Origin of the sequence: Vibrio toranzoniae (assembly GCF_024347655.1) — a bacterium.
Taxonomy (GTDB): Bacteria; Pseudomonadota; Gammaproteobacteria; order Enterobacterales; family Vibrionaceae; genus Vibrio; species Vibrio toranzoniae.
Window position 1 is genome coordinate 1,441,493 of record NZ_AP025514.1, and the last position, 230,686, is coordinate 1,672,178.

207 protein-coding genes and 3 pseudogenes (2 of these 210 cut by a window edge) are annotated in these 230,686 nt (G+C 42.8%); 87 read left to right on the top strand and 123 right to left on the bottom strand.

The genetic code is table 11. The annotated features are described in order from the left end of the window. From proQ to pepN, 4 genes are all read left to right on the top strand, one after another. A protein-coding gene (gene proQ, locus OCU50_RS06255) for an RNA chaperone ProQ (protein WP_017057223.1) crosses the window boundary here: on the top strand, positions 1-578 show its 3' portion. The gene continues 46 nt to the left of window position 1, outside the view; 578 of the gene's 624 nt are visible here — the last part of the coding sequence; the start codon falls outside the window, past its left edge; its stop codon occupies positions 576-578. Positions 579-595: 17 nt separating this feature from the next. Then, positions 596-2,590, top strand: a complete 1,995-nt coding sequence (gene prc, locus OCU50_RS06260) for a carboxy terminal-processing peptidase (protein WP_046224331.1) — start codon at positions 596-598, stop codon at positions 2,588-2,590. 274 nt (positions 2,591-2,864) lie between these two features. Beyond that, entirely contained in the window at positions 2,865-3,548 is a 684-nt protein-coding gene (locus OCU50_RS06265; RefSeq protein WP_046224330.1) for a hypothetical protein, read from the top strand. Between the two features lie 217 nt (positions 3,549-3,765). Then, positions 3,766-6,372, top strand: a complete 2,607-nt coding sequence (pepN, locus tag OCU50_RS06270) for an aminopeptidase N (protein WP_060467638.1) — start codon at positions 3,766-3,768, stop codon at positions 6,370-6,372. Between the two features lie 29 nt (positions 6,373-6,401). Here the strand turns inward: pepN and OCU50_RS06275 are convergent, their stop codons facing one another. Continuing rightward, positions 6,402-6,530 (bottom strand): hypothetical protein, encoded by a 129-nt coding sequence (locus OCU50_RS06275; RefSeq protein WP_261809200.1) that lies wholly within the window; start codon positions 6,528-6,530, stop codon positions 6,402-6,404. A 48-nt stretch (positions 6,531-6,578) separates the two neighbouring features. On the opposite strand from OCU50_RS06275, the gene OCU50_RS06280 reads away from it, so the two are divergent. The 9 genes from OCU50_RS06280 (at position 6,579) to rmf (ending at position 20,841) form a co-directional block, all read left to right on the top strand. Next, positions 6,579-6,797: a DUF2835 domain-containing protein gene (locus tag OCU50_RS06280; protein WP_046224328.1), complete on the top strand. Its 219-nt coding sequence runs from the start codon at positions 6,579-6,581 to the stop codon at positions 6,795-6,797. Between the two features lie 228 nt (positions 6,798-7,025). Continuing rightward, on the top strand, positions 7,026-11,867 hold the full coding sequence (locus OCU50_RS06285; RefSeq protein WP_060467639.1) for an NAD-glutamate dehydrogenase: 4,842 nt from the start codon (positions 7,026-7,028) through the stop codon (positions 11,865-11,867). Between the two features lie 334 nt (positions 11,868-12,201). Beyond that, positions 12,202-13,212 (top strand): quinone-dependent dihydroorotate dehydrogenase, encoded by a 1,011-nt coding sequence (gene pyrD / locus OCU50_RS06290; protein WP_060467640.1) that lies wholly within the window; start codon positions 12,202-12,204, stop codon positions 13,210-13,212. A 207-nt stretch (positions 13,213-13,419) separates the two neighbouring features. Further along, the gene (locus OCU50_RS06295; RefSeq protein ID WP_029627105.1) at positions 13,420-13,968 is read left to right on the top strand and encodes a cell division protein ZapC; all 549 of its coding nucleotides are present in this window, start codon (positions 13,420-13,422) and stop codon (positions 13,966-13,968) included. Between the two features lie 506 nt (positions 13,969-14,474). Then, entirely contained in the window at positions 14,475-16,595 is a 2,121-nt protein-coding gene (gene rlmKL, locus OCU50_RS06300; RefSeq protein WP_060467641.1) for a bifunctional 23S rRNA (guanine(2069)-N(7))-methyltransferase RlmK/23S rRNA (guanine(2445)-N(2))-methyltransferase RlmL, read from the top strand. Positions 16,596-16,663: 68 nt separating this feature from the next. Then, positions 16,664-16,882, top strand: a complete 219-nt coding sequence (locus OCU50_RS06305) for a glutaredoxin family protein (protein WP_046224324.1) — start codon at positions 16,664-16,666, stop codon at positions 16,880-16,882. Further along, the gene (locus tag OCU50_RS06310; RefSeq protein WP_060467642.1) at positions 16,860-18,776 is read left to right on the top strand and encodes an ABC transporter ATP-binding protein; all 1,917 of its coding nucleotides are present in this window, start codon (positions 16,860-16,862) and stop codon (positions 18,774-18,776) included. The genes OCU50_RS06305 and OCU50_RS06310 overlap by 23 nt, the downstream gene beginning before the upstream one ends. A gap of 9 nt (positions 18,777-18,785) precedes the next feature. Then, complete coding sequence (locus tag OCU50_RS06315) at positions 18,786-20,507, top strand: DUF3466 family protein (protein WP_060467643.1); 1,722 nt, start codon at positions 18,786-18,788, stop codon at positions 20,505-20,507. Positions 20,508-20,667: 160 nt separating this feature from the next. Further along, a complete protein-coding gene (gene rmf / locus OCU50_RS06320; protein ID WP_017057234.1) occupies positions 20,668-20,841 on the top strand; it encodes a ribosome modulation factor in 174 nt (57 codons plus the stop codon). Positions 20,842-21,114: 273 nt separating this feature from the next. Here rmf and fabA read toward each other — a convergent pair whose 3' ends face one another. Together fabA and OCU50_RS06330 are read right to left on the bottom strand one after the other, a co-directional pair. Beyond that, positions 21,115-21,630, bottom strand: coding sequence for a bifunctional 3-hydroxydecanoyl-ACP dehydratase/trans-2-decenoyl-ACP isomerase (fabA, locus tag OCU50_RS06325; RefSeq protein WP_010440782.1), 516 nt, complete (start codon positions 21,628-21,630; stop codon positions 21,115-21,117). Between the two features lie 70 nt (positions 21,631-21,700). Further along, complete coding sequence (locus tag OCU50_RS06330; protein ID WP_060467644.1) at positions 21,701-23,353, bottom strand: AAA family ATPase; 1,653 nt, start codon at positions 23,351-23,353, stop codon at positions 21,701-21,703. 189 nt (positions 23,354-23,542) lie between these two features. On the opposite strand from OCU50_RS06330, the gene matP reads away from it, so the two are divergent. From matP to OCU50_RS06350, 4 genes are all read left to right on the top strand, one after another. Beyond that, positions 23,543-23,998 carry a macrodomain Ter protein MatP gene (gene matP / locus OCU50_RS06335; protein WP_046224320.1) on the top strand — a complete coding sequence of 152 codons (456 nt, stop codon included), beginning with the start codon at positions 23,543-23,545 and terminating at the stop codon, positions 23,996-23,998. Positions 23,999-24,021: 23 nt separating this feature from the next. Then, a complete protein-coding gene (locus OCU50_RS06340) occupies positions 24,022-24,330 on the top strand; it encodes a DUF3634 family protein (RefSeq protein WP_060467645.1) in 309 nt (102 codons plus the stop codon). Between the two features lie 104 nt (positions 24,331-24,434). Next, positions 24,435-24,746 carry a hypothetical protein gene (locus OCU50_RS06345; RefSeq protein WP_060467646.1) on the top strand — a complete coding sequence of 104 codons (312 nt, stop codon included), beginning with the start codon at positions 24,435-24,437 and terminating at the stop codon, positions 24,744-24,746. Positions 24,747-24,887: 141 nt separating this feature from the next. After that, the gene (locus OCU50_RS06350; protein WP_060467647.1) at positions 24,888-26,108 is read left to right on the top strand and encodes a hypothetical protein; all 1,221 of its coding nucleotides are present in this window, start codon (positions 24,888-24,890) and stop codon (positions 26,106-26,108) included. A 78-nt stretch (positions 26,109-26,186) separates the two neighbouring features. Here OCU50_RS06350 and OCU50_RS06355 read toward each other — a convergent pair whose 3' ends face one another. Beyond that, complete coding sequence (locus OCU50_RS06355; protein WP_060467648.1) at positions 26,187-26,792, bottom strand: DUF2971 domain-containing protein; 606 nt, start codon at positions 26,790-26,792, stop codon at positions 26,187-26,189. A gap of 323 nt (positions 26,793-27,115) precedes the next feature. After that, positions 27,116-27,715: an outer membrane beta-barrel protein gene (locus OCU50_RS06360; RefSeq protein WP_060467649.1), complete on the bottom strand. Its 600-nt coding sequence runs from the start codon at positions 27,713-27,715 to the stop codon at positions 27,116-27,118. Positions 27,716-28,372: 657 nt separating this feature from the next. On the opposite strand from OCU50_RS06360, the gene OCU50_RS06365 reads away from it, so the two are divergent. Further along, on the top strand, positions 28,373-28,504 hold the full coding sequence (locus OCU50_RS06365) for a hypothetical protein (protein WP_261809201.1): 132 nt from the start codon (positions 28,373-28,375) through the stop codon (positions 28,502-28,504). A 221-nt stretch (positions 28,505-28,725) separates the two neighbouring features. On the opposite strand, the gene OCU50_RS06370 is transcribed toward OCU50_RS06365, so the two are convergent. The 3 genes from OCU50_RS06370 to OCU50_RS06380 all read right to left on the bottom strand — a co-directional run bounded on the left by OCU50_RS06370 (position 28,726) and on the right by OCU50_RS06380 (position 32,102). Next, on the bottom strand, positions 28,726-30,450 hold the full coding sequence (locus tag OCU50_RS06370; RefSeq protein ID WP_060467650.1) for an ATP-binding protein: 1,725 nt from the start codon (positions 30,448-30,450) through the stop codon (positions 28,726-28,728). Continuing rightward, entirely contained in the window at positions 30,450-31,634 is a 1,185-nt protein-coding gene (locus OCU50_RS06375) for an FIST signal transduction protein (protein WP_060467651.1), read from the bottom strand. Before OCU50_RS06375 ends, OCU50_RS06370 begins: the two co-directional genes overlap by 1 nt. A 99-nt stretch (positions 31,635-31,733) precedes the next feature. Next, positions 31,734-32,102: a hypothetical protein gene (locus tag OCU50_RS06380; RefSeq protein ID WP_060467652.1), complete on the bottom strand. Its 369-nt coding sequence runs from the start codon at positions 32,100-32,102 to the stop codon at positions 31,734-31,736. A gap of 258 nt (positions 32,103-32,360) precedes the next feature. On the opposite strand from OCU50_RS06380, the gene ccoN reads away from it, so the two are divergent. The 10 genes from ccoN (at position 32,361) to uspE (ending at position 41,375) form a co-directional block, all read left to right on the top strand. After that, positions 32,361-33,788, top strand: coding sequence for a cytochrome-c oxidase, cbb3-type subunit I (ccoN, locus tag OCU50_RS06385; protein WP_060467718.1), 1,428 nt, complete (start codon positions 32,361-32,363; stop codon positions 33,786-33,788). Between the two features lie 11 nt (positions 33,789-33,799). Beyond that, positions 33,800-34,420, top strand: a complete 621-nt coding sequence (ccoO, locus tag OCU50_RS06390) for a cytochrome-c oxidase, cbb3-type subunit II (RefSeq protein ID WP_017057247.1) — start codon at positions 33,800-33,802, stop codon at positions 34,418-34,420. A 9-nt stretch (positions 34,421-34,429) separates the two neighbouring features. After that, positions 34,430-34,606 carry a CcoQ/FixQ family Cbb3-type cytochrome c oxidase assembly chaperone gene (locus OCU50_RS06395; RefSeq protein WP_004742291.1) on the top strand — a complete coding sequence of 59 codons (177 nt, stop codon included), beginning with the start codon at positions 34,430-34,432 and terminating at the stop codon, positions 34,604-34,606. Continuing rightward, complete coding sequence (gene ccoP, locus OCU50_RS06400) at positions 34,606-35,580, top strand: cytochrome-c oxidase, cbb3-type subunit III (protein ID WP_017057248.1); 975 nt, start codon at positions 34,606-34,608, stop codon at positions 35,578-35,580. Before OCU50_RS06395 ends, ccoP begins: the two co-directional genes overlap by 1 nt. Positions 35,581-35,665: 85 nt before the next feature. Further along, a complete protein-coding gene (locus OCU50_RS06405; protein ID WP_060467653.1) occupies positions 35,666-36,145 on the top strand; it encodes a FixH family protein in 480 nt (159 codons plus the stop codon). A gap of 5 nt (positions 36,146-36,150) precedes the next feature. Then, positions 36,151-38,523, top strand: a complete 2,373-nt coding sequence (locus tag OCU50_RS06410) for a heavy metal translocating P-type ATPase (protein WP_060467654.1) — start codon at positions 36,151-36,153, stop codon at positions 38,521-38,523. Further along, positions 38,523-38,795: a cbb3-type cytochrome oxidase assembly protein CcoS gene (gene ccoS, locus OCU50_RS06415; protein WP_060467655.1), complete on the top strand. Its 273-nt coding sequence runs from the start codon at positions 38,523-38,525 to the stop codon at positions 38,793-38,795. The genes OCU50_RS06410 and ccoS overlap by 1 nt, the downstream gene beginning before the upstream one ends. Further along, complete coding sequence (locus OCU50_RS06420) at positions 38,785-39,459, top strand: sulfite exporter TauE/SafE family protein (RefSeq protein ID WP_060467719.1); 675 nt, start codon at positions 38,785-38,787, stop codon at positions 39,457-39,459. Before ccoS ends, OCU50_RS06420 begins: the two co-directional genes overlap by 11 nt. Before the next feature lie 86 nt (positions 39,460-39,545). Beyond that, positions 39,546-40,292: an FNR family transcription factor gene (locus OCU50_RS06425; protein WP_017057253.1), complete on the top strand. Its 747-nt coding sequence runs from the start codon at positions 39,546-39,548 to the stop codon at positions 40,290-40,292. Between the two features lie 132 nt (positions 40,293-40,424). Then, positions 40,425-41,375 (top strand): universal stress protein UspE, encoded by a 951-nt coding sequence (gene uspE, locus OCU50_RS06430; RefSeq protein WP_017057254.1) that lies wholly within the window; start codon positions 40,425-40,427, stop codon positions 41,373-41,375. A gap of 122 nt (positions 41,376-41,497) precedes the next feature. Here uspE and ttcA read toward each other — a convergent pair whose 3' ends face one another. The 4 genes from ttcA to OCU50_RS06450 all read right to left on the bottom strand — a co-directional run bounded on the left by ttcA (position 41,498) and on the right by OCU50_RS06450 (position 45,148). Next, positions 41,498-42,391 (bottom strand): tRNA 2-thiocytidine(32) synthetase TtcA, encoded by an 894-nt coding sequence (gene ttcA, locus OCU50_RS06435; RefSeq protein ID WP_060467656.1) that lies wholly within the window; start codon positions 42,389-42,391, stop codon positions 41,498-41,500. Between the two features lie 310 nt (positions 42,392-42,701). Next, complete coding sequence (locus OCU50_RS06440; protein ID WP_060467657.1) at positions 42,702-43,352, bottom strand: DUF2987 domain-containing protein; 651 nt, start codon at positions 43,350-43,352, stop codon at positions 42,702-42,704. A 121-nt stretch (positions 43,353-43,473) separates the two neighbouring features. Beyond that, positions 43,474-44,322: a glucosaminidase domain-containing protein gene (locus tag OCU50_RS06445; protein ID WP_060467658.1), complete on the bottom strand. Its 849-nt coding sequence runs from the start codon at positions 44,320-44,322 to the stop codon at positions 43,474-43,476. Next, entirely contained in the window at positions 44,315-45,148 is an 834-nt protein-coding gene (locus tag OCU50_RS06450; RefSeq protein WP_060467659.1) for a DUF2189 domain-containing protein, read from the bottom strand. The genes OCU50_RS06445 and OCU50_RS06450 overlap by 8 nt, the downstream gene beginning before the upstream one ends. Positions 45,149-45,478: 330 nt before the next feature. Here OCU50_RS06450 and potA point away from each other — a divergent pair, with 330 nt between their 5' ends. The 6 genes from potA (at position 45,479) to OCU50_RS06480 (ending at position 51,537) form a co-directional block, all read left to right on the top strand. Then, positions 45,479-46,594 carry a spermidine/putrescine ABC transporter ATP-binding protein PotA gene (potA, locus tag OCU50_RS06455; protein WP_060467660.1) on the top strand — a complete coding sequence of 372 codons (1,116 nt, stop codon included), beginning with the start codon at positions 45,479-45,481 and terminating at the stop codon, positions 46,592-46,594. Then, positions 46,578-47,435, top strand: a complete 858-nt coding sequence (gene potB, locus OCU50_RS06460) for a spermidine/putrescine ABC transporter permease PotB (protein WP_060467661.1) — start codon at positions 46,578-46,580, stop codon at positions 47,433-47,435. Before potA ends, potB begins: the two co-directional genes overlap by 17 nt. Next, positions 47,435-48,205, top strand: coding sequence for a spermidine/putrescine ABC transporter permease PotC (gene potC / locus OCU50_RS06465; RefSeq protein ID WP_060467662.1), 771 nt, complete (start codon positions 47,435-47,437; stop codon positions 48,203-48,205). The genes potB and potC overlap by 1 nt, the downstream gene beginning before the upstream one ends. Positions 48,206-48,351: 146 nt before the next feature. Continuing rightward, positions 48,352-49,386 (top strand): extracellular solute-binding protein, encoded by a 1,035-nt coding sequence (locus tag OCU50_RS06470; protein WP_060467663.1) that lies wholly within the window; start codon positions 48,352-48,354, stop codon positions 49,384-49,386. 227 nt (positions 49,387-49,613) lie between these two features. Next, the gene (locus tag OCU50_RS06475) at positions 49,614-50,651 is read left to right on the top strand and encodes an extracellular solute-binding protein (protein ID WP_060467664.1); all 1,038 of its coding nucleotides are present in this window, start codon (positions 49,614-49,616) and stop codon (positions 50,649-50,651) included. Between the two features lie 97 nt (positions 50,652-50,748). Beyond that, positions 50,749-51,537, top strand: coding sequence for a GGDEF domain-containing protein (locus OCU50_RS06480; RefSeq protein ID WP_060467665.1), 789 nt, complete (start codon positions 50,749-50,751; stop codon positions 51,535-51,537). Positions 51,538-51,657: 120 nt separating this feature from the next. On the opposite strand, the gene cobB is transcribed toward OCU50_RS06480, so the two are convergent. The 11 genes from cobB to OCU50_RS06535 form a co-directional block, all read right to left on the bottom strand. Further along, entirely contained in the window at positions 51,658-52,392 is a 735-nt protein-coding gene (cobB, locus tag OCU50_RS06485; RefSeq protein ID WP_060467666.1) for a Sir2 family NAD+-dependent deacetylase, read from the bottom strand. A 257-nt stretch (positions 52,393-52,649) separates the two neighbouring features. Further along, entirely contained in the window at positions 52,650-53,870 is a 1,221-nt protein-coding gene (locus tag OCU50_RS06490) for an ammonium transporter (protein WP_060467667.1), read from the bottom strand. Positions 53,871-54,247: 377 nt separating this feature from the next. Beyond that, positions 54,248-54,664, bottom strand: a complete 417-nt coding sequence (locus OCU50_RS06495) for a hypothetical protein (protein WP_060467668.1) — start codon at positions 54,662-54,664, stop codon at positions 54,248-54,250. Beyond that, the gene (locus OCU50_RS06500) at positions 54,648-55,721 is read right to left on the bottom strand and encodes a formate dehydrogenase subunit gamma (RefSeq protein ID WP_060467669.1); all 1,074 of its coding nucleotides are present in this window, start codon (positions 55,719-55,721) and stop codon (positions 54,648-54,650) included. Before OCU50_RS06500 ends, OCU50_RS06495 begins: the two co-directional genes overlap by 17 nt. A gap of 13 nt (positions 55,722-55,734) precedes the next feature. Then, positions 55,735-56,343: a formate dehydrogenase FDH3 subunit beta gene (gene fdh3B, locus OCU50_RS06505; protein WP_010440854.1), complete on the bottom strand. Its 609-nt coding sequence runs from the start codon at positions 56,341-56,343 to the stop codon at positions 55,735-55,737. An 11-nt stretch (positions 56,344-56,354) separates the two neighbouring features. After that, positions 56,355-59,210 carry a formate dehydrogenase subunit alpha gene (locus OCU50_RS06510; protein ID WP_060467670.1) on the bottom strand — a complete coding sequence of 952 codons (2,856 nt, stop codon included), beginning with the start codon at positions 59,208-59,210 and terminating at the stop codon, positions 56,355-56,357. Positions 59,211-59,220: 10 nt separating this feature from the next. Beyond that, positions 59,221-59,421: a twin-arginine translocation signal domain-containing protein gene (locus OCU50_RS06515; RefSeq protein WP_060467671.1), complete on the bottom strand. Its 201-nt coding sequence runs from the start codon at positions 59,419-59,421 to the stop codon at positions 59,221-59,223. Positions 59,422-59,497: 76 nt separating this feature from the next. Beyond that, on the bottom strand, positions 59,498-60,166 hold the full coding sequence (locus OCU50_RS06520; RefSeq protein WP_060467672.1) for a TorD/DmsD family molecular chaperone: 669 nt from the start codon (positions 60,164-60,166) through the stop codon (positions 59,498-59,500). Between the two features lie 9 nt (positions 60,167-60,175). Beyond that, positions 60,176-61,837, bottom strand: a complete 1,662-nt coding sequence (locus OCU50_RS06525; protein ID WP_060467673.1) for a 4Fe-4S dicluster domain-containing protein — start codon at positions 61,835-61,837, stop codon at positions 60,176-60,178. Positions 61,838-62,138: 301 nt separating this feature from the next. Further along, a complete protein-coding gene (locus OCU50_RS06530) occupies positions 62,139-62,828 on the bottom strand; it encodes a DUF3306 domain-containing protein (RefSeq protein ID WP_060467674.1) in 690 nt (229 codons plus the stop codon). Next, positions 62,818-63,282, bottom strand: coding sequence for a DUF3305 domain-containing protein (locus OCU50_RS06535; protein ID WP_060467675.1), 465 nt, complete (start codon positions 63,280-63,282; stop codon positions 62,818-62,820). Before OCU50_RS06535 ends, OCU50_RS06530 begins: the two co-directional genes overlap by 11 nt. Positions 63,283-63,682: 400 nt before the next feature. Between OCU50_RS06535 and fdhD the strand changes: the two genes are divergently transcribed. Next, positions 63,683-64,504 (top strand): formate dehydrogenase accessory sulfurtransferase FdhD, encoded by an 822-nt coding sequence (gene fdhD, locus OCU50_RS06540; protein ID WP_060467720.1) that lies wholly within the window; start codon positions 63,683-63,685, stop codon positions 64,502-64,504. Between the two features lie 207 nt (positions 64,505-64,711). Here fdhD and OCU50_RS06545 read toward each other — a convergent pair whose 3' ends face one another. Then, positions 64,712-66,295: an ABC-F family ATPase gene (locus OCU50_RS06545; RefSeq protein ID WP_017057276.1), complete on the bottom strand. Its 1,584-nt coding sequence runs from the start codon at positions 66,293-66,295 to the stop codon at positions 64,712-64,714. 460 nt (positions 66,296-66,755) lie between these two features. On the opposite strand from OCU50_RS06545, the gene OCU50_RS06550 reads away from it, so the two are divergent. Both OCU50_RS06550 and OCU50_RS06555 read left to right on the top strand, forming a co-directional pair. Further along, entirely contained in the window at positions 66,756-69,101 is a 2,346-nt protein-coding gene (locus tag OCU50_RS06550; RefSeq protein ID WP_060467676.1) for an ATP-binding protein, read from the top strand. A 1-nt stretch (position 69,102) separates the two neighbouring features. Beyond that, positions 69,103-69,990: a mechanosensitive ion channel family protein gene (locus tag OCU50_RS06555; RefSeq protein ID WP_060467677.1), complete on the top strand. Its 888-nt coding sequence runs from the start codon at positions 69,103-69,105 to the stop codon at positions 69,988-69,990. Between the two features lie 133 nt (positions 69,991-70,123). Here OCU50_RS06555 and OCU50_RS06560 read toward each other — a convergent pair. The 3 genes and pseudogenes from OCU50_RS06560 to OCU50_RS06570 all read right to left on the bottom strand — a co-directional run bounded on the left by OCU50_RS06560 (position 70,124) and on the right by OCU50_RS06570 (position 75,497). Further along, positions 70,124-71,743 (bottom strand): annotated as a pseudogene (locus tag OCU50_RS06560) (methyl-accepting chemotaxis protein). Between the two features lie 273 nt (positions 71,744-72,016). Continuing rightward, positions 72,017-74,044, bottom strand: coding sequence for a sensor histidine kinase (locus OCU50_RS06565; protein ID WP_060467678.1), 2,028 nt, complete (start codon positions 74,042-74,044; stop codon positions 72,017-72,019). Then, positions 74,034-75,497 carry a sigma-54-dependent transcriptional regulator gene (locus OCU50_RS06570; RefSeq protein ID WP_060467679.1) on the bottom strand — a complete coding sequence of 488 codons (1,464 nt, stop codon included), beginning with the start codon at positions 75,495-75,497 and terminating at the stop codon, positions 74,034-74,036. The genes OCU50_RS06565 and OCU50_RS06570 overlap by 11 nt, the downstream gene beginning before the upstream one ends. Positions 75,498-75,798: 301 nt before the next feature. Between OCU50_RS06570 and OCU50_RS06575 the strand changes: the two genes are divergently transcribed. The 6 genes from OCU50_RS06575 to OCU50_RS06600 all read left to right on the top strand — a co-directional run bounded on the left by OCU50_RS06575 (position 75,799) and on the right by OCU50_RS06600 (position 80,949). Next, complete coding sequence (locus OCU50_RS06575; RefSeq protein ID WP_060467680.1) at positions 75,799-76,605, top strand: ABC transporter substrate-binding protein; 807 nt, start codon at positions 75,799-75,801, stop codon at positions 76,603-76,605. Positions 76,606-76,753: 148 nt separating this feature from the next. Next, positions 76,754-77,452: an ABC transporter permease gene (locus OCU50_RS06580; protein ID WP_060467681.1), complete on the top strand. Its 699-nt coding sequence runs from the start codon at positions 76,754-76,756 to the stop codon at positions 77,450-77,452. A 10-nt stretch (positions 77,453-77,462) separates the two neighbouring features. Beyond that, positions 77,463-78,182 carry an energy-coupling factor ABC transporter ATP-binding protein gene (locus tag OCU50_RS06585; RefSeq protein ID WP_060467682.1) on the top strand — a complete coding sequence of 240 codons (720 nt, stop codon included), beginning with the start codon at positions 77,463-77,465 and terminating at the stop codon, positions 78,180-78,182. Continuing rightward, a complete protein-coding gene (gene mobA / locus OCU50_RS06590) occupies positions 78,160-78,744 on the top strand; it encodes a molybdenum cofactor guanylyltransferase MobA (RefSeq protein WP_046224284.1) in 585 nt (194 codons plus the stop codon). The genes OCU50_RS06585 and mobA overlap by 23 nt, the downstream gene beginning before the upstream one ends. Further along, a complete protein-coding gene (locus tag OCU50_RS06595) occupies positions 78,744-80,561 on the top strand; it encodes a bifunctional molybdopterin-guanine dinucleotide biosynthesis adaptor protein MobB/molybdopterin molybdotransferase MoeA (protein ID WP_060467683.1) in 1,818 nt (605 codons plus the stop codon). Before mobA ends, OCU50_RS06595 begins: the two co-directional genes overlap by 1 nt. Positions 80,562-80,682: 121 nt before the next feature. Further along, positions 80,683-80,949, top strand: coding sequence for a DUF2960 family protein (locus OCU50_RS06600; RefSeq protein WP_017063882.1), 267 nt, complete (start codon positions 80,683-80,685; stop codon positions 80,947-80,949). 176 nt (positions 80,950-81,125) lie between these two features. On the opposite strand, the gene nagK is transcribed toward OCU50_RS06600, so the two are convergent. Further along, positions 81,126-82,034, bottom strand: coding sequence for an N-acetylglucosamine kinase (gene nagK / locus OCU50_RS06605; protein ID WP_060467684.1), 909 nt, complete (start codon positions 82,032-82,034; stop codon positions 81,126-81,128). 163 nt (positions 82,035-82,197) lie between these two features. Continuing rightward, on the bottom strand, positions 82,198-82,944 hold the full coding sequence (locus OCU50_RS06610; protein ID WP_082710326.1) for a tRNA-uridine aminocarboxypropyltransferase: 747 nt from the start codon (positions 82,942-82,944) through the stop codon (positions 82,198-82,200). 72 nt (positions 82,945-83,016) lie between these two features. Here OCU50_RS06610 and OCU50_RS06615 point away from each other — a divergent pair, with 72 nt between their 5' ends. Continuing rightward, a complete protein-coding gene (locus OCU50_RS06615; protein ID WP_060467686.1) occupies positions 83,017-83,820 on the top strand; it encodes a sterol desaturase family protein in 804 nt (267 codons plus the stop codon). 71 nt (positions 83,821-83,891) lie between these two features. Here OCU50_RS06615 and OCU50_RS06620 read toward each other — a convergent pair whose 3' ends face one another. Further along, positions 83,892-85,946, bottom strand: coding sequence for a methyl-accepting chemotaxis protein (locus tag OCU50_RS06620; protein WP_060467687.1), 2,055 nt, complete (start codon positions 85,944-85,946; stop codon positions 83,892-83,894). A 104-nt stretch (positions 85,947-86,050) separates the two neighbouring features. Between OCU50_RS06620 and OCU50_RS06625 the strand changes: the two genes are divergently transcribed. After that, positions 86,051-86,536: a C40 family peptidase gene (locus tag OCU50_RS06625; RefSeq protein ID WP_017057292.1), complete on the top strand. Its 486-nt coding sequence runs from the start codon at positions 86,051-86,053 to the stop codon at positions 86,534-86,536. Between the two features lie 80 nt (positions 86,537-86,616). Here the strand turns inward: OCU50_RS06625 and OCU50_RS06630 are convergent, their stop codons facing one another. Then, positions 86,617-86,961: a DUF3802 family protein gene (locus OCU50_RS06630; protein ID WP_017057293.1), complete on the bottom strand. Its 345-nt coding sequence runs from the start codon at positions 86,959-86,961 to the stop codon at positions 86,617-86,619. A 528-nt stretch (positions 86,962-87,489) separates the two neighbouring features. Between OCU50_RS06630 and OCU50_RS06635 the strand changes: the two genes are divergently transcribed. Together OCU50_RS06635 and OCU50_RS06640 are read left to right on the top strand one after the other, a co-directional pair. Next, complete coding sequence (locus OCU50_RS06635) at positions 87,490-88,356, top strand: fructosamine kinase family protein (RefSeq protein WP_060467688.1); 867 nt, start codon at positions 87,490-87,492, stop codon at positions 88,354-88,356. Between the two features lie 56 nt (positions 88,357-88,412). Further along, positions 88,413-88,616 (top strand): CPXCG motif-containing cysteine-rich protein, encoded by a 204-nt coding sequence (locus OCU50_RS06640; protein WP_082710327.1) that lies wholly within the window; start codon positions 88,413-88,415, stop codon positions 88,614-88,616. Between the two features lie 132 nt (positions 88,617-88,748). On the opposite strand, the gene OCU50_RS06645 is transcribed toward OCU50_RS06640, so the two are convergent. Then, the gene (locus OCU50_RS06645) at positions 88,749-89,357 is read right to left on the bottom strand and encodes a riboflavin synthase (RefSeq protein WP_060467689.1); all 609 of its coding nucleotides are present in this window, start codon (positions 89,355-89,357) and stop codon (positions 88,749-88,751) included. Positions 89,358-89,508: 151 nt separating this feature from the next. On the opposite strand from OCU50_RS06645, the gene OCU50_RS06650 reads away from it, so the two are divergent. Then, positions 89,509-90,879, top strand: a complete 1,371-nt coding sequence (locus OCU50_RS06650; RefSeq protein WP_046224275.1) for an MATE family efflux transporter — start codon at positions 89,509-89,511, stop codon at positions 90,877-90,879. 114 nt (positions 90,880-90,993) lie between these two features. On the opposite strand, the gene OCU50_RS06655 is transcribed toward OCU50_RS06650, so the two are convergent. Further along, positions 90,994-91,836, bottom strand: coding sequence for a DNA ligase (locus tag OCU50_RS06655; RefSeq protein ID WP_060467721.1), 843 nt, complete (start codon positions 91,834-91,836; stop codon positions 90,994-90,996). Positions 91,837-92,130: 294 nt separating this feature from the next. Between OCU50_RS06655 and OCU50_RS06660 the strand changes: the two genes are divergently transcribed. The 18 genes from OCU50_RS06660 (at position 92,131) to OCU50_RS06745 (ending at position 115,201) form a co-directional block, all read left to right on the top strand. Further along, entirely contained in the window at positions 92,131-92,460 is a 330-nt protein-coding gene (locus OCU50_RS06660) for an STAS domain-containing protein (protein WP_017057299.1), read from the top strand. 62 nt (positions 92,461-92,522) lie between these two features. Then, complete coding sequence (locus OCU50_RS06665) at positions 92,523-93,356, top strand: OmpA family protein (protein ID WP_060467690.1); 834 nt, start codon at positions 92,523-92,525, stop codon at positions 93,354-93,356. After that, positions 93,353-95,452, top strand: coding sequence for an SLBB domain-containing protein (locus OCU50_RS06670; protein ID WP_060467691.1), 2,100 nt, complete (start codon positions 93,353-93,355; stop codon positions 95,450-95,452). The genes OCU50_RS06665 and OCU50_RS06670 overlap by 4 nt, the downstream gene beginning before the upstream one ends. Next, positions 95,452-96,141, top strand: coding sequence for a P-loop NTPase family protein (locus OCU50_RS06675; RefSeq protein ID WP_060467692.1), 690 nt, complete (start codon positions 95,452-95,454; stop codon positions 96,139-96,141). Before OCU50_RS06670 ends, OCU50_RS06675 begins: the two co-directional genes overlap by 1 nt. 367 nt (positions 96,142-96,508) lie before the next feature. Further along, positions 96,509-96,904, top strand: a complete 396-nt coding sequence (locus OCU50_RS06680) for an Hpt domain-containing protein (RefSeq protein ID WP_060467693.1) — start codon at positions 96,509-96,511, stop codon at positions 96,902-96,904. 249 nt (positions 96,905-97,153) lie between these two features. Further along, the gene (locus OCU50_RS06685; RefSeq protein WP_060467694.1) at positions 97,154-98,689 is read left to right on the top strand and encodes a sigma-54-dependent transcriptional regulator; all 1,536 of its coding nucleotides are present in this window, start codon (positions 97,154-97,156) and stop codon (positions 98,687-98,689) included. Beyond that, on the top strand, positions 98,670-99,812 hold the full coding sequence (locus OCU50_RS06690; RefSeq protein WP_060467695.1) for a glycosyltransferase family 4 protein: 1,143 nt from the start codon (positions 98,670-98,672) through the stop codon (positions 99,810-99,812). Before OCU50_RS06685 ends, OCU50_RS06690 begins: the two co-directional genes overlap by 20 nt. Before the next feature lie 256 nt (positions 99,813-100,068). Further along, on the top strand, positions 100,069-101,442 hold the full coding sequence (locus OCU50_RS06695) for an O-antigen ligase family protein (RefSeq protein ID WP_060467696.1): 1,374 nt from the start codon (positions 100,069-100,071) through the stop codon (positions 101,440-101,442). A gap of 92 nt (positions 101,443-101,534) precedes the next feature. After that, positions 101,535-102,320, top strand: a complete 786-nt coding sequence (locus OCU50_RS06700; RefSeq protein WP_060467697.1) for an acyltransferase — start codon at positions 101,535-101,537, stop codon at positions 102,318-102,320. Further along, positions 102,313-103,431, top strand: a complete 1,119-nt coding sequence (locus OCU50_RS06705) for a glycosyltransferase (RefSeq protein ID WP_060467698.1) — start codon at positions 102,313-102,315, stop codon at positions 103,429-103,431. Before OCU50_RS06700 ends, OCU50_RS06705 begins: the two co-directional genes overlap by 8 nt. Beyond that, positions 103,428-104,861 carry a GumC family protein gene (locus tag OCU50_RS06710; protein ID WP_060467699.1) on the top strand — a complete coding sequence of 478 codons (1,434 nt, stop codon included), beginning with the start codon at positions 103,428-103,430 and terminating at the stop codon, positions 104,859-104,861. Before OCU50_RS06705 ends, OCU50_RS06710 begins: the two co-directional genes overlap by 4 nt. Before the next feature lie 317 nt (positions 104,862-105,178). Beyond that, entirely contained in the window at positions 105,179-106,321 is a 1,143-nt protein-coding gene (locus OCU50_RS06715; RefSeq protein ID WP_060467700.1) for a glycosyltransferase, read from the top strand. Then, a complete protein-coding gene (locus OCU50_RS06720; protein ID WP_060467701.1) occupies positions 106,318-107,505 on the top strand; it encodes a glycosyltransferase family 2 protein in 1,188 nt (395 codons plus the stop codon). The genes OCU50_RS06715 and OCU50_RS06720 overlap by 4 nt, the downstream gene beginning before the upstream one ends. 9 nt (positions 107,506-107,514) lie before the next feature. After that, positions 107,515-108,174 carry a sugar transferase gene (locus OCU50_RS06725; RefSeq protein ID WP_017057312.1) on the top strand — a complete coding sequence of 220 codons (660 nt, stop codon included), beginning with the start codon at positions 107,515-107,517 and terminating at the stop codon, positions 108,172-108,174. A gap of 217 nt (positions 108,175-108,391) precedes the next feature. Next, positions 108,392-109,270 (top strand): LysR family transcriptional regulator, encoded by an 879-nt coding sequence (locus tag OCU50_RS06730; protein WP_060467702.1) that lies wholly within the window; start codon positions 108,392-108,394, stop codon positions 109,268-109,270. A 99-nt stretch (positions 109,271-109,369) separates the two neighbouring features. After that, positions 109,370-110,500 (top strand): efflux RND transporter periplasmic adaptor subunit, encoded by a 1,131-nt coding sequence (locus tag OCU50_RS06735; protein WP_060467703.1) that lies wholly within the window; start codon positions 109,370-109,372, stop codon positions 110,498-110,500. A gap of 10 nt (positions 110,501-110,510) precedes the next feature. Beyond that, positions 110,511-113,639, top strand: a complete 3,129-nt coding sequence (locus tag OCU50_RS06740; protein WP_201023947.1) for an efflux RND transporter permease subunit — start codon at positions 110,511-110,513, stop codon at positions 113,637-113,639. 11 nt (positions 113,640-113,650) lie between these two features. Next, positions 113,651-115,201 (top strand): efflux transporter outer membrane subunit, encoded by a 1,551-nt coding sequence (locus OCU50_RS06745; protein ID WP_060467705.1) that lies wholly within the window; start codon positions 113,651-113,653, stop codon positions 115,199-115,201. Between the two features lie 127 nt (positions 115,202-115,328). Here the strand turns inward: OCU50_RS06745 and OCU50_RS06750 are convergent, their stop codons facing one another. From OCU50_RS06750 to OCU50_RS06820, 11 genes and pseudogenes are all read right to left on the bottom strand, one after another. Further along, a complete protein-coding gene (locus OCU50_RS06750; protein WP_060467706.1) occupies positions 115,329-115,781 on the bottom strand; it encodes a hypothetical protein in 453 nt (150 codons plus the stop codon). Between the two features lie 70 nt (positions 115,782-115,851). Next, positions 115,852-116,349: a peptide deformylase gene (gene def / locus OCU50_RS06755; protein WP_060467707.1), complete on the bottom strand. Its 498-nt coding sequence runs from the start codon at positions 116,347-116,349 to the stop codon at positions 115,852-115,854. Positions 116,350-116,492: 143 nt separating this feature from the next. Next, on the bottom strand, positions 116,493-117,005 hold the full coding sequence (locus OCU50_RS06765) for a GrpB family protein (protein WP_060467708.1): 513 nt from the start codon (positions 117,003-117,005) through the stop codon (positions 116,493-116,495). Between the two features lie 201 nt (positions 117,006-117,206). Beyond that, a pseudogene (locus OCU50_RS06770) lies at positions 117,207-118,201 on the bottom strand (IS3 family transposase). Positions 118,202-118,272: 71 nt separating this feature from the next. Further along, positions 118,273-118,908 carry a LysE family translocator gene (locus OCU50_RS06775; RefSeq protein WP_060467709.1) on the bottom strand — a complete coding sequence of 212 codons (636 nt, stop codon included), beginning with the start codon at positions 118,906-118,908 and terminating at the stop codon, positions 118,273-118,275. A 159-nt stretch (positions 118,909-119,067) separates the two neighbouring features. Beyond that, complete coding sequence (gene dfrA, locus OCU50_RS06785) at positions 119,068-119,541, bottom strand: trimethoprim-resistant dihydrofolate reductase DfrA (protein WP_060467710.1); 474 nt, start codon at positions 119,539-119,541, stop codon at positions 119,068-119,070. 157 nt (positions 119,542-119,698) lie between these two features. Next, positions 119,699-120,046: a DUF3024 domain-containing protein gene (locus OCU50_RS06790; protein ID WP_060467711.1), complete on the bottom strand. Its 348-nt coding sequence runs from the start codon at positions 120,044-120,046 to the stop codon at positions 119,699-119,701. 192 nt (positions 120,047-120,238) lie between these two features. Next, entirely contained in the window at positions 120,239-120,526 is a 288-nt protein-coding gene (locus OCU50_RS06795) for a type II toxin-antitoxin system RelE/ParE family toxin (protein WP_060467712.1), read from the bottom strand. Continuing rightward, positions 120,523-120,804 (bottom strand): type II toxin-antitoxin system Phd/YefM family antitoxin, encoded by a 282-nt coding sequence (locus tag OCU50_RS06800; RefSeq protein WP_011080399.1) that lies wholly within the window; start codon positions 120,802-120,804, stop codon positions 120,523-120,525. The genes OCU50_RS06795 and OCU50_RS06800 overlap by 4 nt, the downstream gene beginning before the upstream one ends. A gap of 436 nt (positions 120,805-121,240) precedes the next feature. Next, a complete protein-coding gene (locus tag OCU50_RS06810; protein WP_060467713.1) occupies positions 121,241-121,471 on the bottom strand; it encodes a hypothetical protein in 231 nt (76 codons plus the stop codon). Between the two features lie 78 nt (positions 121,472-121,549). Continuing rightward, positions 121,550-122,089: a hypothetical protein gene (locus OCU50_RS06820; RefSeq protein ID WP_060467714.1), complete on the bottom strand. Its 540-nt coding sequence runs from the start codon at positions 122,087-122,089 to the stop codon at positions 121,550-121,552. A 188-nt stretch (positions 122,090-122,277) separates the two neighbouring features. Here OCU50_RS06820 and OCU50_RS06825 point away from each other — a divergent pair, with 188 nt between their 5' ends. Next, positions 122,278-122,445 carry a hypothetical protein gene (locus OCU50_RS06825; protein WP_157769186.1) on the top strand — a complete coding sequence of 56 codons (168 nt, stop codon included), beginning with the start codon at positions 122,278-122,280 and terminating at the stop codon, positions 122,443-122,445. A gap of 1 nt (position 122,446) precedes the next feature. Here the strand turns inward: OCU50_RS06825 and OCU50_RS06830 are convergent, their stop codons facing one another. The 10 genes from OCU50_RS06830 to OCU50_RS06890 form a co-directional block, all read right to left on the bottom strand. Then, positions 122,447-122,713 carry a hypothetical protein gene (locus tag OCU50_RS06830; protein ID WP_167350333.1) on the bottom strand — a complete coding sequence of 89 codons (267 nt, stop codon included), beginning with the start codon at positions 122,711-122,713 and terminating at the stop codon, positions 122,447-122,449. A gap of 575 nt (positions 122,714-123,288) precedes the next feature. Continuing rightward, positions 123,289-123,762: a hypothetical protein gene (locus tag OCU50_RS06835; protein ID WP_060469831.1), complete on the bottom strand. Its 474-nt coding sequence runs from the start codon at positions 123,760-123,762 to the stop codon at positions 123,289-123,291. Between the two features lie 118 nt (positions 123,763-123,880). Continuing rightward, positions 123,881-124,657, bottom strand: a complete 777-nt coding sequence (locus tag OCU50_RS06840) for a hypothetical protein (protein ID WP_060469829.1) — start codon at positions 124,655-124,657, stop codon at positions 123,881-123,883. Between the two features lie 136 nt (positions 124,658-124,793). Then, on the bottom strand, positions 124,794-125,396 hold the full coding sequence (locus OCU50_RS06845) for a DUF922 domain-containing protein (RefSeq protein ID WP_060469830.1): 603 nt from the start codon (positions 125,394-125,396) through the stop codon (positions 124,794-124,796). A gap of 660 nt (positions 125,397-126,056) precedes the next feature. Beyond that, positions 126,057-126,578: a hypothetical protein gene (locus tag OCU50_RS06855; RefSeq protein ID WP_060469809.1), complete on the bottom strand. Its 522-nt coding sequence runs from the start codon at positions 126,576-126,578 to the stop codon at positions 126,057-126,059. 1,201 nt (positions 126,579-127,779) lie between these two features. Next, positions 127,780-128,325, bottom strand: coding sequence for a GNAT family N-acetyltransferase (locus OCU50_RS06865; protein ID WP_060469810.1), 546 nt, complete (start codon positions 128,323-128,325; stop codon positions 127,780-127,782). A 1,104-nt stretch (positions 128,326-129,429) separates the two neighbouring features. Next, positions 129,430-129,771, bottom strand: coding sequence for a hypothetical protein (locus OCU50_RS06870; protein ID WP_060469836.1), 342 nt, complete (start codon positions 129,769-129,771; stop codon positions 129,430-129,432). A gap of 147 nt (positions 129,772-129,918) precedes the next feature. Next, positions 129,919-130,356, bottom strand: a complete 438-nt coding sequence (locus tag OCU50_RS06875; protein WP_021458337.1) for a GIY-YIG nuclease family protein — start codon at positions 130,354-130,356, stop codon at positions 129,919-129,921. Between the two features lie 195 nt (positions 130,357-130,551). Next, entirely contained in the window at positions 130,552-130,752 is a 201-nt protein-coding gene (locus tag OCU50_RS06880) for a hypothetical protein (protein ID WP_060469837.1), read from the bottom strand. Between the two features lie 696 nt (positions 130,753-131,448). Continuing rightward, positions 131,449-131,958: a J domain-containing protein gene (locus OCU50_RS06890; protein ID WP_060469838.1), complete on the bottom strand. Its 510-nt coding sequence runs from the start codon at positions 131,956-131,958 to the stop codon at positions 131,449-131,451. Positions 131,959-132,157: 199 nt separating this feature from the next. Here OCU50_RS06890 and OCU50_RS06895 point away from each other — a divergent pair, with 199 nt between their 5' ends. Both OCU50_RS06895 and OCU50_RS06900 read left to right on the top strand, forming a co-directional pair. Next, complete coding sequence (locus tag OCU50_RS06895) at positions 132,158-132,295, top strand: hypothetical protein (RefSeq protein WP_167350336.1); 138 nt, start codon at positions 132,158-132,160, stop codon at positions 132,293-132,295. Beyond that, positions 132,264-132,542: a type II toxin-antitoxin system RelE/ParE family toxin gene (locus OCU50_RS06900; protein ID WP_046225271.1), complete on the top strand. Its 279-nt coding sequence runs from the start codon at positions 132,264-132,266 to the stop codon at positions 132,540-132,542. The genes OCU50_RS06895 and OCU50_RS06900 overlap by 32 nt, the downstream gene beginning before the upstream one ends. Positions 132,543-132,916: 374 nt before the next feature. Here the strand turns inward: OCU50_RS06900 and OCU50_RS06905 are convergent, their stop codons facing one another. Together OCU50_RS06905 and OCU50_RS06915 are read right to left on the bottom strand one after the other, a co-directional pair. Then, positions 132,917-133,168: a hypothetical protein gene (locus OCU50_RS06905; RefSeq protein ID WP_208600115.1), complete on the bottom strand. Its 252-nt coding sequence runs from the start codon at positions 133,166-133,168 to the stop codon at positions 132,917-132,919. A 62-nt stretch (positions 133,169-133,230) separates the two neighbouring features. Then, positions 133,231-133,650, bottom strand: a complete 420-nt coding sequence (locus OCU50_RS06915) for a GNAT family N-acetyltransferase (protein WP_060469832.1) — start codon at positions 133,648-133,650, stop codon at positions 133,231-133,233. A 188-nt stretch (positions 133,651-133,838) separates the two neighbouring features. On the opposite strand from OCU50_RS06915, the gene OCU50_RS06920 reads away from it, so the two are divergent. Beyond that, a complete protein-coding gene (locus OCU50_RS06920) occupies positions 133,839-134,060 on the top strand; it encodes a hypothetical protein (protein ID WP_060469833.1) in 222 nt (73 codons plus the stop codon). Between the two features lie 1,246 nt (positions 134,061-135,306). Further along, positions 135,307-135,480: a hypothetical protein gene (locus OCU50_RS06925; RefSeq protein ID WP_167346773.1), complete on the top strand. Its 174-nt coding sequence runs from the start codon at positions 135,307-135,309 to the stop codon at positions 135,478-135,480. 482 nt (positions 135,481-135,962) lie between these two features. Here the strand turns inward: OCU50_RS06925 and OCU50_RS06930 are convergent, their stop codons facing one another. Continuing rightward, positions 135,963-136,346 carry a hypothetical protein gene (locus OCU50_RS06930; protein ID WP_060469814.1) on the bottom strand — a complete coding sequence of 128 codons (384 nt, stop codon included), beginning with the start codon at positions 136,344-136,346 and terminating at the stop codon, positions 135,963-135,965. 189 nt (positions 136,347-136,535) lie between these two features. Between OCU50_RS06930 and OCU50_RS06935 the strand changes: the two genes are divergently transcribed. Continuing rightward, entirely contained in the window at positions 136,536-136,715 is a 180-nt protein-coding gene (locus OCU50_RS06935) for a hypothetical protein (RefSeq protein ID WP_060469813.1), read from the top strand. A gap of 326 nt (positions 136,716-137,041) precedes the next feature. Here the strand turns inward: OCU50_RS06935 and OCU50_RS06940 are convergent, their stop codons facing one another. Then, complete coding sequence (locus tag OCU50_RS06940) at positions 137,042-137,536, bottom strand: hypothetical protein (RefSeq protein WP_060469812.1); 495 nt, start codon at positions 137,534-137,536, stop codon at positions 137,042-137,044. Between the two features lie 194 nt (positions 137,537-137,730). Here OCU50_RS06940 and OCU50_RS06945 point away from each other — a divergent pair, with 194 nt between their 5' ends. From OCU50_RS06945 to OCU50_RS20780, 3 genes are all read left to right on the top strand, one after another. Further along, positions 137,731-137,952: a hypothetical protein gene (locus OCU50_RS06945; RefSeq protein WP_060469811.1), complete on the top strand. Its 222-nt coding sequence runs from the start codon at positions 137,731-137,733 to the stop codon at positions 137,950-137,952. Positions 137,953-138,276: 324 nt separating this feature from the next. Continuing rightward, on the top strand, positions 138,277-138,456 hold the full coding sequence (locus OCU50_RS06950; RefSeq protein ID WP_060469835.1) for a hypothetical protein: 180 nt from the start codon (positions 138,277-138,279) through the stop codon (positions 138,454-138,456). Positions 138,457-139,776: 1,320 nt separating this feature from the next. Further along, positions 139,777-139,956 (top strand): hypothetical protein, encoded by a 180-nt coding sequence (locus OCU50_RS20780; protein WP_065311198.1) that lies wholly within the window; start codon positions 139,777-139,779, stop codon positions 139,954-139,956. 353 nt (positions 139,957-140,309) lie between these two features. Here OCU50_RS20780 and OCU50_RS06955 read toward each other — a convergent pair whose 3' ends face one another. The 7 genes from OCU50_RS06955 to artP all read right to left on the bottom strand — a co-directional run bounded on the left by OCU50_RS06955 (position 140,310) and on the right by artP (position 147,264). Next, positions 140,310-141,452: an ATP-binding protein gene (locus tag OCU50_RS06955; RefSeq protein WP_060469828.1), complete on the bottom strand. Its 1,143-nt coding sequence runs from the start codon at positions 141,450-141,452 to the stop codon at positions 140,310-140,312. Positions 141,453-142,555: 1,103 nt separating this feature from the next. Next, positions 142,556-143,101 (bottom strand): hypothetical protein, encoded by a 546-nt coding sequence (locus OCU50_RS06965; RefSeq protein WP_060469824.1) that lies wholly within the window; start codon positions 143,099-143,101, stop codon positions 142,556-142,558. A 147-nt stretch (positions 143,102-143,248) separates the two neighbouring features. Beyond that, positions 143,249-143,617, bottom strand: a complete 369-nt coding sequence (locus OCU50_RS06975) for a VOC family protein (protein WP_024701877.1) — start codon at positions 143,615-143,617, stop codon at positions 143,249-143,251. Between the two features lie 718 nt (positions 143,618-144,335). Continuing rightward, positions 144,336-145,004, bottom strand: coding sequence for an arginine ABC transporter permease ArtM (gene artM, locus OCU50_RS06980; RefSeq protein WP_060467722.1), 669 nt, complete (start codon positions 145,002-145,004; stop codon positions 144,336-144,338). Next, positions 145,001-145,687 (bottom strand): arginine ABC transporter permease ArtQ, encoded by a 687-nt coding sequence (gene artQ / locus OCU50_RS06985; protein ID WP_060467723.1) that lies wholly within the window; start codon positions 145,685-145,687, stop codon positions 145,001-145,003. The genes artM and artQ overlap by 4 nt, the downstream gene beginning before the upstream one ends. A gap of 1 nt (position 145,688) precedes the next feature. Continuing rightward, a complete protein-coding gene (locus OCU50_RS06990) occupies positions 145,689-146,420 on the bottom strand; it encodes an arginine ABC transporter substrate-binding protein (protein WP_060467724.1) in 732 nt (243 codons plus the stop codon). 115 nt (positions 146,421-146,535) lie between these two features. Beyond that, positions 146,536-147,264, bottom strand: coding sequence for an arginine ABC transporter ATP-binding protein ArtP (gene artP, locus OCU50_RS06995; RefSeq protein WP_060467725.1), 729 nt, complete (start codon positions 147,262-147,264; stop codon positions 146,536-146,538). Positions 147,265-147,788: 524 nt separating this feature from the next. Here artP and OCU50_RS07000 point away from each other — a divergent pair. Next, complete coding sequence (locus tag OCU50_RS07000) at positions 147,789-149,612, top strand: ABC transporter ATP-binding protein/permease (protein WP_060467726.1); 1,824 nt, start codon at positions 147,789-147,791, stop codon at positions 149,610-149,612. Positions 149,613-149,810: 198 nt separating this feature from the next. Continuing rightward, positions 149,811-150,275 (top strand): acyl-CoA thioesterase, encoded by a 465-nt coding sequence (locus OCU50_RS07005; protein ID WP_060467727.1) that lies wholly within the window; start codon positions 149,811-149,813, stop codon positions 150,273-150,275. Positions 150,276-150,413: 138 nt separating this feature from the next. On the opposite strand, the gene OCU50_RS07010 is transcribed toward OCU50_RS07005, so the two are convergent. Next, a complete protein-coding gene (locus OCU50_RS07010) occupies positions 150,414-152,669 on the bottom strand; it encodes a peptidase U32 family protein (protein ID WP_060467728.1) in 2,256 nt (751 codons plus the stop codon). A gap of 104 nt (positions 152,670-152,773) precedes the next feature. On the opposite strand from OCU50_RS07010, the gene OCU50_RS07015 reads away from it, so the two are divergent. Further along, the gene (locus OCU50_RS07015; protein WP_060467729.1) at positions 152,774-153,433 is read left to right on the top strand and encodes a glutathione S-transferase; all 660 of its coding nucleotides are present in this window, start codon (positions 152,774-152,776) and stop codon (positions 153,431-153,433) included. A 160-nt stretch (positions 153,434-153,593) separates the two neighbouring features. Here OCU50_RS07015 and OCU50_RS07020 read toward each other — a convergent pair whose 3' ends face one another. The 4 genes from OCU50_RS07020 to OCU50_RS07035 form a co-directional block, all read right to left on the bottom strand. After that, the gene (locus tag OCU50_RS07020; protein WP_060467730.1) at positions 153,594-154,043 is read right to left on the bottom strand and encodes a GyrI-like domain-containing protein; all 450 of its coding nucleotides are present in this window, start codon (positions 154,041-154,043) and stop codon (positions 153,594-153,596) included. A 67-nt stretch (positions 154,044-154,110) separates the two neighbouring features. Next, the gene (locus tag OCU50_RS07025; RefSeq protein WP_060467731.1) at positions 154,111-154,344 is read right to left on the bottom strand and encodes a hypothetical protein; all 234 of its coding nucleotides are present in this window, start codon (positions 154,342-154,344) and stop codon (positions 154,111-154,113) included. A gap of 8 nt (positions 154,345-154,352) precedes the next feature. Next, positions 154,353-154,604, bottom strand: a complete 252-nt coding sequence (locus OCU50_RS07030; RefSeq protein ID WP_060467732.1) for a Rho-binding antiterminator — start codon at positions 154,602-154,604, stop codon at positions 154,353-154,355. 134 nt (positions 154,605-154,738) lie between these two features. After that, a complete protein-coding gene (locus OCU50_RS07035; protein ID WP_060467733.1) occupies positions 154,739-155,470 on the bottom strand; it encodes a glucose 1-dehydrogenase in 732 nt (243 codons plus the stop codon). 222 nt (positions 155,471-155,692) lie between these two features. Between OCU50_RS07035 and OCU50_RS07040 the strand changes: the two genes are divergently transcribed. Then, positions 155,693-156,025: a PBPRA1643 family SWIM/SEC-C metal-binding motif protein gene (locus OCU50_RS07040; protein ID WP_060467734.1), complete on the top strand. Its 333-nt coding sequence runs from the start codon at positions 155,693-155,695 to the stop codon at positions 156,023-156,025. A gap of 191 nt (positions 156,026-156,216) precedes the next feature. On the opposite strand, the gene OCU50_RS07045 is transcribed toward OCU50_RS07040, so the two are convergent. From OCU50_RS07045 to OCU50_RS07080, 8 genes are all read right to left on the bottom strand, one after another. Then, positions 156,217-156,732, bottom strand: coding sequence for a P-loop NTPase family protein (locus OCU50_RS07045; protein ID WP_060467735.1), 516 nt, complete (start codon positions 156,730-156,732; stop codon positions 156,217-156,219). A 251-nt stretch (positions 156,733-156,983) separates the two neighbouring features. Beyond that, entirely contained in the window at positions 156,984-157,442 is a 459-nt protein-coding gene (locus OCU50_RS07050; RefSeq protein ID WP_060467736.1) for a DUF302 domain-containing protein, read from the bottom strand. Positions 157,443-157,717: 275 nt separating this feature from the next. Then, entirely contained in the window at positions 157,718-158,134 is a 417-nt protein-coding gene (locus OCU50_RS07055) for a VOC family protein (protein ID WP_060467737.1), read from the bottom strand. A gap of 48 nt (positions 158,135-158,182) precedes the next feature. Further along, the gene (locus OCU50_RS07060) at positions 158,183-158,653 is read right to left on the bottom strand and encodes a GNAT family N-acetyltransferase (RefSeq protein ID WP_060467738.1); all 471 of its coding nucleotides are present in this window, start codon (positions 158,651-158,653) and stop codon (positions 158,183-158,185) included. 35 nt (positions 158,654-158,688) lie between these two features. Beyond that, positions 158,689-159,045 carry a hypothetical protein gene (locus OCU50_RS07065; protein ID WP_060467739.1) on the bottom strand — a complete coding sequence of 119 codons (357 nt, stop codon included), beginning with the start codon at positions 159,043-159,045 and terminating at the stop codon, positions 158,689-158,691. A gap of 66 nt (positions 159,046-159,111) precedes the next feature. After that, complete coding sequence (locus OCU50_RS07070; RefSeq protein WP_060467740.1) at positions 159,112-159,492, bottom strand: VOC family protein; 381 nt, start codon at positions 159,490-159,492, stop codon at positions 159,112-159,114. 65 nt (positions 159,493-159,557) lie between these two features. Next, positions 159,558-160,256, bottom strand: coding sequence for a pseudouridine synthase (locus OCU50_RS07075; protein WP_060467741.1), 699 nt, complete (start codon positions 160,254-160,256; stop codon positions 159,558-159,560). Beyond that, entirely contained in the window at positions 160,256-160,417 is a 162-nt protein-coding gene (locus OCU50_RS07080; protein WP_060467742.1) for a hypothetical protein, read from the bottom strand. The genes OCU50_RS07075 and OCU50_RS07080 overlap by 1 nt, the downstream gene beginning before the upstream one ends. Before the next feature lie 209 nt (positions 160,418-160,626). Here OCU50_RS07080 and OCU50_RS07085 point away from each other — a divergent pair, with 209 nt between their 5' ends. Further along, the gene (locus OCU50_RS07085) at positions 160,627-161,028 is read left to right on the top strand and encodes a YkgJ family cysteine cluster protein (RefSeq protein ID WP_060467743.1); all 402 of its coding nucleotides are present in this window, start codon (positions 160,627-160,629) and stop codon (positions 161,026-161,028) included. Between the two features lie 53 nt (positions 161,029-161,081). On the opposite strand, the gene OCU50_RS07090 is transcribed toward OCU50_RS07085, so the two are convergent. The 6 genes from OCU50_RS07090 to OCU50_RS07115 form a co-directional block, all read right to left on the bottom strand. Continuing rightward, a complete protein-coding gene (locus tag OCU50_RS07090) occupies positions 161,082-161,483 on the bottom strand; it encodes an NUDIX hydrolase (RefSeq protein ID WP_060467744.1) in 402 nt (133 codons plus the stop codon). A gap of 83 nt (positions 161,484-161,566) precedes the next feature. After that, positions 161,567-162,070 (bottom strand): HAD family hydrolase, encoded by a 504-nt coding sequence (locus OCU50_RS07095; RefSeq protein ID WP_060467745.1) that lies wholly within the window; start codon positions 162,068-162,070, stop codon positions 161,567-161,569. Positions 162,071-162,103: 33 nt separating this feature from the next. Further along, entirely contained in the window at positions 162,104-162,604 is a 501-nt protein-coding gene (locus tag OCU50_RS07100) for a GNAT family N-acetyltransferase (RefSeq protein WP_060467746.1), read from the bottom strand. Between the two features lie 81 nt (positions 162,605-162,685). Then, complete coding sequence (locus OCU50_RS07105; protein WP_060467747.1) at positions 162,686-163,150, bottom strand: ASCH domain-containing protein; 465 nt, start codon at positions 163,148-163,150, stop codon at positions 162,686-162,688. Positions 163,151-163,341: 191 nt separating this feature from the next. Then, positions 163,342-163,596 carry a DUF3297 family protein gene (locus OCU50_RS07110; RefSeq protein WP_060467748.1) on the bottom strand — a complete coding sequence of 85 codons (255 nt, stop codon included), beginning with the start codon at positions 163,594-163,596 and terminating at the stop codon, positions 163,342-163,344. Between the two features lie 258 nt (positions 163,597-163,854). Continuing rightward, on the bottom strand, positions 163,855-164,997 hold the full coding sequence (locus tag OCU50_RS07115) for a PcfJ domain-containing protein (protein WP_060467749.1): 1,143 nt from the start codon (positions 164,995-164,997) through the stop codon (positions 163,855-163,857). Positions 164,998-165,268: 271 nt separating this feature from the next. Between OCU50_RS07115 and OCU50_RS07120 the strand changes: the two genes are divergently transcribed. The 3 genes from OCU50_RS07120 (at position 165,269) to OCU50_RS07130 (ending at position 168,254) form a co-directional block, all read left to right on the top strand. Beyond that, positions 165,269-165,691, top strand: a complete 423-nt coding sequence (locus tag OCU50_RS07120; protein ID WP_060467750.1) for a universal stress protein — start codon at positions 165,269-165,271, stop codon at positions 165,689-165,691. Positions 165,692-165,954: 263 nt separating this feature from the next. Continuing rightward, the gene (locus OCU50_RS07125) at positions 165,955-167,514 is read left to right on the top strand and encodes a cryptochrome/photolyase family protein (RefSeq protein ID WP_060467751.1); all 1,560 of its coding nucleotides are present in this window, start codon (positions 165,955-165,957) and stop codon (positions 167,512-167,514) included. Beyond that, complete coding sequence (locus OCU50_RS07130) at positions 167,514-168,254, top strand: SDR family oxidoreductase (RefSeq protein ID WP_060467752.1); 741 nt, start codon at positions 167,514-167,516, stop codon at positions 168,252-168,254. Before OCU50_RS07125 ends, OCU50_RS07130 begins: the two co-directional genes overlap by 1 nt. A gap of 155 nt (positions 168,255-168,409) precedes the next feature. On the opposite strand, the gene OCU50_RS07135 is transcribed toward OCU50_RS07130, so the two are convergent. The 4 genes and pseudogenes from OCU50_RS07135 to OCU50_RS07150 form a co-directional block, all read right to left on the bottom strand. After that, positions 168,410-169,294, bottom strand: coding sequence for a PA4780 family RIO1-like protein kinase (locus OCU50_RS07135; protein ID WP_306345496.1), 885 nt, complete (start codon positions 169,292-169,294; stop codon positions 168,410-168,412). A 333-nt stretch (positions 169,295-169,627) separates the two neighbouring features. Further along, positions 169,628-173,350, bottom strand: coding sequence for an SbcC/MukB-like Walker B domain-containing protein (locus OCU50_RS07140; protein ID WP_060467753.1), 3,723 nt, complete (start codon positions 173,348-173,350; stop codon positions 169,628-169,630). Positions 173,351-173,356: 6 nt separating this feature from the next. Beyond that, on the bottom strand, positions 173,357-174,610 hold the full coding sequence (gene sbcD / locus OCU50_RS07145; RefSeq protein WP_060467754.1) for an exonuclease subunit SbcD: 1,254 nt from the start codon (positions 174,608-174,610) through the stop codon (positions 173,357-173,359). Positions 174,611-174,805: 195 nt separating this feature from the next. After that, a pseudogene (locus OCU50_RS07150) lies at positions 174,806-174,883 on the bottom strand (VOC family protein); the annotation flags it as partial. A gap of 335 nt (positions 174,884-175,218) precedes the next feature. On the opposite strand from OCU50_RS07150, the gene OCU50_RS07155 reads away from it, so the two are divergent. Further along, the gene (locus tag OCU50_RS07155) at positions 175,219-176,934 is read left to right on the top strand and encodes a S8 family peptidase (protein ID WP_060467755.1); all 1,716 of its coding nucleotides are present in this window, start codon (positions 175,219-175,221) and stop codon (positions 176,932-176,934) included. A gap of 107 nt (positions 176,935-177,041) precedes the next feature. Here the strand turns inward: OCU50_RS07155 and OCU50_RS07160 are convergent, their stop codons facing one another. After that, positions 177,042-177,500, bottom strand: a complete 459-nt coding sequence (locus OCU50_RS07160) for a GNAT family N-acetyltransferase (RefSeq protein WP_060467756.1) — start codon at positions 177,498-177,500, stop codon at positions 177,042-177,044. 401 nt (positions 177,501-177,901) lie between these two features. Between OCU50_RS07160 and OCU50_RS07165 the strand changes: the two genes are divergently transcribed. Then, positions 177,902-178,645, top strand: coding sequence for a class I SAM-dependent DNA methyltransferase (locus tag OCU50_RS07165; protein ID WP_060467757.1), 744 nt, complete (start codon positions 177,902-177,904; stop codon positions 178,643-178,645). Between the two features lie 188 nt (positions 178,646-178,833). Here OCU50_RS07165 and OCU50_RS07170 read toward each other — a convergent pair whose 3' ends face one another. From OCU50_RS07170 to OCU50_RS07190, 5 genes are all read right to left on the bottom strand, one after another. Continuing rightward, on the bottom strand, positions 178,834-180,864 hold the full coding sequence (locus tag OCU50_RS07170; protein WP_060467787.1) for a TonB-dependent receptor domain-containing protein: 2,031 nt from the start codon (positions 180,862-180,864) through the stop codon (positions 178,834-178,836). Between the two features lie 201 nt (positions 180,865-181,065). After that, positions 181,066-181,986, bottom strand: a complete 921-nt coding sequence (locus OCU50_RS07175) for a LysR family transcriptional regulator (RefSeq protein WP_060467758.1) — start codon at positions 181,984-181,986, stop codon at positions 181,066-181,068. A 175-nt stretch (positions 181,987-182,161) separates the two neighbouring features. Further along, the gene (locus tag OCU50_RS07180) at positions 182,162-183,151 is read right to left on the bottom strand and encodes a hypothetical protein (protein ID WP_060467759.1); all 990 of its coding nucleotides are present in this window, start codon (positions 183,149-183,151) and stop codon (positions 182,162-182,164) included. 407 nt (positions 183,152-183,558) lie between these two features. Further along, positions 183,559-185,268 (bottom strand): methyl-accepting chemotaxis protein, encoded by a 1,710-nt coding sequence (locus tag OCU50_RS07185; protein WP_060467788.1) that lies wholly within the window; start codon positions 185,266-185,268, stop codon positions 183,559-183,561. 453 nt (positions 185,269-185,721) lie between these two features. Then, entirely contained in the window at positions 185,722-186,636 is a 915-nt protein-coding gene (locus tag OCU50_RS07190) for a LysR family transcriptional regulator (protein ID WP_060467760.1), read from the bottom strand. Between the two features lie 119 nt (positions 186,637-186,755). Here OCU50_RS07190 and OCU50_RS07195 point away from each other — a divergent pair, with 119 nt between their 5' ends. After that, positions 186,756-188,015 carry an adenylosuccinate synthase gene (locus OCU50_RS07195; protein ID WP_060467761.1) on the top strand — a complete coding sequence of 420 codons (1,260 nt, stop codon included), beginning with the start codon at positions 186,756-186,758 and terminating at the stop codon, positions 188,013-188,015. Positions 188,016-188,114: 99 nt separating this feature from the next. Here the strand turns inward: OCU50_RS07195 and OCU50_RS07200 are convergent, their stop codons facing one another. From OCU50_RS07200 to OCU50_RS07270, 15 genes are all read right to left on the bottom strand, one after another. Next, positions 188,115-189,056: a sensor domain-containing diguanylate cyclase gene (locus OCU50_RS07200; protein ID WP_060467762.1), complete on the bottom strand. Its 942-nt coding sequence runs from the start codon at positions 189,054-189,056 to the stop codon at positions 188,115-188,117. Positions 189,057-189,233: 177 nt separating this feature from the next. Beyond that, positions 189,234-189,872: an OmpA family protein gene (locus OCU50_RS07205; RefSeq protein WP_060467763.1), complete on the bottom strand. Its 639-nt coding sequence runs from the start codon at positions 189,870-189,872 to the stop codon at positions 189,234-189,236. An 8-nt stretch (positions 189,873-189,880) separates the two neighbouring features. After that, the gene (locus OCU50_RS07210) at positions 189,881-191,437 is read right to left on the bottom strand and encodes a TadE/TadG family type IV pilus assembly protein (RefSeq protein ID WP_099049818.1); all 1,557 of its coding nucleotides are present in this window, start codon (positions 191,435-191,437) and stop codon (positions 189,881-189,883) included. Between the two features lie 10 nt (positions 191,438-191,447). Further along, positions 191,448-192,005: a tight adherence pilus pseudopilin TadF gene (tadF, locus tag OCU50_RS07215; protein WP_060467765.1), complete on the bottom strand. Its 558-nt coding sequence runs from the start codon at positions 192,003-192,005 to the stop codon at positions 191,448-191,450. Further along, positions 191,995-192,477: a TadE/TadG family type IV pilus assembly protein gene (locus OCU50_RS07220; protein WP_060467766.1), complete on the bottom strand. Its 483-nt coding sequence runs from the start codon at positions 192,475-192,477 to the stop codon at positions 191,995-191,997. The genes tadF and OCU50_RS07220 overlap by 11 nt, the downstream gene beginning before the upstream one ends. Further along, on the bottom strand, positions 192,464-193,201 hold the full coding sequence (locus OCU50_RS07225) for a tetratricopeptide repeat protein (protein ID WP_060467767.1): 738 nt from the start codon (positions 193,199-193,201) through the stop codon (positions 192,464-192,466). The genes OCU50_RS07220 and OCU50_RS07225 overlap by 14 nt, the downstream gene beginning before the upstream one ends. A 12-nt stretch (positions 193,202-193,213) precedes the next feature. Continuing rightward, positions 193,214-194,056 (bottom strand): type II secretion system F family protein, encoded by an 843-nt coding sequence (locus tag OCU50_RS07230; protein WP_060467768.1) that lies wholly within the window; start codon positions 194,054-194,056, stop codon positions 193,214-193,216. Beyond that, positions 194,053-194,955, bottom strand: coding sequence for a type II secretion system F family protein (locus OCU50_RS07235; RefSeq protein ID WP_060467769.1), 903 nt, complete (start codon positions 194,953-194,955; stop codon positions 194,053-194,055). Before OCU50_RS07235 ends, OCU50_RS07230 begins: the two co-directional genes overlap by 4 nt. Before the next feature lies 1 nt (position 194,956). Beyond that, the gene (locus OCU50_RS07240; RefSeq protein WP_060467770.1) at positions 194,957-196,228 is read right to left on the bottom strand and encodes a TadA family conjugal transfer-associated ATPase; all 1,272 of its coding nucleotides are present in this window, start codon (positions 196,226-196,228) and stop codon (positions 194,957-194,959) included. Further along, entirely contained in the window at positions 196,225-197,466 is a 1,242-nt protein-coding gene (locus OCU50_RS07245) for a CpaE/TadZ family protein (RefSeq protein ID WP_060467771.1), read from the bottom strand. The genes OCU50_RS07240 and OCU50_RS07245 overlap by 4 nt, the downstream gene beginning before the upstream one ends. Beyond that, the gene (locus OCU50_RS07250; RefSeq protein WP_060467772.1) at positions 197,466-197,945 is read right to left on the bottom strand and encodes a hypothetical protein; all 480 of its coding nucleotides are present in this window, start codon (positions 197,943-197,945) and stop codon (positions 197,466-197,468) included. Before OCU50_RS07250 ends, OCU50_RS07245 begins: the two co-directional genes overlap by 1 nt. Further along, on the bottom strand, positions 197,942-199,312 hold the full coding sequence (locus tag OCU50_RS07255) for a type II and III secretion system protein family protein (RefSeq protein WP_060467773.1): 1,371 nt from the start codon (positions 199,310-199,312) through the stop codon (positions 197,942-197,944). Before OCU50_RS07255 ends, OCU50_RS07250 begins: the two co-directional genes overlap by 4 nt. Further along, entirely contained in the window at positions 199,312-200,136 is an 825-nt protein-coding gene (gene cpaB / locus OCU50_RS07260) for a Flp pilus assembly protein CpaB (protein WP_060467774.1), read from the bottom strand. Before cpaB ends, OCU50_RS07255 begins: the two co-directional genes overlap by 1 nt. A gap of 21 nt (positions 200,137-200,157) precedes the next feature. After that, complete coding sequence (locus OCU50_RS07265) at positions 200,158-200,562, bottom strand: A24 family peptidase (protein ID WP_390903970.1); 405 nt, start codon at positions 200,560-200,562, stop codon at positions 200,158-200,160. A 188-nt stretch (positions 200,563-200,750) separates the two neighbouring features. Continuing rightward, complete coding sequence (locus tag OCU50_RS07270) at positions 200,751-200,963, bottom strand: Flp family type IVb pilin (RefSeq protein WP_060467775.1); 213 nt, start codon at positions 200,961-200,963, stop codon at positions 200,751-200,753. Between the two features lie 408 nt (positions 200,964-201,371). Between OCU50_RS07270 and OCU50_RS07275 the strand changes: the two genes are divergently transcribed. Then, positions 201,372-202,265 carry a LysR family transcriptional regulator gene (locus OCU50_RS07275; RefSeq protein ID WP_060467776.1) on the top strand — a complete coding sequence of 298 codons (894 nt, stop codon included), beginning with the start codon at positions 201,372-201,374 and terminating at the stop codon, positions 202,263-202,265. Positions 202,266-202,977: 712 nt separating this feature from the next. Here the strand turns inward: OCU50_RS07275 and csm6 are convergent. The 14 genes from csm6 to tnpA form a co-directional block, all read right to left on the bottom strand. Then, positions 202,978-204,108, bottom strand: a complete 1,131-nt coding sequence (gene csm6, locus OCU50_RS07280) for a CRISPR-associated ring nuclease Csm6 (protein WP_060467790.1) — start codon at positions 204,106-204,108, stop codon at positions 202,978-202,980. 312 nt (positions 204,109-204,420) lie between these two features. Then, entirely contained in the window at positions 204,421-210,621 is a 6,201-nt protein-coding gene (locus OCU50_RS07285; RefSeq protein WP_060467777.1) for a DEAD/DEAH box helicase, read from the bottom strand. A gap of 14 nt (positions 210,622-210,635) precedes the next feature. Then, positions 210,636-213,995 carry an STY4851/ECs_5259 family protein gene (locus OCU50_RS07290; RefSeq protein ID WP_060467778.1) on the bottom strand — a complete coding sequence of 1,120 codons (3,360 nt, stop codon included), beginning with the start codon at positions 213,993-213,995 and terminating at the stop codon, positions 210,636-210,638. A 103-nt stretch (positions 213,996-214,098) separates the two neighbouring features. After that, positions 214,099-215,421: an McrC family protein gene (locus tag OCU50_RS07295; protein ID WP_060467779.1), complete on the bottom strand. Its 1,323-nt coding sequence runs from the start codon at positions 215,419-215,421 to the stop codon at positions 214,099-214,101. A gap of 1 nt (position 215,422) precedes the next feature. Then, positions 215,423-218,164: an AAA family ATPase gene (locus OCU50_RS07300; protein WP_060467780.1), complete on the bottom strand. Its 2,742-nt coding sequence runs from the start codon at positions 218,162-218,164 to the stop codon at positions 215,423-215,425. 193 nt (positions 218,165-218,357) lie between these two features. Continuing rightward, the gene (locus OCU50_RS07305) at positions 218,358-218,591 is read right to left on the bottom strand and encodes a hypothetical protein (protein WP_060467781.1); all 234 of its coding nucleotides are present in this window, start codon (positions 218,589-218,591) and stop codon (positions 218,358-218,360) included. A gap of 75 nt (positions 218,592-218,666) precedes the next feature. Next, positions 218,667-220,073 carry a restriction endonuclease subunit S gene (locus tag OCU50_RS07310; RefSeq protein ID WP_060467782.1) on the bottom strand — a complete coding sequence of 469 codons (1,407 nt, stop codon included), beginning with the start codon at positions 220,071-220,073 and terminating at the stop codon, positions 218,667-218,669. Next, on the bottom strand, positions 220,073-221,677 hold the full coding sequence (locus OCU50_RS07315; protein ID WP_060467783.1) for an N-6 DNA methylase: 1,605 nt from the start codon (positions 221,675-221,677) through the stop codon (positions 220,073-220,075). The genes OCU50_RS07310 and OCU50_RS07315 overlap by 1 nt, the downstream gene beginning before the upstream one ends. 190 nt (positions 221,678-221,867) lie before the next feature. After that, a complete protein-coding gene (hsdR, locus tag OCU50_RS07320; RefSeq protein ID WP_060467784.1) occupies positions 221,868-225,449 on the bottom strand; it encodes a type I restriction-modification system endonuclease in 3,582 nt (1,193 codons plus the stop codon). 222 nt (positions 225,450-225,671) lie between these two features. Continuing rightward, complete coding sequence (locus OCU50_RS07325) at positions 225,672-226,013, bottom strand: hypothetical protein (RefSeq protein WP_060467791.1); 342 nt, start codon at positions 226,011-226,013, stop codon at positions 225,672-225,674. Between the two features lie 79 nt (positions 226,014-226,092). Beyond that, complete coding sequence (locus OCU50_RS07330) at positions 226,093-228,489, bottom strand: EH signature domain-containing protein (protein WP_153011314.1); 2,397 nt, start codon at positions 228,487-228,489, stop codon at positions 226,093-226,095. Between the two features lie 112 nt (positions 228,490-228,601). Beyond that, the gene (tnpC, locus tag OCU50_RS07335) at positions 228,602-230,185 is read right to left on the bottom strand and encodes an IS66 family transposase (RefSeq protein ID WP_016769319.1); all 1,584 of its coding nucleotides are present in this window, start codon (positions 230,183-230,185) and stop codon (positions 228,602-228,604) included. A gap of 55 nt (positions 230,186-230,240) precedes the next feature. Further along, positions 230,241-230,597, bottom strand: coding sequence for an IS66 family insertion sequence element accessory protein TnpB (gene tnpB / locus OCU50_RS07340; RefSeq protein WP_016769320.1), 357 nt, complete (start codon positions 230,595-230,597; stop codon positions 230,241-230,243). Next, positions 230,594-230,686 carry the final stretch of an IS66 family insertion sequence element accessory protein TnpA gene (gene tnpA, locus OCU50_RS07345; protein WP_055451982.1) on the bottom strand. 261 nt of this gene lie beyond the right edge of the window, so the window shows 93 of its 354 coding nt (coding positions 262-354); the start codon falls outside the window, past its right edge — the gene reads right to left on this strand; its stop codon occupies positions 230,594-230,596. The genes tnpB and tnpA overlap by 4 nt, the downstream gene beginning before the upstream one ends.

Genomic DNA, 230,686 nt, shown 5'->3' on the forward strand with positions numbered 1-230,686 from the left:
ATATTGCTGAATGTTTCCCTAAATGCTTTACTCTAGAAGGTGAAGCTAAACCACTTAAAATTGGTATTTTTCAAGATCTTGCTGAACGTCTAAATGAAGACGAAAAAGTAAGTAAGACTCAGCTTCGTGCAGCGTTAAGACAGTACACATCATCATGGCGTTACCTGCACGGCGTAAAAGCTGGTGCGGAACGTGTTGACCTAGACGGCAACGCGTGTGGCACACTAGAAGAAGAGCATGTAGAACACGCTAAAGCTACACTTGCAGAAAGCAAAGCGAAAGTTCAAGCTCGTCGTAAAGAACAAGCACAAAAAGCTCGTGAAGAAGGCAAAGCAAAACCTAAGGCGAAGAAAGCTCAACAGCCTCGTCGTCAAGCGCCTAAAGCACCAAAAGTCGAAAAGCCTGTTGAAACTCGCGCTTTGAACGCTGACGAATTTATCGCTGGCAAAGAAGTAAATGTGAACATGGGTAAAGGAAACATGGCTGCGACCATTGTTGAAATCAATAAGGAAGATGTGCGTGTTCAGTTAGCAAACGGCCTACAAATGGTTGTTAAAGCGGAGCACTTGCGCGCTTAAAGGAGATACTCCTACGCATGAAATGCCGTTCAAAATTGACATTGATTGCTGCTAGCTTTTGGCTAGCAGCTTCAACTCAGGCTCTCGAAGCCAAATTATCTCAGGACGATTTACCTCTACTCGTTCCTGAGGCCCAACACGAAACTGCTAGTAAACGTGTGACTTCTCGATTTACTCGTTCTCACTACAAACACTTCAATCTCAACGATGATTTCTCTCAAGCTATCTTTAATCGTTATTTAGAGATGCTGGACTATAATCGTAATATCTTCACTCAAGCTGATATTGACTCTTTTTCATCGTCGTCTAAACAAATCGATGACCAATTGAAAGCGGGCAATAACCAGATTGCTTTCGATATTTATAATTTGTCTATGCAGAAGCGTTTTGAACGTTTTCAATATGCATTGTCTTTGCTAGATACTGAGATTAAGTTTGATACCGATGAGAGTATTGAACTCAATCGTAGTGAAGCTGAATGGCCAAAAGATATCGCTGAAGTGAATGAGCTTTGGAGAAAACGCGTTAAATATGATGCGTTGAATCTAAAACTTACAGGTAAAGAGTGGCCAGAGATTCAAGAAGTTTTGGAAAAGCGTTACAACAATGCGATGAAACGTATTACACAATCGCACAATGAAGACGCTTTCCAAATCTACATGAACGCATTCGCACGTGAAGTTGATCCTCACACCAGTTACCTCTCTCCAAGAAATGCAGAACAATTCCAATCAGAGATGAATCTATCTTTGGAAGGTATTGGTGCAGTGCTTCAGATGACTGAGGACTATACCGTTATTCGCTCGTTAGTTGCTGGTGGCCCTGCGTCAAACAGCAAACAATTGAGTGATGGTGACCGTATTGTCGGTGTAGGCCAAGACGGTGAAGAAGTCGTGGATGTTATCGGCTGGCGTTTAGATGATGTAGTGCAACTGATTAAGGGTCCGAAAGGGACTAAAGTTAAGCTACAGATCTTGCCGGAAGGTAACGATGCAAAAAGTCACGTTGTCACAATTGTACGCGATAAGATTCGTTTAGAAGACCGTGCCGTTAAGTCTGAAGTTATCGAGAAAGATGGTAAGAAGATTGGTGTTCTAGAGGTACCAAGTTTCTATGTTGGCCTTTCTAAAGATACCGATAAATTAATCACTGAGCTTAAACAGCAAGGTGTTGAAGGTATTATCGTTGATCTTCGAAACAACGGTGGTGGTGCATTGACTGAAGCAACCGAACTCTCTGGTTTATTTATCAAAGAGGGGCCGATTGTTCAGGTTCGTGATAGCTACGGCCGTGTCAAAGTGAACAGCGATACTGATGGCGAAATCAGTTACCAAGGCCCATTGACGGTCCTGATAAATCGCTACAGTGCTTCAGCATCTGAAATTTTTGCAGCAGCGATGCAAGATTACGGTCGTGCAATCATCCTGGGAGAGAACTCTTTTGGTAAAGGAACGGTACAACAGCATCGCTCTTTGAATCATATCTATGATTTGTTTGATAAAGAGTTGGGCTACGTTCAATATACAATCCAGAAGTTCTACCGAATCAATGGTGGTAGTACGCAAAACAAGGGTGTAGTGCCTGATATTGCTTACCCAACACCGATTGAGTCAGATGATACGGGGGAAAGCGTTGAAGATAATGCTTTGCCTTGGGACAGTATTGATAAAGCTAATTACTCAATGTTACAACGTAATGATGATCAAATCCTCACTTTAACCGCTAAACACCAAGCTCGTGTTGCTTCTGATATGGAGTTTGGCTTTATCGCGCAAGATATTGAAAAATATAAGGCAGATAAAGATGACAACGACCTTTCTCTCAATGAAAAGGTACGTAAGCAAGAAGGTGATGATGTGGAAGCACTTCGTTTAGAGCGTATCAATCAACGCCAAAAAGTTGCTAAATTAGAAGCTTTTAAATCGTTAGACGATGTTCCTAAAGACTATGAAGCTCCAGATGCTTATCTCGACGAGTCTGTATCAATTATGCTGGATATGATCAAGAAATAGATCGGATAGTTACCGGAAGGTAATGATTCAAAAGTGCAATATTTAAAAAGCGAGCCTAGGCTCGCTTTTTTTCCTTAAATTTTACATAATCTTTAAATTTTATCCCTCGCTACTTTGCCAAACCGCCCTCTAATAATCTCGACTAATGTAGATACATTCATGCTAATGATGTGTTACTTATGTTACTTCGTATTTAAAATTTAGTGATCTAGCTCGTGTTTTTTCGCTTTCTATGCATTACGGACCTAAGATTAAAAGAAACGAGGGGGCGATTATGAAATGGATTCTATTATTTTTATCTTGTCTAAGCTTTGTTGCTTTTGGTAGCGAAGTTACTTCAGGCGAACAACAATCAAAAAGTGATAGTAATTTATCCTATTTTGACCTTCCTTTATTGCTTGGTGATTGGTATTTGATGAATCCAGATCCCGAGCAAGGCACTGAAAACTTTAGAGCAATCAAGTTGACTCTTGACTCCAACTACTCATTCTCTATTGATATTCAAAAGAAAGATTACAGTGTCGACCATTGGGAAGGTTTGTATAATGCTAATGAAGACACCATTATTTTGGGTTTGAATACTTCTGAACCCCAGGTTTACGCGTACAGCAGTAATCACAATATGCTGAATCTTAACGGTGTTATGTTCACCAAAGCCTTACCCAACGCCCTGGCTGGAATATGGTCAAGCGCCGAACTGTCTGGAAGCGATTTGCGTGCAAGCAACATTCAAAAAATGGATTTAGTGCTTCAACCCGATTTTATCTTCATGTTCCGAGTGTCCGATGAAGAAGGGGGTGAAGTCATTCGTCGCGGTGTGTATTACACCGAGGGCGACCAATTAGTACTACTTTACGAGAACGGTGAACACGGCACTCGTTACACACTGAACAGTGATGTGTTAACACTTCAAGGCGAAGAGGGAGACATGTTTGCGGTGCTTAATCGTATTCGATAAGTACGAGTTTTAGCCCTAAGATTGAACTCGTTGATAATATGGTTTGTTGCTGGTTTATTAGGCGTTCCTATCTGATTTGATTGATAAAATAGCAAAACATGGAGGCATTTTCTTACAATGCCTCCTTTTTTCAATATTCTCCTTGTTTTATTGGCGCTCAACCTTTAGAAATATACAGTTAAGAATAATTACGTATAACGATCAAAAGGAACCCGTCATGGCACATACACCTCAAGCCAAGTATCGTAAAGATTATCAATCACCATCTCACACTATTTCTGACATCGATCTTACTTTCGATTTGTACGATTCTGCATCCATCATTACCGCTGTTTCTAGTGTTAAGCAGGAGAAAGAAAGCTCGACATTAGTACTTGATGGTGAAGGCTTGAAGTTAGTGTCTGTTTTGGTTGAAGGCAAAGAGTGGACGCAGTACGAGCTGTCTGAAACTCAACTGACGCTGAATGACCTTCCAAAAGAATTCACATTAACGATCGTGACTGAAGTTGATCCTGAGGGGAACAGTGCACTTGAAGGCCTGTACAAATCGGGTGGTGCGTTTTGTACTCAATGTGAAGCTGAAGGCTTCCGTCGCATTACTTACTACATGGATCGCCCGGATGTATTAGCGAAGTTTACAACAACGGTAATCGCAGACAAATCCGAAAATCCATTTCTACTCAGTAATGGTAATCGTGTAGACGAAGGCGAAGCTGAAAATGGCCGTCACTGGGTGAAATGGCAAGACCCACATCCAAAGCCGGCATACCTGTTTGCTTTAGTTGCGGGTGATTTTGACGTACTTCGTGATGCGTACACTACGCAATCAGGTCGTAAAGTTGACCTAGAAATCTTTGTCGACAAAGGCAACCTAGACCGTGCGAACCATGCGATGGTGTCTTTGATTAACTCAATGAAGTGGGATGAAGAACGCTTCAATCTGGAGTATGACTTAGACATTTACATGATCGTAGCCGTTGATTTCTTTAATATGGGCGCGATGGAAAACAAAGGTTTGAACGTATTTAACTCTAAATTTGTTCTAGCCAACGACCAAACCGCAACGGATACAGATTACCTAGGTATTGAAGCGGTAATCGGTCATGAATACTTCCATAACTGGACGGGTAACCGAGTGACTTGTCGTGATTGGTTCCAATTGAGCTTGAAAGAAGGTTTAACCGTATTCCGCGATCAAGAATTCTCATCAGATCTTGGTTCTCGTGCAGTCAACCGTATCAACAATGTGCGTATCATCCGTGGTCCACAATTCGCTGAAGATGCGAGCCCAATGTCTCACCCAATTCGCCCAGAAAAAGTGATAGAAATGAATAATTTCTACACATTGACCGTGTACGAAAAGGGCTGTGAAGTGATCCGAATGATCCACACATTGTTGGGTGAAGACGGTTTCCAAAAAGGCATGAAGCTGTACTTCGAACGTCACGACGGCACTGCGGCAACGTGTGAAGATTTCGTAGCAGCAATGGAAGACGCATCAGGCGTTGATCTGTCTCAGTTCCGTTTATGGTACAGCCAGTCTGGCACGCCAACGTTGTCTGTTGAAAGCCACTACGACGCAGCGAAAAAACAATACAGGTTGACGGCTCGCCAAGTAACGGCGCCAACTCATGAGCAAACTGAAAAGCAGGCTTTGCATATCCCTTTAGATATCGAGTTGTACACAGCGTCTGGTGATGTGATTGAGTTACAATGTAACGGAAAGCCAGTTCATAACGTATTAGATGTAAAAGAGGCGGAGCAGACTTTTGTATTTGAAAACGTTTCTGAGCAACCAATCCCATCATTGCTTCGTGAATTTTCTGCACCAGTGAAATTGGAGTACGACTATTCAGATGAAGAGCTTATCTTTTTGATGGTGAATGCGCGCAATGAGTTTTCTCGTTGGGATGCTGGCCAAATGCTATTGGCTAAGTACATTCGCAGTAATATTAAGAAGGTTCAGCAGGGTCAAGAGTTCGAACTTTCATCTTCTGTTGTTGATGCATTCCGTGGCGTGTTACTGAGTGACTCGCTAGAACCTGCGTTTATTGCGGAGATGCTTTCTTTACCAAGCCACAATGAAGTGTCTGGTTGGTATGAGCGTGTAGATATCGATGCTATCGCGTTGGTACTAAATAGTATGAAAGTGACGCTAGCGACAGAGCTTGAAGATGAATTGTCGGCGGTTTATCACAGTCATGCATTAAGCGACTACATGATTGATCATGATTCGATTGGTAAGCGTACTCTGCGTAAAGTTTGCCTAAGTTACTTGGCTCATACTGCGCAGGGTAATGATTTGGTTGTTGCAATGTATCAGCAAGCAAACAACATGACAGATACTATGGCAGCAATGGGCGCGGCAAACAGTGCACAACTACCTTGTCGTGAAACCTTGATGGCGGATTATAGTGACAAGTGGAAACACGATGGTCTTGTTATGGATAAGTGGTTTGCTCTTCAAGGTACTAACCCAAGTTCAAATGCGCTTGAAGTGATCAAACAATCTATGTCACATCAAGCGTTTAGTTTGAAGAACCCGAACCGAACTCGTAACTTGGTTGGTTCATTTTTAAACATGAACCCGGTACAGTTCCATGACAAGTCTGGTCAGGGGTATGCGTTTGCTGGTGAGATCTTACGTGAGCTAAATAGTAGTAACCCGCAAGTGGCTTCACGTCTGATTGATCCACTTCTTAAATTCCGTAAGTACGATGATGAACGCCAAGCTCTTATCAAACAGGAACTTGAGACATTGAAGAACATGGATAATTTAGCAAAAGACCTATTTGAGAAAGTGACGAAAGCACTAGAGGCTTAAGTTAAGTGTTCTCAAGGTTAACGGTTAATTTATAAGCTGTTTACTGATAAAGAAAAGTCATCAGTGGTAGAGAATATCTGCCACTGATTTTGTGTTTCTGGTTCATCGAATTTTCGATAAACTAGAGCAGTTTCAAGCTCAGTTCCACTGTCAGACATCGTTAAGTGCCAAACAATACTGGCACTGTATATTTATACAGGTATCGTATGAATCACTATATTTTCCAACTTAACATCTCATATCAACAGTTTTTGGCCAGTTATTCAGGTGCGGCTAGTAAAGTTCAAGTGATAACAACAACCGGTTTACGCTTACAATTACCAGCAACTCGATTCAGACCACTTCTTACACAAACAGGAGTCAGAGGACAGTTTAGGCTTACAACTGACCAAAAAAATAAGTTTATAAAGTTGGAAGCTCTGTAAAGCTCGACATGCCCAGTGACTTAAAAGGAATCTTAATCACATAATCAAACATTTCACCTCTTACCACCTCCAAAACAATTAACTATTTTTCAATAATGCTTTTACAATAAACGAATGCATTACCTTTGCTTAACTCGTTAGTAGAAGTGGGCTTTACAGCGCGAATTCAAACACCAGCTTAAGTGATCCCCCTATAATAAAATACAATTCTAATTGTGGAGTGTGACTATGACCGCACGTGAAACTGTGGTTCCAGTTTTACTTGAAAAAGTGTACAAACTCATTCAAGACAAACTTGACCTTGCTCATCGACCTCTCGTAACTCAACTTGCTCAACATTTGTTTAGTAATGTTTCTCAAGACGATTTAATCCAAAGAAACGAATCTGATTTATATGGTGCTGTAGTTAGCTTATGGCATCACATCAACGAAAAAAAACCTGACGAAATTTCTGTTCGAGTATTTAATCCAACAGTAAGTCGCCAAGGTTGGCAATCTACTCACACTATCGTTGAGATAGTGGTACCAGACAGCCCATTCCTCGTTGATTCTGTAAAAATGGCATTAACACGCCTCGATCTTTCTTCTCACCTTATGCTGCATAACCCAACGCAAATTGATCGTTCTGGCGCCGGAAATGTGGTTGGCGTGAGTAACAATAAAGGCGCTTTCCAGTCGCTTTTTCATATCGAAGTGGATCGTCTTAGCAGTAAAGCTGAAATGACAGCGCTTAAAACGGAACTACTGGATATTTTTACAGATACTAGCTTAGTTGTGAATGACTGGCTTAAAATGGTTGAAAGACTTGAAGAAGTAACGAATAAAGTTGAAAAGCAAAAAGATAGCATACCAGTTGATGGTCAGCGCTTTGATGAAACGTTGGCGTTCCTTCGTTGGTTAGGTGAACACAACTTTACCTTTATGGGCTACAAGGAATATGACCTTGTGACTGTGAATGGTGACACTGAACTGCAACCGACTAAAGAGCAAGGTCTTGGTTTGTTTGCAAATTCAGATCGCGTACGTAATGTTAAGTTGTCGGAGTTTTCTGATTCGGCGCGCTTAGAGGCAAAAAAACCTTATGTACTCATTCTCACCAAGGGAAACACGGCTTCACGTATTCATCGCCCTGCTTACAATGATTATATCGGTATTAAGAAGTTTGATAAGAATGGAAAGGTAATCGGTGAACATCGTTTTACCGGTCTTTATACCTCTGCCGTTTACAATCAAACTGTTGAAACGATTCCACTGGTTCGTGAAAAAGTAGAGCGTATTATAGAGGCGAGTGGTTACCGTGAGGGATCGTACTCTTACAAAGCACTGCATAACATTCTTGAAAATTACCCGCGTGATGAACTGCTTCAAGCTCGTGAAGAAGAGCTACTGGAAGTAGGTACTGGCGTTGTGCAAATGCAAGATCGTGACCTTCTACGCTTGTTTGTTCGTAAAGACCCGTTTGGTCGCTTCTTTAGCTGTATGGTTTATGTAACAAAAGATCGTTACAACACTGAACTTCGTCGTCAAACACAGCGCATCTTGAAGCAGTACTTTGGCTGTGAACAAGAAGTTGAATTTACAACGTATTTCTCTGAAAGCCCGCTGGCGAGAACGCACTATATTGTTCGTGTTGATAACAACAACATGGATGTGGACGTGAAAACAATTGAGCAGAATTTAATGGAAGTATCGTCTACGTGGGATGACCGCTTATCTGAGTCAATCATTGCTAACTTTGGTGAAAGCAAAGGGCTTCCGCTGTCTAAAGAGTACATGCGTGCGTTCCCACGATCGTACAAAGAAGACATGATGCCTGGTTCTGCGGTGGCCGATATCGAGAGTTTGGAAGCATTAAGCGAAGATAACAGACTTGGTATGCTGTTCTACCGTCCTCAAGAAGAAGCAGCAGATTCGAAAGCCGTTCGTTTGAAACTGTTTTATCACAGTGACGAGCCAATTCACCTTTCTGAAGTAATGCCAATGCTTGAAAACTTTGGTCTACGTGTGATTGGCGAATCTCCTTACGAAGTGCGTAAGACCAATGGTTTAACCTATTGGATCTTGGACTTTTCAATGCTGCATAAGAGCGACAAGACCGTTGATCTTCGTGAAGCTCGTGATCTTTTCCAACAAGCCTTTGCTGCTATCTGGGCAAGAGAGTTAGACAGTGATGGTTTTAACCGCTTAGTACTTGGAGCAGGCCTATCCGGTCGTGAAATCTCAATCCTACGTGCTTATGCTCGTTACATGCGTCAAGTTGGCTTCCCATTCAGCCAACAATACATTGAAGACACATTGTCTCATTACCCTGAGCTAGCGAAAGGGTTAGTGAGCTTGTTCGGTAAGCGTTTCGATCCAAAACTGAAAGGCAGCGCGAAAGGTCAACAAGATCTTATCAAGAAGATTACGGAGCAGCTTGATCATGTAGAAAGTTTGGATGATGATCGTATCATTCGTCGTTACATGGAAATGATCACTGCGACACTTCGTACTAACTATTACCAGTTAGACGAAAACAAACAGTTTAAACCTTGGTTGGCTCTGAAAATGAGACCAAGCGAGATTCCAGATATTCCAGCTCCTGTCCCTGCATTCGAGATTTTTGTCTATGCTCCTGATATAGAAGGTGTGCATTTACGCGCAGGTAAAGTCGCTCGTGGTGGTTTGCGTTGGTCAGATCGTCAAGAAGATTTCCGTACTGAAATTCTAGGCCTAGTTAAAGCACAGCAAGTTAAGAACACGGTAATTGTCCCAGTGGGTGCTAAAGGTGGTTTCGTTTGTAAACGCCAGCACACAATGTCTAGCCGTGATGAAATCTTCGCTGAAGGTCAACGTTGTTACAAACGTTTCATTCGTGCATTACTGGATGTATCTGACAACATCATCGAAGGCGAGGTTATCCCGCCTAAGAGCGTGATTCGTCACGATGAAGATGACCCTTACTTGGTTGTTGCTGCCGATAAAGGTACCGCGACATTCTCAGATATCGCCAACTCAGTAGCTGGAGAGTACAACTTTTGGCTGGGTGATGCATTTGCATCTGGTGGCTCAAACGGTTACGACCATAAAGCAATGGGCATCACGGCTAAAGGTGGCTGGGAATCGGTTAAGCGTCACTTCCGTGAAATGGGTATCAACTGCCAAACGACAGATTTCACTGCAATTGGTGTGGGTGATATGGCGGGCGACGTGTTTGGTAACGGTATGCTGCTATCTAAGCACATTCGCCTGCAAGCTGCGTTTAACCACATGCACATCTTCATTGACCCGAATCCAGATTCAGCATCCAGTTGGGTAGAGCGTGATCGTCTGTTTAATCTGCCTCGTTCAAGCTGGGAAGATTACAATAAGGACCTGATTTCTCAAGGTGGTGGCATCTTCTCTCGTCGCGCGAAATCTATCCCTTTAACGCCTGAAATTCAGAAAATGCTGGGCACCAAAAAAGCTTCAATGGCGCCAAATGATTTGATCAAAGCGATCTTGTCTATGAAAGTGGATCTACTTTGGAATGGCGGTATTGGTACTTATGTTAAGTCTTCAAACGAGACTCATACCGATGTAGGTGACCGTGCAAATGACATGCTTCGCATTGATGGCCGCGACCTAAAAGCTAAAGTTGTTGGCGAAGGTGGTAACTTAGGTATGACTCAGCTGGGTCGTATTGAATATGCGCTAACAGGTGGCCGAGTTAATACTGACTTTGTTGATAATGTTGGTGGCGTAGACTGTTCGGATAACGAAGTGAACATTAAAATCTTCTTGAACGGGTTAGTGTCTAATGGTGATCTCACCGTTAAACAACGTAACCAAGTTCTAGAGTCGATGGAAAATGAAGTAGGCGAAATCGTACTCGATGATGCCTACTGCCAAGCTGAATCTATTTCGGTTACTGAGCATCAAGGTGTTGGCTTAGTGAAAGAACAAATCCGCTTCATCCACACAATGGAAAAAGCAGGGTACTTGGATCGTGGTTTGGAATACATTCCTGACGATGAAACTTTGCTAGAGCGTGAGAAGCAAGGCCAAGCGCTAACAAGGCCAGAGCTATCAGTGCTGATTGCTTACGGTAAAATGGTACTGAAAGAAGATCTTGTGAATGATGATATTGCAAATGATGAGTTCCATGCTCAGCAACTGATGCAATACTTCCCAACTGAGTTACGCCGTAACTATCATCAACACATGGATAACCATCCGTTACGTGCTGAGATCATTGCTACTGCACTTGCAAACCAAATGGTTAACGAGATGGGCTGTAACTTCGTGACTCGTTTGCAAGAAGAGACAGGCGCAAATATTGTTGAAATTGCAAATGCTTACGCGGCATCTCGTGAGATTTACGGTCTAGGCAAAGTTCTGAAAAGCATTCGTGAGTTGGATAACATCTCAAGTTCTGAAGCTCAATATGAGTTGCTTTATCATGTGCGTCGCACGTTGCGTCGTCTAGCGCGTTGGTTGCTAAGAAACCGTAATGGTAAACAATCAGTGAATGCATTGATTGAACTTTACCAAGGGGATGTGGCTGCTATTACTGAGAAACTGGATGAAAACCTAGTGGCGTCAGAAGTAGAAGAGCACCAGGCAATGGCTCAGGTGTGGATTGATCAGGGAGTAACTGCAGAACTGGCCAATTCGGTGGCTCGTTTGTCTAGCTTGTATTCAGCACTGGATATATCAACAGTGGCTCGAGAAACGGGTAAAACAGTACAACAAGCGTCTAAGCTTTACTTCAACCTTGGTGACCGTTTGTCTCTGCACTGGTTCTTGAAACAAATCAATGGCCAAGCAGTGGACAACAACTGGCAAGCGCTGGCACGTGCGGCATTCAGAGAAGATCTGGACTGGCAGCAACGTCAGCTAACTGGCCAAGTGCTTAATTGCGGTTGTGGTGCCGACCTTGATGTGATTAAAGCGTTGGATGATTGGATGGAAAGTAACTCTGTTTCTCTACATCGTTGGGAAAGTATCTTGAACGAATTCAAAGTCGGTTCGGTTCATGAGTTTGCTAAGTTCTCAGTAGCGTTGCGAGAGTTGATGCTATTGAACTTAAACTGCATGTCGACAGACTAGCGATTAGATAAAAACGAAAAGAAACAAGGGCAGGCCAATAGGTCTGCCTTTTTCGTTTAGCTGGATAATGAATGACGCTCCAATTACTTCGTCGAGTCACTTATGCTTGGTCAAGTTAGCTTCTAATTGGCCGAGTTGACTGATGCTCGTTACATGAATAATAGTCAACTGGATCATTTGTTGGGGGATACGATAACGTTTGCTTAATAGTAAGCCTCTTTCTTTAGCTAACTCGATTATCTTACCTTTACAGGCAGTAATAGATTGAATAGTTGGGTAAATAAGTAAATAATATCGCCCCGTTTACACGGCGCTTTTTTCTATCGGAGGCACAATGCTTTACCGTCTAGCCAGAACTGGCTTTTTCCAACTTGATGCCGAAAAGGCACATGATCTTGCAATTCAAAATTTCAAACGCTTCACCGGTACACCTATTGATCTTTTGTATCGCCAACAATTACCTCACCGACCTGTAGAGTGCATGGGTCTTACTTTTAAAAACCCAGTTGGCCTTGCTGCCGGCCTAGACAAAAACGGCGAATGTATTGATGCATTTGGCGCAATGGGTTTTGGTTTCGTGGAAGTAGGGACTGTTACTCCTCGTCCACAAGCAGGTAATGACAAACCACGTTTGTTCCGTCTTGTTGAAGCCGAAGGTATTATCAACCGCATGGGCTTTAACAACCTTGGTGTCGATAACTTGATTGAGAACGTTAAGAAGTCAAACTACGACGGCATTTTAGGTATCAACATCGGTAAGAACAAAGACACACCAATTGAGAAGGGTGCGGAGGATTACCTGATCTGTATGGAGAAGGTATATCAATACGCAGGTTACATTGCGGTAAATATCTCTTCACCAAATACTCCAGGACTTCGTTCATTACAATATGGTGAAGCTCTTGATGATTTATTGTCTGAATTGAAAACCAAGCAATCTGAATTAGAAGCGAAGCATGGTAAATATGTCCCGCTTGCTCTTAAGATCGCTCCAGATCTAAGTGATGACGAAATCAGCCAGATTTGCGAATCATTGATCAAAAATAAGATCGATGGTGTGATCGCAACCAACACAACATTAGATCGCAGTATTGTTGATGGCATGAAGCATTGCGACGAAGCGGGTGGCCTAAGCGGACGTCCAGTTCAATCTCGCAGTACTGAAGTGGTTCGTAAACTCCACGAAGAGTTGGGTGACCAACTGCCGATCATTGGGGTAGGTGGCGTTGACTCTTATGTTGCTGCAAAAGAGAAAATGATGGCTGGCGCTAAGCTTGTACAAGTTTACTCTGGTTTCATTTACAAAGGTCCAGGCCTTGTAGGCGACATCGTCAAAAATTTATAATCTTCAAAAAGCTTTTATCCTTATAAAAGCGACAATCTGGCATCGTCTTGTTAAAAGAGACACTGTAACTCACTGAGTTGTAGAGAAAAGCGATAAGAAAGAGGAATTCATTTCCTCTTTTTTTTTGCCTATTGCTCAGTAAAATTACTGTAATTGAAGGTAATTTTGCGTTTTACCTAACGGAATGGTTCAACAGTGTGAGACGAAATGATGCTTAAACCTAGCGATACATGGAATTGGTATTATGATGATCAGCAATGTTCATTAATGCTAAACCTCGGAGAGGATATGGTTTTTAAAACGAATCTGGTCCGCAACAAGCTGGTGGACTGCGCGTTTAAAGATAATGAATTCACTGTTGATGATGCATCTGCATACCAAACCTTCAAAGAACAAATTTCTGGCTTAGATCTATCTGAGCCTCGTCAAGCTGAACTGGCACTCTATTGTGTGGCAGCAAAGCGCTTCCATAAGCCTGTACAGCCTAAGAGTTGGTTTTTCGACTCACAAGGCACTGGCCATGAATATCCTCAAGAAGGGGATATTGTACAAATGAATAACGAGCATAGCTTAGGGTATTTCATTGTATTGGAAGTGGGAGAGTGTGCGAGCCTATGTGCATTTGTCGACCTAGAAGAGTTCCTGCTGACGCCTTCAAAAGGGCTGCGCTTTGGAGACTCAATCAAAGTAATGCACGATAGAATGGTAGACGCGAATACTATCCTGCATAAAACACACATAGCGATGGTAGGTTAGCTTCTAATCTAGTATGTCATTTAACGTTCCTCACTAGACAAAACTCACAGAAACCTTCCTCATAATCGGCTTAATAGCCGATTTTTTTGTGCCTAAAAAATCTCATCTTGATAAATACATCACCTCCCAATCATATAAATAGTGAACTTATGGCTATTTTTTCACCTTAATTTCTGCCTATTTCCACTACTAGAAGTGGAAATTGCCTGCCTTTATTCCTTGTTTTAAGTCTTTTGTAACTCAATTTCATCCATAAATCCTTTCTGGTATATACCAATTTTAAGGTGAATATAAATTCACGCCACTACTTTGGTTAATAGATGGTCAGAAATGGAGTTGGTTTGATAGGTCTTGTGTCCTCAGGGGGGGTGGGTAAGCGATCGCTTCAACACTGTGCATTTGCTAGCCAGTTAGTTGAAAGATTCAATGAAAATCCGAGTTTAGTGTGATGCTCTAGTAGCAAATTCAGGTATAATCGAGCTAATTTTTATCAATAAAAGAACACTATGAATCAATATCTAGCGGTTACCTCAAACGGCCTTGAGAATTTATTAGTTGAAGAACTAACCCAACTAGGGATTACAAACGCAAAACCTGTTCAAGCAGGTGTTAAATTCAAAGCGACCAATGAGCAAATTTATCGTTGTTGTTTATGGAGCCGTCTGGCTTCTCGATTTGTACGTGTCCTTTCTGAATTCACTTGTATGGACGACATGGATTTGTACCTATCAACCACTGCGGTTAACTGGGTAAATCAATTCCACAGCTCTAAGCGTTTTGTTGTTGACTTCAATGGTACGAACAACGAAATCCGTAATAGCCAATACGGTGCGATGAAAGTAAAAGATGCCGTTGTTGATTGCTTCGAGAAGAAGTCTTTGCCACGTCCTTCAATCAGCAAAGAGAACCCAGACGTTCGTATTCACGTTCGTCTACACCGCGATAAAGCGATTCTTGGTGTTGATATGGTAGGTAGCGGTCTTCACCAACGTGGTTACCGTCCTGAATCAGGTCGAGCACCATTGCGTGAAACTCTTGCTGCCGCGATTCTTCTTCGTAGTGGTTGGGATGCAACGAAACCTTTCCTTGACCCTATGTGTGGTTCAGGCACGTTAGTGATTGAAGCGGCGATGATGGCTGCAAACATGGCTCCAGGTGTTAAACGTCAGAAGTGGTGTTTTGAATCACTAGAAGATTTTAAACCAGAGCTATGGGCTGAAGTGAAAGCTGAAGCGAATGTTCAAGGCCGTCGTGGTGTTAAGAAAGTGGAATGTAAGTTCTATGGCTACGACAATGATGAACGCATGATCAAAACAGCGCGCGACAATGCTCGTCGTGCCGGTGTTGAAGAGTTGATTGAATTCGAAGTAGGTGATGCAGCAAAACTTAAACGCCCTACAGAATTTACCGATGGTGTGATTGTTTCTAACCCGCCTTACGGTGAACGTCTGGGTACCGAGCCGGGTCTTATTGCTCTTTACACAGCATTCGGCGCGCAGCTTAAAGCGGAATTTGGCGGTTGTAACGCGTCTATCTTCTCTAGTTCAGACGAACTACTTAGCTGCTTACGCATGCGTGCAGACAAACAGTTCAAATTGAACAACGGTGCGTTACCGTGTCACCAAAAGAATTACTCAATCTCAGATCGTCCGATGTCAGAGCGTCCGACAGGCGAGCAAGAACAATTGATTGCGCCTGATTTTGCGAACCGTCTTAAAAAGAATATCGGTAAAATAGGCAAGTGGGCTAAGAAAGAGCAATTAGATTGTTACCGTATCTATGATGCGGATTTACCAGAATACAATGTAGCGATTGACGTATATCCAGGTCACCTAGTGATTCAAGAATACGCAGCTCCTAAAGACGTACCAGAAGATAAAGCAAAACGTCGTCTAACCGATATCATCCGTGCAGCTATTCAAGTGACTGGCGTTGAAGCGAACAACGTTGTGCTTAAAGTGCGTCAGAAACAGAAAGGTCGTTCTCAATATCAAAAAATGGCTCAAGACTCATCGAACCTAGAAGTGAATGAATACGGCGTTAAGTTGATTGTTAATCTTCACGATTACCTAGATACGGGCTTATTCCTAGATCATAAGATCACTCGTCGTCGTATTGGTGAGATGGCCGCAGGTAAAGATTTCCTAAACTTGTTTGCTTACACAGGTAGTGCATCTGTTCATGCTGCTGTGGGCGGCGCACGTTCTACAACAACAGTAGATATGTCTAATACCTATCTACAGTGGGCAAAACAGAACATGGAGCTTAACGGACGTGTTGGTCGTCAACATCAGTTCGTTCAAGCTGACTGTCTACAATGGCTGGCTAAAGAGCAGGGTTCTTACGATCTGATCTTTATTGATCCACCAACATTCTCGAACTCAAAGCGTATGGATCAATCTTTTGATGTTCAGCGTGATCACATTCAGTTGATGGAAAACCTTAAACGTCTTCTTCGTGAAGAAGGCACGATAGTGTTCTCTAACAACAAACGTCACTTTAAAATGGACGTGGAAGCTCTAGAGGAGTTAGGTCTTAAAGCTCAGAATATTTCAGCTAAAACACTTCCATTGGACTTCTCTCGCAATAAGCACATTCATAACTGCTGGTTGATTACACACAAGTAATCAAAGAGATTGTATAAGGATATAGAGTGCTGACTCTCTACAGTACAGAAGGGTGCCATCTATGTGAGATGGCATTCCAACTCACGGAACAGTTAAACATTAGCCATCACGTCAATGTTGTCGACATAGCATTTGATGATGAGCTATTTTCCCGTTACGGGGTCACTATTCCGGTACTCAAATTTGAAAGCTCTGATTGTACTCAAAGCTCAGAGCTTAACTGGCCATTTGGCTTGTTAGAACTTAATGATTGGTTAAAAAAGAATGGCATTACTTACAATTCATAACGGGCAATTAGCGTTTGGCGATCACCCGTTATTAGATCGTGCGGATTTTGCGTTGCAAGAAAACGAACGTGTGTGTTTAGTAGGGCGCAATGGCGCGGGTAAGTCGACATTGATGAAAATCCTATCTGGGAACATCATCATGGATGACGGCAAGATGCAAATCACGCAAGATGTGGTTGTGTCTCGTCTGGAACAAGATCCACCGCGTAATGAGCAAGGTACCGTTTATGATTACGTTGCTGGTGGCCTAGCGGAAATCGGTGAACAGTTGAAGATCTACCATGATCTTTTGGATCTCATCGGTACTGATCCGAGTGAAAAGAACCTAAACCGTCTTACTCGTGTTCAAGAGCAGTTGGATCATGCCAACGCATGGCGTTTCGAAGATCGAGTAAGTAACGTAATGGCGGCGCTTAATCTAACTGCTGAGACAAAACTGACCGATTTGTCTGGTGGCTGGCAACGTAAAGCGGCCCTTGCTCGTGCACTTGTGTGTGATCCAGACGTTCTACTTCTAGATGAACCGACTAACCACTTGGATGTCGCGACTATTGAATGGTTAGAAGGCTTCCTGAAAGACTTCCGTGGCTCAATCATCTTTATTTCGCATGACCGTGCGTTCATTAAGTCGATGGCAACACGCATCGTCGACCTTGATCGCGGCAAGCTGAGCTCGTTTCCTGGCGATTATGAAAACTACCTATTAGAGAAAGAAGAAGCGTTGCGTGTTGAAGAAATGCAGAATGCTGAATTCGATAAAAAGCTTGCTCAAGAAGAAGTTTGGATTCGTCAGGGGATCAAAGCTCGTCGAACTCGTAACGAAGGCCGTGTACGTGCACTGAAGAAGCTGCGAGAAGAACGCATCAATCGTCGTGAAGTGCAGGGTAAAGCGGTTATCCAGATTGATGATAGTCAACGCTCAGGCAAGATTGTATTCGAAGCCGAAAATCTTAACTTTGGCTTTGAAGGCAAAGAAATTGTTAAGGACTTCAACTTCAACATTATGCGTGGCGATCGTATTGCTCTGATTGGCCCGAATGGTTGTGGTAAGAGTACGGTACTTAAGTTGCTTCTTGACCAACTTAAACCTGATTCTGGTCGCTTGCACTGCGGTACTAAACTTGAAGTGGCTTACTTCGACCAATACCGTGAAATCCTAGACCCTGAGAAGTCAGTTATCGATAACTTAGCGGATGGCAAGCAAGAAGTGACAGTCGGTGGCCGTGAGCGCCATGCACTGAGCTATTTACAAGATTTCTTATTCTCTCCTAAACGTGCTCGTACTCCTGTTAAAGCGCTATCTGGTGGTGAGAAAAACCGTCTGTTATTGGCGCGTATTTTCCTTAAGTCGAACAACTTGTTGATTCTCGATGAGCCAACCAATGATCTAGATATCGAAACTTTGGAACTTTTAGAAGATTTGCTTGCCAACTATCAGGGTACGCTTCTTTTAGTAAGCCACGATCGTCAATTTGTAGATAACACAGTGATGACAAGTTGGATCTTTGAAGGTAACGGCGTGATTGAAGAATTTGTTGGTGGCTACCACGATGCTCAGCAGCAAAGAAAGCAGGCATTAGAGTACCGACAGGTTGAAAAGCCATCAAAGCCTGAGAAAGTAGTTGAGGAAACTCCCAAAACTGCGCCAGTTAAGGCTAAACCTAAGAAGTTATCGTATAAGCTACAACGAGAACTAGAAGCGCTACCAATGCGTTTAGAAGAATTGGAAACTCAAATTGAAACTCTTCAGGAAGAAGTCAACGATCCAAGCTTCTTTTCAAAATCTGTAGAGCAGACACAACCAGTATTAGATAAGCTATCTGCAGCAGAGCAGGAGCTTGAAGTTGCTTTTGAGCGCTGGGAAGAGCTCGAGGCACTACAACAGGAAAGTTAAGAAGTAATAATGACTTGTACTAAATTTAAATTAACATCAGTTGCAGCATTAGTGTTTGCCGCAACTAACGCCAACGCTGCGCTTTATAAAGTCGTTGAAGTTACTTCTTCGATTACTGACGCATCTGAGATCTATGGTGTAGCGATTCAACCAGCGATGGTTTCCGGGACCGAAAGTTGTTTTACGACTGGTACTGTTGGGGGAGTTGCGTGTGCTGACTTTAAACTGGCTGGCGAGACACGAGATACTGTCGAAGGCATCAGTTATCGCGAAGAAGTCCCTTTCGCTATGGACGCTGCGTTCCAATATCTTCAAGAGTTCGATGACTTTGAAAACTACTGTAACCGTGAATTAAGATATTCAACATGTGAAGCGTGGGCTACAGATCATTGGAACGCTTGGAGCAAAGAGCGGACAGATCTTACTTATGTGAATGCAAAGGCTTTTGTTGAAGGTGGGGAGACATTTACAGGCCGAAACACGGTCATTAACTCACTGTATGCTCAATCTGCGACAGAAGTTGAACCTTTGGGTGTTAAATCAGAAGGCGGTATCCGTAATACTGCCCTTCATACTGAGTCGGTAGCTCCGGCTGGTACTTCTGAAACTCGTGCATGGCGTGCTATTAAAGCAAGTAACGACAAAGTCTACAATGTAGGTAGTGTTTCCGAAGACCGTGGTACGACAGATACCTCTAAACCCGATAAAGTATTTAGTTCTAAAGCTGCGATTTGGGATGGTACGACGACTAAACTAATCGATTGGGATAACAACTCTGCTTTTCCAGCGAAAACGGGTGACTTCTTTGCTCAAGGTAGTATGCGTTCTATCGCAGAGTCAAATTCCGTTTTTTATGGTGTAGGTTATAACACTACAGATGGTAGTGGTGACCTACAAGATATGGATGCGGCGGTTTTTATCAGTAAATCTCTGGACTTGTCTGATAGCAGTAACACATGGGTAACTAAATCGATTAGTGGTGCTGCGGTTAACTCGAACTCATCTGATGACTATAAGTACAGTAACTCAGTAGCGACCGATATTAACGATAATTTGTTCGCTGTTGGTTACTCTAAGCGTAACGGCTATGTACCAGAGAGTGGTAGCGCAGGTAACAAGATGTTCGTTGTGACAGATGCGTCTGCATCTACTCCTACTGCAACATATCTGTCTGGCGGTATCTTCTTCGGTGGCTCAAGTGGTGAAGCTAAAGCTGTGAACAACTTCAATGAGTTTGTGGGTCAGATTGACGCAGAAACGACTCGTGAGGTTGATGGTAGTGAGCGTAGGCATCGTGGTTTTATCTACCCGTACAATGTCGATTCCTCGAAAGATGAGCGTCGTGTAGACATCTTTAACGGCCAAGCTTGGTGGTTAGATGATCTAACCAATGATGGTAACGTTTCTGGAAATAACAACCAGTTCCGAATTATTGACGCAACTGACATTAATGATGCAGGTGTGATTTCAGCAACAGCTATCAAATGTACCGTTGGTGGTAAAGTTCAAGCGTATGATACAACATCTCATAACTCTTACTGTGGTGGCGCTGCATCTAACGCAGTAGAAGAAGTTGTTGCTGTTAAACTGGTTCCAATAGCTGGTGCTACTAAAGATGATATTCAAACTCGTAGTGCCGACTCCGAGAAAGTCGATCGCCAAGGTGGTAGCCTAGGTTGGTTTACTTTGACTGTGTTTGCTCTGTTAGGGTTCCGTAGAAAATTTAAATAATTTCACCTCATGAGCCCGAGTTCACAATTCTGAACTCGGGCTTTTTTTCGCCTTGAGAAAAGTGAAAAATTGATCGATTCTTAAAGTTGGAGTTACAAAAACTCCTCAAAGTTGTAATCATTATATGTTAGTAAATCAACACCCGTATGAGGACTGCACGATGAAGAGACAGAAGCGAGATCGACTAGAACGAGCACAATCTCAAGGCTACAAGGCTGGTTTGAATGGTAGGTCGCAAGAAGCTTGCCCATACAGCCAAATGGATTCTAGATCGTATTGGTTAGGTGGCTGGCGAGATGCTAAAGATGATAAGCATTCAGGTCTCTATAAGTAGATAGGGCGTAACGTATTCCAAAATCAAGGCTCCATTGCCTGTTGTTAACTACAACAGCTGGGGCTTTGTTAGTTTCTGAAAGAGATATTTAAAATGATACAGATACTAGAGGCGGGCTAGTAACTCTGAGCGCGTTATCTAGAGTCTTACTATAGCTGGTGGACATATATAGGTTTAATAAGTTCTCAGCATATTTTAATGCACTATAACTAAACTTATTGAGGTAAAAATAAAGCGGTCAGCGACCACTTTATTATAACTTTAACGATTCGATTAGAATGCTGACGTATCTTGGAAAAGGCCAACTTTCAAATCTTTAGCAACATAGATCTCTTTACCATCAACAAGTACGCGACCATCAGCAAGACCCATCACCAAGCGGCGGTTAACAACGCGTTTCATGTGGATCTCATAAGTGACTTTTTTCGCTGTAGGTAGAATTTGACCTGTGAATTTCACTTCGCCAACACCTAGAGCACGGCCTTTACCTTTGCCGCCAACCCAACCAAGGTAGAACCCAACAAGCTGCCACATTGCGTCAAGGCCTAGGCAACCAGGCATTACTGGATCGCCAGGGAAGTGACAGTCAAAGAACCATAGGTCAGGAGTAATATCCAGCTCAGCAAGAATCAACCCTTTACCGAAATCACCTTCAGTCTCAGACATTTTTGTGATGCGATCCATCATCAACATGTTCGGTGCTGGTAGTTGAGGACCTTCTGGCCATAGTTCGCCCTGGCTTGATGCTAGAAGATCTTCGCGAGTGTAAGAATCACGTTTGTTTTGCATTATCAATTACTCCGATTTTTGATAGGTGCATATTAGTGAACAGGTGTACGCTAAACAAGTCCGATCAGTACTAGACAAACCAGTTTTTAATGCGTCCAACAATTCCAATACGGTGTTCATGTCTTTCAAAGTTTTCAATACGTTCTGCTATTTTGCTCAGTACGTTTTCTTGTTCATCGTCTCTAAATGGTTTGTTCATAATCAGAGGAATAGCTTCATCTACATTAGACACAGACCAAATATGGAATTCTTCATTTTTGATGCTTTCAATGAGATCAGGTTTCAGAGCCAGATGCCTTAAGTTAGATCTTGGAAGGATCACGCCTTGTTCGCCAGTTAAGCCATTGTGTTTACACACATGATAGAAGCCTTCAATTTTTTCGTTTAGACCGCCTACCGCTTGTACGCGACCGAATTGGTCAACAGCGCCTGTAACCGCTATTTGCTGGTTAATAGGGTACTCAGAAAGCGCACTTACTAACGAGCATAACTCAGCTAGAGAAGCGCTATCTCCGTCGACTTCGCAATACGACTGTTCAAATACCACGGAAGCTGCATATGGCAGGGGATCTTCTAAGTTGAGCGAACTGCTCAAAAACGCTTGCATGATCATCATGCCTTTCGCATGAAGGTTACCACCAAGTTCGGCTTTACGCTCAACATCGGCAATATCACCATCACCAAAATGAATGACACATGAAATACGTGCAGGTTCACCATACGATATAGGGTGTCCCGGTACATCAATAACAGTCAGACCATTAACTTGACCTACTTGTTCACCCTTTGTTTCGATAATGACTTGGCCATCTCGAATATCATCAAGAGCACGCTCAGGCAGATATGATTCACGGTTGTACTTGTGTTGCTGAGCTTGTTGAACATGGTGAAGGTCAATTTCTCCGTTATTAGCTTCAATCACAGCTTCGTTCAGCAATGCGTTGTGCCAAATAGGGCACAACGGAATATAGCTTTGATCTTCGGTCTCCCTGGCGCCAGCGCTAAGAATTCCAATTAGCGCCTGTTGCGTAATTGTTGGCAAGCTATAACGTTGCTGAAGCCATTTTAGATAACCAAGATATTGAGTCAAAGTGTCGTGTGAAAGCTTGATGTCTTGTTCAATTTCACTGAATAGGCAAAAACCGGTTTGAATATCACTATCTAGATAATCAAGGTCCCCTAATTGAGATCTGTCTCCAACAACAATCAGCTTAATGTCATAAGTGAGAGGTAAAACCGGAGATTGGTTTAAGTGTTCAGGGTTACTACTGATTGGTTCTACCGCATCACCAAGGAGCGCAGACTTTAACAATAGCCAGCTTCCCGGGTTTGCCAAGATCAAGTTTGCTGAAACGATCAGGTAGCCGTTGTTTGCTCTAGCCAGTAAGCCGGGTTTTGTCGCAACAACTTTACCGTCTTTTGATTGAACCTGGTTAAACAAAGAAATAGCATTTAACGATTCAGTTTTTATTACAGGCTGTGTTTGATCATCTAAAGCAGTAACTAAAGATTCGACAATCATCTGACGATAGATAGAATTGTCTGGAGCGTTTACAAGTAAAACACGCGAAAGGTTAGATAAGCGAGTAAAACGGGTTAAGGCGTCTCTAAATCTATGTTGAATGTTTGAAAACGGGAAAGGCGAGATGTCAGGGAATTGCTCTAATTGAGCGTTATATTCGTCGTACTGAGGCGTAACATGTCGCCAATCTACTTGAGTCATTTAATTTTCTGATTACGATAATGAGGTAGGGATTATATAGAAAAACCGATCTCGCTTGTAGCTCTATGTTGTAGTTACAGTTCACTATGCCAAAATAAGTATTATCTTGGTCTATTCTTACAAGACAATAATTGTTAAACAGCCCATTATGGGTTACGCTGTCACTAGGATTAACTCTCGAGATTAGACATGAAATATCAGCAACTTGAAAATCTAGAATGTGGTTGGAAATGGAACTATCTGGTCAAAAAATGGAAAGAAGGTGAAGTGATCACCTGCCATATTGATTCAAGTGAAGCTGAGGTTGCTGTACAAGCCTTATTGAAGCTCGAACACCAACCCACAGGTGTTCTTGAGTGGATATCTAATAATATCTCTCCAGAGCTCGATAACAAGCTTAAACAAGCGATCAGAGCCAAGCGAAAGCGTCACTTCAACGCAGAACAAGTTCACACGAAGAAAAAGTCGATCGACCTTGATTATCGTGTATGGGAGAAACTTTCCCAACGAGCTAACGAGCTTGGTTGCACGCTATCTGATGCCATCGAGTACTTAGTCAGTGAAGCATCTCGTAGTGAACAAGCGAGTAAGACAGTAACCAGTCTTAAAGAAGACCTGAGTAAACTCCTTTCTGACGATAAATAATCATCAACTGTAGTGGTGACATTATGATGTACGTAATCTTAATTGGTGCAATATTGGTTTTTTGGTTGGTCGCAATTGATAGGCCAGTATTAAAAATCAAATTTAACAATGGGGCGATCGAACAAGTTAAAGGTCATCTTTCACCCAGTTTTAAACACAACCTTGAAGAAATTGGTCATAAAAATCTCTTCAAGGGAGAACTTAAAGTATATGCCAAACGCTCTGGTTATAATCTCAAGTTCACTAAAGATGTACCTAAAAGCGTTCAGCAGCGCATTCGCAACGTATTCCCGCACAATGGATTTAAATCTAAAGGTTCAAAGAGGGCGTAATTGTCGAGAACTACGCCTTACCTAGTAAACTGTCATACTAAGTTAATTCTCAACCTATCTTAACTATTAGCATACTGTTCTTAACTTCCACTAGAGAGAACAGTATGAGATATTTAGTATTCTTATTGTGTTTTTTACCTCCGACCGCATTTTCCGATGATTCACTGATTAATCCTGTAGCAAAAAAGATCAAAGCTAGCGTCATTAAAGGGCTAAACAAGAGCAATACTGATATGTATGGCTATTGTGACCTAATGATCGAGATGAAGCACTCGAAGGGATACACAAGAATCAAAAAGGTGAGGACATCGGGTGATAGCAAAGTTTGCAAACAGGCTAAAAAGCATTTACCGAAAAAGAAAAAGTTCAAATACAGTTTTCCTGAAAAGTATATCCGCCTTCATATCACGGATTGATAACCTAGAGCACTATAACTAAAATTCTGTAAATTTATTGAAACAATTTCGTGAACCAATATCTAATTTCTATTAATATTCGTTTTGTTATCAAGGCAAGATATGCCAGAAAATAAATCTTAGGGCAAAGGAAAGTCACGGTTGTTGTTAGTAAATAAAAGTTATTCCCCTGAAGTCATAGAAATCTCTAGGAAAGTCTCGATGAACGTCGAGGCTCGTTTTACCAAATGGTTAATATCGCCACAATATAAACTAGAACAATCTACGGTTGATACGCTGCTGAGTTTAGAAAATAGATATTGTGATAGTGTCATTTTTGATGAAGCCGACCGTATTTCACATAACCAACGTATTTTATTACGTTGCGAACAAGACAGAGTGAATGCACATCGCGAGAAAGTCGTCGCGAAGCAACAAACACTACGATACGTTATTGATGATGTTAGCAATGCAGCCTCGGATCTAATGCTTGATAAGCTCCAAAGCACCTTAATAAGTTCGTTGTTTTCAGAATTACCAGATTACAATCAGCTTGCTAGCGTTGCTTATTCGCCATCTTTAAACTTTGCTAAACTCCATGAAATATCAGCTAAAAGTAGGTCATTGAGTTCAAGTTTAATCGAATTTGTTTCCAATCAAGAGTTTGCCGAGAAGTATGGAAAGAAATCTAAAGTCATTCTTGATCCTAAAGTTGCAGTTCGGCAGATAGGAATAGAAAATTGTCGTTTATTGTTTCCTTTGTTAATGAGCCAGCAACTGATTAAGTGGAATGATGGCAACATTAAACATATTGTTCCTAAGGTTTGGCAACACCTAGTCGTAACTTCAAACGTTACGCGGCTTAGACTTCAAGAAACCTCTGTAAAAGATCCTAATGTTGGTATCCTGCTTGGTGTGATACGAGTTTTGCCTTTATTCTTAATTTGTAACCACTTTTCTTCAACGTTTGAAGATGCACTGGTGAAAACCATGCTGGATTACCGAGATGCAAGTGATAGGCATGATGAATATTACGCTTGTACTGAAGTTCTACCCAATACACAGTTTCTTGAAGCAATGGTCAAGCCATTGGAACTCAAGTTACTTAAAAAACTTGTCGAATTTATTGATTGGAGCCCGGACAACCAATACATAAAGCACGCACTTCTTGAGGAAGTGAATGATATTCCAACTCTTGAACGAACCGTTTGTGGTGCAGCACTGGCTCAAGGTAGAAAATTCTCTGTGTATGAATCGTTAGATAATAGTAATTTATTTAACGCCAAACATCGGTCGTATTGGTTCTCTACAGTACAAATGGCGGCTGAGACGATAGGGCAAATACAACGTAAAGTTCCTGGCAAACTGACCACAGATATGTAGAAATAGAGAGAGTCACATTTAATGTGACTCTTTTTTTGTTGCAGTGTAACTTTTAATAATATGTTTTTTGTTAACGATTTAAGCTTCGCTAACCACTTGAAAAGTAAATGAGTCTTGCTTAGCACTCGCATGTTTAACGGGAATGCCTAGCTCTTGACAAGTCATTAGGACTTTCAGCTTTCTATCAACAGGGGCGTGTTCTGAAAGAATCACTGACCTCAAGCACTCTCTATTCAGATATAATTTATGCCCAACGATCTCTTCATCAGGCAATACCCATCGATATTCTTGCTCGAAACGCCAATTTGAATGTTTGATTTTAAATAATTCGGTACCTACCTTAGTCGTTTTATCATCTTTGGGAGGTGAATTAAAAACGGTGATGTCATCTTCATATTGGACTTTAAAACAGTTAAGGTCAGCTTTGCCGTTATAATAATTAAGATCATACTCGATACACATACCCCTGAAATTATCGCCATACTGTGACCACAATATTGGGTGATCACTAGATTGAGAAAAGCACATTACTTTGAAATCGTTTTGAAGGTTTTCGTTTAGCGCGAGGTTAGATTCAAAAGGGTTATTAAAAGTTTTTGCGTAATCAAACCACAACGAGCACTCAGATATTGACTGTATATTTCTATCGTGAAGAGATCTGAACTTATAAAGCCTAGGTAACATATCAAACACCTATCTCACAAAATTGCCTGATGTTAGCACTTATAATTACAATAAGAGTGAGAATGTATTGCATTTGATTGCTTAATCACCTTGTTTATTCATGTAACTGATTGATAGATCAAAGTTTAAACAAAAATAGTAGCTTGTTTAACTGTGTGGAACTAATTAAAGCTTCTCAGATTTTTTAATAAGATACAACGTAACTTTAATCATAGAGCAAGTTACGACTATAAAATCGAAGTCGAGTAGGGAACCTGAAGATTTAAAAGCCGAACTCGAAAAGAACGGCTTAATTTGAAATAAAGCTTACGATTGAATTGAGATTAGAAATGGTACCTTGCACCGATGTAAGCCGTTTGAGATGAAACATCGACGGAGTCTATTTCCACGCGGGCATTTCGGTAACCAAGATGAATGTCGATGTTGTCTGTAAGGATCGCACCAAGCTCACCGCCAACCTGATAAGCCGCTTCAGATTTAGAGCCTGACACTCCGAATGCTTTTGCTTCCATATCCATAGAACCAACGCCAGCTAATAGAGACACATACAGATCTAATACGTCACCTTTAACAATAAACTTAGGTTTAATATTTACGAAGAAAGCTTGGCCTTCAACATCCATTATGTCGCTATAATTAACTTTTCCAATTTTGCGGTACTCGGCCTCTAATCCCAGTTTGACAGCATCGTGCGTATTGAATTCGTAGCCACCAACTAAGTTATAGCTGAAGTCTGATAGATCAGATGAATCTTCAATTGCGCTACCACGGTATTCTAATTCAGTTTCATTATAAAATCCGGCATCGATGCCAGCGTAAAAATTACCAAGGTCTTTAGAATCGGTTTCATTGTTACTAGCAAGTGTGTATGTGTTCATCCCAAAAATGGTGAATAGTGATAGGGCGATTGTACTAATTTTCATATTAAGCCTTTTATATTATTGATTTAGAGAATATCTTAACAAAACAAAGGTCTTTGAACTATTAAAAGTTATATCTAACCACCTGATTTAAAAGATTATTATAGAACTCGCCGATTTTATGCGTTCTCCAACGTAGTCGAGGCAGTGGTTTAGGTTGACGTCTGATTTCAAGTTTCTTTAAAACAATAGGTTAAAGTTATAGTTATTCGCACTTGTGTTACTTTTTCTTCAAAAAGATATTGGTGTTCAGGAACTACGAACGTGATAGCTCAAGCTTTACCGTGAATAACTTCGGTGGACTGGAATTAAAACGCTTCGGCATTAAGCTCGTGAGGTTGATGAAATAATGGAAGATCAAGTCATGAAATCTGATGAACTCCAAGAAGTCATTAACTGGTTACACAACGATGTAGATAAAGCCGTTGATGATATTCCAATGATGTAGTAGCCAAGCGTCAGTACAAAAAAGTCTTCGACAGCTTAGAACTATTAAAAGAAATGCTGCTCATGAGTGAGTCCAACAAAAACCATGTACAGATGCTTGGCTATCGAGATGATACAAACCAAGTTCAATGTATGGTGTAGAATGTTGTTGGCTTAAACTTCCAAGAAGTGAATGAACTTGCTGCTGGGATATTCTTGGTTGGTGACTGGTTCATGTCAGTTACAAGCGTTGATAAAGATGAAAACCACAACGTAAAAATCTATGGGCCATATGAGACAGACCAACAAGCAATGGAACATGCACGTAAAACCTTGTCAGTAAGAACGTTCAGAAGCTCTGTATGAGCCTAGAAAACCCCTCAAAATCAAACTAGCCTAAGTGCGTATTATGTACGTTATGTTAAATGTGATTTGGGCTTTATAAGGTTGGACTCTTTGGATGATGCCCTGCCTTCGCATTTTGTTGTTATTATCTAGTTTTATACTGTGTATTTAACCATAATGTATATTTACCATAAAATACCTAATAAACATATTTCTTAATCTTCATTTAAGAAATATGTTTATTAGGCGTTAAGCATTAGTCTATTAATTGCTTCTGTTATCTCTTTGGTTCGTACAGGCTTCGTTACGAAATCATTCATGCCTACATTTAGACACGAATATCTGTCTTCTATTGATGTGTGCGCTGTCAACGCAACGATTGGTGTTTCGATATTGGCATCTCTAATGTATTTCGTTGTGGTTAATCCATCCATTACTGGCATCGACACGTCCATTAAAATAATATCTATCCGATCGTTGTCTTTCTCGATAAAGTTAAGTGCTTCTTCACCGTTACTTGCAATAAAAACTTCGTGCCCTTGTCGCGTTAGGATTAACTTGATCACCATTTGATTCGTTGGGTTATCTTCAACAACTAAAACTGCATAGCGACTTCTTAGCTTTCGAGATCGTTTATTTGCTTTAGTGCAATCCTGTTTGTTCATTGCTCTAGTGAGCACGGGTAAATGCACTTTGAACTTAGAACCTTTGCCTAGCTTACTCTCTACGCTAATGCGACCACCCATCAATTCAACAAGTCGTTTAGTGATAGCTAAGCCCAAACCTGTACCACCAAACCTACGTGTGATTGTGCTATCGGCTTGTACGAACGGGCTGAACAATGACGAAATTTGCTGTGAGCTAATGCCAATCCCGGTATCTTCCACCGTTATATCAAAAGAGCTCTGTTGGTAATCAATCGATACATGAACATGTCCATATTCGGTGAACTTTATCGCGTTACCAATCAGATTAAATAGAATCTGTATTAAGCGAGTTGGATCGGTATAATGAAGTTCCCCTTCAGGTATATAACTCGTGGAGGTTAACTCCAATCCCTTATTGTCTGCTGTCTTCTTTTGTTCAGATAACACAAAAGTTACAGCGTCTCTTATGTCGCTCCATTGAGGAGCCAAAGAGAAACTTCCAGACTCGATTTTAGAAAAATCCAACACGTCACTGATAATTGCTAACAAAAGCTCAGATGATGTACTCATATTAAGCAGTATAGACTGTTGTTCTTCATCTAACTGTGTTGACTTTAGTGTGTCGATTAAGCCTATGACTGCGTTTAATGGGGTTCTTAACTCATGACTCATCATTGCTAAGAATTCAGACTTTGCCTTGTTGGCTCTTTCTGCTTCTTTTCTTGCTGTGACAAGCTCCGCTGTTCGCTTTCGAACGGTGGCTTCGAGTTTCTCTTTATTTTCTATATCAAACACCGCTCGTTCAATTAGAGGACGAAAACGGCTTAGGGTCGCTTTGGTTTCAATATCAAAATGCTTAGTGTTCGAATGAACAAAGATAATGACGGATTGAGTTAATCCACTATCGATGCCGGTGATCAAAACAGAGTTAATTTGGTCGAGTATGATGGGATGCAAAGAGTTAAATTCACCCAACGATTTGGGTTCAAAAAGGATAACGCATTCTCCATTGATGACTCGCGATAGTTTACCGCTATCACTCCATTTTATCTTTCCAAATACTCTATTATTGGTTAACAAAGTTTTGAATTTCCCTTCATTCCCGACCCTTGAGATCACGATAAAATCATCGAATTTTATGTATTTTTTGAGTACAAATTCAATACTAGAGAATATTTCTGCAATGTTGCTCGCTTTACTGATAGCCGAAATGGTTGATAGGATCACCCTATTTTCTTCAGCTAATTTTCGTTCACGTGATTTTAGTTTTTGCAGTTCAATACGGGCTTCTTGCAGCTCTTCTTGACCTTCAGAACTCATTATTTTTTTAGCCTATAGAAAGTTGCTGACGACACCATTAAATTTCCATGTGCATTTTCGCCGCCAGAGAGTCTACCTTGTTCACCAAATGTGAAAGAGCAAATATAAGGTAGTCCATCAAGTGCTTGATTTATTTGGTTGCATACCTCATCCATGTCTTGTTTTAGGTTTAACATCGGACCTGCACAGAATATATTGATAGCCCCCAGTTTTTCCTCAAATTCCATATCATTATAATAAGATGAATGAATAATGTTGGCTGCGCGGCCTATTAATTGTTGTTTGCAGCCTTGCATCAAATAGATGGTATCGCCTTCATTTATGTCGGTAAATAACTCGATCCCGTTGTTTTCGGTTTCTCGGATTGAATGCGACAACTTGAAATATGGGTAGTCGTATGAAGAACCTACTTTCCTTCCCAATGGATAGACAGAAGACTTTTCGAATATATAGCCGTCATCACTGTCACCTAAGTGGAAATTGGTCCATTCATTATAAACAGTGACAGCAGGCCTATGATCGATCTCCAACAATACTCTGTTTCTGACTTTAGTCACGGTACCAGAGTACTGTGTGGGTGTGTGACCGGCGCTTAAGGATGAATATATCGATTGAGAAGCGAACACCGCCATTAGAGACAAACCGTTAACAGAGAGAGACTCTTCGGTGAATATGCTCCAATTGCCGGAAACCTGATTATCTGCAGCACTGCCTCCAATAATTGGTACGGCTGTTCCAAACTTTTTGTCTATGGCTGCCATGATTTTTTCTTCATTGCCAGGCGTAGAATGAAGCAAGATTAAATCGGGTATTTCGCCTTCTCGATTGGCGTTTTTAAGTGCTTTGTCGATCGCTCGGAAGGTGTTTTTTTCTATAGAATCACCGAAGTGCTCGATCCCCGTTCCGTAGGCGTTGATCCCTGTATCATAAATGATAAGAGCACCAATCACAGGGCCAGAGTGGAACCCTGTTTCGGTCATTATGCCGTGACAAGTAGTGCATCCATGAATGGGAGTATGAGGAAGAGCGTTGACCAAATGTTGCTGCACAGCTAACGTTGAGTACTCTTCTGTGCAGTAGCAAATAAGACAGGCGATATCATCGCTTTTCAATACTCCGGAGAGCAACTCATCGACCGCTACTTTATAATCTAAGGAATAAGAGACTTTTGATAGAAATTTCATAGATTGCTGAAGGATTAATTAATGTTCTCTTTATAACACTTTAATGCACTGTGTTTCATTGATTTAGTATATGTTTCTACAAAAGTATCGATGCGTGATTCAGTTTGCTTTAGATAGATTTACAGAATACGTACTGACCTGTTGTGGGAATGTAACCGTTATTGAGGCAGTTTCATCGTTGGTTTGTAATAGCCAATGAGAGACCCCGTTTGGTTCTAAGGTTCCGCTGCCATCATAATTAATGATGAATTTACCAGTTTCGGATGTTTTGATTGAATACCCCTTGCTATAACCTGAAATTAAAACATTATGTTGTTCAATACCAAATTGACAAGGTTTGGAAACTATACAGTCTATTGTTTCATCGTTAACGTATGTTACTGTTCTCCAAGTAAATACAGCTATTAAAATAACCAACATGATGATAATTTGAACAAGCCTGCCTTTTGTTAGCTTCTGTGCCGCCATTATAATCTTTACTCCTTGTTACAAAGTTCAAAGTTTTTAAAGAAAAATCCAATTCCGGACCATGCGTAAGGTTACTACTCTGTCATTGATTTGTTAATTCAAGTATAGTGTCGCGTTGAAAATGCCACTTTTTTTTAAAATCAGCAAGTGGAAATAAAGTCATGAATAGGCTGAATTTCCTTTTCTAATTTGGGTGGCATTACGACGTGAGTCGTGTTGGAAGTAAAGTGTAGTAAATAAGAAATTGGAAGCATGCAAATGAGCCAAGAAAAGCAGCTTGAACAAAACTACAACTATACGGTCGTCCGTCAATTTACCCTCGTTACAATTTTGTGGGGTATTGTCGGTATGGGCGTTGGTGTTTTGATTGCCGCTCAATTAGTTTGGCCACAGCTAAACTTTGATACGCCGTGGCTGACGTACAGTCGTTTACGTCCCCTGCATACTAATGCGGTTATTTTTGCGTTCGGTACAAGTGCGCTGTTTGCAACATCATATTATGTTGTACAACGTACCTGTCAGACGCGTCTCTTTGGTGGCCCTCTCGTAGCCTTTACCTTTTGGGGTTGGCAAGCGATTATCCTGTCCGCTGCAATTACTTTACCGTTAGGTATGACCTCTGGTAAAGAATACGCAGAACTTGAATGGCCAATCGATATTGCTATTACTCTTGTGTGGGTAGCTTATGCGGTCGTGTTCTTTGGAACTATGATTAAGCGTAGGACCTCGCATATTTACGTAGCAAACTGGTTCTTCGGAGCTTTCATCATCACGGTTGCCGTGTTGCACATCGTTAACAGCCTTTCTGTTCCTGTATCTGCGTTTAAATCGTACTCGATTTATGCAGGCGCAATCGATGCAATGGTACAATGGTGGTACGGACACAATGCGGTAGGCTTCCTATTGACAGCTGGTTTCCTAGGTATGATGTACTACTTCGTTCCTAAACAAGCTGGTCGCCCTGTTTATTCTTACCGCCTGTCGATTGTTCACTTCTGGGCTCTTGTGTCTCTGTATATCTGGGCTGGTCCTCACCACCTGCACTACACTGCACTTCCCGACTGGACTCAGTCTCTAGGTATGGTTATGTCTTTGGTTCTGTTTGCTCCTTCTTGGGGTGGCATGATCAACGGTATTATGACTCTATCAGGTGCTTGGCATAAGCTTCGCTATGACCCAATCCTACGTTTCCTAATCGTTTCTCTATCATTCTACGGCATGTCGACTTTCGAAGGCCCTATGATGGCAATCAAAACGGTTAACGCACTATCTCACTACACGGACTGGACTATCGGTCACGTTCACTCTGGTGCGTTAGGTTGGGTTGCAATGGTTTCTATCGGTTCGGTTTACCACTTAGTTCCTAAACTATTTGGTCAAGAGCGTATGTACTCTGTATCTCTAATCAATGTTCACTTCTGGTTAGCAACGATTGGTACGGTCTTCTACATTGTTGCGATGTGGATTTCTGGTGTGATGCAAGGTTTGATGTGGCGTGCAGTTAACTCTGACGGTACGTTGACTTATAGCTTTGTAGAGTCAGTAGAAGCGTCTTACCCGTTCTACTTTGTACGTTTCTTAGGTGGCTTCATCTTCCTATCTGGTATGTTCTTACTGGCATACAACACGTACAAAACTGTTTCAGCACCTAAAGATAGCCTTAAAGCTATCCCTCAACCGGCTTAAGGAGATTTAGAATGAGCTCAAATTCAAATAATCGCCATGAGTTGGTCGAGAAAAACGTTGGCTTACTAGCGATCTTGATCGTTATTGCTATCAGCTTTGGTGCTTTAGTAGAGATCACTCCTCTTATTTTCCAAAAACAGACAACAGAACCTGTAGAAAACCTACGAGTTTACTCTGCTCTGGAAATGGAAGGTCGTGATATCTATATCCGTGAAGGTTGTAACGTATGTCACAGCCAAATGATTCGCCCTTTCCGCTCTGAAACTGAACGTTACGGCCACTATTCAGTAGCTGGCGAAAGCGTTTGGGAACATCCATTCCTATGGGGTTCTAAGCGTACTGGTCCTGATCTAGCGCGTGTTGGTGACCGTTACTCTGATGAGTGGCACCGTGTTCACCTTCTAGATCCTCGTGAACTTGTTCCTGAATCAAACATGCCAGGTTTCCCTTGGCTTGCTGAGAATGTACTTGATGGCAAATTGACTCAACAGAAGCTTGAACTCTTCCGTAATCAATTTGGTGTTCCTTACACAGACGAACAAATTGCTAACGCTAAACAAGATGTTGAAGGAAAAACAGAGATGGATGCAATCATCGCTTACCTTCAATCGCTTGGCCACGCAATGAAATAAGGAATAATTATGGACATTATTACATTTCAAAGTGTTTGGACTGTGACTGTTTTTGCTTGCTTCATCGGTATCGTTTGGTGGGCATACGGCAAGAACCGTAAATCACGTTTCGACGAAGACGCGAACCTAGTGTTTGCTGACGACGAGCCAGCAACAAGTTCTAAAAATGAAGGAGTGACAAAGTAATGAGTACATTCTGGAGTATCTGGGTTAGTGCGATTACGATTGGTACCCTAATTGGTTGTGCGGTCTTACTTCGTTGGTGTTTTAAAGATAAAACAGGCGTAGAAGAGGGTCACGATATGGGCCATGAATACGACGGTATTCGTGAGCTCAATAACCCACTACCTAAATGGTGGACGTACCTTTTCGTTAGCACAATTGTGTTTGCAGCTGTTTATCTTGCTCTATACCCTGGCCTTGGTAACTTTAAAGGTCTACTAGGTTGGACGAGTTCAAACCAAACAGTTCGTAGCGTAGAAGAGTCTCGCTCTGCAATCGCTGCAGCTCAAGCTAACAAACAGTTAGACGAATACGCTAAAGAGCTTGATGATGCAAATACCTACTTTGGTGAAGCGTTTAAAAAGCTAGCTCACGACGAAAACGGCCTACGTTCTGTCCCTGACATTGCATCAGATACTGACGCAATCAAAGTGGGTCAGCGTTTGTTCCTGCAAAACTGTTCTCAGTGTCACGGCTCTGATGCTCGTGGTCAGAAAGGTTTCCCTAACCTAACTGACGACGCGTGGCTATATGGCGGTGAGCCACAAGCTATTGTGACGACGATCATGCACGGTCGTGTTGGTCAAATGCCAGGCTGGAAAGATGCACTTGGTGAGCAAGGCGTTAAAGAAGTGGTGAGCTACACGCTTAGCCTTTCTGGACGTAGTGTGAACGCACGTGAAGCAGAAGCTGGTAAAGCACGTTTCGTCGTGTGTGCGGCGTGTCACGGTACTGATGGTAAGGGTAACCCTGCTGTAGGTGCGCCTGACCTAACAGACCGCGATTGGTTGTTCGGCGATTCTCGCGCTGATGTCACTGAAACAGTAATGAACGGACGTTCTGGCGTAATGCCTGCTTGGAAAGATATTCTAGGCGAAGACAAAGTTCAGCTTGTTGCATCATACGTGTGGAGTTTAAGCAACTCAGATAATAAGTAACATTTCAATAACAGCCTCTTTCTAAGAGGCTGTCTTTCCTTTATTTTATAACCCCTTCTTTTTATTCTTTTTTGAGATATTTTTTATGGTAAAGCCTTGGTATAAACAGTTTTGGCCGTGGTTCTTAATCGCGTTGCCGGCGACAGTAGTTATTTGGACCATCATGACGGTTATTGTGTTTACAGAGAACTCTGTAGATTTGGTGACTGAGGATTACTATAAAAAAGGAAAAGGCATTAATGTCGATATTTCGAAAGTAAACATCGCTAAAGAACTTGGCCTCTCGGCTTCAATTAATGAGAAAGGTAACTCTGTTATCATTACTCTAGATAAAGGCAAACTAGATCACTTCCCTGCTATTAACGCAATGTTCGTTCACAGAACACTGCCTGACCGTGATTTCACTCAGCTGCTTACCGCTGATGCGAGCGGCAATTACACGTTGACTCTAGACCACGAAATGCAAGGTCCATGGTTTATCGAGCTTTCTCCGCATAACTCTGAATGGTTAGTGCAAGGTCGCATGAACTTCCCTATTGAAACTTCTACTCAACTAACGAACTAAAGCTTATGTATGAATCCTGTTATCACTGCGGTGAAGATGTACCAGCGGAAACGGATTTTAAAGTAGAGATCTTAGGAGCGACTCGAAAGATGTGTTGTCCGGGCTGCGAAACCGTAGCCCAAACAATCGTTGATAGCGGTTTGGTCTCTTACTACCACTATCGCACCGCTCCTGCTGAAAAAGCGGATCTAGTGCCAGAGCAACTGCTGGCTCTCAGTCATTACGACAACGAAGATGTTCAGTTAGAATTCGTTCGTAGCTCTGAAAACACCTCTGAAGTGACATTGTCACTTGAAGGCGTCTCTTGTGCAGCCTGTGCATGGCTTATTGAAAAGCAAGTTTCTTCAAAGGCCGGGGTCGGTAGCATTCGTGTTAATACCACCACTAATCGTGCCCTGCTTAGTTGGGATAATACGCAAGTGAAACTTAGCGAGTTGTTATCGGCAATCCATACACTAGGTTACAAAGCTGCACCTTTTGAAGCCGATCAACAAGAAGCCGCCTATCATCGCTCGATGAAAAACTACCTCTATCGTCTTGGTGTTGCTGGTTTGGCGACCATGCAAGTCATGATGTTGGCAGTGGCACTTTATCTTGAAGTGTTTGGTAGCCTAGAGCCTGAATTCAAGAGTTACTTCCGCTGGGTTAGTTTGATCTTCGCAACCCCTGTCCTGCTCTACTCAGCGCTACCTTTCTATATTAATGCATGGCGAAGCATTAAAGGCCGAACACTAGGCATGGATGTTCCTGTGTCGATTGCTCTGCTATTTGCTTATGTTGCGAGTGTAGTGGCAACCGTTACAGAGCAAGGCGAAGTGTTCTTTGAATCAATCTCAATGTTCACCTTCTTCCTTCTACTTGGTCGTTTCCTTGAAATGCGCGCTCGTCGTAAAGCGGCAGCAGCTAGCGGTAACCTGCTTAAGTTAGTTCCTGCGATGGCGACAACGTTAGATGGCGATCAAGTTCCGGTAAAAACCTTGAAGGTTGGCGATCAGATTCGCGTTCTTCCTGGCGAGCATATTCCTGCGGATGGCAAAGTACTGTCTGGCAGAATTCACATTGATGAATCCATGCTGACTGGCGAATCTATTCATGTGGTTAAGAATGAAGGCGATGCCGTCTTTGCTGGCACACTGAACGGTGACGAATCGTTTGAATTAGAGGTGATGACGTCAAAAGCGGATTCAGTGATTTCTAATATCGTTCGTCTGCAAGATGAAGCGCAGTTGTCTAAGCCTCGCATCGCGGAAATCGCTGATGTGGTCGCACGGTACTTTGTGGCGGTTATCTTAGTTATTTCATTCGGCACCTGGTTCTATTGGCATCAAACACGCCCTGAAGACGCGTTTTGGATCATGCTTTCAGTACTCGTCGCGACTTGTCCGTGTGCTCTATCGCTTGCTACACCGACAGCGATTACCTGCTCAACGTCTCGTATGGGTAACTTTGGTATCTTGCTGCGTAAAGGCCATGTGTTTGAAACCTTGTGTAAAGTGAACCACTTAATCATCGATAAAACAGGTACATTGACTGAGGGTGATATTCGTATCAGCCAAGTGGAAACCTTCGCTGAACTTGATAAAGACACTTGTCTCAAAGTAGCGGCGAGCTTGGAGCAACACGCTAACCACCCTATCGCTAAAGCGTTTAAGACCTATGTTTCAGAGGGTATCGAAGTAGCATCTGTTAATAACGTGATTGGCTCGGGTATTACTGGCGAGTGGAATGGTCAAGAAGTAGCGATCGGTAGTAGTGAGTTCATTCTTGGTGAGTCTCAACCTTCCGAAAGTAATGGCATCTACCTGTCGTTAGCTGGCCGCCATATCGCGACATTTATTTATGAAGACCCGATTCGTAAAGAAAGTATCGAGTTCATTAAGCAATTCAAAGAAGCGGGTATTAAAACCACCTTGCTGACTGGTGATTCGTTGATTAACGCGAAGCCTGTTGCTGAAGAGATTGGTATTACCGATATCGTCGCGAATGCAAAACCTGAAGATAAGCTTGCTTACCTCAACTCTAGAGACGCAAGTGACATCACAATGATGGTTGGCGACGGAATTAACGATGCCCCTATTCTTGCGGGTGCTCACCTTTCTGTCGCTATGGGCGGCGGTACAGACGTGGCCAAAGCTTCTGCAGATATGGTCTTGTTGGGTGATAAGCTCGATAGATTACTTAAGTCCCGTACTTTGGCGCTAAAAACGCGTAGGATAATCCGTGAAAACCTAGCTTGGTCACTAGGATATAACTTACTTATTCTTCCATTGGCTGTCGCAGGTTTGGTTGCTCCATACATTGCCGTTGTTGGCATGTCTGCTAGCTCTATTATTGTTGTGTCTAACTCGTTAAGGCTTTTAAAAGAGCAAGGTAAATAATGGAAAGTTTATACATCCTCATTCCAATAGCGATCGTACTTGTGTGCATCGCAGTCGGAATCTTTCTATGGGCAGTAAAGAGCGAGCAGTTTGAAGATCTTGAACGCCAAGGCCATAGTATTCTATTCGATGAAGACAGCCATGCTCACAATAACTCTGACAACAAACCAGCTGCGGACAGGAAAGCCGATGTGAGCGCCCCTGCCGCTAGAGAAAATCACGTTAGCGTAGAAAGTCAAACTAGTTTAGAAAAAAAGAATGATGACACCTGATTGGATCGGCGCTTTTGTTGTTGGATTGATAGGCTCAGGTCATTGCATGGGAATGTGTGGTGGCATCGCTTCGCTTCTTTCTATTGGCAACACTAAACCTTCCCCTGTTATTCCCCTCCTGTATAACCTTGGACGCCTATTAAGCTATGCCGTAATTGGTGGCGTGATTGGCGGTGCAATTTCATCGATTGGTCAACTAAGCGATTTCAATGCTTTGCTTGGTTGGCTTCGTCTGTTTGCAGCCCTCTTTATGATCATCTTAGGGTTGTATATTGGAAAATGGTGGTTTGGCTTGTTGTTTTTCGAAAGAATCGGACAGAAATTATGGCGTTATATATCACCGATAGGTAAATCATTTCTGCCATTGAAGCACCCCAGCCATGCTTTACCATTTGGTTTCATCTGGGGTTGGCTTCCATGTGGCCTTGTTTATTCAATGCTTACGTGGGCAGCGGTATCTGGAAGCTGGTATAACGGAGCGGGCATCATGCTAGCCTTCGGTTTAGGGACCCTTCCAGCAATGTTAACCGTTGGTATGGGGGCTAATTTCTTCAAGAAACTGCAACAAGTTGACTTATTTCGTCAGTTAGGCGCAATTTTAATCCTAATTTACGGCTTTTATACTGGATATATGGCTCTACACCTTATTATTTATACCGTATAACTGTTCTTTAAACCCGGTTTTTTTACTACCCTTTAGGATTAAGGAATGCTAAAATATTGATGTATGTCAAATAGTGAAAGATTGTTATGATTTCTGAAAAGCCTGCGACGAAACGTGTTCAGTCTGGTGGTTGTGCAATCCATTGCCAGGATTGTAGTATTAGCCAGCTCTGTATCCCATTTACTTTGAATGAATCTGAACTCGATCAACTTGATCAGATCATTGAAAGAAAAAAGCCCATTCAAAAAGGGCAAGAGTTATTTAAAGCCGGTGACGAGCTTAAATCTCTGTATGCTATTCGCTCTGGAACGATCAAGAGCTATACGATTACCGAGCAAGGTGATGAGCAGATTACTGCGTTCCACTTAGCTGGTGACCTTGTTGGCTTCGATGCGATTACCGGTGATCTACACCCTAGTTTTGCTCAAGCACTAGAAACTTCTATGGTATGTGAAATCCCATACGAAATTCTTGATGACCTATCGGGGAAAATGCCTAAATTGCGTCAGCAAATTATGCGCCTGATGAGTAATGAGATTAAAGGTGACCAAGAAATGATTCTGCTTCTTTCTAAAAAGAATGCGGAAGAGCGTCTTGCAGCATTCCTTTACAATCTTTCTACTCGGTTCTCTCAACGCGGCTTCAGCCCTAGAGAGTTCCGTTTAACGATGACTCGCGGCGATATTGGTAACTACCTAGGTCTAACTGTAGAGACGATCAGTCGTCTTTTGGGTCGTTTCCAAAAAGCTGACATCTTGAGCGTTAAAGGCAAATACATCACTATTGAAGATCATGATACGTTGATGGAACTCGCTGGTGTTTCAAAAGAATAGTCTAGATATCAATGATGTAGCTTAATAATGAGCTACATCATATTTCTCCCTTAAAACTTCTTATATTTCTCTTCATCTCTCTATAACTGCGCTACATTACTTATATGTTCGTTCTGAAAAGTAGGCTTAGTTATGAGTATCTATAACAAAATTTTAGTTGTCGCTGACATTAATCACGATGAGCAACCTGCTCTAGTTCGTGCTATCCAACTTGCGAAGAAAAGCACCTCAACAAGCCATATCACTTTCTTTTTGTCGATCTATGACTTCTCGTATGAGATGACATCGATGCTCTCTGTCGACGAAAGGGACGCAATGCGCAGAGGAGTCATTCATCAGCGTGAAATCTGGATGAATAAAGTAGCAGAACCTTACCTTGATGATTCTATTGAATTCAACGTTAAAGTCGTGTGGCACAACCGCCCATACGAGGCGATCATTGCAGAAGTATACAGTGGTGACCACGATATCTTAATCAAAGGTACGCGCAAGCACGATACTTTAGAATCTGTTATTTTCACTCCAACTGACTGGCACCTACTTAGAAAATGCCCTAGCCCTGTGCTGCTGGTTAAAAACGACTTCTGGCCTGATGATGCGAAGATTTTTGCTTCGGTTCACGTAGGCTCAGAGACAGAAGCTCACTTAGAGCTCAACGATACGATGGTCGACAGATTACTAGAGATCACGGGCCGTTTGGATGCAGAACCATTCTTGGTAAATGCCTACCCTGTGACACCGGCGAATATTACAATCGAATTACCAGAGTTCGATCCGACCTCTTACACTGACGCCGTTCGTGGCCATCACTTAACAGCAATGAAAGCATTGCGCCAGAAGCACGGTATGTGTGAAGAACAAACTGTGGTTGAGCAAGGTTTACCAGAAGATGTGATTCCACGCGTCGCGTCTGAAAATAACGCTGCTATGGTAATTCTAGGTACAACGGGTCGTACTGGCTTGTCTGCCGTGTTTATTGGTAATACCGCAGAACACGTGATCGATAAGATTAACTGTGACGTGTTGGCTCTTAAACCGTCTGGTTACGTTAGCCCATTAGATCCTAACCTTTCGAAAGGTTAAGTCGTTTAAGCATAGACCCCCACTACAAGTTCATCTCATAAAAAAACGCCTCAAGCAGTGCTTGAGGCGTTTTTGTTTGTTTAATCGTTATCTACAAAGTAGTTTTAGCGAGAATCGTCTCGTTATACGTTAGTCACGTCGATGAACATTGACTCATCAATGTTAGAAGATGAAATTTCCGCTTCTTGGAATTCGTACTCTTCACGTTCACCGCTACGGTCTAATGGAAGGTTTACGAAATCGAACAGTTCACGGTCAGCCAGTTGGCTTGGGCTAACGTTCTGGATTGATTTGAAGATCTTCTCAACACGGCCCGGAGTTTTCTTGTCCCAATCAATTAGCATCGCTTTGATGTTCTGACGCTGTAGGTTCTCTTGTGAGCCACATAGGTTACAAGGAATGATTGGGAACTCTTTGTGTTCTGCGTATTTGACTAGGTCCGTTTCACGACAGTAAGTCAGTGGACGAATAACAACGTTACGACCGTCATCAGAACGAAGCTTCGGTGGCATTGCCTTTAGACGTGCACCGTGGAACATGTTCAGGAACATAGTTTCAACGATGTCATCAAGGTGATGACCCAATGCGATCTTAGTTGCACCAATCTTCTCAGCGAACGAATACAAAGTACCACGGCGCAGACGAGAACATAGACCACACGTTGTTTTACCTTCTGGCACCTTCTCTTTAACCACTGAGTATGTATCCTTATCTACGATGTAGTAAGGAATGTTCAGCGTTTCAAAGTATTCAGGAAGAATGTGCTCAGGGAACCCAGGTTGTTTTTGATCTAGGTTTACCGCTACAACATCAAACTTGATAGGTGCTGCTTCACGTAAACGTAGCAAAATGTCTAGCATCGCAAATGAATCTTTACCGCCACTAATACATGCCATTACTACGTCATTCTCTTCGATCATGTTGTAGTCGATGATGGCATTTCCAACATTTCTTCTCAGACGTTTCTGAAGTTTGTTGAATTCAAGTGTTTCTTTTCTATTATCGTTTTGGTTCATTGCGACTCTCACACCGTCGTGTTATCGACTGTAGATTGCTAGTGGGACTGTTTTAGGGCGTGGATTATACGGATTTTTATTTGAGGTTGAAATAGTAACGGCAGGATAAACAAGGCGAGTAATAGAAAGATTCGGTTTTATCTTGCGATAATGGCTATGATTTTTCGTTGAGCTCTAAGATTTTGAGAAAAGCAGGTATTCACAGATACGAATCACATGTTAATAGAAAAAGAAAAGCAGCCTATTCCTATAAGGTTCGGCTGCTTTTCGTGGTGCGGTTTAAGTTCTAGTTATACGTGTTCGGCAAACTCTATTGCGCAGGAATGTACGGTAATACGCGAATGGTTGGCTCTGGTAACGTGATACTGTCACTTCCATTCAATTCTGCTAGGGTAAACTTTGCGCGCCCTTGTGTGATTGGGATCTGTTTACCGTTAGACAAAGCTATGTAGCCTTCAAGTTTGTTGTCAAATTCTAAAGTTAACCCTTGGATGTCCGGCGTGAACCAACTGGAGAACATACCGCTGACGTCTTCTAGCATCGTTTGCATTTGTGGTAGTAGGTTCTCCAGCTGCGTAATTTCAACCGTTCCAGCCAAAGGTTCTTGAGTCATAACAACCAAAGAATACGCACATTCTTGCTCTTGCGTTTGCACAAAGATAAGAGGATTTGCTGAACGGAGGTTTTGGTCGACAGGTAGAAGCAGTTCATGTGTTGGAGACACTTTTAGTTCTTCGTAGTGCTCTTCTTTTTCCATCCAGGCTTTGCTGATGTGGCAAATTGTTTTAGCTTGTTGATCCACAAAGAAGACCGCAACTTTGACGTCATCGTGCCCTTCTTTGGTGTTGTTTTTAAGTTGTGTATAGAGCTTAGAATACGTGAACATGTACTCTTGTGCTGCAGCGGGTAAAGAGACCCCAAGGCTTAGTGAGGCTAATAAAGCGAGTGCTGTCTTTTTCATTTTTATAATCTTGTCGAAGTTGAGCGTTTATAAATAGAAAGAGCAGCCAGTGAGCTGCTCTTTATGTGATGTAGATTGACTTAGCCGACTATGAAAGGCTGCCAACTGATATCAAATCGAGTTACTTTTTCCAGTATACCTCGTTGTGACGGATCATAGCTTGTAAATCAGTCACATAGTCTGAACCTCGCTCAGAATATTTTAACAAGCCATTGGTAAGCTCTGTAGCGGTGCCTGTCGTTAGCAAATCATCGCCTCGTGCCGCAAGCTTGGCGCGGATCGCTCTTAAATTAGCATAAGCACGATTTCGGTTAAGGTTCATGAAGTAACGGTGTACTGACTCTTGGCTTGAAGAGAATGTTGCCACTTCATGGGAGCTACCTTCGTTACGTTGTAGCGGAACAAGACCACAACCTTTGGTGTAACACCAGTGTCCGAAATAGTTGTTCGCTTGGGTTGCAAAGCGCGATGTCCCCCAAGCCGACTCGTTTGCCGCCTGAGTTAACACAAGCGCTTCAGGCAAGACGTTTACGCGATTAAACATTTCTGTAAGCCAAGCTTTATCTAAGCCTGATGAAGGCACAGGCAAGCTGTACAATTTACCTAACCTTATAGCGTATGACAAATCTTCCGCATCGATGTTCGCAATGCTTGATTCAGAAACCTTAGTCAAAAACGCGCGCTCTTTAGTTATGCGTTTGTTTTCGATGTTGATGCTTGGACGTAGATAAGAAAAGAAGGTGTCTTTTTTCTTGTTTACATCATCAATGGCTGCAAAGTTTGGTGTGCTTGAGGAAACTGTCAAGTCACCAAACTGATCAGTCGAATTGGAGCTTTGATCTGTCGTACGTCGACGCTCCTCTTCTTGGTAAATATAAGGACCAATCAGTGAGATAGATCCAACAAGAGCCAGTGTTGTTACTTTAAGCGCGAGTGACTTTCCAGCGCTTGCGCGAACATTATTATGCATCGAACACCTGTGGGTTTTTGTTGTTACTGTCGTTATTACCGCTGCCGTCGTTATTGTCGTCATCGTCTTTTGGTCTGCCTGACGCTATAAGCTTTAACTTAATGCCAAACATTTCACGGTAAAGAATACCTTTCACGTGGAAAAAGAATGGAAGAACGAAAATTAAACCAATGCCATACATCATCGCCGCAATGATGAACATCAACATCACCATTAAGTAGATAGACGCGATAGTGAGGATTTTCTTGTTTACGGCCCGCAAAGAAAGCAACAGTGATTGCATTGGCGGTACTTTTTTATCGCAAATCAACAGAATTGCATGGCTAAATGCAAGTGAGAAGTAGATAGAAAGGAACGGGAGTATCATCCCCGCGATACCTTGTAGCATAAGGCTGAACAAAGTGACTAAGATAACAGGCACTGTAAATTGTAGACCTTTACCTATGTGACGAGTCTTGGTTTGTAAGCCTGCGGCGTGGCTCATTGCCATTAAGCTAATACCAGCGTAAATAGGAGCGCTGACTACTTCATAGCTAAAGTTAGCAATGAAAATAGATTCAACGATTTGTGGGGTGAAAGCCTCTGGGTCTATAACGGCATCTAGGATAACCGCAGGATCACCCAGTTGTAATTTTAATGCGATATAAAAAATGGCCAGTTGCACGAACATCAGAGCAACAATAGCAGGAGAGAACGAAAGAAAGTGACTGATGGTTTGTTTCCAAGCCTCTTGGAATACAGCCGTTGCTTTGAGCTCATAATCTCCTGAAAGAGCGCGGTTGATACTACCGCCTAAATTAAAATCTTTTTCGATGTCGTCGTTCATAATGATACCTAGGTGTACTTACTTTATCGAAGCCACCTAACTTATTGATAAAAAATTGTCTTCATTATACTCATATGTCGGATATAAACTAAAATATGAATCTGTAACAAGCTTTGCTTTTAAGTCTTAATGATTAATAATTAAACACTTATTTGGCTGTAAAGCTTGTAAATATCAGTATGGTCAAAGAAGTTTACTTTTACCTGCGAAATTTTTTATCTTCGAATGGTAAAAAGTGCTTTGAATTCACGTTTTTGGTGATTATGATGCGCGCCTTAAAAGTGTATAGCAACAGGTGTCAAAAAGAACCAAGGTGGAGAAAAACAGACGTTGAAAGCTAAAAAATCAGTAGGAAAGCCAGTCGTACAACTTACTGGCATTAGTAAAAGTTTCGATGACAAAGAAGTTATCGGTAATCTTGATCTAAACGTAAATCATGGTGAGTTTCTCACGATTTTAGGCCCATCAGGTTGTGGTAAAACAACCGTACTAAGAATGATTGCGGGTTTTGAAACGGCAGATAGTGGTCAAATACTATTAGCTGACCAGAACGTAACCCAAGTTCCTGCTGAACAAAGGCATGTTAACACTGTATTCCAAAGCTATGCCCTATTCCCGCATATGACTGTCTTCGATAATGTGGCATTTGGCTTACGCATGCAGAAAGTTCCAGGCAACGAGATTGAACCTCGTGTGATGGAAGCTTTAAAAATGGTGCGCTTAGAACAAATGGCACAGCGAAAACCACACCAGCTATCCGGTGGCCAACAGCAACGTATCGCCATCGCTCGTGCTGTCGTTAATAAGCCTAAAGTTCTTCTATTGGATGAATCTCTATCTGCTCTTGATTACAAGTTACGTAAACAGATGCAAATCGAGCTTAAACAATTACAACGCCAACTTGGTATCACGTTCATTTTTGTAACGCACGACCAAGAAGAAGCGCTGTCTATGTCTGACCGCATTATTGTTATGCGTGATGGCGTGATTGAACAAGATGGCACACCGAGAGAGATCTACGAAGAGCCTAAGAACCTGTTTGTAGCTCGCTTCATTGGGGAAATTAACGTATTCGAAGCGACAGCGAAATCTCGTCTAGATGAAAAGCGCATTGTTGCGACAATCGAAGGTGAAGAGTCTGTTATCTATCACGATAAAGACATAACACCGGGTCAAAAACTTCAAGTATTGCTTCGCCCTGAAGATCTTCGTATCGAAGAAATCAAAGAGTCTGAGCAACGCGGTATTGTTGGTCACATTGTCGAGCGAACCTATAAAGGCATGACATTGGATTCAGTGGTAGAACTTGAATCTGGTATGCGTGTGATGGTTAGCGAATTCTTCAACGAAGATGACCCTGATGTTGATCACTCACTGGGCCAAAAAGTTGCAGTAACTTGGGTTGAGAGCTGGGAAGTGGTATTAGAAGATGAGCAAAAAGTTTAATTTACAAAACGCGATTGTTGCTTTAATCACAGGTTGGTTGGTGCTGTTCGTGATGATTCCAAACATCATGATCATCGGTACTAGCTTCTTAACTCGTGATGAAGCGAACTTGATCGAGATGACCTTCACTCTCGATAACTACGTGCGTTTGGCTGACCCGCTGTATTTTAAAGTGTTAATGCACTCTTTCTATATGGCGATTGTCGCAACCCTACTTTGTTTAATCATTGGCTACCCGTTCGCTTACATCGTGGCAAAAATGCCGGCGAAATGGCGTCCAATCATGTTGTTCCTAGTGATTGTGCCATTCTGGACCAACTCTTTGATCCGTACTTACGGATTAAAAGTGGTGCTGGGTACTCAAGGCGTGTTGAACAAAGGCTTATTAGCGTTAGACATTATCGATAAACCGTTACGTATCATGTACTCAGAAACAGCAGTGATGATCGGTTTGGTGTATATCCTACTTCCGTTCATGATTCTGCCGTTGTATTCAGCGATTGAAAAACTGGATGATACGTATTTAGAAGCCGCGAAAGATTTAGGTGCGAACAAACTGCAAACGTTATTGAAAGTCGTACTTCCTTTGACAATGCCAGGCATTATCGGCGGTTGTTTACTTGTATTGCTCCCTGCGCTTGGAATGTTTTACATTTCAGATTTGTTGGGCGGTGCTAAGAACCTGTTGATCGGTAACGTCATTAAGAGCCAAGTGCTGAATGCTCGTGATTGGCCGTTTGGCGCTGCAACCAGTATTGCACTGACTACCGCTATGGCCGTGATGCTTTATGCCTACTATCGTGCAGGCAAGTTATTGAATAAGAAAGTGGAGCTAGACTAATGGGTCGCACAGTAAAGTTCAGCTTTATGGCGCTGGTATACGTTTTTCTATACCTACCTATTATCGTATTGATTGCAAACTCATTTAATGCCAATAAGTTTGGTATGAAATGGGGTGGCTTTACCACTAAGTGGTATGACGCGCTGATTAACAACGACAGCCTAATGCAGGCCGCGTGGCACTCGATTAACGTAGCCGTGTTCTCAGCAACAGCCGCAACGATTGTCGGAAGCCTGACAGCAGTAGCCCTATTCCGTTACCAATTCAAAGGTAAAGGCGTAGTAAATGGCATGCTTTTCATCGTAATGATGTCACCAGATATCGTCATGGCGATTTCGCTTCTTGCGCTATTCTTGGTAATGGGTGTGCAACTTGGGTTTTTTACCCTACTTGCCGCGCACATTACTTTCTGCCTGCCGTTTGTTGTGGTAACGGTCTACAGTCGCTTGAATGGCTTTGATGTAAAAATGCTAGAAGCAGCAAAAGACTTAGGGGCAAGCGAATGGACGATTCTAAAACAGATCATCCTGCCTCTTGCTAAGCCAGCGGTTGCTGCGGGTTGGTTATTGAGCTTCACTCTGTCTTTGGACGACGTGATCATCAGCTCTTTCGTCACGGGCCCAACCTATGAAATCTTGCCACTGAAGATTTACTCAATGGTTAAAGTCGGTATCTCTCCTGAGGTAAACGCCCTAGCAACAGTGATGTTAGTGGTGTCGTTAGTTCTGGTGATTATTTCTCAGTTATTAGCGAGAGAGAAGATCAAGTAAGTCTCCTACTCTATACAGAGACGAACTTGATAAGAAGTTAACAAACTTCATGTTCTACAAAGTGTTAATCATAAACAGAATGGTAAATTGCCATTCTGTTTTTCTATCTACTGCCTTCGGGCACGTTTAGTTTGGAGCTAACGTCAATGAAAAAATGGGCTACTCTATTAGCTGGTAGTGCATGTGCGCTTTCAATGTTATCTGCACCATCGTTTGCAAAAGATAACAAAGAGTTGGTATTCATGAACTGGGGACCTTACATCAACAGTGAGATCTTAGAACAGTTCACGGATGAAACTGGCATCAAAGTGATTTACTCGACTTACGAATCGAATGAAACTTTGTACGCAAAGCTAAAAACACACAATAAAGGTTACGACCTTGTGGTTCCTTCAATCTACTTCGTGTCTAAAATGCGCGACGAAGGCATGCTTCAAAAGATCGACAAAACCAAGCTAAACAATTTTACGAATCTAGATACAAACTATCTAGATAAGCCATATGATCCGAACAACGACTACTCTATTCCACACGTAGTCGCGATCACGGGTCTTGCTGTTAACACAGACATGTACGACCCAGAAGCTTTCCAAAGCTGGACTGACCTATGGAAGCCGGAGCTTGAAGGTCAGCTGATGATGATGGACGACACGCGTGAAGTGTTCCACATCGCACTGCGCAAGTTAGGTTATTCAGGTAATACAACCAACGAGAAAGAGATCGACGAAGCTTACGCTGAGCTGCAAAAGCTAATGCCAAACGTTCTCGTCTTTAACTCAGACAATCCAGGCGCACCGTACATGGCAGGTGAAGTAGGTCTTGGTATGCTTTGGAACGGTTCTGCGGCTGCAGCGCAAAATGAAGGGTTACCAATTAAACTGGTTTTCCCTAAAGAAGGCGGCATCGGTTGGGTTGATAACTTCGCAATCAGTTCTGGTGCGGTAAACGTAGAAGCGGCTCATAAGATGATCGACTTCCTACTTCGCCCTGAAATCGCAGAGCAAATCTCTCGCGACACTGGCTACCTAACGGCAGTTAAAGCGTCTAATGAGAAGTTCAAAGATAGCCCTGCTCTGTTCCCATCTCAAGAAGACCTTGACCGTGTTGAATGGCAAGCTGCGGTTGGCGACAAGACCGTGAAGTACGAAGATTACTTCATGAAGCTTAAAGCCGGTCAGTAAGCGAGTTAGTTGTCTAGTTGCTCTGGTCACCAGATGCTAATAAGTCATTGGTTTACTTAACAAGGCTATTTAGATAATCAACAAGTTAAAAATAAGAATATCAATGAATAGGTAGCTTAGGCTGCCTATTTTGTTATATCGCTGATATAATCTAGCGCGATTTTTAAAAATCCTTTTACTTTGGGTTCACTACCCAGCTCCAAATCAAACAAATGAACGGAACAGTAATGAAAAAGACACTGTATACCGGCGCATTGTGTGCTGCTACTTTACTTTCTACGCCCTCTTTCGCAGCTGACCAAGAACTGTATTTTTACAACTGGTCTGAATATATTCCAAATGAAGTGCTAAAAGACTTCACCGAAGAAACTGGCATTAAAGTCTATTACTCAACCTATGAGTCTAACGAAAGCATGTACGCTAAGTTAAAAACTCAAGGTACAGGTTATGACCTAGTGGTTCCTTCGACTTACTTCGTTTCTAAAATGCGTAAAGAAGGCATGCTTCAAGAGCTTGATAAAACTAAGCTAAGCCACTTTGCAGATTTGGACCCAAATTACTTAGATAAGCCATTTGACCCAAGCAACAACTACTCGATCCCATACATTTGGGGCGCAACGGGTATTGGTATTAACTCAGATATGCTAGATAAGTCTTCAGTTAAAGGCTGGGGTGATCTTTGGGATACGCAGTGGGAAGGTCAATTGATGATGATGGATGACTCTCGTGAGGTTTTCCACATTGCCCTGTCTAAGCTAGGTTACTCTCCAAACACGACTAACCCTGAAGAAATCAAAGAAGCGTACGAAGAACTGCGTAAGCTAATGCCAAACGTATTGGTATTCAACTCAGATTTCCCTGCGAACCCTTTCTTAGCGGGTGAAGTATCTCTTGGTATGCTTTGGAATGGCTCTGCTTACATGGCGCGTCAAGAAGGCGCAACAATTGACATCATTTGGCCAGAGAAAGGCGCTATCTTCTGGATGGACAGCCTAGCGATTCCATCAGGCGCTAAGAACACTGAAGCGGCACATAAGATGATCGACTTCCTTCTTCGTCCTGAAAACGCAGCTAAGATTGCTCTAGAGATCGGTTACCCGACGCCAGTTAAAACGGCTTACCCTCTTCTTCCAAAAGAATTTGCTGAAGATAAGAATATTTTCCCACCACAATCAGTGATGGATAACGGCGTTTGGCAAGATGAAGTTGGCGAAGCGAGCGTCATTTATGACGAGTATTTCCAAAAACTTAAAGTAAACAACTAGATTTTTACCGAGAGGTTAATAAAGCGGCGTAAGCCGCTTTATTTTTATCTACACTTTATAGAAGATTAAAAGGAAGCAATACGGAGTATTATTTGTTATGCCAACAAACCCTATTCTACTCGTTGTGATTTTAACGCTTCTAACGTCACTCCTTTTGTTTGGGCTGAACTCACTTATTCAAGTTGATTCTAATTACGATCTGTTCTTTGAAACGAATACGCTCGTCATTACGACATATATCTGCTTTGTTGCTCGCCGTTCTATTCGCCGAAATAAAACACTTATGCTCGGCTCACTGCTACTTATCTTTAATCTATTTTATGATGTATCGAGTGAAGTTCAATATCTCGATGAATGGGCTGACCGAAATGAACTCATTGATACCTTTCTCGAAGATGGCTTACTTCAAATAGCTTTTCTGTTAATCGCCGTAGGTATCACTAAATTAAACACCCACTTAAAAGATCAAAGCAAGAAAGATGAGCTGACAGGCTTATATAATCGTAAAAAGTTCGATGCGATTAAGCTTGAAGAGTTTGAGTTGATTTATTTCGACTTAGATGGGTTAAAACAAGTGAATGATCGCCAAGGGCACCAAGAGGGTGACCTAATGATTGTCCGTTTCTCTCAAGCATTGAATCAGGTGGTACTTGAAGATGAAATGGTGTTTCGTGTTGGCGGCGATGAGTTTGTAGCAACCGTTCAACTTGGTCGCGGTGGGGAGTTTATTAAACAAGTTACTAACCTACTCCTCGATGAGGACATATCATTTTCATACGGTATTGAAGTTGCACAACGAGAAAACTTTAAACAAGCATTAATTGAATCTGATAAAGCGATGTATGTAATGAAAAAAGCCCAGCGATCTGACACAGACGAGTTTTAAGTGTTTTGTATGGATCTACACAAAACGATAACTACTTTTTTAATCTAAATGGTTTCAGGTAGACGCGACTCGGATAGAACTGGCTGAGCAACTCTCAGCCTGTCATCGTTTTATACTTTATTAAGCCGTTAAAGATCCTTGCTCCGTGCTCAGCAGTTCCTCAACGAGCTTAGGTACTTCGATACTCGCTTTACCGTAACGCTTCTCTTCAAATTCGCTCTCTACTGCGCTTGGCTCAAGGTTGATTTCAATCGTATGTGCGCCATGCATTTTAGCGTCATGTACAAAACCCGCCGCTGGATACACCACGCCAGACGTGCCAATTGAGATAAACAGATCGGCTTCTTCCAGTGCTGAATAGATGTCGCCCATTCTCAATGGCATCTCACCAAACCAAACAATGTGTGGACGCATTTGTGCGGGAATCTGACAACAGTGACATAGCTCGCCTGTCTCGATGTTCTCTTTATGGTCGATAACCTGATTCGACTCGCTGCAACGTGCTTTAAGCAGTTCACCATGCATGTGGATGATATTGCTGCTACCGCCTCTCTCATGCAGGTTGTCGATGTTTTGAGTAATGATGGTGACTTTGCCATCAAGCTTGTCTTCAAGCTCTCCTAGCGCCTTGTGGGCTGAATTTGGCTGGATGCTGTCACTTTGCAATCCGGAACGACGTTTGTTGTAAAACTCTTGTACTAAGTCTGGATCTTTTTCAAAGCCTTCAGGTGTCGCGACATCTTCGATTTTATGGTTTTCCCATAATCCGTCTTGTGATCGGAATGTTTGTATCCCCGACTCCGCTGAAATACCTGCGCCAGTAAGAATTACGATATTTCGATATGGGAAATGCATATAACGTCCTTTTCAATATGTCACTTTGTAACAGCTTAGCACTGATCAAATTCCAACAATAGTTTTAGGGATTAGACCATAGTCTTAGCCAACTGAATTCATTGGTTATTTGTGACATAACTCGATTGTCTATCGCTTGGCTTTCTTACCGAAGCTTTCGATGTGTTTTCAACTAACACAAAAAAGCGGCCGAAGCCGCTTAGTCTTGTTTAACTGGTGTCTACTTGACGAGCTTAAACCCATCAAAGTGAACGACGTTAATCTTCGTTGATAGACGAGATCTTATGGATTGAAAGATCCGCGCCGTTGAATTCGTCTTCTTCACTTAAACGTAAGCCCGTTAGTCTGCTCAACACGCCATAAACAATCAAAGCACCAGTCAGAGCAACAGCGATACCCGCTAATGTACCGACAACTTGAGAAGCAAAACTCACACCCCCTAGCCCCCATAATGTTTGTGAGCCGAAGATGCCAGCAGCAATGCCACCCCAAGCGCCACACACGCCGTGCAGAGGCCATACACCTAGAACATCATCAATCTGTGTTTTGTTTTGCATGTACGTGAACAGGTAGACGAACAATGCACCTGCCACGCCGCCAGTCACTAACGCGCCTAATGGGTGCATTAAGTCTGAACCTGCACAAATCGCTACTAAGCCAGCCAAAGGCCCATTATGGATAAAGCCTGGGTCATTCTTACCTGTAACAAGCGCCGCCAGAATACCGCCAACCATAGCCATTAATGAGTTCATCGCCACTAGGCCGCTGATGCCATTGATAGCTTGAGCAGACATTACGTTGAAGCCAAACCAACCCACACATAAGATCCACGAACCTAATGCTAAGAAAGGAATGTTCGATGGTGCGAAGTTGGTGTGTTTACCTGCCCGGATACGACCTTTACGCATGCCTAAGAAGTAAACTGCGACCAATGCAATCCAACCGCCAACACCGTGAACGACAACAGAGCCTGCGAAGTCGTGGAATCCGTAACCAAATTGGCCTTCTAGCCACGCTTGGAAACCAAAGTTACCATTCCAAATGATGCCTTCAAAAAATGGGTAAATGAAACCAACGGTAAATAGTGTCGCAATCAAAATGGGATAGAAACGTGCACGCTCTGCGATACCACCGGATACGATCGCAGGGATTGCTGCGGCAAAGGTCATTAGGAAGAAAAACTTAACCAGCTCGTATCCATTCCCTTGCGATAGCGTTTCCGCGTCGGCAAAAAAGTGCGCGCCGTAAGCGACCCAGTAGCCAATAAAGAAGTAAGCAATAGCGGAGACACCAAAATCCGAGAGGATCTTAACCAGCGCATTGACTTGGTTCTTCTTTCGAACGGTACCTACTTCGAGAAATGCAAAGCCAGCGTGCATCAAGAAGACCATGATGGCGCCGAGTAATAGGAATAAAGTATCTGAACTTTGGGTAAGGGTTTGTACTGCACTATGAACTTGAGTCACCGTTTCACTCATTAAAGCATTCTCCTTCGCTTTATCTGATTTGCACTGATATCGTGCGATTCAATAATGTAATTAATTAAAGACTCAACAGTGAAGGCAAGATGTGTTCCAACTGCGTGGTGTAATTTTCGTGCAACAGAATTAACTTTTAAGTTGTTGATTAAAATTAAATAAATTTCCCGCTGCACTTTTTTGATTCTTAGAGGGCGGAAAAGTCACACGAACGATTGCACCAACGGAGGGAATTGCACCATATTGAAGCGGTCAATGGGGCGAATTTTATTCAGAGTTGAGTGGGTCAGAGCTGCTTACAGTTATCCAGATGCTTAAATACAAAAAGCCCAGGAAATGAATCACTGGGCTTTCTTTAGATATGTAACGTGTTAGCGTTACAAGTTCGGGCCTGTTGAAGGGTTTTGCGGTAAGTTTTGACTCAAACGCTGCATACCTTGATACATACGAATAAACCAAACCACTATCGCAACACCACCGAATAACACGCCTACATACGGAATGTAGTAAGCAATGTCATCGATAATATGGTTTTGATACCAGTAATCGTTCACACCGATTAACACGCCATTAGAGGTCGCTACCGTTACAATAAGCACCACAAAGAACGTCAGGTTCAAGAAGAACGAGCGAATCAAGCCGTAGTAATGGGTATCCACTACTTCGCCGTCTTCGCCTTTATCTAAACGATAGCCCGCGTAGATGATGGCAACCACACCAGAGAGAAGGCAAGTAAATGGCGTAAAGCAGCTTAGTATGTAAGCGACCCAAATACCTTTATGAGGTTTGTTCATTCTTATTCACCCCTTCCGTTTTCTCTGTTGCTGCGTTTGCGCTTTGTTCAACGCCGTTTTTCTCTTGTTCCATCACTTCTTTGTACCAAAGGTCATGGTGCTCTTTAGCCCAAGTCTCATCAACTTCACCGGTTACCATGCCTTCTAGTGCGCCTTCCATACCGAATAAGCCGATGTAGATGTGGAACACGAAACCACAAATAAGGATCAGAGCCGCCAACATGTGAACGAGGTTTGAAAGTTCCATATCACGACGGGTTTGACCAAAAATTGGGAAGTCCAATACCAAGCCACTAAACGCAACCACAGTACCCACCACAATCAGAAGCCAAAACAGCGCTTTTTCACCCGCGTTCGAGAATTCTGCCGATGGATGAGAACCTTTATGCTTGCCAACCATGCCACCCAGTTTCATGAACCACTGGAGATCGACCATCTTGAAGATAGACTTGCGCCACCACTTGATAAGAACAGCCATCAACAGCACATAGAAGATCGGGCCAATGTAGTTATGGTATTGCTTAGCCAGTAGAACAATGAAGCCCCATAGATCCGTTGGGACATAAGGTTTCAAGAAGTGTTTACCGTAAACCAACATCAAACCACTGAACGCCAGTGTTAAGAAGGTAAACGCCATGCTCCAGTGCAATGCACGATCAAGTCGAGACCAACGTTTGATCTTACGGCCTGTTCTTGGTGCGCTTAGCATTAACGGGCCAATCACAACGTACATCAAAGTCACAAAAGCAATACTGCCAAAGATAGCGACAGCACCGGCTGGTGACATCCACTTCTCTTTCAATATGTACCACGTTTGACCTGGAGCACTAATCAACACACCGTGCTCAGCCGATTGAGAGGTCGTGTAACCTTCCTCACCATTTCTTACTTGTCGCCAAAAATCAGCGCCAGCAAGTTGTGTGATTTCTCTTTCAGCAGAGCTCGATTGAGTTTGTGATGAGTTCGTCTCAGATGCATGACTCAAAGGAGACAGCATTGTTAGTGCTGCCAACATCGGCAACACTACAAGGAAGAGACGCTTAAACATTGTAAGCATATGTCTCTCCTAACTAGCTCTTCATCGCATCGTAAGAAAGGTCGTTGCCGTCTGTCCAACCGGCACCTTTCGCACCGCGTTCTACAACACGCTGACGGAAAATATCAGAGACTTGCTCAGCATCACCGGCAAGCAGCGCTTTTGTCGAACAAAGCGAAGCACACATTGGTAGCTTACCTTCAGCAATACGGTTCGCACCGTATTTTTGGCGTTCTTCAACAGAACCTGGCTCTGTTTCAGGGCCGCCAGCGCAGAAGGTACATTTGTCCATTTTACCGCGCTCACCAAACGCTTCCTGTTTAGGGAATTGAGGTGCGCCAAACGGACAAGCAAACAAGCAGTAACCACAACCGATACACAGGTCTTTATTGTGAAGCACGATGCCGTCTTCTGTATGTTCAAAACAGTCTGCTGGGCAAACTGCCATACAAGGTGCATCAGTACAGTGCATACATGCTACTGAGATAGAGTTTTCACCCGGCTCACCATCGTTCAGTGTCACAACGCGGCGACGTTGAATACCCCATTCCAGAGCATCGTCATTTTCATTCTTACATGCAGTGACACAACCGTTACATTCGATACAACGTTTGGTGTCACAAAGAAATTTCATTCTAGCCATTTTAAGACTCCTTACGCTTTACGAATATTACAAAGGGTTACTTTCGTTTCCTGCATCAACGTGACAGGGTCGTAACCATATGTGGTTGCTGTGTTAGCAGCTTCACCAATAACGTAAGGATCAGTGCCTTCTGGGTATTTAGAACGCAAATCTTCGCCTTGGAACTTACCACCGAAGTGGAATGGGATGAACGCCAGCCCCGGTTTCACACGACGTGTGACCATCGCTTTCACCTTAATACGACCTTTTTCTGCGCCCTCTACCCAAACATCGTCACCGTCTTTGAAGCCGATGTCGTTTGCGTCTTTTGGGTTCACTTCAACAAACATCTCTTGTTGCAGTTCTGCTAACCAAGGGTTAGAACGAGTCTCGTCACCACCACCTTCGTATTCAACCAGACGACCAGAAGTCAGGATAATCGGGTATTCACCAGATTTGTCTTGCTCTTGAATCGACTTGTAAAGCGTAGGTACACGGAAAATAGCTTCTTTGTCGTCCCAAGTTGGGTAATCAGCGACTAGGTCGCGACGTGGTGTGTAAAGTGGCTCACGGTGTAGTGGCACTCTGTCTGGGAATGTCCAAACAATCGCACGCGCTTTTGCATTACCAAACGGAATACAACCGTGCTTGATAGCCACACGTTGGATGCCACCAGAAACGTCGGTCTTCCAGTTTTTACCTTCAGCAGAGGCTTTCTCTTCTACCGTTAGGTCATCCCACCAACCAAGTTGCTTCAGAAGTTTGTCACTGAATTCTGGGTAACCGTCTTTGATTTCGCTGCCTTTTGAGTAACTGTCTTCAGCCAGTAGGCTTTGACCTTCGAACTCCACACCGAAACGAGTACGGAAGTTACCGCCGCCCTCTGCAACAGGCTTAGACGTATCGTAAAGGATATGTGTGCCTGGGTGTTTCATCTCTGGGTTGCCCCAACATGGCCAAGGAAGACCGTAAGTCTCACCGTTCGCAGGGCCACCTTCTGCAGCAAGCGTTGTTTTGTGGAATGTGTGCCAGTTTTGTTGGTGCTCTTTCAAACGCTCTGGGCTTTGACCTGTGTAACCGATCGTCCACATACCTTTGTTGAATTCACGAGTAATGTCTTCAATCAATGGTTGGTTGTTCTCAACACGGATGTTTTTGAACAGCTGATCAGAGAAGCCAAGCTTCTTAGAAAGAAGGTACATGATTTCGTGGTCAGGCTTAGATTCGAACAGAGGATCAACCACCTTGTCACGCCACTGTAAAGAACGGTTTGATGCAGTTACACTGCCGTAGGTTTCAAATTGAGTAGTCGCTGGAAGCAGGTAAACGCCGTCAGTACGATCGTTCATTACCGCTGCAACCGTTGGGTATGGGTCAACAATCACCATCATATCCAGCTTCTGCATCGCCTTCTTCATCTCAGGACCACGAGTCTGAGAGTTTACTGCGTGACCCCAGTAGAACATCGCGCGGATGTTTTCGCGTTGACGAATCTTGTCTTTGTCTTCAAGTACACCATCAACCCAACGAGACACAGGAATACCTGCACTGTTCATTGGTTTTTGACCACCGTAAGCGTTGTCGTCGAAACGGCCTTTTACCCAGTCAAAATCGATGTCCCAAACTTTAGACCAGTGACGCCAAGAACCTTCAGACAAGCCGTAGTAGCCCGGTAGTGTGTCAGACAGTACGCCAAGGTCAGTTGCGCCTTGTACGTTATCGTGTCCACGGAAAATGTTTGCACCGCCACCTGATTTACCGATGTTACCTAGCGCAAGCTCAAGTACACAGTAAGCACGTGTGTTGTTGTTACCCGTAGTATGTTGAGTACCACCCATACACCAAACAATACAACCCGGACGGTTTTCAGACAGTAGTTTCGCAGTTTGGTAAACGTCTTCTTCGCTTACGCCAGTCACACGTTCAACTTCTGCTGGGTTCCACTTCGCCACTTCTTCACGGATTTCTTCCATGCCGAATACACGTTGGCGAATGAACTCTTTGTCTTCCCATTTATTAGCAAAGACATGCCATAAGATGCCCCAAATGAAGGCAACATCTGAACCAGGGCGCAATGATACGTAATGATCCGATTTCGCAGCGGTACGTGTACGACGAGGATCCGCAACCACGATCTTACAGTTGTTCTTCTCTTTCGCGATCAAGATGTGCTGCATCGCTACTGGGTGAGCTTCTGCTGGGTTTGAGCCAATGAACAGCATCGATTTACAGTTGTGCATGTCATTGAACGAGTTTGTCATTGCACCGTAACCCCAAGTGTTTGCAACACCGGCTACTGTGGTTGAGTGACAAATTCGCGCTTGGTGGTCAACGTTGTTGGTGCCCCAAAGCGACGCCATCTTACGGAATGCGTAAGCTTGCTCGTTACTGTGTTTTGCACTGCCTAGGAAGTAAACCGAATCAGGGCCAGATTCTTTACGAAGCTCTAGCGCTTTGTTACCGATTTCTTCAATCGCTTGTTCCCAAGAAAGCTTCTTCCACTTACCGCCTTCCAATTTCATTGGGTACTTAAGACGACGTTCACCGTGGCCATGCTCACGCAGTGCAGCACCTTTTGCACAGTGTCCACCAGCGTTAAATGGGTGATCGAATGCAGGTTCTTGACCTGTCCATACGCCATTTTGAACTTCAGCGTAGATACCACAACCCACAGAACAGTGAGAACAGATAGTACGTTTCACTTCTGTTTTCGCTTCTGGGTCGACTGATTTAGCCTGTGCTTTCTTCATCATGCCCGGTGCGAAAAGACTTGCGCCTACAACCGCGCCACCAGCAGCAAGTGAAGTGTTTTTCATGAAGGCGCGACGAGACACACCTAGCTGATTGGTTTCTTTGCTCACACTATCGGAGCGTTTGACAAGTTTCATCCGTTATCTCCTAAAGTGTGTCGTAGTAATCGCGAATATGTTGCGTTTCGCGATAGCCCGTCTTCTTCACGTCTTTTTCAGGCATTTCAATCGTTTCTGAAGCGGTTGCCACTTTAGTTGTTCCAGCGACAACGGCACCAGCAACGGCTGCAGTCGTTAAACCTTTGAGTAAGTCTCTACGGCTTGTATCTATTTCTTTATTATCTTTCATCATTGCTTCCTTACCTTGCGGTAGATCTTTTTGGAGGCTTCATGCCCCTCTATCGATATAATCGCGTACTGCTCGATTACTCGTAATCAGTGACGTTTTTCACATCAATCTTTAATTTATGTTTACTGCTTTTTGTATTAACGCTAAAACGCACTTGCTCTAACGTTAGGAATGCTTCACACAGCTGAGCTGCCGATTTGTAGAAGTTCGCACTCTCTGCGGCTTCAAGTTGACGCGTAAAAGAGTTAAACCAAGGCCCGATATGTTTATTGAAAACGGCTTGTTGTAGCGCGTCTTCTTCATCGGTTAGCATCGCCATGACTTCACAGAGAGCCGCGATATGATCTTCAGGCTCTTTAACCTGCTCATCACGCTCAATGCCAAGCAATTCAAGATCGTGACGGATCTCAGCTAATGGTTTTTCCATCATCGATCCTGTTCTGTGCCAAGAACCGAATGGAACCACTTCCCCACGACCAATGCCGATGAACAAGTCTTGATATTCGTCTTCTAATGCTTCTTGATTTGATTCGGTTGCCGCTTGTTTAATAGCAATCCAAGCCTTTTGCATCGCGCTTTCAGACGCTTCAATGTCTAGCGTCTTTAGGAAATTAATCACCTCTTCAGAAGGTGCGCTACGAAAAAGTGCAGAAAGAACCAGATATATTTCAGTTCTTAGTGTTTGTTCTTGCTTTAATTCTTTTGCGAGCTCAGGTTCTTGTGCTTGATCTAAATGAGTATCCAAGGCCAACTCCTAGTATTTCAATTGTTTCAATGGGTCTTGAGCCATTGAATCGAACATGTCCACCACACGACAGTCTTCACACATCGCAATACGATTAATTGCTGTCTCATCTGAGAAATGAGAGTGACCGCGTAACTTATTCTGTAGCATGTCAATCATAGACTGTGGTGCGAATGGCTTATGACAACGTACACATTCCGCTGCTTTCTCTTCATGAATCACAACCGCTTGTTGACGTTCTTCTTTCACCCAATTCATTCGAGGAGTCAGAGTGAGAACATTCTCAGGACACGCCTTTTCACATAGGCCACATTGAATACAATCTTGTTCGACAAACTTAAGGGATGGAGATGCGCCGTCGGTATGCAGAGCACGTGTTGGACACACAGCCACACAACTCATGCACAAGGTACAATCTTTGCTTTCACACGAAACCGTGCCGTATGGCGCATTCGAAGGAAGCTCAACAATGTTTTCAACTGGAATACGAGACGAAGACATCGCATCAAGTGCTGTGAACAAACGTTGACGCTTATTGCCTTGAAGATCGCCAAGTGCAAGGTCGAATGAATCCACACACAGTGTCGGAGGACCTTCGCGAAGCGATTCTAGATAAAGGATATCGATGGTTTCTTTTGGGATACCAATTTGGTCTAGCAGTTCTTGAGCGATCCCGACTTCGTTATTCAGAACACGAATGATGGTTTCTGGCATAAAGCGAGAAGCTGCAAACAGAACCTGAGTGGCGCCGTTAACTAAAGCTGCAAACCAAGTATCGATACCGATAGAAGGCAATTCTTCGACAACAATCGGAATCACGTTATCTGGCAGCGCTTTAAGTGCCATTACATTGTAGGTTTCATGACGTGAGCTACAGATAAGCACGATAGGATCTAGACCGCCCGCTTGCTCGTAATTCGCTAGCGTACGTTCAATGAACTTTTGAGTATCGTCAGGATTTGGAAGCGCGTAGGTAATGGCTTCGGTAGGACAGCTTGTTGCACAAGTTCCGACACCTTGACATAGGTAAGGGTTAATCTCGATCTTGTGACCCGTCTTGTCCGATCCTTCACTTGATAGTGCACCAGCAGGACAAGCGTCAACACAACGCTCACAGCCTTTAACGCCACGTGAACTGTGCGCACATAGGTCTGTGTCTAAACGGAAGAATTTAGGCTTATCAAATGTCCCCATTAACGTTGGAATCTCTTCTAACGCTTCAGCCAGTTTGGGATAGCCGCGCCCGACTGGGTAATAACCAGGAACAGGCACTTCTTCTGTCATGCAGCTATTTAGGCAAAGGTCTAAAACCACATCGAAACAATCGTGATTAATGGCCACTTTGGCGAGATTGCTCGATGTGCCTTTACTCTCAATCAGAACTTCAAACGTGCCAAGGAAACCGGATACTTGAACCGCGTTCGCGAAGTACAATTCTGGGTTTGTTCCCTTTTCGCCATCTGTCGATAATAAAGTTAGGCTCGTTAACTGAGGTAATTGCGCAGCCGCACTCTCAATGATCTTTGTTGGACCAATAATGAGTGTGTTTCCCCCGCTCTCATAACTGACTGTCGGTGGAATTAGGTTTGTTAACTCAACTGTATTTTCAAATGCATACAGTCTTGCTTTAGCGTTATTTGAAGTTGCTTGTTCTAATAATTGTTTAAGCATTGCTCAGTTCCATCTTTGGACATGGATAATCTGTTCAACCTTCATTGTAGTTAGCGTTAGAGAACTTGCTGAGTAATCAGTTAACAGCTAATTGTTTCGTTAGCTATTCATTATCCATTCAACCTTACTCAAGCTATCTACAAAAAAGTCGATAGTGAACGTTATTTAGCAAGTGCCATGCCAAATTAATAATTCATTATTTTCAATGAATTAGTGTAATTCTGAGTCTCTTTAGAAAATAAAAAAGCCGCTTGGGACATTTTGTCGCAAGCGGCTCATTGAGTGTTTAGTCAAAATGTACCTATTCTTTGTGTGGTATATTTTGTCCCACCTCTTTTAGGTCATCTTCGATTGTCTCAGTATCACCATTGTCAGATACTGTGTTTTTATACAGTTCCTTTTCTTCCCCGGCAATTTCGCCACTTTCGCTAAGTTCTGATTCGGTCTTTTCCGCTTCATTAATAGAGTCATCAAGCTCATTAATTACAGTTTCTTCCTCATTATCAGTAACTTGCTCGGTATCGCTTGGTGCTTCCTCTTCTGTCTTGTCTTTTACCCAATCACGTAATGTTTCTGCGACGCCTTCAGAAAGAGACTTCAAGTTACTGTAATCGTCATCATAATCGTCTAAACCATCACGGACGTTAAACTCTTCTGAGAGGAACAATTTACGCAATGCGGCCTTTTTTACGCTTTCTGAGGCTTCCGACACTAATAGTTGAGCAACAGACAAGTCCTCAGCCGATTCTGATGCCGTATCTTGGGATTCAACAGCATGAGCTTCTTCATCGTTTTCTAAAGCATCACTTTCTAAAGGCTGAGGTGCTTCTGCGGCAGCAGCAGGTGAAAGATCAGTAGATAGAATCTCAGAAGATACAGAATCGGAGGAGGTAAGTTCTATTTCTTCCAGTGTTTGCTCTGCTTCAAAAGGCTCATCTGTGGACTCATCAAGCTTTCGTTGAGACCAACGGCTAAAAAAGTTAGTTGCCATTTGATCTGCCCACCCCTTTACGTTTCTTGCGCCTTGCTTCTAATAACTCGCCATGACGACCAATGAATGCTTCCATCCAAGCTTGTACAGGCAGAGGCATGTCGTAAGACAGCACTTGGTTGTCTCCGTCCATGTATTGCCCAGCAACGGTTTGAGAAGCTGTTAGCAATTGAATGATTGGCTTAACACCTGAATCAACATTATCCATCACTAAGAAAAGCTTCGGTTGCTGAGAGCTTAAATTGAATCGGTAGTCAGTACGTTCGTCTTTGTGTAACTGAAGTAAACACACGTCTTGCGTATCGTCTTCTGGTGACAGTTCAAACCCAGTTAATTCCCATTGCGTGGTTACCCAGATACCTGTTTTGATCTCTTTCTCTATTCTTTGGACACCTATTGGCCAAGTTGCTTCTGTTTTTTGATATTGTTCTTTGTATTCTTTTATCTCAGACATACTTCACCCAATTGATTTTCTTTGGTCTGAATGCACGTAGGACATTTTGTACTGAGCGCAATCATATACCCCTACATAGCAATAAACACGCCAATACACGATAACTTTCACTATCCTACATAATGCCTTTCATTAGTCAGTTAACCCTATAACGTTAGCCGATACTCGTAAGTTCAGACAGCTCCCCCGGCGAACTCTCTTATTTTGCGCTATTTTCATCGAATGCTTCATGTTTTTTGGAATCCCCGTTATTTTGGAATGAGAATTGCTAAATGCTTGAGTTAAAGTAAAACTAAGACTGAATAAATTACAGCGAACAAATGTATTCTACAGAGTCATAGGATGGCTCTTGTGACTTCTTACCTCATAACATCGCTGTCTCATTAAGTAGGACATGACTGTGGTAAAACCAAACATAATAAAAACCAGTGAAAACCCACTTCAGACCATCGAAGTTGAAGTGTTTGATGAATATGGCGAAAAGCTAACGAAACAAATCGCGTGCGAGCGCCCTCTTACCGTTATGTTGAACTGGAAAGAGATAGTCACGCTGATGACATTAGGCTCACGTCCTGAAGCGTTAGTGTTAGGCTATTTGAAGAACCAAAGCTTCCTTTCTGATCCTGAAGCGGTTGAATCTATCATCATCGATTGGGAAACCAGCTCTGCTGCGGTTATCACCAAAGAAGACACGAGCCAACTTGAGCAAGCACTTAAGAAGAAGACAGTGACCTCTGGCTGCGGTCAGGGCACCATGTTTGGTAACGTAATGAAGCAATTGGAAGATTACCAAGTGCCTCAAACCAAGATTAAGCAATCTGAAATCTATACGGCTTTAGAAGCGTTGACTCATTACAACGACACGTACAAGAAAGCGGGTGCAGTTCATGGTTGCGCAGTTTGCAAAGACGACAAGGTGCTATCGTTTGTTGAAGATGTAGGCCGACATAACGCGGTAGATACCCTGGCCGGTGAGATGTGGCTTAACAAAGAAGATGGCGCAGATAAGATTTTCTACACCACTGGTCGTCTAACCTCTGAAATGGTCATCAAAGTGGCGCAAATGGGTATTCCTGTTCTGCTATCACGCTCTGGCGTTACACAGATGGGCTTAGATTTGGCTCAGCAATTTGGCATCACGACCATTGCTCGCGCTAAAGGCCTTCGTTTCCAAGTGTTTACTGGCGCAGAAAAGATTGAATTCGATGTAAAAGGTGAATAATCAGCAGGTGAACAAAAAGCGTAAGTTCGATTTGGTGGTGCACTAACAGTTTCTAATTGTAAAGTTCTGATGAGTTCTGATGTAAAGAGTTAGTGGCTCACAAGAGATAAATACAAAAACGCCGTCATGCTTTTCAGTCTGACGGCGTTTTTAGTTGAAAGCTTAATTCTCAACCTATTGAGTTGGAAGTTAAGGCTAACTTAAAACTTAACCACGTGCTTTCAAGAACTCAGCGTAAGTACCGCGGAAGTCGTTGATCTTGCCGTCTTTGATCTCAAGGATACGAGTTGCTAGCGAGTCTACGAATACGCGGTCGTGAGATACGAAGAACAATGTGCCTTTGTAGTTCTCAAGAGCCAAGTTAAGCGCTTCGATAGATTCCATATCCATGTGGTTCGTTGGTTCATCCATAAGTAGGATGTTTGGTTTGTGCATCATGATCTTGCCAAGAAGCATACGACCTTGCTCACCACCAGAGATAACCTTTACAGACTTCTTGATATCATCTTGACCAAACAGCATACGACCAAGGAAGCCACGGACAACTTGCTCGTCTTCACCTTCTTGACGCCATTGGCTCATCCAGTCAAACAGGTTCATGTCTGTCTCGAAGTCATGTGCATGATCTTGAGCATAGTAACCAATGTTTGAGTTTTCAGACCACTTGTATTCACCAGTGCGAGGTTCCAAAGCGCCTGCTAGTGTGTTGAGTAACGTTGTTTTACCCACACCGTTCTCACCAATAATAGCAACACGCTCGCCTACTTCGAAAATCGCATCGAACTTGCTGTAAAGGTCTTCTTCAAAACCTTGAGATAGGTTTTCAACCACAAGTGCGTTACGGAATAGCTCTTTAGACTGTTCGAAACGGATGAACGGGTTTTGACGGCTAGACGCTTTAACTTCGTCTAGTTGAATTTTGTCGATCTGTTTAGCACGAGATGTCGCTTGTTTCGCTTTAGATGCGTTAGCTGAGAAACGAGAAACGAACGTTTGTAGTTCAGCGATTTGTGCTTTCTTCTTCGCATTATCAGAAAGTAGACGCTCACGAGCTTGTGTCGCTGCTGTCATGTACTCATCGTAGTTACCAGGGTAAAGACGAAGCTCACCGTAATCAAGATCAGCCATGTGTGTACAAACTGAGTTTAAGAAGTGACGGTCGTGCGAAATGATGATCATTGTGCAGTTACGTTGGTTTAGCGTATCTTCCAACCACTTAATCGTGTCCATATCCAAGTTGTTCGTTGGTTCGTCAAGAAGCATGATATGCGGGTCTGCAAACAGTACTTGAGACAATAGAACACGAAGTTTCCAACCCGGTGCTACTTCGCTCATTAGGCCGAAGTGCATTGATTCTTCAATACCTACAGCAAGAAGAAGCTCACCTGCTTTTGCTTCAGCCATGTAACCGTCCATTTCAGCAAACTGAACTTCAAGATCAGCTACCTTCATGCCATCTTCTTCGCTCATTTCTGGAAGCGAGTAGATACGGTCACGTTCTTGTTTGATAGCCCAAAGCTCTTTGTGACCCATGATAACCGTATCGATTACCGTGAATTCTTCGTAAGCAAATTGGTCTTGGTTTAGCTTCGCAACGCGCTCATTTGGATCGTAGCTTACGTTACCTGCACTTGGCTCAAGTTCACCAGATAGGATCTTCATGAACGTCGATTTACCACAGCCATTCGCGCCGATTAAACCGTAACGGTTACCCTCGCCGAACTTAACTGAAATATTTTCGAAAAGTGGCTTAGCACCGAATTGTTGAGTGATATTTGCTGTGGAGATCAATGCATTTACCTTTTTAATGTGAAAAACGCCGCAACGTTACTTGTTCAAGGGTTTAACTGCAAGCCTTGATTGTAATTACCCGCCATTAATTGAGCATAACCTAGTCAAATTATAATTTGAGTTAACTCACACTTCTTATTCTCTAACTTACTGCGAAAAACGTTGTCCTTCAGAAACAATAAAATAAAGAACGATAACCAATATTGGGGATTATATGCCCTCTACAATGATCAAATTCTCATGGTCGAATATATAGCACGGTAAGCTATTTAAAAACTTCTTTGATATCAGTAACACGCGACATAGCAAGGCGCTCAAATACTAACCTGAATCCTGACAACGTCATGAGCATGATGAAAGAAACAAGAATAAAGTACTTATCCCCAAACGGCGTTAGATTTCACAAAATAAGGTTAACTAACTATAGTATTCCTAACCTCATAATTTTAAGAGACTTTTTATGCGTTCATTATTGCGCTTCTTATTACTCACATTAGCCCTGCTCTCTTGGTCTGTTAATGCCAACTTGGAATATGACGTGCAATTACAACCTGAGGTGTCGGAGGTTGTTCAAAATCTGGCTAAACGAATCGATGTACTGCCTGACCCTTTGTTTATGGACGAATCGGATAAACGTAAAGTCAGTATCTTGCTTGCTGACGTAATACGAATTCAAAACCAACAAATCGAAACGTTTGAACGACAGCTCAAAACATATCGAGACAAGGCCGATTCAGACCAGTGGTTCTTTGTTGAATCGAGTTACTTAACATTAAAAAGTTTGAACGTCAGTAAACAGAGCCTCTTAGAGCAAACAACGAACGCGAACAGAGAGCGCTTAACGGGTTTTGGGCCTTATGGCGTAACCCAATTTAAGCAGGAATGGCAGCTAACTCAACTTAATATCGAGTACTTGGTGTATTTACAAACTCGTAGCTTCAACGCTTTGATTACAGAGATCTTCATTTCACCGGTCCCAGTTATTTGGGCTTCATTGAAGGTATTGTTTATCTATTTCTGTTTAGTCTGGTGGTTATCAAACAGCACGCGTCTTACCGAATTGTTCCGAGTTAATATTTTGGAAGCCAAGCAGAACCCTCCTTTTTTGGTCCGTTCGGTTTGGTATATCAGCCGTGCCCATCGTGCGATAGCGTGGTTAATTGCTATCACTATCTCATTGCGAGTGCTCTCCAGTTTACCTAGCCTACAGCACTTGATCTTCCTAGAGATCTTTACGTGGTGGATACTTGGTGGTTCGATCGCGATTAGCTTTATCCTCGAATTTGCTTATCGTATGAGTCGAACTTCAAACCAAGAAGTTGTTGCACTACGTTTGTCTACTATCCGACGTTATGTATGGAGTTTTATTGTCGCGGGCGTCATCCTTCAGATATCGATTAAAACTCTTGGTAAAGGTACTATTTACAGCTGGATCTACAGTGCTCTGTTCGTATGGTTTGTACTGGTCACTATATCTGTTCTACGACTATGGCGTTCAAAGGTATTTGACGCTCTTTCGCATATTTCAGAAAGACCGGTATGGGTAAACTGGGCGGTTAACCGCAAAGACACTTTCCTACTTAATATAATAGCCACAGTACTGGGGATTATATGGTTGGGTATCTACAACTGTCAGCATCGCATTATGGTTCTGCTTTCTAATTACACACTGTTTAGCCAAGCGTTGGCTTACCTATTTAGAATCGAAGTGGCAAAGCAATCTGACCTTGATAAAAGCCAGCAAAACTTAGTACGAATAAAAGGCGACCAAACTTTTGAATACATACTTCCGGGCTCGATCGACAGCACACTAATAGATTACGCTGGCGACGAAGTGAAACAATTGTCTCGTTACCTCATGTCGGACAGTCCTGCTATCTGTATCGTGTCTGGTGAGCGTGGCATTGGGTCAACAACTCTGCTTTATACTTTACTGCACAAAGTTTCTAATGCTGAACCCCTTTACGTCAGTTGCCCTTATGCCGGATACCAAGAGTTTCTATGTCACCTCGCCATGAGTATTGGTTTGGACGAAGACGCTACAGAAATTCAAATCTTGGCACATTTAAGGAAAAGCGAAACGACTTACTTGATCGCAATTGATAATGCTCAGAGGCTGGTTAAACCAATGGTCGGAGGCTTATCTGATCTTATCCGTTTAACTAATTTATTACGTCGTTCTAAAAAGAATCACCGTGTAGTGATGTCGATTGCAAAGTCTAGTTGGCGCTTTGTTGATAGAGCGCGTGGTGAACGCCTGTTGTTTGATTTGGTTTGCTTTCTGCCACGTTGGACAGAGAAACAAATCGGTGATCTACTGACAAGCCGCATTAATACCGAGTTAGAAAAGCCGCTGTCGTTTGATGGCTTGGTCGTTCCCAAACAGTGGGATCAAGATGACATGACAGAAGAAGAGCGCGCTCGCCAAGGTTTCTATCGGATCTTATGGCACTACTCAGATGGCAACCCTACTGTCGCCTTGCGTTTCTTCCGTTTCTCTCTAAATCGGAATAAAGAGACGGATCAAGCTGTAGTGAGATTGTTTCATGTGCCAGAAGCGCAAGAGCTCGAAAACATGCCTAAACCTATGTTGGCTGTGTTGCGTTCTATTGTGCAGTTGGAAATCGCGTCTCCTGAAGTGCTGTCTGATTGTACTCAATTGAGTATCGCTGAAATTACTGGGGTTTTGCGTTACTTCGAGAGCCGTGGTTACATTGGTTGGAATGAAGATAAGGCAAAGATTTCAGATCACTGGTTCCGGCACATTACCAACGTCCTCGACCGTCAACATTTATTGGTGAAGTAAAATGAAGAAGTTATTTGTCCTATTACTTGTTGGCCTAGCGACGACGGTCAGTTTTCCGATCTACGCAACGGAAGAGTTAGCTAACGTAGAAAACATTTCGAAGATCGCTAGCTTAGTACGATGGAGCGGCGTGTTCTTTTCCATGATCGTGATAGCAGCAATGTGGTTATTGCTTAAATTCATCAATTCGTTGGTGACAAGCTTTGGTAGCCAATTCGTGCAATATAGAATGTTGTTACAAAAGCTGCAGTCGTTTACTCAGTTCTTCATTTACGTAAGTACAGGGCTTATCGTATTCATGATGAGTTTTCGAATCAACGACCAAATACTGGCTCTGATTGGGGGTACCCTCGCCGTGTCTGTCGGCTTTGCGCTTAAAGACTTGGCAGCATCATTCATCGCCGGTATCACGGTGATGATTGATAGACCGTTCCAAGTTGGTGATCGTGTTACGTTTGAGGGCAACTACGGGGATATCATTACCATTGGTTTGCGTTCAGTGCGAATGAGAACCCTGAACGATGACATCATTACCATTCCAAATAACAAGTTCCTGAATGAAGTGACCACCAGTGGAAACTATGGCGCGTTGGATATGCAAGTGGTGATTCCGTTTTATGTTGGGATGAATGAAGACATCACTCTCGCCCGTGATTTGATTCAAGAGGCTGCTTCTTCAAGCCGCTACATTCACTTACCAAAGCCGGTGACGGTTCTTGTTAAACAGACGATTACTGACAACTACCTAGCGATACAGCTAACCTGTAAGGCTTATGTAGTGGATACGGCGTATGAGAAGTTGTTCGAGACAGACATTACCCTTCGAGTAATGAAAGAGTTCAAAAAGCATAACATTAATCCACCGCAAATTTCAGTGGCGGCGCATTAATCAAGACTGGTTTCAGGTTTAGCTTTCTATTTAGCTATTTAGTTATTAACGAACGAAAACACCCCCGAACTATCTCAAGTGCGGAGGTGTTTTTATTAGGTTACTAGGTGTGGAAAGATTAGAGTCGTTGGATTTACACCTTAAAGTACTTCAACTGGTCAGTAAGATGTTCTGTGGTGTTGGCCATTTTCTGGCTGTCTTCTGCGAGTGATTGTGACGCTTGGAGAACTTCGTTAGCCGCTAAATGAATACCGGTGACATTTTCACTCATTTCCGTCGCAACGGTGCTCTGTTGCTCCGATGCTGCAGCAATCTGTGCCACCATGTCATTAGCGTTATGAAGCTCATTAACAATCACATCAAGCTGCTGACGAGTTTCGTTAGAGGCAACGACACTATGATCGACTTTCTCATTACTGCTTTGCATCGCTTTAAAGGTACGCTCTGCTTGCTGAGTCAGCTTCTCAATCGTCGCCTGTACTTCATTGGTTGAGTTCTGAGTACGGCTCGCTAGGTTACGTACTTCGTCTGCCACGACGGCGAACCCTCGCCCTTGTTCTCCAGCCCGTGCAGCCTCTATTGCTGCGTTAAGCGCAAGCAAATTAGTTTGTTCTGATACATCACGTATCACACTCACCACTTGGCTTATCTCAGTGACGCCTGATTGCAGATCTCTCACTAGGTCGTTTGCTGTCGAAATATTCTCTGAAACCTGAGATATCGTCTCAGACGTCACTTGCATGTTCTTGTCATTTTGGTTTGCATGACCGACCACTTTATTGGTGCTCTCGGCGGTATTTTCTGCATTAACCGCGACATCAGAAATGGTAGCGCTCATCTCGGTCATTGCGGTAGACAATAACTCAAGCTGTGCGTGTTGCGAGTTCACACTGGTTGCGGCTTCTTCACTGGCTTGCGCGATGTGACTTGCCATGTTGCTGGATAAATCCGCCGATTCATTGGCAGTGCGAAGCGTGCTTTGTAGTTTTTCGAGCATGGTATCAATTTGATGACTCATATCACCTAACTCATCTTTGCGCGTCATATTCATACGCACGCGAAGATCACCGTCTGCAATCTTATGGGTGTTATCAATCAGCTTGTTAAGTGGGATGAGTATATTATTTGAAATCGCATATCCCATCGCAAACAACAGACCCGATAAAACAACGGCAACCACCCCCTCTTTAATGGCTAACGCATAGAAGGCTTCTTGAATGTCCGAGACTAAGATTCCAGAGCCCACAATCCAGTTCCATTCTGGGAATAGTTGAACGTACGAAATCTTGTCTTTCAATTCCCCTTGAGGGCTCATCCATTGGTAATCGAGAAAACCTTTCTTTTCTGGGTTTCGAGAAATAGTCACCATCTCGCGCCAATGCTGTTTACCCGCGCCGTCTTTCAAGTTTCCGGCATTGGTGTCATTCAGCTCTGGCTTTAATGGGTGGTTAATGATGTTGAGTTGCTGGTTTAAAATCTAAAAATAGTTGGTGTTGTCATAGCGAAGCGTTTCAAGGGCTTGTAGGGCTTGTTTCTTCGCCACCTCTTCGCCAAGAACATTACGTTGGTCATAATAGTGTTGAGCTAAGCTGACCGCTGTTTCGACTTGAGCACTGAGTTTATCTTATCGCTCTTGCATGGAGCTTTCACGTTGCTGGATTAAATTAAAGGTCGACGCCATTCCCAATAGAACAACCGATAAAACGACGATGGATGCGAGCTTCGATTTGATGGATAGATTACTTAATTTCATAGCTGACTGACTTTATTATCTTTTTTAATTATGAATTTTGGAGCAAGGTATCAAAAAATCGCGCAGCTAAGTTGATATGCATCAAGTGAATTATATATACACTGTGTTACATAATAAAAAAGAGGTACCCGTCAAACAGGCAGAGGTTGAGATTTGGCTGGCGATAGATTAGAAATGCGGAATTTTCGTGCTTGGGCTAAAACGTTCGTGTAATAGCCCAAGCGCGTTAGAAATATTATCGGGTAATAATATCAGTGAATTAGTTCTTAGAACTTATAGATTTGATACTAGCAATTGAGGCGTAGCTTTCTGTTGAAGGTAAATACTAAAGCGGCTCCCTTTACCCACTTTCGATTCAACTCGTATCTCGCCGCCCGTTTGACTCAATATACTTTGAGACACTGACAAACCTAAGCCAGTACCGTCTCGTTTGGTGGTATAGAAAGGCGAGAAAATACGTTTCAATTGCTCTTCATTGATACCACAACCTTCATCTTCCACATGAACAATCGCCCCATGAGACACGCCATTTTCAAGCCAGTCTTCACTTGAGATAGTCAATGTGCCCTGTCCGTCCATGGCATGAATGGCATTCATTTGTAGGTTAACTAGAATCTGCAATAATTGGTTGCGGTTCACTTCCACTGAGGTTTTAGCATTCAGTTGTGATACGTACAAAATGCCTTTTTTCTTCGCACCCGTTTTTACAAGCGTAATGCTCTCATCAACGATTGGGTTGATATGTTGCCACGTAATTTCGTCTTGTACGCCGCCGTGTCGGCTGTATTGAAGCAGGCTTCGGGTGATGTTTCGGATACGGTCAATCTGCTCCATGATGGCGTGGACTTCTTCGTCTACGCGGCTCACTTCGTCACCGAGTTCAAACTTCATCAATTCGACGTTGCCAAGAATCACCGCCGTCGGATTATTAATCTCATGAGCAATGCCTGCGGTTAATTCACCTAGCGCGGCTAATTTTTCATTGACCACCAGCTTATCTCTAGCTTGATTGAGCAGTTTGATATGCAGTTCAAGCTCTTCAGTTTTCTCTTTCAAGCTCGCCGTACGTGAGTGAACCTTACATTCTAGCTCAGAAGCCGCTTGTTGAATCTCTTGGTTGCGCTCGTGGAGCAAATCCAACATCTTATCGAATTGTTTAGCGAGTAGTGTTAATTCATGTTGATCATCCAGACCAAGCGCGCCAATTCGCTTGTCTTTACCCATCTGTACTAGCTTGACCACTTTATGGATGCGTTCAATTGGGTTGAAAAGATCACGTGCACCACGATGAACGATCAAGCCAGAAGTCAGCAATAGCAGCACAATCGTAATGCTGATTTCACCAAGGTTGGTCAGATATGTTTCTATTAACGGCCAAATCAGATACCCGGTATAAAGCATGCCAATCACATTATCGAACTGGTCATGTATAGGCTGATATGCGGTGATGTACCAAGCGTCGTAAACATACGCGCGATCTAGCCACTCCTTGCCTTCGTTTAAGACTTTTGAGTGAACCTCATGCGAAACACGCGTACCAATCGCGCGTCCTGCACTCTTTTCACTGCTTAAAGGCACGTTGGTGCTGACACGTAGATCATCAAGAAATACGGTGACAGTACCAATACGACGATTAAGTCCATCGCGTTGCGGATAGATCAAGTTGCTGATTTGATCAACGAGCTGTGTACTGTTGTTGAGTAGGATACCGCCATCTAGGAAACCAATTACACGGTCATTCTCATCCCGAATGGATACGACTGTGCGACTGACTAGACCTCGTGTTTCGACACTCTGTCCGTTAAGCATAGGCACTTCGGCTTTTCTCGCGAGATCTCGGTCTAGGTTGCTGAGTTCATTTTGGCTTAATACGCTGAAAAACGACGCTTTGTGGGTCAGATTCAGGTATTCCAGCTTCTTATCCATACGTTCGACACTATGCCAGCGTAGAAAATCGAGTTCATAGCGAGATTTGTTTTCTGAAACCCAACGCGTGAGTTCTTCTTTTGAAGTATCACTCGAGAGTTTGACGCGGAAGTTGTATGACTCAGCAAAGGCACGAACGTTGTAAGCCTGTTGGCTTTGAATCAGTTGAATACTGTTGTCGGCAACGTCCAAGCGCTCATCAACATCAATCAATGCCCCCTGCCACGTGTAATGAACCGACCAATACAGCGTGATAGCAACAAGCGCGCACAACGTCAGAATGATCGGCGCAGATGTCAGAAACAATAAACGGTAACGTACCATGGTCTTGAAGCGGAACGCCCACTTGGACCACCACTGACGTCTAATCGGCATATTCAGAGCCTTCTGTATTCCAGTCTTTGTATTTACGTTCTAAGGTTTTTCGTGCAACACCAAGATCTCTTGCTGCTGCAGACTTATTACCATCATGGAAACTTACCAACTGTTCTATATGGGATTTTTCCACTTCTTTGAGCGTCCAAGTATTTGGGTAGCCCTCTACGGCGTCTGCGTTATTCAGGTTTGGTACTTCTGCGCCGTGTGACACCGTCACCGAAATGCTGGTTGGTGCAGGGTCGCCATTCACTTCACGCCAATAGTGAGCTGGTGGCTTGTCTAACAGAATACAGCGTTCCACTAAATTTTTAAGTTCCCGAATATTCCCCGGCCATTCGTATTCATTCATCGCTAAGATATCTTCATGTGCCCAGTTTGGAACGGGCATGCCTAGCTCACTCGATAATAGACGGGTGAAGTATGGAACCAGCTCAATCAGATCCGATGGACGCTCTCTGAGCGGCACGACATCAATCTTCAATACATTCAATCGATAGAAGAGATCGCGACGGAAGTTTCCTTTATCTACCTCTTGTTGAAGGTTACGGTTGGTCGCCGCGACGACACGTACATCAACGGCAATTTCTTTCTCACTACCGACCGGACGAATGGTTCTTTGCTCTAATACACGTAAAAGTGCGGCTTGCATTGGCAATGGCATTTCACCAATTTCATCAAGGAAAAGTGTGCCGCCGCTTGCCACTCTGAATAAGCCTTCACGATTTTTCTTCGCGCCAGTAAACGCGCCAGAGGTGTGGCCAAACAATTCGCTTTCGAGAAGTTCTGGAGCAATTGCGCCACAGTTAATTGGCACAAATGGCCCTGTTCGCTTGCTGGCTTCATGCACGCCACGCGCAACTAACTCTTTACCCGTGCCCGACTCGCCTTCAATAAGAACCGATGCTCGTGATGGTGCGAACTGGCTGATAAGTAGCTTGAGCTGTTTGGTTTTGTCTGAACTGCCGATTAGTTCGGTTTTGATATGACGGCTAACATCGCGCTTCAACGCGTATTGCATCCTTTGATCTAGGCGTTTGTCCATGCAGCGCAAAACGGCTTGTATCATCTGCTCTAGGTTGAATGGTTTCAGGATGAAGTCAGAAGCGCCAAGCTTGAGTGCCGAGATGGTCATTTCTAAATCGGCATAGCCGGTCATGAAGATCACATCGGCTTTTCGGTCACTGTCGTTAAAAGCTTCTTCCCATTCAATACCTGAGCGGCCGGGAAGGTTGATATCGAGAACAATGAGATCGAAGTGTTCGTTGCAACGCAGAACCTCAGCTTCTTCTACTGAACCTGCGCTCGATACCTTGCCAAAGTACTTACCTAGTGCTTTCTTAAGAATTGCCTGCATCCCAATTTCATCATCGACAACCAAGACAGAAAATGCTTGATATTGAGTCAATGTGTTTGAGTTGAGATGAGACGCGCTTGAACTAGGTAAAGACATAATGATCAGCCGATAGGAAAAGTTGGGACAGAGTGTACCAATTAACCTTTTGATCAACAGGGTCAACGTGCGACATTTTGTCCTAGCTCATATTTTGATGCATTTTATCGGGTCAAATGGCGCAGTTTTGTGCGGAATAACAGCAATTTAATGAAGTCTGATGCACTATTTATTGGCATTAAGCTTGCTTGTAATGTGATGATTTCTAATTACAAAAATTAGCATCTTATGCACATGCTCTTCTTTGAGCCCTTTAAAAGAAAGCGTGTCATTCATTTATAACAGAATGGACATAATAATAATGAAAGCAATTCCCTTAACGATTGCCGCTCTATCTATCGTCAGTTACTCGGCTAGCAGCGCAGAAGACACCACGCATATCAAACTTGCGACAACAACAAGCACATATCACTCTGGCCTACTAGACTACTTACTACCTGAATTCGAAAAAGATTCTGGTATTAAAGTAGATGTTCTAGCGGCGGGGACGGGTAAATCTCTTCGCATGGGTGAAAATGGCGATGTGGATTTGGTGATGACTCACGCGCCAAAGGCTGAAGCAAACTTTGTTGAACAAGGCTATGGCGTTTTACCTCGTAAACTGATGTACAACGACTTTGTGATTGTTGGCCCTCAAAGCGATCCGGCAAAAATTGAATCTCAAAAAGCAGTGGCTGATGTGTTCAAAGCGATTGCAACCAACAATCTGACGTTTGTGTCTCGTGGTGACGATTCAGGTACGCACAAGAAAGAGATGGGTATTTGGGCACAAACCAAAATGGAACCAAACTTTGGTGGCTACCGCAGTGTTGGTCAAGGCATGGGCCCTACTCTGAACATGGCGTCTGAAATGCAAGGCTACACCATGACAGACCGTGGCACATGGTTGGCTTACCAAAACAAGCTTGACCTAAAAGTATTGTTCCAAGGCGACAAGAACCTATTTAACCCTTATCAAGTGATTCTTGTAAACCCTGAGCGTTACCCAAGCATCAACTACCAAGCGGCGAAGGTATTCAGTGATTGGTTGGTGAACCCTAAAGGTCAGAAACTGATTAACGATTTCAAGCTAAACGGCAAGCAGTTGTTTGTTGCGAGCGCTGAATAGTCGTCATTGCACTACTCTTACAGGGTGAATATTGAGCTCGCAAAAAATGAATAGCTGACTCACCCTGTTTGACGAATCCCGTGTCAGCTATAACCTAAATATTAGCATTACCTTTTAAGACTTATTGTCGATTCACACGAGATACTTCATGACCCTATGGCAAACAACGATTGATGCAATGAACCTACTAGTCAGTTTTGACCACGAACTGTGGAAAATCGTAGCGGTATCCTTCAGCGTGTCTTTGTCTGCCATTTCTCTGGTGATTGTTCCTGCAATCCTTATGGCTTTCTTATTGGCTTACACCGAATTCCCCGGTAAATGGGCACTGCTTTCGGTGATCAACACCTTACAAGCGATACCGACTGTGGTGATTGGCTTGTTGATGTACATGATGCTCTCTCGCTCTGGCCCTTTAGGTGACTGGCAATTGCTGTTCACTCAAAAGGCGATGATTCTGGGCCAAATGCTGATCTGCTTCCCTATTTTGGTTGCTATGATGCACGGCGCGCTTCAAGCCAGTGATCGCCGAGCGGTAGAAACGGCACGTACCCTTGGAGTTTCTACCACTCGAGTTGCGTGTACCTTGATTTGGGAAACTCGTTTCCCGCTACTTGCAGCTGCCATTGCTGCATTTTCTCGCATCGTAACCGAAGTCGGCTGTTCGATGATGGTCGGCGGCAATATTATGGGAATGACACGAAATATCCCAACGGCTATTGCAATGGAAAGTCACAAAGGCGCATTCGCACAAGGTGTTGCGCTAGGCATGGTGTTATTAGCATTGGCATTAGCCCTTAACTTTTTCCTTTCCAGTGTGAGAGGAAAAGGCTATTTAAGAACTTAGGAACGCTGTCATGAGTATAAAAATAACAACGCAGCAAATTTCAATGCGCTATAAAGAGCGTGTTTTGTTCCATATTCCTGAACTGTCTATCGGCCCAAACGATGCTATTTATCTTAAAGGTGATAACGGTGTTGGCAAAACGACCCTGCTTAAAATATTGTCAGGCTTGCTCAAACCAAGCTCTGGCCGTATTCAGTCCCCGACACAAAGGTGGCAGCATAACCTGTTTCCCAGACTAAAATTTAAAGACATCATCTATCTCCATCAAACCCCTTACCTATTTGATGGCTCGGTGTACCAAAATGTCGCTTATGGCGTTCGCTTTAACAAACAGAACCAAAAAGATAAGCGAGCTCAAATAATTAATGCATTGAGAATGGTAGGTTTAGAAACCCTAGCAGACGAGCACATTTCCGTGTTGTCTGGTGGTGAGCGTCAACGCGTAGCAATGGCAAGAGCTTGGATTCTCAAGCCTTCAATCTTGCTGATGGACGAACCAAGTGCTTCTTTAGACAAAGAATCTATTGAAAGATTGGTGATTATGGCCGAAGATCTTCTTCAGAGAGGCGCGAGTTTAGTCATTACCAGTCACCAAACCAACGCGTTAACCGATTTGTGTAAGAAGCAGTGGTGGATCAAAGACAATACCTTGACCGAATCACCGCTTCTGCAAGTAATTAAAAAGAACAAAGCACAAGAGAATATTTATGCTGCTTCCAACGCAAACTAGTTGGGTTATTTTGGCTGGCGGACAAGCCAGCCGTATGGGCGGAAAAGATAAAGGACTCGTTGAGCTCAACGGTTCCCCGCTTATTCAATACGTTATAGACAAGCTGTCACAACAAGATGTCAGCATCACCATCAATGCCAACCGTAACCTCGACAGTTACCAAGCATTCGCTCCGGTTGTTTCCGATTCGTTCCCTGATTACCCAGGTCCTTTGGGTGGCATTCACGCTGGCCTTAAAAACGCGGCAACAGATTGGGTTGGTTTTGTTCCTTGCGACAGCCCTCAAATCAGTGACGACCTTGTCGAGCGTTTTTGCGCTGCGGTAAAAGAAGACAGCGATATTCTTGTGGCTCATGATGGTGAATATAAACAGCCTGTGTTTACCCTATTTCACAAGCGCGTACTTCCAAAGTTAGAAGCCTTTTTAGAACGTGGCGACCGCAAGATCATCTTGCTATACAAAGAGTGTGTGACTGAGTACGTCGATTTTAGCGACGCGCCAAACTGCTTTGTAAATCTCAATACGCCAGAAGAACTCACCCAATTCGGAACGCTTCAATAATGAAAGATTCAAAACAACGCCCTAATCTCCCCTTATTGGGTTTTGCTGCCTACAGCGGTACAGGCAAAACTACCGTACTTGAAGCGTTACTGCCTTTGCTTACCAACGCCGGTTTGAAAGTGGGTGTTCTTAAACATGCTCACCACGATTTCGATGTCGATAAGCCGGGTAAAGACAGTTACCGCCTACGCAAAGCGGGCGCGAATCAAATGCTGATCGCTTCGCGTAACCGTCACGTGATGATGACAGAAACGCCAGAAGCCGAAGCAGACTTTGATTATCTGCTGACTCGCTTTGATACCAATACGCTGGATTTGATTTTGGTTGAAGGCTGCAAGAACATCGCCTTCCCTAAGATTGAGCTTCACCGAGACGAAGTGGGTAAACCTTGGCTTTATCCAAACGACAACAACATTATTGCTATCGCCGCAGACAGCAAAGTTGAATCTGACCTGCCACAAATGGCGATCAGCGACTTAGAAGCGATTCGTGATTTCATCATCGACTATGCTCAGTCATTCGACCCTGCTTCGAAAACAAGTAAAGTCGCTGCGTGTGCATCGTCAAAAGACGACGCACCAGTTGTGTGTTGTGACTCTTTCTCTCCAGCCGGCTTAACGGTGACTCAAGGTCAGCAAAAAATTGTTGATAGCATTGACGCACTAGAGCTTGTTGTATCTGTTGCGTTAGAGCAAGGCTATGGTCGTGTATTAGCTGAAGATGTTATCTCGCCAATCAACGTGCCTCAGAACACAAACTCTGCAATGGACGGATACGCCATTCGCAGTGAAGATTTAGATCTGGATAGTTACCAACTGGTTGCTGAAGTAATGGCGGGTCACAGCTACGACAAAACCGTTCAACAAGGTGAAGCTGTTAAGATTATGACTGGCGCGCCAATGCCTGAAGGCGTTGATGTGGTTGTTATGCGTGAGCAAGCCGTTCAAGAAGGCGACACAGTTAGCTTCCCAGACGCGAAAATTTCAGTAGGACAAAATGTCCGTATGGCGGGTGAAGATCTAGAAATCGGCCAGCCTGTCTTTACTCGTGGCACACGAATCGAAGCACCAGAAATGGGTATGATGGCGTCACTTGGCTTCGGTACCTGCCCTGTTCTGCGCAAAGTGAAAGTGGGTGTATTCTCGACGGGTGATGAAGTTCAAGCTCCGGGTAGCGAGCAGAAACCAAACTCTATCTACGATTCAAACCGTTTTACTATTATCGGTATGCTTCAGAAGCTAGGTTGTGACATCGTCGATTACGGCATCATTGAAGATGACGAACAGAAGATGATGGATGTACTGCATTCTGCGTCGTTGGAGACTGACATGGTGTTAACGTCTGGCGGTGTATCTGTTGGTGATGCTGACTACATCAAACTCGCGTTAGATAAGTTGGGTGAGATTAACTTCTGGCGTATCAACATGCGTCCGGGGCGACCTCTTGCTTACGGCAAAATTGAAGACAAACCTTTCTTCGGTTTACCGGGCAACCCAGTAGCTGTGATGGTGTCGTTCATTAACTTTGTAGAGCCTGCGATTCGTAAGCTTCAAGGTCAAACTAACTGGACACCAGTGAAAGCGAACGCGGTTGCGACGGAGCAATTACGTTCTCGCCAAGGTCGTACTGAGTTTAGCCGTGGTGTGTTCTCAATGAACGAATCTGGTGTGCTTGAAGTAAAAACAACCGGCAAACAAGGTTCAGGTATTCTGAGTTCAATGAGCGAAGCAAATTGCTTGATCGAAATCTCACCAGCGGTTGATACGGTGAAGGTTGGCGAAACAGTGACGATTATCCCTCTGCAGGGCCGCGTTTAATTCAAAGCTCAGATAGCGATAAGCGTTAAAACGATAATCTTAAGATTTCTTACCATTACCTTGAGCCACGTACGGTTTTTATGTAGAGTGCGCGAAAGTAATAATCCTATTGGAGAGCACCATGGCTCGTACCATTCTATATACCTATAAAGACGAAGATAAAGAGTTACTGTTTTCTAAACAAGAACACCGCACGATCCAAGAAGCTGTCGCTGCAGCGGAAGGCATCGATATCTCTGAGTATCTTAAAACTGAGCAACAGCTTGAGTTGATTTCCGATACGAAAGCGGTTCGTAACTACCAGGACAACTACTTCCGCAAGCTTGGCTTTACTAAGCTTACGTTGAAGCAAAAAGACAACCTTGGTGTTGGTAAAAAGAAGAAGTAAGCCCTCTGGCTCTTTTTCTGTTCTCTAGCTTCTAGCTTTTCGTTTGTATTTAAGAACTAAGAGTTAGTAGCTAAGACTTAAGAAATGAAAACACCAAACCATAAAAAATGCCGCAATCTCTTTCGAGATTGCGGCATTTTTATTTGTGCTTTTAAATAATTTACATCAAATAGATCTTACTTGATGTTAAGGAATGCAGCACCACGAACGCCGCCTGAATCACCGTGTTTCGCTTTGATGATCTTAGGACACTTCGCTACAGACAACAGGTATTTAGGCACACGCTTTGGCATCTCTTCGTAGATAAGCTCGAAGTTTGAAAGACCGCCGCCCAATGCAACAACATGTGGGTCAAGACCAGTAAACAGGTTTGCGAAACAGATAGCCAATAGCTCCATGAAACGATCTACGTGCTCAGCCGCTTTTGCTTCACCTTCGTTGTATGCTTGGATGATCTCAATCGCTTTCTTCTTCTCACCGAAGTAGTGCTCGTAAATCAACTCAAAGCCACGACCAGATAAGTAGCTGTCTAGACAACCTTTCTTGCCACAACCACAGCCTAATAGTGGTGCGTTGTCGCCAAGGTGAAACCATGCATCAATAGGAAGGCGCATATGGCCTAGCTCACCTGCAACGTGGTTACGGCCAGAGAACACTTTACCTTCGTAAACTAAACCACCACCAAAGCCAGTACCTAGAATTAAGCCAGCAACTGATGGCTCATATTTAAGCTCGTCATCCCACGCTTCTGAAAGCGCAAAACAGTTTGCGTCGTTCTCGATCTTTACACTACGACCGATCAGCGCTTCTAAATCTTTACGTAGTGGTTTACCTGTTGAAGCTGGTACGTTAACAACCAGCATTGTGCCGTCGTCTGCGTTTTCCATGCCAGGAAGACCAAGGCCAATTTTGCCTTCGCAAGAGAGTTCGTTATCGTACTTTTTCACCAAATCAGCAATGGTTTCAAGCAGTAATTGATAATCTTCCGTTGGCGTTGGTACGCGCTCTGTTGCTACTCGCTCAAGTTTTTCATTGAACGCACCAAACTCAATTTTTGTGCCGCCAACATCGAAGCCGTAATACATGAAATCTCTCCAATTTTTCCCTAAATTCGGGCAAACAAATTTTTGTAAATAAAAAACTAAGGAGCATTATCCATAACACTCCCCCTACAAACCGTGATAGATAACAAACTTATCTCGTGTTCGAGTCCGTTTGAACAACAAGTCAGCACAAAGCGGTTAAAGGTTAGAGTGACTTCTCATTTTTACCGTGCTCTATGAAAGCGTTCAGACTTGGTTTGGTCGGATCCGACTTATAACGAGTCTTACTCAACATATAGCTTTCACGAAAGGCTTCAAACCAAAGCTGCAAAGTCTTCGCGCCCTGCTCTTCACCTGCTTGTTTTAATACTAAGCTCGCTACTTCTGCGGTTGAAAGGTGTTGGTCGTTATCAGACTTACGCATCATGTATTGAGAAACCGATTCAGGCTCAATCGATAGCACCGGTAAATCTTGCAGGTACTCAGAACGTCTGAAGATACGTCTTGCTTCACGCCAGCTACCATCGATGAAAATTAGCAGTAGCTTTTTATTCGGGTCACGCATTTGTGGTAAGTCTTGAACCACTCGCGTTTTGTCATCGGTGTAATCTTCAGGGAACACGATGACAGGCTGATACTTGTCATCTTTGAGTACTTCCAGCATCTCTGTGTTTGGCTCTGTACGATGCCAAAGGTAAACATGACTGTCTTTTACGGTGTCCACAATCAAACGGCCTGTGTTGCTTGGCTTTAAGATTTCGTTATCAGACAAGATCAACATGGTCGCGACGTTCGTATCTATGTCTGGTTGATGTTCACAGATACAACTGTCTTGTTTGATTTTGCAGTACTCACATCGCACCACTTTACATCCGCGCGCATTAAACGGTTTGGTAGAAAGTGATAAACGGTGTTGGTATAAACGGTGGAAAGCGTGGATTCTCATGGACAATAACGACAGATAGAACTAGAAAAGTGGCACGATTGTACTTACAGTGGCTTGATAATGATAGAAGGAATTCTTATGCAGGACCCATCGCTACTTCGCCTTGTTTGTTTTATTGTCGCTTTTGGATTGTGTGCTCTATGGGAACAACATTTCCCACGTAAAACATTGACTCAAAACAAATGGTTTCGTTGGGGGAATAACTTCGCGCTAGTCACTTTGAATAGTTTTCTATTAGCCACTCTAATCCCTATCGCTGCGTTCCAAGCGGCGATTATCGCACAAGATAATCAATGGGGGGTATTCAATACCCTGTCACTTCCTAAAGAGCTTAGCATTCTGATATGCGTGTTGCTGTTGGATTGTGCTATTTACCTCCAACACTTGGTGTTTCACCGTATTCCTTGGCTATGGAAGTTACATCGAGTTCATCACGCAGACCTAGATATTGACGTAACGACAGGTACACGCTTCCACCCGATTGAGATGATATTATCGATGTTGATTAAAGTCGCGTTGATTTTTGTACTCGGCGTTCCGGCATTAGCGGTGGTGATCTTCGAAGTGGTATTGAATGTGAGTGCGATGTTCAACCACAGCAACGGCCGACTGCCTTTGTGGCTGGATAAACAGTTACGCAAAGTGATTGTGACGCCCGACATGCATCGAGTTCACCACTCTGTCATTGTTAAAGAAACCCATTCGAACTTTGGTTTCTTCTTATCGGTGTGGGATATTTGGTTCAAAACCTATCGCGCGCAACCTAAGCTTGGCCATGACAAGGTAAGCATTGGCGTTCCTGAAATACGCGATGGAAAAGAACAAAGGCTAGATAAGTTGATTACCCAGCCATTTAGATATAATCAGAAAAATAAGAACTAACAAGCTATCCGAAAGTTTTGCTTTATTATTGTGGTTCAGTTTTTAAGTTCTTAAGGCACTAGAAATATTCGCTATTTTTCTGCATCAAACTGGTATTTGTGAAGCATTTCCTGCTGATGTCCCGCTATCTCGGCCACTTGTTCTGAACTTTCAATCATTGATTCAAGTTGAAGCTTGGTATTTTCACCTTGTTCAGAAACGCGCGTGATTGAATGTGTCACGTCCACCGTTGCGCGTGCTTGTTGTTCTGTTGCCACCATAATTTGCTCAACACGTCCTTTTATCTGGCTAACCGCAACGTCTATTTTTTCAAACGCTTGCTTCACGTCCTCGCTAGTTTGCAGAGCATTGGCCATTTCGCTACGAGATTCAGTCACAGACGTTCGAGAGCGGTCAGCCGCAGCCACCAGCTCATTCATCATATTGCGAATGTTGGTGGTTTGTTGAGATGTGCCACTCGCCAATTTGCGTACTTCGTCAGCAACGACAGCAAAACCGCGGCCTTGTTCGCCTGCTCGCGCTGCTTCAATCGCTGCATTCAGTGCTAATAAGTTGGTGTTTTCTGCAATGCCACTGATCATATCGACCATTTCACGAATCTGTTTCACGCGGCCATCAAGGTCGGCCATTGATTCTTCGTTCATGCTTAGTGACTGTTCTAACGCTTGCAAACGTTGCTGGTTGAGCCCAACCACCTGGCTACCATTGACCGACTCGTCTTCTGCAACTTGTGCATCGTCATTGGATGCATTCGAAATACGTGCAATTTCACCGATTGACGCTTCCAGTTCAGTAATGGTGGTGATCATGTTCTGCAGCGATTCGTTTTGCTCGTTCAAGCTAGAATTAGTTTGTTCTGCAGCGTCGTGGCTTACTTCTGCTGTTTGGTAAAGCGTTTCACAGTTACGCGTCACCGATCGTACAGAATCGGCTGTCGAGTCTACAACGCTATTGAGCTTCGAAGCGATAACTTGAAGCTCTCTTGGCCCAACCAGTTCGCTTTGCTTTGAAAAATCGTGCTCAGCAAGGGAGCTTAGTTGGCAAGTGATGTTTTTGAGCCCTTTATTGACCCAACGACGTAACGCAAACCATGAAGTAGCAATAATAGCAGCGATCACTAATCCACTTATAAATAACACTCTGTCAATGGTCGCTATCGTTTGATTGACCACAGATTCACTTTCATCAATTAATATGGATGCAGTATTAGACAGTTGATTTAAGGTGCCTATCACGGTGTTGGCAAGCTTTATCACTTCAGCAAGGTCGGCTTCTTGTTGCTTGATTAACTTAAGCTTTAGCAGAATTTGTTTTAAGACACCATTGTCTTGGAATCCAGTCTGAACCATCTCATAAGGGGCCGTTAAACTTGCAAACTCAGTGATATCAGGGTGCCATTCTGAAAAATCGTCATAAGCGAGATTAATCCCAGCCATGCGATTACGTAGCTCTCGAAACTCACTTTCAGCTTTGTCTAAGTCCGATTGCATCATCAGCATTAGGAAGGTATTCGCCATTGACGAAGCACTCGCCGTGAAGCGGTTGGCGGCATCGTGTGCAGCGGGGTTTTCCTGAACAAGAAAAGAGCTAATACGATTCATCTCAGGTCCAATTGAATTTACACCATAGCGAAACTCAGCGACTTGGCCATCAATATGATTTTGTTTATTTTGAATCTCAATTTGAGACATCAAGACCTTGTTGGTCATAAGCTTTAATGCCGTCATGTCTTCAGTTAGGTTTTGCTTTTGTTCAACAGAAATCGCTTCAGGAAAAGATTGAGAGATAAAAAGGAGTTCCTCTAGCACTTTGTTACTTGACTCGACGAGTTGTTCAATAGATGAGCGAGTCGTATTCAATGTGTTTAGATCTTTCGATTGAGTACTGTAAGTGAGGAGCTTCACCTGCTCTAACACGTTTTGTGTCAGTTCTGCATTATGAAGAGCTAATGGTAGTGCTCGTTCGGACAACGCGTTGAAGTGACCCCCAATCCGTTCAACTCCCGTTATGCTGACCATCGACAAAAAACTAACTAGTAAAAGAATGGAGATAAATACGGTAGTGACGGTTTGGATGAGCGAGAATGTATAACGTGAGGGTTTTATTGATAAATTTGTGTCGGGCATGTGAAATCCAGTTTGACTACGAAAAGAGATATCCTTAAGTTAGTTTGTATACTAGAAGTCCTTGATGACGTTTTTATTTCATTTTTTTTTCAGAAGAGTTACATATGAAATTCAGAAAAATGCTTGCAGTTACAATAACTTTCGCAACATTAGCTGCATGTAGCTCGACCCCGTCTCCCTCTCAGCTTAGTCAAACCGCACAGAAACCTTTATCAAAGTCGGAACAATTGACTAAAAATGCTTATATGAGCGTGTATGAGCAGTGGAAAGGCGTGCCGTACCATTTCGGTGGAACCTCATTTAGAGGTGTAGATTGCTCCGCTTTTGTGCAGATTGCCGTGCAAAATGCGACCCAACAAGCTCTACCAAGAACCACAAAAGATCAAAGTCAAAAGGGAAAAGAAATTGCGTATGAACAGGCAACGAGTGGCGATTTGGTGTTTTTTAAGACATCGATGACTGTGCGACACGTAGGTGTCTACCTCGGAAATAATCAATTTCTACATGCTTCTACATCGAAAGGTGTGATTATATCGAGGCTGGATAACCCTTATTGGGCTTCCAAGTTTTGGCACTTTAGACGTTTATAACAGATCCACTGCAGGCTTATACCCGACCTTACACGCTCACTAATATGCTAGGTAAGCGTGCATCATAATATCAGTTCTATCTAATCGTATTTAGCGACGGCTGAATCAAATAGGTTTTTTACCAAAGCGATGTATTCGTCTAGAAATACAATTTGCTCGTTGGTTGCTTTTTTGGTCCACACACCGGCTAGCACTTCACCTAAATCAGCTACTACGGCATCAGCTTCTTTCAATAGCTGAAAACGAACGCTGGAATGTAACTCGGGATTTTGCTCGAAAATAGCCATGATGTTAGTTGAAATCATGTCAGTAATGATATCTTCAACACTTTCATTACCTGTATAGCCATTACTATTCGTAAAGACATCTAAGTTAAATGATAAGTGTTCGATCAAAGCCAAATAGCCATCGGTTTCTACAACCACAATAAATCTCCGTTTTAAGCTCTAGAGCAGATTAATACGTAATTGCCTAATACTATGTAAATGAAGTTATTTGTCATCACTTTATTACTAAAAATCATATTAAAATGCTCCTAATGAGTCTTTAAGCTTAAATTTCAAGCAATATACGGATGACATAGACAGTCACATGCTTCCAAAGAGTTAGACGAGTGTTCCAGCAGCGTGGCTTTCCACTGAATGATAGTACATTCTATCACTCTGAGGCTTTACCTAAGATGAAGTTGAAACAATAACAAGTCATGTCGACTTTTCCAGTTTATTACGATCAAAAACGTGCCGTTTGTGAGACTCGTCTCAAACCATTTATGACATCGTATTTTCAATTTATTCTTGTTTATCAATGAGCTTGAAATAGTTCGAGTTCACAAATCAACCAAATGAATCAACATAAGATGAATAAGAAACAAGAACATTGACGAGTACATCTATAAATTACTCAGATTTATCCTAAACTATTGCTATTAAACAAACATTCCCTGAGGGTTATCTATGTGGCAAGCCATTTCTCAACAGCTTTCAGATACACTTCTATTTAGCTTCCAGATTACTGAACGCACCAAGCTCTCTGGTGGCGACATTAATGATTGCTATATGATAAGTGATGGTAACGAGCGTTACTTTGTGAAAGTGAATCAGCGAGAATTTTTACCAAAGTTCGAAATTGAAGCCGAGAACTTGCGTTTGTTGAGAGAGACCTCCACGGTTTATGTTCCCGAACTCGTACTTATTGGTAAAACTAAAGAGTGCTCATTCATCATTCTTAATTACTTACCAACCAAGCCGCTAGAAACTGGCAATAATAGCTTTGATTTCGGCGTTCAACTTGCTCGACTTCATCAATGGGGTGAACAGAAAGAATTTGGTTGCGATCAAGACAATTACATCGGTAGTACACTGCAGCCTAATCCTTGGCATAAGAAGTGGGGGCGATTTTTCTCAGAACAACGCATTGGTTTTCAACTGCAACTGTTGAAAGAAAAAGGCATTAAATTCGGTGACATTGATGAACTCGTTGATGTTGTTAATATGCGCCTCGCAGGCCACAACCCTCGCCCTTCTTTGCTTCATGGTGATCTTTGGTATGGCAATGTTGCGAACTCTGCTTTTGGTCCAATCTGTTATGATCCAGCCTGTTATTGGGGTGATCATGAATGTGACTTAGCATTAACAGAGTTGTTCGAGGGGTTTCCAAAAGAATTTTATGAAGGCTATCAAAGCGTCAGTACACTCGATATTGGCTATACTGATCGCAAAGACATTTACAATTTGTACCACCTGCTTAATCACTGTAATCAATTTGGCGGTCATTATTTGGCACAAACCGAAGCGTGTATTCAGAAAATTCAGGCCGTTTAATGCTAATCACCGTAATTTACTAGGGTTGGTGTTGGTTACAGTGGGGAGAATTTGCCATGCATAAATACACCGAAAAACATGTCTCCTGCCCGCATTGTGGGCACGCCATCAATATAACGCTTGATGCGTCCAACGGCAGCCAGGAATTTTATGACGATTGTCCTGTGTGTTGCAATCCGATTCACTTAGATATGCAGGTCGACGAGATAAGAGACAAAATAAGCCTATCCATTGACGCTGATGACGAGCAGGTGTTTTGAGTCGTATGTATTGATATCCCACATGAGAGAGAAAAAGAGCACATCAAGTGCTCTTTTCTAATTATATTGTGTCTTTATCGCCATGTTCCGGGCTGATTCGAGAGTAAACGAAACTTTAAAGTAAACAGAAAGCTATTTCTGATTAGCTAGTACGCGTTCAACGGTATCGACAATGGCTTGTGTTTGAGGGTCGAATTCAATATTTACATCATCCCCTACTTTACGACCACCAAATAGAGTTCGGTTTAATGTTTCTGGTATTAAATGCACAGAGAAACGATTGTCTTTAACTTCACCAATAGTCAATGAACACCCATCTAAACCAATGTAGCCTTTACTTAGTACATATTTCATTGATGTTTCTGGCAATTCGAACCATAGCGTACGATTGTTTTCAGTTGTGATCACTTCGACCAGTTTAGCCATAAGAGCAATATGCCCAGACATACTGTGACCACCAATTTCATCGCCAAACTTGGCTGCACGCTCTACATTTACTTGATCTCCAACATTCAATTGACCAAGGTTCGTTAACCTCAACGTTGCTTGCATTAAATCAAATGCGACATGGTTTCCTGAAATTTCAGTGACAGTCAAGCAACAACCGTTATGGGCTAATGAAGCGCCAATCACTAATCCTTCAATCATTTCATCTGTTAGCTCAATGGTATGAGTCTGAAACAACTCTTTTTTATTTATAGCAACCAATGTTGCCATTCCTTGAACGATACCTGTAAACATAAGATTCCTATTTAGCGTATTACTATCAGTTTTTAATAGCAGTTATTGTGACATTTCTTTATGATTCGTCCAATGGAAGCTTAATGATCAGTGCCTCTGATTTCTTCTGAACGTCTATCCCTCATACTACTAATCTAATTTGGAGTAATTTGTGCATCGTTACAAAGAAGAAGCCTCAAATCTAATCAAACTTGCGACCCCTGTATTGATCGCATCCGTAGCACAGACCGGAATGGGTTTCGTCGATACCGTGATGGCCGGTGGCGTGAGTGCCATTGACATGGCCGCAGTATCAATAGCTGCGAGTATTTGGCTTCCTTCGATCTTGTTCGGTGTAGGCTTATTGATGGCATTAGTCCCAGTGGTTGCTCAACTTAATGGCTCAGGTCGTCAAGTTAAAATTCCATACGAAATTCAACAAGGCGCGGTGCTGGCGTTGTTGATATCACTGCCGATCATTGGCGTACTTTTTCAAACTCAAGCCATACTTGAGCTAATGGACATTGAAGCCTTGATGGCTCAAAAAACCATTGGCTATATGCATGCGGTAATGTTTGCGGTGCCTGCTTTCTTACTTTTTCAAACCTTAAGAAGTTTTACTGACGGTATGTCTTTAACCAAACCGGCAATGGTGATTGGTTTTATTGGTTTGTTGCTAAACATCCCGCTTAACTGGATGTTTGTATACGGTAAGCTTGGAGCTCCTGCTCTGGGTGGTGTTGGTTGTGGCGTAGCAACGGCTATCGTTTATTGGATAATGTTTGCTCTACTATTTGCATACATACTCACTTCGAAGCGTCTCGCGAAGATCAACATCTTTGGTCAATTCCATAAACCTGAGTTAAAAGCACAAATCCGTTTATTTAAGCTAGGTTTTCCTGTAGCCGCGGCACTTTTCTTTGAAGTGACCTTGTTTGCGGTGGTTGCTCTTCTGGTCGCTCCATTAGGTTCATTAGTGGTTGCAGCGCATCAAGTCGCCATTAACTTCTCGACTTTGGTGTTTATGATTCCAATGAGTATCGGCGCTGCTGTGAGTATTCGTGTGGGACATAAACTCGGCGAGAATAATACCGAAGGCGCTAAGATTGCGACCCATGTAGGGATTATTGTTGGTTTGGTTACCGCCTTTATGACCGCAGCATTGACGGTGTTGTTTAGAGAACAAGTATCATTATTGTATACAGAAAACACCGCAGTGATCACCATTGCCATGCAGCTTCTTATTTTTGCCGCGGTATATCAATGTACTGATGCTATTCAAGTGATCGCGGCGGGTGCATTACGTGGATATAAAGACATGCGTTCTATTTTTAACATAACCTTTATTGCGTATTGGTTACTTGGTCTACCGACGGGTTATATTCTTGGGATGACGGATTGGCTTGTGGAACCAATGGGGGCTCACGGCTTCTGGATTGGTTTCATTATCGGACTCACTTCAGCCGCAATGATGCTTGGTATGCGCCTGCACTGGATGCACAAGCAAGATGACGTTGTACAGTTAGAATTTAGTTCTCGTTAAATGCTCAATTGCTAAATTGATAGAACCGATACCACAAATAAAAAAGAGCTCTGACTTTCTTAAGATAAGAGTCTAGAGCTCAATTTTTTACTGTATGAGTTCAGTGAATGTAGTCTAATATTCACTCTTCTCTCGAACGAAGCGGGCAAACTTCGGTTTTCCATTTTGCGTAAAGCCATTATAACGAAAGGTAATCCTGCTGCCGATTTCAGGAGGTGACAGTCTCATTTTATCGCTAAATCCACTACCGATATAGAACTCAACCCCCTCTTCCGTGTGGACCAAAATTGAACCCATCATCCCCTTGTATTTTCCTGTACCACTTTTGTAACCAATGACTGTTGCTTCCGCATCATGATGCCTTTTCAGTTTTAGAAGATCATTACTTCGACCTGCCTGATAACGACTTGTGATCTTGCGGAGCATCAAACCTTCCCCGTTACGTTCATCGATATTGTCTAACTGATGAAATAACGCCTTTTCATTTTTGATTGGGACATGTTCAATATAACCCACATGAGACTCGTCAATTAGACTCACCCAATGCAAGATATTATAGTAGCGTTTTTGGTAATCTCCCGCCGCTCCCGGCATATCGAATAACATGAATTTTATTTCACGCCATGCAGTATCACTAGGGGTATGATCAAGAACAGTCGATTGCACTAAATGGAACTTGCCTCTACCGGCCCATAACTCCCCTTCAAGGCGGACCTTTGGTAGCTGTTCAGTAAACCACGTTGGTGCATAAATCTGGTTTCCGTTACGAGTATAGAGATGGTTACCATCCCACAGCGCCCGAATCCCATCGAGCTTTTCACTTTTCCAATATTCAGAAACATTAATACCTTGCTGGTATGTGTTTGCCAATACTAAATTTTCTGGCGGTAAATTGTATGAATGAGATGAAAGCGAACACGCCCATAAAGTCGCTATAGCCAGTTTGGTTAGCCTCATTATCTGCTCCATATTAGTAACTCCTTCAATCCTAAGCGTTCCACTCCATAGATAGACAAACTTTGGAATAGGATGCGATCCAGACATCAACCTTATTTAATTTTAAATTTCATTCATAAAATTAATGACTTATAACTCACAAAAATTAGGCCATTTCTAATTCTCATATTGAGAAACAACCTTTATCAATATGAGATTAAAAACAATAGACGTTGTAACTCATTGAAAAACAATAAAATTAAAACTGGCATGCTACATGCTCTTGTTAAGTCATACATTAAAGGAGATAGCATTATGGAATTACGTAAAATTGACTTAGACACTACAACACTGACTCTTTCTATTTTTGGCAACTTAGACGCAGCAGGTAGCCGCGAGGCGCAAGCCGATATTGATGATGTTATTTCAAATTATGGGCATCAAGAAATCGAAGTGGATTTTAGCCAAGTTCAGTTTCTTGATTCATCAGGTGTAGGTGCCATTGTTTATATGTTCAAACGTCTTACGGAGCGAGAAAGAAATATGCGTTTAGAAAATGTCTCAGGACAACCTCTTGAAATTATGCAGCTACTTCGCATTGGCCACGCGATCCCAGTTAACTCAAAAAATCCTACTAATTCATGAAGATCCACTAAGCTAGAAATAACAAAACATAATAATAAAAATAGAAAACAAAGGACGTTGGCATGAAAATACTGAAAAATTATATAGGCCTTTCTCTGTCTTTTCTTGTTCTTGGTTGTACAAGCTACCCGGAGCAAGGCACGGGGGGATTGGCTGAAAGTTATGATTCCATTAACTATCAAAATTCAGATTTATCGCCAGTCATGCCTGACGAACCACTCGGCCCAGAACACGGCTTACGCTTTGATTGGCAATTAGCAAAACTGCACCTAAATGCCTTAATTCAGGAAGGCGCTCGTTGGTGCTTTCCTGCTGCGGTACTTCAAGCCATCGAAAAGCAAAACCGAATTGCACGCGAACTGCAAGGTGGGTTGTTGTTAGATGCTGCTAACGATTTGGTTATTCAAAGAAAACGCCTTAATGAACTTGAGCTCCAACTTGATTACGTGACCTCACAGGCTCGTTGTGAACCTCCTAAGAATGAAAGTCAATTCCGTATGCAACTGTCGATGATTGAGCTGTTGTATGACCTACTCAATGTCGACAATCAATTCGCGAAAAACTCTACCGAAGTAAATCCTAAGTACATGGGACACCTCGCTGAGGCGGCCAATATTTTAAAGCAAAATGAATCGCTAGACCTCATTGTTACGGGGCATGCAGACGCAAGCGGATCAGAAACTTACAACAACAAACTGGCGCTCGGCCGTGCTAAACAAGTTGAGCGTTACCTCACTATCTTTGGGTTAAGCCCACAACGAATCAAAGCCGTGTCAGTCGGTGAAACAGTACCACTTTTCGAAGGTGAGAATGACGAAACACGTTTAACCAATCGTCGGGTAAGCATTGAAGTGATCTCGCATGAAAATGCGGCGAAAATGGGAGGCGCACTATGAAAATACTACTGACGTTTATTATTACCATCTCGCTATGCTTTGCAGCCACAATCAATGCAGAAGACAAATTTTCAGGTGCAGTACAAGTGGGCGATCTTATTCAAGTCAATTTACCCGGAGAAGTCACCTTGAATACAGGTTTTCAGGTTGACAAGCGCGGGCGAATCACTCTTCCGGAAGTGGGTACAATTTTTGTCGCGGGTTACGATAACGACCAGTTGAATCAAGTCGTGCTTGAAGCACTAGCCTCCGCATATAAAGATCTAACTAACGCTTCAGTTTACGTGAAAGAGCAGCAAATCATTATCGCTGTTCAAGGCTACGTAGAAAAGCCAGGTGAATACACATTGTCATTGGGCTCTAGTATTCAAATGGCATTGTATGCTGCAGGTGGTCTGCGTCCGGGCGCACAATTAGACAAACTTATCTTAAAACGCGGGGCTGGTAAGACAGAGTTTAACTATAAACGTTTCCTTGATTCTGGTGATGAATCTACCTTACCAACGCTTCAATCGCTCGATTCTTTGTTTGTTCCAGCTTCTCCGTTAGTAGGCAACATCGAGCAAGAGTTTGATGCTGCAAAACTTGCTAACTCTGGCGACAGTGCCGATTCTCGCAACGCCATTAAGGTGTTTGGTGAAGTGAACGCACCTGGCTCATTTACTTACAAAGAGAACGCCGACTTAGTTGATGTACTGATGCGTTCTGGTGGTGTAACCCGCTATGCCGGCGTCGAACAAATCCGCGTAATTTCGAACAACACACCGACCCTGCTTAACCTTAAGCGCTACCTAGACTCTGGAGATGAAAGCTTGTTGCCCGTCCTCCAACCCGGCTCAACCATTTTTGTACCGAAACAAGAAGAAGAGATTAAATCTGGTGCGAATACCGTTTACGTCATGGGAGAAGTAGCAGCACCTGGTGCTTTTGAAGGTAAAAAAGACGCGACATTTATGGATATTCTTGCGAATGCTGGTGGCCCGACTCGATTTGCTGAGTCTAGACAAATCCGTGTTATCAAATCCAATGGCCGTGTACTTAAATTTGACTTAGCAGCCTATACTGAAGGCATATCAGATTCAGCTCCCCCTTCAATTCAGGCGGGTGACGCGATTTTCGTTCCTGAAAAAACCGATATGAATGAGAAGTCTTGGTTGAAAATTACGCCCAATAGAGCCGTTAATGTTATTGGAGAGGTGAATCGCCCCGGTCGTATCGAATGGTCAGATGAAATGAATTTCATGGGTTTGTTAGCTCATGTGGGAGGCCCAACTCTACGTGCAGACACGTCAAAAATTGAGGTGGTGACAGGCAGAAAACTGGTTGTGTTTAACCTTGATGAATTTATTAAAAACGGCGCCCCACGAGATCAGATGCCCTCCATTAGAGCGGGTTCAATCGTTCGTGTTCATGACTTACCACAAGATCCTTCAGACAATAAATCACAATGGGTTCGTCAAAGCTCAGATGCTTCGATCTACGTTTTTGGTCAAGTGAATTCCCCCGGTCGTTACCGTTTTACCAAGGACATGCACTTCTTAGACATATTGTCTGCCGCTGATGGCCCAGCTAAAGGTGCCGATATACACAATATTAGAGTGACACATCGTGACAAAACCTATTCGCAAGTAAGCAAGCTAAACTTATCCGTTTACTTTGAAACTGGTGATGAATCATTGCTGCCAAACGTGACCACTGGTGACACCATTTACATTCCAGAGAAAAACAAGAATTGGTTAGATACGCCAAAAGAAGCAACCGTTCGAGTGCTGGGCGCTATCAACAACCCTGGTCGTTATGTGTTCAACGACAATATGACTATCCTTGATATATTGGCAGAAGCAGCAGGCCCTACCGACAATGCTTACGTAGAAAAAATTACCATCGTCAATATGTCTTGCTGCCAAGGCCAAGCACGCACCTTCAACCTTATCGAGTTCAGTAAAACCGCGAATATTTACAATTTACCGGTATTGCGCGCGGGTGACACCATTTACATTCCTGACCGTCGTGAAAGTTTTCTTGAAAAAGCCCGTGTAGGGTTAGATGACATTCTTCGTCTCACGACCACCATCGTTCTTATAGGAGCTTTATAATGACTATTTCAGCCACGCATGCCGAAGTTGAACAATTGTATTTAGCTTCGGAACTTAATGGTCAGCGTTCGATTTGTGTTACGGCTTGTCAATCTGGTGACGGTGTAACATCTATCGCCACTGCACTTGCAGAACGTTTTTTGTTGGCAGGTCACTCTACGCTTTACGTAGACCTTAACCTGTTTAATCCTGGGTTTAAGGATGTAAACATGCTTGAAGAAGATCAGTCAGGCCAACTTATAGAGCACATAGAGTCACAACGTATGTTCCTTGGGGTCCCGGCCCCACAATTGGCGTCTGCTCAACTGGCATACAAAGATCCTTCGACGCTTCAAAAAGCAGTAACCCAATGGCTGCACAGCTATGATCGTGTCATCGTCGATACCTCACCACTACTGAATATCAACAAAGGCAATATCCCAGCTCAATCCGTCGCAAGTGCTTGTGATTGTGCATTACTGGTTGTCGCCTATGGTGAAACGTCAACTCATCATCTAGAGCAAGCTAAGCAACTACTCGACGCAAAAAGTATCTCTCTCATGGGCTGCGTAATGAATATGAAACAACATCCTAGTTTCGCTCAAGAGCTCGTTAGGCAGATCAATCGGATGAAGTTCATTCCAAAAAAAATTCGCGATAACTTGGCGAATAAGCTGCATCGTAATGAATTCTTAAACCTGTCGATGTAATCTGTTAGCTGTCATTAAAAACTGACAGCTTACTCCCCTCATAGCGCTTCCAGCCTTTAAACCCTTAAACTCTACATAATCAATCCTCTTACTGAGGAAATCATTAAGACACTGATTTTTAAAGAAAAGAAATCACATTTTCGCTCATAGTCTATGGTTTCGACACCTTAAAAACACTCAAGAACAACTAGGTATAGGTTTACATTCAGGCCTTTATTAAGTCATTAGCTAGAGCCAGTCGACTAATTCTCATTTTTTACCGGCAAGCAGTTGAAATTATTCTAATAAATGACTAAAACTTAATAATGCTCAAAGTATATATACCTCAAGCGAGCGTATTTACTCGCGGGACAATCAAGGAGTTAGTGTGGACAACTCGACTTTAGCTTCAGACACCTCTGCAGAAGTGGGTGCAGAACTTGTTGATGAGCGAATTATAAAACAGCTAATTCATGACACAAGTGCGGAGGTTATCCCTATTCTAATCGATCACTATGTTGAAGAATCACGCACGCGCTTAGCCGCCATTAGACATGCCGCCACCAATAACGACGCACAAGCCCTCGAATTTGAAGTACACACTATAGGCAGTACGGCATTGGTGTTAGGCAACCGCCCTCTATCAGTGCTGTCTCGAACTTTAGAAAAACAATGTCTAGAGCAAGAGTATGATGCCGCCTTTCTTAGGGTTGAAGAGTTGTTAGAGCTCGCAGACCGTTCAATTAAGGCTTTACTGAAAAGAAAAAACGAAGGCTTTAGTTAATAAGTCAGCTTTCGAATTATTCTGGAAGAGGAAAACTTCGAATAGGACAGTATCAATACTTATTTAAGTATCTACAGTAGGCTTAACCACATTCATTGTTAAGAACCAGTGATTAAGAACGATTCGCTACTCACCAAGTGCTATTAAAGATATTGTACACGTAGATAACAATTCCACTTGTTTCATGTTGATGGTTGCATATCACTATGCTATTGATTGATTAGGATAAAGTTTCAAAAGGAAGACTCAATGCGCCCTAAAGTATTGTTGGTTGAAGACTCCACCTCTCTCGCAGTGCTCTACAAACAGTATGTTAAAGACGAGCCTTACGATATATTTCATGTTGAGACCGGTACTGAAGCAAAAATATTCATTGAAAGACACGCTCCACAACTGGTTATCCTTGATTTGAAACTGCCCGATATGCCGGGTGAAGAAGTATTGGATTGGATCAGTGATAATGACATTCCCACAGCCGTTGTAATCGCAACTGCACATGGTTCCGTGAATATCGCTGTTGACCTCATTCAACGTGGCGCGGAAGATTTCTTAGAGAAGCCCATTCAGGCCGACCGTCTGAGAACGTCAATCAACCTCCACCTACGTAGAGCTAAGCTCGAAAACCTTGTCGACGACATCCAGAGTAAGTTCGATCGTAACCGCTTTCATAATTTCATTGGCTCTTGTTTACCCATGCAAGCGGTTTACAAAATCATTGACTCGGTAGCACCCACCACCGCAAGCGTATTCATCAACGGCGAAAGTGGTACGGGTAAAGAAGTCTGCGCAGAAGCCATTCACCAAGAAAGTCAACGTAACGGTAAACCATTCGTTGCCATTAACTGTGGTGCGATTCCTCGTGATTTAATGGAAAGTGAAATTTTTGGTCACGTAAAAGGCGCTTTCACTGGAGCGACAACTGATCGTAAAGGTGCAGCAATGCAGGCCCATGGCGGAACCCTATTTCTTGATGAACTTTGTGAAATGGAATTGGAGATGCAAAAAAAGCTGCTGAGATTCTTGCAAACCGGAACCTTCACACCGTTAGGTGGTCATCGAGAAATAAAAGTTGATGTCAGAATTATCTGCGCAACTAACCGTGATCCACTCGTTGAAGTTGAAGAAGGCCGATTCCGAGAAGACCTTTATTACCGGGTACATGTCGTGCCTATCGAAATGCCCCCCTTAAGAGAACGTGGGAGTGATATTCTCACCTTAGCTAACCACTTTTTAAAGCTGTACGCTAAGCAAGATAAAAAGAAATTCAAATCCATCGACAAAGAAACACAGACACAACTCAAACGTTACCCATGGCCAGGAAATGTTCGTCAATTACAGAACGTCATTAGAAACATAGTGGTGTTAAACAACGAAACGAGCGTGACTATAGAGATGGTACCGCCGCCAATCAACAGAATGGATATTGCGACGCCGAAAAGTGTTACTTCAATACGAAATGTAGCGTCGCCCTCTGTTGCTGCGCCTCAAGATACCGCTGTCTCCGAAACTAGATTACCACCAATCACCCCTGAAGAGCTGCTGCACACTTCAACGACTCACGATCACAAAATGCCAGTACAACATGCTCCAATAACGCCGCCACTAACAACCAGTGATGGCGCAATTCGCCCTATGTGGCAAATTGAACGTGAAGCAATCCAGCACGCTATTAATCATTGTGATGGTAATGTACTAAGCGCTGCCGTATTGCTAGAACTGAGCCCTTCTACTGTTTATCGTAAGAAACAGGCTTGGGAATCAGAGAATGAGTACAATCAAGCCTAATCAATTGAACACGACGATACTCACTTCGGCTCAACAACAACTTGCTCTTGGGCATGATGAAATTTGGCTGTTGCTCGACAGCCAAACTTTCGGAGGAATTGAAACTCACGTTATTGAATTAGCAATGGGTTTAATTGAGCATAAACAGAAAGTAAGAGTCGTTCTTCTCACTAAGTTCAACCCTCCACCGCCGATTATCACACGCTTAAACCAATTACAGCTTCCTTACTGTCACCTCTGCGAGCTTGCTCCAAATAGCCAAAACGCACTATCTCAACTCAAACAGGCAATTACCGAATACCAACCTAGCTTTATCCATGCCCATGGTTACAAAGCGAGCATAGTGAGTAAGGTCACTAAGTTCACGACGACTCCGAACAAACTGCGTCAAATATCCACTTATCACGCAGGAGAAAAGCCAAGAGGAAAAGTGTGGCTCTACGATTTTCTCGACCGGTATAGCGGTTTTATCTCTAATCACTCTTTAGTGGTGAGCGATAAAATCAGAGATAAGATTCCAACGAAAACAACACTGCTCAATAACTTCATTTCAATCCCGGAACGATCCTGTTCATCTTGCAAGTCTAACTCGACAGTTCCTGGCGTATTAAAAGAAAACACCAGCATTTATGACATAGGTTTTGTTGGACGCTTGAGCCACGAAAAAGCCGCCGATAGATTTGTAATGTTAGCGAAGTCTAACCCAAATCAACACTTCCACATTTTCGGTGATGGCCCTGAACGACAATCGTTAGAGTGTAATCAACCTGCTAATCTCACCTTTCATGGCCTCCAAACAAGTATGGAAAAAGCGTGGCAAACCATCGATGTATTAGTTGTACCTTCTCGATATGAAGGTTTACCGATGGCAGCACTCGAAGCCATGGCACGACGAATCCCTGTTATCGCCACAGCGGTTGGTAATCTACCACAGTTGATTGAACATCAAACCAATGGTTACCTCGCTCAAAGTGAAGCAGAACTCCATAAATGCCTGCAGAACTGGATCAACCTTCCTCTTCAAGATAAAAGCACGGTGGGAGATAAAGCAAGAAGCACCATCATTGAGCGTTACTCCCCTCAAGCTGTTATTCCCCAAATCTTAAAGTGTTACGGCTCATAATTTCCTTCTAATCAGCTACTTCAATCTCTTTAATTCTCCATTCAATCTGATTCTTAATTTGAACAATCGTCAAAGTACACCCCATCTATATTTGAAATATTCATCAAATACAGCGATTTAAATTTAATACGTATGTGGCACTTACCTTGCAGTCTCTTGTTAATAAGTAAAATTATTGATTGTTTTTTGAATCAAATTGTCGATTAGAAATGCCTATCAACAGAACTAGCCGATATATCCGTTTCTAGGAGATGCAATGAAATATCAAGCCAACAGAATACCACTCATTATTGGGCTATCCACCTTAAGCCTACTGATTGGTGCTGCTTGGTATTTGGTTCCTCATCCAGCGATGGTGATATTGATCGGCTTCATTCCTTTAGGCGCACTGTTTATTATCAACAAAGCATTTTGGTTTGTGATCCTGTTTGTGGTGTTTTCATTTTTTAGAATTCATGAAGCTTTACCGCTACTTTACCCTTTGAAAATACCTTTGCTGCTATCCATGGGGGCCTTATCGGCACTGTTGTGGCACTCACTAATCAGTAAAGAGCTAAAAATCTATTGGCACCCTTCACTCAATTGGCTTTCTATATTTTGGGTGTTAACCATTATTGGAATCGTATTCGCGTCGAACCGAACCATAGCGCTCGCAGAGTTCAAAGGCATTTATTGGAAGATAATAGTCATGTCCCTCGCTATCGTTTGGCTCGTTAACACAACAGAAAATCTTGCTAAAACAGCGATGACCATCATCTACGCCGGCGCATTAGTGAGTACTATCGCCGTTTATAACTCCGTGAACAGCATCGGTCTTGTGGAAGGCTCCAGAGTGACCATTGGACGAGATTTTGGTTCGATGCTTGGTGACCCGAACGACCTCGCTTTGGTGTTGCTTTTCCCACTCGCATTCGCTATTAGTCAAACCACGACGCCAGGTATTTCCCATTTCAAGCGAATAATAAGTGCGCTAGTTTGTGTCCTATTGTTAGCGGCGATTATTGCCACTCAGAGTCGTGGCGGATTACTTGGCTCTATTGCGGTAATAGGTATTTTTGCTTTGAAATTGATTCGTTCAAAAGTGTTGTTGCTATCGCTAGGATCCATAGCTGCGATTATACTTTATCTTGTCGCAGGCATTGCCGACAGAGCCTCTGGAGGCGCTGCTGAGCAAGGCATTGATGAATCTGCCATGGGGAGAATTTACGCTTGGGAAGCTGCAATAAAAATGGCCGTGGAAAACCCATTGACTGGTGTTGGATTAAACAACTTCTTCTCAAATTATTTCTTTTATAGCGCCCACTGGGATGGTTTAAATCACGCGGTTCACAGTACATGGTTTGGCGTTCTAGCAGAAACAGGCTTTATTGGTCTCATGATTTTTGTCATCCTAATTATCTCATTAATCAGAACTTCTCGCTCCACACTAGCAAGACTGTCTGAAGCAGGTACGGCGGTCGCTCCCGAGCTTAATGCAGTGGCTTATGCTGTCTATGCGGGTTTAATTGGTACCATTGTATCAGGCACCTTCCTAACACAAGGTTTCAACTGGCCAATTTACATATTAGCCGCACTTACCGTTTGCGTATCAAACGTGTCTCATACTGCTTGTCAAAATGAAAAAATCTAAAAGACAAGCTGTAACCATATGAAATTTATATATTTATTTAGTGGCACGCAATATGAAAGACTTCTATGTAACAACGTAAAAGGAATTTCATTATGACGACAGTATCCGTACATCAATTCAAACATTGGCTTAAGTTTCACCCAAACTCTCGAATTCGAAATGTATTTTCTGTTTTGAAAAGCGTAAGAAGCGCAGAGCTACCGACCCCACAAATGGTTAACCGTTGCCTTTACCAATTACACAAGTTAGTTGTGAGCATGATTACGGGCTTTACTCGTTTTTGTTATTGGACACCCGCATTCAAAGGAAGAGTCACGCAATGCGGAAAACATTTGTATCTGTACGGTGGTTTACCGTTTGTGAGTGGTCCTTTACAAATTTCAATTGGCGATAACTGTCGAGTTTCTGGCCACACCACATTTTTAGGGTGTTCTCAGCCACTAGACAGTTTCATGCCCCCTCTTCTATCGATTGGCAACAATGTTGATATCGGCTGGCAATCAACGATTGCAGTGGGCAAACGCGTCATCATCTCTGACAATGTTCGTATCGCTGGCGGTGCATTCTTGTTTGGGTATTCGGGTCATCCTCTTGATGCAAAACGAAGAGCTGATGGTGAAGGCGATGATCCCCAACAGATCAGCGATATTATCCTCGAGCGAGATGTGTGGCTAGGCACAAACGTGACCGTAAAAGGCGGTGTGACCATTGGTGAAGGTGCTGTGATTGCTGCAGGTAGTGTCGTCATCAAAAGTGTCCCGCCATTTGCAATTGCAGCCGGCAACCCAGCACGAGTTGTAGGACAGATTGAATCTGTTGAAGCGGCCAAACAAAATACCGCTAAATCGTTTGAAACTCATAGAGGTGACCATGCGTGATCTAATCGTATTTGGTGAAGACTTTGGCGGACTTCCTTCATCCACTCAGCATCTGATTCGCCACTTAGCTAAGACACACAAAGTGCTATGGATTAACTCCATTGGTTTAAGACAACCTAAACTGTCAACAAAAGATGTCATGCGTGCGTTCAACAAATGGTTTGGTAAAACCAATGCCGTGACACAGAATATGCTCGATGCAAATGAACACAGTCATATTACGGTGGTAAACCTAAAAACTATCCCCGCACCTTCATCAACATTAGCAAGAAAGCTTGCACAAATGCTCATGTTGAAACAACTAAAGCCCATTATCGCAAAGCTAAACATGCGGGCACCGATCTTGTGGACGTCACTTCCTACCGCTGTCGACCTGTGTGGTCACCTTGGTGAATCTGCAGTGGTTTATTATTGTGGAGACGATTTTAGCGCATTAGCCGGAGTTGACCATCAAACTGTTACAGAGCATGAATCCGATCTGATAAAAAAATCGCACCTAATCTTTGCCGCGAGTAAGACATTAATAAACAAGTTTCCAGAAGATAAAGTCCAGTTGTTGCCACATGGCGTAGATGTAAGCCTTTTCTCTACTCAAGTACCGAGAGCGAAAGACTTACCCAGTAATCACAGACCAATCGCAGGTTTTTATGGAAGCCTATCTCAATGGCTCGATTACGGCCTTATTGAACATGTAGCGACAGCAATGCCCGACTGGGATTTTGTTTTCATTGGCCCGAATGAGCTTGATAGTTTAGCGCTTCCTAACCTTGACAATGTTCATTACCTTGGTCCAAAACCCCACCATTCTTTGCCAAGTTATTCGCAACATTGGGATGTGAGCCTTTTACCATTTGTTGATAACGAACAGATTCGTGCATGCAGCCCTTTGAAGCTCATGGAATACCTTGCGGCAGGAACGCCTATCGTAACCACGCCTTTTCCAGCGCTATTACCTTATCAAGATCACGTCACAAAAGTCAGTAACGCACAACAAATGATAGAGGCGTTAAACAAAGCTCAGCAGCTTACCAACTCACCACTATCACTCGTTGAAAAAGACAGCTGGCAGAACCGTGCCAAGTTCGTACACTGGATGTTGGAGCTACTATGAATAATCTGAAATTGCGGTTATTGATTCTTTTGAATGCAATGTGGCGTCAACGCTACGTAATATTAGTCCCGATTCTTGTTCTCCCCTTCGTTGGGTTCGGAGTCAGTAAACTGGCTCCTACCAAATATGATGCTCACACCAGCATGTTGATCCAAGAAACCGCAAAGATGAACCCTTTCTTAAAAGACATCGCTGTATCGACAATGCTTAAAGATCGAATTAGCGCACTGAGAACACTATTGCATAGCAGCCATGTACTTTACTCAGTGGCGGAAGAGCTTAAATTGCTCACGCCGGAAATGTCCAATTTCGACAAAGAGACACTCATCTCCGATTTGTCACAACGTTTATCAGTCACTCAACTAGGAAAAGATTTTCTAAAGATAAGCCTGAGTTCAAACACTCCAATTGGCATGGAGTCAACTCTTCAGTCAGTCAGCGAACATTTTATCGAACAGCTATTAGCGCCGGAGCGTTCATCAATTCAAGACTCTAGTAGCTTTTTAAAAGTACATATTGACGAACGCAGCGCAGAATTAGCCAAAGCAGAGGAAGCGTTGGCGCTTTATGTAAATGAAAACGTACACTCAACACCTGAAGTTCAGAGTCAGAGTTTGAATCGACTAGCGTCACTCAAACAAACATTGGCCGAGAAAGAGGCGGAGTTATCTGGTGTCCAAAAAAGCCTAGGCTCGATTGATCAGCAACTATCGAAAACCAACCCGGTAATTGGGCGCCTAGAAGATCAATTGATTGATATTCGTAGTGAGCTAACCTTGCTACAAGCGAAATACACAGACAAACACAGCGCAGTTCAAGCCAAGGTTCGCGAACTAGAGAGGCTGGAGAACGAGCGCAAGACATTGCTGGCTCTCAAACAACCAGGAATGAACAATGACCAGTTGTGGGATATAGCCAGTAGCGCAACATTGAGTAAGCTATCCGACAATCAACCATTGCTGGTCACACAATTGCAAAGCCTTCAATTAGTTCGAGCACGCTTTGAATCATTAACAGAAGAAACAAAAAGCCTTCGCACTATAATCTTTGAATTGGAAAACAAGGCCAACAACTTCGGTGAAAACGCAAAAGAGATGTACCGACTTCAACGAGATGTGAAGATCAAACGTCAGTTATATGATGAACTTACTGAACGCTATGAAATGGCACAACTAACAGGCTCTCTAGGTATATTCGAGCAGAACAAGCGAGTCAAGATTATTGATTTGCCTTTTACACCAAGCGTAAAATCTAACATGCCGACATTCGTATTTATCCTAGCAGGTTTGGTTGCTGGCATTGGTCTTGGTGTCGGTTTAGCGGTGTTATTCGAATTGTTTGATTCTTCTATCAAACGTAAAGAAGAAATCGAAGATATTTTGGGCGTTCCTGTGATCACCGTTATCCCCAAAATGAGCAATCCAATTTAAGACTTAACCAATACACCAGCTTCGTACTGGTGTTTTTCTTTCTATGGGCACTTTTTTACGCTTGTATTTTCATCTCTGCCATTTATCTTTATCAGATTAAAACACCGCCTCGCCTTATTCTTCTCCCACTTAATTAGTCTCTTACCTATTTCGACATTCTGTTTTGATTCCTATTTTGAGAATAACAAGAGGATAAAATAAAAAAGAAATTAAGCTGTTGATAATTAAAGATTAATTAATTGGCACAACTCGTGCAGTTATTGAATAACAAAATGAAAACGAAACAACTTAGATAACTTAATAGCAGGGAGAGCGCTATGGAAAACCAACTCACAACACATGGGAAGAAGGTAATACATGTTGTTCAGCATCTCGCTCCTGGAGGCCTAGAGACACTCACCTTAGATTTGCTTCGCCTTGCTAAGCCTTGTGACCAAGTGTTTATTGTAAGCTTAGAGGGAACAAAACAAGAGTCTATTGATAACTGGCCAAAGTTAGAGCGTTACCAAAACCAAATCATATTTCTAGACAAAGAGTCAGGCATTCAATTCAATGTTATTCTCAAGTTGATCAAAGAATTCAAATCTATTTGTCCAGATGTGGTTCATACTCATCATATTGGCCCACTACTTTACGCGGGATATGCCGCTCGCCTCACCGGTGTACAGACCCGAATCCATACCGAACACGATGCGTGGCATCTTCAAGACGATAAACGCCGTCATCTACAAGCACTAGCACTGAAAGCCGTTCAACCAACACTCGTGGCCGATGCAACACGTGTCTACAACCAACTCCGCTCAGCTTTCACCTACAACAATATTATTACCATCAGAAATGGCGTTGATTGCGACAAATTCAAGCCAGTATCGAAAATAGAAGCACGAACAGCGTTAGGCCTACCACAAGACAAGAACATTGTTGGTTGCGCAGGTCGATTGGAGCACGTTAAAGGTCAAGATCAACTGATTCAAGCTCTTGCACTGCTGCCTAAAAATACCATCGTAGCTTTTGCGGGCGACGGTTCTAAACGAAAACAATTAGAACGATTAGCTAACAACCTCAACTTGAAAGATCGCGTCATCTTTCTTGGATTAGTTGATGACATGACGACTTTTTATGGTGCACTCGATACTTTCTGCCTACCTTCACGTCATGAAGGATTACCACTTTCTACATTAGAAGCTCAAGCTTGTAACATTCCGACCGTCGCGATGAATGTGGGGGCTGTCGAAGAAACACTCTGTCCAATCAGTGGACATCTTGTCAAAAATGGCAGTATCACAGGGTTAGCAGGCGAACTGCTTAAAGCCACTCTCAACTCATCAGTCAAGAAGCAACATCAAATAGCTCTAACCTTTGAAAATACTTCTAACCCTCGTCGCTACGTTCTTAATAACTTCGACATTGTGAAAATGGTCGCGTCTTATGACGTCATTTCTGAAGGAGCTTACGCATGATTGATTGGGTACTCGCAAGTCTATGTTTGTTTTCTGGAATGCTAATTGTCTACCATCACGCCGCTTACCCCATTTTGTTGCGTTGGTACGCAAAACGTAATCCAGTGCGTCAAGTATCAGAAAGCTCTCGTTGTTATAAAGAGGAGCAACGAGACTCGACTCTTCCCTCTATCACCATTCTAGTTCCTGCTTTTAATGAAGAACAATGGATAGCTGAAAAGATTCGTAACCTCGCTTCGTTAGATTACCCAAGAAAGAAACTGCAGGTCATTATCGCGTGTGATGGCTGTAACGACAACACGGTCGAAATTGCACAAATGGCAATCCAAGAAGCGATGTGTAGTGATGTTCACTTCGAGATACATGACTATGCTCAAAATCGAGGAAAAGTCGCCATTATCAACGAAGAAGTAACAAACATAACCAGCAATATCATTGCTCTTAGTGACGTTTCAGCACTCATTTCATTGGATGCGTTATTGATTGCTGCTGCTCATTTTGAAAATGACAAGGTTGGTGTCGTTAATGCCACTTATCAATTATACCCAACGGAAAACACAGGTGAGAATAGTTATTGGCAGTATCAAACCGCTGTCAAAGAGTATGAATCGTCAATGGGTTCGAGCTTAGGTTCTCACGGTGCCTTCTACTTATTCCGAACTAAACTGTTTGAGTTATTACCTCATAACGCCATCAATGATGATTTTATCTTACCCATGCAAATCGTCAAACAAGGCTATATCGCTGAATACGAAACGCAAATGGTGGCTTTAGAATTAGAAGAATCAAACCTAAAGACAGACTTCAATCGACGTTTGCGAATTTCTGCTGGCAACATGCAACAAGCGATTCTGTTGTGTGGCTTGTTTAACCCTAAATTTAAAGGCACCGCTTTTGCTTTCTTCTCCGGGAAAGGCCTACGACTTCTCACTCCTTATCTAATGATTATGTGCTTAGTTTGCTCCGCCCTTCTCAAAGAAAACCTGTTATTCGAAGTGTTACTTTGGATACAAATCGCGGTCTACAGCATTGGTGTACTGGGCTGCATCATGCCAAAAGCCCTGATCAATAAGCCTATTTCATTAATTTCTTATTTAATCGTTGGTCATTATGCCAACTTCATTGGTGGCGTACGTTACCTACTGGGACTTGAAAACTCCCCTTGGACTCGAGTGAATCGTTAAGGACTGACCATGATGAACATTGATCAATTATCAAACCTGAATCTATACCAATACAAGATTTCTCGCGCGAAACGCACCTTTGATTTTGTTAGCTCTTTACTCGCGTTAGTCATCTTATCTCCAGTGTTCCCATTTATCGCACTGGCTATTGCACTCACTTCTCGCGGCCCGATCTTCTACCGTCAACTGCGCGTCGGAAAATCGACACCGGAAAAGATGGAGATTTTTGAAATCATGAAGTTTCGTAGCATGTATCAAGATGCGGAAACTCGCTCAGGTGCAGTGTGGGCAACGGAAAATGACCCTCGAATCACACCAGTTGGTCGTTTTTTAAGAAAAACACGCCTTGATGAGCTTCCGCAGTTGTTTAACGTGTTGAAAGGGGAAATGTCATTAATTGGCCCTCGCCCCGAGCGCCCGACGTTCTATAACAAACTGGAAAATGAAATCCCTTACTTTGCTGACCGTACTTATGGTGTTATGCCTGGTATCACAGGTCTTGCACAGGTAAACCAAGGGTATGACACGTGCATTGAAGATGTTCGTCGCAAAGTTGGCTTCGACCACAGTTATGCTCTTAGTCTATGTTCTATGAGATCATGGATTGCTGCAGACCTAAACATTATGACAAAAACAATTTTGGTGATGGTTGATGGCCGAGGTCGCTAGTATCGAGTTGCGGTAACCTTTGGTCACGTTAAAACGTAGCTACGTTCAAATATAGCTACATTCAAGTATAAACTTTCTTGCTTAGCATTGGTTAATTCGGATCCAACTCAAACTGATGAGTACTTAATTGCTCATCGGTTTTTTTCGATTTCGTATACCATTTAATATACGATACCTGCTAATCATCCCCAGCCCGTATTCGAATCCGTCCATCACTATGAAAATCGAAGACCTGAAACTATTCACAACCGTTGTTGAGCTTGGCAGCTTTACCGCAGCCGCTAACGCATTAGATCTCCCACGTGCGAATGTAAGTCGACGGATCAACGATTTAGAGAAAACACTCAATATTCAGCTGTTCTTCCGTACTACTCGGAGTTTATCGGTTACTAAATCGGGTGAGCTCTACTATAACGAATTACTGAAAGCGTTAAGTGCACTCGAAAAAGCCAACCACGTGGCGTCTAACCTTTTAGAAGTCCCACATGGTCGCGTGAAAATTGGTTTGCTTCCAGAGACTGGCGATATCGTTCAATCTACCCTATTTAAATTTCAAGATTTATACCCTGAGGTTGAGCTCGATATAAGAAGTATCAGTAACGGATTTCTTGATATGTACCGCCAAGGATTAGACCTCGCAATGCATGGTGGCCGCTTAAGTGATTCCAACGTAGTCGCGCGTAAGGTGATGGATTTACGACGTATTTTTGTTGCGAGTCCAGAATACATAAAAAAATACGGTAAGCCTTCAACGGTTGAAGAACTCTCTCGCTTTCCATGTGTTTGTTTCCGTTGGCCAAGCGGTGATATAGACAAAGAATGGCAAGTCTCTGATCATATAATTAAGGTTGAACCTTCTATCGTCAGCGACAGTATAGGTTTCGTAAAAGGTGCATCTACACGCCACCGAGGCATCGCTCTGTTACCAGAACTGATGGTAAGGCAAGAACTAAAGGACGGCTCACTGATTAACCTATTCCCTATTGATGTCATACAAAAAGAAGAAGCTTGGCTATTGTATCCACAACGTAAAGCTTTGAGCCATGCCAGCCAATTATTGATTGACTTTTTGTTACAAGAACTGCCAAATATATAATTATTGTCACGATTATCATGACAGTGTTATACCGTTAACACTGATTATCTGTGACTTACATCTAGATAGAATTGCGCCATCAATTTTTAGGAACAATTAATGATGTCAATCTATCGCTACTCCCTACTTGCCACTACGCTTCTGCCTCTTATCGGTTGCAACCCATCTGCTATCACTGAACCATCCGTTACTTCTGCGCCATCGAGCGCTTCTATCAAAGTAACACAAGAGCAACCTATCCAGGTCATTCAGCTTGAACCGCTTGCGAACCAAGCTCAAAAGTCATTTACAGGTAAACTAAAATCTTCTGAAACCGCGGGCGTGGCATTTCGTGTTCCTGGCACCATTCAAAGTATCTTAGTTTCTACGGGAGACACTGTAGTTAAAGGCCAACCTTTAGCAGAACTTGATCCGCATGACTATCAAGTGACATTGGAAGAATTACAAGCTCGCGCACTAGAGGCGAAGTCAGCACGTAAACTTGCTAAGGTGGAGCTAGCGCGCGTGAAACAAGCGATTGATGACAACGCCATTGCCAACGTCAACTTAGACCGAGCAATCAGTAGCTACGAGCGTAGCGAATCGGCTGTTAAAGTGGTGGAGCAAAATATCCGTCGCGCTAAAGACTCCATTCGTTATACCCAACTACTTGCGCCTTTCGATGGAGTCGTTGCTTCTTCGAACTTTGACCAGTACGAGCAAGTTCTACCGGGCACCTCTGTATTTACGATTCACAACCCAGACCAACTGGAAGTTACAATTGATGTCCCTGAGAATCTCATTCATAAGTTCAGCCCTGATCAACAATCGAAAATTAGTTGGTATGGTTCAAAGCTAGGTCTAACGGCTTACGCTAGCGAGATCTCGACTCAACCGCACCCAATCAAACAAACCTACTCGGTGACCTACCGTTTAGCACCAATCGGTGATGATCGAGTGAGTAGGCAGCTTTTACCGGGCAAAGCCGTAACCTTGTCGACTCAGCTAGATGACATCTCCAATAACTTCTGTCTACCTTATTCAGCTATTGTGAATCAATCAGGTATCGAGCAAGTGTTCACGATCGAAAATGAGCAAGCGCAAGGTGTGATGGTTAGTGTTATGTCACTTAAAAAAGACTCAGCGTGTGTTGAATCAACATTGAAGGGGGGTGACTACGTTGTAGTTAGTGGTTCTCAATACGTTATCGAAGGCCAACATTTCTCCAATATCCAAGTTAAGAGCCTGTAGGTAAACCATGATGAATCTAGCTGATTTCGCGATCAAACAACGCACCTTCATCCTGTTTTTCACTGCATTGAGTGTTATCGCAGGCCTGTTTTCTTATTTTGATTTGGGCAAACTTGAAGACCCAAGCTTCACCATAAAAACCGCCGTGGTAGTGACCCTATATCCTGGTGCCTCAGCCGAAGAAGTGGAACAACAAGTCACGGACACCGTCGAAACCAAGCTGCAAGGAATGGCATCGTTAAACCGACTTCGTTCATTGTCTCGCCCAGGTATATCAATGGTGTTTGTAGACTTGAAAGAGTCACTAAACTCCAAACAGCTACCACAAGAATGGGACTTGCTACGTCGTAAAGTATCAGACATGAAATTACTCCTACCTACTACCGCCCAAATCAGCGTAGTACAAGATGAGTTCTCTGAAGTGTATGGCATGCTTTTTTCAATACACAGCAATGATGCGTCCCCTGTTGAACTTCGTCGTTATGCAGAAGAGTTACAGCGTCGGATTAAAACTGTAGACGGAATTAAGAAAGTGGAATTGCACGGTGTTCAACCTCGCGTGGTGCATATTGATATTCCAGACGAGCGATTAGCTCAATACGGTTTGTCGATGGCTCAAGTTTGGAGCCAACTGAACACGCAGAACACCACGTTTGATTCCGGTAAATTCTCTGCAGGCAGTGAGCGCATTCGTGTTCACCAATCGAGCCAATTTACTTCGCTCACGGACATTAAAAACTTGATGATCAAGGGCGGTGTGAGTGAGCTTGGCATCGGTCTATTGCGCCTTGGCGATATTGCTGATGTGACTATGGGTTATCAAGAACCAATGATGACGGCAAATCGTTATAACGGGGTGCCAGCAGTAACACTCGCGGTAAGCCCTGTCTCCGGCGTGAACGTCGTATCTCTGGGGGACGACATCAACCGAATTGTTAAAGAGTTCCAAACGTCACTGCCATTGGGTGTCAAAGTCGCAACTGTTGCCAACCAACCAGAAGAAGTTCAAAAATCGATCGATAACTTCGTTAACAACCTGCTTGAAAGTGTCGCGATTGTATTTGTCGTATTATCGATTTTCATGGGCTTAAAGAGTGCAACGATTGTAGGTTCAAGTCTACTATTGACGATTCTACTAACGTTAATCTACATGAATATCGCCGCTATCGATTTACACCGTGTATCTTTAGGCACGTTTATCCTCGCTCTTGGCATGTTGGTGGATAACGCGATTGTGATTACCGACATGATGATCGTGAAGATTAACAAAGGTATCAACCGCACTGTTGCGGCCATCGATTCAGTTAAAGAAACAGGAATGCCGCTATTTGGCGCGACAGTTATCGCCATTATGGGTGCAAGTCCGGTTATATTTTCTCAGACAGACGCCGCCGAATTTGCGAGCTCAGTATTCTTAATCATCGCCTCATCGTTACTGCTGTCTTGGCTCGTGGCCATGACGTTCACTACCCTAATGTGTTGGATGTTCATCAAACCAACCAAACAAAAAACCGATAACAAAGTGAGCTTGTACCGCAAGAGTGTTAACTGGACAGTCGATAACCCAATGAAAGCATTGACTGGCCTCATTCCGCTGATTCTAGTGACGGCGTTAGCTATTCCAAACATTGCGATTAACTTCATTCCACAAGCGGATCGCCCAATCTTGCTCCTCGATTATTGGTTACCGAATGGTGCAAAGATAGAACGAACCTCGCAAGACATGAAACGCATTGAATCTTGGTTATTAGAGCAGCCGGAAGTGACCAATATTTCAACCTATGTCGGAGCTGGTGCGCCGCGCTTCTCAGTCACCATAGAACCAGAACCATTCGATCCCGCTTATGGTCAGATCTTGATTAATGCGGCCGATTATCCATCACTCAGTGCGTTGGTTACTCGTGGTGATAAATGGTTAGCGAAAGAATTTCCAGACGCTGAACCACGATTCAGAGGTTTAAAGCTCGCCACTTCAGATAAATTCAGTGTCGAAGCACGTTTCTCTGGTCCTGATGTTGCCGTGTTACATGATTTATCGAACCAAGCGAAAGCCATTTTTGAAGCACACCCTGACACCAAATACGTGCGTGACGACTGGCGCCAAAAAAGCAAAGTACTTGAGCCGATAATCAACCAAGACAAAATTCGTCATGCTGGTATTGATCGAGCAGACATAGCATTCGCGATGAAACGTGTTTCTGAGGGCATGCCTGTTGGCCAAATGAACCTAAACGATGAAATAGTGACAATTCAAGTCCGTGGAATTGAAAGCTCAATTGAATCGTTAGAAACGTTACCCGTCCGCTCACTACTTGGTTTACACAGCGTACCACTTGGCCAAGTTGTCGATGGGTTTGAACTCACCAGCGAAGAAACCATGATTTGGCGTCGTGACCGCGTAAAAACCATTACCGCGCAAGCAGGAGTTGGTCGTGACACTACGCCAGCAGCAGTAAGGAACTCAGTGATTGATGATATTGAAGCTATCGCGCTCCCACCGGGTTACAGCATGGAATGGGGAGGCGAATACTACGACGAACACAAAGCCGTCAGCGATATTCTTAAGCAACTTCCAAAAGCAACCTTGTTAATGGTAATCATCTTGGTCGCAATGTTTAACGGTTTCAAGCAACCCGTCATCATCTTTGCTACGCTGCCGTTAGCGGCAACAGGTGCAACATTCAGCTTATTATTATTAGATAAACCCTTTGGTTTTATGGCGTTGATTGGCGCAGTAACACTCACCGGTATGATCATCAAAAACGGCATCGTGTTGATGGATCAGATTGAACTTGAGCGTTCTAATGGTCGTTCGTTATCAGATGCAATCAAAGAAGCAACCGTGAACCGTACCATGGCCATTTCGATGGGGGCATTAACCACGGGCCTTGGCATGATCCCACTGTTAACCGATTTGCTGTTCGACCAAATGGCCGCAACCATCATCGGTGGTCTCGCCGCGGCAACGGTATTGTCACTGTTCGTGATGCCAGCATTATACAAACTCTTCTATCGTTCAGAAGAGAGGGTAACTACGGGAAACGAAATCATTAAAGACTCAATTACTGTGCATGATGAGACACCCAATTTCACAGAACGTGGAGCCACAAACACCAACCAGTCAAACATTAATCAATAAGGAGCATAAACATGTATCTATTACCTCGGTTTAAAGCGGCTCCTATTGCCTTAGCATTGCTGCTTACAGGTTGTGCGGTTGGCCCAGATTACCAAGAGCCACAAACAACGATGGCTAAAACTTTTCTGTACAATCAAGATAGCGAGAGCCACAGCGAAACAAGCGAACAAGACAATCACTGGTGGGTGCAGTTTAATGATGCAACGTTAAACCAATTAGTGAGAGATGTTCAAAGTCAAAACATCCCACTCAAATTGGCGGCAGAACGTATCAACATGGCTAGCTCGTACAAAAGTGTTGTAGCGTCATTTAAAGTGCCAACGGTGAATATTGGTGGCGGCTACTACAATATTCAGCTAAGCGAGAACGACTCCCTACTCGGCCCTGTATTTGGCGCTTCTAACGCGGTTGAATCAACGACCGGTATATCGCTACTTGACGCGCAACACGACGGCGGTTTCTTAGGGGCAAGTATCGCATGGGAAGTGGATTTATTCGGACGTATCGATAGACAATCCAACGCCGCAACGATTCGAGTAGAACAAGCCGAGATATTCCAATCGGGGTTGAATACGCTGATTACCGCAGACGTGATTCACAATTACCTACAATATCGTGGGGCACAAGAACGTAAAGCAATTGCGATGGACAATATCCAAGACCAACAACGCACACTTGAACTGGTTACCAAAGTCGTTCGTAGCGGTTATGGCTCGGAGTTAGACCTAGCTCAAGCAAAAGCGATGCTTGCCGCGACAGAATCGATTGTTCCGCAACTAGAAATTGCAGAACAAGTTCACAAACAGCGTATAGCAGTATTGTTGGGAGCATCACTCTCGAACGTCAACCAACGCCTAGCGGGCGAATTTACCTTGCCACGAATGAATGATGTCATCCCAACAGGCTTACCTTCTGACTTGTTAGAACAACGCCCTGACATTCGAATCGCGGAACGCGAAATGGCCGCGATCAATGAAGAACTTGGCGCTAGCATCGCCAATCGTTATCCAAAGTTCTTCCTAACTGGTACACCAGGCGTGACTGCGGGAAGCTTTGATGACTTGTTCAGCAGCGACTCTTTTGGTTGGGCAGCATCCGCAGGCATTAGCTGGAATGTGTTTGATGGTGGTCGAGGTGAAGCTATGATCGAGATGAACGGAGCAAGGTTTCGCTCAGCTGCACTTAATTACCAACATTCGGTAGACAGTGCATTAACAGAAGTAGATTCAAGCCTGTTCGCCTATGGCCGCAGTCAAGAGAACCAAAAACGTATTGATGAAGCCACCCTAGCCGTCGATGGCGCGGTCAGTAAAGCCAAGTCATTATATAGAGCTGGCCTAGTGGATTACTTATCGGTATTAGATGCACAGAGACAACAAAAAATGATGCAAGACCGCCAAGTGGCCGCCAAACTTCAAACAGCCAGCACCACCATTGCTGTATACAAAGCCTTAGGCGGAGATTGGCAAGTAAAGCCGAAAGTAAACGCCTCTGAACAGACAGCAAAAGAAGGTCAAGCAACATACAAAACACCTAGCAACAAACAGAGCATCGAGAGTTAGAGTTGATTAAATAAGCAGCGACAGCTTACTTGCATGGACAATTAGATCCATAAAAAATACCGCTGATGATCTCGGCGGTATTTTTGTATTTAACGGTACGCATCTGGAAGTCTCTGCCGGCCTAAGTCTAATGAATACGCACTTTTCCAATTGGGTTTAGACGGCTAAATCGATACTTAGGGTAATATATCCAAAATAGTTCTTTGTTCTTAGAATCTTGAGCTATTAATAACTCAACCTCACCAGTATTAGTAACAATACGCACTTTACTTTTAGATAATGGGGCCGTTCTATTCATCTTCACGTACTTCTTATTTTTCAAAGAATCTAACAATTTAGATGCTTCAAACTCTTCATGTGCCTCAATGACGAAACTAGACGCACTCAACTCTTCAGAAAGGAGCCATCTAATTTGATATTTTTGAGAAAAAAACAGAACAATACTAATGAACGCGACTCCGATTAATAGTATTGACGCTTTTCCATTCTTATGCCAAACGCCAACAAACATTGCTGAAAGTAAGCTGACAATAAAAACTAAGGCGGTAACCGTGAACCAAATATCTAAATAATTACCCATAACTCCCCTGTTCACAAACCATCTAATTCAGTAGCAAACAACACGATATGACACACTTAAGAATACAAAATCAACCTTTTGCGTGCTTTTTAACCTTTTTCATGGCCATTTGACGCTTAAGTGGAGAAAGGTAGTCAATAAACAAATTGCCCGACAAATGATCTATTTCGTGCTGCATTACGATAGCTAAGAAATCATCGCTTTCTATGGTAATTGGCTTACCTTCGCGATCTAAAGCAGACACAACAACTGAAGTAAAACGCTCTACGTCTGCATAGTAATCAGGAACTGATAAACAACCTTCTTGACCTAATGCTTTATCTGAGCCACTAACCACTTCTGGGTTAATCAAAATTAACGGTTCATCTCGACTTTCTGAAAGATCGATAATAACAACGGCCTCTTTATGACCAACTTGAGTCGACGCCAAACCTATACCATTGTCAGTCGCATATAACGTTTCCAACATATCGTCTATTAATGTTTGTACCGTCGACAGATCTTGCACCTTTTCCGCTTTAAGCTTGAGCCTTGGGTCTGGTGCAGTCAGAATTTCTAAAACTGCCATATTTACCTTCTAGTCCTTGGAAGAAATTAACATCCAATTAAGTAGTGAGCAACGCAATACAAAGCCACCGCATAACACCTTAAACACATAAATCAACGCATAGTGAAAATGCCATGCGTTGCGAATCTGCATTAAACGCTTTGTTATGTGAGTAGTTTCCACTCTAGCGCTTTGGCCTCGTGCTCTTTGATAAAACTATCCTTGCCGTCACAATATATCTCAATATCGTGGTTACATTGAGCTGCTACCTTTCTCTTAAGTTGCGCATAAGACTCGAGAGCTTCGGGATGAGCGGCAAGGTAATCACGAAACGCTAAATGACGGTAAACATGATTGTCACCCTTTACAAAGGCATGAATCTGATGAGTTCTATCGTCGCCGCCCTTTCGATAGTACCTTCTGCCCGAGATCCCAAATTCTCCCATGACTTCATATCCGAGAGATTCAAACTTCGACTTGTGAGTATCAAGTTCAGACAGTGAGCAGCACTCTATAAGGATGTCAATTATTGGCTTAGCCGCCAAGCCATTAACCGAAGTACTGCCTATGTGATGGATACCCTCGATAGCGCTACTCAACGTATTAACCAAAGCATGCTTCTCGTTCTCAAATTGATTCGACCAGTCCGGATTATAGTCAACGACTTCGACTTTCATATAGATAGTTCCATTAAATATCAGTCAATTACAAGGCTTGTCACATACAGGGGCTCGCAAGCACATAACGCCAAATTAATGTGTGAACAACGCTTATACCTTAGCTAAACCATTGTGCCGTAAACACTAAATTCAAAGCAAACCGAAAATGCCGAGCGTTGCGAATGATCTTCACCCGATAAAATGGACACCCTATTATCTTTAACCCGTCGCTACTTCATATTCATGCTGGGTTCGATATCCAAGACTTGAGTGCAGTCTATAACGGTTATAAAAATGCTGGATATTCAGAACCTCTGTCGGTATGAAACAATAAACGCTCTTGTGGCTTTCGATTTCTAATTGCCATTCTCAACGAACTCATCGTTAGCTGTGTACTCTTCTTACTACCAAGCGACCAACCGACGATTTTACGCGAGTAAAGATCGATAACGACCGCTAGATACATCCAACGTTTACCTTGCTTTATATACTTTAGATCTCCAGACCATTGTTGATTAACTGCCGTTGGTTTTGGTGTGTCTTTTTTAATATTCTTAATCGATTGATAGAACCGATGTAGCTTGGCCATTTTCATGTAAATGCGATAGCTTCGTGCTCTTAGCCCTTGCTCTCTCATGATCCGAGCCACACGCTTGCGGCTAACCGAAACTCTTTGGCGCCTCAGCTCGGCATGAACTCGTGGACTACCGTAAGTCTCTCGACTCTGGGTAAACACTTTAATTATCCGCTTCTTCAAAGCCAGCTCTTCTTGATCGTAGCGGCTTGGCTCTCTATCAAGCCATACGTAGTAACCCGACTTAGAAACAGATAGAAAACGGCACATCAATACAATGGAATAACGCGTTTTGTAATGGGCTATGAATCGGAATTTTGTCGATTTTCTTGGGCAACGAACGTTGCCACTTTTTTAGCAAGTCATTCTCGATCTTAAGTTGTTCGTTCTGACGTTCAAGCTCCGCAATCCGACTAGACTCAGCTTTCTGACTCGGGATCTTAGTCCTTTTCTTACGTTTATCTTCCAAAATACCCCCTTCTCTATAGTCCTTTCGCCATTTAGAAAGCATATAAGGATGGATATCCAATGATAGCGCCACGCTTTTTGTAGCTCCTTCTCGAAGCTAAAGTCGGACGGCAGTTACCTTAAATTCCGTGAGATATTGTTGAGTTTTTTTACCTGATTTATAAGCTGGCATAAACACCTCCAATTGCTATTGAAGGTGTCCACTAGATCGGGTCAATTACAGAATCTGCCTTAAACGCTTTGTTAGGGCTTGAAACTCTCAGCAACAAACTTACTACCCATTGACCCCATTAATACACCTGAACCTTTGTTGATGTAGGACTTAAATCGTAAATAACTGGCTTGGGCCTTTGGACTCGATAGCAAAATAGACACTAGGAAGTACCAAGAAAAATTTAAGACAAATACACCAACAACTAATATTGATGTTGTATGAACAGGAACTTTCACGGGTAACATGGCTGCAAACACACTGCTAAATACAATTGCAGTCTTTGGATTACTTAACTGTGTCGCCAAGCCAAGAACTACCGCCTTAAAATGAGTTGGTTTGCTAGTTAACTTTGCGTCAGCAGAAACAACTTTGCTTTTGCTCACGCTCCACATTCTCACCCCCAGATAGCATAGATATAGGCCACCAAGAACTTTGAAAGCTACGTAAAACTCAGGCACAGCGTCAAAAAGTGCAATGAGCCCCATTGAGGCAATAAATGCAAATGTACTTGCCCCCAAGCCTAAGCCTATAGAAATACACATGGCTTCAGATCTAGATTTTGACATAGCTGTTTGCGCAACCAAGATAAATGAAGGGCCTGGTGTCATCGCGCCAAAGAGTAACAGCGTAGCGATTGGCAGTAGAAATAAGTATTGCTCCAACATTTATAATCATCCTTGTACTAACTTGCGTGATTGAGCCCTAACGCCCTATTAAGGGAGGGGTGAGCAACGCAATACCGATGCCGCAGCAAACCACCTTAATCACTTAAACAAACGCATAGTAAAAATGCCACGCGTTGCGAATCCCTCTTAAACAGTTTGTTAGCCCTTTGCCCAAATTTGGTACGTGTAGTCAATATTTGAACTGAAACTTTGCTCAAATTTTTGCTTGAAGCCCTGTGGAACTGGAGGAAAAAACACATCGCCAGAGATATGCTTGTGAATCACTGAAAGATGGATAACATCTGCTTGATCGATTAAAGCTTTGTATATTTCACCACCACCAGAAACACAGACATGTGCTGTCGCGTTGTTTAGGTAAACTAATGCCGATTCAACACTTGCGAAATACACAACATCAGGATCATTCGAGATGATTTCAGAACGAGTAACCACGGCATATTTTCTATTCGGAAGTTTACCCATTGAGTCGAATGTTTTACGACCGACTAGAAGCCATTGGTTGTAAGTCATGGCTTTGAATAGGAGTTGCTCGCCTTGTACACGCCAAGGTATATCCAATCCAGAACCAATTACTCCATTCTCGGAAACCGCTGCCATAAGGGATATCTTCATTTTTCCTTCTGAGGGCTAACGCCGCGTTAAATGGTGAACAACGCGACCACTAAACCTAAGCCATTGTGACATAAACACTTAAACTGAAGTAAGCCAAAAATGCCAAGCGTTGGGAATCCTTCTTGAACGCTTTGTTATGTACGTGGTTGACGCTAGCCTAGCCCCAGAAACACCCATAAGCATCAGCATCGAGTATTTCGAAGAACACCTCTAAAAATTTCACTTCAGGAATTGGTTCATAGGAATGCCATTTTAAGTCTGATTTCATCCAGTATATTTTCCACTCGTCACGTGACTTGTAGTATTTAACTTTAGCTACTGGTCGTTCGATCTTTTCTGATGGATCATTCCATTTCGGGCGGATCTCGAAAATTTCAATTACCTGCCCTTCTAAGCGATACCCAATATCAAGTTGATTACGGATTTCTACTGGTGGTCGGCAAGAGTCGAGATACTTTTCCACTGCCTTTTCGTAGCGCTTTTGTTCTATTTCTGAAAATGCCATATTTATCACCTAACCCTTTATTTAAGCTAAGTTTACGATCTACTTTCATATGTATCTAGGTCAATTTTCTTGAAAGTACATAACGCCGCGTTAAGTAGTGAGCAACGCCACCTTAAACACAAAACCCAACGACGGAATGAAAAATGCCATGCGTTGGGAATCTGTCTTAAACGCTTTGTTATAACACAATTGCTACACGTCACTTTCCGTTAAAATCTGACGACAGTTCCGTACCGTAAGAACGCGAATTTCATGGCTAAGGCTATATATGATGCGATAGTGACCAAACAAGATTTCGCGATAATTGGTATGAGGTAGCTCAGGAATCATTCGCCCCATCTCAGGCATACTTGAGAGAAGGTCTGTTTTATCGAAGACTTCATTGACCCAGTTTTCTGCCGCCACTGGATTATCTAGTGAAATAAACTCGGCTGCATCACCTAACTTTTGTAATGCTAGTGGTGACCAGACTACTTTCATTTCTTAATGCGCCCCAATACTTGAGCACGAGCGTCTTCATTGGAAACACCTAAACCTGAAGCTAATTGTGCTTCAGCAGTACGCATTTCTTCCAGTAACTCAATCTTCTCTTGCATTGCTTCATATTCCGCAACATCAAGGACAACCGCAACACCTTTACCACGTTGCGTGATTACTAATGGTCTTCGAGTTTCGTTAATCTGTTTAATAAATGACGTTACGCCAGCACGAAATTCAGATAAAGGCTGAATATCTTGATCAAAATGGATACGGCTCATATTGAACTCCTAATAGTACAATTTAACGTACAAATAATAGTTCAACTAACCAATTTGAGCAATAGCTTGATTTTGAGTTATAACGCTAAGCTAAGTAGTGAGCAACGCAATACAAAAGCCACCGCATAACACCTTAAACACATAAATCAACGCATACTAAAAATGCCACGCGTTGCGAATCTGTCTTAAGCGCTTTGTTAGTTTGCCACCGCGATGTAGCCAAAGGCTTAGCGCCAAGATGCTGAATTAATTATGAAACTACTGGCTTTCGACGCAAAAGTAAAATGAGCAGCTCAGAATTTAAACCCAACCAACAAAACAAACTTGGCTAAGAAACGACATACGACAAATAACCACGATTTGAAGCGCTTTAACTGGCAAAGGATTCATTCGACTTACCTGACAACCAAGTGCGACCAAGCCATTTATAAGCACCTTAGCCACCAAGACAAAGAAAACGCATCAAAGAACTAACAGCAATGTTAGAGCCAGTAAGTGACTCACTCACCGCAAACACTTCCGACATAGCACCACCGGAAAGTTCGTGAAATTGAAAAACTAACAGGTGAATAGCTAGAACGCAGAACAACGCTTTTAGACCACAAACGCTTTTCTGCTCTTTGCAAACTAACGCCCAATTAAGGTGTGAAGCACGCGACCACGACACTTAATTTGACCATCCTAAACACTGGACTTAACCCAAACCAAAAATGCCAGGCGTGCTGAATCACTCTTAAATTGTTTGTTATGTCTTTGAATCAATGGTACCGATACTCGAAGTAAGAGTTTCAAATACTGAAATTCCGAACTTTTGTAACAGGTAATGGTAAAAAGTGTCTACTTGCTCATATGCATGTAAAGAAAAGTTTGGGTCTAAGAGTAACTCCCATTCTGCTTTCATGTTTAGCTTGGCTTCAGTAAGGTTAGAAGCTGATTTAACAACTTCAACAGGCTTGCTATGAGCAATTTCATTTCTGATATCTTTGAGTTTTAAAATTGACATCAAAGGCTCTGTTTCAAAGTCTAGTGGTTCATTTATCGCTTTGTATATTTTCTCTAGCTTTTGATGCCAATTTTGTCTTTCTTTCCACCCACTAACCTTTTTGCCACCAACAAAGTTCAGTATAGCTTCAACAGAAAATGCCAAGGAAACAATACTGTTTATACAATAGTAATCTAAATCCGCCTCATCCCCAGCAGTTAGTTTATCTGTTAATAACTCATGATTGACCAAAGCTAAGCTTTGTAGTGTTTGATGTGGATATATACGAACCTTTTGAGACATAAACTCCTCCTGAGACATAACGCTAAGCTAAGTAGTGAGCAACGTAATACGAAGCCACCGCATAACACCTTAAACACATAAATCAACGCATACTAAAAATGCCACGCGTTGCGAATCTGCCTTAAGCGCTTTGTTAGTTTGCCACCACGATGAAGCCAAAGGCTTAGCGCCAAGATGCTGAATTAGCTATGAAACTACTGGCTTTGAACACAAAAGTAAAACGGGCAGCTCAGAAGTTAAATGCAACCGACAAAACGCACTTGGCTAAGAAGCGACATACCACGAATAACTACGGTTTGAAGCACTTTAACTGGCAAAGGATTCGTTCGACCAACCTGACAACCCAATGTGACTAAGCTATTTGTTAGCGAATGAGCCGCCAAGACAAAGAAAATGCACCAAAGAATTAGCAACAATGTTAGAGCCAGTAAGTGACTCACTCACCACAAACGCTTCCAACATAGTGCCACCGGAAAGTTCATGAGATTGGAAAACGAACAGGTGAATAGCTAGAACGTAGAACAAAGCTTTTATGCCACAAACGCTTTTCTGCCCTTTACAAACTAACGCTAAGCTAAGTAGTGAGCAACGTAATACGAAGTCACCGCACAGCACCTTAAACACATAAATCAACGCATACTAAAAATGCCGCGCGTTGCGAGTCTGTCTTAAGCGCCTTGTTAGTTTGCCACCGCGATAAAACCAAAGGTTTAGCGCCAAGATGCTGAATTAGCTATGAAACTACTGGCTTTGAACGCAAAAGTAAAACGGACAGCTCAGAATTCAAACCCAACCAACAAAACAAACTTGGCTAAGAAGTATTTCGTAGATGCCGACAGCCACAAATGCAATTTTCAATGCTCCCGCTTAACTTTTAAAACCAAAGAAGCAGCGCGCAAGAACATTGAGAAATGAACCTTACTAACACGAGAGAAATGAGTAACACAGAAGCCAATCAACCGAAAAACTGGCTACGCGAGATGCCTATTTCGATGAAAAGTCTTTGGGAAATAACAGGTGAATAGCTAGGACGCAGAACAAAGCTTTCAGACCATAAATGCCTTTCTGCCCCTTGCAAACTAACGCCGCATTAAGTGGTGAGCAACGCAGACCACCGAACTCAAAGTATTGTGCCGTAAACACCTATTTTGAAGCAAACCAAAAATGCCGAGCGTTGGGAATCCGTCTTAAATGCTTTGTTATATTTTACTTTCTACGTAGCTTGGAACATCAATTTTTTGTCCACCTTGAGAAAAGTGGAGATCAAATGCATAAGCTAACTTCTCTAGCGGTGCTTCGTTATAACCAACACTTTGAACCTCGGTGATGTAGCGTTGCAAAAAGCCAATAGCACCAAAAGTCTTCCATTGGGCAACATGCACCAACTCGTGAAAATGCAAACGTAAGTTCTTGGCGACACTCGGAACAATATAGTAAGTGTTCTTGTATGTTATGCCTTGGACTTCCATATCAAGAAAATCACCTAGACCCGCTTGGCGTAATTCTGGAAAATTTGGTTTTGGGATACTATCAACGACTACAAAATATGAGTCAGCTAGAAACTCTTCAGAGTAAAAACCAGCAAATTCAGTCGCAAACAACGCACAACTTTGCCGTTGACTAGAAAACCTTTCATTAGTTAAATCAATCCATTCTTCGATTCTGTTTAGCACGATGAACTCCAATAAAATATAACGCCGCATTAAGGTGTGAGCAGCGCTTGCCTATACTTTGAGCGAAGCGAAAACGGCAAGCGTTGCGAATCACTCTTAAATGCTTTGTTATGTGAATTTACACAGTGTTGTAATCGAACTTTTGAAACCTAACCGCTTCTTCTTTGAGACTAGACCAGTCAAAGGAGTATTTTTGTTCTTCTGGCCAATCCGAAGGGAAGTCGATGAGCAGATAACCGCCGATTCCAGAACGAAGAGAGTGGTAAGTATCGCCAGCCACACCTAAGCTTCGTGTCGCTGCGAAGCTTTCTGTTTTAAACTGAGCCGAAATTAGAATTTGTAAAGCCGCAAAGGCATTTAACAAATTCTCAAAGCTAGCCTGTTTAAAGTTATCATGACGATCATGTTTGCTCGCATTATATGCTTGATACCAACTGAGCGAATTACCATTACGCCAGGCTTTAAAAGGCTCAAACAAACAATGTTCCCCTTCCCAAACTGGATATTGCACCTTATAAGAAGACAGTCGATGACTTACGTTTACTTTTTGAAAATCTCGAATGTTCCAAGACGTTTCTTTACGCGGTTTGCCATTACTTATGGGTGTATAGATATTTTCTTTCAGAATGGCCCTAAAATTAGCCTCAATCTCAATACATGTCCTCATTAAAAGTTCATGAATCCGGAAACTATGGGTCTTCATATTTGTATCTGAGGGCTCTACAAATTCAAAAACTTCCTGCAAGTCATCTTGCAACATCATGAAAGCTCGGATGTAGTGAGTCGGATTTTGAGAGAAGTCCTTATCTATAATATATGCCCAACTGCTATACCCTGCATTTGGTCTATCAACCATCGCTCTTACATTGCGATGAAAGGGTTTATCAATACTCATACACTCTCCAATTCACATAACGCCGCATTAAGTGGTGAGCAACGCAGACCACTGAGCCTAAAGCATTGTGCCGTAAACACTAAAGTTGAAGCAAACTAAAAATGCCGAGCGTTGGGAATCCGTCTTAAATGCTTTGTTATATGCGTGGTGACATTGGCACGAAAGGTATTTCGCATATTTTTAAGTAAGGCTCCTCACCAAATGGAGACTCTGCTAATTCAATTTCTCCATGCGATGTATAAACGTCAAACAGCGCATTACTTTCCACTAAGTCACCTTCAAGTTCAGTGACTCTATCATTAGCACTACTGCACCTTCCGCGCTGCCCACCTTTGAAGGCTAAATAAATTTCATGCATCGACTTAACTGCAAGAGCACAATGAATCTGCTCATGTCGATAGAGCTTTTCTAGATATAGGCGAAACTCCTCCGCTGATTCAACTGAAGTCTTAGACATTTCGAACTTCGGAAGTGTATAGGTAACTTCCAGCTTAAATTCATTAATTTCGCAAGTATCATCATTCGTATTGAAGTCATATTTCCACGCGGTGTACCCGTCAAAGCCTTCATTTACGAGAAACTCAGGTCTAGCGTTAAATGAGCGTTCAATTTCTTCAACACTATTCCCGCTAACCTCATACACTTCGAACTTTTTTTGGAAGGGAAAATCTACCTTGACGTCAGCATTAGCCTGACTGGACGCCATTAAGCAACATATTGAAAGTACTATTTTTTTCATCATCTTCCTTGAAGCATATAACGCTAAGCTAAGTAGTGAGCAACGCAATACGAAGCCACCGCATAACACCTTAAACACATAAATCAACGCATACTAAAAATGCCACACGTTGCGAATCTGCCTTAAGCGCTTTTGTTAGTTTGCCACCACGATGAAGCCAGAGGTTTAGCGCCAAGGTGCTGAATTGGCTATGAAACTACTGGCTTTAAACGCAAAAGTAAAACGGACAGCTCAGAATTTAAACCCAACCAACAAAACAAACTTGGCTAAGAAGACTTTCGTAGATGCCGACAGCTACAAATACCATCTTTCAATGTTCCCGCTTAACTTTCAAAACCAAAGAAGAAGCGCGCAAGAACATTGAGAAATGAACCTTACTAACACGAAAGGATTGAATGACACGAAAGCCAATTAACCGAAAAATGGGCTACGCGAGATGCCTATTTTGATGAAAAGTCTTTGGGAAATAACAGGTGAATAGCTAGAACGCAGAGCAAGGCTCTTAAACCACAAACGCTTTTCTGCTCCTTGCAAACTAACGCCCGCTTAAGTGGTGAGCAACGCAATGCGATGTTTCTGCACACCACTAAATCACCAAAATCAACGCATGACAAAAATGCCACGCGTTGCGAATCCGTCTTGAAGCGTTTGTTAGGCTACTTAGTCGAATACTGTTTCATCAAAGTACTTTCGACTAATTGAACCATCGTCATGTGTCTGGGTCACGATCAAGATCTGATTTATCTCTTTTACATCAAGATTAGTTTTTACCCAGTTACCCCCAACTCTCTGCCAGTCTACGCTATACAAACCAAAGTCACACCGGTATTTCCACATAACACCATCGTCAAGAACATAAGACACAAATACTTCAAATACATTTTCTTTATATACTTTCATAATCTTTGGTGAACGCCCCATTACAGTCGCTATAACGGCTTTACATACTTGACTTTCATCAAAATTTTCTACTGAAAGGTTACCCTTTTTCTTGGGAGGTGCTTTTTCTTCTGCAATAATTTTATTTTCTGCATTCAAAAAGGATTCTTTGTTAACAATTCGCTCTTGGGCAATTTTTTCTAATGTAATGCTTTGCTCATGACGATATTGATTAGAAATCATGAATAAACTTGCTAATAAAACAATCATTATTCCAGTTATCGAATAGAAAATAATTCTCATAGCTAACTCTCTGCTGTAGCCTAACGCTAAGCTAAGTAGTGAGCAACGCAATACGAAGCCACCGCATAACACCTTAAACACATAAATCAACGCATACTAAAAATGCCGCGCGTTGCGAGTCTGTCTTAAGCGCTTTGTTAGTTTGCCACCGCTATGAAGCCAGAGGTTTAGCTCCAAGGTGCTAAATTGGCTATGAAACTACTGGCTTTGAATACAAAAGTAAAACGAACAGCTTAGAATTTAAACTCAACCAACAAAACAAACTTGGCTAAGAAGACTTTCGTAGATGCCGACAGCCACAAGTGCAATTTTCAATGCTCACACTTAGCTTTCAAAACCAAAGAAGCAGCGCGCAAGAATATTGAGAAATGAACCTTACTAACACGAAAGAAATGAGTAACACGGAGGCCAATTAACCGAAAAGCGGGCTACGCGAGATGCCTATTTCGATGAAAAGTCTTTGGGAAATAACAGGTGAATAGCTAGAACGAAGAACAAAGCTTTCAGACCATAAACGCTTTTCTGCCCTTTGCAAACTAACGCTAAGCTAAGTAGTGAGCAACGTAATACGAAGCCACCGCATAACACCTTAAACACATAAATCAACGCATACTAAAAATGCCACGCGTTGCGAATCTGCCTTAAGCGCTTTGTTAGTTTGCCACCACGATGAAGCCAGCTGTTTAGCGCCAAGGTGCTGAATTAGTGATGAAACTACTGGCTTTGAACGCAAAAGTAAAACGAGCAGCTTAGAATTTAAACCCAGCCAACAAAACGCACTTGACTAAGAAGCGACATACGACAAATAACCACGGTTTGAAGCACTTTAAATGACAAAGGATTCGTTCGACTAACCTGACAACCAAGTGCGACCAAGCTATTTACAAGCACCTCAGCCACCAAGACAAAGAAAACGCACCAAAGAACTAGCAACAATGTTAGAACCAGTAAGTGACTAACGCACCGCAAACGCTTCCAACATAGTGCCACCGGAAAGTTCGTGAGATTGAAAAACGAACAGGTGTAAAGCATAAAAACCGGACTAGGCTCTTAGACCACAAATGCTTTTCTGCTCCTTGCAAACTAACGCCCTGTTAAGGTGTGAGCAACGCAATACCGAAGCCACCGCAAACCACCTTAAACACCAAACGCAACGCACAGTAAAAATGCCACGCGTTGCGAATCACTCTTAAACAGTTTGTTATGCGCTGCCCAAAGGCTTGGCTAATAACCCATAAATTTCGGAATCTGATACAATCCCGTTAACTTCCCACCGCTGCTTTAGAAAGCCTTCTTTAACAAACCCTAACCGTTCCAAGGCTTTACCTGAAGCAATATTGTCTGGATCTATCTCAGCTTCAATTCGACGTAAATGCAAGTTTTTAAAGGCGTGTTCAATTAGCGCAGTTCCCGCCTCGAGCACAATACCTTTACCCCAGAAATTACGGCTGACGCCAAAACCAATTTCTGCGCGCCTAGACTCTTTCGCATGGTTAAATAGCATAATCTTGCCCAGAAGTTGACCAGTACTCTTTAGGTAAATACCTAGAATCACTTCTGTATTACTATTCATTGCCTGTACGCTATTAGCTATAAATAATCTAGCCTCATCAATTGAAACCCAGGGACTAGAGTTCCAATATTTCATGACTTCATGGTCTGAGAATATACCAAACAGATCGCTTGCATCTTCTTCGACTAAAGCTCTTAGTATTAGTCGTTCCGTTTCAATTTTTGTTGTTAACATTTAGAGACTAACCTTTTGTTTTTTTATTGGCGCATAACGCTAAGCTAAGTAGTGAGCAACACAATACGAAGTCACCGCATAACACCTTAAACACATAAATCAACGCATACTAAAAATGCCACGCGTTGCGAATCTGCCTTAAGCGCTTTGTTAGTTTGCCACCGTGATGAAACTAGAGGCTTAGCGCCAAGGTGCTGAATTAACTATGAAACTACTGACTTTGAACACAAAAGTAAAACGGGTGGCTCAGAAGTTAAACCCAACCAACAAAACACCCTTGACTAAGAAGCGACATGCGGAATATAACCACGGTTTGAAGCGCTTTAACTGACAAAGGATTCGTTCGACTAATCTAACAACCAAGTGTGACCAAGCCATTTGTTAGCGAAATTAGTCACCAAGACAAAGAAGACGCACCAAAGAACTAGCAACAATGTTAGAACCAGTAAGTGACTAACGCACCGCAAACGCTTCCAATACAGTGCCACCGGAAAGTTCGTGAGATTGGAAAACGGACAGGTGAATAGCTAGAACGTAGAACAACGCTTTTAGACCACAAACGCTTTTCTACCCTTTGCAAACTAACGATGAGTTAAGGCGTGAGCAACGCAATACATCAGTCACTGCAGACCCCGTAATCACTTATATCAACGCATAGTAAAAATGCCACGCGTTGTGAGTCGCTCTTGAACGTCTTGTTATATTAGTGACCAAAGCTTCATGATATCGCACTATCAATCTTTCACGCGCTCAATTGCCCTTTGGACACGCAAAAATCGAAGCTGAGGCAGCGGAAAATGCCTTACCTCAAAGCACAGCTCGTTCTGATTTTAATCGCAAGCGTATTAACCAGACGAGCTGTGCTTTGAGGGTAGCATGAGAATGCCCCCTGCTCACCCTTATTTTCGCTTGTAAGAGGCACACTCGATCTTACGTAATACTTTGAATTCAAAGCGTTACACCTTAAACTTAGTAAACGTCACTATATAACGCCCGCTTAAGTGGTGAGCAACGATACCACGATGCTCAATTGTTGCACCGTAAACACAAAAGCCAACTTAAGCCAAAACCGCCGAGCGTTGCGAATCCGTCTTAAAGCGTTTGTTATGCGCGTACTTCACCATTAAGTGATTCAAGATATTCTTCTAGTTCTCTGGATCTAGATTTTGATATAAACAGCCCTACTGGCTGCAACAACACAATAGCCAATATGATAGAACTTAGGATGACATTGCCGTAAACGAAACCGACTATTACATTAATCAACAACCCTATCATTACGACAATATAGCGCCAATATTCAACATTTAACTCGTAGGTGTTTCGTTCAGTGTTGTGAGATATTGATACTGGGTATGACAACAGAGAAAGATTAACAAATATGCTCTTATTCCGCATTTTTGCTTTAAACCCACGTTTTAGTAACTCTTCTAACAACTTATTCATTCGATATCCTTTTTGAACGATATAGCGCATAACGCCGCGTTAAGGGGTGAACAACGCGACCACCTAGCCTAAACCATTGTGCCGTAAACACTAAAGCCGAATCAAACCGAAAATGCCAAGCGTTGAGAATCCCTCTTAAACGCTTTGTTATGAGTATTTTGGTTTCCGCCGCCTTTTTCTTTGTTCCAACCAGAGCTCATATTTTCCTTTAAATAGAACCTTGAGCTCTTGATTTGATAGAGGCTTCATTTTGTCAAAGTCAGCTGGTGGCACACCAACTAATTTCTCATCCCAACTTTTAGGATAGTCCTCGTTAGAGATACTAAAGCCAGCCCCACGTACTTTTGAAAAACCTTTTAACTTGGCAATACGCAAAGTGCATTGAGTTTCAACCAGTTCGGACTTCCACTTAGTCTTTGGGAGTATTTCACTACAATGGACAACTTTAATTGGTCTATGTTTTTTCGTCCAAGCTGAACCAACCTTGTCGCCCATTTTAAAATGAGTCCAAAGCCTCAAGCCAATGTCTTCAGCGATGCCAACGTAATAATTTTGATTTTCTAGTTCTAAAACATAAACGTACATACTGATGAATACTCATAACGCCGCATTAAGTGGTGAGCAACGCAGGCCACCCTACCTAAACCATTGTGCCGTAAACACTAATGCTGAATCAAACCGAAAATGCCAAGCGTTGGGAATCCGTCTTAAATGCTTTGTTATGTTTTTAGTCGTGTATCAAAAGAATATCTGGGTTCGCCATGCCTCAAACAAACACCATTAAACTTCTGGAAAGATGAAGAAATAAAAACCACCATAAAAGAATACGAAAAGAAGAAATGTGAAAAATCCTGCCCAAAAATGAGGCCTATTTTCATAATAATCAATCCATCCGCCAGCAAAGAAAATAGATTTATATACAATAGCATGAAGAAGATTTAACGCAGATACTATTGCTGCAATTAGGAATATTTCTTCCATTTAACACCTTCACATTCAAATTAAACATAACGCAAAGCTAAGTAGTGAGCAACGCAATACGAAGCCACCGCATAACACCTTAAACACATAAATCAACGCATACTAAAAATGCCACGTGTTGCGAATCTGTCTTAAGCGCTTTGTTAGTTTGCCACCACGATGAAGCCAGAGGTTTAGCGCCAAGGTGATGAATTGGTTATGAAACTACTAGCTTTAAACACAAAAGTAAAACGGGCGGCTCAGAAGTTAAACCCAACCAACAAAACGCCTTGGCTAAGAAGCGACATGCGGAATATAACCACGGTTTGAAGCGCTTTAACTGACAAAGGATTCGTTCGACTCACCTGACAACCACGTGCGACCAAGCCATTTGTTAACGAATTAGCCGCCAAGAAAAAGAAAACGCACCAACGAATTAGCAACAATGTTAGAGCCAGTAAGTGACTCACTCACCGCAAACGCTTCCAATATAGTGCCACCGGAAAGTTCGTGAGATTGGAAAAGGAACAGGTGAATAGCCAGAACGCAGAACAAGGCTTTTAGACTACAAACGCTTTTCTGCCCTTTGCAAACTAACGCCGCATTAAGGTGTGAGCCACTTAACCACAGAACTCAATTTTAACACCATAATCACTAAACTTAACCCAAACTGAAAATGCCAAGCGTGGGGAATCACTCTTAAATGCTTTGTTAGGTTTATTTTTTCTTCAAAATGTCATAAGCACTATTTATCAACTTCATCATATCATCGCTTGTTTCAGAGCTCTGAGATTTATCACCATGAAATATATGAGATAGTCGTTTATAGTTTTTCTTGATTAGTTGTAAATCACTGCACCCCTCAGGAACACCTAGAATTGCATATGGAGAAAAGTCGTTTAGCCCGTTAGACCTAGTACTTCGTGGATTATTTCGAGAGAGCTTCTCTAACTGCTCAATTTCTTTTTCAAGTGCATCTATAGTTTCCTGCAGCTCTCGATTTTTGTGATGTAGCCTAGCAACTTCCTCTTTCTGAGTCTGTTGCCATTTTTCAACTGCAATCACACTATTTTTTGCGCGAATCCAGTCTAAGTAAAAATACCCTTGCTCTTCTAGATCATCCAAAATTACATCAGCGCCATCATTATCATATATTGCAATGTAATCTGACTCTTTTCTCAATATGTGGAATTTGAACTCATTTCTTCGTCTACCAAAACTTCTCACTGGAACTCCTTATAAACCTAACGCCGCGTTAAGTGGTGAGTAACGCAGACCACTGCACTTAAAGTATTGTGCCGTAAACACTTAAGTTGAGGCAAACCAAAAATGCCGAGCGTTGGGAATCCGTCTTAAACGCTTTGTTAGTTGCCCTGGCCTGACGCTAGTGCTAACATTTGTGTGTACATTAATTTAGGAGCAACTCATGGACACTAGAATTCAATTTCGTGTTGATGACGAAATCAAACGCTTAGCTCAGCAAAAGCACGAATGGCTGAACGAAAAGCAAAGATTCGTAGCCGAGGTCAACAATGATTTTATGGGAAGAAGAATCGCTAAATGATCGTGAGAAGATCTTTGAGTTTCTTTATGACTTCAACCCTGATGCGGCAGACAAAACTGACGAAATTATCGAAGCTAAAGTAGAAAATTTACTTGAGCAACCATTAATGGGTGTTCAACGTGATGGTATTCGAGGACGATTACTAATTATCCCCGAAATCTCAATGATCGTTTCTTACTGGGTTGACGGCTCAGCGATTCGCGTAATGCGAGTTCTACACCAGAAGCAAAAATTCCCTACCGACTGATTGTGGTCGGTGGGCAAACTAACGCTAAGCTAAGTAGTGAGCAACGTAATACGAAGTCACCGCATAACACCTTAAACACAGAAATCAACGCATACTAAAAATGCCACGCGTTGCGAATCTTCCTTAAGCGCTTTGTTAGTTTGCCACCGCGATGAAACTAGAGGTTTAGCGCCAAGATGCTGAATTGGTTATGAAACTACTGGCTTTGAACGCAAAAGTAAAACGAGCAGATCAGAATTAAAGCCCAACCAACAAAACGGACTTGGCTAAGAAGCGACATACCACAAATAACCACGGTTTGAAGCGCTTTAACTGGCAAAGGATTCGTTCGACTCACCTGACAACCAAGTGCGACCAAGCTATTTATAAGCACCTTAGCCGCCAAGAAAAAGAAAACGCATCAAAGGACTAGCAACAATATTAGAACCAGTAAGTGACTCACTCACCGCAAATACTTCCGACATAGTGCCACCGGAAAGTTCGTGAGGTTGGAAAACGGACAGGTGAATAGCTAGAACGTAGAACAAGGCTTTTAGACCATAAATGCTTTTCTGCCCTTTGCAAACTAACGCTAAGCTAAGTAGTGAGCAACGTAATACGAAGCCACCGCATAACACCTTAAACACATAAATCAACGCATAGTAAAAATGCCGCGCGTTGCGAGTCTGTCTTAAGCGCTTTGTTAGGTTTATGATTTCCACTTCATTAGATGATAACTTGCCGCACCATCATCCACCGTTTCGGCAATTGTAAAGCCCTGAGATAAATAGAACTCAGTGGCATTGCCATTTTTACTAAGACACTTGAGGCTTAAGCTTGGATGCCTTTGTTTCGCGAGATCTAGCAGCTTTAAGCCTACACCGCCACGTAAGTTACCTGGACTCACAAACAAGTGGTGAATGAAGTTGTCAGGCTCCCAAATTGAGACAAAACCGACGACTTTGTTTGATTCAATTGCTACCCAAAGACTTTCACCCTCTGTATCCCGTTCAAAATCTGACAGCTCAAATTCAACTGTATCCAACCATTTAAAGGTTGCTAGTCGTGATCCTAGATACAGCTTCTTTACAGCATCTAAATGATGAGATTGAAATCTTATTATTTCCATGAACTTACCAACAAACCTAACGCTAAGCTAAGTAGTGAGCAACGCAATACGAAGCCACCGCATAACACCTTAAACACATAAATCAACGCATACTAAAAATGCCGCGCGTTGCGAGTCTGTCTTAAGCGCTTTGTTAGTTTGCCACCGCGATGAAACCAGGGGTTTAGCGCCAAGGTGCTGAATTAGTTGTGAAACTACTGGCTTTGAATGCAAAAGTAAAACGGACAGCTCAGAATTTAAATACCACCGACAAAACGCGCTTGGCTAAGAAGCGACATACGACAAATGACTACGGTTTGAAGCGCTTTAACTGGCAAAGGATTCATTCGACTAACCTGACAACCAAGTGCGACCAAGCCATTTATAAGCACCTTAGCCACCAAGACAAAGAAAACGCACCAAAGAACTAGCAACAATGTTAGAACCTGTAAGTGACTAACTCACCGCAAACGCTTCCGACATAATGCCACCGGAAAGTGCGTGAGATTAGAAAACGAACAGGTGTAAAGCATAAAAACCGGACTATGCTCTTAGACCACAAACGCTTTTCTGCCCTTTGCAAACTAACGCTAAGCTAAGTAGTGAGCAACGCAATACGAAGCCACCGCATAGCACCTTAAACACATAAATCAACGCATACTAAAAATGCCGCGCGTTGCGAGTCTGTCTTAAGCGCTTTGTTAGTTTGCCACCGCTATGAAGCCAGAGGTTTAGCGCCAAGGTGCTGAATTGGTTATGAAACTACTGGCTTTGAATACAAAAGTAAAACGAACAGCTTAGAATTTAAACTCAACCAACAAAACGCACTTGGCTAAGAAGACTTTCGTAGATGCCGACAGCCACAAATGCAATTTTCAATACTCACACTTAACTTTCAAAACCAAAGAAGCAGCGCGCAAGAACATTGAGAAATGAACCTTACTAACACGAAAGGATTGAATGACAGGAAAGCCAATTAACCGAAAAACGGGCTACGCGAGATGCCTATTTCGATGAAAAGTCTTTGGGAAATAACAGGTGAATAGCTAGAGCGTAGAACAAGGCTCTTAGACCACAAACGCTTTTCTGCTCCTTGCAAACTAACGATGAGTTAAGGCGTGAGCAACGCAATACATCAGTCACTGCAGACCCCGTAATCACTTATATCAACGCATAGTAAAAATGCCACGCGTTGTGAGTCGCTCTTGAACGTCTTGTTATATTAGTGACCAAAGCTTCATGATATCGCACTATCAATCTTTCACGCGCTCAATTGCCCTTTGGACACGCAAAAATCGAAGCTGAGGCAGCGGAAAATGCCTTACCTCAAAGCACAGCTCGTTCTGATTTTAATCGCAAGCGTATTAACCAGACGAGCTGTGCTTTGAGGGTAGCATGAGAATGCCCCCTGCTCACCCTTATTTTCGCTTGTAAGAGGCACACTCGATCTTACGTAATACTTTGAATTCAAAGCGTTACACCTTAAACTTAGTAAACGTCACTACATAACGCTAAGCTAAGTAGTGAGCAACGCAATACGAAGCCACCGCATAACACCTTAAACACATAAATCAACGCATACTAAAAATGCTACGCGTTGCGAATCTGTCTTAAGCGCTTTGTTAGTTTGCCACCGCAATGTAGCCAAAGGCTTAGCGCCAAGGTGCTGAATTAGCTATGAAACTACTGGCTTTGAATGCAAAAGTAAAACGGACAGCTCAGAATTCAAACCCAACCAACAAAACAAACTTGGCTAAGAAGTCTTTCGTAGATGCCGACAGCCACAAATACCATCTTTCAATGTTCCCGCTTAACTTTCAAAACCAAAGAAGCAGCGCGCAAGAACATTGAGAAATGAACCTTACTGGCACGAAAGGATTGAATGACACGAAAGCCAATTAACCGAAAAACTGGCTACGCGAGATGCCTATTTCGATGAAAAGTCTTTGGGAAATAACAGGTGAATAGCTAGGACGTGGAACAAGGCTCTTAGACCACAAACGCTTTTCTGCTCCTTGCAAACTAACGCCGCGTTAAGTGGTGAGCAACGCCAACCACCTTGCCTAAACCATTGCACCATAAACACTAAAGCTGACTAAGACTCAGAATGCCGAGCGTTGGGAATCCGTCTTAAACGCTTTGTTAACTGTTTTTAGACTTCAGGACAAAGTCTTTTTCTCTAGTTGGTCCATTGATTCTATTAATTATTTCATTTGTGAGAGTTAAGTCCCGCTTGATATTTTGCCCATTTATATTGAAGTGTAGCTCTGACTTGGAACCAATAACTAACGTTGATACGTCAAGACTACGCTCTTTTGAACCTTCTACACAAATTATGTTGTTTTGAGCAATTCAGATATAGGAAAACGGTACGATTCACCCGCAACCAAACCTCTTTCAAATAGAGTATGGAATAGCCTGTCACCACTTTTTCCTTTTTCATGATGAACATGAACGTTTTTCAGCAAAGTACATGAATAGTTCGAACGTTTGAAAAAACGTTCCTTAACTAAGATGGATATGTCTAGAACGAAAACTCGTTCACTTTCTGAAGTCGCCGTGACCGTTATCTCATCAAGTCCAGAAGTGATAAAAATATTACAAGTCCTACTTAAGCTTTCAGATATCTTATAAGACTTCAACGCAGCGAATGCACTGCATATTGCTGCAATTGTAGCTAAAGATGTCAAAACTAAATTCCAATCAATAATGCCCATACTTCCTCAAAAACAGTTAACGCTAAGCTAAGTAGTGAGCAACCGTAATACGAAGTCACCGCATAACACCTTAAACACATAAATCAACGCATACTAAAAATGCCACGCGTTGCGAGTCTGCCTTAAGCGCTTTGTTAGTTTGCCACCGCGATGAAACCAGAGGTTTAGCGCCAAGGTGCTGAATTAACTATGAAACTACTGACTTTGAACACAAAAGTAAAACGGGCGGCTCAGAAGTTAAACCCAACCAACAAAACGCACTTGGCTAAGAAGCGACATACGACAAATGGCCACGGTTTAAAGCGCTTTAACTGGCAAAGGATGCGTTCGATTAACCTGACAACCACGTGCGACCAAGCCATTTGTTAGCGAATGAGCCGCCAAGAAAAAGAAAACGCACCAACGAACTAGCAATAATGTTAGAACCAGTAAGTGACTCACTTACCGCAAACGCTTCCAACATAGTGCCACCGGAAAGTTCGTGAGATTGGAAAACGAACAGGTGAATAGCTAGAACGCAGAACAAAGCTTTTAGACCACAAACGCTTTTCTGCCCTTTGCAAACTAACGCCGCGTTAAGTAGTGAGCAACGCTACCACCTAACCTAAATCATTGCACCGTAAACACCAAAAATCGACTTGAACTGAGAATGCCGAGCGTTGCGAATCTGCCTTAAACGCTTTGTTATACGTTTTTTACCACTTAGGAACCATGCTCAATGCACTGTGTATTTGGTCTCTAGCAATATCACCGAATAAGTGAGTTTTTGCCATAAGCATATTAACAGCAGCACCGTTTGAAGCAGTTTGATTACGAATACGTTCTTTAGCTGCAAATGCAGATTTTTGACGTTTATAGACATCTTCCCACCAATCTCTACCATGCCTCTTAAGTAAGCTAGCTTTAATGGACTTGAAACGTTGTCTACTATCGCTACCCTCACCAGAAGCTAACACACTTGCCCATATCATGCGCTTTTGCAGATCATTTGGAAGCCAGTTTTGCTTTTGAAGATCTGAGATAACTTCGGGATGAAGATAGAGAGTATTCTCTGACACTTTTCTGGCAATCCACAGCGATTGAGCACGCTCGAACGCAGCTTTCTTCTCTTGCGAACTGTAACCTTGGCAATGTTGCTTCCAAGTTTCCAGCTCATCAATTGAAGCTAATTTCTGAACTAGTTCTTCCAATGTCAAATCCTCCGGAAACGTATAACGCTAAGCTAAGTGGCTAACAAACCTGCCACCTGACTCAATTTGAACACCTTAAACACACAACTTAACCAAACCAAAAATGCCGAGCGTTTGTTAGTCCGTCTTAAGCGCTTTGTTAGTTTGCCACCGCGATAAAACCAAAGGTTTAGCGCCAAGGTGCTGAATTGGCAATGAAACTACTGGCTTTGAACACAAAAGTAAAACGAACAGCTCAGAATTTAAACTCAACCAACAAAACGCACTTGGCTAAGAAGCGACATACGACAAACAACCACGGTTTGAAGCGCTTTAACTGGCAAAGGATTCGTTCGACCAACCTGACAACCAAATATGACCAAGCCATTTGTTTACTAATTAGCCGCCAAGACCAAGAAAACGCACCAACGAATTAGCAACAATGTTAGAGCCAGTAAGTGACTAACTCGCCGCAAACGCTTCCAATATAGTGCCACCGGAAGGTTCGTGAGATTGGAAAAGGAACAGGTGAATAGCTAGAACGTAGAACAACGCTCTTAGACCACAAACGCTTTCTGCCCTTTGCAAACTAACGCTAAGCTAAGTAGTGAGCAACGCAATACAAAGCCACCGCATAACACCTTAAACACATAAATCAACGCATACTAAAAATGCCACGCGTTGCGAATCTGTCTTAAGCGCTTTGTTAATTTGCCACCACGATGAAGCCAAAGGCTTAGCGCCAAGGTGCTGAATTAACTATGAAACTACTGACTTTGAACACAAAAGTAAAACGGGCGGCTCAGAAGTTAAACCCAACTAACAAAACGCACTTGGCTAAGAAGCGACATGCGGGATATAACCACGGTTTGAAGCGCTTTAACTGGCAAAGGATTCGTTCGACTAACCTGACAACCAAATGTGACCAAGCCATTTGTTAGCAAGTTAGTCACCAAGAAAAAGAAAACGCGCCAAAGAACTAGCGATAATGTTAGAACCAGTAAGTGACTCACTCACCACAAACACTTCCAACATAGTACCACCGGAAAGTTCGTGAGATTGAAAAACGAACAGGTGTAAAGCATAAAACCGGACTAGGCTCTTAGACCACAAACGCTTTTCTGCTCCTTGCAAACTAACGCTAAGCTAAGTGGCTAACAAACCTGCCACCTGACTCAATTTGAACCCCTTAAACACACAACTTAACCAAACCAAAAATGCCGAGCGTTTGTTAGTCCGTCTTAAGCGCTTTGTTAGTTTGCCACCGCGATGAAACCAAAGGTTTAGCGCCAAGTTGCTGAATTAGCTATAAAATACTGGCTTTAAACGCAAAAGTAAAACAAGCAGCTCAGAATTAAAACCCAACCAACAAAACGCACTTGGCTAAGAAGCGACATACGACAAATGACCACGGTTTGAAACGCTTTAACTGGCAAAGGATTCATTCAATTAACCTGACAACCAAGTGTGCTCAAGCCATTTGTTAGCGAAATTAGTCACCAAGACAAAGAAGACGCACCACAGAACTAGCAACAATGTTAGAACCTGTAAGTGACTCACTCGCCGCAAACGCTTCCAACATAGTGCCACCGGAAAGAGAGTGAGATTAGAAAGCTGTCAGGTGAATAGCTAGAACGTAGAACAACGCTTTTAGACCACAAACGCTTTTCTGCTCCTTGCAAACTAACGATGAGTTAAGGCGTGAGCAACGCAATACATCAGTCACTGCAGACCCCGTAATCACTTATATCAACGCATAGTAAAAATGCCACGCGTTGTGAGTCGCTCTTGAACGTCTTGTTATATTAGTGACCAAAACTTCATGATATCGCACTATCAATCTTTCACGCGCTCAATTGCCCTTTGGACACGCAAAAATCGAAGCTGAGGCAGCGGAAAATGCCTTACCTCAAAGCACAGCTCGTTCTGATTTTAATCGCAAGCGTATTAACCAGACGAGCTGTGCTTTGAGGGTAGCATGAGAATGCCCCCTGCTCACCCTTATTTTCGCTTGTAAGAGGCACACTCGATCTTACGTAATACTTTGAATTCAAAGCGTTACACCTTAAACTTAGTAAACGTCACTATATAACGCTAAGCTAAGTGGCTAACAAACCTGCCACCTGACTCAATTTGAACACCTTAAACACACAACTTAACCAAACCAAAAATGCCGAGCGTTTGTTAGTCCGTCTTAAGCGCTTTGTTAGTTTGCCACCACGATGAAGCCAGCTGTTTAGCGCCAAGGTGCTGAATTAATTATGAAACTACTGGCTTTGAACACAAAAGTAAAACGAGCAGCTCGGAATTTAAACCCAACCAACACAACGCACTTGGCTAAGAAGCGACATACGACAAATGACCACGGTTTGAAGCGCTTTAACTGGCAAAGGATTCATTCAATTAACCTGACAACCAAGTGTGACCAAGCCATTTATTAGCGAAATTAGTCACCAAGACAAAGAAGACGCGCCAAAGAATTAGCAACAATGTTAGAACCAGTAAGTGACTAACGCACCGCAAACGCTTCCAATACAGTGCCACCGGAAAGTTCGTGAGATTGAAAAACGAACAGGTGAATAGCTAGAACGTAGAACAACGCTCTTAGACCACAAACGCTTTTCTGCCCTTTGCAAACTAACGCCACGTTAAGGCGTGAGTGAATGTGTGCCACAATTGGAGCGAAGCGAAAATGGCACGCGTTTACGAATCGCTCTTAAACGTTTTGTTATGTGCGTTTTATTTATATCTAATTAGGCAACGTTATTGGAACCTTAAATGCTTTGTTATATGCCTACACGAGTTGCTCGAAGATCCATTCAGAGAACACCCTTTCAATGTGCCAACGGTTGTAGTTACCATCTGGAAACCTTGACTCAAGTAACTTATTTCGATTAAGCATGAATGCATTGTATTTCTCTTTGAACTCAGCTTGTAACTGTAGCCTTTCACTATCATTACCAATGATAAAAAATGGTAGTCTAATAATTGGTGGCTTAATCTGTGAAGAAATTGGAGATGCTAAGGCTCTTGAAGTAATCGTTGCTGTCTCAATTTCCCGTAAATGCTTAAACAAGCTATATACTAATGTACCTTTTTGAAAATAATAAAAATCACAGTAAAAATCCGCTTCAAAGCCATCATTAGCTTCGGGGTATGTAATAAATTCAATATCGGGAAACGGGATTTTCAAATTTTCTTTATAATAATGCACGACTAAAAGTTCTTCGATTACAGCATTTTTATATTTTAGATAGTAGTTATACTGTTTTGGTTGTTCGACAAGAACATTTTGCCACCAATAGTTACCACCTTCATATTCAAGTTCACCTATCTCGATTGTAAAGTCAGGATCAACTGCATAATAAGCTTTATCTACTCCGTCATAAATCCAGTTTTCGGAGTCTTCTAAGATAATCGAAAACCGTTTAGGGGCGGATAAATCAAGTCCAAACCTTTCAGACCACATAGCCTTTAGGTCAGATGGATTCGCACATGAATCTAATGGCGTATTAGTGTCCTCAACACGCGAGTAAACAACCCCGGCACGAATGAGCTTGTTCTTACAACGAAACTCCTGTGTGAGGTAATACGGCTTAAGCCGTTCATTAAATATTGTTAGTACAGCAATCTCAGCACCTTTGTATACCAAAGCATTCAATTGTATATTGGGTACGTTATGTTCACTAAATGCCAACTTTCGTAAATGATTGATAATGTCTGCTTGGCTGTATGACTTATCTTCCTGAGATAAACCTAGTACCTCAAGTGAGTCTGAAATGCCAAAGACAATATATCTATTACCATCATGTATGACATTTGCCATACATAAAATGTCATGGACTAACGCAGCGATATTTTCATGAAATTTTTGTTTAAAATCCCACCACAGACCTTCTCTACCGCTTAGAAGCAACTGATTAACTAAATGTTCCATATATCTCCACTCGGGCATATAACGATGAGTTAAGGCGTGAGCAACGCAATACATCAGTCACTGCAGACCCCGTAATCACTTATATCAACGCATAGTAAAAATGCCACGCGTTGTGAGTCGCTCTTGAACGTCTTGTTATATTAGTGACCAAAACTTCATGATATCGCACTATCAATCTTTCACGCGCTCAATTGCCCTTTGGACACGCAAAAATCGAAGCTGAGGCAGCGGAAAATGCCTTACCTCAAAGCACAGCTCGTTCTGATTTTAATCGCAAGCGTATTAACCAGACGAGCTGTGCTTTGAGGGTAGCATGAGAATGCCCCCTGCTCACCCTTATTTTCGCTTGTAAGAGGCACACTCGATCTTACGTAATACTTTGAATTCAAAGCGTTACACCTTAAACTTAGTAAACGTCACTATATAACGCCTTGCTAAGGTGTGAGTAACGCAATACAAAAGCTACCGCACAGCGCCTTAATCATCATAAGCCACCGCATAGTAAAAATGCCACGCGTTACGAATCACTCTTAAGCAATTTGTTAGTACATGCGCTACTTCTATTTATGCGCTCCAAGATATTGAAAACTGGCATAATATGAAAGGCTTTGAACACTGAAGTGAGACGGGTAGCTACAAAACTTACACTCGATTAGGAGACAAAAGTTGGCTAGAAGAAAAACGCACTGAACAGCCCTACTTTCACTTGCTTCAAATTAGAAAAGGATTCGATCCTCGCACTTTAATGCAACACTTAAAGAAAGATAGGATTCACTTAGGAAGTACAGCGGAAGCGAAAAAGCGCCAAAGAAATAGACTAAGAGTTAGAAACCGTAAACGGTGAAAACAAAGCGAACACTCCGCATATAGTGCCACCGGAAAGAACGTGAAAGGCACAAACTGAAAGGTGTAAAGACGAGCGCCAAAACAGATAAACACCAAAACTTAAGACCATTGATGTCAAACCCGTACTAACGCCGCGTTAAGTGGTGAACAACGCGATCACCAAACCTAAACATTGTGCCGTAAACACTAAAGCTGATTCAAACCAAAGATGCCAAGCGTTGTGAATCCGCCTTAAACGCTTTGTTATGTTCACATTGCTAAAGGTGCTTAATTAAATCAATGTAATACCTTAAAGCAAAACAAAACTTTGTCGCATCCAATACAATGATCCAGTCTTTTTTATTGAAGCTACCTTTGAGCTCACACTTACCTACCCAATACTCTGAGCCAGATTCATTTTTGGCGAACACTAAATCGTACGAAGTTGCATGAATAATTTTATTACAACACTCACGTAGAGAAGGCTTAAAACTTCCTTTTATTACTTCGGCAACTTTTTCAAAATGCTTAAAAGCTTCTAGATCGGGTGAATATTGGGGATTATCTTCAATAGAAAAGTCATAGCTATCTTGTAAAACCCTTGTACGTGTAGCACATAGAATGAGGTGACTACTTACCGTCTCAATTAACCATTCAATGTAAGACGCGTACTCTATTTCATATTCAGAAACAGAGTATTCTTCCGCCTTTTCTGTGTTGTACGATTCTGACAACTTGCTCACATGATTAGCGCTTGCCGAAGCTAATTGTTCAATATAGTACGCTTCATGTACGATCGAATTGTAGTAAATAGGATGTGACATTTTATCTCCGTGAACATAACGCCCTGTTAAGGGGTGAGCAACGCAATACCGAAGCCGCCGCATACCACCTTAATCACTAAAACCAACGCATAGTAAAAATGCCACGCGTTGCGAATCCCTCTTGAACAGTTTGTTAGGGCGCAGAGCCTATTGATACACGCTGACTTCTATTAAGTTTTTATCAAGATCCAAAAAATAGACCGATTGGATTGCACCAACAGCTCCTGATTTTTCGACTGGACCCTCTATGATTTTGACATTTTCTTTGACTAAATGGTTTACCACTGATGTCAACGGCCAATCTGAAATTAAGCAAACATCACCTGAACCAACATTAGCTACATTTCGCGGTTCTTGGCCAAGAAGCTGAAAGTTAATCTTTTGATTTCCGAACGTTACAGCCTTACGGCCATTGGCAAAAGTCACCTCTTCCATGCACAAAACCCGTTTATAAAAGTCCACTGATTTTTCTATGTCGGAGACTGTGAGAACAATATGATCTATGTGATGAATCATCATTTTACTCCTTGCGCCCTAACGATGAGTTAAGGCGTGAGCAACGCAATACATCAGTCACTGCAGACCCCGTAATCACTTATATCAACGCATAGTAAAAATGCCACGCGTTGTGAGTCGCTCTTGAACGTCTTGTTATATTAGTGACCAAAACTTCATGATATCGCACTATCAATCTTTCACGCGCTCAATTGCCCTTTGGACACGCAAAAATCGAAGCTGAGGCAGCGGAAAATGCCTTACCTCAAAGCACAGCTCGTTCTGATTTTAATCGCAAGCGTATTAACCAGACGAGCTGTGCTTTGAGGGTAGCATGAGAATGCCCCCTGCTCACCCTTATTTTCGCTTGTAAGAGGCACACTCGATCTTACGTAATACTTTGAATTCAAAGCGTTACACCTTAAACTTAGTAAACGTCACTATATAACAGTTCTTAGACAGAAAAATTCTGCATTTAAATATAGAATTTTTCTGTCTAGTTTCATATACACAGCATTCTACCACGATTAATCACAGTATTTCAGTGACTTAAAACATAGATAAGCACACCGAATGACAAAATGTAGAATATTTCTATATAGTATGAATTTAGCGAAAACCTTATAGTTCTGTATGTAATCACAGTATCCCCACTAATACTCCAAACACAAAAAAGCCTGCCATCTAGCGAAGATAAATGGCAGGTTTTATACGTTAGTTAGACTTGTGAATTGCTAGCTTACGCGGCTTCGAATGCGAGGGCTTTCTTCTCTACTTGGCGGAAGATCAGCGTTAAAATGCCGTTTACTGCTAGGTAGAATGCGCCAGCAATACCGAACACAGTCAGTGTGTCGTAGGTTTGGCCGTTAATACGCTGGGCGTACCCCATCAAATCCATGATGGTGATAGTGCTTGCCAGTGATGTACCTTTGAAGACAAGAATCACTTCGTTTGAGTAAGCAGGAACGGCGCGGCGTAGTGCGTATGGCAGTAACACTTTAAGCGTTGCTACTTTGTCCATACCGAGTGCGCGACATGCTTCCCACTGCCCTGCTGGAATCGCGTTGAATGCGCCTCTGAACAGTAGCGTGCTGTACGCTGCGGTGTTCAATGCCAATGCCAACATCGCGCAGAACCAAGGTTGGCTTAGCCACGCCCATAGGAAGCTTTCACGAATCCAATCGAACTGACCCGGACCGTAGTACACCAAGAAGATTTGAACCAATAATGGTGTACCCGTGAACAACGTAATAAGGCTACGAGTGAACCAATGTATTACTGGTAATCTTAGGATCAGTGTTACCGTCATCAACAGAGACAAGATACAACCAACAAGCAGTGAAGCGCCGGTCAGTTGAAGACTGGTGGCTAAGCCTTCAAGCATTTGAGAGAGGTATTGTTGATTCATGCCATTGCCCCTTTGTTACCCAAACCTTGAATAGAGAACTTACCATCAATCACTTTTACTGCTCTTTGTGTAATCAATGTGATGATTAGATAAATAGCTGCCGCCGTTGCGTACCAAGTAAATGCTTCGTGCGTTGCGGCTGATGTTAACTGCGCTTGCTTCAGTAGATCGGTGACGCCGATTAGTGAAACCAGTGCTGTATCTTTTAATAGAACCAACCACTGGTTCGTTAAGCCTGGTAGTGCGTGTCTTACTGCTTGTGGCAATACGATTCTGAAAAATGCGCGAGATTGAGGAATACCCAATGCACTCGCCGCTTCTCTCTGCCCTCTGCTTACTGCCTTCAATGCACCACGAATGGTTTGTGAAGCGTAAGAAGCGAAGATAAGTGACAACGCAACAACACCAGATAAGAACGGGCTAACTTCAATAAAGTCACCAGTGATCATGAAGAGCACTTGTGTTGAACCAAAGTAGATAAACAAAACTACCAAGATTTCTGGCAGACCACGTACGATTGTCACGAACGCGGTTGTCGGCCATTTGATTGCAATACGACGAGACATTTCACCGCCAGCAAACAATACCGCTAAAACTAATCCAACCAATAGACTTACGAATGCAAGCTGAATTGTCATCCAGCTTGCTTCGACGAGCCCTAAAGAGTAACCCGTTAACTGCATATTACTTACCGAAGTACTTGTTGAAGATCTTGTCGTATTCACCGTTCGCTTTCACTGCTGCAAGTGCTGTATTCAGCTGTGCGACGAGCTCTGGGTTGCTCTTGTTTACTGCAATGCCGAAACCGTTACCGAAGTACTCTTGGTTTGTTACTTGGTCGCCAACGTACGTTAGGTTGTCTTGCTTTTTGAACCATTCAGCGACTACGGCAGTGTCACCAAATACAGAATCGATACGACCGTTTTTCATGTCGATGAAAGCATCTTGGTAGCTTGAGTAAGGAACAGCAGTTACACCTGGCAGTTGCTCAAGTAGGTAGCTTTGGTGAGTCGAACCGTTTTGAACACCGATACGCTTGCCTTCAAGTGCAGCTTGGTCTGCGACTTTGCCTTCAATAGAGATGAATGCTGCAGAGTTGTCGTAGTAAGCATCAGAGAAGTTTACTTGTTGAAGACGCGCTTCAGTGATGTCCATTGCCGAGATAGCTGCATCGTAACGTTTGAATTTAAGAGCTGGGATTAGGCTATCGAACGCTTGGTTATGGAAAGTACATGTCGCTTTCATCTCTTCACAAAGTGCGTTTGCTAGGTCTACGTCAAAACCTTGGATTTGGTTGTTCTCGTCCATGTATTCGAACGGTGCGTAAGTTGCTTCCATTGCGAATTTGATTTCTTCTTGAGCCGCTGCGTTGAAAGAAGCAAGGCCGATAAGTGAAGCTAGTAGAATCTTTTTCATTTTGTTACTCCGAATACATTGTGATAGTGGCCTGTGGCCATTCTTATAATTTGATTGTTTTAATCGATGTTGTGTTTAGCTAAATCTAGTGAATTAACTTGTTTTAATGAATGACTTAATGAGTCAAATACTCGGCAAACTCTGGAGTCTGCGGATTAATAAATGCGTCGTTGGTGCCGTGTTCCACGATGTAACCCTTCTCAAGGTAAAGAACATGGCTTGCAATCTTCTTGGCGAAATCAACTTCGTGAGTCACAACAACCTGAGTGATCCCGGTGCCGCTTAGCTCTTTGATGATGCTAACAACTTGGTTGGTGATCTCTGGGTCGAGTGCTGCCGTTGGTTCGTCAAACAACAATACATCTGGTTTCATCATAAGAGCACGAGCAATCGCAACACGTTGTTGCTGACCACCTGACAGTTGCAATGGCCAAGCGTCTGCTTTGTCTGCAAGCTGTAAGGTCGTTAATACCGTTTGTGCTTGCTTAATCGCTTTTTCTTTATCTAAGCCGGCTACTTTGGTTGGCGCTTCAATCAAGTTTTCCATTACCGTCATGTGTGGCCACAAGTTGTATTGCTGGAAAACCATGCCAACTTTACGACGAAGTTTAAGCCCCTGCTTCTCTTGGATCTGGCTTGAAAAATCGAATTGCTCATCCGCAATGTCTAATTCACCGTTGTCCGCGATTTCTAGCAGATTCAAAACACGCAGTAGTGAACTCTTACCAGCGCCGCTCGGGCCAAGCAGTACCAAGGTTTCACCACTCTCACAGTTAAAACTGATGTCGTGAAGAACTTGGATATCGCCATATGATTTGTTGATGCTCTTTACTTGAATACTCATGCCAGATTACTGCATTAATTGTCATTTGTTAGTTATTCTATTTTAACTGAACTTTTATGCAAGAAAAATGTATAAAAAATTAATTTGTTGAATTTTTGTAACAAATATTGCACAAAAAACAGTCTCAATGACTGGTCTTACATCTATAAAATACAAGTCATTGATAAAGCTCGTTTCTAGATAAAAAGCAAACGTTTCACCATTAATTTATAGATCAACACGTATAGAAATAACTATGAACGCACTTCCCTATTATCGCCGATTTACTTGCATAAAAATAAGGGGTCAGTAATCCAATAGTCTTTCAAATCACGAAGAGCAGAATGACTAATTTTACTTTTAGCCAATCTGTATGAGTCACTTAGCCTTAATGAAATTTGGGAAATTACGCTTCCGTAGGAGCGTCCACCTATAATAAATGCTTTAATGGATTCTATTCTCAACAAGTGCTTCCCAGTGAACAACACGCACTACAAGCAACAAGCCATCTATTTTTTAAAGCGACAACACATTAAGGCAGTCATATGCAAAACGATGTCTCTTCGACGCTCGAATCCACTCAGCGACAGACTCAGCAAGCGCCAGAACCCAAACCTGAGAAGAAAAGCCTCAGTATTTTGCTAGAGCTGAGCAAATTTATTCAGCCTTATAAAGGCCGTGTGATTGCAGCGTTGATTGCGCTTATCTTCACCGCGAGCTTAACCCTTTCGGTCGGACACGGTATCCGCCTTCTTATCGACCAAGGATTCAGCCAACAATCGCTATCAGACTTGGGCAGTGCGATTCAATTCATCATGGTCGTGGTCGTGTTGATCTCGATTGGTACCTTCTTCCGCTTCTACTTGGTCTCTTCTGTTGGGGAACGTGTGAGTGCGGATATTCGTTTATCGGTCTTCAATCATGTTGTGACACTTCACCCGAGTTACTTTGAAACCAATGGCAGTGGCGATATCATGTCGCGCATCACAACAGACACAACCCTGTTGCAAAGCATCATAGGTTCGTCGTTCTCTATGGCGATGCGTAGCGCGCTGATGTGTGCTGGTGCAATCATCATGCTATTTGCGACCAACATTAAGCTAACGCTGATCGTGTTGGCCTCTGTGCCGTTTATCTTGATTCCGATTTTGGTATACGGACGACGTGTGAGAGCCCTCTCTCGCCAGAGCCAAGATTCAATGTCTGATGTGGGTTCTTATGCTGGCGAAGCGATTGAACACATCAAAACCGTACAAAGCTACAGCCGAGAAGCACAAGAGAAAGCATCGTTCGCGATTGAAGTGGAAAAGGCTTATGAGATTGGTCGTCGACGCGTAAAACAGCGCGCGATACTTATATCCGGCGTGATTGTAATCGTGTTCAGTGCGATTGCTGGCATGCTTTGGGTTGGTGGTAGCGATGTGATTAACGGCACAATGTCGGCGGGTGATTTAGCAGCGTTTGTGTTCTACGCGATTATGGTCGCTTCATCGCTAGGAACGATTTCAGAAGTGATGGGTGAACTGCAACGTGCGGCTGGTGCAACCGAACGATTGATCGAAATTCTACAAGTGGAGAGCCACATTGTCGCGCCTGTAGAAAACCCAACATCACTAGATAACTTAACACCAGAAGTCGCTTTTGATGAGGTGACCTTCTGTTATCCATCAAGACCAGACCAGCCAGCAACAAGCAACCTCTCTTTAACTGCACATGAAGGCAAAGTGTTGGCGTTGGTTGGCCCGTCTGGCGCAGGTAAAACCACCCTATTCGAACTGCTGCAACGTTTCTATGACCCTCAAGTGGGTAAGGTAACGCTAGGCGGCATTAAACTGAATCAGTTTGATCCGAACGAATTAAGAAAGCAGATGGCATTGGTGCCGCAACAACCTGCTTTGTTCAGTAACGATGTGTTCCATAACATTCGCTATGGCAATCCAGATGCGACCGACGAACAAGTTATCGAGGCGGCTAAGAAAGCCCACGCGCACGAGTTCATTCAAAATCTACCAGACGGTTATCATAGCTTTCTTGGTGAACGTGGCGTGAGGTTGTCTGGCGGTCAACGTCAGCGAATTGCGATTGCACGTGCCATCTTGAAAGACCCAAACATTCTGTTATTGGATGAAGCAACCAGTGCGCTAGACAGTGAAAGTGAGCATCATGTTCAGCAAGCATTGGAAGAATTAATGCGCGGCAGAACGACGATCATTATTGCCCACCGATTATCAACAATTAAACACGCCGACCAAATTGCGGTACTCGATAAAGGACAACTCGTAGACATCGGCGACCACCAGTCGCTCATCAATAGCTGTGAATTGTACCAACGCTTGGTTGAGCTGCAATTCAAACACCTTAATGCCTAACCATTGCCTGCATATGTAACTAAGTGTCTGACATTGTGTGATTTCGAGCTTCAAAAACTTGAATCACACGTGTTGCAGTTTTGTTAATTTGGCGGTAGGGTTTTTATTCCAATAACAACTTATCCCGCTGAAGGATAAGCAGATAACGTTAATTACCCAGATAACATTAATTACACAGATAACAATAAGAGGGTTCGCATGGAAGAATTATTGTCTGACTACCCAGTAGTAACAGAAATACCTGTCGCTTGGGGAGAAATGGATGCACTTAATCACGTTAACAACGCGGTGTATTTTCGTTATTTCGAAACGGCTCGCTTAGATTTTTTTAAACACGTCGAACTGATGGAAGAAATGGCTCTCACCAAAGTTGGCCCTGTACTTGGTGACACTTATTGTAAGTACTTCCGTCCAGTCACCTACCCAGACACATTGATGATTGGATCACGCGTCACCGATATTCAAGACGACCGCTTTACTATGGAATACGCGATCGTCAGTAAAGCACAACAAAAGCTCACAACGGTTGGCACTGCAACCATCGTGATGTTTGATTTTGCTTCAAACCAAAAAGCCCTTCTTTCGCTGCGCTTAACAAACGAAATCGAAAAGATGAACACGTTGAAAAGCCCATGCTTCAAACAGGAAGCTGTGACGGAATAACGTATTCTCAAGCTAAGAACGACTTAGTAAGTCTCAGACACTAAAAAGCCACTCGATTGAGTGGCTTTTTGTTTATTGGTTCGGAGTGCTTATAAGCGGTTAAGGCTCATAGACCTTGAATGCTCTTTGTCTTAAAAGCTATAAACCTTGCACGTATTGAGCATTAGTTCGAACTTCAACTAGCTGCTCTAGGTTCTGTTGTGAACCTTCTACGCCGTTCAGTAGCGCTTCGAAGTGCTTGATAAGCTCTACTTTGTCTTGTACTTCTTTCGAACCTGCACCAATGTTGGTTAGGTCAATGAAGAACTCGTCAAACAAGCCTGAGAAATCGGTTACAGCGTCATGGTTTAAGAACTGCTCGTGGTTGTAAATGCTTGGGTAGCCACCCTTCTGCTTATCAACCGCGAAAGAGATGCCTTTCACGTTAGTAATTGTGGTCGCTTTCTCACACTTCAACATACAACCTGCTTCAATACTTGGCTTGTTACAACCTACCGTTCTTTGGAAGAAACACTGACGACTGGTCATCATCAAGATTGGGTGGTAGATGCTGTAGAACAGTTTGAAGTTTTCCGGGCGGCGAATATGACGAATCTGACCTTTGTTGATCTCGTTCGAAATGAATGCACCTGCACAGTTAAGCTCTTCTTTCAGAGTCACTAATGCGTGAGAGTTGGTTGTGTTCATGAACGGACCTGCAACCCACTCCATGCCCATTTCGTAAGCCTTGTACGCAATACCCGTGTTGTTGGTCACGATGCGCGCAGGTTTGATCTCTTCAAGAATACGAACCGCTTCGTCGTAATCTTTACCGATCAATACCGCTGGGAACCAAGGAATCAAACGTGGGTTTGCAGCCAAGATGTCGATGTACTTGTTGCAACGCTTCTTGAAGCTTTCAGGCAGTTTGAAGTACACATCGGCATCAGTTACGTCACACAGGTGCAAGTCTTCCACATCAGCAATCAGCATCGACATGGTTGGCTGTTCATTTACTTTAGGATGTTGTGGCAGTGCTGGCACTTCAACGTGCTTAATCACTTCCACAGAGCCGTTCAGAATGAAGTCGATCTCGTCTTTAAGGTCAGACACTTCTTTCAATGGAATCACAAGGCCAGCGTCAACTTCACTGAAGTCGTGGCTTTCTAGTGTATGAACCGCACTCTTCACGTTCTTGAAACGCTTCTCAAGCAGCTCTTGGGTGATCGCCTTCTCTTCAACCGCCACAAGTAGCGATTTAGATTGAAGGGTAAAGTTCTCTTTTGATGTGTTCACAGTCACCGTAAATGGCTGACCTTCTTTCGCACTGAAAGACAGAGCAACTGGCGTTTTACGAATATCAAGGAACTCGATCTTTTCACGCATCTCGTTGCCAAGAACGTCTTTCGCTTGGTGAAGTTCGTTCGTCACTTCTTGAATCTGTACTACCGAGATTTCGTTGTTCTGCTCCGTCGCTTTCTCAACAGCGTAGTTCATGCTGTTGTCGCGCGGGTTATCAATGAACATGTCTTTCGTCAGGTTGCCCTTTAAGAAAGAGTTAGTGAAATCACGGTTGAATACTTTGTGCAGGTTCGAATCATCTTCGATCAGCAAACCACTCTCTACAAAGCTATCAATCTGTTTGCGCCACGTGTCTACCACTGTGTAAACGTAGTGTGCGCCTTTAATACGACCTTCTACTTTCAATGAGTCAACTTTCGCGTCAACCAATTCAGGTAGATCGTAGTAAGCTGAGTTATCTTTTAAGTTAAGTGGGAACTTGTTGCCCGCGTTGGTGATCTCGTATTCATCACGACACGCTTGGCTACAACGACCACGGTTACCCGAGTTACCCACACTTACAGAGCTTGAGTAGCATTGACCAGAAAATGCAATACACAACGCGCCGTGTACGAAGACTTCTGTCAGTACATCGTGATCGTGTGCCACTTCTGTCAGCATCTTAATTTCTGGAAGGTTTAACTCACGTGACAAGTTAACGCGAGTTGCGCCAATCTTAGACAAGAACTTAATCTGGCCTTCGTTGTGCGTTGTTAACTGAGTTGATGCGTGAACATCCAGTGATGGGAAGTGCTTCTTCACTAGGTTGAACAAACCCAAGTCTTGAACGATGATGCCGTCGACTTTGGTGTTCACCAGTTGGTTAAGTAGCTTAGTGATGCTCTTCGTTTCGTGCTCAAGCAGTACAACGTTAAGAGTCAGGAACACTTCACAGCCGTATTCATGAGCAAGGCGAATTACACCGTTCAATTCATCTAACGATAGGTTAGAAGCTCTGTTACGAGCATTGAAGGTGTCTAAACCACAATAAACCGCATTGGCACCAGCTACGATGGCTGCTTTTATCGCTTCTACATCGCCACCTGGGGCTAATAACTCAATTTTTCTGCTCATTTTTGAAGTCGCTCACTTACTTATAATTTTTAAGCCGCGTATTCTACCCACATCACGATCTCTTTACCACCTAACAACACTTTTCAAACTAAATGACCTCAATAATGCCAAACGAATCCGATTTACCTATCTTTTATTCTTTGCGCCGTTGCCCTTACGCAATGCGCGGCCGAATGGGCATCGTTTTATCACAACAAAAAGTGTTACTTCGAGAAATCGTCACTAAAGACAAGCCTAGCGAACTATTAGCTAGCTCGCCGAAAGGCACTGTACCGGTACTTGTGCTGCCACAAGGTACGATTATAGAACAAAGCATAGAAGTGGTGATTTGGGCATTGGAACAAAACGATCCTCAAGATCTGATGCGTTCAAGCGAGCCTGCACTAAATCAAGAGGTTCTTGAGTTGATTGCTCGTAACGACAATGAGTTTATTGGTCACCTAGAAAAGTATCGCGCGTCTGTTCGCTATCGAAACGTCGATATAGAACAACGCAGAAAAGCGTGCGAAGGGTTTATCTCAGAGCTGGAAAGTAAACTCGCTAATCACGAGTACCTGTTTGGCGATACGCCTAGCCTCGCCGACTTTGCGGTTATGCCGTTTGTTAGCCAGTTTGTAAGAGTTGAAAAGAAGTGGTTTGTGCAATCTGAATATCAAAACGTAGGACGTTGGTTAAGAGCGCACCTAGACAGCAAACTCTACACCCAAGTAATGAAGCAATACCCTTTGTGGAATGAAACCAAGCAAGATTCTGTTTTTGGGTGACTTAAGGGAATTCAGGGATAGATAAAACGAGGGGGATTAAGCAATTACGTGACACTGTATCTTATTTGTAATTAACCGATATTCAAAGGCTTAACCCGTTGCCGCTGTCTATTAATTAGAAACCGCAGTCTCAGCTAAGCCTTTGTACTCTTTAAACCAATCACTTAATCGCTATCGAAATCTCGACAGCCATTTCGCCTTTGTAAAACTCAAAATCAGTTGTGTAAGTTCGCGTATGTGGACAATCTGGGTCGTTGAAATAAGCCCACACCTCTCCCCATAAATCGATAACCGCTTGTGGTAATTCACCTTCGGCAGAGAACGTTAAGTACTTCCCTGCTTTTATTTCGGTTTCAACAAGCGCATCTAAACTCTGATCTGTAAGTACATTAGTACACGCGATAACATCAAATTCACCGGTAAAGTCAGACTCGTAATTGGTGTAGATACCATATACTTTTGAATCAGGCGTTAATGTGGGAAATACTTGGTCAAAAAAGCCCTGCCACAATTGGCCTATCTTGGCTTTAGCTGGGTCAATCTCATCGGTATTGGTGGTTCTTACTGAAAAGCCGTACGCCTTTACGGCTTCAATCATTTCTACTTTCATTCGTTTTCTTCCTAAGCCAATTGATGCTGTAACTGTATTAAATCCAAAGTTTCGCAGAGTAACACTATTAATCTTGTATCTCTTTATGACCACACTTTTCACAGACAAGATGACGAGAAAACTCATCCATTGATGCGATAAACGGACCGAGGAACCACCCTTTGATCACTCCCGACCAGAACTCATGTCGCTTTTGATTCGGCCTGCCTGCAAACGGACTTTCTTTTCTAACCAAAACCACAACATGTTGTGTCTCTTCTCTGCACGCGGCGCAATAGCATTGTTCAGTCGTGTTATTCATTTAAAAGCTCATGACGTTATGAATGAAATATGCTGAAAGTGAGGGTTATCGACACAGACTTCTAGTGTTGCAATTTCAGTTAACACAACCAGTTGTTCTGTTTCTTGCTGACTCACTTTAATGCACTCTTCGCGGTTATCATTACGCTGTGTATCTAATCCGACACATTCTATCTGTTCACCAGACCTCAGCGTTAATTTAATTGGGTATCGATGCAGACACACAATCTCAATATAATCGTAATCATTACAACTAATCATAAACCCCCTATGCGACTCATCGTTACACTATGTTGTTATAAACAATAAGTTAACCACAAAACTTTCAACTACTTGACCATATTCTAATTTTTTCAGGTTGTTATTTCTCAGTCTAGCGACCTGCTTTCAAAGCTCTATCGACCACCTGCAATATCTACAAACGAGCCTGTTACATAAGAAGCTTCATCAGACAATAACCATGCTATCGAATTAGCGACTTCTTCTGGTGTACCGCCACGCTGAAGTGGAAGCTGTGATGCTAATCTATCCACTCGCCCAGGCTCTCCACCATCGGCGTGCATTTCAGTATAAATACACCCCGGTCTAACGCCATTCACTCGAATATTTCGTGAAGCTAACTCAAGCGACAAGCCTTTGGTTAATGAATCCATAGCGCCTTTAGACGCTGCATAATCCACATATTCAAATGGTGCGCCCGTTCTAGAGGCCGCGGAAGAAACATTGACTATCGCTCCCCCATCTTGTGCTTGTTTGATGAACGCTTTGCTACACAAGAAGCAGCTGGACACATTCGATTTCATCACTTTCTCAAAGCGGTCAAATTCAATATCAACCAACGCAGATTGGGTAAATAAGATCCCAGCATTATTGACCAAATGAGTCACTGCTCCTAATTTATTACAAGCGATCTCGAACAACGATTTAACGTCTGATTCAACAGATACATCCGCACGCACGCTAATAGCCGTTCCACCCTGTTCACGAATCTCAGTCACCAATTCTTCGGCTCTCGACTCATTATGTATGAAGTTAACACATACGGCATAACCCTTGCTGGCCAACAACTTAGACGTCGCTGCACCAATACCTCTGCTCCCGCCTGTTACAATAACTACCTTTTTCAAAATAACCGCCTTACATTTATGTTTTAACACAATCTGAATCCACTACGAGCGCTATACTGTCACTAAAAACGGGGGTGGAAAAATTCGGTTTGCTTTTGGATTAAGCTAAACAAGCTTTAGCCACATCACTGCTTTATCAATTTGAATATATGCGTATAATCGCCGCTCCATTGCGCTATTACCATTAAAAATAGCGCCATTCAACATTTTACTGAGTACCCAATGTCGAAACTATTTTTCAAAGGCCGTATTGAAACAAGACAGAACCACGTTCTTGCTGGCTACAACGTAAACCGCGATGTTAAAGCGGGTACTGAAGAATCTCCAATCGTCGCAACGGTTCAAACTGAAGCACGTAAAGCAGAAGTTGAAGCGCTAGCAGCCGAACAAACTATCTTTGTTAACGTAACAGTAGACGCAGAGAAAGAAGAAAATACGCTTGAACTTGATATTCTGCTAAACAAGCCAAAAACAATGACATTTGAAAAGACGCCTAACCGTAACGACCCATGTTCTTGCGGTAGCGGTAAGAAATACAAGAAGTGTTGTGCATAAGGCTTCTTATTCAAACTACCAATAGCACGCTGAGTTAAGTAATACCTAATGGGAAGACCATTGAGGCCTTCCCGTTTTTATTTGTATAAACCAAACATATGTAAAATATGCCACACATTGGATAAAATCTAAATATTTTCATGAAGTTATGAATAAATAAAAACGTTTATAGCAAGGTAAAACAATACATGTTAAGTCACATGTTGACGAACAAAGTTATTCAATTCGCGCACACTGCTGATGATATGAACCTCTTTTTCTTTTGCGCGCAATTCTAACCGCGCTCTAAAGTCGTCATTCCAAAATTTCGGGCATAATTTTAGTGTCTTATAACTTTGTATCGTACCTTTTATAACAGAACTTCCATCAGGCCAGCCTTCAGGTTTAACGAACAACCCTTTGAGCATTCGCTTGGTGACGAACCAGTAGCTAATTGGATAAGGAAGGTCGATATAAACCAAGGTATCAGCGGCTTCTAAACGTGTGTTGAATGAACCTAATGGGCCAAATCCATCGATGATCCAACTTTCTGAACTAAGTATGCTCTCATGAGCCTGCTCGAACACTTCACGCTCAACAAACTCTCCGTTGGTCTTATAAACAATAGAGTCCAACTGATGAAGCTCAATGCCTGTGGCTACTGCCAACGCTTTGCTAATAGTAGATTTTCCACTCCCAGGCTTGCCAAAAACCGCGATCTTTTTCATATGACTTCCTCTATTTAGATAAACCCATAAGACAGCTACAAAAAACCCACCTTACAGGTGGGTTCGATAAACAAAGCGCATCAACAATCCCACCATTCCTATGGAATGATGATAATTCGTTGGTTAGATGGCGCTAAATTCAGTTTCATAACACTACTTTTATATATTGTTGCTTAGTTGTCAATGCACCACACAATGATTGGGAGGCTGTATCATCGTCATGTCGCACCCGTCGTGCTTATTGGTCTCGGCTATTCAGCTTTCGCCACGGTCGCTTCTGAAAGCTTACTTAGTACAGCCGATATCTTCTTAACCACTTCGTCACAGCCATTTATCGCGTGACGCTCTACCAAGTAATTAGGATCGTTGTAAGATAACCATACTTTCTTACTAGAATCTTCAGTGACTAACACCTTCTGTGGTAAATCTATCGCGACTTCTTGAGCACATTGCATTAATGGTGTCCCTACTTTCGGGTTACCAAAGATGATCACTTCCGTTGGTCTCAATTCAAGATCGACCTTACTCGCGTTTTTCTGATGATTGATTCTCGCAAACAAGGTCAAACCTTTGCTTTTGGCGATCTCTTCGAAGCGATCAGCCGTCTCTTTCACTGAGTAATTACTTTGGTATTTAATCAAACCATCAGAAGCCGCAGCTGAAAATGATGCCAAGAGTAAAATGGCGCATAGTGGTAGTAATTTTTTCATCGTCACCTCTGAGATTTAACCTAATCAAGCTTACATTCATAGCGCCACTTTTAAAATCAGCGGCGCAACCCATGTCAGTATAAACGTGTTTCTCTTCTCAGTTTGCAGAGACGATCACTGTTCCAATGCGTCTTATTATCAGTTTACTAGGAGTCATTCCGATCGTTAGCTCATGGAGCCTGTAATGCGTTTGAATACTTGGGTTGATACCTTCTGACTTCCATGTCGCTCCTGTAAATCCGTGCGTCTAGAATTCAGGTTATGGGTAAGCTTATCTACCTGTTAGCCATAGGGTGTTCCGGGGTTAACTGAAGTAGATCCCACAAGTTACCGTAAAGATCTTCAAACACAGCAACCGTACCGTAGCTTTGCTCTTTAGGCTCTCGGACAAAGTTAATACCCAAAGACGTCATGCGTTCGTAATCACGCCAGAAATCATCGGTGTTTAAGAATAGGAATACGCGTCCACCAGCTTGGTTACCGATGAAATCAAGTTGCTCTGGCTTGGAAGCTCTGGCAAGTAACAGGCTCACACCGGTTGAATTTGGTGGAGCAACAACAACCCAGCGCTTATCTTCTTCGGGGAGATACGTATCTTCGATGAGATCAAACTTAAGCTTGTTTACATAAAAATCAAGCGCTTCATCGTAGTCTTTTACCACTAGTGCAATGTGGACAATATTCTGTTTCATAACATACCTTGTTGGGGTTTTAGCTCAGTGGAAACGGGTTTCATGTCACTAAGCAATTCGCCCACGCATAATAAATTGCGGGCCTGCTGCGCCACCTAGATACTGTTCATTAGTATCTTCGAAGCCGCCTTTCTTATAGCAATTGAATGCTGCGGGATTTTTACAATTCACGGTTAAATAAATCGACTCATACGCTGAGTAATTGGCTTTTAAATATGGAAACAAAGCTTTGACCGTGCCTGTTCCCAAACCTTTACCTTGCTGGTTTTTATCAACAACAAAGGCTCTTAACCCAATGCTTCCTTCAGGGCAGAATTCGTAGTGCTCTGCGTAAGCGATATCTAGCTTGAAGAAACCCACCACATCGTTATCAAACTTAATCACGTGCAAGTGCGTCGTTTCACTGCCGCGTAATAAAAACTCCGCAGCTGTGTCAGCGAACTTAACCTGTTCATCGCCTAGTTGGATAGCATGAACTAACGCCACATGAGACTCTTCAAGCCTTTCGATAGTTATCATTATTCTTCCTTTTGTATAACACCCACGAAAACCGACTAAAGCTCATCGCTAGTATCTCGAGAGCCGTAGATTGGGAAGTCGATATTAAGAACGTTATCATCCTCAAGTGTAAATAGAACACTTCCATTCTCTACACCGGTTTCGTTCCTATCCAAACAACCTAAAAACAGCTCCCAATCAAACGAATATTGAAGTCGGTATTGATTCGCATTGATGTGTAGAACATCTTTAATTTTAATACCGTTCACCACATGTGCCATATCATCGATGTATGACAGATCAGGGATTAACTTTTCTTCGAAATCACGTTTATGCTCGGTTAAGAAATTGAGCAGTTCAGAACATAACTCGGAGCCATGAACCAATGGTTTAGACAGGCTAGAAAACAACATTTCTAAATACTCCAAGGATTGTTTTGATATTGGTAGGGTGCGCGCGAAAGCAACACCAACGCGAATCTATAAGGCTAAGCGCTTGATGTTCTCAGCCACACGCCACAGCACACCACTTGGGTCAGTGATACAAAACTCAAGCATTCCCCAAGGCTGTTCAACAACCTCGGAAACGGTAACTTCAAATTCCGACACTACATTAGAGTTTTGGATGTGTTGATACCAACTTTTTACGTCTTCAACCAGTAAGTGCATCATGTAATTGTCACAGTGAGCAGGTTCATAAAAGTTTTGCAGAAGGAACGCACAACTGCCATAACGCAGATAGGCGATGTCGTGAAACTCAGACATCACTTCGAAGCCGATTGACTGGTAAAAACGCTTAGATAAATTGAAGTCTTTCGCGGGTACGAAAGACTTAATTTCTGAGACTTTTAGGTTTTCCATCCTACATCCTTATAGTGTTAATATTCTCGTGCTGTCCCGCTTAACGCTTTAAGTGGTTACGACGTCTATTCAGAGCCTTGCTGAAATGATTCGACTTCGGCTTTAGTTAGATAACGCCACTGGCCTTCTTCAACATCTAATCGCACACCACCTATCTGTTCACGATGAAGGCCGACAACACGATTCCCCACCGCAGCAAACATTCGTTTTACTTGATGAAACTTACCTTCTGTAATGGTCAACAGCACTTCTTTACTAGTAATCACTTCGAGTTCTGCCGGACGCGTCAGTTTTTGCTCGCCTTGCAATTTAATGCCCGCTTTGAACTTGTCAGCGACATCGTCTTTTATATCTCGTGACAATGTCACGCGGTACATCTTCTTACATGACTTGGTTGGCAGCGTGATATTGAATGACCAGCGCCCATCATCGGTAATCAAGACTAAGCCTGTAGTGTCAGCATCTAAACGCCCTGCTATATGCAGTTCTGATGCTTTGTCTATCTCGATGTAGTTGAACAGCGAGGGATAAACTTCGTCGATATTAGAGCAAACAGTACCCGCAGGCTTGTGCATTAAGAGGTATCGAAATTCACGCAAATTAAGAGGCGTGTCATTCAACAAGATGGCGTTGCTTTCATGAACCTGAGTTGATTCATCGGTGACTGTTTCACTGTTTACGTTCACCTCGCCATTATGGATGCGTTCAATCGCTTCAGGCTTGGTTAGGTCAGTGCTTTTACATAGGTATTTATCAAGGCGCATTAATCGTCTACACCACATTTAGCACAAGGCTTGTAAGTTCGTTCACCTTGCTCGATCACCACATAGTCACCAACGCACTTTTCACACAGAGCGAGCTTTGGGTAAGCGTCTTTCTGTTTCTTTGCGTTGATGTTGCCTTCGGTGGTATACACGGTTCTCATTTTGATGCCTTTGCTTGAATAACGTGAGAGGCGCAAATTGTATCATTGTTTACTGCTTTGATTGGAGTGGTGGTGCATAGATAAATCGATTTTAGGTACTGCAATTCCAAGTTCCCTTCCCGGAACAGCTTAACCATGAACAACAAAGTCAACGTGCCACGCCTATCAGTGATAAAATGATAAAAGCTCACCAACCAATGAAATCGATAATGAAAGATTGTAATCAATGCGGAAAATGCTGTATCAAATACGGAGATGGCGACCTTGCCGCGACTCAAGAAGAGATCGATTTGTGGGAGCTGTTCAACCCAGACATTTTTGAATATGTCCGAGGAAGCGAGATATGGTTTGATCCGCAATCTGGCGAACGTTTAACTCGCTGCCCTTTTCTGGAGCTGGTTCCGACGAAAGACACCAAGGCTCAAGCCAAGTACACATGCAGTATTTACTTAGACCGACCAGAAGATTGCAGACACTATCCAAGCCTGATCAATGAGATGGTACGAGATGAGTGTGAAATGATTGAGGTGGTGGATTTACAAGACACGAAGAAAGCTCAAAGGAAACTCGACCTATTGATGAAAGACAGCCGCCCTTCAAGCTATTCGTAAGCGATGATCTTTTGAAGACCAATCTTCAGCATTAGCTAATAGTCGCTAAAACCTTAAACCAAATACTGGTTCGCGTCTAACCAATCAAGCGCAACCAGTGCTGCCAATGAGCATACCGCTCTGTCGTTGCCATCAACAAACTTAAGCTCTTCGATTTCGGCATCTGGAGACAGTTCACCTGTATAATCAGCAAGATAACAAGTCAATTGCACCGATACGCCTTCCGCTTTGCCATCAGCTTGGCCTGTAAAGGTCTCAACGTATTTGATGGAATCAGGTATTAAATCAACAGAGATTTCTTCTTTGATTTCACGAACGAGTGCTTGCTCGTCACTTTCTCCAGCTTCACGTTTGCCGCCTGGAAGGTAGAACAATTCCTTACCTTTTGATCTCACCATCAACAACTTGCCGTCATTGATGAATATCCAAGCCAGTTTATCTATTACCTTATGCATGTTGTTAGACCTTACTTCTGTTTTTAGTTTTCTTTTCGTTTTTTATTTTATCTGGCCGCAGTTAGATTTAGCTACAACGGCTTCTACAACAGCTCACTCAAACATTGAATCTGCACGACACTTGAAGAGCTTGATTTACTAAGCTTCTTGCCACTGGAGTTTAACCAAATAGCTTGCAACCCCACCTCTATTGCAGGAAAGATATCTTTATCTAAGGTGTCTCCGACCATAGTGATTTCTTTTAGCTTTACACCGAGTTTAGAAATGATGGCGGGATAAAAACCCGAGTCGTATTTAGATAGGCCAAGGGTAGCTTTGCAAAAATAGCCAGATAAATACCGAGTAAGCCCTACTCGTTCAAAAGCTTTGATAATGTCTTGCTCGCTTGAGTCTGCTGCGTTAGTCGCCACATAAAGCTGGTGGGTTTTCGATAATTCAGAAAGTACTTCCTGAGCGCCCTCGACCATTTGAACTGTCTCCCAATCACACATTTTCCCTTGTGCACCTGGGAAATCGACCATCAGCGTATTACCCCAGTCGAATAACACTATTTTCGTTAACTCGATTTGCTTTGTTGTCTTGTACATCTCTTGCCTCCTGCAGCGATGATTTAAGCGGGCCTATAAGAACTTCTCAATCAGAATTTCATCAAAGTACTGGTCGCCAATCTTAGCGTGCTTCTTAGCCGTTCCGACGATTTCAAAGCCTTGCTTGATATAGACCGTTAGTGCACGCTTGTTGTCTGCTCGTACATACGCGAATAACTTTTCATAGCCCTTGGTTTTGGCCGCTTCGATTGTGTACTCAAACAACTGATTGGCGACACCTTGGCCACGGCAATTAGCATCGACATAAGTACCAATAATGCCTACGTGATCAAATGCTTTAGTGTAAGAAGCAAACGGCTCTACGTTTTGGAAACCAAGTACTTGTGTATTTTGCTCGTTAACCGCAACGCAGAACACACCTCGTTCAGGGAATGATTCGATAAATACCCTTTCTTCATCAATAGAAAAAGTCTGATCCAAGATCGTATAACGAGCTTCGATAATGATCGGGTTCAACACATCGATAATGCCTCGTGCATCATCTACCGTAACTTCTCTAACGGTTAAGCTCATTGTTGTCGACCTTATTACTGTTTATTGGTCACTATAACCTAAACATAAAGTGCCACGCATTATGATTCAAAAAAAGGCCCTTTATTGATGAACCACTTTGAAGCGCTCTAATACCAGCATCATATCTTCAGTTGGCGAGATTTTTAGCTCTTCACATTCACGAGAAAAGAAGTTCCAGTGCGCTTCTCTCCACCATTCGAGAGTTTTATCACCCTCGCCTTCTGCGGCAGCAAACTCAGCGGTCACTTCGTTGTATTTGCACAATGACACTGAGGTTATCTCTACGATACAAATTGGCTTGCCGTCCCAATCGGTGACGACTTGTAGATGGCCAACCACCGGTCTCGCCTCACCTTCGTGGCTATACCAATATTCAAGGCTACAAGACGCTTGTTTTTCACCTTTAAGAATCAACTGTGCACACAAGTTGGCGTTGTATTCATCGGCACAGTAATAGTCGGCACTAAAAGAGGTGTATTGCGAAGCCACTTCGGCTGGCAATGTGCTGAGGTAGCTATCGAGATAAGCTTGGCTTCTTTCTTCCATGATCTTTCCAGTTTGAATATAAGGTTCAGTCAGTTAGCCCTCAGTAAGGGAGTAACAGACAGTAGTCTTGCAGCAATTGCAAATGCAGAAAAACAAAAAGGACCTAGATTTCTCTAAGCCCTTTAAAGTGATAACGCTTGGTAACTCTATATTTGATAATGACACCAAAGATTAGCGAGTTACTCCAACAATTACTTTTCGATGTAGAACGCTTCTACAGTACCTTTAAGAGTAATAAGCATAGGTTGACCACGACGATCTAGAGCTTTAGGAGAAGGGATCTTAACCCAACCTTCGCTGATGCAGTATTCTTCAACATCCGTACGATCTTTACCATTTAGACGAATGCCGATTGGGTATTCGAAACACTCAGCCACGTGATGTGGGCTGCGTGGGTTGCCTGCAAGATGATCTGGTAAAGCTGGTTTTGAATTAGTATCGCTCATGTTCATTACCTGTATGTGCGTAAATAAAAAAAGTGCGTCATTCTAGTCAATATAAGCTTGTTGCTCAACCACTGCAGTAATAAATCGTATTGATAGCTTATATAACCGTTAGTTGCCTGATTGAGCAGCAAGATATCGGGTATATTTACACTAGAATTTACAGGTTGATGCATTTCCTGTAGACGAGCGTTGTTCGCATTGTCTAAATACCACTTTTTTGTCTGATCGCTTTCTCCATAAGCAACTGAGTTCAATATATTAAAGCGATTGTATTTTCTGTTTCAACTGTATTTTACTGGCTTCTAGCCAATCGAGGATAACTCGTCGCGCTGCCTCTGTAGGTGGCGCATTACGCTTCCCGCAGATTTGATCGATTTCAAAAGGAAACGACTTGTTAGGGGCTCGGCGCAAACCTATGGTTAGCCTTTGTGGTTTAAACATACGAAACGCGACATAGCGATCGCTCATTATTCGGTTATGATATACGCCAATGCAATGTTTTTGCTCCACGCCCTCTTGCTCAAGATCATAGTAATCGATAATAGGGTGGATATTATCATTGCCTAACAACGGAACCGGATAAGGTATATCCATATCTACAGGGCGATTTCCCTCTAAACGGTGCAACTGACGCTGCTCTGTCCAACGATCATGAAGCTGTTCAAACATTGCAAATGAGTTCTGGCTAGTGATTGAACGCAGAGGATCATCGATGTCTAAATCCTGCCCCAATAATATCGCATCTTGAAACATGGCCATTTTCGACGGTGTATTGAGCCTTCCCTCTTCAACCATTGCGATACCCAGTCGGCTGCCAGTTAAAAATGGATGAACCTGATCCAACCGCAAGGCAGTGTAACCCACTTTAGAGTAATGCTTGAACTTGAGGACGCGCCTTTGCAGCGGTTCAAGAATACGTACAATATGGTCAAGCTCATCACCCACATTGTAGTGTAACTCTAACTTATCGATGAACTTAAGCGTTGCTTTACTGCTATCTAACCCCAGTTTTGCGAGAATTTTCTTTTGCCCTAAACGGCTCAGATCCAATGCACTTTGGTTATCGACGCTGTATTTCATACAGATCAATGCCAAAATAACCGGACGTAATTCCAACAATTGTGCCGCTTCATACGTATTCGCAGCTAACCACAACATTTGATATTGGTACTCTGGAAAATCGTCTGTGATTTCACGATACCGAGCCGGCAACGAATCTAACCAACGACCAGTGACATCAAACTGCTCAATGAGATTTAAACTTAAGCCAATCCCACCATCAAGCGGGCGTCGCTCATCTTTAAGCACATGAAAACCCATGAGCTTTTGCGACCAGTCACTAATCTCAATGTCGTAATCAAAGCCTAATGTTCGAGTGGGAATGGTGAGGAGTACGGTCATGGATGTCTCTTAGTTATTGGCGATTGATCTGTCGAATCACGTAAAGTAACGATATGTGGCTTTAATATGCCTTCTCATGGCTTTGTCGAGCATCGAACTCGCATCACTATAACAACCTTTTGTAAATTTCTTATCAATCAAAGCGATATAAATGTGAAAGTGTTTAGAAGATCTTTGCATGATGATTTTCGCCAATATGAGATCCCTTCGATATCATTTGCTCAAACAAAAACTATGCTTAGTACATCACTCACAACAATAGGCTTTAATTATGGAATACCGACATATTCTGGTCGCACTTGAGCTAACTGACGACACAAAAATCCTCATTGATAAAGCGATCTTCTTCGCAGACAAACTAGAAGCAAGCATTTCATTTGTCTATATCGACGGGACTCACGGAGAAATTTACCCAGAACTCGTTGATATTCAGGAAGATAATATTGATTTGCCTTTCAATGAAGATGCGATAACAAAGTTAAGAGTATTCGAAACTTACGCCAATCAGCCAATTCAACATATCTTTGTGGGTACAGGGGATTTGAACGATAAGCTCAAAAACACGATTGAAACACACGGGGTAGACCTATTGCTGTGTGGACACCATCATGATTTTTGGCACAAAATCATTTCCCATTCAAAGCAGCTTATCGACACTTCTCCGGTCGACATTCTCGTGGTTCCTATGGAATAACTGTTTTGCTCTAAATCAGACGTCACTGCCAACCTCTATCGGTATTATTGGTTGGCTTATACTGATCTCTTCATGCCTTGCTTTTGACCTAAATCCTCTCTGTCTCTGTCTCTGTCTCTGTCTCTGTCTCTCAAAAATTATTTGTGATCTTGGCGGCTTGTCAGATCGTAGTCATCTAATAACTAATAAATCACAATAATTTGATTTGCTTATCAGACTGATACGTACGATTCACACCATACGTTTATAAACTAGGACGTGTTATGAAATTCAATACTGTGCGCCTCATCTTAGGTGACCAGCTCAACATTGAGCACTCTTGGTTTCAGCAAGTTAACGATGATGTCATTTACATAATCGCAGAGCTCAAACAAGAAACCGATTACGTTGATTCTCACATTCAGAAAGTCGTGGCATTTTTCTCTGCCATGTCTTACTTCGCCAAAGAACTCGCCCAACAAGGTCATCAGGTAGTGCATTTAACACTGGATGACACGGCGCAATATGAAAATCTAGATGGCCTACTTCAACACTATGTACATGAGTTCGATGCCGACAAGTTCGAATACCAGAGGCCAGATGAATATCGTCTGCTTCAGCAAATGGCGAAACTCAAACTAGCCAATGTCACCAAAGGGTGTTGCGATACAGAGCACTTCTTGTTTCCGTTTGAGGAGATAGAAACGCAGTTCCCGCAAGATAAACACATCATGATGGAACACTTCTATCGTCGAATGAGAAAACGTTTCAACATTCTGTTGGAAGATGAAAAACCGGTTGGTGGTAAGTGGAATTACGATGCCAATAACCGTAAAAAGCTTAAGAAGCAAGACATTGGCAATTTACCACAGCCTTTGATGTTCGCTAACAATATCTCGGACATTTTGAAGCGTATCGAGCGGCATCACGTCAAAACAATTGGCGAAGTTGACGCTCAACTCTTATGGCCAGTGAACCGTGCTCAAAGCTTGTCTCTACTCGCCCATTTTTGCCAAGTCTGCTTGCCATTGTTCGGTCAATTTCAAGATGCAATGACAACAGAACACGATTCAAAGTGGAGTTTGTATCATAGTCGCCTCTCTTTCTCATTGAACAGCAAGCTGCTAAGCCCTCGTGAAGTAATTGAAGCGGCACTCTCGGCTTATGAAGCCTCTAAAGCTCAAGATAAAGCAAGCATCGATATTGCGCAGGTGGAAGGTTTCGTACGTCAGATACTCGGTTGGCGTGAATACATTCGTGGCGTGTATTGGGCCAACATGCCCGCTTATGCCAATAAAAACCACTATTCAGCCAACCGACAATTACCTCATTACTTTTGGGATGGTCAAACCAAAATGAATTGCATGAAGCACGCCATTGGTCAATCTCTAGAGTTTGCTTATGCACATCACATTCAGAGGCTGATGATCACTGGCAACTTCTGTTTGATAGCTGGAATATCACCTGACCAAGTCGACAGTTGGTACCTTGGCATTTACGTAGATGCGATTGAATGGGTCGAAATGCCAAATACACGAGGGATGGCGCTATTTTCTGATGGAGGTATCGTAGGAACTAAGCCCTACGCTGCCAGTGGTTCATACATCAATCGTATGAGTGATTACTGTAAAGGCTGTCATTACCAAATAAAAGCGCGCAGTGGTGAAGCCTCTTGTCCGTTCAACAGCTTGTACTGGCGCTTTATGAACCTACATCGTGATGAGTTAAACCGAAACCCTAGAATGGGCATGCTTTATCGATCTTGGGACAATATGGACGAACAAGACCAACAAGCCATTCTCGACACCGCAGAACAACGACTGATGAACCTGGAGAACTTATAATGGTGGAACAACTCAGACTACAAGTATTGGTTATTGGTGGGAGTGGCGGTATTGGTTCCGCTGTCGTTCAGCGCCTCTTGTCTGAACTGTCTCATTTTGATTTTCTTGATGTACATGTAGACGCGACTTACCACTCTCAACGGCCCACTCTTGAAGACAAACGACTTCATTGGCATCAACTCGACGCAACCAACGAAACGGAAGTCGCACAACTGAGCGCAAAATTTAATCGACTGGATTGGTTAATCAACTGCGTAGGGATGCTTCACACACCAGACCTTGGGCCAGAAAAGAACTTGTCGTCCATTGCACCAGAATTTTTCCTGAAAAATATCTCGGTCAATACGTTACCAAGCCTGTTATTGGCTAAGCATTTCACTCCGATTCTCAAATCTAGCGACAATCCAAAGTTCGCCGTCGTCTCAGCTAAAGTCGGCAGTATTTCAGATAACAGATTAGGCGGTTGGTACAGCTACCGTTCATCGAAAGCGGCGTTGAATATGTTCATTAAAACCATGTCGATTGAATGGCGACGGACTATAAAGCAAGGAACAGTCTTAGCACTGCACCCAGGAACAACCGACACATCACTTTCAAAGCCTTTTCAGGCGAATGTTCCAGAAGGAAAGCTGTTCGAATCGGATTACGTCGCTCATCAACTGGTTAAGATTATTAGCGGTGCAACGCCAAAGAGCAGTGGCAATTTTTACGCCTACAATGGTGAGCAATTGACGTGGTAGTGAGTAAAAACAGAAAACCCAACAGAGTTGTGACTCTGCTGGGTTAATTTGGTTAAAGCGACTCGTTAACACTCAAGCTATCGTTTCAAAAAAAGAGGCATATCAGCGGTCAAATAACGTCCAACACTGATCAGTATAAGTCTAAATGAGTACGATTACTCGGACCAATTAAACTTACTCTCATCAACCCCGTCTTTGGCCTCTTTAACACGATCTCTCCGGTGTTGCTCTTCGATTCTCGCTGAGTCAATTTCTTGCATGATGGCTTCGATATCCGCCAAGTCATCGTTTTCCTTAAACTCACCAGTAAGCTTACTGTCTGGCTTTAGATCACCTTTTTCATATAATGCCCACATTTCCTTAGCGTACTCTGTAGTTGATAACTCTGGCGCAAACTGAGCGTAATAGTCACGGATATTATTAACATCACGAGTCAACATCCACTCTGCATTATTATTTGCAGAAGCATCGACGGCTTGCGGCAAATCGATGATCACTGGACCATACTCATCTACAAGAACATTGAACTCAGACAAATCACCATGAATCAGGCCAACACATAGCATTTTCACCACGTAGCTCATCATCACTTGGTGATCTTCAATCGCTTGTTCAGCGGGCATGACGACATCGTTCAATCGAGGAGCGACATAGCCATCGTCATCGGTAACCAACTCCATTAGCAACACGCCATCGAAACAACCAAAAGGTTGCGGTACCCTTACGCCCGCTTCTGCCAGTTTATATAAGGCATCAACTTCGGCACTTTGCCATACTTTTTCTTGTTGCTCACGACCAAAACCAGACCCTTTTTCCATGGCTCTAGCGCGACGGCTATTACGGACCTTTCGCCCTTCTCGATAGGCTGTCGCTTTCTTAAAGCTACGTTGGCTTATTTCTTTATAAACCTTGGCACAACGGATCGTATCGCCGCAGCGTACTATGTACACTGACGCTTCTTTGCCACTCATGAGTTGGCTTGTCACCTCGTCGACTAAACCATCGTCAACTAAGGGCTGTATTCTTTTAGGTATCTTCATGCCGCCTTTATACATGAGTTATCTGCAGATAGAAATATTAACTGAAGAAATGAAAGATGTGATTATCAGTGAGAAGCTTTCGGCGACACTCGCGCCTCGCTTTAGGGGATGACGTCAGGGGCGGCTTCTATCCTACTGTTGCATTCGCTCAAATTAGCGAAAAACAGAGTAAAACAACAAACAGTCACATCTTTTTATGAACGAACCCGAATTAAACAATGCTGACAAAGATATTATGAATAAGCCCAACTTCGTCACTCTCAAGAAGGAATAACCACTAAGTCGGGCACCTAATAACTAAGCCATAACGGTTAACTGATCGGTAACTTTTAATTAAGCAGTCACTTTGTATTGAGATTCCATTTCACTCACTCCAAGGCCTGAGTGCTTAGTTACTTTCAACTGAACCGGGACACGCTCTTTCAATGCTTCAACGTGGCTGATTACACCAATCATCTTGCCTGAAGCATTCAAGTTATCTAATGCGTTTAAGGCAATATCCAAGGTATCGCTGTCTAGCGTGCCGAAGCCTTCGTCGAGGAACAGTGAATCAATGCTGGTCTTGTGGCTCACAAGGTCAGATAGCGCCAATGCCAATGCCAAACTCACCAAGAAGCTTTCACCACCCGAGAGCGTTTTGGTATCTCGCATCACGTCGCCCTGCCAGGTATCTAACACTTGCAGTTCTAACCCATCATCCGCTTTACGTTGTAACTCGTAACGGCCATGCAAACGTTGCAACTGCTTATTAGCTAGATATACCAAATTCTCAAGGGTTAAGCCTTGAGCGAACTTACGGAATTTGTCACCATTTCTGGAACCAATCAAAGAGTTCAAACGTGAGATATCATCAAACTCTAATTGCTGCGCTTCAATTAACTTAAACAGATCTTGTTGGTTACTACGGTTTTGACGGTCCGTTTCTAAATTCGCAGAAATTGCACCAATTTGAGAAGCATGGCTCTGTCGTTTGTTTTGATATTCAACCGTCGCCTGCTCGACTTCACTTTGCGGTGTGGTGCTCCATGTTGCGGCTTTTTCATGATCTTGCAGCTCAGATCGATTAGCTTTGGTACTGTTCAACCTCGCCTGAGCACTCACGATTGCTTCATCAAGTGTCTTCTTCAAGCTTCGCAGTTGTGCGGTTAACGCTTCATCAAGCAGTGAAGACTCAAAGTCGGCATCAGTTGCGAAAGGACTCGACGCTAACGCCTGGTCCCACAATTGCTTCATTTCAACTTGTACCTGTTGTTTTGCCGCCAATTCTTCGGTGTAACTGGCGTGCTTAGTTTGTTCTTTTAGATGTTCGCGTTCACAACCGTTGAATTCTGTTTGAGATACTTCAAGATTAGTGACGGCATCACTCATTTTTTGCTTCATTGCTTGAGTCGTTGACTGGACATCGTTATCACCAAACAATTGTTTTCTTGATTCAGTGATCGACGCTAGCTCTTTAGTTAAAGATTCAACCTCAAGGTTTGCGTTGGCGGTCTCGTTGGTTAGCGATTCCAATTTGTCATCGAGTGCTGTCAGCTCTGCACGCTTACTAATCAACTGTTTATCTAAATCATCGTATTGCAGCTTCGTCGCTTGCCATAAATCAGAAGCTTCCTTTTTTTGAGCAAACCACGCGTCAATATGCTCAAGTTCTGGCGCTTCAATCGAGGTCTCAGCAATACTTTCTTTAAGTTCAGTCCACTGCAATGTTTTGGATTGGGCGCACTTTTCAGCTTGATCAACCTGAGCCTGCGTTTTCGTGGTTAGATCCGTTAGACGTTGTTCCGATAATTCTAAGTTCGCCTGCGCTTTATTGGCCATGATGCTTGCGGTTGTACGCTGTTTTTCAGCGTCTAGGTAAACATTTTTCGCATCAATCACGGCACGTAACTGGTGAATAACTTCGTTAAGCTGTTGCTCACAAGATTCAGTAAAAAAGCTTACCGTTTCACTATCACCTAGTGTCTCAATAGACGGTAGCTTGACGTCTAGCAAGCCACCTTGAGACACAAAATTCACATACACTTGTTGAAGTTTATTTAACGTGTTTGCCCAGTTTAACTTTGCTTGTTCAACATCAGCCTGCGTACGTTTAAGCTCATCTTTAATCCCATTAATGATTGGTACAATCGAATCCAACTGCTGGCGATGTTCAGTGCCTTCTTTTTCAATAACCGCGAGAGCTTGTACTTCACGTTCTTTTTGTGAAATCAAATCCGTCAGATCTTGTGACTGTTCAATCGCATGATTAGCTGAGCCACACAATGGACAATCCATCCCCGGTTGTAACGCCGCGCGATACTTCGCGAGTTCGCCTTCTTGCTCAATTAAACGAATCAATCGTTCAAGTGACGTTTTGTTTTTTTGGTAACGCTCCACCAGAACTTCACGCTCTTGCGTCAATTTATCCGACCGATGAATGTGGTTAGAAAGCTCAGCTTCTTTAACGGCTATACGCTGAGTGGCTTGTAGGTAACCACGATTGATATCGACTAGCGTGTTGGTATGACGGCTCCAATATTCAAGCAGATCTTTGCTTTCATTCAGTGCCCGTTCACTGTTTTGTTGCTGCAGTGTGTCCCATTTAAGCTTGGCGTCATTCTCGACAGCAACCCGTTCAGCCAATGTTTTGTCTTGTGTAAGTTTCAACTCTCGAGATGTCTGTACTAGCGTTTGCTGTGTTTCTAACGCTTTGTTGGCACCTTGAACACTACTTAATAATTCAGTGTGCTGCGTTTCAAGGGCTCGAACCTGATCGACCTTGAATTGCCATTGCCCTAGGTATTTTTCGAGTTGCTTATCGGCTTGATGAGTCTCTAAATACTGTGCATGGATCTTCTCTTGGTGCTGAACAGAAGCTATGGCTTGGCTGAGTACTATATGCTTGTGACGTTGTTCAACCTCTTGTTGATTCAAAGCTTTAACGTTTTTCTCAGCCGTGGCTTGTTTGTCTTTTAGCACCGAGATTTGGTTGTCGAGCGGTCGAACTTGCTCAATGATCTTCTCTTGCTCTTGTTGTTCTTGTTTTATTTGTTCAACCAGCGCGCTTTGCGTTTTAAGCTTGTCACTAGCGGCGGATTTCTCTGCATCTCGCTCAGCTAACCTTTTCGTGCTGCTTTCAAGGTTGGCTTGAGTCACTTTCACGTCTTGATCGCTGCGTTGCACATCTTTATACAGTGGGCGTAACTTTTCTGCAGGCTCGCTTTTAGCTAAGCGATCCAGTGAGGATTGGTTTTCAGAAAGGTTGTCTTGTGCATGTTTTAAGTCTTGCTCACCATTGACGATAGCCAAGTCAGCTTTGGTTACGTCTTTCCACCAGCTTAAATGGGCATTCCATTCGACCAGTTTCTGAGCCAACACAGCTTGCTCTGCTTCTAACCTATCGTGATCTGTTATCAACTCTTGAATTTGTTCTTCCGTTAACAGACTCACCCCCTCGGCCTTAGCTTTAAGGTGATTAAGTGACTCTTCACTCGATTTAAAGTGATCGTAAACCCGTTCTGAAATCAAGCTGTAGACTTCTGTACCTGTCAGTTCTTCAAGTAACTCAGCTCTGTCGTTCGCATTTGCGTTTAAGAAAGCAGCGAACTCACCTTGCGATAACATTATCGATTTAGTAAATCGAGAAAAATCCAAACCCGTTACGGTTTCAACCCTCTTAATTTTCTTAGTCAGCTGCGTTTCTAAAACCTCATCGCTACCTGCATCTGCAAGTTCACAGGTCGGTGTTTGCAGTGCCCCATAGTGCTTGCCGCGCGCTCTCTTATGGTGAAAGTTAGAGCGGTAGGTTTTACCTTTTACTTCAAATTCGATCTCAGCAAAACACTCACCAGTACCACGTGTCATCAGCTCATTAGTGCCCTTGGCAATACTCTTCAAACGTGGTGTACGGTGGAACAGTGCCAAACACATCGCATCAAGAATCGTGGTTTTACCGGCTCCAGTTGGGCCAGTAATTGCGAACAAGCCATTTTCGGCAAAAGGTGACTTTGTGAAGTCGAGTTTCCAACGACCTTTTAAAGAGTTTAGGTTTTCAAATTCTAAGCTTAAGATTTTCATTCTTGATTACTCTTCTGAACCGTTTAAACCGTCAGTTCCGTGAGAAACTTCGGCAATCACTTGCTTGAACTTGACCGTCATTCTTTCTAAGCGTTTTTTCTCGGTGTCACTTTCAAACTCTTCAAGGGCAATACGTTTTTCAAACACATCCATTGGCGTGAGTTCCGCTAAGGTTTCGGCTGATTCGTGTTCTAACGCTTGGTTGCGGCGTTCTCTTGCTCTTCTTAACTGAAGCACTTCAACGTTTAAACCTTCGGTTAACGCACGCATTCGATCTTGCAAATCCGATAAGTAATCTTGCGCTTGAACTTCGATCGACAACCACACGCTTTGCTCCTCTTCCATATCGATATATTGATTCAGTTGAGCTTCAATCTCGCTCAAATCGCCTTTGATTTCAGCCAGAGGTTGGAATATCGGCACTGCAAGTTGAGAAATCGTGCGCTCACCTTGAACAAACTCAACGACACACACTTGCTTTTTAGATTTCAGTTCATCAAAACTGAGAGGAATTGGCGAGCCACAGTAACGAATGTGTTCTCGCTTAGCGACCACTTGAGGGCGATGAATATGGCCTAGAGCAATATAATCAGCATTTGGGAAACCGTCTGCAGCAAAACCATCAAGGTTACCAACATAAATATCACGCACCGAATCAGATTGCTTCACACCCATGGCGGTCAAATGCCCTGTTGCGATGATTGGCATTGTGTCGCGATTTTCGAAAGTATTACGCTTAGCAACTGCCGCATCGTAGACACTTTGATAATGTTGTTTAATCGCATCACCCAGTTGTTTCTGACGTTCCACCCCCTTGACACCCGCTTGGCTCGTTAAAACATCACGAGGGCGGATAAAAGGAATCGCACAGACTAAAGCTTCAACCTTACCACTCTTACCTTTCAACTCGACAACCTGAGTCGCATGATCTTCATTAGTGTTCGGGATCACATCTGTACCCATATACTTCAACAATTGCTGTGTTTCTTTAAGCACTGAAACCGAATCATGGTTACCACCCAATAACACCAGTTGGCAGCCAATCTTATTCGAGTCTACAACAAACTTGTTATACATCTCACGAGCATAGCTTGGTGGAGTGCTGGTATCGAAAATATCACCGGCGACGATAATCGCGTCGATATCATGTTCAGTCACTTGCTCTAGCAACCATTGCAAAAACCGTTCATGTTCATTCTTTCGGCTTTTATTGTAGAAGTTTTGGCCAAGGTGCCAATCGGACGTGTGAAGAATTTTCATTGCGGCTCACTGGATGTCTGTAATACCCATAATCTACCAAAATTGTTCGCACAATTCTTTTTATAAGCTTGTGAAAACCAACTAATTTGGCAGCTTTATGTGAAGTCAATTCAAGTGCATACCAAAGACGACTAAGCAGGCACAAAAAACGCTCACCGTAAGATAGGTTTGACAATCAAATAGGCAGAGCCATGATTATCTAGTAGGACGGTTCAGTTGAAGAAGATCCCATTTAGTGCCGTAAAGATCCTAGAATACCACGACCGTTCCATATAATACTGAGAATAACAATTTCCCCCATGCAATCGGTCAATTGACAAACTAATCAATTGATTTTTAATAATTTTAACTTAAACCCCTTCAATTTTATAAATGTTACATTTATTAATAGAATTCAGCTCAAGTTTTGAACCCTAAAAATCGACCACAGTGAGATCTTACTGCAATTTCATTGATTGAAAGAATGATACAAGTCTAATTGCATATTAACGTTTGAGTGATTTTTGAACGGGCGTTTCCCGATCAAGTAACTGACTTAACACGTGCTTTTTCGCACAGTTTTTCGAAGGCGTCAGTTTTAGCCACACAACAATAAGGATGCAACACAGATGAATCAGGGACACAGACTTACCACCCTTGCTTTCGCCATTCTGGCTTCAGCTCATGTTTCCGCGTCAACGATAAAAAACGATACGGATCCGCAAGCCATTAACTCCCCCTTTATTCAAAACGTAAAAGGTACGATTGTTGAGGATTACTCGCGAGACATCATCAAACCTTCACTTTTCTCTCTGAGAACGATGAGTGCCGCTGATGAGCAACGTGGCGATTGGTTTAACCTATCGGCAAGTTACACAAGGTTGCAAGGCGTAGGTTCCGATGTTGTGTACGATTACCTAATGCCACCTCTTAAGCCGCAGCCAGTTATCGTTGCTGTTCTTGATTCGGGTGTTGATATCACACACGAAGATCTAAAGAATCAACTTTGGACCAACGAAAATGAGATCCCAGATAATGGTATCGATGATGACGGCAATGGTTATATCGATGATATACATGGCTGGAACTATCTGGGTAACTCGCTTGGTATTAACGTTGATCACGACACATTAGAAGTAACCCGAGAGTACAAAAAATACCTTGATTTAAAAGAGGATGGGCATTGGATTCCACGAAAGAAGCAAAAATACTATCAAGCGGTTGAAAATGATTACCTATCATCGTTAAAAGATAGTCAAGATTCGTTGAGTCGTGTGACGATTGCGTTTGAGCAAGCTGATCACTACAAAACAGATATCCTTAAGTTCACTGAACACAGCGATTTTTCAGTCGAAGGGCTACAAGCTTTGTTGAATCATGACAATACAGATGTTGTCTCTGCTGCTGAAGGGCTCCTGAATATATTTGACTCGTGGTACTCGTTCGAATATTTAGAATCACGTCGTAGCCGTTATCAAGACTCTTTAGATTTTCACCTTAATCTTGATTTTGACACTCGTGCAGACATCGTTTTAGATGACATCACTAACCCTTGGGAAAAAGGTTACGGTAATAATGATGTGAAAGGCCCTGTCGGCTCACATGGAACACACGTTGCCGGAATCATCGCAGCTGAACGTAACAACTCCGTGGGTATCGATGGCGTGGCAGATCATGCTCAGATCATGGCATTGCGTATGGTGCCTAATGGTGATGAGCGAGACAAAGATATCGCCAATGCCGTGCGTTACGCCGTGGATAATGGTGCGAAAATCATTAATATGAGCTTCGGGAAAAGCTATTCGCCACGTAAATACGTCGTCGATCACGCATTCCGTTACGCTGCTCGTCATGGGGTTCTCATCGTTCACTCTGCAGGAAATAGCCGTAGTGACAACGACATCAAACCAAGTTTTCCGAACCGTTATACAAAAAACTACCGTTCAAAGCCAATTTCAACGTGGTTAGATGTGGGCGCATCAGCAAAATACATTGATGAAGCACTCGTCGCTAGCTTCAGTAACTTTGGTCAGGAATCCGTTGATGTGTTCGCGCCGGGATATCGCATTCTATCAACCACACCTGGCAACAATTACGGGTCGAAAAGTGGTACCAGCATGGCTGCTCCAGTGGTTTCTGGTATTGCTGCGCTAGTTTGGTCACGCTACCCTGATTTATCCGTAAAAGAGCTCAAAGCAATGTTAATGGATCACTCTAAGACTTATCCGGAACAGCTCGTCCAGAAGCCATCAAGCCCTGAAGATTTGGTTCCTTTTAATACTCTTTCCATCTCAGGCGGAATTGTCGACGCTGAAGCCATTTTCGCAGAGATAGCAACCCGTTAACGATGAAGAAGAATCACTGATCACCAAATAAAAAGGTTGCTAAGAGCAACCTTTTTATTTTCTAAATGTTGAGGGCTTTGGCCATGTTAACAACCCCATCGCTCAATTCAACACACCTCAATGCTCATGAAATGGCTGTTTGGATCTAATCGGTAATCAGCGAAAGGTTCACAATAATCAAAGCCAAATTTCTCATACAAACGACGAGCAGGTTTAAAGTATGCTTCCGACCCCGTTTCTAAACTTATTCGTTGATACTGGCGAATAATGGCTGTGTCCAAAGCGTGTTGTAGCAATTTGCTTGCTACACCGGACTGTCTCGCAAATTGAGAAGTTCGCATCGATTTAAGCTCCGCGTGGCTGTGATCAAGCTCTTTAATAGCAACGCACCCAAGTAGTTGGTTGTTTTTCCAAGCGCTGAAAAAAGTAATTTCTGGTGATTTCAAGGCTTTAATATCCAGCGCGTGTACACTCTCTGGTGGAGAAGTCGCATACATATCCGCTAAATGTTCTTCTAGTAACTCAATCACTTCCCCGCCTGACAAGTCGTCGATTTTTATTTCCATAGCTGATTCATTTTCCTTAATAAACTCTTAAACCATTTCGACAATGTAAACTGGCGCCACCTTCATAAATCATGGATATCATGGCTTTACTATATAGTGTCGCTGCATTCATTTCTGATCCATTTTTAACACTCACATAACAATAAAACAAGCGATAGCGTGGCACGATTCTTTACTCAAAGTATCTGTTTTCAATAAAAAAAATAGTCAATTCGATAGAAAATAGAATAACAGCGTAGCTGCAAACCTATAACCTACGAATGAAGAGCAATGAGAATTGTTTTAGAAATGAGCGTAATCGCTATTTTAGTCGAAAAGTTAATCTAATATTTTCTTGTTATTTTCGAGTACTAGTTTAATATGCGCCACCCCCATTTTTTCAGCAAATGCTGCAGGCAACTATGTCCGCCAATGTACTCTATACCGACCTATCTGGTTACTACGATTTAATGTGTGTCGATATTGACTACCAAACTCAGAGTAACTGCGTTCGTAGGCTACATCAGATTTTTGGAAACGAAGGCAAAACGCACTTAGACCTTGGATGTGGTACTGGCCCACATGTTCGTCACTTCATTGATTATGGCTATCAAAGCAACGGCCTTGATTTGAATAGACCTATGCTCGACATTGCTCAATTACGTTGCCCTGAAGCCAAATTCTCTTTGCAAAACATGAGCAACTTTGAAGTATCTGAACCACTGGATCTGATTACTTGCTTCTTATATTCAATCCATTACAACGATGGCATAGACAAATTGAAAGAATGTATTGCGAGCGTTCACAGAGCGCTTAAGCAAGGCGGTATATTCTGCTTCAATGTAGTAGACAAAGAGAAGATCAACAACGACCTGTTTGTTAGACACACAACGAACCAAGAACAAGACAATTTTACTTTCCGTTCAGGTTGGTATTACTCGGGTGAAAGCGACAAGCAGGCGTTAAAACTCACGATTGAGAAAACCACCGCAGGTAGAACACAAGTTTGGAATGATGAACACCCGATGGTGGCGTTCTCGTTCAAACACTTGATCGAAATATTGGAGCCCTATTTTGATGTTCATATCTTCGAACACGATTACGATAAGCTATTGCCTTGGGATAACATTTCAGGAAATGCATTGATCACGTGCGTCAAAGCCTAGTCAACGCATTCAACGTAAAGCCTACGCGCTTACTCTACGTGTTTAAAATAATAGTAAGTTTAAAAAGCTAAAACGAAAGCCCCATGCAACAGCTAAATTGAATTGCCCCAATAGTTAGATACCAATTATTGGGGGCTTTCTCTCTTTAACGACTAATCAGACTAGGAATGGATTCACTCAAAACCAGATTAGAAATCAGCCGTCATACCGACATAATAGGTACGTGGCTTTTCAACATAACCTAAGTATTCTAGCTCGTCAGATACAGACTCATCAGTCAGATTCAAGATACCCGCACGTAAACGTACTGAATCATTCACATTGTAAACCGTTCCGATGTTCAAAGTTGTGTAAGCCTCTTGAGTTAAATCACTTGAGATTTGACGCTCACCGCGGTAACGGGCGCTCACGAAGGTACTGAGATCGTACGTCGGGTTCCAGTTCAACTTCACTAGCCCTGAATGCTTGTAACGCTCAAGAAGCTGTTCACCTGTCGACTTATCTTCTGTATCTAAATACGTGTAGTTACCCGATACTCCCCACTCGTCTGATATTTGATACTGTCCCGTAAGCTCAACGCCTTGAATGACAGCTTCTGAGACGTTTTGGTACGTTTTCTTACCTAGCTCACCCGTCGGTGAACCATCAGGGTTTTCACATTGACGAGCACTCTGGTTCCATTCACCGCCTAGCGTACAATAACCGTCTGTTCTCTCAATCAGATCATTGATTTCATTACGGAACAATGCCGCTTCTACATTCCAACGAGACTGTGTGTATACCGTCGCCAATTCGTAGTTCAAGCTTGTTTCAGGGCTTAAATCCTCGTTACCGACTAACGCACAGCTCCCTTTACAACTTGCTACTTGGTAACCTGGTTGGTTTTGAGTCAGCGTTGGCGCTTTGAACGCTTTACCCACACCCCCTTTAATGATGAGGTCATTTGTCGTTTGATGAACTAGATATACACGCGGGCTAAACTCTTCACCGTACAGTTCGTGTTTATCCAAACGACCGCCGATCGTTGCGGTTAGTTTGTCCATCATCAGCCATTGGTCTTGAACAAACAAGGCCCCTTGATACGCTTCTGATGTTCCGCCCGATAGGTTTTCTTTGTTGGTTAATTCACTTAACTGGTAGTCCATACCAAACGTAAGCGTGTGGCTTTCTCCAAGATAGGTCGTTGCAGAAGCTTCGACAATTTGAGTTAGCTCTTCAACATCACTATTAAAATTATTGCCCAGATCGGCGGCACCTTTATCCGTCACGTTCTCACGAGAATAACGAACTTGGGTATCCCCCCAGCTCCAGTAACCACTATGAGTAATGGCCTGACTGCTTCGGACCACGCGAGTATCTGATTCAATTACAGACCTAGAGTTCTCAGCAGCTGATTCACGCTCGTCATCACTGTAGCCAAAATCAAAATCGATAGTTTGGTTATCTGTAGCCTGCCATGTCAAGCTTGCTAACAGGCTAAGCGTGTCACGCCCCTCTAAGGCCGTAATGTCTTCACGATTGTACCCAGAGCTATGCGTACCAGAATATGGCTGCCATGCGTTACGATTCGTTTGGTTAACAGAAACTCGTGCGAACAATTCATCTTCAATTAGCGCACCAGACGTCGTTAATCCAATGGAATATTCTTGGCCACCGTTATCATCTAACGGTGAGGAGTTATCCATACTGACGGTAGAACTCCAATCATTTTCAGGTGCTTTAGTAATGATATTAATCGTACCGCCCATACCATCAGAGCCATAAAGCGCCGACATTGGACCACGAATAATCTCAACACGCTCAATTGAGTCAGCAGGAATGGTTGATAAATCAAAATCGTTACCACGAATAATCGCACTCGCAGAACTTAAACGACGGCCGTTTACCATGATAAGCGTGTAATCAGAATCCATACCACGAATTGAGATCATCTGACGACCTGCACGAGTGCTGTCAAAGTCAGACTCCACACTGGTCGATTCAGCAACGATGTCTGCCAAAGTAATACCCGGACTGTCTTCAATATCCTGAGCAGAAATAACAGACATCGACGCCGGTGCTTTTTTCAAAGCCATCTCGGTACGGGTTGCCGTGACAACCATCTGCTCATCGATGTCAATGGCTTCGGCCTCTGCGAATACGTTAGCCGAAAGAGATGTACAAATAACAGCGACGGCGACAGATAAAGGTTTGCGAATAAAAAAAGAGCTCTCAAACATGGTATGAATACTTACACAGTAATGATAATGGTTTGCATTAAACATTTAGTTACCATTTGTATCAACGAAAGTTTCATACCAAACATTGATTTTAGCTATTCAAAATTCAAATAAATAAACCAACATATATTCAATATATTTTAATCAAACCAATCACATTGAACGCACTGATAGGTAGAAAACGCACAGCTCCGACTAATATTAGGCGTAAACCTCTTTAAACAACTCCCTCACCCAACGACACATTGGATCATTATGGAAACGTTTATGCCAGTATAAATAAACATCTTCCGCAGGATAACGCACTGCTTTAGGAACGTGCTTACAAACAAGGTTTCTCTGCTTAGCGGCTTGCTCAGCAAAAGGGGTCGGCAAGTGGAAGATAATGTCGGTCATTTCCGCCATATCTGGTGCAACGTTAAAATTGGAAAGTTGAATCGGGATTGAGAGCTGACGATGCTTACCAATCAAGCCGAGATCTTTAAATCGACTTTCAATAGATAACTTCTTATCCCCTTGCAGAGAGATCTGCCCTAGTTGACTGTTAAGCAAATCATCAACGGTAATCTCTTTATCAGCCAAAGGGTGGCCTTTGTTCATTAATAAACGATAATCGCGGCTGCTCACGAACATTCGATACAAGTTCTGTTCTGAGCTTAACGGCTCATGTGTTGACAATACAAAGTGAGCATCACCAGACAATAAGGAGGAGAAGTGCCTTTTAGGAATTGAGTCGATATCAACTACCATATTTGGGGCTTGTTTTCGTATCTCAGCAACCACCTTGGGAAGCAAGTGGGACACTTGAGGAACAAGGCCAAAAAATCGCACCGTACTATCGCTGTTATGAGGCTCAAACACGTCACCATGTACCAATTTTTCTAGGCGTGTCAGCACCGAATTTAAGTCTTGCTTAATCGCATCTGCTTTTGGCGTTAATTCATAGCCATATGCGGCTCTTACCAACAAATCATCATTAAAGACACTGCGCAATTTCTGTAGAGAACGGCTCACCGTAGGCTGGCTCATGTCTAGGGCAAGAGCAGTATTAGAGACATGCTTCTCTTCTAATAAGTGTTTTAAAATGACTAATAAATTGAGATCGACTTGGGCAAGATTCATTTTTTAAATGGTTAACTTATTGAAAATTCAGGGTACGCATAGTGCATTCCTCCGCCTAATAATGCAATTGATAATCACTCTTATTGCTACGTGATGCACTATGCTTTTTTCACGCTCACCCAAATAACAAGGTGAATGTTAAAACAATCTTTGTGGGGAGATCGCCATTTGCTTTCTATACCCTACTCTCAGGACAATAATAGCCTTCAACTAGTGAGATAAAGTTCACTTTGTCTACTTCATTAAGCTGGTTGATACCTGCCGCTGCTTTTCTACCGCCACCCGTTGCGAAGCTAGAGCAAATTTCATCGGCACCGGTTCTGTTTGATAATGGTGCCCGCAGACTCACCGTGTAAGATTTACCATCTTGATTTTTCGTTAACACCGCTTGTGCACGATGGGAGTCTTGATTTACGATCTCATTACCAAATACACCACTAATGCGTCTCGCCCAAGCCTCTCCCGGCAGTTCAAACACACGAACGACTTCACTCTCATACACTGGGACTAGGTTCGATAATTGTTGATGATCATTTTGATAAGCCGCGCGCAAGCGATAAAACACGGAGTCTTTGTCATCCAAAAGGTCAAATGGATTTGGATATTGATAAAGAGTTTGGTAAAGCGTAATAGGCGTGAAGTGTAAGTCGCTCAATGACGTACCGTAACCGTTATAGTTAACCAAAGTACCTAGTTCTTCCAAAAAAGCGATTTGGGGGTGATCAAATCCATTTTCAACCGCTAACTGTGTTGCAACCGTTTTAAGGTTATCACCAAAAGCCGCAGCAATTGCCCATGCTACATACTCACCGTTTAGTTTTTGATTTATCAACAAACTGGTACAGCACTCCGGCGCTGTATTAACAAGAGTCTTCAGGTGCTGAGATTTCGGAACTTCTCCCGTGCGATGGTGATCGCAATAGAATACATCAATATTGGCATCTAACAGGGAGTGTAACGCTGATAGGTTTTTCTCCATGGATACGTCCAATACCGCAACAGACGAAACATTTCTCTGCTCGACCATTTGAGTGACAACTTGAGACACCAATTTAATGTCTCGCTTTACACCAGAGATCAACACACTGTCTTTTGGCTCGCTTAAACGTAGCTGCAATAAGGCGATGATGCCATCCGCATCCCCATTGAAAACATCGTAATGCATTTGTCTTTTTCCCTTCTGAGGCTTAACCACCAATTGAAAATGTGGCCCTCGAACTAATTAAGTTGATACGCTATTTTATAGACAGTTTGTCATCATTTTAGGTCGATTTCACATATACTTAAGGCCATTTTGGAATGCCTTATTCTTCTTTTACAGTCGTTATTGATTTAGAAACTAAACAGCTCCCCACTATCCCCCTCTGTTACTACCATTAAAGATCAAAATGGTGTTGTTTTTCATTCTATAAGGTCACTTCCCTTTCATTTTCATTTTCATTTTCATTTTCATTTTGTCAAATTGGCCTTTAATATTTGTTTCAAGCATAAAAAAGCGCAGATAAACTGCGCCTTTTAGTTCTTGCTTGCGATACAACGGTTTGTTGAATATCGCTTCTCTATCAGAGCAATCTATGACGTCTTAAACTGCGCGACCGCTCTATCCATATCATTGGCTTGTTCAGCTACTTTATCAACTTCAACCAAACAGTGTTGAGCTGATGCATTGTTGTCGTTCGAGATAGTATTCAATTCCGTGATCGAATCGCTCACTTGTGCCATTACGGCACCCTGCTCTTCAATAGCAGAAGCAATACGCTCGGAGTTTCCTTGGATGCTTTCCATATCACTCAAGATCAATTGTAAGCTTCCGTCTAACTCTTCTGAGTCTTTTAACGTCAGTTGACCTTGCTGGTTGCATTCGCCAATTTCGGTCATCGAGGCATGCATTTGGCTTTGGATTGCGGTTACTACACTGGTGATTTCCGTTGTTGACTGATGCGTTCTGCTTGCGAGTGCTCGTACTTCATCGGCAACAACGGCAAAGCCTCGCCCTTGTTCCCCTGCACGCGCTGCTTCAATTGCTGCGTTCAATGCCAGTAAATTGGTTTGTTCTGCAATGCCTTGGATGATATTCACCGCATCACCAATTTGGTCAACATGATGGTTCAACGAACTAATGGAGTCTTGACTGCTTGAAAGACGTTCAGACAAACGAGTGATATTGTCAATGGTATCTACCACGACTTCGCGTCCTTTATCGGCATTTACTTTAGCTTGATGTACACCTTCTGCGGCGACCGATGTACTCTCTGAAATTTCACCGATAGTGAGCACCATTTCTTGTACTGATGCTGTCATCGTTGAGGTGTGGTTTGCTTGCACTTCAAACTGTTTAATGACCGACACCAACTCATCATGCATGTTAGACGTACTTTGTGTCAGTTGAAGTGACTTAGATTGAGATGCGGCGATCAAACTCTCTAGTTGGTCAAGCAATTGGTTGAAGTATTGCCCTAGTTTTCCGAGTTCGTCTTTGCCGTCGAGGTGCGAACGAATTGACACGTCGTTAGAATCTACAATATTTCTAATAACCGCGAGTAAAGATTCAATCTTACCAATGATAGAACGCACGATTAACCAACTGAACACAATGATAGTTAACAGTAGTGTGATGCACAGGATGTTGTTTATCAAAGAGCGTTGATCCATCTCTTGTTGACCTTCTCGCTCAAGTACTTCTGAGAACTCTGCAAATTGATTTTCAATAGCGTGAGAGGCAGAACGTGTTTCCCCCAACAGACCTTCATTGTGCTTTAAGCCAATAATTCGCTTCTGTGCGACGACTTGCTTTGCAGCATCTAACAATTCGCTCGAATTCACGGTAAGCACACTTGGATCGAATTCCCCCTTTTCAATCAGGTCATTAAATCGGTATAGCTCGACTTTTTGTTCCGCATTGGCCGTTGCGCTGATGTTGTCCAATTGCGCGTAAAACTGCCCGAGCAAACCTTTATCACGTGCTAATCCAATAACTTCATTCGCTTTTACCAGTTGAACAAAACTTGTGTAGTACGTCTCAATGTCTTGTCGTAAGCGTGTGCTATTGACCAAGCCCAAATCGCTAAGTACCACGTTGAGTTGCGCTTCAGACGCTAAGAATTTGTTGTAGTTGGTGTCGAACTTGTCGAGATATTTCAAATCGCTACGTAACAAGAAGTCTTTCTCGTTACGGCGCAGGTTGAGCAAACGAACTTCGAGTTCTTTGGTTATCTGCTTAGCCTGGCTCATCTGAGCGGTTGTGTCTGCAAATTGTGAAGTGGTAAACAGCAATGAAATCATGCCGAAGATGGAAAACATTCCCAGTGAATAGAGCTTTTTCTTTATGTTCATGTATGTGACTCGTCTTGACTAATCTAACTATGGATATCTAAGTTTTTATGTAAATTTTACTATCTAGCTCTCGTGGTGTAACTCGTGCTGTTTCATTCTTTTTATCTGTATCTGTATCTGTATCTGTATCTGTATCTGTATCTGTATCTGTAGCGAACATTAAGCTAGGAGCATGAAACGAATGCAACTCAACTCATCGACAACACCGTTCTCAATGGCATTTGAATTCACCCACTAACATTAAAGTCATCAATAACACAGATAAATTACATATACATTAGTAAGGCTTTAAAAATTAGGAGGTCGAATTTGATGGGTTGAATACGGCTTGAACAATTGACGACACAAAGCTTTGAATCAAAAGACTTTCGCCCTTTATTTACCTAAAGATTTTTTATGCTCTTATTTTGACTCATCAGAGCAGTTTATTTCCTCATCAACCCAGCCTAATAGTTGCTTGGTCGCTTTAGACAAGACTTGGTTTTGTCTAACGACATAACCTAGGCTAGTGCTCGAAAATCCGGTAAGTGGTGTAATTTTCGATTTCAAATACTGTTTGGTGGATATCGCAAATTCAGGAATGATGGCGACACCAAACCCCGCTTCTGCCCAGTCGATTTGGGCGTCAACGCTCCCTACTTCCATCACCCTGTAATTAGATAAATTAAGGCTTGGCAGACCTTCATCAATAAAATCACGAGTTCTTGTATCGTGGCCAAGCAGAATCAAAGTTAGCTCTGTATCAGACTCAGCCTCCTTAGCATCATTTCTTTTATGATTATCCGCCATTTGGACTTCAAACCCATTGCCAAGTGCACACCATGATAATTCCTGAAGCTCAACAAAATGCAGTGACTCATTGTGTTGCTCTTTGGAAATAACAAAACCAAGATCGGCTTGAGCATTCTTAACCAAACTCGATGCTTGAGATGACGTGGTATTCAATAGCGTAAGGTCGATCCCCGGATACTGCGCTTTGAACTTCTGGAACGGGCGAATCAACAAGAATCGAGAAATGATGTCGCTCACGGCAATGGTTAACGTCCCTATTTTGAGGTCGTTTATAGCATTGAGATCCGCCTGACAAATCTGTAGTTCGAGTAACGTTCTTTGGCTTGTTTCCAATAACCTCTCACCCGCTTGAGTCAGTTGAAATGGGCTTCGCTCTATCAACTTAATACGCGTTTGTTGCTCTAATTGCTTTAAGTGCAAACTCACATTGGGTTGCGTCATGTGCAGTGCATTCGCCGCTTTCCCGAAATGCTTATATTCCGCTAGCGTCACAAACGTCTTCAACAAATTAATATCAAGCATCATATCCCTCCGTGTTTCCCGCCATTATATATGAAATCCTTATCAAGATAATAAAGATAATTAATTTCTCTTATCCACTTTGTAGGCCTAACATGATTTCTCAATCAGTCAGGAGAAAAATTATGCCATCTATTGTTGTTGTAGGCGCTAACTGGGGCGATGAAGGCAAAGGCCGTATCGTTGATTTTTTAGCAGACGAAGCTTCTGCTAGCATTCGCTTTCAAGGCGGAAACAATGCTGGCCATACCGTAGTAAACGACTTTGGTACGTTCAAACTGCATCAACTGCCTAGTGGTATTTTTAATCCTGATTGCACAGCGGTTCTTGGCCCTGGCATGGTGATCAGCCCTGCTGCGCTAACTGAAGAGATTGCAGAAGTACAAGCGACTGGTATCAAAGTGAAAATGGCGATTTCAGACCGCGCGACACTGTGTCTGCCTTTGCACGCACTTGAAGATACACTTGAAGAAGAACGTTTGGGCGATGGCGCTTACGGTTCAACACGTCAAGGTATTGCACCTGCTTACGGCGACCGCGTGATGAAGAAAGGCATTCTTGTGGGTTGGTTGAATCAGCCTGAGATTTTAGAACAGCGCATTCAATTCCTGCTTGATTGGAAGATGCCTCAGCTAAAAGCGCTATACCCTCAATGTAACTTCACTCAAACCGCTTCTGAAATGACAGAGTGGCTACTTGAAGTGACTAAGGCTTGGCGCCCATTCATTTGCAACGTGACTGAGCCACTTAAAGCACTGCAATCACAAGACGCAAACCTACTGTTTGAAGCTCAATTAGGTGCAGGCCGTGACCTTGTCTACGGTGAATACCCTTGGACGACGTCTTCTAATGTAACTGCCGCTTACGCGGGTATCGGTAGTGGCCTACCTGCCCTTCGCCCTGAACGCGTTATTGCGGTTGCTAAATCATTCAGCTCGTCTGTTGGTACTGGCACGCTAGTGACTGCAATGGAAGAGCAAGACAGCTTCCGCGAAAGCTCTAACGAATACGGCGCAACAACGGGTCGCCCGCGTGATATGGGCTACTTTGATGCGATTGCAACTCGCAACGGCGTTGACCTGCAAGCTGCAACTGAAATCGCACTGACTAAGATAGATTGCCTTTCTGGTTTGTCTGAACTTAAGATCTGTACGGCTTACTCAGGTGAACACACTGAGAACCCAATTTGGCCACAAACGGCTGAACTGAAACCTGTCTATGAAGATATGGCAGGCTGGGACGAAGACATCACGGGCTGCCGCACGTTTGAAAGCCTTCCTCAAGCGGCACAAGACTACGTTACGCGTATCGAAGAGTTGATGGGCGTGCCAATCGTAATGGTATCAGTAGGCCCTGAGCGCGAGCAAATGATCATTCGAGCTTAGAGCTCTACTCGAGTATTTCAGCTAAAGCGGTCGTTTTGGCTGAAATACGACAGGCAAAAAAGCCCACTTGCTGGGCTTTTTCATGCCTGTCATCAACATCTAAATCTTGTTTTTCTTGTTGAGATACATATTTTCATCAGACGACTTTATTAGATTGATGATATTGAAGCTTCGAGAATCCGCAGTACCACAACCATATGAAAAACCGAGTGGCACCTCATCATCACAACGAAAGCTTTCAATAAAATCACCGAATTCAGCGTGAATTTTATTGAGCAACTCAGAAGCATAACCAGACTCTTCTGAATGTATGACGACAATGAACTCATCACCACCGACCCTAGCCGATATAATATTGTATTTTGAATTGTTTTTAATGCATGACGCAAAGCCTGATATGTAATCATCACCTTTAAAGTGACCATACGTATCATTGATGTACTTCAAATTATCCAAGTCAAAATACAAACAAACGATCTCGCCATCACTGATGTTTGCTTTATTGAATTCATGGAAAAAGCCTCTCCGATTAAGCAGTGTCGTCATGATATCAAAATAACTATTTTTGTATAAAATCCGGCTTTCTTCTTTTAATAAAATTTCAGAACGTAATAAAGTCGAGATATTTTCAATCAAGTTTACTTGGCTTTGCGTATACGAAGTTGGGCTTAAATGGAACACTAAGAGAACCGCAAATACTTCACCATCGCCCCCCCTTACGGGGACGCCGCAAAAAGACTTGTAGGCATCCGCTCCCTTTACAGAAACGGACTCACCACCAGAGTGACCACTCAAATAGACAGTTCGATTCTCGTTATGTACATACTCACAAAAACAGCTAATTAAGCCCTTATGTTGGTTGCACGATATGTTCGAAGAGCTCCAAACACTCTCAGAACCAGAACAACTAAAATCAGAGAGCATAATGATGCCTGCATTAGATGCATCCATTATGTCTCGTATGTTGTCCAATATAGATACCCACGTATCTATATCGATATGTTTTTCCATCCCTTCAGAAGAGATTTTATCAAAAATCATTAATATATCTTTAGTATCAGACAGTTAAACTTTATTGAACATTCATTAGAGTACGTTATAACAAAATTCTTAAAGAGATAATTTAGGGCGGTTATTGCGAAGAAAAAACCAATCACACATCACTGACTCTATTTGCTATGTCGCGTTAACTAGCACGCGAAGACTCGTGAACGAATCTTAATTTTCTAATTCAGAGGCATCATTCATAGAGGCCCAGATTTCTGAGCGTCTATTCTTGGATCTACCCTCTGAAGTTGCATTAGAGGCAATAGGGTTACTTTCACCAAACGAACGAATCACAAGGCGGTTTTTATCGACACCATCTTCGATTAAACCATCCGACGTAGTCAGCGCTCTTTGAAGCCCCAATGCTTGGTTGTAACCTTCTGCGCCCGTACTGTCAGTGTGGCCATCCACCGTAATCGCACTGCCGCTAGTCTTTAACTCGCTAGCTAGCTGACGCAATGCTTTACTGCCCATTGGCGTTAAGTTGTGTTGGTCAAAGCCAAAATGAAGACGTGCTAATAACCCGTGACGCTCTTGATTATTGATCCAAGTCTTGCATCCTGATTGGTTCATGCCCAGATTGGATTGACTGGCTAACGCCTGTTTTAACTCGCTGCTGTCGGATTGATGCTCTATTTGCATAAAGCCCTGTCTGTGCTGTGCAATACCAACGACATCATCAACCGTGACACTATGTTGATATTCACTGAACGCAGTATCGCAATAAATGCTGATAACTTCTTCCGCATTGGCTGTAAGGCTAAACTGCAGTGTCGATAGGACGATTGAACCGATCATTAACTTTTTCATATTTTCCTCTAGTATAACTTAGTGATTCCGCTTGTTTTTGAGCCTTTACGGATGAGTTCTTCTATCTTTTCAATCAATTCATCTAGGTTAGATACATCGATGATGTCTTCATTTGGTTCTTCCACACAGTCTTGAAAACCACTCTGTTGGGACGCTCGAAAATCAATACCAATAACACCTATGTATAAGCCTGGTATTTCATTCCTTGCCTTGTCACACATACCTCTGTCGACTAACCCTTTGAGGATGCCGTTATTTGGACTCTCCTGCCCATCACTTAAAATCAGCAGCATCTTGATTTTCTTGTTGTAGACTTGCTGTTCTTCTTGATCGGAACTGTTCGGGTCACCGTCATGCAGAACCTGAGAGCCTCTTAAAATACCTTGAAAGGCCGCAGTACCACCGTCTGCCCACATCGAATTAATCGGATTCAAGTCTGAGAGCTTGTTCGATAGTCGAATGTTGGAAAACTGCGATGAGCTTGAAGAACCATGCGCGTTGAATAGATTTTTTCCACTCACACTATAGAAATTGGGCTTTAATCCCGACTTGTCAGTAAACATCGCCGAGACCGAACTCTGAAAGTCAACATAGCTGTAGACGTCGGCAACTCGGTAATAATCTTGATCAATCACATCTTTAATACGTTTGGCGTACTTTCGATTGTCCGATTTTGGATATGAGCAACGTGACTGCCTGTCAGCACATCTAATCACGTCATTTTGCGAATATCGGCGCCAGTAATCCCAGTTGACATCGTTGTAGGAGTAAGGAGATACGTTCGTTTTATAGTTATCTTTGTAGCTCAACTGACTTGTCGCACGAGCTTGATTTCCCGAGACGATTTCCCTCGTTCGAACGTTAAAAGGCACAAAGCCAACTCGGTTAAGTAACTTATCTCCGGTGGTATCTTCTCCCAGTTCGTCACACACGTCTTTCCACTCTCCATCGACATAGTCCTGCTTAATCGATGTGCAAAGAATTTTGCTGGATATTTCATCGATGGCCGTTTTCAGGTCGTCGATTTTTATGTGTCGATTTGAACCCCAACTTTCGTTCATTGAACCTGAAAAATCCGACACAAACACAATGTCGATGTTGTTATCACCCAGATAGACAGGGTACTTTCTCGCTAACGAACGCCCCGCTAGATCTTGCTGCTTATTAAATGAAGGAATAAAACTGCTCGCAAACCAAGAATCGTGTGTGGTCTTGGCATTCACTGTATATTCGATGTACTCAAGAGCCCCAGCCCCCTCATCTTCCGCTTGATGAAATCGGTCTGCAGAAAGGTGGATAGATTTGATATCACGCACATAGTTTTCGACATATTTGGTCGCGAGCCCACGAGCCTGATCCGGTTGGTCTTCAATAGTCACCGCTATGGCTGCGGCCTCTGCTGAATCTCGTAATCGACTGGTCTCTTGAACATAACGTGTGCCTTCCACCGCCCAAAAGGTCATCCCCATGATTGGAACAAGCAATAAGCCCATCCACACCACGGCAACACCTTGTTGTCTTTGGAGACTGATATGCTGGCGATTGATATGACGTCCATGCTGCATTTTCATTTCATTATCTCCCAGGCATTATTGAAGACGAGCCAATCTTGACCGTGGTACTGGTGCCACTGTTGAAGAAGGGCTTGAACCAAGAGCTTTGCTCTTCACAAAGACTGATTCGGTACAGCGGATACACAACTCCCTTCTCTACGGGCGCCAAATCTGCATGATCGAGAATCGAATCGGTTTGGCAATTTAGGCTTCGATACTTACTGGTTGAGAATTCCGCGACATTCGTTTTATTGGTCAGTGACTCTATCTTGATGGCCACATTGTCTACTGGTGTATTAAGCATTCGACTTGCCACTTTCGCCATGTCTTCTAACTCTGCATTGGTTACGGGTAGATTTTCTCCTGCCAGCACGTCGGCATCAAAGTAACGAGTACGCTCTTTAATGACATTCACCAAAGCAAAGCTGGATCGATCGAGCTTGGCGCGCACGAGCAGCTGATAACTCAGGTCTGCAGCAAACAGGTAAACGCCCCACAAAGCCACAAGGATAAAAACTAACTCAATGGTGTAAGAGCCTTGTTGACGACTTTTTGAAAACACATCTTGATTAGGGAGCATCATCTTCCCACCCCTCGTGTTCTAAGTTCAAAACCATAGTGCGTGAAATATCTCTATCCGCGGCTCCAGCCAACTTAATGACTGGCGTATAACGATAAGTAACGGTGACCTCGGCTAAGTTGTAATTGAAGTTCAAGCCTTGATCAGAGTGTCCCCTATTCGCGATAAAATCATCATAGGTTTTGAAGTACTGACCTGCGATAGAGAACCTTGAGCTATCGATTAAGAAACTCCATAGATTGTCATCATCTTCGATTAACGATTTGAACTTAGTTTCGTACTGTTCGTTGATCCCTTTACCTTCATATATTTTGGTATTCCTGATGGTTTCTCTCAGCGAGTACTCGGTCATGTTCACAACATAGATTTGGTAACTCGATTCGAAGATCGCAAAGGTGGCAAAAAACAGAACAAGCGCACCGAGCACAAACTCAATCGCCGTCACGCCCTTCTGCTTGTTAAGACGCTTCATCGTCAACTCCCAACTGAGTTAGTTCAGCAGCAATGCTCTGGATCTCTTCCGCCGAGAAGTCACCTTTGAGTAACTTCTTGGCTGAGTCGATTTGCTGGGTTTTCATCAGTGCAATAGCCAGATTCGCTTTAACGGTTTTATTCGCTGGGTCTTCTTTTAAAACCGGAGCCAATGTTTGAATCGCTTGTTGATACTCACCATTGGCCATTTGAATCATTGCGATGTTGTTCTTAACAACGACGTCGTCATAACCGCGTAAACGTGCTTGGTTGAGCTGTTGCTGTGCTTCATCGTATTGCCCAACTTTGGTGTAAGACACACCGAGCAAGACGTGAATTTGACCTGTTCTGTTTCCAGCATCGATAGAGGCTAAGTAAGCAGAAATAGCACTTTCGATGTCATTTTTTGCATCAGACACTTGGCCTTCTAATTGGTACAAGTTGGGATTTTCGAACCCCGCTTTTTGCAAGTGTTGGACATAAAAATCAGCCGACTCGATATCCCCTTTATGGAAATATGCCCATGCTAGATTCTCTTTCACCTCTGGATCTTCGGAGCCTTGCTCTAACAGGGATTTGTAATAACTAATCAAGCCATCATAGTTCTTCACTTTTTCCATGCTAGCGACGTCGGCAAGCTGTAAGCCTTGTTGTGACGGTGCCGATTGACAGCCCGCCAACACACTCAACGTGAGCAAAATGAAGCCGATACGTTTTCCAATCATTCGCAATTCTCCCTAGATGCTCAATGTCATTTGCATGATGCTCGGCGCGAGAATCAGGATAACGATTGGGAACATGATGAAGAGGATCAATGGCACACTCATCTTCGCAGAGAGCTTACCCACCTTTTCCTCGACCGTAAGAATCTGGACTTTTCGCATATCTTCTGCGAGATCACTTAACACATGCGCCACGGATGTGCCGTATTGCAAGTTTTGAATGATGGTCAGTACAAAGCTTCGAACGGGTGGCGTCGGAATACGTTCACTCAGGTCATTAAGCGCCTTTTCTAGACCGTGAATTTTCGCAGAGTCGGATGTGCGCTTAATCTGGTAACAAAGGTCGGAATCAAATTCGGCTAACTCTTTACCCAAATAGACCAATGCCGCTTCAATCGTCATACCGGTTTGCACACATACCGACATCATGTCGAGCAAGTACGGAAGTTGAGCTGAAGTTCTGCTAATCAACATCTTGCGTCGCATTTGCAGTAAGGTATCTGGCACGACGATGACAGCAATCAGCGAAAAAATAACCACGATCATTTTGTTGGTTGATGACATATCCCCTAATAACACCAACCCAGAAACCAACGCCAATACCAATAACTTGGCAGGGAAATAGAACTTCGCCCATTCGGTGTTGTAATAGCCGGCCTCAATCATTTTTTGCTCGAGTTCATGCCGATGCTCCTTACCAAAACGAACAAAAAAGCGATTTACGCGTGAAGGCGGACGGACCGAATTATCCCCGATATAGAGCGCAACCTTCTTATGTCGTTGGTCTCTACGAATCGAGTCGACTATTAGAAATAGTAGCGAAAAGAACAGAATAATAAGGGAAGCTAATAACATCATGCGCGTACTCCTCTCACTAACAACCAAACAAGAAATAGACCGAACAGTTCACTACCCAACACGTAAAACAATACAAGCCTTCCTTCTGGATCGTAGAGAACAAAATCCACATTAGCGGGATTAACGTAGTTGAGAATAAGCATAAAAATCAGAGGAATAGCCGCAACTATTTTGGCGGAAATTCGAGCCTCCGAAGTCATCGCCATTTTCTTTTTCTCTAGCGTTCGAGAGTCCACTAGCACTCTAATCAGCCGCGCCATCACGCCCTTAAGTTGCCCACCTCGAGCTATATTCGCCCTGATAGTCACGGTAAAGAATAGAAACTCTGGGTAGGGGTAGTTTTTGCACGATCGTTGAAGCACCACCTCTGGTGACTCACCCAACTTCAGTCGGTCACCCATTAGCTTAAATTCGCGGCCTATCGGGTTGTGCATCACATCGCCTACATAACTGATGGCTTGCATTAAGCTGTCACCTGCAGTGACCGCACTCATTAGAATATTCAGCGCATCTGGGAACGTATTCTCAAATTCGCGACGTCTTCTTGTCACTAGGAACCGATAACCGCAAAATGTAAATACCATAGATGAGCCCAGCACTAACCACGTATTGGTGATTGATAGCAATTCAACAACGATGTACCAAGATGCGATGATGCTGCCCGTAATATAGAGCGCAATGTAAAGAGAAGAACGCGGGCCTAACACCATTAACGTGGGTGATACGGACTCTTTGAACTTTTGCCAGTTTTGTTTACGAACCAAAGACTTGACGTTAATAGCATTGAAGTTTTCAGCTTCTATTTCTTCAATATTGAAAAACTGATTAACCTTTTTTACGTTTGAATCTCGGATCAAAAGCAGCACAAACGCAAACAGGATTAACGAAAGCCAAAGCATACTAGGCCCCCTTAAACGATGCTTTCAGCTCTTCATAGAGCCCGAAGAATTGCGCTTTTTTCACAAGCTCAGATCGTTGCATAATACCGTCGGTCACGAATTCGCCTTTTACGGTTTCTCCGTAGTGGGCGTCGTCATAACGAAAACGATAAATCTCTTCCATCACGACGCTGTCGCCTTCTAGGCCCACGATTTCCGAGATGCTTGTGATTTTACGAGACCCATCGCGTAGCCTGTTGACCTGAACAATCATTTGAACGGCACTCACGATCGTTCTTCTAATCGCATCCAGAGGCTGATTTAAGTTCGCCATCATGACCATAGATTCAACGCGAGCAATCGCATCGCGCGGTGTGTTGGCGTGCAACGTAGACATCGAACCATCGTGTCCGGTGTTCATGGCTTGCAGCATTTCGAACGCTTCAGAGCCACGACACTCACCAAGAATAATGCGGTCTGGACGCATACGAAGTGCATTGATCACTAACTCACGCTGAGTTACTGCTCCTGTCTGTTCAACACTTGAAGTACGTGTTTCCAGCCGAACTAAATTGGGTTGCTGGAGACGCAACTCAGCTGCATCCTCAATCGTAACGATACGTTCATCCTCAGCGATGTATTGAGACAGCGCGTTGAGCAACGTGGTTTTACCTGATCCGGTACCGCCAGAGATCAGTACATTGATACGACAGCGAGAAGCGATCATCAGCACTCTTGCCATGTCTGGAGACATCGAACCGAAGCCAATCAAATCTTCAAAACCGATGTTCTGCTCTCTGAACTTACGAATGGAGATCGATGTGCCATCTAAAGAAATCGGAGGAATAACGATATTTACACGGCTACCATCTTCCAACCTGGCGTCGACCGTCGGAGAAAGTTCATCGACCCGTCTTCCCACACGTGACGCAATACGTTTGGCAATGGCTAACAACTGCTCTTCATTCACAAACGAGACTTCGGATTTTTGTACCTTACCGTGTCGTTCGAAGAAGATATTGTTTGGCCCATTAACCATAATATCGGAGATAGACTGGTCTTCTACTAAGGGTTGCAAAGGACCCAAGCCAAACAGTTCATCGATTAAGCTTTTCACTAGCCCTGACTTCATCATTGATGTGATCGGTCTTTGGTAACTATTAGCCAACAGATCAACCGCTGCTTGTATCTGTGATTCAAGGTCTCGACGACTCATTTTCTGAACCGCTTCTGCATCTAACGCTTCAAAGATCTGGCCACGAAATGCAAGGTATAAGTCTTTGTTAGAACTCATTTAACACGCACCTTGTTCAACCAAGAGCTCATGCCCTTTTGATCCACAGGTTGGCCGTTGATCAGTTTCACTAGTTGTTCCATAGAACGGCTAATATGACGATCATGCTTATGCCCTCGCTTACCATCGATAAGGATGTGTGCTAACGATTTGCAATAGTCGACTTCGAGATCAACATTTGATCCTAAATATTTAGTGAGATCGGACTTTTGTAACACGTAAGCATTTTCCGGACGGTGATAGTTCAGCATCGTAATAACACGAGTCCGCGACGACAACGAGATCTGTAAGCTAGAGATTTTTTCAATCAGTCGTTTAACGCTTCTTACGGACGATATCGACGCATCTAACACCAACACAACCACATCGAAGTTTTCTACCAAGAGTTGAGGTTCAACTTTGAAATCCACACCACCGGAAAAATCTTCAATAATGAAATTGGTGTTTCTCGCGAGTAACTCACACAGAGTTTGATTGTAGTTAAGAACATCGTTTTGGCTCATATCGCCATCAATCGCCAACAGACGTAAATTTTTACGAGCTTTGAATAGGTAACTCAGCGCCCCTTCCTCATCCATTTCATGCAATGGCGCGGTGAACTCATCAATGGTTCGCGGCTTAAAGTCCTTTAGCCCTAGCAAAACATCAATATTAGTATCAGCATATTGATGGTCGACAAGAATCGTGTCTGAACCTTGTGTCGATAATAGTGAGCTGACCTCAGTTGCAATAAATGATGCGCCTACTCCACCTTTTGAGCCCACAATCGCGACTCGCTTCGCCTTGCGTTTCTGGCTCACACCGGAGAAAGTCTTAAGATTTTTGCTAACGTGAGTAAAAAAGTCAGCAAACTCTTGCTTATTTACCGGCCAGAAAACGTAATAAAACCCCATGTCTTTCAGAGCTCGAAGCGTAGAAATAGCATCCTCTTTACCAATCACGACCACCCCTTTGTGTGTGGGTAGTTTGCTGACAAAAGATTTAGCGTCTTCAACAACATTGGTCGATTCATTTAGTTCTAGAATCACAATGTGGCTACTTTGTTGCTCTGTCAGCCTAGTCAAACTGGCATTGGCTTTAACGCACGCCGGATCATTCCATCCTTCAAATCGAAAGACTTCTTGAACAAGGTCTAAACACTCTTGAGATTGATAGAACAAAGTACATCCGGCGACACCTGTCGTTCCTGTCTGAACTGGCTTAGCCTTCGTTGTTAATGCTTTAGTCAAGTCAAACATTATTGTTCTCCTACCAATCGAGACTTGTAAGCCACTTGCTTCAAGCGCATCGACTCAGCAAAGCAGTCTGGCTGCCTCAACCGAACGTGAATCTGTGCTGGCGTGCATTCTTGAGTCTTCAAACGCGTTAAGGTCACCTGAATCTTTAAGTCGCTCGGCAACAGCTGAGCGCTTCGATACAAGACTCTTTGTGGCGCGATGACATGCGACGGATATTGATCGAAGATCGCCTGCAACATCTGTTTGCTGCGGTTTGATTTGTAATCCACGATATAGGTGGCTTCTTTATCCATTGACTCAATATCTTGAATCAACTCGTTAAGTTGCTTGCCCGTTTCAGCGCGATTTTTCATCGTAAAGTCAAAGCTGTGATGCTCTTTGTACACCAAGGCTTCAGCGCCATGTCCGACAAAATATTGCTCCGAGGCACAGCCTAAAATTGTCGAGGTAAATAACACCATTAATAGTAATTTCTTCATTGGATAAACCCTCCTTGCGACAACAGACGGATCGTTGCATCGGAAGATGTCACCGATTTGCCATCCCACTTAATGTTTAGCCAACGCGCCAATGTGGAAGTCTTCTTGATGTAAGGCAGTTGAATGTCTTTCGGTTTCATCGGTTCAACAAGATTCACGGTCGCAACGATGATTAATTCAGTTCGTTTTCTTTCTGTGGTTGCTTTGCGGAAGGCGGCACCAAGTACTGGGATGTCGCCAACAAAAGGTATTTTTTGCATTTTTTCCAAGTCATTACTGCTCATCAAACCACCAAGAACGAAGCTGTCGCCATCGGCCAGTTCAACGGTTGTCATCGCACGTCGAGAAGCCAATTGTGGGACTTTTATTCCTACTGTTTCTACATAGCCTTCGACTTCGCTCACTTCTGGCGCTAATTGCATGCGGATTCTGTCTTGGCTAAGCACTTTCGCGGTGAGATCGAGTTTGATGCCGAACTCTTTGAAGGAAATGTTTACATTGTTACTGGTAGTAACGATAACGGGCACTTCGCCGCCCACAAGGAAACTTGCAGACTCACCGGACAACACGGTTAAGTTAGGCTCAGCCAGAACTTCAGCAATCTGGTCGTTACCTAATGCCGTGATTAACGTACTGAGGTTTGCGGCATCAAACTGGTCAAAAACAAACTCGCCGACGCTTGAACCGACTGAGCTCCAATCAACACCAACGGTTTGTCCAAACGACTCCGTTACCTGGGCCACAGATATTTTGACGTTCACTTGCTGAGTCGTCGCCACTTCAATGCGTTCGATGATCCCTTCCCACGTCATATTGCGCGCAAACACCATGCTTTCCGGCTCTTCATAATCAGAGTTGTCGGATTTAAACTCTAGCTTCTGAGTTTCATCCCATTTCTCGGTCTTTTCTCGTCCTAGCAGAGTGGCAACCATACGATAAATGTCGTCACGAGTTGCTTCGGAATCAACAAGACCACTCACGGCGACTTGCTCTCCCACCGACTGAACCTTGACTTTGGCATCAGGGAAATGGAATTTGAGTTGACCTCTGATATCTGTTAAATCCAAATCAACAATAATGCGATCGGAAAGCAGAACACCACCATCTATGCCATAGACAATCAGTCTCGATTGCCCAATAGCATTGGCGAACACAACTATCGTGTTGTCGTTGATTATTTTGTAGTCGACGATGTCAGGGTTATTAATAAACACTTGGCCAATTGGACTTTTTAACTGGATGTGCTGACCATCGTTGAGCGTGATGGAGCGATCGGCGGCAAAAGCGTTTGTTATAGAAAGTAAGCCAATCAACGGCGCTAGAATGGAAGCAAACAGTACTTGTTTGATTCGATGGTGAATCATCATCACAAAGCCTCTCTCGGGTTGTTCTCGTTACCACGTAACTCAGCAATCCCGGTATAGTTATCGATAATATTGCGCACCTCTGCATACTCAGGTTGCGTGTAGGTTTGGCTTCGGTAAATTTCGATGTGCATTGTTCGTTGCGCTAGTGCAAGTTTTGGTAACTCGTCGGGGCTCACTTCGATGACCACCGTAGTCTGTCCATCCTCTTTACTCGGAGCGCGAGCGGTAATAGAGCTATCGCCAGTTGCATCATTTCCAATGTTGAGTACTTTGACGTTTTTAAGAAACATCGACGCCTTCACCCCTCTAAAGCGCTTCGGCTTATCGATATTTCCAGCTAAGTTATCGTTTGGAGAACTTACAGTTAAGATATCGATGGACGTTCCAGGACGGATATAATCGTTGATTAGGTTTTTGTCACTGACTTTAAGTGGGTACAACGTCATTCCTTCTGTGACCAAAAGATCTATGTATCCGGGCTGACCGGGCGTCACTTGATATTCAGGCAGTATAACCTCGCCGGCGTTGAGGCTTCGATTGAGTAAAGTGGAGGGTGCAAAGCTGATTTGAGCGTCTTCTCTAACACCAAGCGTCAATGCTTGGCTAAGAGGGAGTTGTTGTTTAACGACGCCTTGCGCATCGATCGCACGTCCTTTTTCATAAGGTTCCGTGGTCATCCAAACGGCAACATGTTCTTCGTTTTTTTCTTCCACTACTTCAGCGGTCGTTGTCGATTGAGGTTCACTCTTGAACAAATCGACGACGCCGAGCGCGCCCACTATTAAGGCAACAATGGCAACAAGTAATACCAGTCGAGATCTCATAATGTTCTCATTCTTGGAGGTTTATATATGTGGCGTGTTTTGAGTTAAAATTACCAAGTAGAATCCAACGCTAATCGCTATCCCATATGGAATACCTTGTTGGCCGTTCGACGTTTTTCTTACTAGCCTTTTACTTATCAGCTTGTTGTATACGAGATAAATAACGGCTAGAAATCCACCGACAAAAGCCGTCATAAAAAACGCCCAAAGCAAATCGTTGAGAGGTATGGTAAGTGATAGAACCGCGGCATATTTAATATCGCCAGCTCCAATCCAAATCAGGGCGTAAACAAGCAACCCTCCCCCTAACACCAGCAGAAAGCTCATAATTTGAATGTCTAACGGTGACAAAAAACATTGTAAAAAGAGCAATATCAACAAGGTGTGATTTTGTATCTTTCGATAGAGAAAATCGGTAGCTGACATATATATACTCAGCATTGCCAAAGCCACTAAATACAATTCATGACTAAAAATTAGAAATACCACCTAGTCTTGGTTAAAATAAATCTTATTTTACGCTGTAAATTAATCAAGCCAGACCAATGTAAACAGAGGTCTGGCATAAATACCTTCGTCATCATCTACGTATGAAGATGACCAAGTCCGTTTAATTAGATACCAGTAGCAGTACTGATGTTAGTGGCGATTTTTGCGAATGCCTTCGTAAGCGCATCGATGAAACCACTGCTACTATCTAATGTAGCAGCTAACAACACAGCCATAGCGACGCCAATAAGACCATATTCAATCGCTGTTACGCCGCGCTCATCGTTCTTGAATTGTGATAAAAACATGCTTGTTTTAACGTATAGCTTAGTAATCATTATTTTTTCCTATAAGGGATGTTGAAAATTCGTCGCTATTATAATTAGCACCCTCACACTATGGAAAATACCCTCTATTGATTTAATCTATAGGTAGAGCAAAAAACGATCAAAACAAACGATCACCAAAAACAAGAACCACAAAAAACTACATGATTTACAATAACTTAAACAAAATCGCACTTTCAGTGTCAATATGAATCTAAATTTAGATTACTTTAAATAGTAAGAGGTAGATCAATAATATTTATTATATTTAGCTTATATAATCTTAAAACACGCCCCTGGATTTAAATCATCGTTCTTTATTATAAAACTTGTTGAAATACGAGTATCATCACGCTATTGTTTTTTGAATAAACAAATAATAAAAATACAACTTATTTATGTCAGAAGGTTAGTGGAATCATGAAACTACATTTCGAAAATATTGTTTCGTTCATAGCGGTAGTTGAGGAAGGTTCATTTAGCTCTGCAGCCCGTAAGCTTGGGAAATCTCAGTCAACAGTTAGCACAGCTGTTCAAAACCTTGAGTCTGACTTGGGTTTCAATTTATTTAATAGACAATACTCTAAAGTCTGGTTAACAGAGAAAGGAGAGCGCCTATTCCAGTTATCTTTACCTGTTGTCTCGAAATATCGTGAGTTAGTTACAATTGCAAAACAAATGAATATATCAGACCAAATAGTTTACCGGGTAGGTATAGATCCACTGGTGTTTAATAAAAACGTTAGAAATACACTATTGGCATTTTCAGAAGAGTTTCCTAATGTCGACTTACTTGTTGTTACTAAGCCAAGTTTCGTTTTAGGTAATTATATTAACGAGGGGAAGATAGACTTAGCGTTAGGTAATCCATATCACAAAACAAATAACGACTTTAATATAGAAGAGTTATTCCACGTCAACTGTTGGTGGGTCGCCCACGAAGACTTAGTATCCTTTAAGGCTCACGCTTCATTGAAGCGTGTTCTGCTAATGGATGGGTGTGAAGAACTTCTTAATTTGTCGAACATCGCTTCGTATAATCTATGGCGATTGGATGATTTAGAAACCATCATCGATTTATGTAATGCTCAAAAAGGCATCGCTTTTTTACCTGGGTTTCTTATTGAAAGTAACGTAAAAGAAAATAAACTTAAGGTCATTACAGACCACCCTGATTTTTTTGGTAAACGAGTTATTGCATCCCTTTTCTGGCAATTACATTCTGACTTTAGCTTGTTTAACCAATGGATTAAAAAAGAGCTACAAGCCAGTGTAAGTTACAAGCAAACATTTATCGCTGATTTGGCCCAATAATGTTCTCTTACATTTAAGGCTGTCACACTCTAGTACATTCACCGACTTCGGGTGCGATACTCAAAAACTCTATATATTTACATATATATGATAAACAAACCATAGATGAGAAATATAACTTGCATCTCTATATTTATTAGATAGTCCATTACTGACAGCTTAACTTTACATATCACCTTCCATTATTTTTTCTTAATCGATATGAAAAATTTAATCGTGTTTAGACTAAATTGGTCGTCTATAAGCTCAGTACTGGGTTTATTTAGGCTCACACCCTTTGGCTTAGCTTTCGTTTAAACTTAGGCAAGAGCAATATAGAAGATTAGAAGATTGGAAGATTGGCCAATGATAGTGGCGACACTCATATAACTGCTAATGTCTTTGACCTTCCTCACCACGCTAGTCCTCGCTAAAACTACCAGCCCTGTCGGATGGCAATACATACAAAGTCTCATAAAATTCCAGAAGACTAAGAACTTGATAAAACAAGGAATTATAGGCACAAAAAAGCCCACACTAGGTGGGCTTTTTTGTATAATGTGGTCGCTACTGGACTCTACTATCTAACTTATCCAATTGATTAAAAAGAATAATATAAAAGTAGAGTTTTAAGATGTTACTTCTGGTGTTACTTACGTAAAAACTGACCTTCTTGAGCCTTGTTGCCATCCAATACCAGCTCAAATTAGCTTCGGACTATTGTGATTTAGGTTCAGACAACCAGCCCATCTACCTCAATAGTAATACCACTATTGACACTATAACTCGCACCGGCTTTGGCACCATCAGAGTGCACTTTGATTTTTTCCACTATACCTGGAACTAAACGTCCTTCTAACATTTTATGAAATCCACTTAGTGATTGACGTACGAAGTCTTTCGTCAATTTAGGTGTCAATTCAAACTCATTCTGGCGCCACTGCCCTTCATCTTCTAGACCCATGCTTTTGTACAAACGTACGTCGGCCCTCATTGAGTCTAATACTTCTAAATATTCACGCGTTTGGTCAACGTCTTCTTCAAATGATCGTCCCAACGTTTCCGTTCTCATGGTTTTCTTAAGAAAGAACAAGTAAATCGCTAAGGCTTTAGCTGTAAGTTTTACAGGCACACCAGCCACATCTAACGTCTTATCCCTAGTCGAAATTTTCACTTTAATTTCTGAGCTATGTGCACTGTTCAAAGCTGATACAGTTTTTGAAAACGAATGGCTTTGCATTTGATTATAAATTGACTCATCAACTTGACGACGCATTCTTACAAAAGGGATTTCAGCTAAAGTGACTTTAGCATCCTTGGTGTTTACAACCTTTTTTTTATCTCTCCCGACGATGTACTTATCGTAAGGAGTTGGGTAATAAAACTCACTAACAAACTCAAAATCATCGTCTACGAAAACATGACTCAATACATCTTGCTCACGGCCATACAAAGACATTGCGTAACCCATGTAAAAAGCCATTGTCTTTCGGCCACCAGCAATTGAAGCATGAATCGCAACATCGTCATTACGAGTAAACTCCTCTACTTTCTGTGTAATAAAGTCAGCCATGACGACTTGGTCAGTTTCGGCCTTTGCATCATCTAATACATTACCTTCTTCATCAGAGATCACCCAAATATTGTCAGAACTAAACTTAATCTCTGGAAGTTGATAGTCTTCTATTAACTTGTTCCAATGACCATCTTGAAACAGCCCTTCTTCTAACGTTAGCTTAGAGTTAGCGGTAGTAATCACAAACACTTCATCAGGCATTGTTTTACCTTGATGATTTAACGCAAACAACGTTTCAGTTAGGACTTGAGGACTTGCGCCGGTTACGGCTACCAAAATATTTTTCAAATTAGGCTCGCTAAGTTCTTTGATCTTATGACGGGGAGATAGCTTCAATAGGTAGATTGTTATCTATATCCTGTAAATTTCATTGGCATCACGATTATTATTCCATAGTGCGGGCATAGGTCACCTTACGTTTTGTTAATTTGCAATGTCGTAAAGCTAAACCTCACCTTTGTGATAGCACTATGGTAGTACTTAATATCTCAAGTGCGAAGTTTCTAAGCTTATAAACCATCATTAACTTCAAGTAGGGATACCTAGCTACAAATTAAAAAGCACGAAACAAAAAATTGCCCCATGCTTAGAATTTTACAATCAACTAAATGTCACAAATACATCCGTTGGGAATGTGCCGGACGAGATCTGAGCTTGCCCCTCAACGATGATATTTGCGTGTTCTTCATCATCAAGATGATAAGGCAAATGATTTTCCGATAAACGCTTATCAGCAAACCAGTAACCAAATCCTTGATCAAGCCACAACGTCACTTGCTTGCCGTTATCAAAAGATAAAACGAGCGTTCGCGAGTGAGGTAGCTTGTATTTCGAGGTCGTTTTAAAACTCATATTTGCTGCCGAGCTTTCAAATGCCAAACCGACTACCTTGTCACGTGAGTAATCATCGAAAAAATTGTCTTGTACTGTCGTTGGCTTGTAACCTCGACTTAACTCCCCTGTATGAATTTCGACCTGGCAGCTTTTGTAATGTTCCCCTAAAAACTTCAAGGTATTAAAGCATAGAGAGACAGGTAAAGTTGCGGCCAGATAACGATCAGAATAAGTAGCCGATTCGATAACTTGGTCTTGCATCAACGTCATTAATGCTGGTGAGCGTTTAAACACAAGAGTCCAAAACTTCAACCCAAACTCTGAAGCCTTCCCATCCAATTCACTATCAATCACTATTTTTTCCACATCAGAGCTCTGACGCAAACGCGTAGGGTCAAAGTCCACCAACTCACCCAAAGACCCAACACCAACCACTAAAGTTTCATGGTCGTCGTCACGAAGTCCCCATTGGTAACAATATGACTCACTAGCCACCGATGCTAATACCTGATGATTGACATGATCATTTAGTAGTTTGCTCATTAGCTTCACATTTGGGTGGTTCTGATACCAAGACAACGTCACTTTTTGCTCAAGTGACAACTCTTGCACTTGAACCTCTGTCAATATCAAGTTTACCTTTCGCTCGGCAACCCAGCGACTAAATGCTTGATACAGTTGCCAATCGCCTAAATCGCTTAATTGACTTATAGGAAGCTCAACATATAGGTTTGAGTCCTCATGTTTAGCCAACGTTTTTTCTATTGCGATCATTAACGGACGTAGTTCACGCCTATTGTGATGGTCGAACAATTCATATTCCACTGGCAAGCTAAGATTGTTAAAAAACCCGTTGCTCAAATAAGTAGCCACTTTCCTTCTATCCAGTAAATCAAGGACATGTTGAGTCGAATAATCCACTAAACAACGATGACAGGCCTTGTCACAGTGACAGCTGGATGCAACCTTCTTTGCTCCTTGCAATAACTCAACAACATACTCAGAAGCTTGAATTGAAAAACCCGCACCACCAGCTGCATTGTCAAACAACACGATAGCTTGTACTTCTCGTCCCTCATGATTCACAGGCTTCGTTGTACAGCCAATTTCATCATTATTAATACCAAGCTTTTCCGATAACTGGTTTCGCATCAACACAGCGACTGAACGAGCAATACTTCTCTCAACTAATGGTTTACCCTGCTCATCAAATAACAATAACTCGAACACGTCCGTATAGGTACTATGACCCAACTTTAACGGACCTTTGACAGTGAGCTCCCTGTCGTTACCGCCACACAAAACTTCGCGTGAGCTGGTTAAATGGCCCTTACCACCTCGTAAGCGAGGGTGCCCCATCAACACTTCTTTTGGTGACTTATCTCCACCTTCGGGCATAACTTCCATACGACCACATTCTAAGCAAAGCGCGTACCCTTGGTTGACGGGGCCTGCACTGTAATAATAAACATGGCCATTGTGGCTTGAACGGTATGATGCTCCAGGGTTTACACTCACTTCATGCCACTCGGAACTATCTACCGTCACCCAAGGGTCATTGAAAGGCACATGATTCAGACGCGAGATATCGTTATGAGGTTCGTCTCTAATATCGACCGCAAAGCTCGCTGGCTGAATGTAAGGGTGAATACGATCTTTTGTTTTCTCGTCACTAAAATTGAACTCATTCCCACAACATTCACACTGCTCTGGTCTTAACAACGAAGTATTACTGGCACCACACTTGTCGCAACGCCATGCCCACCTTAACGCTTGTATCTCTTTAACTTGATCAACAGTTGCAGGACTATGCCAGTTCAACAACACACCTTTCGACTGATAAACACGTCCATCAATCACAACATCATTACCCGGTGCATAATCGCGAATAGCGACTGAAAGATCTCGAGACGGAAAGCCAGCAGCGCTATATAGGTTATCTTTACGAGATGTTTTATCGTTGATTTGGTCTTGTTTCATCTTGATGTAGCGTTTTCGCCTTTCGATCACTTTGACATGATCTGTATTTAAAGACACCACATCAGTAGGGAACCCGTATCCGGGTAAGAACCCTTTACGCGCTAACTCGGAAAGTAAGAACTCCCCCTCTAAGCGTTGAATTTGGCTTTCGACTGCAGCTTGTGCTGTTGATAGCGAATTAGGGTTCTCTTCTAAACTTTTAGATTGTTCTTTTAGCAATTGATGCTCGACGGACCAACGCTCGACAATACGCTTCATATGCTTCGCGGACGTATCTAGAATTTCGATACGTGATGTCGCATCCAGAGAGGTTCGACGTAACAAAGTATCCAACCCGTCTTGTACAAAATCTAATGCTCCATTTACACACCAGTCAACAAATTGATCAGCTTGAGAAGCCGCCGATTCGTGATCAGATTTGAAGAAGTTGCCGCAATTCAATTTCAACGAGTTCTCTGACTTCACTACATGATTTAAAAACGTTGAAAGTAGTAACGAATTCACATGGCGACGAACAATGTAGTCACTTGATAGCGATACGTTCGGTACTTTAATTTCCGTATCAAACGCCCAGCGAGTATTTGAGAAAATATGCTCTCCATGCGGAGTAGATTTACATAACGTAAGCGCAATCGACTTAGTTTCTCCACGACGGCCTGCACGACCTGCACGTTGCAAGTAGTTCGCAGGGTTAGGTGGAGCATTATTCATAGCTACTACCGATATACCACCAATATCTACACCCATTTCCATCGTCGTAGAACAGCTTAAAACGTTTATTTTTCCTTCTTTAAATTCTTTTTCATACTCACGCAGCTGGCTTGCCTTAAGCTGCGCAGAGTGCTCTGCGACTCTAAAGTAAGGAGTACGTTCGACAACACGGTCAGCTATATCCGACCACGCATTTTCTTTGCGTACATCGATTAAGTTTGGTTGCTCTTGCCAATCTCTAACTTTGTTTAGATCAACCGTTTCTCCACTTTCAGGATCGCGGCCAAATGGGAAGGGATAACTTGGGGTAGATATCTGTTTACACAAATGCTCGGTACGGTTCCCAGATAAATTCAAATAAGGCGTCACCCCTAACAATGGTTTATCTATGATTTTTTGGGTATGAGGACATTGATGCTTATCTGCTATTAAAGAGAAACTCACTTGTTGCTCAAGTTCTAAACGATAGCCATCACCACTCGGTGTCAACACTGAAGACTGCAGAGCCATCCACGCTTGGCGCAAAATTTCGTTAATATCTGCACGTATATCAGCATCCTCTAACTCTATATTCAGAGCCGTAGCAAGCAACCTAGCTAACCTAGGTTGTCGTGGCCCATTACGCCTAATTTTTGGCCATGCCTCTACATTCCAAATGTGGGTAGGTTCATCTTGTCCTACTAAGAAAGCCGGCGAATATTTAGCCCCTATCCAGTTAATTTGCTCATCCGTCAACCTAACGGCTTTCATGCTTCGTACATGAAAATTCACACAAACAGTTAGGAAATCAACCCACTCTGCACGCGCTTTTTCAGCAGTATCAAAATTTCTCAACCATTCACTAGGAGCTGAACTCTCCTTTTTGGCTAAACCTGGATATTCCATGCAGACCAAACCCATGGTTTCGAGTGTGTTCTGTCTTTTAGGACGGCTATTGAACTCTCGTAACAACAGTAAACGAGCAAGTAATTTTGGATTAGCAACCATGTCCATGCGGTCATCGAAGTGCTCGTAGAACTTTTTAATCCACAGTTTTACTTCTTTCTGTTCCGCTAAGAATTCTTCGACTTCTTGCCAAGTGACCGTAATTGGTTTTGAAGAACCTCCCACAAGTTCCGAAATCTTCCCTTCAACGAACTCAATCATACTTTCGTTGCCACTCTCTTGCGCCATCTTGAGCATATCTTGGTACTGTTGAAGCTCTGGACTAGATGTAGAGTTAGCACCACTTTCTCGGATCGCTTTATCCAAGATCAAATGATAGATAGTTGAGCGCAAAAACTGCCTTTCAGAGTCTTGCTGTGACTTGGCAGAAAAACGAGCGGTACCTTGACGGCTATCGGTGAAAGTAATCATGCGACGGCCGTTCCAAGGACCTTTCAACTGCTCTTTCTTACCGTCTTGGCAATATTCCAATAATGTAGGGATCACCGTCGACAGCATAAACGGCGCGCCATTTCTGAAGTGACGGTAGAACTCGAAATTCTTGATTTTGGTGTGCTGGCAGCAAGGACAACGCACCGACAAAGCACCGTCACTTTTACGATACCCTTCGACTCGATTTATTAAATGCGCGCCGGAGACTTTAGCGGTTTTTACATCTCTCTGGTTATTGATCCAATATTCACCTGTTTCTTCAAAATTTAACGGTGAGATGAGAGCAAAGCGGTCATACTCTTCGGAAGTTTCTTCATCATCTTCGATGGTTAGATCTTCTTCTCCAACAAGGTCCAAGGCAAAGTCATCAATCGATGAATCTGGTTTTGTTAGTTGTAGCTGAGTATGACTGGTCTCTGAGTCTGTTCTTTCAGTCGCAGCCAATAAGCTAGTTCCGCAACCATTACAGCTAACCATTTCAAATATCGGTGAACCACACGAGCACTTCTCACGGCGTGACATATGAACCATACCAAATCGCCAATCAATCGACTCTAAAGGGGTACCTACCTTTGCCGAGCAACCTGAGTTGGAGCAAACCCAAAGCCCACCAGCAACCCTGTGGAACAAATGGAGTCTAAACGGAATAAATGCATCGCCATCTACGTTCTTTGTCGAAGCACAGATATCAAGCCATTGAAGTGAGTCCTGCTCTGATAACGGTTCCTCAGTTGCAGACAATAGCTTCCCTATTTCGCTCAACGTCATTCTGTTATCGGTTGAACTCAGGTGCTGCCTTAACGTTCTTAACGGCGGTAAGCTTTGCAATACATCATATCGCTCTATCTCGTTCGTTATGCTCGAAACACTATCAAGGTTCATCGTCTTGATTTGCTCCAGTTCCATCAACGGTTTGATTTCACGCTCGCCTTTCACTAAATGAACTTGAGTGATATCGACACCAGCGACGTCAGCCAAAAACGCTTTTAGATCCGCGTCAGAGTCCTTTCCACCAATCGTTGCGGAAGTCGCGACAAATCTCACTTGATCTGGCGTGACACCAAAACCATGCATTACACGTCGAAGCAACAAGGACAATTCAGCAGCTTGAGAACCGATATAGGTGTGAGCTTCATCTAAAACGATCCAACGCAGTTTGCCTTTAGAACGGTTCAAAATATTCGCGTCTTTTTGGCGAACCAACATGTACTCCAACATCGTAGAGTTGGTCACCAGTATTTGAGCTGGGTTTTCTCTCAACTCCTTTCGAGAAAGCTGTTCATTTGGGTGCTTTTTACGTTCTGCAGCGCTTACTGATTCGGGCGTATCACCATTAAACAGGCTGAATTTAACTTGATCACCCAACTGGTGAGTCCATGCCGTTAAACGTTCTCTCTGACTGTTAATTAATGCATTGAGTGGATATAAGAACAAAGCCTCAACGCCATCAGGCTTGCTGTTGCGTTCTACAATGTCATTCAGAATTGGCACTAAGAAGCACTCTGTCTTACCAGAACCCGTACCACTACTCACGATTACCGACTTAGGAGATGCCTCCAACAGATGAGACCATGCTTCATGTTGATGAGAATACGGGTACCAACTGCTATCAAAAAGGTAGTCTTCTTTCAGCTCTTTCGGCGGATTTGCCATTGCGTTTACAATCGAGCTGTTTAACAACCCACCCGATAGGTCTCGCATGCTTTGAGTATGCAGTTTCCAGCCAAAAGTGGCTTCAAATACAGGATCAGCAAGAAACGCCCCCTCTTTACCTGGGGGTTGAGAAAACGACTGCCACAAGAACTCACGTAACGGCTTAGACCGCAAACCAAATTGCCCTAAAGTAGCGCGCGCCGCGCGTTTGGTCAGTTGGTCAACTAAAGACTCAAAATATTGCATGGTTGGTTTACCTTTTAGCTGTTCACTAGGCCGAAAATCATTTTATGTGTAAGAGCGAACACTTGTTCAAAATAGTCAGGGTCGAAGCTGTTGTATTGTCTCATCGCATGTACCACCTCTGGTGTCATTCTCAGCGATGCAGAGCCACAAGTGGACAAAGCAAGCAATACGGGTGCGTTCATCACGTTATTACGGTAGAGATCTTTAGTAGTGAAGCACACCTCTGCTAATTGTGGTTTAACTGCCTTAATTGAACTCTTAAATATGTGGTCCGAAAATTCGCATGGCCAGTGAGATTCATTGTATTGGTTATTCAATGAATTTCTCAGGTCAAACAATTGCTGAATGTAAGCGGCAGGATTAAGCGAAGGTTTCTCTCGATTAGGATCAATTTTATGCATTAAAAGATTCTTGAGGCTTTGTAAGCCGTGGTATCTCGTCACTAATTCGTTTAATTTCGATTCTATCTGGTCACAAATAATGTCAGAAAAATCGTTGCCATACACTTCTATACGCGAAGCATAGAAAGCACTCACTACCGCGATCGCATCTCGAGCTTTAATGGAGTGCCATGAAAAAGGGAACTGTTGACGGAACTGCCAAATACGCTCAGCTTCTTTCTTATTTGCACTTAACAGCATCGCAAGCATAAATTCGGGCTTAGTGATTGCACCTCTCCACAGATCGAATGTGGTAAGCGGAACACTATCAAAGGCCAACAAGGCTTTAATGTACTTCCATTCAGGCGCACTAAATTCTGTCGCCAACTGACCGCAAACCACCGAGAACTTATCTAGACGATCTTTACGAGCCCCAATAGATGCCGCTTCTTCTAGTCGATTACTCGGCGACGATAACAGTTCAAGGTCTTTACTCCACATCAAAGGTCTTACACCCTGTTCGGCTTCGTCAGCATAGATAAGCCAAGCACCAGGCGAAGCGTCTTCTTCAGGGAAACACCACTGTTCGTCATTCTTGATTAAAGTAATCGGTGCATAAGTTGGGTTATCCAAAGGCACCATAGAAAGTGTGCCCATGAAGTTATTGTTCTCGATTTCAATCGTGCCTTGTGCTCTGTTTGGAATAAGTGCATTACTGTAAGCATTAACACTGAAATTGAAAATGGTATGTGCATTGTCCAGCACCGATACCTTAACAGCTGCATCTAACGAAGATGATAGAGCTAGCAGGGAGTCAATATCCTCTTTGAACGTTGCTAAGGAAAATCCTGTAGATAATACGTCACCTTTTGGCAAAATTCGCTTCACGTAAGCCGACTTAGAAAAAGCGCCATAAATATCTCTAGCGAGAAGCTTGAATTCCACCTCTAGCGAATCACTGACGCCATAGCCGAATAACTCATAACGATTAAGCGTATCGACTAAAATTGCTTCAGCATTACGAACCGCTTCTCCCCCAGAGCTAATCAGACAAATACCTTTAGCGGGGAATGGCAATGTTATCGACAACGACTTCGCTTGGTCTTGCCACCATATCGCAACGTCAACTTGTGCTGGTGGGTGAGCTTGATGACTGAGCATATCCAAAGTGCGTTTGGCTTCGTTCGGATCTTGCTGAGAATGAGATAGAACCGAGCTCGGCAGAACATCGAGTCGTTCTGCGCCTTTTAACGCAATGGATGGCAGTGGCTTATTTGAATAAAAGCCGATTTGACCAATTTGTACCGTGTGGCTCGGTTGAAATTCAATAGAAAAATCGTCCGGTAGCAAACCTACGGTAAAACGCTTAACAGGTTTGTTATTCTCAAACAAAGCGATATCAACCTTACCAAAAGGTACCGTATTCATTGACTGCCATTGTTCAAGCATTGTATTGCGCCAACGAAGCTGAGTATTTGGAATTTCTGATTGCTGACCATTTTCATCGATGGCGACTAAGCTAGGAACACCAATAAAGCACTTACTTGGATTAGTTTGATAAGGGACTGGCTGACCAACCAAATTGAATTCAAGAGGTTGCACACCTTCTCGGTCAAGTGACACACAATAGGCGTCAAAATAAAATTCCGTCTCTATTTGAGCATTAACATCATAAAGAATACGTTCATTGATGTGACCTACCATAGCAAGTGTGGGATGTGACAAGTGCTCAGGCACTAAAACTAAAGCGTTCGCTTCTGCACATTCGATACTTCCAGCACCCTTAAGTAGCCACTCATCATTATGTTGAGTGAATACCCAAGGTTCATTGGCATCAACTCCCGCGCCACCAAGCACTGGAGCGTACCATTCATTACCAAGGTCATCCGTTGCTTTCAATTGTATGTCGCAGTCGAACCACTCTGTTGGAAAAGACTTAGTATAAACATCCAATAAATAATGCTCAGAGTCAGCGCCGCGTTTGAATGCCTTTGCCAACAAAAGGCTCTTACTGCCAACCGCAAACAGGTTTATGCGGTCCGGCAAATTCACGCTACTAAACAGTTGCTGTAAGAACTTGGCATTAAGACGAGACTTGAGTGTAATATCAATTTGGTTCTGCCACTGATAATCGTCATCCGATACCGACATATCCATCATTGAGGCATAATAAGAATAAGATTTACGTAGAGAACGAAGAATCTTAATAGAGTTTGGTAAACGGCGTTGAACTTCAACGGCAAGACCAAGCGCATTACCTAATAAAGTTCGCGCAGCTTCAGGTTCCATATTCAATGGTAAACCTTGCGACCAATTTGCATCGACCGTATTCAAGTAATGAAGCGGATCGCTTTGCTCGTCTAGCCCGTGCTTATCGACCAGATAATAAATGGATTCAGCAACTTGGGCGACAATGCTATAAACCGTTTCATCACGATATGATGCCGCAATATAGTGCGCGTGTGCTTTAGCAACTGACACCGCGCTTAACCGTGAGTTAGCAAATTGCCCATAATCTTGAATCACTTGTTCGAAGTAATGGGCAAGCCTGCTATTTGGATCTTGGATAAGTGTTTGTGGCAAACCACCTTCTACCGCGACAGTTCCAAGTAACATGCGTCCCTTAGTATAACTTAATACCTTTCGTCCCCAAAAGCTTAAACCTTTAGCAACAATCTCACTTCTTTGAGTTGGTGAAATTGCGTTGGCCTGTAAGCCGAGAGACTCCAATACAGGTTCCCAAGCCCAAACGCCGCCTTGAAAAGACGTGCGCCACCACTCCGCCGCATACAATACAAAACACCCTGCCCATTCCCTTGTCGGCTTATTCGAATAGGTTTGAATACCATTACTTTCGACGCTAGAAATCAACGACTGCTTAAGTAACTCAAACTCCAAAGCTGTTACTTTGTAACTATAAATAGGTTGAGCATTTGGTTTGGTCAACTCTCTCGCATTAAGAATTGAAGAGAGGACATTTCTGTATGTTTGCATAATGAATCCTGACGTAGTGTGGCGCCTTAAATACGCTCAAGTCGAACCTATTTTTATAATTGGTAATTTGCGTTATTTAATTGAATAAGTGGTGTACGTAAGCTTACGAAACTGAAGCATATTCCGAAAATTCTTTGGGCCATTTAACCTTAGAGTCACCATTTAACGAAATAACAAACGGGATAACCCATAACCTAAGCTTAGGTGGCGATGCCTCATCAAAGTCAAAACTATGCTTAATCGCTTCTTGGAAATCACTATGGGCAGGATAAATCAAAAACAGGTCGCCCTCTCCCTGCAGGTATTTATGACCATAGGCAAACATTTGATACATATCAGACTGTGATAAACCGTAGTTATGTGCAGTTAAGTCGATAAGCTTCCATTTGGTATCTAGAATCACTTGCAAGTTATCTGATTTGGTAAGCATTAAATCAGGACGAAGTTGGAACTGGCGATGACCATTATGATGAACTAAATATTCAGACTTAACTTGCGTGCTAAGAGTAACGCCATCAGCTAAGTTCCTACGTAGCATAGACGCGACGTAACTTTCAAACACCGACTCCATAGGAAAAAGTAAAGACTGCGCATCCGCCGAGCCTTTCATGCTAAGAGGTGAAAACCCTTCGAGGATCAACCTTGCCCATGCAAGGGGGGACTGGTAATAGTCCATGCCTCTGTCTAGTTTTACACGCGCAAAATCTTGCTTCACATTGGTACTTGCCGGTATGCCATCAAACGTAAAATCCAACTCCCGAAGTAACTTTTGGTTTTGGTTCCTTCGGGTGTACGCCGCTACTTTTTTTAAGGCGGCGCGTATTAACCGATTGGCTGGTCTGTTTTGCAAAAAATCATCAAACTCACAATAAAATTTGTGTTTGTTCACTGAGTTATAGCGTACCTGTTTAGCCACCAGTAACTTGCCTTTTTTAAAGCCTAAGTTGTCTTGCTGTTTTACGTAGTCACTGCGTAAACCTCGCTTCACCAGTTGGTTAACACTGTGTAAAAACTGCTGAATAAACACTTCAAGCAGCGGCATTTTCAAGGTATCAACGTTTGCCGACTGATTAGCAATATGTCTAAATTCACCAAGGTGTTTGAGCATCATCAGCAAGAGTTTTCGCGACTCGTCGATGGCCTCTGGTGAGTTATCTGTTTTTTTCGCGACTTTGGGTAATACTTCAATGTGTTCACCATTGGGCGTAAACAATACGCCCACGTAGTTTCTTACTTGGAGCAACTTGTCGCCGTAACGGCTACACAGCTTTAAAAAGCGCCCCACATTGTCTTTGTTTTCATTTAAACAAAGTCGTTCTAAATAGTGAAACGCGTTGGCTGAAATAAGCGTGTAACCATTTGCTTGCGCAGCTTGTTCATCGCAAGTTAAGTAGCCAAATTCAAAAACAGTAAGAGGAACGGTCATGTTAATCAACCACGCCCTCAGAACTCAGCTGATTTTCGGTATTATCGCTTTGTTCTTGATTGTCATTATTAGCCTTCAACAAGGCACGTTTCACTTCATCAAGCGCGTATATAGCTTTATAAGCATTCGGTTCTTTCCAAACATAATCTGCTTTGTCTTTTAAGAGATATTGTTTTACTTCATCGTACTGATTTAGGTTATGTTTAGTGCCAAATAGGCTAGTAAGCTCCTTCAGGCTAAGATCTTTCTCAACAACAAACTGTAGCTTTGCTAATTCGAGCTCTGCCTTACTTTCTGGTTTCTTACCTTCCAATTTTTGGTTGTCCGCTAATACCAAACGGATTTTATCCCAGTCTTCAAAGAAGTATTCTTCTAGAAGTGGAATGATCTTGTTCTTAAACGCCAACTGTAGTTCTTTAAATGCCTCATCTTCTGTTTCGGCGTTAAAAGCTGGAAACAAAAACGCATGGCCAAGTGTGTGTTCTCGGTCATATAGAATTTCAATACGCTCATTTAAGATTTCAAGTAACTGGGTAAGGTCAACTCCCTTAACCTTTTTATTCTCAAACAATTCTGGCTTTGGCATCATTTCGACGAAATCAAAACGACGGCGCAGTGCAGTGTCCATCATCGCGAGTGAACGGTCTGCGGTATTCATTGTACCGATAATGTAAAGGTTATCAGGCACAGAAAACAGAGGAGCACTGTGCGGCAAGCTGATCTCTAAGAATTCGTCAGTCGATTTTCTTTCTGCTGGCATTCGTTTGCTTGGTTCGATTAGGGTAATCAATTCACCAAATATTTTAGAAATATTGCCGCGGTTGATTTCGTCGATAACTAAAACATAATTTTCCACTTCTCGTTCTGCTTTCACAGGGTTTATATCAATCCCTTGCTTCTTCAATAAGTCGAACACATCAGACACGGAGAATCGCCAAAGTTCATAGAATGTTTTTTGTGTAAAGTTCACACCACCATTCAACTCATGAAAATCGACATCAATATCGGTTACAAGCCAATTCACTGGTAACTGATTACAGTAATGATCGTACTCTGAGGTACCTGCTTGTTCAAAATGGTAATCTCCAGTAATCACCCCTACAGCCTGAACAGTGCGTTGGCTACCAATACACAGAATAAGGTCGCCAGCCGACGAACGTTGAGAGAACTCGGATAGAGAGCTTTTCACTTGAGGACCAAGCTTTTGATAGTACTCATTGTTATCTAAATCTTCAGATAGGAGGTCTCCAGCATCTCCCCAACCGATTGCTGCAAGACCATTCGCTAAACAATAGTTTGACACCACACTTTGACCAGTACCATCGATTGAAATCTTCCATATTGTTGCATCCGCATTAACTTCAAACGCTTTTCGCAAATCACTGCTTTTTGCATCTTCAACTATTGCCTTAAAAACACCATTTTCAACAACATATTCAATGGACTTGTCTTCTGTTGTTTTCGCTTTTAACCCCTCAACAAACTCTTCATAACCGTAGCTCTGGTGGAACGTTACAAAACGAATTCGTTTAGCCGTAACCAGTTCATCGTATTTGGCCTTTAGCTCACCGCGTGTTTTCCAAGAAAACTCAGGTTCGGCGGCTTTAACGGCCGCTTCAATAGTGTGGTAGGTTTTTCCGGTTCCCGGTGGGCCATAAAGAATTTGATTTAGTGGTGACTGGTTCTGCATTACGTATTTCTCTCTCAATTCAGCTATCTGATACTCGTCATATTCAACATCGCTTTCGTTATCATTCAGGTAACTCTTAGGCCAATGCGCCTTGCGTTTAATTGAATATTGTTTTGCGAATTGCGCTAATTTTTTTGATTTTCGTATACGTTGATACAACTCTTCAGAGACCTCAGCGCACTCGTAACCATCTCGATGTTCATAGCGAAGCTCAAAGTTGATTTTTTTCAGTGTCGGTTCAAATGTGGCGAAAACTTCTTCTGCTTTAGCTGCTCCGAGTTCTTTTCGGCCAACTCGAATCATTGCACCTGTTGACATAGAAGTAGTGAAGACATCTAATTTGTGGTTATTCGCTTCCGTAATTAACGAGCAGAATGCATCAATAGTATCCAACGGCCACTGTTCCAGACCGCGATTAAACAATTCAATATGCGAGAATTGGTCAAAAATAGTCCGCTGAAGAATTTCTTTACGTTTATGCTCTGCTTTCTTCCAACAAACATCGCCAAACTCCAACAGATCTTGTTCGCCTTTTTCGAGAATAAGCTGCTGATACATTTGAGGAAACGACACCTTGTTGTTAGAACTGGTCAACACCTCTAACATAGGCTTTGAAAAAGTATTGATCAGTACAGGCTTCTCTTGATTTTGATATAGGAAAGCAATCTTCCATTTAACTAAGGGAGCAAAGTCTATGAGATCAATTTTATCCAAGTCGCCTTCGTAGGCCGCTTGTGCGACCTGAATCAAGACATTTTTAACATAGTCAAAAACCATTGATTCGTTATTACCATAACGATTCCGCCACGTATAAACCTCGCCATGGTCAATACCGCTCTGCTTTTTCCCTTCGCTATTGCGTTTATAAATTCCAAATTTCGCAGAAGTATTACCTTGAATAGATCCGAGCTCTCTGGTTTTCGTTTCTAACCAATAGGTGAATGTATCGTCATCGTTAACTGATACATATTGCTCCAACGTTAAATCACTTAACTTTTCACGGGGCCAACGTGTTAAAAAATCATTCCACAACTGTTGTTCTACGACTGCCATAATTTCTACCGTTATTTATATTTTTATATAATTCACTAGTAATGAATTAGAATAAAATAAGCCTATCATTTCATAATCATAAGGTCTTTGACTTAGCACCCGACTCTTAGTTTATGAGGTAACAAATTAATGACATTTCACCCAACAATGAACCCAATTTAAAGGTTCTTCTAAAGCAAGTTGGCTTAAGTGATTATTCTTGACTTGGCTTTTTGTCTAAACGTTGTTCTCGCTCTTCATTTTCAAGTTCATTTTTCATTCTCTCGATTTCTTTTTTTCCTTTATGTCGGATAAATAATGCAGAGCAAACATTGCCCAGCGCCTTAGTTAAATTACAAACGACAGAGAACAAGATAAATACAATTGAACAAAAGGCTTTTGTAAGCACGATAATTGACTTAAACAGCGAAAATATAGCTTTAAACATATAAAAATCTCAGATGACAGGCACTAAAAAGGGGCTCTCGCCCCTTTATTAAAACAACAAAGTAAAGCTTAGAACTTACGCGCTTTTTGCGGCTTTCTTCTTCGCCGCCTCGGCTTTTTTGGCTGCTTTGGCTAAGGCTTCGGCCTCTTTGCGAGCCTCGGCAATGCGCTCTAGCAGTTTGTCGGCTGGCTCATCGTTAGGGTCTTGGGCCACCAACTCACCTCGGAAGGCTTTTGCCAAGATGCTTTGGGTGAGGTTATCTACCCTCGCCTGCGCCTTTTTCACTTGCGCTTCAATAGTGTCAGCGAAAGCGAAATATTGGTCGACAAGGCGGACGATTTCTTTTTGTTCTTCACTAGGCGGCAGCGGGCAAGGTATCTCAGACAGCTGCTTTTTATTTATTTTAGGCAGGACAGTCCTACTATCACCATTAGATGCCCACTCTGTAAATTGATCACTCAAAAGCCAATTTAAAAGATATTGTGGCTCCATTTGTGTATTCAATGGGTACATATCGGCGCTACAAACACCATTAAAGTCGACTAACACAGCTTTACATAAGTAAGGTCGAATCTTCGAATAAAGGACTTGTCCAGAAAAGAAACGATGCTTTGAACTTTTGACTTTATCTTCTTCGACAGTTGTATAATCAAGTAATCGTCCGGACTTGCTCTCTATATGATTAGGAGCAATGTGGTAATCATTAGGGTTGTCTAATGGATCAACTAAATTTGAAGCGACTTCATTAACGGAATCAAACCTCACCCATATCCAGTTACTTGGTAGCGACTTTAGCGCTTTACCACGAAATTCACTAAGTTCGGTATGACAGCTATTTTCAGTTGTATGTACTCCACCTCGCCACTCTTGCGTCAACTTACCCGACACCGCAGACGCGAGTACCGATTGGCGGAAGCGTTTTAGCAAATCTGGGATGCCATCTAGGCGGGCTTTGATGGTGTCGACCTGTGCCAATACCTCATCGAGCTTTTCAACGATGCGTTTTTGTTCGGCTAGTGGTGGAAAACTCACATCAATACTTTCGATTCCCGAAGCTGAAATATTTGGCTGCGCTCCACCATATGCGATATCAAGTATTGTCGGCGAAAGATACTTAATTAAATGATTGCGAAATCCAACATGACTTAATTCAGGTGCATTGAGCTTTAAATTACCGACTCGTTGATTCTGATATGCGGGTGTACTTCCCCCATAAACACCTATCTTACCTGTTGTTGCACCCGACATTGCAACTAGGAGATCTCCTTTGGCAATTCCAAATTCTGATACTGCAAGCTCAGTTGGAACATGATTTGCTTTTTCATCAGAGGCAACAGTGCCATTGATATCGGAGATTCGAATAACAGGCACCGTCATATTGGATGGCTCGCTATAATCTTTACTCTTAAAAGCAAAACCATTTTTTAGGTGAATATAGTCACCTAGTTTGGCACTAACCCAACCTTTCGGCAGTTCACTCATTACTCTGCCTCCGGCTTTTCTGCCAAGCCAAATGCTTCTTCAAGTAACTGCTTTTGTCCTTCAGCTTCATCATTGGCACCAAGGGCTTGCATCAGTTGGTAAATTTCAGACATCGCTTCGGTCAGCTCTGCCATTGCTTCACCGGCTAGTATTTCTGGCTCTGGTAGGTTTTCTGCGCTGGTCGCTTCTAGGTCTTTTAGCCAAGAGATATCTAGGCTGTCGCCTTTTTGGTCACGAATGTAGTCACGGCTAAACTTGCGGAAGCGCGCACTATCTACCTTGTGCGCTTTCTCGCTGACGTTCTCAACACTATCTTCACCTTCTGGGTAAATAGCACCTAACGTCTCGTAAACGCCTTCTTCACGAGGTGATTGACCGTTTTTGTCTGCACCGTAAGCATTGATAAAGGCTTCAAAGTGTTGTTCAGTCAGTGGGCGGCGCTTGCCAAAGGTGTTCATATTGGTACGTAAGTCAAATACCCATGTCTCCTTGGTGCAATCTTTGTCTTGGTTTGGGTTCTCTGCCGTGCCTTTTTGGAAGAAGAGTACGTTGGTTTTTACCCCTGCCGCGTAGAAGATACCAGTAGGCAAACGTAAAATGGTGTGTAGGTTACACTTGTCCATTAAATCACGGCGAATTTCTGTGCCCTTACCGCCTTCAAATAAGACATTATCAGGAATAACCACCGCAGCGCGGCCGCCCGGCTCTAGTGCATCATAAATATGCTGCATAAAACAGAGCTGCTTGTTACCCGTTGGGTGAACAAAGGTACGAGTGATGTTGGTGCTTGCCGCACTACCAAACGGAGGGTTGGTCAAAATCACATTCGCTTGCGGAAGGCTTTCACCTGCACTGCCCAATGTGTTGCCAAGGCGAATTGCGCCCTCTCCTGCATCGCCTTCAATATCGTGCAGTAGGCAATTCATCAGAGCTAGACGGCGTGTTTCTGGTACTAGCTCCAAACCGACAAAGGCTTTGGTCATTTGGAACTCTTGATCATCATCGTCAAGGTCATCTAAATCGTTGGTTTGTGATTTGATGTATTTATCCGCCTCAATCAGGAAACCTGCGGTGCCTGCTGCTGGATCTTGAATCACTTCACGTGGCTGAGGCTGCATTACTTTGATGATGGTGCTGATAAGTGAACGTGGCGTAAAGTACTGGCCCGCACCCGATTTAGTCTCGTTCGCGTTCTTTTGTAGCAAGCCTTCATACATGTCACCAAAGTCGTCACGGCTCTTGCCCGTGTCACCATCGAACCATTCTAGCTTGTCCATGTTATCCACCAGCTCGGTCAGTTGAGCAGGTTGAGTAATGGTGGTGTTTACGTTTTGGAAAATCGCACGAACAATGGCATGGTCATCAGCACCAAGCTGAACCAGCATGTTACGGTAGAACTGGTGCTGCTCTTGGCCTAGCTTGGCTTTTAGATCGGCCCATCGAAACCCTTCTGGTAACAAGTCATCTTCTTGCCCTGTCTCTTCACACATTTTGAGAAACAGTAACGATGCCAACTCGTTTACGTAGTTTTGGTAAGACACACCGCCATCACGTAGGTTGTCGCACAATTTCCACAGTTTGGCGACCAGATCATTATTGTTCATGCTTGTTCTCTATTATTAGTTTGTGCGTAAACCTGACACTTAACGCGTCAAATTGGGGCAATTTATATCGAGCAAGAAGCTCTATATTCAAGGAGAAAGCGCACTGCCCTCCGTATACAAGAAGGTAAGCATAAATGAGCACTTTCGACACCGAAGATAGAGCTTCTGCGATGAGATTAATTGTACCTAGCTAGGCAGGTTCATCCCACATATATTCATTGAATTGAGTGAGTATGCTGTCTAATTCATCATTAAAGACGTTCATCAGCTTACGTTGACCACCTTTACGCTTGTAGTTGCCCGTTTTAAAGGTGCCATCGTCGAGTACCACTTTTTCTTTAATGGATGACGCTAGGCGATCGAGCCAATTTAGTTGCTCGTCACTCCACTCTTTTTGTGCTTTGATTTTATCTAACGCGAGATCCACTCGATCTTCGAATGGCAGCAATGCATCACCAATCGCCGCTTGTCGAATGTGGCCAATTAAGCGCGCTGCTACATCTTGGTTTTTGGTCTCTTTCCACGCTTTTTTAAGCGTTGGTTCATTGAAGTTTTGTGCATCGAACCACTCTTGCAGTTCTAGCAAACCTTTACGAGTTAAATCCCTTGGGCGGTTGATGATCACATCTAACGCCTCTTGTTGGTTGGATGATTTATCCACCAGCGCATCAAAAGCTTCTAAGAAATCTTGCGCGGTTTCATGCTCGCCATACACGGTCTCTACTCGCAATAACGAATCGTCCACATCGGTAAAGATTGGCATATCACGCAAATCGTTAATCTCTTGCTTAAGCTGCTCTAAACGGCCGACCATATTGGTCACCTTGTTGAACACTTCCGCCGACCATTTGGGGCCTTTTTGCTTGAGTGTTTTCGCAAGGCTCGCAAAGTTACAACCTGCTGAGTCTTGGCAAATTTCATCAAAGCGTTTGATTTGGTTATCTATATCACGTGATTTAAGTAGGTTAAACTCCGCGTGGCTTGAGATTCGTTGTAGCTTGGCAACCAGCTGTTCATGGCTGTGCTCTGCAAAGCTTCGACCGTCTGCCTCAATGACCTTATAGGTTTCAGAATCCGTAATTTCGTTAACTAAGGTTTGCAGCTCTACCTTTGGGCGAACCACCACTGGGCGCATGGTATCGACACTTTGCAGTGTGGAATACAGGTCAACCGCATCGAAAATTTTGAATGATGTTTTGCCGACGGCTGGGCATAAGCGCGTCGCACGGCCTTTCATCTGCTCATACAAGATACGGCTGCGCACTTTACGCATAAACACTAAGTTACAGATGCTTGGTATATCAATTCCCGTTGTGAGCAAATCCACAGTGACGACTATGTTGGGTAAGCGCTCTTTTTTAAAGCGAGTGATCATAGATTGTACTTTGGTGGAATCTTTGTCTGAATCACCAGTGATTTTAATGATCGCATCGTGCTCAAGCTGGGGATATTTGGCTTTGAACACAGTACGCAGCTCTTCGACCACAGAGTCGGCATGAGTGTTGTTCACACAGAATACTAAGGTTTTTTGAGGATTCGCTGGATCGACATGCTTCACAGGGTTTATGTAATTAACCAACTCTTCACACACCACTTTATTGAAGTTTGAAGCGATGAGCGCACGGTTGAAATCCGCAACTTCAAAGCCTTGTTCGTCGTCTAAGGTGTCATTGATTAACTCACCTTGATTAGAAAGTCGCTGAACCTCGCTACCTTGAGAGAGATACAACCCAGACTCGCTGAGTTTGGTGATGATGCGGATTGGAGGTTCTTGATCGGTTAAGTAACCGTCGATTACCGCTTTTCGGTAGCTATAGCGGTAAACGGGCTTCTTCTGCTCGCCGCCAAAAATATCAATGGTGTGCAGCGCAGGTGTTGCCGTTAACGCAACTTTCACCGCATCAAAGTGATCGATGATACGGCGATAAGAAGAGATAAAGTCTTGTTCACTTCTGAACTTCTCTTCTCCTTCCGTTTGCTCTTTATCAAGAATGTAGCCACGATGAGCTTCATCAACAATAATGCAGTCGTAACGCCCTACTGGCATGACTTCATCACTTTGTAGCGTACGCTTAACGAGAGACTGCACGGTGGCAACATGTATCTTGGTGCTGTCTTCTGGGAAGCGATCCGTTAACCCTTTCACATTAAAGATAGAGTTAAAAGTGTCCCCTTTGATATTCGTGTCTTCGAATGAATCAAGTGCCTGCTTACCAAGAGAGGTACGATCGACCAAGAACAGAACGCGCTTAAATCGCTGAGACTGAATAAGGCGATACATTAAGGCAATCGCAGTACGTGTTTTACCAGTACCTGTCGCCATGGCCAACAAGATATCTTGCTGACCATTAACAATAGCTTGCTCGGTCGCTTGCACCGCTTCTTCTTGGTAGTAGCGTAAACCGAGGTCGCTCATGTCTGCATTTCGGCTAAACCAGTTGTTGGTTAGCTGATCATCACTTTCCAGCTTGGCAACTAACTCTTCAGGTCGGTGCCATTCAGGCAATGCCTTCGGCATATTGGTGGCATGACGAACGTCTCGATACCAGATACCACTTTTGGTTTTCGCTGCCGCTTTATAACCACGACCATTGGCAGAAAAACAGAATGGGATTTTAAATTCTCGTGTTTTAAGCGCAGAGGAGCCTTGGGAGTCCGCCCACGAAGGTAAATAAGTAGGTAAAGCTTCAGCTACTTGGTCGAGTTCATCTTGGCCGTTCGCGGCTTGCTGTAATTCTGAACGCAGAAAATCATTGTCAAAATACTTACTGTAACGGTAAGCCTCTGTCAGCTTCGCTGAAACATCTTTGTTGTTTTTTTTCGCTTCAATAACACCCATCGGCTTTAAGCCGACAAATAATACATAATCAGCAAAGCCTGTCTTACCGGTTGCATCTTTGCCTGTTGGCCACTCTGCGATGGCAATATTGCGACCGACTTCTGGCCTTGTACCATTGGCAAAATTTAGCTTTTTGGTATCTGCATCCCAGCCGGCCTTGCGCAGCTGGTTATCAATTAGATAGCGAGTTTCATCTTCGCTTAGATTTAGAGGACGCGACTTAGCCTCTTCGATAATTTGTTTCTTATAAGCTTTACGTTCGACTTCAGTCTTCTTAGATAGCTCAGTTTCCTGCTCTTTGAGTTTGGCCTCTAGTGCGCTAATTCGGGCTTGAGACTGATCGTGTGTTTCTTCTTGCTTACTCTCTAAAACGGAGATGTAGCCGTTAAGCGCTGTCAGTTTCGCCTGTTGCGCTTCTAACTCTGCTTTCGACTGTTCTTTCGCTTGGCTTTCGCTTTGACGAGCTAATGCCAATTCATGCTTCAGTGACAACACTTCTTGTTCAAACTGTTCACCGCTATCTGAGCTTGGTAAAACAAACTGAGGGACAGGAAAGTCATAGTTTTTGGTAACAAGTCGGTAGTACCAAACCGCTAAGCGAAAAGCAAAACGTAAACACATTTCAGCATCTTGAAGGTCGTCATGATATTCATGTACGGCTTGGTTGCCTATTTTGCGTAGCTTATGGAAGACGTTGAGTATGCTGTCATCAACGAAAGGAATTTTGCCTAGTTCACGTAAGAGTTCATGCTGGTTTTCAGAAACTTCGATATCTAGCAGCTTAGCTAAGTGCTTGGCTGTCGCTTCACCAAAGATACGTAATTTAACTAGCGTGGTGTTTGGATCATCTGGATAGTTTTTTTCTGCTGCGCGAGCAATAGCGTACAAGAAATCGTTAACGCCTTTGAGGAATTCGAAGTTTGATTTTTGCATTAAATACCAACCGACTCGTCGTAATTAAGAATGTAATTTTTATTGAATAAACCGTATCTTACAATAAAAACCTTATATAGAACGGTGAAATAGGCCGCACACGACCTATTAGTTTTTACAAGATGTGACCATCGCTCACATAACATCCATTTATTCACGCAATTGCACAGTTAGCGCTCAGACTAGCATGCAATAACGCCCACAACGCAAATATCTCCAAGACTAGTAAAATGGGTCGAATAAGAAGCACAACAGCTCGTTAAGCTCTTGTTCTGTTTTTATCTTGGCACGGATAGCAGCATCACCACGCTTTAAACCTGGAGAGGCGTACGTATTACTGTGTCTGCCCTTTTCTTCTGGGTAGACAACTTTTTCACCAGAAAGCTCTTCCAATGCATCAGCGTTGTGAGGCAACCAAACCAAAGCATATTCGCCAGTACTCGGCTGGTCTATTTGCACAACAACACCAAAGCCAGATGTAATGTCCCATGCCAGTGTTTTTTTAGTTTCTCTCGTTGGCACGCCCAACTTTTCTGAAAGTGCTTTTATCGTCTTGTTCTTCACTGCTTTATCTCGCAAATTTTATCATGTGCGAATTCTACGGCGTACATAGAAAATAGTGAGTTTTGTAAGCTTGTGAAAGCTAACGTAATAGCTTGGAAGCTTTGTCATGTCCTTTCCTTGCTGCAGAGCGCATAAGATCCATACCGGACTGGCGCTCTCCCACATCGTCCGATTTTAAAAGGTGCGCAGCTAATTGATAGGTCGCTTCCAACTCTCCAATGCCAGATAAGTAATGTAGTGTGGTCTTATAATTCGATTCAGCATTTTTATGCCTTGCCTTTTCAACCGTTTCCCACAAGACCGTTTTAGCCTCTAGACTTCCCTCTTCATGTGCTTGCCAAAGAAGGGTTAAGCCTTCATTAATATCTACAGATACATCTCTGACTAACTGCTTCCCTAGTTCTAATAATGCAGAATTATCCCCGCCTTGAACTAACAACTTCAGTATTTCGCAGGCCATATCTATGCTGTTAGAATTCAGTGCGAGATCATACGCCTCCCAAAGTCTAGGCTTACATTCCGAAGGTGCTTGATTAGAAGCTTTAGTCAGGTATTCGAGTCCTTTGCGTTTATCAAATTCTCGTCTAGAAGGAATTAGCGTATTGCCATATAAACACATTGCTAAAACATCGCCCTTATCAGCTTTCTCCCGAAGTGATGTGTCTTGATTTGACTGTATTACTTTTTCTTGGTCGTGATTGTTAGCTCGTGATTTAGGGTCAAAGCCTGACAATCTAAACTTTTTAACGAACTCTTGAGCTGCAATATGGGCTAAGTTAGCCGCCTTCACGATCCAATCTTCTCCACTCTGCTTCAATTTACGATCAGAACGACTCAACTTAAGGACAGAGATCCCTGTTCTATACATCGCATCTGGGTTGCCTTGATTTGCGGCTTTCCGGATCAAATGTTCATAGTCTTCCTTATTCCCTAGTTGTTCAGCCTCTAACGCTTGCATATGATAAACTTGGCTACGTTTAGCCAAGCCACGAATCTCACCAAATTTTCCGGTTGCATATTCTGCTTCCCAAAATTTTTCTATCCATGCTTGCATGGCTTTTTGTCTAATTGAAAGCATTTCCAAGGTTAGCTTTGCTAAGCCAAAATCATCCCAATATCGGCCTAAATCGACAGAAAGCCCCCTAAACTGAGTAGTACCACTATTTGGTAATACAGATAATTTTTCGCGCAAAAGTTTTTCACAGAAATGCTGCCAATAATCCAAATGATCATGTACCTCAAGCTGCGACATTGCTCTAATAGCATCAACAGAGATCGAAGGCGAATCGAACAATTGCTGTACGTTTATACTCGTTTTCTTGAAGAATCTTGTATCTGTTGTCTCCCCCCTTAGGAATTCAACAGCAAGTACCCCATCAAGCTCAAACACATAGGTTTCCACATTACTTTGCTTTTCTTCCGCAAAGCGGTGGATAAAATCTGGCAACTCGATGTCATTGTGAGCTAGATAGTCATGAGTTTGAACTGGTAGTAGTACTCTTACACGACTAAATCGAGAACTATAGTTTGACCAAAATAATGAACGGTCCTTTATTTGCTTAACTTCGTATTCCGTTAGACCTAATGCTTCAGAGGTTTCATTTGAATAGAGTATTGAAGATATTGTTTGTAAGTCGTAGTAACAAGTCAGGTCATATTTTTGCTTTAGAATGACCTTAGCGTCATGAGGTAACTGATTCCAATAGCTGTTTTTACTAAATGGAAGGCAATTTGCTTCGACAATCTGGTGACAGCTTTCTCCATAATTATAATGGCCTACTTCAAGAATTAAGTTTCTACAAAAATCCATACGATGAGCAGATACTTTATAACTGTAGAAGTAGCTAGCCAGCCATTGATCGTCCTGTTTGTCTAAGTTTGCGACATCGAGGCACCCAAAGAGGAATTCGGATATGTTATTGCTGTAGCCATTTGAAAGTGGCAGTTGATAATTTGTCAACATATCTTCTGCGGTACAACCCGACTCATAGCAATAACGAGCAAGCGTGGCTAAGTCAGAACTTTGCAGTGCAAGTAGCCAACGCGCTTTTATTGCATCATGCCGACTTAACATTTGAGTACGGTTTTTGACAATTTCCAGCGAGTTGATTATGCCAGGGACAATATCACTCTTCTTTCCATCTAAGGCTAACGCAATTTTGAAGAATGTGATTTCACTGAGCTTCTGGCTTGCTGTAATCCCTTTCCAAACACTAGGTAGCACGCTCGAGAGTGTAGCTTGGTCTAATTCTGCCCACTGACCTTCATCCTGCAGAACATCAAGCCACTCAAAGATGTGAATGTCCTGATATCTTTCTTGTTGGACCAACTCAACTATTTCCAACAGGCCCTTAGCAGGAAAGCTAGGTAAAGGCATATCCACAAGCCTCTGTTCAACTAAACTTTGTGGTTGCTCAAGTAAGCTGACTCGTTTAGGTAGCTCTGGTTGAGAAAAGCTATAGCCGTTACTAGTCAACTTTCTTCACCGTAAGCGTCTACGAACCGACTCATTGACTTTCTAATATCTACGCAGATACCGCCAACTAAGGCGGTATCTGTCATTCTGAGCGGTATTCTGTAGGGGCGGACTATTCCGTCTTTGGCATTTTCCAAGGTAGAAGATGACCATGGTCATCCTCACTCTTCAGTTTCGGGATTTCTCGTAGCACGTATTCGAGGTACTCATACGGCTCACAGTCGTTAGCCTTCGCGGTTTCGATAAGACTGTACAACACTGCACTGGCGCGGGCTCCATTATGAGTCTTTGAGAACAACCAGTTGTTCCGTCCTACCGTGAACGGACGTACTGAACGTTCCGCTCGGTTATTATCCATGCTTAACCGGCCATCATCGATAACTCTTACTAGCTTCGACCATTGATTGAGACTGTAGCTAATCGCCTCACCCAATTTACTTTTAGGGGGCACCTGAGTGACCGATTTATCTAACCACGCCTTGAATTCATTGAGCAGAGACTGAGTCTTTGATTGGCGGGTAACATATCGCTCTTCCCTCGTCTTATCTTTGAGTGCTTGTTCAACACGATAGAGCTTTTGGAACCAACTCACTGCCCACTGGATTTTACCCCCTTTTCCTTGCTTGCCTTTTGGTTGGCTCTGCTCTGCCTCTATGAACTTGCGTCTTGCATGAGCCCAGCAACCCACCAACTTCGCCTCTGTCTTTTCATACGCTTTATACCCATCAACATGAAGGTATCCAGTGTAGTTTGACAGATACGATTGAGGGCAGTGATGCCCCCGACTCCCTTCCTGATAGTCGAACAAGACGATACCAGGGGATTGCGCATTACCACCCCGGTCTGGACCACACCCATATAACCAGATGTAACTTTTCTTTCTTTCGTCATCGAGCACGGTCAACGTGGTCTCGTCCGCGAACAGAACATCTTGAGCAAGGAGGGTTTCTTTCAGTAAGGCGATTAACGGCTCTACCTTATCAGCGCAACGCAGTATCCATTGACTCATCGTTTTTCGGCTGAGCGCTAGCCCATATTGTCTGAACAGCGATTCTTGACGATAGAGAGGCAGGGCATAGTGGTATTTGTTCGTGATAATTTGCGCAAGCAAAGAGGGAGTCGCGATGCTTTTCGGGATAATCGATGCTGGCGGTGGAGCCATTGCAACAACACTCTTCTCTCCTAACGCGTCACATTGACGACAGACGTATTTGGGTCTTTCAGTGACTTCGACATACAACTTGGCCGGGATATACACCAGTTTTTCACTGGTGCTTTGCCCCATCCTGCAGAGTATCGACTGACAACACGAGCAGGTTTTTTCTGATTCTGGTATGTCCACCACGACTCGCTCTCGTGGCAGGTCTTCGGGAAGCTTTGGGCGACCACGACGTTTTGTCTCGGATGAAGTGTTTTCCGCTTCCGAAGCGTCATCATTCGGATTATCGGGTGCTTCCTCTTCACCTATCGTATCGGCATGAGTCTCCGCCTCATTGAACTCTAAGTCCTGAGGGGGCAGGGTTTCACTACTGCTACCAAAGCGTTTACGCCGCGCTAGGTTGAGTTTTTCAACCAGCGATTGGATGGTTAATTCGCTCTCGCTTAGAGATTGGCGAAGTGTGAGTACCGTAGATTCAAGCTCAGTCACTTTTGAACGTAAGAGCGCTAGCTCATCTTCTTTATTTTTATTTGGCATATAAGGAAGATCGCAGAGAGCCGCGAAAGTTCCTTATACGCTATTATTTTTTAATTTAATTAAGACTTTGGTAATTCAATGTTTGATGGGGTTTCATTTTTTCAATATCGAGCCCATCAAGCAACCAATGCCACTGCTCTTCCGTTAATGAGAGGGTTTTCCCTGGCATTTTTCTTGGCCAAGCGAACTTGTCTTTTTCGAGTCGCTTTTGCCAGAGGCAAAAGCCATTACGCTGCCAGTAGAGAACTTTGAGCTTATCCCGCGTGCGATTAGAGAAGACAAATAGCGCTTCAGAGAAGGGATTAAGGTTCATATTCTGTTCAACAATAAAGCTCAAGCCGTTAATGCCCTTTCTAAAATCGACGGGCGCCTTGTGGAGATAGATAACAGAGATATCAGGGAACATTTTCATACAACAGCAAGCTCCTTCAATAGAAGACCGAGCCACTGAGGTGCTACATCACGAGGTACATGAAGAGAGCATGCTCCCGCTTCAAGGCG

What these genes read in the sequence shown, in the direction of transcription:
- prc (WP_046224331.1), top strand. Translation starts at nt 596, where the DNA reads ATGAAATGCCGTTCAAAATTGACATTGATTGCTGCTAGCTTTTGGCTA.
- OCU50_RS06265 (WP_046224330.1), top strand. Translation starts at nt 2,865, where the DNA reads ATGAAATGGATTCTATTATTTTTATCTTGTCTAAGCTTTGTTGCTTTT.
- pepN (WP_060467638.1), top strand. Translation starts at nt 3,766, where the DNA reads ATGGCACATACACCTCAAGCCAAGTATCGTAAAGATTATCAATCACCA.
- OCU50_RS06275 (WP_261809200.1), bottom strand. Translation starts at nt 6,530, where the DNA reads ATGTCTGACAGTGGAACTGAGCTTGAAACTGCTCTAGTTTATCGAAAA.
- OCU50_RS06280 (WP_046224328.1), top strand. Translation starts at nt 6,579, where the DNA reads ATGAATCACTATATTTTCCAACTTAACATCTCATATCAACAGTTTTTG.
- OCU50_RS06285 (WP_060467639.1), top strand. Translation starts at nt 7,026, where the DNA reads ATGACCGCACGTGAAACTGTGGTTCCAGTTTTACTTGAAAAAGTGTAC.
- pyrD (WP_060467640.1), top strand. Translation starts at nt 12,202, where the DNA reads ATGCTTTACCGTCTAGCCAGAACTGGCTTTTTCCAACTTGATGCCGAA.
- OCU50_RS06295 (WP_029627105.1), top strand. Translation starts at nt 13,420, where the DNA reads ATGATGCTTAAACCTAGCGATACATGGAATTGGTATTATGATGATCAG.
- rlmKL (WP_060467641.1), top strand. Translation starts at nt 14,475, where the DNA reads ATGAATCAATATCTAGCGGTTACCTCAAACGGCCTTGAGAATTTATTA.
- OCU50_RS06305 (WP_046224324.1), top strand. Translation starts at nt 16,664, where the DNA reads ATGGCATTCCAACTCACGGAACAGTTAAACATTAGCCATCACGTCAAT.
- OCU50_RS06310 (WP_060467642.1), top strand. Translation starts at nt 16,860, where the DNA reads ATGGCATTACTTACAATTCATAACGGGCAATTAGCGTTTGGCGATCAC.
- OCU50_RS06315 (WP_060467643.1), top strand. Translation starts at nt 18,786, where the DNA reads ATGACTTGTACTAAATTTAAATTAACATCAGTTGCAGCATTAGTGTTT.
- rmf (WP_017057234.1), top strand. Translation starts at nt 20,668, where the DNA reads ATGAAGAGACAGAAGCGAGATCGACTAGAACGAGCACAATCTCAAGGC.
- fabA (WP_010440782.1), bottom strand. Translation starts at nt 21,630, where the DNA reads ATGCAAAACAAACGTGATTCTTACACTCGCGAAGATCTTCTAGCATCA.
- OCU50_RS06330 (WP_060467644.1), bottom strand. Translation starts at nt 23,353, where the DNA reads ATGACTCAAGTAGATTGGCGACATGTTACGCCTCAGTACGACGAATAT.
- matP (WP_046224320.1), top strand. Translation starts at nt 23,543, where the DNA reads ATGAAATATCAGCAACTTGAAAATCTAGAATGTGGTTGGAAATGGAAC.
- OCU50_RS06340 (WP_060467645.1), top strand. Translation starts at nt 24,022, where the DNA reads ATGATGTACGTAATCTTAATTGGTGCAATATTGGTTTTTTGGTTGGTC.
- OCU50_RS06345 (WP_060467646.1), top strand. Translation starts at nt 24,435, where the DNA reads ATGAGATATTTAGTATTCTTATTGTGTTTTTTACCTCCGACCGCATTT.
- OCU50_RS06355 (WP_060467648.1), bottom strand. Translation starts at nt 26,792, where the DNA reads ATGTTACCTAGGCTTTATAAGTTCAGATCTCTTCACGATAGAAATATA.
- OCU50_RS06360 (WP_060467649.1), bottom strand. Translation starts at nt 27,715, where the DNA reads ATGAAAATTAGTACAATCGCCCTATCACTATTCACCATTTTTGGGATG.
- OCU50_RS06365 (WP_261809201.1), top strand. Translation starts at nt 28,373, where the DNA reads ATGTCAGTTACAAGCGTTGATAAAGATGAAAACCACAACGTAAAAATC.
- OCU50_RS06370 (WP_060467650.1), bottom strand. Translation starts at nt 30,450, where the DNA reads ATGAGTTCTGAAGGTCAAGAAGAGCTGCAAGAAGCCCGTATTGAACTG.
- OCU50_RS06375 (WP_060467651.1), bottom strand. Translation starts at nt 31,634, where the DNA reads ATGAAATTTCTATCAAAAGTCTCTTATTCCTTAGATTATAAAGTAGCG.
- OCU50_RS06380 (WP_060467652.1), bottom strand. Translation starts at nt 32,102, where the DNA reads ATGGCGGCACAGAAGCTAACAAAAGGCAGGCTTGTTCAAATTATCATC.
- ccoN (WP_060467718.1), top strand. Translation starts at nt 32,361, where the DNA reads ATGAGCCAAGAAAAGCAGCTTGAACAAAACTACAACTATACGGTCGTC.
- ccoO (WP_017057247.1), top strand. Translation starts at nt 33,800, where the DNA reads ATGAGCTCAAATTCAAATAATCGCCATGAGTTGGTCGAGAAAAACGTT.
- OCU50_RS06395 (WP_004742291.1), top strand. Translation starts at nt 34,430, where the DNA reads ATGGACATTATTACATTTCAAAGTGTTTGGACTGTGACTGTTTTTGCT.
- ccoP (WP_017057248.1), top strand. Translation starts at nt 34,606, where the DNA reads ATGAGTACATTCTGGAGTATCTGGGTTAGTGCGATTACGATTGGTACC.
- OCU50_RS06405 (WP_060467653.1), top strand. Translation starts at nt 35,666, where the DNA reads ATGGTAAAGCCTTGGTATAAACAGTTTTGGCCGTGGTTCTTAATCGCG.
- OCU50_RS06410 (WP_060467654.1), top strand. Translation starts at nt 36,151, where the DNA reads ATGTATGAATCCTGTTATCACTGCGGTGAAGATGTACCAGCGGAAACG.
- ccoS (WP_060467655.1), top strand. Translation starts at nt 38,523, where the DNA reads ATGGAAAGTTTATACATCCTCATTCCAATAGCGATCGTACTTGTGTGC.
- OCU50_RS06420 (WP_060467719.1), top strand. Translation starts at nt 38,785, where the DNA reads ATGACACCTGATTGGATCGGCGCTTTTGTTGTTGGATTGATAGGCTCA.
- OCU50_RS06425 (WP_017057253.1), top strand. Translation starts at nt 39,546, where the DNA reads ATGATTTCTGAAAAGCCTGCGACGAAACGTGTTCAGTCTGGTGGTTGT.
- uspE (WP_017057254.1), top strand. Translation starts at nt 40,425, where the DNA reads ATGAGTATCTATAACAAAATTTTAGTTGTCGCTGACATTAATCACGAT.
- ttcA (WP_060467656.1), bottom strand. Translation starts at nt 42,391, where the DNA reads ATGAACCAAAACGATAATAGAAAAGAAACACTTGAATTCAACAAACTT.
- OCU50_RS06440 (WP_060467657.1), bottom strand. Translation starts at nt 43,352, where the DNA reads ATGAAAAAGACAGCACTCGCTTTATTAGCCTCACTAAGCCTTGGGGTC.
- OCU50_RS06445 (WP_060467658.1), bottom strand. Translation starts at nt 44,322, where the DNA reads ATGCATAATAATGTTCGCGCAAGCGCTGGAAAGTCACTCGCGCTTAAA.
- OCU50_RS06450 (WP_060467659.1), bottom strand. Translation starts at nt 45,148, where the DNA reads ATGAACGACGACATCGAAAAAGATTTTAATTTAGGCGGTAGTATCAAC.
- potB (WP_060467661.1), top strand. Translation starts at nt 46,578, where the DNA reads ATGAGCAAAAAGTTTAATTTACAAAACGCGATTGTTGCTTTAATCACA.
- potC (WP_060467662.1), top strand. Translation starts at nt 47,435, where the DNA reads ATGGGTCGCACAGTAAAGTTCAGCTTTATGGCGCTGGTATACGTTTTT.
- OCU50_RS06470 (WP_060467663.1), top strand. Translation starts at nt 48,352, where the DNA reads ATGAAAAAATGGGCTACTCTATTAGCTGGTAGTGCATGTGCGCTTTCA.
- OCU50_RS06475 (WP_060467664.1), top strand. Translation starts at nt 49,614, where the DNA reads ATGAAAAAGACACTGTATACCGGCGCATTGTGTGCTGCTACTTTACTT.
- OCU50_RS06480 (WP_060467665.1), top strand. Translation starts at nt 50,749, where the DNA reads ATGCCAACAAACCCTATTCTACTCGTTGTGATTTTAACGCTTCTAACG.
- cobB (WP_060467666.1), bottom strand. Translation starts at nt 52,392, where the DNA reads ATGCATTTCCCATATCGAAATATCGTAATTCTTACTGGCGCAGGTATT.
- OCU50_RS06490 (WP_060467667.1), bottom strand. Translation starts at nt 53,870, where the DNA reads ATGAGTGAAACGGTGACTCAAGTTCATAGTGCAGTACAAACCCTTACC.
- OCU50_RS06495 (WP_060467668.1), bottom strand. Translation starts at nt 54,664, where the DNA reads ATGAACAAACCTCATAAAGGTATTTGGGTCGCTTACATACTAAGCTGC.
- OCU50_RS06500 (WP_060467669.1), bottom strand. Translation starts at nt 55,721, where the DNA reads ATGCTTACAATGTTTAAGCGTCTCTTCCTTGTAGTGTTGCCGATGTTG.
- fdh3B (WP_010440854.1), bottom strand. Translation starts at nt 56,343, where the DNA reads ATGGCTAGAATGAAATTTCTTTGTGACACCAAACGTTGTATCGAATGT.
- OCU50_RS06510 (WP_060467670.1), bottom strand. Translation starts at nt 59,210, where the DNA reads ATGAAACTTGTCAAACGCTCCGATAGTGTGAGCAAAGAAACCAATCAG.
- OCU50_RS06515 (WP_060467671.1), bottom strand. Translation starts at nt 59,421, where the DNA reads ATGAAAGATAATAAAGAAATAGATACAAGCCGTAGAGACTTACTCAAA.
- OCU50_RS06525 (WP_060467673.1), bottom strand. Translation starts at nt 61,837, where the DNA reads ATGCTTAAACAATTATTAGAACAAGCAACTTCAAATAACGCTAAAGCA.
- OCU50_RS06530 (WP_060467674.1), bottom strand. Translation starts at nt 62,828, where the DNA reads ATGGCAACTAACTTTTTTAGCCGTTGGTCTCAACGAAAGCTTGATGAG.
- OCU50_RS06535 (WP_060467675.1), bottom strand. Translation starts at nt 63,282, where the DNA reads ATGTCTGAGATAAAAGAATACAAAGAACAATATCAAAAAACAGAAGCA.
- OCU50_RS06550 (WP_060467676.1), top strand. Translation starts at nt 66,756, where the DNA reads ATGCGTTCATTATTGCGCTTCTTATTACTCACATTAGCCCTGCTCTCT.
- OCU50_RS06555 (WP_060467677.1), top strand. Translation starts at nt 69,103, where the DNA reads ATGAAGAAGTTATTTGTCCTATTACTTGTTGGCCTAGCGACGACGGTC.
- OCU50_RS06565 (WP_060467678.1), bottom strand. Translation starts at nt 74,044, where the DNA reads ATGCCGATTAGACGTCAGTGGTGGTCCAAGTGGGCGTTCCGCTTCAAG.
- OCU50_RS06570 (WP_060467679.1), bottom strand. Translation starts at nt 75,497, where the DNA reads ATGTCTTTACCTAGTTCAAGCGCGTCTCATCTCAACTCAAACACATTG.
- OCU50_RS06575 (WP_060467680.1), top strand. Translation starts at nt 75,799, where the DNA reads ATGAAAGCAATTCCCTTAACGATTGCCGCTCTATCTATCGTCAGTTAC.
- OCU50_RS06580 (WP_060467681.1), top strand. Translation starts at nt 76,754, where the DNA reads ATGACCCTATGGCAAACAACGATTGATGCAATGAACCTACTAGTCAGT.
- OCU50_RS06585 (WP_060467682.1), top strand. Translation starts at nt 77,463, where the DNA reads ATGAGTATAAAAATAACAACGCAGCAAATTTCAATGCGCTATAAAGAG.
- mobA (WP_046224284.1), top strand. Translation starts at nt 78,160, where the DNA reads ATGCTGCTTCCAACGCAAACTAGTTGGGTTATTTTGGCTGGCGGACAA.
- OCU50_RS06595 (WP_060467683.1), top strand. Translation starts at nt 78,744, where the DNA reads ATGAAAGATTCAAAACAACGCCCTAATCTCCCCTTATTGGGTTTTGCT.
- OCU50_RS06600 (WP_017063882.1), top strand. Translation starts at nt 80,683, where the DNA reads ATGGCTCGTACCATTCTATATACCTATAAAGACGAAGATAAAGAGTTA.
- nagK (WP_060467684.1), bottom strand. Translation starts at nt 82,034, where the DNA reads ATGTATTACGGCTTCGATGTTGGCGGCACAAAAATTGAGTTTGGTGCG.
- OCU50_RS06615 (WP_060467686.1), top strand. Translation starts at nt 83,017, where the DNA reads ATGCAGGACCCATCGCTACTTCGCCTTGTTTGTTTTATTGTCGCTTTT.
- OCU50_RS06620 (WP_060467687.1), bottom strand. Translation starts at nt 85,946, where the DNA reads ATGCCCGACACAAATTTATCAATAAAACCCTCACGTTATACATTCTCG.
- OCU50_RS06625 (WP_017057292.1), top strand. Translation starts at nt 86,051, where the DNA reads ATGAAATTCAGAAAAATGCTTGCAGTTACAATAACTTTCGCAACATTA.
- OCU50_RS06635 (WP_060467688.1), top strand. Translation starts at nt 87,490, where the DNA reads ATGTGGCAAGCCATTTCTCAACAGCTTTCAGATACACTTCTATTTAGC.
- OCU50_RS06640 (WP_082710327.1), top strand. Translation starts at nt 88,413, where the DNA reads ATGCATAAATACACCGAAAAACATGTCTCCTGCCCGCATTGTGGGCAC.
- OCU50_RS06645 (WP_060467689.1), bottom strand. Translation starts at nt 89,357, where the DNA reads ATGTTTACAGGTATCGTTCAAGGAATGGCAACATTGGTTGCTATAAAT.
- OCU50_RS06655 (WP_060467721.1), bottom strand. Translation starts at nt 91,836, where the DNA reads ATGAGGCTAACCAAACTGGCTATAGCGACTTTATGGGCGTGTTCGCTT.
- OCU50_RS06660 (WP_017057299.1), top strand. Translation starts at nt 92,131, where the DNA reads ATGGAATTACGTAAAATTGACTTAGACACTACAACACTGACTCTTTCT.
- OCU50_RS06665 (WP_060467690.1), top strand. Translation starts at nt 92,523, where the DNA reads ATGAAAATACTGAAAAATTATATAGGCCTTTCTCTGTCTTTTCTTGTT.
- OCU50_RS06670 (WP_060467691.1), top strand. Translation starts at nt 93,353, where the DNA reads ATGAAAATACTACTGACGTTTATTATTACCATCTCGCTATGCTTTGCA.
- OCU50_RS06675 (WP_060467692.1), top strand. Translation starts at nt 95,452, where the DNA reads ATGACTATTTCAGCCACGCATGCCGAAGTTGAACAATTGTATTTAGCT.
- OCU50_RS06685 (WP_060467694.1), top strand. Translation starts at nt 97,154, where the DNA reads ATGCGCCCTAAAGTATTGTTGGTTGAAGACTCCACCTCTCTCGCAGTG.
- OCU50_RS06690 (WP_060467695.1), top strand. Translation starts at nt 98,670, where the DNA reads ATGAGTACAATCAAGCCTAATCAATTGAACACGACGATACTCACTTCG.
- OCU50_RS06695 (WP_060467696.1), top strand. Translation starts at nt 100,069, where the DNA reads ATGAAATATCAAGCCAACAGAATACCACTCATTATTGGGCTATCCACC.
- OCU50_RS06700 (WP_060467697.1), top strand. Translation starts at nt 101,535, where the DNA reads ATGACGACAGTATCCGTACATCAATTCAAACATTGGCTTAAGTTTCAC.
- OCU50_RS06705 (WP_060467698.1), top strand. Translation starts at nt 102,313, where the DNA reads ATGCGTGATCTAATCGTATTTGGTGAAGACTTTGGCGGACTTCCTTCA.
- OCU50_RS06710 (WP_060467699.1), top strand. Translation starts at nt 103,428, where the DNA reads ATGAATAATCTGAAATTGCGGTTATTGATTCTTTTGAATGCAATGTGG.
- OCU50_RS06715 (WP_060467700.1), top strand. Translation starts at nt 105,179, where the DNA reads ATGGAAAACCAACTCACAACACATGGGAAGAAGGTAATACATGTTGTT.
- OCU50_RS06720 (WP_060467701.1), top strand. Translation starts at nt 106,318, where the DNA reads ATGATTGATTGGGTACTCGCAAGTCTATGTTTGTTTTCTGGAATGCTA.
- OCU50_RS06725 (WP_017057312.1), top strand. Translation starts at nt 107,515, where the DNA reads ATGATGAACATTGATCAATTATCAAACCTGAATCTATACCAATACAAG.
- OCU50_RS06730 (WP_060467702.1), top strand. Translation starts at nt 108,392, where the DNA reads ATGAAAATCGAAGACCTGAAACTATTCACAACCGTTGTTGAGCTTGGC.
- OCU50_RS06735 (WP_060467703.1), top strand. Translation starts at nt 109,370, where the DNA reads ATGATGTCAATCTATCGCTACTCCCTACTTGCCACTACGCTTCTGCCT.
- OCU50_RS06740 (WP_201023947.1), top strand. Translation starts at nt 110,511, where the DNA reads ATGAATCTAGCTGATTTCGCGATCAAACAACGCACCTTCATCCTGTTT.
- OCU50_RS06745 (WP_060467705.1), top strand. Translation starts at nt 113,651, where the DNA reads ATGTATCTATTACCTCGGTTTAAAGCGGCTCCTATTGCCTTAGCATTG.
- OCU50_RS06750 (WP_060467706.1), bottom strand. Translation starts at nt 115,781, where the DNA reads ATGGGTAATTATTTAGATATTTGGTTCACGGTTACCGCCTTAGTTTTT.
- def (WP_060467707.1), bottom strand. Translation starts at nt 116,349, where the DNA reads ATGGCAGTTTTAGAAATTCTGACTGCACCAGACCCAAGGCTCAAGCTT.
- OCU50_RS06765 (WP_060467708.1), bottom strand. Translation starts at nt 117,005, where the DNA reads ATGAAAGTCGAAGTCGTTGACTATAATCCGGACTGGTCGAATCAATTT.
- OCU50_RS06775 (WP_060467709.1), bottom strand. Translation starts at nt 118,908, where the DNA reads ATGTTGGAGCAATACTTATTTCTACTGCCAATCGCTACGCTGTTACTC.
- dfrA (WP_060467710.1), bottom strand. Translation starts at nt 119,541, where the DNA reads ATGAAGATATCCCTTATGGCAGCGGTTTCCGAGAATGGAGTAATTGGT.
- OCU50_RS06790 (WP_060467711.1), bottom strand. Translation starts at nt 120,046, where the DNA reads ATGGCATTTTCAGAAATAGAACAAAAGCGCTACGAAAAGGCAGTGGAA.
- OCU50_RS06795 (WP_060467712.1), bottom strand. Translation starts at nt 120,526, where the DNA reads ATGAAAGTAGTCTGGTCACCACTAGCATTACAAAAGTTAGGTGATGCA.
- OCU50_RS06800 (WP_011080399.1), bottom strand. Translation starts at nt 120,804, where the DNA reads ATGAGCCGTATCCATTTTGATCAAGATATTCAGCCTTTATCTGAATTT.
- OCU50_RS06820 (WP_060467714.1), bottom strand. Translation starts at nt 122,089, where the DNA reads ATGTCTCAAAAGGTTCGTATATATCCACATCAAACACTACAAAGCTTA.
- OCU50_RS06825 (WP_157769186.1), top strand. Translation starts at nt 122,278, where the DNA reads ATGAAACTACTGGCTTTGAACACAAAAGTAAAACGGGCAGCTCAGAAG.
- OCU50_RS06840 (WP_060469829.1), bottom strand. Translation starts at nt 124,657, where the DNA reads ATGAGTATTGATAAACCCTTTCATCGCAATGTAAGAGCGATGGTTGAT.
- OCU50_RS06845 (WP_060469830.1), bottom strand. Translation starts at nt 125,396, where the DNA reads ATGAAAAAAATAGTACTTTCAATATGTTGCTTAATGGCGTCCAGTCAG.
- OCU50_RS06855 (WP_060469809.1), bottom strand. Translation starts at nt 126,578, where the DNA reads ATGAGAATTATTTTCTATTCGATAACTGGAATAATGATTGTTTTATTA.
- OCU50_RS06865 (WP_060469810.1), bottom strand. Translation starts at nt 128,325, where the DNA reads ATGTTAACAACAAAAATTGAAACGGAACGACTAATACTAAGAGCTTTA.
- OCU50_RS06870 (WP_060469836.1), bottom strand. Translation starts at nt 129,771, where the DNA reads ATGAATAAGTTGTTAGAAGAGTTACTAAAACGTGGGTTTAAAGCAAAA.
- OCU50_RS06875 (WP_021458337.1), bottom strand. Translation starts at nt 130,356, where the DNA reads ATGTACGTTTATGTTTTAGAACTAGAAAATCAAAATTATTACGTTGGC.
- OCU50_RS06880 (WP_060469837.1), bottom strand. Translation starts at nt 130,752, where the DNA reads ATGGAAGAAATATTCCTAATTGCAGCAATAGTATCTGCGTTAAATCTT.
- OCU50_RS06895 (WP_167350336.1), top strand. Translation starts at nt 132,158, where the DNA reads ATGGACACTAGAATTCAATTTCGTGTTGATGACGAAATCAAACGCTTA.
- OCU50_RS06900 (WP_046225271.1), top strand. Translation starts at nt 132,264, where the DNA reads ATGATTTTATGGGAAGAAGAATCGCTAAATGATCGTGAGAAGATCTTT.
- OCU50_RS06915 (WP_060469832.1), bottom strand. Translation starts at nt 133,650, where the DNA reads ATGGAAATAATAAGATTTCAATCTCATCATTTAGATGCTGTAAAGAAG.
- OCU50_RS06925 (WP_167346773.1), top strand. Translation starts at nt 135,307, where the DNA reads ATGAAACTACTGGCTTTGAATGCAAAAGTAAAACGGACAGCTCAGAAT.
- OCU50_RS06930 (WP_060469814.1), bottom strand. Translation starts at nt 136,346, where the DNA reads ATGGGCATTATTGATTGGAATTTAGTTTTGACATCTTTAGCTACAATT.
- OCU50_RS06935 (WP_060469813.1), top strand. Translation starts at nt 136,536, where the DNA reads ATGAAACTACTGACTTTGAACACAAAAGTAAAACGGGCGGCTCAGAAG.
- OCU50_RS06945 (WP_060469811.1), top strand. Translation starts at nt 137,731, where the DNA reads ATGAAACTACTGGCTTTGAACACAAAAGTAAAACGAACAGCTCAGAAT.
- OCU50_RS06950 (WP_060469835.1), top strand. Translation starts at nt 138,277, where the DNA reads ATGAAACTACTGACTTTGAACACAAAAGTAAAACGGGCGGCTCAGAAG.
- OCU50_RS20780 (WP_065311198.1), top strand. Translation starts at nt 139,777, where the DNA reads ATGAAACTACTGGCTTTGAACACAAAAGTAAAACGAGCAGCTCGGAAT.
- OCU50_RS06955 (WP_060469828.1), bottom strand. Translation starts at nt 141,452, where the DNA reads ATGGAACATTTAGTTAATCAGTTGCTTCTAAGCGGTAGAGAAGGTCTG.
- OCU50_RS06965 (WP_060469824.1), bottom strand. Translation starts at nt 143,101, where the DNA reads ATGTCACATCCTATTTACTACAATTCGATCGTACATGAAGCGTACTAT.
- OCU50_RS06975 (WP_024701877.1), bottom strand. Translation starts at nt 143,617, where the DNA reads ATGATTCATCACATAGATCATATTGTTCTCACAGTCTCCGACATAGAA.
- artM (WP_060467722.1), bottom strand. Translation starts at nt 145,004, where the DNA reads ATGAATCAACAATACCTCTCTCAAATGCTTGAAGGCTTAGCCACCAGT.
- artQ (WP_060467723.1), bottom strand. Translation starts at nt 145,687, where the DNA reads ATGCAGTTAACGGGTTACTCTTTAGGGCTCGTCGAAGCAAGCTGGATG.
- OCU50_RS06990 (WP_060467724.1), bottom strand. Translation starts at nt 146,420, where the DNA reads ATGAAAAAGATTCTACTAGCTTCACTTATCGGCCTTGCTTCTTTCAAC.
- artP (WP_060467725.1), bottom strand. Translation starts at nt 147,264, where the DNA reads ATGAGTATTCAAGTAAAGAGCATCAACAAATCATATGGCGATATCCAA.
- OCU50_RS07000 (WP_060467726.1), top strand. Translation starts at nt 147,789, where the DNA reads ATGCAAAACGATGTCTCTTCGACGCTCGAATCCACTCAGCGACAGACT.
- OCU50_RS07005 (WP_060467727.1), top strand. Translation starts at nt 149,811, where the DNA reads ATGGAAGAATTATTGTCTGACTACCCAGTAGTAACAGAAATACCTGTC.
- OCU50_RS07010 (WP_060467728.1), bottom strand. Translation starts at nt 152,669, where the DNA reads ATGAGCAGAAAAATTGAGTTATTAGCCCCAGGTGGCGATGTAGAAGCG.
- OCU50_RS07015 (WP_060467729.1), top strand. Translation starts at nt 152,774, where the DNA reads ATGCCAAACGAATCCGATTTACCTATCTTTTATTCTTTGCGCCGTTGC.
- OCU50_RS07020 (WP_060467730.1), bottom strand. Translation starts at nt 154,043, where the DNA reads ATGAAAGTAGAAATGATTGAAGCCGTAAAGGCGTACGGCTTTTCAGTA.
- OCU50_RS07025 (WP_060467731.1), bottom strand. Translation starts at nt 154,344, where the DNA reads ATGAATAACACGACTGAACAATGCTATTGCGCCGCGTGCAGAGAAGAG.
- OCU50_RS07030 (WP_060467732.1), bottom strand. Translation starts at nt 154,604, where the DNA reads ATGATTAGTTGTAATGATTACGATTATATTGAGATTGTGTGTCTGCAT.
- OCU50_RS07040 (WP_060467734.1), top strand. Translation starts at nt 155,693, where the DNA reads ATGTCGAAACTATTTTTCAAAGGCCGTATTGAAACAAGACAGAACCAC.
- OCU50_RS07045 (WP_060467735.1), bottom strand. Translation starts at nt 156,732, where the DNA reads ATGAAAAAGATCGCGGTTTTTGGCAAGCCTGGGAGTGGAAAATCTACT.
- OCU50_RS07050 (WP_060467736.1), bottom strand. Translation starts at nt 157,442, where the DNA reads ATGAAAAAATTACTACCACTATGCGCCATTTTACTCTTGGCATCATTT.
- OCU50_RS07055 (WP_060467737.1), bottom strand. Translation starts at nt 158,134, where the DNA reads ATGAAACAGAATATTGTCCACATTGCACTAGTGGTAAAAGACTACGAT.
- OCU50_RS07060 (WP_060467738.1), bottom strand. Translation starts at nt 158,653, where the DNA reads ATGATAACTATCGAAAGGCTTGAAGAGTCTCATGTGGCGTTAGTTCAT.
- OCU50_RS07065 (WP_060467739.1), bottom strand. Translation starts at nt 159,045, where the DNA reads ATGTTGTTTTCTAGCCTGTCTAAACCATTGGTTCATGGCTCCGAGTTA.
- OCU50_RS07070 (WP_060467740.1), bottom strand. Translation starts at nt 159,492, where the DNA reads ATGGAAAACCTAAAAGTCTCAGAAATTAAGTCTTTCGTACCCGCGAAA.
- OCU50_RS07075 (WP_060467741.1), bottom strand. Translation starts at nt 160,256, where the DNA reads ATGCGCCTTGATAAATACCTATGTAAAAGCACTGACCTAACCAAGCCT.
- OCU50_RS07080 (WP_060467742.1), bottom strand. Translation starts at nt 160,417, where the DNA reads ATGAGAACCGTGTATACCACCGAAGGCAACATCAACGCAAAGAAACAG.
- OCU50_RS07085 (WP_060467743.1), top strand. Translation starts at nt 160,627, where the DNA reads ATGAAAGATTGTAATCAATGCGGAAAATGCTGTATCAAATACGGAGAT.
- OCU50_RS07090 (WP_060467744.1), bottom strand. Translation starts at nt 161,483, where the DNA reads ATGCATAAGGTAATAGATAAACTGGCTTGGATATTCATCAATGACGGC.
- OCU50_RS07095 (WP_060467745.1), bottom strand. Translation starts at nt 162,070, where the DNA reads ATGTACAAGACAACAAAGCAAATCGAGTTAACGAAAATAGTGTTATTC.
- OCU50_RS07100 (WP_060467746.1), bottom strand. Translation starts at nt 162,604, where the DNA reads ATGAGCTTAACCGTTAGAGAAGTTACGGTAGATGATGCACGAGGCATT.
- OCU50_RS07105 (WP_060467747.1), bottom strand. Translation starts at nt 163,150, where the DNA reads ATGGAAGAAAGAAGCCAAGCTTATCTCGATAGCTACCTCAGCACATTG.
- OCU50_RS07110 (WP_060467748.1), bottom strand. Translation starts at nt 163,596, where the DNA reads ATGAGCGATACTAATTCAAAACCAGCTTTACCAGATCATCTTGCAGGC.
- OCU50_RS07115 (WP_060467749.1), bottom strand. Translation starts at nt 164,997, where the DNA reads ATGACCGTACTCCTCACCATTCCCACTCGAACATTAGGCTTTGATTAC.
- OCU50_RS07120 (WP_060467750.1), top strand. Translation starts at nt 165,269, where the DNA reads ATGGAATACCGACATATTCTGGTCGCACTTGAGCTAACTGACGACACA.
- OCU50_RS07125 (WP_060467751.1), top strand. Translation starts at nt 165,955, where the DNA reads ATGAAATTCAATACTGTGCGCCTCATCTTAGGTGACCAGCTCAACATT.
- OCU50_RS07130 (WP_060467752.1), top strand. Translation starts at nt 167,514, where the DNA reads ATGGTGGAACAACTCAGACTACAAGTATTGGTTATTGGTGGGAGTGGC.
- OCU50_RS07135 (WP_306345496.1), bottom strand. Translation starts at nt 169,294, where the DNA reads ATGAAGATACCTAAAAGAATACAGCCCTTAGTTGACGATGGTTTAGTC.
- OCU50_RS07140 (WP_060467753.1), bottom strand. Translation starts at nt 173,350, where the DNA reads ATGAAAATCTTAAGCTTAGAATTTGAAAACCTAAACTCTTTAAAAGGT.
- sbcD (WP_060467754.1), bottom strand. Translation starts at nt 174,610, where the DNA reads ATGAAAATTCTTCACACGTCCGATTGGCACCTTGGCCAAAACTTCTAC.
- OCU50_RS07155 (WP_060467755.1), top strand. Translation starts at nt 175,219, where the DNA reads ATGAATCAGGGACACAGACTTACCACCCTTGCTTTCGCCATTCTGGCT.
- OCU50_RS07160 (WP_060467756.1), bottom strand. Translation starts at nt 177,500, where the DNA reads ATGGAAATAAAAATCGACGACTTGTCAGGCGGGGAAGTGATTGAGTTA.
- OCU50_RS07165 (WP_060467757.1), top strand. Translation starts at nt 177,902, where the DNA reads ATGTCCGCCAATGTACTCTATACCGACCTATCTGGTTACTACGATTTA.
- OCU50_RS07170 (WP_060467787.1), bottom strand. Translation starts at nt 180,864, where the DNA reads ATGTTTGAGAGCTCTTTTTTTATTCGCAAACCTTTATCTGTCGCCGTC.
- OCU50_RS07175 (WP_060467758.1), bottom strand. Translation starts at nt 181,986, where the DNA reads ATGAATCTTGCCCAAGTCGATCTCAATTTATTAGTCATTTTAAAACAC.
- OCU50_RS07180 (WP_060467759.1), bottom strand. Translation starts at nt 183,151, where the DNA reads ATGCATTACGATGTTTTCAATGGGGATGCGGATGGCATCATCGCCTTA.
- OCU50_RS07185 (WP_060467788.1), bottom strand. Translation starts at nt 185,268, where the DNA reads ATGATTTCATTGCTGTTTACCACTTCACAATTTGCAGACACAACCGCT.
- OCU50_RS07190 (WP_060467760.1), bottom strand. Translation starts at nt 186,636, where the DNA reads ATGATGCTTGATATTAATTTGTTGAAGACGTTTGTGACGCTAGCGGAA.
- OCU50_RS07195 (WP_060467761.1), top strand. Translation starts at nt 186,756, where the DNA reads ATGCCATCTATTGTTGTTGTAGGCGCTAACTGGGGCGATGAAGGCAAA.
- OCU50_RS07200 (WP_060467762.1), bottom strand. Translation starts at nt 189,056, where the DNA reads ATGATTTTTGATAAAATCTCTTCTGAAGGGATGGAAAAACATATCGAT.
- OCU50_RS07205 (WP_060467763.1), bottom strand. Translation starts at nt 189,872, where the DNA reads ATGAAAAAGTTAATGATCGGTTCAATCGTCCTATCGACACTGCAGTTT.
- OCU50_RS07210 (WP_099049818.1), bottom strand. Translation starts at nt 191,437, where the DNA reads ATGCAGCATGGACGTCATATCAATCGCCAGCATATCAGTCTCCAAAGA.
- tadF (WP_060467765.1), bottom strand. Translation starts at nt 192,005, where the DNA reads ATGCTCCCTAATCAAGATGTGTTTTCAAAAAGTCGTCAACAAGGCTCT.
- OCU50_RS07220 (WP_060467766.1), bottom strand. Translation starts at nt 192,477, where the DNA reads ATGAAGCGTCTTAACAAGCAGAAGGGCGTGACGGCGATTGAGTTTGTG.
- OCU50_RS07225 (WP_060467767.1), bottom strand. Translation starts at nt 193,201, where the DNA reads ATGATTGGAAAACGTATCGGCTTCATTTTGCTCACGTTGAGTGTGTTG.
- OCU50_RS07230 (WP_060467768.1), bottom strand. Translation starts at nt 194,056, where the DNA reads ATGATGTTATTAGCTTCCCTTATTATTCTGTTCTTTTCGCTACTATTT.
- OCU50_RS07235 (WP_060467769.1), bottom strand. Translation starts at nt 194,955, where the DNA reads ATGCTTTGGCTTTCGTTAATCCTGTTTGCGTTTGTGCTGCTTTTGATC.
- OCU50_RS07240 (WP_060467770.1), bottom strand. Translation starts at nt 196,228, where the DNA reads ATGAGTTCTAACAAAGACTTATACCTTGCATTTCGTGGCCAGATCTTT.
- OCU50_RS07245 (WP_060467771.1), bottom strand. Translation starts at nt 197,466, where the DNA reads ATGTTTGACTTGACTAAAGCATTAACAACGAAGGCTAAGCCAGTTCAG.
- OCU50_RS07250 (WP_060467772.1), bottom strand. Translation starts at nt 197,945, where the DNA reads ATGAAGAAATTACTATTAATGGTGTTATTTACCTCGACAATTTTAGGC.
- OCU50_RS07255 (WP_060467773.1), bottom strand. Translation starts at nt 199,312, where the DNA reads ATGATGATTCACCATCGAATCAAACAAGTACTGTTTGCTTCCATTCTA.
- cpaB (WP_060467774.1), bottom strand. Translation starts at nt 200,136, where the DNA reads ATGAGATCTCGACTGGTATTACTTGTTGCCATTGTTGCCTTAATAGTG.
- OCU50_RS07265 (WP_390903970.1), bottom strand. Translation starts at nt 200,562, where the DNA reads ATGTCAGCTACCGATTTTCTCTATCGAAAGATACAAAATCACACCTTG.
- OCU50_RS07270 (WP_060467775.1), bottom strand. Translation starts at nt 200,963, where the DNA reads ATGATTACTAAGCTATACGTTAAAACAAGCATGTTTTTATCACAATTC.
- OCU50_RS07275 (WP_060467776.1), top strand. Translation starts at nt 201,372, where the DNA reads ATGAAACTACATTTCGAAAATATTGTTTCGTTCATAGCGGTAGTTGAG.
- OCU50_RS07285 (WP_060467777.1), bottom strand. Translation starts at nt 210,621, where the DNA reads ATGCAATATTTTGAGTCTTTAGTTGACCAACTGACCAAACGCGCGGCG.
- OCU50_RS07290 (WP_060467778.1), bottom strand. Translation starts at nt 213,995, where the DNA reads ATGCAAACATACAGAAATGTCCTCTCTTCAATTCTTAATGCGAGAGAG.
- OCU50_RS07295 (WP_060467779.1), bottom strand. Translation starts at nt 215,421, where the DNA reads ATGACCGTTCCTCTTACTGTTTTTGAATTTGGCTACTTAACTTGCGAT.
- OCU50_RS07300 (WP_060467780.1), bottom strand. Translation starts at nt 218,164, where the DNA reads ATGGCAGTCGTAGAACAACAGTTGTGGAATGATTTTTTAACACGTTGG.
- OCU50_RS07305 (WP_060467781.1), bottom strand. Translation starts at nt 218,591, where the DNA reads ATGTTTAAAGCTATATTTTCGCTGTTTAAGTCAATTATCGTGCTTACA.
- OCU50_RS07310 (WP_060467782.1), bottom strand. Translation starts at nt 220,073, where the DNA reads ATGAGTGAACTGCCGAAAGGTTGGGTTAGTGCCAAACTAGGTGACTAT.
- OCU50_RS07315 (WP_060467783.1), bottom strand. Translation starts at nt 221,677, where the DNA reads ATGAACAATAATGATCTGGTCGCCAAACTGTGGAAATTGTGCGACAAC.
- hsdR (WP_060467784.1), bottom strand. Translation starts at nt 225,449, where the DNA reads ATGCAAAAATCAAACTTCGAATTCCTCAAAGGCGTTAACGATTTCTTG.
- tnpC (WP_016769319.1), bottom strand. Translation starts at nt 230,185, where the DNA reads ATGCCAAATAAAAATAAAGAAGATGAGCTAGCGCTCTTACGTTCAAAA.
- tnpB (WP_016769320.1), bottom strand. Translation starts at nt 230,597, where the DNA reads ATGAAAATGTTCCCTGATATCTCTGTTATCTATCTCCACAAGGCGCCC.